The sequence below is a fragment of the Martelella radicis genome, from assembly GCF_014196625.1.
Taxonomy (GTDB): Bacteria; Pseudomonadota; Alphaproteobacteria; order Rhizobiales; family Rhizobiaceae; genus Martelella; species Martelella radicis.
On record NZ_JACIDZ010000005.1, the window covers coordinates 1 to 230,686 of the forward strand.

192 protein-coding genes, 2 tRNA genes and 4 pseudogenes (1 of these 198 cut by a window edge) are annotated in these 230,686 nt (G+C 61.8%); 81 read left to right on the forward strand and 117 right to left on the reverse strand.

Annotated features, from left to right (window positions below; all coding sequences use genetic code 11):
• Positions 1-434 precede the first annotated feature (434 nt).
• Positions 435-1,649 carry a multidrug effflux MFS transporter gene (locus GGR30_RS08830; protein WP_183485073.1) on the forward strand — a complete coding sequence of 405 codons (1,215 nt, stop codon included), beginning with the start codon at positions 435-437 and terminating at the stop codon, positions 1,647-1,649.
• A gap of 145 nt (positions 1,650-1,794) precedes the next feature.
• Positions 1,795-2,397: a superoxide dismutase gene (locus GGR30_RS08835; RefSeq protein ID WP_138748803.1), complete on the forward strand. Its 603-nt coding sequence runs from the start codon at positions 1,795-1,797 to the stop codon at positions 2,395-2,397.
• A gap of 57 nt (positions 2,398-2,454) precedes the next feature.
• Here the strand turns inward: GGR30_RS08835 and GGR30_RS08840 are convergent, their stop codons facing one another.
• The 3 genes from GGR30_RS08840 to GGR30_RS08850 all read right to left on the reverse strand — a co-directional run bounded on the left by GGR30_RS08840 (position 2,455) and on the right by GGR30_RS08850 (position 4,421).
• Positions 2,455-3,084, reverse strand: a complete 630-nt coding sequence (locus GGR30_RS08840) for a riboflavin synthase subunit alpha (RefSeq protein ID WP_183485077.1) — start codon at positions 3,082-3,084, stop codon at positions 2,455-2,457.
• A 103-nt stretch (positions 3,085-3,187) separates the two neighbouring features.
• Positions 3,188-3,532 (reverse strand): TfoX/Sxy family protein, encoded by a 345-nt coding sequence (locus GGR30_RS08845; RefSeq protein ID WP_183485080.1) that lies wholly within the window; start codon positions 3,530-3,532, stop codon positions 3,188-3,190.
• A 4-nt stretch (positions 3,533-3,536) separates the two neighbouring features.
• Positions 3,537-4,421: an SDR family NAD(P)-dependent oxidoreductase gene (locus GGR30_RS08850; protein WP_425488345.1), complete on the reverse strand. Its 885-nt coding sequence runs from the start codon at positions 4,419-4,421 to the stop codon at positions 3,537-3,539.
• 276 nt (positions 4,422-4,697) lie between these two features.
• Here GGR30_RS08850 and GGR30_RS08855 point away from each other — a divergent pair, with 276 nt between their 5' ends.
• A complete protein-coding gene (locus GGR30_RS08855; protein WP_183485085.1) occupies positions 4,698-5,918 on the forward strand; it encodes an argininosuccinate synthase in 1,221 nt (406 codons plus the stop codon).
• 112 nt (positions 5,919-6,030) lie between these two features.
• Here GGR30_RS08855 and GGR30_RS08860 read toward each other — a convergent pair whose 3' ends face one another.
• Both GGR30_RS08860 and GGR30_RS08865 read right to left on the reverse strand, forming a co-directional pair.
• Positions 6,031-7,296, reverse strand: a complete 1,266-nt coding sequence (locus tag GGR30_RS08860; RefSeq protein WP_246413706.1) for a multidrug effflux MFS transporter — start codon at positions 7,294-7,296, stop codon at positions 6,031-6,033.
• 2 nt (positions 7,297-7,298) lie between these two features.
• Positions 7,299-7,748, reverse strand: coding sequence for a MarR family winged helix-turn-helix transcriptional regulator (locus tag GGR30_RS08865; RefSeq protein WP_183485088.1), 450 nt, complete (start codon positions 7,746-7,748; stop codon positions 7,299-7,301).
• Between the two features lie 171 nt (positions 7,749-7,919).
• Between GGR30_RS08865 and GGR30_RS08870 the strand changes: the two genes are divergently transcribed.
• From GGR30_RS08870 to GGR30_RS08880, 3 genes are all read left to right on the forward strand, one after another.
• Complete coding sequence (locus tag GGR30_RS08870; protein ID WP_183485092.1) at positions 7,920-9,986, forward strand: M3 family metallopeptidase; 2,067 nt, start codon at positions 7,920-7,922, stop codon at positions 9,984-9,986.
• A 585-nt stretch (positions 9,987-10,571) separates the two neighbouring features.
• Positions 10,572-12,296, forward strand: coding sequence for a type I secretion system permease/ATPase (locus tag GGR30_RS08875; protein WP_183485095.1), 1,725 nt, complete (start codon positions 10,572-10,574; stop codon positions 12,294-12,296).
• 1 nt (position 12,297) lies between these two features.
• Positions 12,298-13,593, forward strand: coding sequence for an HlyD family type I secretion periplasmic adaptor subunit (locus GGR30_RS08880; RefSeq protein ID WP_183485098.1), 1,296 nt, complete (start codon positions 12,298-12,300; stop codon positions 13,591-13,593).
• 297 nt (positions 13,594-13,890) lie between these two features.
• Here GGR30_RS08880 and GGR30_RS08885 read toward each other — a convergent pair whose 3' ends face one another.
• Complete coding sequence (locus GGR30_RS08885) at positions 13,891-16,356, reverse strand: calcium-binding protein (RefSeq protein ID WP_183485101.1); 2,466 nt, start codon at positions 16,354-16,356, stop codon at positions 13,891-13,893.
• 1,931 nt (positions 16,357-18,287) lie between these two features.
• Between GGR30_RS08885 and GGR30_RS08890 the strand changes: the two genes are divergently transcribed.
• Entirely contained in the window at positions 18,288-18,860 is a 573-nt protein-coding gene (locus GGR30_RS08890; RefSeq protein WP_183485104.1) for a UbiX family flavin prenyltransferase, read from the forward strand.
• Between the two features lie 140 nt (positions 18,861-19,000).
• The gene (locus GGR30_RS08895; protein WP_183485107.1) at positions 19,001-19,840 is read left to right on the forward strand and encodes a GNAT family N-acetyltransferase; all 840 of its coding nucleotides are present in this window, start codon (positions 19,001-19,003) and stop codon (positions 19,838-19,840) included.
• 88 nt (positions 19,841-19,928) lie between these two features.
• Here GGR30_RS08895 and GGR30_RS08900 read toward each other — a convergent pair whose 3' ends face one another.
• The 4 genes from GGR30_RS08900 to GGR30_RS08915 are packed head-to-tail and all read right to left on the reverse strand — an operon-like array spanning position 19,929 to position 23,808.
• The gene (locus GGR30_RS08900) at positions 19,929-20,747 is read right to left on the reverse strand and encodes an SDR family oxidoreductase (protein WP_183485110.1); all 819 of its coding nucleotides are present in this window, start codon (positions 20,745-20,747) and stop codon (positions 19,929-19,931) included.
• A gap of 60 nt (positions 20,748-20,807) precedes the next feature.
• Positions 20,808-22,340 (reverse strand): tripartite tricarboxylate transporter permease, encoded by a 1,533-nt coding sequence (locus tag GGR30_RS08905; protein ID WP_183485114.1) that lies wholly within the window; start codon positions 22,338-22,340, stop codon positions 20,808-20,810.
• Positions 22,337-22,810, reverse strand: a complete 474-nt coding sequence (locus GGR30_RS08910) for a tripartite tricarboxylate transporter TctB family protein (RefSeq protein ID WP_183485117.1) — start codon at positions 22,808-22,810, stop codon at positions 22,337-22,339. The genes GGR30_RS08905 and GGR30_RS08910 overlap by 4 nt, the downstream gene beginning before the upstream one ends.
• A 20-nt stretch (positions 22,811-22,830) precedes the next feature.
• A complete protein-coding gene (locus GGR30_RS08915) occupies positions 22,831-23,808 on the reverse strand; it encodes a tripartite tricarboxylate transporter substrate binding protein (protein ID WP_183485120.1) in 978 nt (325 codons plus the stop codon).
• 123 nt (positions 23,809-23,931) lie between these two features.
• Here GGR30_RS08915 and GGR30_RS08920 point away from each other — a divergent pair, with 123 nt between their 5' ends.
• Positions 23,932-24,705 (forward strand): FadR/GntR family transcriptional regulator, encoded by a 774-nt coding sequence (locus tag GGR30_RS08920; protein ID WP_183485123.1) that lies wholly within the window; start codon positions 23,932-23,934, stop codon positions 24,703-24,705.
• Position 24,706: 1 nt separating this feature from the next.
• Positions 24,707-25,369 (forward strand): RraA family protein, encoded by a 663-nt coding sequence (locus GGR30_RS08925; RefSeq protein WP_183485126.1) that lies wholly within the window; start codon positions 24,707-24,709, stop codon positions 25,367-25,369.
• Positions 25,370-25,452: 83 nt separating this feature from the next.
• Here GGR30_RS08925 and GGR30_RS23535 read toward each other — a convergent pair whose 3' ends face one another.
• The 7 genes from GGR30_RS23535 to GGR30_RS08960 form a co-directional block, all read right to left on the reverse strand.
• Complete coding sequence (locus GGR30_RS23535; protein WP_183485130.1) at positions 25,453-26,949, reverse strand: PAS domain S-box protein; 1,497 nt, start codon at positions 26,947-26,949, stop codon at positions 25,453-25,455.
• A 125-nt stretch (positions 26,950-27,074) separates the two neighbouring features.
• A complete protein-coding gene (locus tag GGR30_RS08935; protein WP_183485134.1) occupies positions 27,075-29,276 on the reverse strand; it encodes an EAL domain-containing protein in 2,202 nt (733 codons plus the stop codon).
• The gene (locus GGR30_RS08940) at positions 29,273-31,165 is read right to left on the reverse strand and encodes a sensor histidine kinase (protein ID WP_183485137.1); all 1,893 of its coding nucleotides are present in this window, start codon (positions 31,163-31,165) and stop codon (positions 29,273-29,275) included. Before GGR30_RS08940 ends, GGR30_RS08935 begins: the two co-directional genes overlap by 4 nt.
• 426 nt (positions 31,166-31,591) lie before the next feature.
• Positions 31,592-32,353, reverse strand: coding sequence for a phosphatase PAP2 family protein (locus tag GGR30_RS08945; protein WP_183485140.1), 762 nt, complete (start codon positions 32,351-32,353; stop codon positions 31,592-31,594).
• 139 nt (positions 32,354-32,492) lie between these two features.
• Positions 32,493-33,608, reverse strand: a complete 1,116-nt coding sequence (leuB, locus tag GGR30_RS08950; protein WP_183485143.1) for a 3-isopropylmalate dehydrogenase — start codon at positions 33,606-33,608, stop codon at positions 32,493-32,495.
• A gap of 165 nt (positions 33,609-33,773) precedes the next feature.
• A complete protein-coding gene (locus tag GGR30_RS08955) occupies positions 33,774-34,754 on the reverse strand; it encodes a polysaccharide deacetylase family protein (RefSeq protein ID WP_183485147.1) in 981 nt (326 codons plus the stop codon).
• Between the two features lie 167 nt (positions 34,755-34,921).
• Positions 34,922-36,190 carry a glycerate kinase type-2 family protein gene (locus GGR30_RS08960; protein WP_183485150.1) on the reverse strand — a complete coding sequence of 423 codons (1,269 nt, stop codon included), beginning with the start codon at positions 36,188-36,190 and terminating at the stop codon, positions 34,922-34,924.
• A gap of 223 nt (positions 36,191-36,413) precedes the next feature.
• Between GGR30_RS08960 and GGR30_RS08965 the strand changes: the two genes are divergently transcribed.
• Entirely contained in the window at positions 36,414-37,751 is a 1,338-nt protein-coding gene (locus GGR30_RS08965) for a glycosyltransferase family 4 protein (protein ID WP_183485153.1), read from the forward strand.
• Positions 37,752-37,753: 2 nt separating this feature from the next.
• Positions 37,754-38,494, forward strand: coding sequence for an HAD-IIB family hydrolase (locus tag GGR30_RS08970; RefSeq protein WP_183485156.1), 741 nt, complete (start codon positions 37,754-37,756; stop codon positions 38,492-38,494).
• A 49-nt stretch (positions 38,495-38,543) separates the two neighbouring features.
• On the opposite strand, the gene GGR30_RS08975 is transcribed toward GGR30_RS08970, so the two are convergent.
• The 3 genes from GGR30_RS08975 to GGR30_RS08985 form a co-directional block, all read right to left on the reverse strand.
• On the reverse strand, positions 38,544-38,798 hold the full coding sequence (locus GGR30_RS08975) for a hypothetical protein (RefSeq protein ID WP_183485159.1): 255 nt from the start codon (positions 38,796-38,798) through the stop codon (positions 38,544-38,546).
• A gap of 180 nt (positions 38,799-38,978) precedes the next feature.
• On the reverse strand, positions 38,979-39,584 hold the full coding sequence (gene leuD, locus GGR30_RS08980; protein ID WP_138747305.1) for a 3-isopropylmalate dehydratase small subunit: 606 nt from the start codon (positions 39,582-39,584) through the stop codon (positions 38,979-38,981).
• 149 nt (positions 39,585-39,733) lie between these two features.
• The gene (locus GGR30_RS08985; RefSeq protein WP_183485162.1) at positions 39,734-39,973 is read right to left on the reverse strand and encodes a hypothetical protein; all 240 of its coding nucleotides are present in this window, start codon (positions 39,971-39,973) and stop codon (positions 39,734-39,736) included.
• A gap of 143 nt (positions 39,974-40,116) precedes the next feature.
• Between GGR30_RS08985 and GGR30_RS08990 the strand changes: the two genes are divergently transcribed.
• A complete protein-coding gene (locus GGR30_RS08990; RefSeq protein WP_425488347.1) occupies positions 40,117-41,013 on the forward strand; it encodes an HpcH/HpaI aldolase/citrate lyase family protein in 897 nt (298 codons plus the stop codon).
• A gap of 9 nt (positions 41,014-41,022) precedes the next feature.
• Positions 41,023-41,229 carry a DUF1737 domain-containing protein gene (locus GGR30_RS08995; protein ID WP_183485168.1) on the forward strand — a complete coding sequence of 69 codons (207 nt, stop codon included), beginning with the start codon at positions 41,023-41,025 and terminating at the stop codon, positions 41,227-41,229.
• 25 nt (positions 41,230-41,254) lie between these two features.
• Here the strand turns inward: GGR30_RS08995 and GGR30_RS09000 are convergent, their stop codons facing one another.
• The 5 genes from GGR30_RS09000 to GGR30_RS09020 all read right to left on the reverse strand — a co-directional run bounded on the left by GGR30_RS09000 (position 41,255) and on the right by GGR30_RS09020 (position 47,610).
• Complete coding sequence (locus tag GGR30_RS09000) at positions 41,255-42,325, reverse strand: hypothetical protein (RefSeq protein ID WP_183485171.1); 1,071 nt, start codon at positions 42,323-42,325, stop codon at positions 41,255-41,257.
• A 93-nt stretch (positions 42,326-42,418) separates the two neighbouring features.
• On the reverse strand, positions 42,419-43,423 hold the full coding sequence (locus tag GGR30_RS09005) for a class I SAM-dependent methyltransferase (RefSeq protein ID WP_183485174.1): 1,005 nt from the start codon (positions 43,421-43,423) through the stop codon (positions 42,419-42,421).
• Positions 43,424-43,609: 186 nt separating this feature from the next.
• Entirely contained in the window at positions 43,610-45,754 is a 2,145-nt protein-coding gene (gene pnp / locus GGR30_RS09010; protein ID WP_183485177.1) for a polyribonucleotide nucleotidyltransferase, read from the reverse strand.
• 287 nt (positions 45,755-46,041) lie between these two features.
• A complete protein-coding gene (gene rpsO, locus GGR30_RS09015) occupies positions 46,042-46,311 on the reverse strand; it encodes a 30S ribosomal protein S15 (RefSeq protein WP_106303520.1) in 270 nt (89 codons plus the stop codon).
• Between the two features lie 156 nt (positions 46,312-46,467).
• The gene (locus tag GGR30_RS09020) at positions 46,468-47,610 is read right to left on the reverse strand and encodes a diguanylate cyclase (protein ID WP_183485180.1); all 1,143 of its coding nucleotides are present in this window, start codon (positions 47,608-47,610) and stop codon (positions 46,468-46,470) included.
• A gap of 179 nt (positions 47,611-47,789) precedes the next feature.
• On the opposite strand from GGR30_RS09020, the gene GGR30_RS09025 reads away from it, so the two are divergent.
• Positions 47,790-48,965 (forward strand): serine hydrolase, encoded by a 1,176-nt coding sequence (locus GGR30_RS09025; RefSeq protein ID WP_183485184.1) that lies wholly within the window; start codon positions 47,790-47,792, stop codon positions 48,963-48,965.
• On the opposite strand, the gene truB is transcribed toward GGR30_RS09025, so the two are convergent.
• From truB to rimP, 6 genes are all read right to left on the reverse strand, one after another.
• Complete coding sequence (truB, locus tag GGR30_RS09030; RefSeq protein ID WP_183485187.1) at positions 48,966-49,898, reverse strand: tRNA pseudouridine(55) synthase TruB; 933 nt, start codon at positions 49,896-49,898, stop codon at positions 48,966-48,968.
• A gap of 8 nt (positions 49,899-49,906) precedes the next feature.
• A complete protein-coding gene (gene rbfA / locus GGR30_RS09035) occupies positions 49,907-50,320 on the reverse strand; it encodes a 30S ribosome-binding factor RbfA (protein WP_024708922.1) in 414 nt (137 codons plus the stop codon).
• 809 nt (positions 50,321-51,129) lie between these two features.
• The gene (infB, locus tag GGR30_RS09040; RefSeq protein ID WP_183485190.1) at positions 51,130-53,880 is read right to left on the reverse strand and encodes a translation initiation factor IF-2; all 2,751 of its coding nucleotides are present in this window, start codon (positions 53,878-53,880) and stop codon (positions 51,130-51,132) included.
• 103 nt (positions 53,881-53,983) lie between these two features.
• Entirely contained in the window at positions 53,984-54,646 is a 663-nt protein-coding gene (locus GGR30_RS09045; protein ID WP_343066482.1) for an RNA-binding protein, read from the reverse strand.
• A 6-nt stretch (positions 54,647-54,652) separates the two neighbouring features.
• The gene (gene nusA / locus GGR30_RS09050; RefSeq protein ID WP_183485195.1) at positions 54,653-56,323 is read right to left on the reverse strand and encodes a transcription termination factor NusA; all 1,671 of its coding nucleotides are present in this window, start codon (positions 56,321-56,323) and stop codon (positions 54,653-54,655) included.
• A 94-nt stretch (positions 56,324-56,417) separates the two neighbouring features.
• Positions 56,418-57,026 carry a ribosome maturation factor RimP gene (rimP, locus tag GGR30_RS09055; protein WP_183485687.1) on the reverse strand — a complete coding sequence of 203 codons (609 nt, stop codon included), beginning with the start codon at positions 57,024-57,026 and terminating at the stop codon, positions 56,418-56,420.
• Positions 57,027-57,297: 271 nt separating this feature from the next.
• Between rimP and GGR30_RS09060 the strand changes: the two genes are divergently transcribed.
• A complete protein-coding gene (locus GGR30_RS09060) occupies positions 57,298-58,938 on the forward strand; it encodes an MFS transporter (protein WP_183485198.1) in 1,641 nt (546 codons plus the stop codon).
• 22 nt (positions 58,939-58,960) lie between these two features.
• On the opposite strand, the gene GGR30_RS09065 is transcribed toward GGR30_RS09060, so the two are convergent.
• Together GGR30_RS09065 and GGR30_RS09070 are read right to left on the reverse strand one after the other, a co-directional pair.
• Entirely contained in the window at positions 58,961-60,247 is a 1,287-nt protein-coding gene (locus GGR30_RS09065) for a lytic murein transglycosylase (protein ID WP_183485201.1), read from the reverse strand.
• A gap of 173 nt (positions 60,248-60,420) precedes the next feature.
• Positions 60,421-60,828 (reverse strand): DUF805 domain-containing protein, encoded by a 408-nt coding sequence (locus GGR30_RS09070; RefSeq protein ID WP_183485204.1) that lies wholly within the window; start codon positions 60,826-60,828, stop codon positions 60,421-60,423.
• Positions 60,829-61,098: 270 nt separating this feature from the next.
• Here GGR30_RS09070 and GGR30_RS09075 point away from each other — a divergent pair, with 270 nt between their 5' ends.
• From GGR30_RS09075 to GGR30_RS09095, 5 genes are all read left to right on the forward strand, one after another.
• Positions 61,099-61,956, forward strand: a complete 858-nt coding sequence (locus GGR30_RS09075; protein WP_183485207.1) for an undecaprenyl-diphosphate phosphatase — start codon at positions 61,099-61,101, stop codon at positions 61,954-61,956.
• 136 nt (positions 61,957-62,092) lie between these two features.
• Positions 62,093-62,785, forward strand: coding sequence for a glutathione S-transferase family protein (locus tag GGR30_RS09080; RefSeq protein ID WP_183485210.1), 693 nt, complete (start codon positions 62,093-62,095; stop codon positions 62,783-62,785).
• A gap of 50 nt (positions 62,786-62,835) precedes the next feature.
• Positions 62,836-63,975, forward strand: a complete 1,140-nt coding sequence (gene queG / locus GGR30_RS09085; protein WP_183485213.1) for a tRNA epoxyqueuosine(34) reductase QueG — start codon at positions 62,836-62,838, stop codon at positions 63,973-63,975.
• Positions 63,966-64,832 carry an SDR family oxidoreductase gene (locus GGR30_RS09090; RefSeq protein WP_183485216.1) on the forward strand — a complete coding sequence of 289 codons (867 nt, stop codon included), beginning with the start codon at positions 63,966-63,968 and terminating at the stop codon, positions 64,830-64,832. The genes queG and GGR30_RS09090 overlap by 10 nt, the downstream gene beginning before the upstream one ends.
• Before the next feature lie 3 nt (positions 64,833-64,835).
• A complete protein-coding gene (locus tag GGR30_RS09095; protein WP_183485219.1) occupies positions 64,836-65,522 on the forward strand; it encodes a ceramidase domain-containing protein in 687 nt (228 codons plus the stop codon).
• Here the strand turns inward: GGR30_RS09095 and xth are convergent.
• The 6 genes from xth to tesB all read right to left on the reverse strand — a co-directional run bounded on the left by xth (position 65,507) and on the right by tesB (position 73,111).
• Positions 65,507-66,310: an exodeoxyribonuclease III gene (gene xth, locus GGR30_RS09100; RefSeq protein ID WP_183485222.1), complete on the reverse strand. Its 804-nt coding sequence runs from the start codon at positions 66,308-66,310 to the stop codon at positions 65,507-65,509. The two genes, GGR30_RS09095 and xth, sit on opposite strands and share 16 nt — an antisense overlap.
• 70 nt (positions 66,311-66,380) lie before the next feature.
• Positions 66,381-67,112 carry an outer membrane lipoprotein carrier protein LolA gene (locus tag GGR30_RS09105; RefSeq protein WP_246413708.1) on the reverse strand — a complete coding sequence of 244 codons (732 nt, stop codon included), beginning with the start codon at positions 67,110-67,112 and terminating at the stop codon, positions 66,381-66,383.
• A gap of 99 nt (positions 67,113-67,211) precedes the next feature.
• Positions 67,212-69,941, reverse strand: a complete 2,730-nt coding sequence (locus GGR30_RS09110; protein WP_183485225.1) for an FtsK/SpoIIIE family DNA translocase — start codon at positions 69,939-69,941, stop codon at positions 67,212-67,214.
• A gap of 222 nt (positions 69,942-70,163) precedes the next feature.
• Positions 70,164-71,492: an ammonium transporter family protein gene (locus tag GGR30_RS09115; protein WP_183485228.1), complete on the reverse strand. Its 1,329-nt coding sequence runs from the start codon at positions 71,490-71,492 to the stop codon at positions 70,164-70,166.
• Between the two features lie 22 nt (positions 71,493-71,514).
• Complete coding sequence (locus GGR30_RS09120) at positions 71,515-71,865, reverse strand: P-II family nitrogen regulator (protein ID WP_018064835.1); 351 nt, start codon at positions 71,863-71,865, stop codon at positions 71,515-71,517.
• Positions 71,866-72,220: 355 nt separating this feature from the next.
• Positions 72,221-73,111 (reverse strand): acyl-CoA thioesterase II, encoded by an 891-nt coding sequence (gene tesB, locus GGR30_RS09125; RefSeq protein WP_183485231.1) that lies wholly within the window; start codon positions 73,109-73,111, stop codon positions 72,221-72,223.
• Between the two features lie 112 nt (positions 73,112-73,223).
• Between tesB and GGR30_RS09130 the strand changes: the two genes are divergently transcribed.
• Positions 73,224-74,438: a ubiquinone biosynthesis hydroxylase gene (locus GGR30_RS09130; RefSeq protein WP_183485693.1), complete on the forward strand. Its 1,215-nt coding sequence runs from the start codon at positions 73,224-73,226 to the stop codon at positions 74,436-74,438.
• A gap of 74 nt (positions 74,439-74,512) precedes the next feature.
• Positions 74,513-75,940 carry an aldehyde dehydrogenase family protein gene (locus GGR30_RS09135; RefSeq protein ID WP_183485234.1) on the forward strand — a complete coding sequence of 476 codons (1,428 nt, stop codon included), beginning with the start codon at positions 74,513-74,515 and terminating at the stop codon, positions 75,938-75,940.
• 12 nt (positions 75,941-75,952) lie between these two features.
• Here GGR30_RS09135 and GGR30_RS09140 read toward each other — a convergent pair whose 3' ends face one another.
• From GGR30_RS09140 to GGR30_RS09155, 4 genes are all read right to left on the reverse strand, one after another.
• Positions 75,953-77,029: an ABC transporter ATP-binding protein gene (locus tag GGR30_RS09140; protein WP_183485237.1), complete on the reverse strand. Its 1,077-nt coding sequence runs from the start codon at positions 77,027-77,029 to the stop codon at positions 75,953-75,955.
• 22 nt (positions 77,030-77,051) lie between these two features.
• The gene (locus GGR30_RS09145; RefSeq protein ID WP_183485240.1) at positions 77,052-77,936 is read right to left on the reverse strand and encodes a carbohydrate ABC transporter permease; all 885 of its coding nucleotides are present in this window, start codon (positions 77,934-77,936) and stop codon (positions 77,052-77,054) included.
• Positions 77,929-78,867, reverse strand: a complete 939-nt coding sequence (locus GGR30_RS09150; RefSeq protein WP_183485244.1) for a carbohydrate ABC transporter permease — start codon at positions 78,865-78,867, stop codon at positions 77,929-77,931. The genes GGR30_RS09145 and GGR30_RS09150 overlap by 8 nt, the downstream gene beginning before the upstream one ends.
• Positions 78,868-79,017: 150 nt before the next feature.
• The gene (locus GGR30_RS09155; protein WP_183485247.1) at positions 79,018-80,310 is read right to left on the reverse strand and encodes an extracellular solute-binding protein; all 1,293 of its coding nucleotides are present in this window, start codon (positions 80,308-80,310) and stop codon (positions 79,018-79,020) included.
• Between the two features lie 227 nt (positions 80,311-80,537).
• Between GGR30_RS09155 and GGR30_RS09160 the strand changes: the two genes are divergently transcribed.
• The 4 genes from GGR30_RS09160 to GGR30_RS09175 all read left to right on the forward strand — a co-directional run bounded on the left by GGR30_RS09160 (position 80,538) and on the right by GGR30_RS09175 (position 84,677).
• Entirely contained in the window at positions 80,538-81,737 is a 1,200-nt protein-coding gene (locus GGR30_RS09160; RefSeq protein ID WP_183485250.1) for an ROK family transcriptional regulator, read from the forward strand.
• Positions 81,738-81,778: 41 nt separating this feature from the next.
• Positions 81,779-82,879 carry a Gfo/Idh/MocA family protein gene (locus GGR30_RS09165; RefSeq protein WP_183485252.1) on the forward strand — a complete coding sequence of 367 codons (1,101 nt, stop codon included), beginning with the start codon at positions 81,779-81,781 and terminating at the stop codon, positions 82,877-82,879.
• A 67-nt stretch (positions 82,880-82,946) separates the two neighbouring features.
• Entirely contained in the window at positions 82,947-83,588 is a 642-nt protein-coding gene (locus GGR30_RS09170; protein WP_183485254.1) for a ThuA domain-containing protein, read from the forward strand.
• Positions 83,589-83,645: 57 nt separating this feature from the next.
• Positions 83,646-84,677: an aldo/keto reductase gene (locus GGR30_RS09175; protein ID WP_183485257.1), complete on the forward strand. Its 1,032-nt coding sequence runs from the start codon at positions 83,646-83,648 to the stop codon at positions 84,675-84,677.
• A 3-nt stretch (positions 84,678-84,680) separates the two neighbouring features.
• Here the strand turns inward: GGR30_RS09175 and GGR30_RS09180 are convergent, their stop codons facing one another.
• The 7 genes from GGR30_RS09180 to GGR30_RS09210 form a co-directional block, all read right to left on the reverse strand.
• Positions 84,681-85,739, reverse strand: a complete 1,059-nt coding sequence (locus tag GGR30_RS09180) for an aldo/keto reductase (RefSeq protein WP_183485259.1) — start codon at positions 85,737-85,739, stop codon at positions 84,681-84,683.
• A 101-nt stretch (positions 85,740-85,840) separates the two neighbouring features.
• Entirely contained in the window at positions 85,841-87,136 is a 1,296-nt protein-coding gene (locus GGR30_RS09185) for an amidohydrolase family protein (RefSeq protein WP_183485262.1), read from the reverse strand.
• Between the two features lie 228 nt (positions 87,137-87,364).
• A complete protein-coding gene (locus GGR30_RS09190; RefSeq protein ID WP_183485264.1) occupies positions 87,365-88,309 on the reverse strand; it encodes an ABC transporter permease in 945 nt (314 codons plus the stop codon).
• A complete protein-coding gene (locus GGR30_RS09195; RefSeq protein ID WP_183485266.1) occupies positions 88,306-89,355 on the reverse strand; it encodes an ABC transporter permease in 1,050 nt (349 codons plus the stop codon). Before GGR30_RS09195 ends, GGR30_RS09190 begins: the two co-directional genes overlap by 4 nt.
• The gene (locus GGR30_RS09200; RefSeq protein WP_183485268.1) at positions 89,345-90,862 is read right to left on the reverse strand and encodes an ABC transporter ATP-binding protein; all 1,518 of its coding nucleotides are present in this window, start codon (positions 90,860-90,862) and stop codon (positions 89,345-89,347) included. The genes GGR30_RS09195 and GGR30_RS09200 overlap by 11 nt, the downstream gene beginning before the upstream one ends.
• Complete coding sequence (locus GGR30_RS09205; protein ID WP_183485270.1) at positions 90,859-92,256, reverse strand: amidase; 1,398 nt, start codon at positions 92,254-92,256, stop codon at positions 90,859-90,861. The genes GGR30_RS09200 and GGR30_RS09205 overlap by 4 nt, the downstream gene beginning before the upstream one ends.
• Positions 92,257-92,265: 9 nt before the next feature.
• The gene (locus tag GGR30_RS09210) at positions 92,266-93,252 is read right to left on the reverse strand and encodes a BMP family protein (protein ID WP_183485272.1); all 987 of its coding nucleotides are present in this window, start codon (positions 93,250-93,252) and stop codon (positions 92,266-92,268) included.
• Positions 93,253-93,585: 333 nt separating this feature from the next.
• On the opposite strand from GGR30_RS09210, the gene GGR30_RS09215 reads away from it, so the two are divergent.
• The 6 genes from GGR30_RS09215 (at position 93,586) to GGR30_RS09240 (ending at position 100,765) form a co-directional block, all read left to right on the forward strand.
• Positions 93,586-94,512 (forward strand): ArsR/SmtB family transcription factor, encoded by a 927-nt coding sequence (locus GGR30_RS09215; protein WP_183485274.1) that lies wholly within the window; start codon positions 93,586-93,588, stop codon positions 94,510-94,512.
• Positions 94,513-94,637: 125 nt separating this feature from the next.
• Positions 94,638-96,152, forward strand: a complete 1,515-nt coding sequence (arfA, locus tag GGR30_RS09220; RefSeq protein ID WP_183485277.1) for an arabinosylfuranosidase ArfA — start codon at positions 94,638-94,640, stop codon at positions 96,150-96,152.
• 229 nt (positions 96,153-96,381) lie between these two features.
• The gene (locus GGR30_RS09225) at positions 96,382-97,503 is read left to right on the forward strand and encodes an ABC transporter ATP-binding protein (protein ID WP_183485280.1); all 1,122 of its coding nucleotides are present in this window, start codon (positions 96,382-96,384) and stop codon (positions 97,501-97,503) included.
• Entirely contained in the window at positions 97,496-98,434 is a 939-nt protein-coding gene (locus GGR30_RS09230) for a carbohydrate ABC transporter permease (protein WP_183485283.1), read from the forward strand. The genes GGR30_RS09225 and GGR30_RS09230 overlap by 8 nt, the downstream gene beginning before the upstream one ends.
• Positions 98,434-99,279, forward strand: coding sequence for a carbohydrate ABC transporter permease (locus GGR30_RS09235; protein WP_183485286.1), 846 nt, complete (start codon positions 98,434-98,436; stop codon positions 99,277-99,279). The genes GGR30_RS09230 and GGR30_RS09235 overlap by 1 nt, the downstream gene beginning before the upstream one ends.
• 160 nt (positions 99,280-99,439) lie before the next feature.
• On the forward strand, positions 99,440-100,765 hold the full coding sequence (locus GGR30_RS09240; protein WP_183485291.1) for an ABC transporter substrate-binding protein: 1,326 nt from the start codon (positions 99,440-99,442) through the stop codon (positions 100,763-100,765).
• A 66-nt stretch (positions 100,766-100,831) separates the two neighbouring features.
• On the opposite strand, the gene GGR30_RS09245 is transcribed toward GGR30_RS09240, so the two are convergent.
• The 6 genes and pseudogenes from GGR30_RS09245 to GGR30_RS09270 all read right to left on the reverse strand — a co-directional run bounded on the left by GGR30_RS09245 (position 100,832) and on the right by GGR30_RS09270 (position 108,136).
• Positions 100,832-101,536, reverse strand: a complete 705-nt coding sequence (locus GGR30_RS09245) for a tellurite resistance TerB family protein (protein ID WP_183485294.1) — start codon at positions 101,534-101,536, stop codon at positions 100,832-100,834.
• 160 nt (positions 101,537-101,696) lie between these two features.
• Entirely contained in the window at positions 101,697-102,686 is a 990-nt protein-coding gene (locus tag GGR30_RS09250; protein WP_183485297.1) for an ABC transporter ATP-binding protein, read from the reverse strand.
• Positions 102,687-102,689: 3 nt separating this feature from the next.
• Positions 102,690-103,529, reverse strand: coding sequence for a carbohydrate ABC transporter permease (locus tag GGR30_RS09255; protein ID WP_343066483.1), 840 nt, complete (start codon positions 103,527-103,529; stop codon positions 102,690-102,692).
• Entirely contained in the window at positions 103,526-104,386 is an 861-nt protein-coding gene (locus tag GGR30_RS09260; protein ID WP_183485300.1) for a carbohydrate ABC transporter permease, read from the reverse strand. The genes GGR30_RS09255 and GGR30_RS09260 overlap by 4 nt, the downstream gene beginning before the upstream one ends.
• 110 nt (positions 104,387-104,496) lie before the next feature.
• A pseudogene (locus tag GGR30_RS09265) lies at positions 104,497-105,776 on the reverse strand (ABC transporter substrate-binding protein).
• Positions 105,777-105,803: 27 nt separating this feature from the next.
• Positions 105,804-108,136: pseudogene (locus tag GGR30_RS09270) on the reverse strand (family 78 glycoside hydrolase catalytic domain).
• 121 nt (positions 108,137-108,257) lie between these two features.
• Between GGR30_RS09270 and GGR30_RS09275 the strand changes: the two are divergent.
• The 4 genes from GGR30_RS09275 (at position 108,258) to GGR30_RS09290 (ending at position 110,866) form a co-directional block, all read left to right on the forward strand.
• Positions 108,258-109,277: a LacI family DNA-binding transcriptional regulator gene (locus GGR30_RS09275; protein WP_183485303.1), complete on the forward strand. Its 1,020-nt coding sequence runs from the start codon at positions 108,258-108,260 to the stop codon at positions 109,275-109,277.
• A gap of 161 nt (positions 109,278-109,438) precedes the next feature.
• Positions 109,439-109,699, forward strand: coding sequence for a PepSY domain-containing protein (locus GGR30_RS09280; protein ID WP_138748838.1), 261 nt, complete (start codon positions 109,439-109,441; stop codon positions 109,697-109,699).
• A gap of 1 nt (position 109,700) precedes the next feature.
• Positions 109,701-110,345 carry a cytochrome b/b6 domain-containing protein gene (locus GGR30_RS09285; RefSeq protein ID WP_183485306.1) on the forward strand — a complete coding sequence of 215 codons (645 nt, stop codon included), beginning with the start codon at positions 109,701-109,703 and terminating at the stop codon, positions 110,343-110,345.
• Positions 110,342-110,866, forward strand: a complete 525-nt coding sequence (locus GGR30_RS09290; RefSeq protein ID WP_183485309.1) for a helix-turn-helix transcriptional regulator — start codon at positions 110,342-110,344, stop codon at positions 110,864-110,866. Before GGR30_RS09285 ends, GGR30_RS09290 begins: the two co-directional genes overlap by 4 nt.
• A gap of 6 nt (positions 110,867-110,872) precedes the next feature.
• Here the strand turns inward: GGR30_RS09290 and GGR30_RS09295 are convergent, their stop codons facing one another.
• The 6 genes from GGR30_RS09295 to GGR30_RS09320 all read right to left on the reverse strand — a co-directional run bounded on the left by GGR30_RS09295 (position 110,873) and on the right by GGR30_RS09320 (position 117,985).
• Positions 110,873-112,252 (reverse strand): FGGY-family carbohydrate kinase, encoded by a 1,380-nt coding sequence (locus tag GGR30_RS09295; protein ID WP_183485312.1) that lies wholly within the window; start codon positions 112,250-112,252, stop codon positions 110,873-110,875.
• Positions 112,249-113,259, reverse strand: coding sequence for an ABC transporter permease (locus tag GGR30_RS09300; RefSeq protein WP_183485315.1), 1,011 nt, complete (start codon positions 113,257-113,259; stop codon positions 112,249-112,251). Before GGR30_RS09300 ends, GGR30_RS09295 begins: the two co-directional genes overlap by 4 nt.
• The gene (locus GGR30_RS09305) at positions 113,256-114,239 is read right to left on the reverse strand and encodes an ABC transporter permease (protein ID WP_183485318.1); all 984 of its coding nucleotides are present in this window, start codon (positions 114,237-114,239) and stop codon (positions 113,256-113,258) included. The genes GGR30_RS09300 and GGR30_RS09305 overlap by 4 nt, the downstream gene beginning before the upstream one ends.
• Positions 114,236-115,747: a sugar ABC transporter ATP-binding protein gene (locus tag GGR30_RS09310; protein ID WP_183485321.1), complete on the reverse strand. Its 1,512-nt coding sequence runs from the start codon at positions 115,745-115,747 to the stop codon at positions 114,236-114,238. The genes GGR30_RS09305 and GGR30_RS09310 overlap by 4 nt, the downstream gene beginning before the upstream one ends.
• Positions 115,748-116,141: 394 nt before the next feature.
• Positions 116,142-117,131 carry a rhamnose ABC transporter substrate-binding protein gene (rhaS, locus tag GGR30_RS09315; protein WP_183485324.1) on the reverse strand — a complete coding sequence of 330 codons (990 nt, stop codon included), beginning with the start codon at positions 117,129-117,131 and terminating at the stop codon, positions 116,142-116,144.
• Positions 117,132-117,184: 53 nt separating this feature from the next.
• The gene (locus GGR30_RS09320; RefSeq protein ID WP_183485327.1) at positions 117,185-117,985 is read right to left on the reverse strand and encodes a DeoR/GlpR family DNA-binding transcription regulator; all 801 of its coding nucleotides are present in this window, start codon (positions 117,983-117,985) and stop codon (positions 117,185-117,187) included.
• A gap of 178 nt (positions 117,986-118,163) precedes the next feature.
• On the opposite strand from GGR30_RS09320, the gene GGR30_RS09325 reads away from it, so the two are divergent.
• The 4 genes from GGR30_RS09325 (at position 118,164) to GGR30_RS09340 (ending at position 123,397) form a co-directional block, all read left to right on the forward strand.
• On the forward strand, positions 118,164-120,263 hold the full coding sequence (locus GGR30_RS09325; RefSeq protein ID WP_183485330.1) for a bifunctional rhamnulose-1-phosphate aldolase/short-chain dehydrogenase: 2,100 nt from the start codon (positions 118,164-118,166) through the stop codon (positions 120,261-120,263).
• A gap of 469 nt (positions 120,264-120,732) precedes the next feature.
• Positions 120,733-122,019, forward strand: a complete 1,287-nt coding sequence (gene rhaI, locus GGR30_RS09330; RefSeq protein ID WP_183485334.1) for an L-rhamnose catabolism isomerase — start codon at positions 120,733-120,735, stop codon at positions 122,017-122,019.
• Between the two features lie 25 nt (positions 122,020-122,044).
• On the forward strand, positions 122,045-122,359 hold the full coding sequence (gene rhaM, locus GGR30_RS09335; RefSeq protein WP_183485337.1) for an L-rhamnose mutarotase: 315 nt from the start codon (positions 122,045-122,047) through the stop codon (positions 122,357-122,359).
• A 159-nt stretch (positions 122,360-122,518) separates the two neighbouring features.
• Complete coding sequence (locus tag GGR30_RS09340) at positions 122,519-123,397, forward strand: aldo/keto reductase (protein ID WP_183485341.1); 879 nt, start codon at positions 122,519-122,521, stop codon at positions 123,395-123,397.
• Positions 123,398-123,504: 107 nt separating this feature from the next.
• Here GGR30_RS09340 and GGR30_RS09345 read toward each other — a convergent pair whose 3' ends face one another.
• A complete protein-coding gene (locus tag GGR30_RS09345; protein WP_183485345.1) occupies positions 123,505-124,869 on the reverse strand; it encodes a TerB family tellurite resistance protein in 1,365 nt (454 codons plus the stop codon).
• A gap of 219 nt (positions 124,870-125,088) precedes the next feature.
• On the opposite strand from GGR30_RS09345, the gene GGR30_RS09350 reads away from it, so the two are divergent.
• The 5 genes from GGR30_RS09350 to GGR30_RS09370 all read left to right on the forward strand — a co-directional run bounded on the left by GGR30_RS09350 (position 125,089) and on the right by GGR30_RS09370 (position 131,160).
• Entirely contained in the window at positions 125,089-126,069 is a 981-nt protein-coding gene (locus tag GGR30_RS09350; RefSeq protein WP_183485347.1) for an aldo/keto reductase, read from the forward strand.
• A gap of 478 nt (positions 126,070-126,547) precedes the next feature.
• A complete protein-coding gene (locus GGR30_RS09355) occupies positions 126,548-127,813 on the forward strand; it encodes an ABC transporter substrate-binding protein (protein ID WP_183485349.1) in 1,266 nt (421 codons plus the stop codon).
• Positions 127,814-128,117: 304 nt separating this feature from the next.
• Positions 128,118-129,188 carry a carbohydrate ABC transporter permease gene (locus GGR30_RS09360; protein ID WP_183485351.1) on the forward strand — a complete coding sequence of 357 codons (1,071 nt, stop codon included), beginning with the start codon at positions 128,118-128,120 and terminating at the stop codon, positions 129,186-129,188.
• A gap of 3 nt (positions 129,189-129,191) precedes the next feature.
• Positions 129,192-130,073: a carbohydrate ABC transporter permease gene (locus GGR30_RS09365; protein ID WP_183485353.1), complete on the forward strand. Its 882-nt coding sequence runs from the start codon at positions 129,192-129,194 to the stop codon at positions 130,071-130,073.
• Between the two features lie 13 nt (positions 130,074-130,086).
• Complete coding sequence (locus tag GGR30_RS09370) at positions 130,087-131,160, forward strand: ABC transporter ATP-binding protein (protein WP_183485355.1); 1,074 nt, start codon at positions 130,087-130,089, stop codon at positions 131,158-131,160.
• 41 nt (positions 131,161-131,201) lie between these two features.
• On the opposite strand, the gene GGR30_RS09375 is transcribed toward GGR30_RS09370, so the two are convergent.
• The 3 genes from GGR30_RS09375 to GGR30_RS09385 are packed head-to-tail and all read right to left on the reverse strand — an operon-like array spanning position 131,202 to position 134,181.
• Positions 131,202-132,266, reverse strand: coding sequence for a TRAP transporter substrate-binding protein (locus tag GGR30_RS09375; RefSeq protein ID WP_183485358.1), 1,065 nt, complete (start codon positions 132,264-132,266; stop codon positions 131,202-131,204).
• A gap of 35 nt (positions 132,267-132,301) precedes the next feature.
• A complete protein-coding gene (locus GGR30_RS09380) occupies positions 132,302-133,591 on the reverse strand; it encodes a TRAP transporter large permease (RefSeq protein WP_183485361.1) in 1,290 nt (429 codons plus the stop codon).
• On the reverse strand, positions 133,591-134,181 hold the full coding sequence (locus GGR30_RS09385; protein WP_183485364.1) for a TRAP transporter small permease: 591 nt from the start codon (positions 134,179-134,181) through the stop codon (positions 133,591-133,593). Before GGR30_RS09385 ends, GGR30_RS09380 begins: the two co-directional genes overlap by 1 nt.
• Before the next feature lie 404 nt (positions 134,182-134,585).
• Between GGR30_RS09385 and GGR30_RS09390 the strand changes: the two genes are divergently transcribed.
• A complete protein-coding gene (locus GGR30_RS09390; RefSeq protein ID WP_183485367.1) occupies positions 134,586-135,809 on the forward strand; it encodes a sensor domain-containing phosphodiesterase in 1,224 nt (407 codons plus the stop codon).
• A gap of 35 nt (positions 135,810-135,844) precedes the next feature.
• On the opposite strand, the gene GGR30_RS23655 is transcribed toward GGR30_RS09390, so the two are convergent.
• From GGR30_RS23655 to GGR30_RS09405, 3 genes are all read right to left on the reverse strand, one after another.
• Positions 135,845-137,728 carry an acyltransferase family protein gene (locus GGR30_RS23655; protein WP_343066487.1) on the reverse strand — a complete coding sequence of 628 codons (1,884 nt, stop codon included), beginning with the start codon at positions 137,726-137,728 and terminating at the stop codon, positions 135,845-135,847.
• 785 nt (positions 137,729-138,513) lie between these two features.
• Positions 138,514-138,600 (reverse strand) — tRNA-Leu (locus tag GGR30_RS09400).
• A gap of 100 nt (positions 138,601-138,700) precedes the next feature.
• Positions 138,701-139,003: an Rdx family protein gene (locus tag GGR30_RS09405; protein ID WP_183485371.1), complete on the reverse strand. Its 303-nt coding sequence runs from the start codon at positions 139,001-139,003 to the stop codon at positions 138,701-138,703.
• 139 nt (positions 139,004-139,142) lie between these two features.
• Between GGR30_RS09405 and GGR30_RS09410 the strand changes: the two genes are divergently transcribed.
• From GGR30_RS09410 to GGR30_RS09435, 6 genes are all read left to right on the forward strand, one after another.
• On the forward strand, positions 139,143-139,643 hold the full coding sequence (locus GGR30_RS09410; protein ID WP_183485373.1) for a GFA family protein: 501 nt from the start codon (positions 139,143-139,145) through the stop codon (positions 139,641-139,643).
• Between the two features lie 87 nt (positions 139,644-139,730).
• Positions 139,731-140,339 carry an outer membrane lipoprotein Omp10 gene (omp10, locus tag GGR30_RS23380; RefSeq protein WP_246413713.1) on the forward strand — a complete coding sequence of 203 codons (609 nt, stop codon included), beginning with the start codon at positions 139,731-139,733 and terminating at the stop codon, positions 140,337-140,339.
• Between the two features lie 166 nt (positions 140,340-140,505).
• Positions 140,506-142,125, forward strand: coding sequence for a bifunctional metallophosphatase/5'-nucleotidase (locus GGR30_RS09420; protein ID WP_183485375.1), 1,620 nt, complete (start codon positions 140,506-140,508; stop codon positions 142,123-142,125).
• Positions 142,126-142,301: 176 nt separating this feature from the next.
• Positions 142,302-143,339 (forward strand): ferrochelatase, encoded by a 1,038-nt coding sequence (hemH, locus tag GGR30_RS09425; RefSeq protein ID WP_183485377.1) that lies wholly within the window; start codon positions 142,302-142,304, stop codon positions 143,337-143,339.
• A 98-nt stretch (positions 143,340-143,437) separates the two neighbouring features.
• Positions 143,438-144,433 (forward strand): SPFH domain-containing protein, encoded by a 996-nt coding sequence (locus GGR30_RS09430; protein ID WP_183485380.1) that lies wholly within the window; start codon positions 143,438-143,440, stop codon positions 144,431-144,433.
• A gap of 14 nt (positions 144,434-144,447) precedes the next feature.
• The gene (locus GGR30_RS09435) at positions 144,448-144,912 is read left to right on the forward strand and encodes an NfeD family protein (RefSeq protein WP_425488348.1); all 465 of its coding nucleotides are present in this window, start codon (positions 144,448-144,450) and stop codon (positions 144,910-144,912) included.
• 6 nt (positions 144,913-144,918) lie between these two features.
• Here the strand turns inward: GGR30_RS09435 and GGR30_RS09440 are convergent, their stop codons facing one another.
• From GGR30_RS09440 to gltB, 8 genes are all read right to left on the reverse strand, one after another.
• Entirely contained in the window at positions 144,919-145,914 is a 996-nt protein-coding gene (locus GGR30_RS09440) for a KpsF/GutQ family sugar-phosphate isomerase (protein ID WP_183485387.1), read from the reverse strand.
• 74 nt (positions 145,915-145,988) lie between these two features.
• Positions 145,989-146,822, reverse strand: a complete 834-nt coding sequence (locus GGR30_RS09445; RefSeq protein WP_183485390.1) for an alpha/beta hydrolase family protein — start codon at positions 146,820-146,822, stop codon at positions 145,989-145,991.
• A 91-nt stretch (positions 146,823-146,913) separates the two neighbouring features.
• Positions 146,914-147,801 (reverse strand): UTP--glucose-1-phosphate uridylyltransferase GalU, encoded by an 888-nt coding sequence (gene galU, locus GGR30_RS09450; protein ID WP_183485394.1) that lies wholly within the window; start codon positions 147,799-147,801, stop codon positions 146,914-146,916.
• 164 nt (positions 147,802-147,965) lie between these two features.
• Positions 147,966-149,420: a glutamate synthase subunit beta gene (locus tag GGR30_RS09455; protein WP_183485397.1), complete on the reverse strand. Its 1,455-nt coding sequence runs from the start codon at positions 149,418-149,420 to the stop codon at positions 147,966-147,968.
• Positions 149,421-149,433: 13 nt separating this feature from the next.
• Positions 149,434-149,757 carry a heavy metal-binding domain-containing protein gene (locus tag GGR30_RS09460; RefSeq protein WP_183485400.1) on the reverse strand — a complete coding sequence of 108 codons (324 nt, stop codon included), beginning with the start codon at positions 149,755-149,757 and terminating at the stop codon, positions 149,434-149,436.
• A 69-nt stretch (positions 149,758-149,826) separates the two neighbouring features.
• Positions 149,827-150,228, reverse strand: coding sequence for a type II toxin-antitoxin system VapC family toxin (locus tag GGR30_RS09465; RefSeq protein WP_183485404.1), 402 nt, complete (start codon positions 150,226-150,228; stop codon positions 149,827-149,829).
• Between the two features lie 2 nt (positions 150,229-150,230).
• Positions 150,231-150,497, reverse strand: coding sequence for an antitoxin (locus GGR30_RS09470; protein ID WP_183485408.1), 267 nt, complete (start codon positions 150,495-150,497; stop codon positions 150,231-150,233).
• A gap of 58 nt (positions 150,498-150,555) precedes the next feature.
• Complete coding sequence (gene gltB / locus GGR30_RS09475; RefSeq protein WP_246413730.1) at positions 150,556-155,232, reverse strand: glutamate synthase large subunit; 4,677 nt, start codon at positions 155,230-155,232, stop codon at positions 150,556-150,558.
• A 644-nt stretch (positions 155,233-155,876) separates the two neighbouring features.
• Here gltB and GGR30_RS09480 point away from each other — a divergent pair.
• The 5 genes from GGR30_RS09480 to GGR30_RS09500 all read left to right on the forward strand — a co-directional run bounded on the left by GGR30_RS09480 (position 155,877) and on the right by GGR30_RS09500 (position 159,719).
• Complete coding sequence (locus tag GGR30_RS09480; RefSeq protein ID WP_183485413.1) at positions 155,877-156,947, forward strand: threonine aldolase family protein; 1,071 nt, start codon at positions 155,877-155,879, stop codon at positions 156,945-156,947.
• Positions 156,948-157,093: 146 nt separating this feature from the next.
• Positions 157,094-157,393 (forward strand): BufA1 family periplasmic bufferin-type metallophore, encoded by a 300-nt coding sequence (locus tag GGR30_RS09485; RefSeq protein ID WP_183485415.1) that lies wholly within the window; start codon positions 157,094-157,096, stop codon positions 157,391-157,393.
• 73 nt (positions 157,394-157,466) lie between these two features.
• Complete coding sequence (gene bufB / locus GGR30_RS09490) at positions 157,467-158,360, forward strand: MNIO family bufferin maturase (RefSeq protein ID WP_183485417.1); 894 nt, start codon at positions 157,467-157,469, stop codon at positions 158,358-158,360.
• The gene (locus GGR30_RS09495; protein ID WP_183485419.1) at positions 158,353-159,138 is read left to right on the forward strand and encodes an HvfC/BufC N-terminal domain-containing protein; all 786 of its coding nucleotides are present in this window, start codon (positions 158,353-158,355) and stop codon (positions 159,136-159,138) included. Before bufB ends, GGR30_RS09495 begins: the two co-directional genes overlap by 8 nt.
• 5 nt (positions 159,139-159,143) lie before the next feature.
• The gene (locus GGR30_RS09500) at positions 159,144-159,719 is read left to right on the forward strand and encodes a DoxX family protein (protein ID WP_183485421.1); all 576 of its coding nucleotides are present in this window, start codon (positions 159,144-159,146) and stop codon (positions 159,717-159,719) included.
• A 58-nt stretch (positions 159,720-159,777) separates the two neighbouring features.
• Here GGR30_RS09500 and GGR30_RS09505 read toward each other — a convergent pair whose 3' ends face one another.
• Positions 159,778-160,260 (reverse strand): Hsp20 family protein, encoded by a 483-nt coding sequence (locus GGR30_RS09505; RefSeq protein ID WP_183485423.1) that lies wholly within the window; start codon positions 160,258-160,260, stop codon positions 159,778-159,780.
• Positions 160,261-160,760: 500 nt separating this feature from the next.
• Between GGR30_RS09505 and GGR30_RS09510 the strand changes: the two genes are divergently transcribed.
• Positions 160,761-161,672, forward strand: a complete 912-nt coding sequence (locus GGR30_RS09510) for an alpha/beta fold hydrolase (protein ID WP_183485426.1) — start codon at positions 160,761-160,763, stop codon at positions 161,670-161,672.
• 7 nt (positions 161,673-161,679) lie between these two features.
• Here the strand turns inward: GGR30_RS09510 and hisN are convergent, their stop codons facing one another.
• The gene (gene hisN, locus GGR30_RS09515) at positions 161,680-162,456 is read right to left on the reverse strand and encodes a histidinol-phosphatase (RefSeq protein ID WP_183485429.1); all 777 of its coding nucleotides are present in this window, start codon (positions 162,454-162,456) and stop codon (positions 161,680-161,682) included.
• 369 nt (positions 162,457-162,825) lie between these two features.
• Entirely contained in the window at positions 162,826-163,740 is a 915-nt protein-coding gene (locus GGR30_RS09520; protein WP_183485432.1) for an N-formylglutamate amidohydrolase, read from the reverse strand.
• A 149-nt stretch (positions 163,741-163,889) separates the two neighbouring features.
• Between GGR30_RS09520 and cpdR the strand changes: the two genes are divergently transcribed.
• From cpdR to GGR30_RS09545, 5 genes are all read left to right on the forward strand, one after another.
• Positions 163,890-164,252: a cell cycle two-component system response regulator CpdR gene (cpdR, locus tag GGR30_RS09525; protein WP_024708997.1), complete on the forward strand. Its 363-nt coding sequence runs from the start codon at positions 163,890-163,892 to the stop codon at positions 164,250-164,252.
• Positions 164,253-164,434: 182 nt separating this feature from the next.
• Positions 164,435-164,509: transfer RNA gene (locus GGR30_RS09530), tRNA-Val, on the forward strand.
• A 496-nt stretch (positions 164,510-165,005) separates the two neighbouring features.
• On the forward strand, positions 165,006-166,664 hold the full coding sequence (locus tag GGR30_RS09535; RefSeq protein ID WP_183485434.1) for a M35 family metalloendopeptidase: 1,659 nt from the start codon (positions 165,006-165,008) through the stop codon (positions 166,662-166,664).
• Positions 166,665-167,300: 636 nt separating this feature from the next.
• Positions 167,301-168,455 carry an acyltransferase family protein gene (locus GGR30_RS09540; protein ID WP_183485436.1) on the forward strand — a complete coding sequence of 385 codons (1,155 nt, stop codon included), beginning with the start codon at positions 167,301-167,303 and terminating at the stop codon, positions 168,453-168,455.
• Positions 168,456-168,671: 216 nt separating this feature from the next.
• Entirely contained in the window at positions 168,672-169,829 is a 1,158-nt protein-coding gene (locus GGR30_RS09545; RefSeq protein WP_183485439.1) for a PDDEXK-like family protein, read from the forward strand.
• Positions 169,830-170,026: 197 nt separating this feature from the next.
• Here GGR30_RS09545 and GGR30_RS09550 read toward each other — a convergent pair whose 3' ends face one another.
• The 7 genes from GGR30_RS09550 to GGR30_RS09580 all read right to left on the reverse strand — a co-directional run bounded on the left by GGR30_RS09550 (position 170,027) and on the right by GGR30_RS09580 (position 178,491).
• On the reverse strand, positions 170,027-171,463 hold the full coding sequence (locus GGR30_RS09550) for a M20 family metallopeptidase (RefSeq protein WP_246413714.1): 1,437 nt from the start codon (positions 171,461-171,463) through the stop codon (positions 170,027-170,029).
• Positions 171,464-171,596: 133 nt separating this feature from the next.
• Positions 171,597-173,138, reverse strand: a complete 1,542-nt coding sequence (locus GGR30_RS09555) for an ABC transporter substrate-binding protein (protein ID WP_183485443.1) — start codon at positions 173,136-173,138, stop codon at positions 171,597-171,599.
• A gap of 36 nt (positions 173,139-173,174) precedes the next feature.
• The gene (locus tag GGR30_RS09560; RefSeq protein ID WP_183485446.1) at positions 173,175-174,035 is read right to left on the reverse strand and encodes a serine hydrolase; all 861 of its coding nucleotides are present in this window, start codon (positions 174,033-174,035) and stop codon (positions 173,175-173,177) included.
• 1 nt (position 174,036) lies between these two features.
• On the reverse strand, positions 174,037-175,662 hold the full coding sequence (locus tag GGR30_RS09565; protein WP_183485449.1) for an ABC transporter ATP-binding protein: 1,626 nt from the start codon (positions 175,660-175,662) through the stop codon (positions 174,037-174,039).
• The gene (locus GGR30_RS09570; protein ID WP_183485452.1) at positions 175,659-176,477 is read right to left on the reverse strand and encodes an ABC transporter permease; all 819 of its coding nucleotides are present in this window, start codon (positions 176,475-176,477) and stop codon (positions 175,659-175,661) included. The genes GGR30_RS09565 and GGR30_RS09570 overlap by 4 nt, the downstream gene beginning before the upstream one ends.
• Positions 176,474-177,418 carry an ABC transporter permease gene (locus GGR30_RS09575; RefSeq protein ID WP_183485455.1) on the reverse strand — a complete coding sequence of 315 codons (945 nt, stop codon included), beginning with the start codon at positions 177,416-177,418 and terminating at the stop codon, positions 176,474-176,476. Before GGR30_RS09575 ends, GGR30_RS09570 begins: the two co-directional genes overlap by 4 nt.
• Before the next feature lie 167 nt (positions 177,419-177,585).
• Positions 177,586-178,491 carry a LysR family transcriptional regulator gene (locus GGR30_RS09580; protein WP_183485459.1) on the reverse strand — a complete coding sequence of 302 codons (906 nt, stop codon included), beginning with the start codon at positions 178,489-178,491 and terminating at the stop codon, positions 177,586-177,588.
• 364 nt (positions 178,492-178,855) lie between these two features.
• On the opposite strand from GGR30_RS09580, the gene GGR30_RS09585 reads away from it, so the two are divergent.
• Entirely contained in the window at positions 178,856-180,163 is a 1,308-nt protein-coding gene (locus GGR30_RS09585) for a GGDEF domain-containing protein (RefSeq protein ID WP_183485462.1), read from the forward strand.
• A gap of 24 nt (positions 180,164-180,187) precedes the next feature.
• The gene (locus GGR30_RS09590; RefSeq protein WP_183485465.1) at positions 180,188-181,111 is read left to right on the forward strand and encodes an ROK family protein; all 924 of its coding nucleotides are present in this window, start codon (positions 180,188-180,190) and stop codon (positions 181,109-181,111) included.
• A gap of 6 nt (positions 181,112-181,117) precedes the next feature.
• Here GGR30_RS09590 and GGR30_RS09595 read toward each other — a convergent pair whose 3' ends face one another.
• From GGR30_RS09595 to bcsN, 3 genes are all read right to left on the reverse strand, one after another.
• Positions 181,118-183,460 (reverse strand): cellulose biosynthesis cyclic di-GMP-binding regulatory protein BcsB, encoded by a 2,343-nt coding sequence (locus tag GGR30_RS09595; protein ID WP_183485468.1) that lies wholly within the window; start codon positions 183,458-183,460, stop codon positions 181,118-181,120.
• Entirely contained in the window at positions 183,460-185,649 is a 2,190-nt protein-coding gene (bcsA, locus tag GGR30_RS09600) for a UDP-forming cellulose synthase catalytic subunit (protein WP_183485472.1), read from the reverse strand. The genes GGR30_RS09595 and bcsA overlap by 1 nt, the downstream gene beginning before the upstream one ends.
• Before the next feature lie 292 nt (positions 185,650-185,941).
• The gene (bcsN, locus tag GGR30_RS09605; RefSeq protein WP_183485475.1) at positions 185,942-187,189 is read right to left on the reverse strand and encodes a cellulose biosynthesis protein BcsN; all 1,248 of its coding nucleotides are present in this window, start codon (positions 187,187-187,189) and stop codon (positions 185,942-185,944) included.
• Between the two features lie 392 nt (positions 187,190-187,581).
• On the opposite strand from bcsN, the gene GGR30_RS09610 reads away from it, so the two are divergent.
• The gene (locus tag GGR30_RS09610) at positions 187,582-190,461 is read left to right on the forward strand and encodes a tetratricopeptide repeat protein (protein ID WP_183485478.1); all 2,880 of its coding nucleotides are present in this window, start codon (positions 187,582-187,584) and stop codon (positions 190,459-190,461) included.
• Position 190,462: 1 nt separating this feature from the next.
• Here GGR30_RS09610 and GGR30_RS09615 read toward each other — a convergent pair whose 3' ends face one another.
• The 3 genes from GGR30_RS09615 to mutL are packed head-to-tail and all read right to left on the reverse strand — an operon-like array spanning position 190,463 to position 193,128.
• Positions 190,463-190,975, reverse strand: a complete 513-nt coding sequence (locus GGR30_RS09615) for an AAA family ATPase (RefSeq protein ID WP_210287996.1) — start codon at positions 190,973-190,975, stop codon at positions 190,463-190,465.
• A 12-nt stretch (positions 190,976-190,987) separates the two neighbouring features.
• Positions 190,988-191,218: a DUF2093 domain-containing protein gene (locus GGR30_RS09620; protein WP_183485702.1), complete on the reverse strand. Its 231-nt coding sequence runs from the start codon at positions 191,216-191,218 to the stop codon at positions 190,988-190,990.
• Between the two features lie 35 nt (positions 191,219-191,253).
• The gene (gene mutL / locus GGR30_RS09625) at positions 191,254-193,128 is read right to left on the reverse strand and encodes a DNA mismatch repair endonuclease MutL (protein WP_183485481.1); all 1,875 of its coding nucleotides are present in this window, start codon (positions 193,126-193,128) and stop codon (positions 191,254-191,256) included.
• Between the two features lie 152 nt (positions 193,129-193,280).
• On the opposite strand from mutL, the gene GGR30_RS09630 reads away from it, so the two are divergent.
• Positions 193,281-195,323: an NADH:flavin oxidoreductase gene (locus GGR30_RS09630; protein ID WP_183485484.1), complete on the forward strand. Its 2,043-nt coding sequence runs from the start codon at positions 193,281-193,283 to the stop codon at positions 195,321-195,323.
• 3 nt (positions 195,324-195,326) lie between these two features.
• On the opposite strand, the gene GGR30_RS09635 is transcribed toward GGR30_RS09630, so the two are convergent.
• Positions 195,327-196,208, reverse strand: coding sequence for an SMP-30/gluconolactonase/LRE family protein (locus GGR30_RS09635; RefSeq protein ID WP_183485487.1), 882 nt, complete (start codon positions 196,206-196,208; stop codon positions 195,327-195,329).
• Positions 196,209-196,850: 642 nt separating this feature from the next.
• Here GGR30_RS09635 and GGR30_RS09640 point away from each other — a divergent pair.
• Positions 196,851-197,981, forward strand: a complete 1,131-nt coding sequence (locus tag GGR30_RS09640; RefSeq protein WP_183485490.1) for an Mrp/NBP35 family ATP-binding protein — start codon at positions 196,851-196,853, stop codon at positions 197,979-197,981.
• A 6-nt stretch (positions 197,982-197,987) separates the two neighbouring features.
• Here the strand turns inward: GGR30_RS09640 and nagA are convergent, their stop codons facing one another.
• The 3 genes from nagA to GGR30_RS09655 are packed head-to-tail and all read right to left on the reverse strand — an operon-like array spanning position 197,988 to position 200,950.
• Positions 197,988-199,142, reverse strand: a complete 1,155-nt coding sequence (gene nagA, locus GGR30_RS09645) for an N-acetylglucosamine-6-phosphate deacetylase (RefSeq protein WP_183485493.1) — start codon at positions 199,140-199,142, stop codon at positions 197,988-197,990.
• Between the two features lies 1 nt (position 199,143).
• Entirely contained in the window at positions 199,144-200,175 is a 1,032-nt protein-coding gene (locus GGR30_RS09650) for an SIS domain-containing protein (protein WP_183485496.1), read from the reverse strand.
• Between the two features lie 25 nt (positions 200,176-200,200).
• Positions 200,201-200,950, reverse strand: a complete 750-nt coding sequence (locus GGR30_RS09655; protein WP_183485499.1) for a UTRA domain-containing protein — start codon at positions 200,948-200,950, stop codon at positions 200,201-200,203.
• A 167-nt stretch (positions 200,951-201,117) separates the two neighbouring features.
• Between GGR30_RS09655 and GGR30_RS09660 the strand changes: the two genes are divergently transcribed.
• The 6 genes from GGR30_RS09660 (at position 201,118) to GGR30_RS09685 (ending at position 207,035) form a co-directional block, all read left to right on the forward strand.
• Positions 201,118-202,038 (forward strand): LysR family transcriptional regulator, encoded by a 921-nt coding sequence (locus tag GGR30_RS09660; RefSeq protein ID WP_183485502.1) that lies wholly within the window; start codon positions 201,118-201,120, stop codon positions 202,036-202,038.
• A gap of 120 nt (positions 202,039-202,158) precedes the next feature.
• The gene (locus tag GGR30_RS09665; RefSeq protein ID WP_183485505.1) at positions 202,159-203,658 is read left to right on the forward strand and encodes an ABC transporter substrate-binding protein; all 1,500 of its coding nucleotides are present in this window, start codon (positions 202,159-202,161) and stop codon (positions 203,656-203,658) included.
• 2 nt (positions 203,659-203,660) lie between these two features.
• A complete protein-coding gene (locus GGR30_RS09670) occupies positions 203,661-204,641 on the forward strand; it encodes an ABC transporter permease (protein WP_425488346.1) in 981 nt (326 codons plus the stop codon).
• Entirely contained in the window at positions 204,638-205,456 is an 819-nt protein-coding gene (locus GGR30_RS09675) for an ABC transporter permease (protein WP_183485508.1), read from the forward strand. The genes GGR30_RS09670 and GGR30_RS09675 overlap by 4 nt, the downstream gene beginning before the upstream one ends.
• Positions 205,453-206,256, forward strand: a complete 804-nt coding sequence (locus tag GGR30_RS09680; protein ID WP_183485511.1) for an ATP-binding cassette domain-containing protein — start codon at positions 205,453-205,455, stop codon at positions 206,254-206,256. Before GGR30_RS09675 ends, GGR30_RS09680 begins: the two co-directional genes overlap by 4 nt.
• Positions 206,253-207,035, forward strand: a complete 783-nt coding sequence (locus tag GGR30_RS09685; protein ID WP_183485514.1) for an ATP-binding cassette domain-containing protein — start codon at positions 206,253-206,255, stop codon at positions 207,033-207,035. The genes GGR30_RS09680 and GGR30_RS09685 overlap by 4 nt, the downstream gene beginning before the upstream one ends.
• Before the next feature lie 367 nt (positions 207,036-207,402).
• Here GGR30_RS09685 and GGR30_RS23225 read toward each other — a convergent pair.
• A pseudogene (locus GGR30_RS23225) lies at positions 207,403-207,537 on the reverse strand (ATP-binding protein); the annotation flags it as partial.
• Between GGR30_RS23225 and GGR30_RS09690 the strand changes: the two are divergent.
• Both GGR30_RS09690 and GGR30_RS09695 read left to right on the forward strand, forming a co-directional pair.
• A pseudogene (locus GGR30_RS09690) lies at positions 207,525-207,821 on the forward strand (integrase core domain-containing protein); the annotation flags it as partial. The pseudogenes GGR30_RS23225 and GGR30_RS09690 overlap by 13 nt on opposite strands.
• Before the next feature lie 83 nt (positions 207,822-207,904).
• Positions 207,905-208,120: a hypothetical protein gene (locus GGR30_RS09695; RefSeq protein ID WP_210287997.1), complete on the forward strand. Its 216-nt coding sequence runs from the start codon at positions 207,905-207,907 to the stop codon at positions 208,118-208,120.
• Between the two features lie 206 nt (positions 208,121-208,326).
• Here GGR30_RS09695 and GGR30_RS09700 read toward each other — a convergent pair whose 3' ends face one another.
• Genes GGR30_RS09700 through GGR30_RS09730 form a run of 7 tightly spaced genes read right to left on the reverse strand, consistent with a single transcriptional unit; the run spans position 208,327 to position 214,890 of the window.
• Entirely contained in the window at positions 208,327-209,373 is a 1,047-nt protein-coding gene (locus GGR30_RS09700) for an ABC transporter ATP-binding protein (RefSeq protein WP_183485520.1), read from the reverse strand.
• Positions 209,374-209,399: 26 nt separating this feature from the next.
• The gene (locus GGR30_RS09705) at positions 209,400-210,242 is read right to left on the reverse strand and encodes a carbohydrate ABC transporter permease (RefSeq protein ID WP_183485708.1); all 843 of its coding nucleotides are present in this window, start codon (positions 210,240-210,242) and stop codon (positions 209,400-209,402) included.
• A gap of 5 nt (positions 210,243-210,247) precedes the next feature.
• On the reverse strand, positions 210,248-211,171 hold the full coding sequence (locus GGR30_RS09710; RefSeq protein ID WP_183485523.1) for a carbohydrate ABC transporter permease: 924 nt from the start codon (positions 211,169-211,171) through the stop codon (positions 210,248-210,250).
• 10 nt (positions 211,172-211,181) lie between these two features.
• Entirely contained in the window at positions 211,182-212,420 is a 1,239-nt protein-coding gene (locus tag GGR30_RS09715) for an ABC transporter substrate-binding protein (RefSeq protein ID WP_183485526.1), read from the reverse strand.
• A 34-nt stretch (positions 212,421-212,454) separates the two neighbouring features.
• Positions 212,455-213,366 carry an SMP-30/gluconolactonase/LRE family protein gene (locus tag GGR30_RS09720; RefSeq protein ID WP_183485529.1) on the reverse strand — a complete coding sequence of 304 codons (912 nt, stop codon included), beginning with the start codon at positions 213,364-213,366 and terminating at the stop codon, positions 212,455-212,457.
• Entirely contained in the window at positions 213,363-214,136 is a 774-nt protein-coding gene (locus GGR30_RS09725) for an SDR family NAD(P)-dependent oxidoreductase (protein WP_183485533.1), read from the reverse strand. The genes GGR30_RS09720 and GGR30_RS09725 overlap by 4 nt, the downstream gene beginning before the upstream one ends.
• The gene (locus tag GGR30_RS09730; RefSeq protein ID WP_183485536.1) at positions 214,129-214,890 is read right to left on the reverse strand and encodes a FadR/GntR family transcriptional regulator; all 762 of its coding nucleotides are present in this window, start codon (positions 214,888-214,890) and stop codon (positions 214,129-214,131) included. The genes GGR30_RS09725 and GGR30_RS09730 overlap by 8 nt, the downstream gene beginning before the upstream one ends.
• 120 nt (positions 214,891-215,010) lie before the next feature.
• On the opposite strand from GGR30_RS09730, the gene GGR30_RS09735 reads away from it, so the two are divergent.
• From GGR30_RS09735 to GGR30_RS09750, 4 genes are read left to right on the forward strand one after another with little or no spacing between them, the layout of a single operon-like run.
• Positions 215,011-216,159: an enolase C-terminal domain-like protein gene (locus tag GGR30_RS09735; RefSeq protein ID WP_183485539.1), complete on the forward strand. Its 1,149-nt coding sequence runs from the start codon at positions 215,011-215,013 to the stop codon at positions 216,157-216,159.
• Entirely contained in the window at positions 216,159-217,298 is a 1,140-nt protein-coding gene (locus tag GGR30_RS09740; RefSeq protein WP_183485542.1) for a mandelate racemase/muconate lactonizing enzyme family protein, read from the forward strand. Before GGR30_RS09735 ends, GGR30_RS09740 begins: the two co-directional genes overlap by 1 nt.
• Positions 217,299-217,345: 47 nt before the next feature.
• Complete coding sequence (locus GGR30_RS09745) at positions 217,346-218,224, forward strand: DUF6772 family protein (RefSeq protein WP_183485711.1); 879 nt, start codon at positions 217,346-217,348, stop codon at positions 218,222-218,224.
• A complete protein-coding gene (locus GGR30_RS09750) occupies positions 218,224-218,559 on the forward strand; it encodes a hypothetical protein (protein ID WP_183485546.1) in 336 nt (111 codons plus the stop codon). Before GGR30_RS09745 ends, GGR30_RS09750 begins: the two co-directional genes overlap by 1 nt.
• 320 nt (positions 218,560-218,879) lie before the next feature.
• Here GGR30_RS09750 and GGR30_RS09755 read toward each other — a convergent pair whose 3' ends face one another.
• The 12 genes from GGR30_RS09755 to GGR30_RS09810 form a co-directional block, all read right to left on the reverse strand.
• Positions 218,880-219,839, reverse strand: coding sequence for an NAD(P)H-dependent flavin oxidoreductase (locus tag GGR30_RS09755; protein WP_183485549.1), 960 nt, complete (start codon positions 219,837-219,839; stop codon positions 218,880-218,882).
• A gap of 55 nt (positions 219,840-219,894) precedes the next feature.
• The gene (locus tag GGR30_RS09760) at positions 219,895-220,920 is read right to left on the reverse strand and encodes an ABC transporter substrate-binding protein (RefSeq protein ID WP_183485552.1); all 1,026 of its coding nucleotides are present in this window, start codon (positions 220,918-220,920) and stop codon (positions 219,895-219,897) included.
• A gap of 105 nt (positions 220,921-221,025) precedes the next feature.
• Positions 221,026-222,618, reverse strand: coding sequence for an AMP-binding protein (locus GGR30_RS09765; protein ID WP_183485555.1), 1,593 nt, complete (start codon positions 222,616-222,618; stop codon positions 221,026-221,028).
• Positions 222,608-223,369, reverse strand: coding sequence for an enoyl-CoA hydratase/isomerase family protein (locus GGR30_RS09770; protein ID WP_183485558.1), 762 nt, complete (start codon positions 223,367-223,369; stop codon positions 222,608-222,610). The genes GGR30_RS09765 and GGR30_RS09770 overlap by 11 nt, the downstream gene beginning before the upstream one ends.
• Positions 223,366-224,547, reverse strand: a complete 1,182-nt coding sequence (locus tag GGR30_RS09775; protein ID WP_183485561.1) for a CaiB/BaiF CoA transferase family protein — start codon at positions 224,545-224,547, stop codon at positions 223,366-223,368. The genes GGR30_RS09770 and GGR30_RS09775 overlap by 4 nt, the downstream gene beginning before the upstream one ends.
• A complete protein-coding gene (locus GGR30_RS09780) occupies positions 224,544-225,278 on the reverse strand; it encodes an enoyl-CoA hydratase/isomerase family protein (protein WP_183485564.1) in 735 nt (244 codons plus the stop codon). The genes GGR30_RS09775 and GGR30_RS09780 overlap by 4 nt, the downstream gene beginning before the upstream one ends.
• A 21-nt stretch (positions 225,279-225,299) precedes the next feature.
• Positions 225,300-226,220 (reverse strand): hydroxymethylglutaryl-CoA lyase, encoded by a 921-nt coding sequence (locus GGR30_RS09785; protein WP_183485568.1) that lies wholly within the window; start codon positions 226,218-226,220, stop codon positions 225,300-225,302.
• Entirely contained in the window at positions 226,220-227,029 is an 810-nt protein-coding gene (locus GGR30_RS09790; protein ID WP_183485571.1) for an ABC transporter permease, read from the reverse strand. The genes GGR30_RS09785 and GGR30_RS09790 overlap by 1 nt, the downstream gene beginning before the upstream one ends.
• Positions 227,029-227,937, reverse strand: a complete 909-nt coding sequence (locus GGR30_RS09795; protein WP_183485574.1) for an ABC transporter permease — start codon at positions 227,935-227,937, stop codon at positions 227,029-227,031. The genes GGR30_RS09790 and GGR30_RS09795 overlap by 1 nt, the downstream gene beginning before the upstream one ends.
• A complete protein-coding gene (locus GGR30_RS09800; protein WP_183485577.1) occupies positions 227,937-228,995 on the reverse strand; it encodes an ABC transporter ATP-binding protein in 1,059 nt (352 codons plus the stop codon). The genes GGR30_RS09795 and GGR30_RS09800 overlap by 1 nt, the downstream gene beginning before the upstream one ends.
• A gap of 87 nt (positions 228,996-229,082) precedes the next feature.
• On the reverse strand, positions 229,083-230,210 hold the full coding sequence (locus tag GGR30_RS09805; RefSeq protein WP_183485714.1) for a zinc-dependent alcohol dehydrogenase family protein: 1,128 nt from the start codon (positions 230,208-230,210) through the stop codon (positions 229,083-229,085).
• Positions 230,211-230,227: 17 nt separating this feature from the next.
• Positions 230,228-230,686 carry the 3' end of an NAD-dependent succinate-semialdehyde dehydrogenase gene (locus GGR30_RS09810; RefSeq protein ID WP_183485580.1) on the reverse strand. The gene runs 978 nt beyond the window's last position, so only the last 459 of its 1,437 coding nucleotides appear in the window; the start codon falls outside the window, past its right edge; its stop codon occupies positions 230,228-230,230.

Genomic DNA, 230,686 nt, shown 5'->3' on the forward strand with positions numbered 1-230,686 from the left:
CATGATCATCGCAATCGCACGAAAAATCCTAACCCTTGCAAACGCAATGCTAAGAGATCAGACCATGTACAAACCAGCCTGAACAGGTACAAAACGATACAGTTGCCAGGGCCAAATAGTGAGGGACAATCCCCCTTCAGGCACTCTCACAAAAAAACGGCCCTGGACCCCGGCTCAAGGCCGGGGTGACGGAGAACGGAGCGCAGGCCTGTCACATCAACAACAGGCTTTGCAAGCAGTTTGAAGGCGCCTTGCGGGGCGCCTTTTTCATTTTCCACGACAGGGGCATGCAAACCAAAAGTGACGATCGTTGACTTTCGTCACAAAGTGCGTATTAAACGTACGTGAACCCGCCAGCCCGCCACGGCACCTCCCGTCGTGTCACTTTGAAAATGCGGATGACTGGTCCCGTAGTTCGTCAGAAGACCTTTTCAATGAAACACGTGAATACGCTGACCATGGCGGTCGGGCTGGGCGCAATCACCGCGCTTGCCCCGCTTGCAACCGACATGTATCTCCCTGCCCTCCCCCTGATCGCCAACGACCTTGCCGCAAGCGACGGGGAAATTTCTTATTCCGTCATGACCTTTTTTGCCGGCTTCACCATTGGCCAGCTTTTCTATGGCCCGATCTCGGACAAGACCGGCCGCAAGCCGATGGTTTATGTGGCGGTAGCCCTTTTCATCCTCGGCTCGCTCGGCACCATGTTGTCGCAATCGGTCGAAGCCATGCTGGTCTGGCGCCTCATTCAGGGGCTCGGCGGCTCTGTCGGCATGGTGACCTCGATGGCCATGGTGCGAGACCTCTATACCGGTCAGACCGCAGCGAAACTGTTGGCGATCATCATGATGATCACGGGCCTTGCGCCGATCATCGCGCCGATCGTCGGGAGCCTGATCCTGCTCGTCTCGGGATGGCGGGCAATCTTCGCCTTCTTTGCGATCTTCGGTCTGTTCAGCCTCGCCTATATCCGTTTTGCGGTGCCTGAAACGCGCATGGCTGAGCTCAGGCAGCACAGCCGCCCCGGCCATGCCGTCATTCATTACGCAAGGCTCCTGACCAGTTCGCACTTCATCCCGTTTGCCGGCACGCTGGCGCTCGCACAGGGGGGCTTCTTTGCCTATGTCGGAGGATCGTCGGCGGTCTTCATCAACCTCAAGGGTCTGTCGCCGCAGATGTTCTCGCTCGCCTTCGGCGTCAACGCCATCGGCATGGCGATCGGCGCACAGGGCGGCGCGCGGCTGATCGGGCCGCTCGGCGCGCGTAATGTGGCGCGCATCGCCGCTTCCGCCTATGCGCTCTCTCTGATCGCGCTGCTTGGCATCGAGTTGACGATCGGCGCGAACCTCTGGGTGATGATGGTGTTGTTCTTCATCGCGATGACGGCGATGGGCGCGATCCTGACCAATTGCAACATGCTGGCAATGGAAGCCCACGGGCAGATCGCGGGCGTTGCGGCAGCGCTTGCCGGCGCTCTCGGATTTGGACTTGGGGCAGTCGGCTCTGGCCTTGTCAGCGCCTTTGCCGATGGTACGGCAGTGCCGCTTCTCGCGATCATGGCCGCGTTTGCGACGCTGGCTGCGCTCGTCGCGCTGACATCGTTCGGAAGCGAGGTGGTGCATCCCATGGCGCACAGGCAGCACCAATGAGAACCGGAACGCGCCGGCAGACGGCTTTGTTCCCCGTCGGCGCGCCTTTATTTTGAGGAATTTTCCGGTTGTCGACGGAGCTCTTCGTCCCTATGTATTTGGCAATCGCCAATTACCTATTCGGCTGCCAAAAGGAGTATTGAAGATGGCTTTTGAACTTCCGGAACTGCCTTACGCCTACGACGCGCTCGCCCCCTACATGTCGGCTGAGACGCTCGAATTCCACCACGACAAGCACCACAACACCTATGTGACCACCGGCAACAAGCTGGCGGAAGAAGCCGGCCTCGGCAACCTTCCGGTCGAGGAAGTCATGGTCAAGGCATACGGCTCCAACCAGCCGCTCTTCAACAATGCCGCACAGCACTTCAACCATCTGCACTTCTGGAAGTGGATGAAGAAGGACGGCGGCGGCACCAAGCTGCCGGGCGCGCTCGAAAGCGCGATTTCTTCCGATCTCGGCGGCTATGACAAGTTCAAGGCCGATTTCATCGCCGCAGGCGTCGGCCAGTTCGGTTCGGGCTGGGCATGGCTCGCCGTCAAGGACGGCAAGCTTGAAATCATGAAGACCCCGAACGGCGAAAACCCGGTCGTCCACGGCGCCAAGCCGATCCTCGGCGTCGACGTGTGGGAGCACTCCTACTATATCGACTACCGTAATGCGCGTCCGAAATATCTCGAAGCCTTCGTCGACAGCCTCGTCAACTGGGACTATGTCCTAGAACTCTACGAAGGCGCCACGAAGTAAGTCTTCGTCTGTGACGGATTGCGAGAGCCCGGCCTTAGCGCCGGGCTTTTTGCTTCTTCAGACCTTGCCGGCAAGCCCCGGCAGCACCCGCGCCACCGTGCGCTCGATCACATCGACCATCACCATGGTCTGATGATCGACCTCGATGTTCAGACAGTCGCCGGCCTTGTAGCGGGAAAACGTCGTCTGACGCAGCGTCTCGGGAATGAGATTGATGGTGAAGAGGTTCTCCTCCACATCGGCCACCGTCAGGCTGCAGCCGTTGACCGCCAGAAAGCCGCGCGGAAAGACGTATTTCGCCCAGTCTTCGGGCACGCGGAAGCGGATGAAGGCCTTGTCCTGGGCGGTCGAAATCTCTTCCAGCACCGCCGTCGTCGCCACATGGCCTGCAATCGGGTGGCCGCCGTTCTCGTCGGTCATCTTGGCCGAACGCTCGACATTGACACTCTGCCCCGCTTCAAGGTTTCCAAGATTGGTGCGCTCCAGCGTTGCGTTCATCGCGTCAAAGGTGACGTTCTGTCCCTCAATGCCGGTGACCGAAAGGCAGGTGCCCTCGATATTGACGCTGGCGCCGAGCTTCAGGTCGACAAGCAGGTCATCCGTGAAGGTGACGGTAAAGGTCTTGCCGCCCGGATAGGCAGCGATATCCGCAAGCGGACGGACGGCCTGGACAATGCCGGTATACATGGGTCTTGCCTCTTCTTATGCGATCGGCGGTGGCGGCAATATGGCCAGCGGCAGGAACGAAGGCAAGAGCGCCCGGCGGCAACACACTGTCCATCGAGAGCGCTCAGGCCTTCGGCGGCAGCGAGAAGGCGTTTGCGAGCGCAATCGACACCCACTCGTCGAAAACCGGATCGGCCAGGTCATCGGCATCGAGGTAATAGAAGCCGCTCATCTTTCGTCCGCCATGGACCATCGGTTCCGGCTGCCCCAGGCGCGCTGCCGCCTCGGCATTATCCTTGCCGACGCGAAAGAGAAAGCGTCCCTCGCCGGCCTTGCTGCGACTGGCGGCGGCGACCATGTGACCGTTGACGAGAAAGCAGAGCCCGCCGAACATCTTCTTTTCGCTGACACCTTCCAGCCCTTCCAGCCGGTGGCGCAGACGGGCCGCCAGTTCCTCGTCGATCGCCATGGCCTCAGTCTTTCAGCTCCTTCGGCGTGCCCGACAGAAAGTCGATGAAGGCGTGGTAGTAATCGGGATGCCAGCGCGACAGCGGCGGTCGGTTTTCAACGATGTCGCCCATCGCCCACATCATCCGCTTCTCGTCCGTCTCCCGGTCCACCTCGCCATCCGGGCAGAGAATGTAGAAATCGCCGGCCTCCAGGCTTTTCAGCATGAAATCGACCGTCTGCTCCGGCGTCCAGGCGCCTTCCGGCTTCTCGGTGCGCCCGCCTGCCGTCAGCGGGGTGAAGACGAAGCCGGGGATCAGGAGATGCGCCTCGACCTTGCAGTTCTCCCGGTTTCTCAGATCATGCTGCAGCGCTTCGGTGAACGCCTTCACGCCGGCTTTCGAGACATTATAGGCCGGGTTGCCGGGCGGCGTGGTGATGCCCTGTTTCGAACCGGTATTGATGATCAGGGCCGGTTCGCCATGCGCGATCATGCCGGGGGTAAAGATGCGTGTACCGTTGATCACGCCCAGAAGATTGACGTCGATGATCCGGTCCCAGGGCATCTGCTTGCCGAGAATATCGGTTTCGGGCTGGATGCCGGCATTGTTCATCAGCACATTGACCTTGCCGAAGGCCTGAACCGCGGCGCATTCGAGTTCTTCCAGCGCAGAGAGGTCGGAAACATCGGCGGCATAGGTCAACGCCTTGGTGCCCTTCTTCTCCGCAAGGGCTGCCAGTTCCGCGCCCGCCGCCTTCAGCTTCTCGCTCTTCATGTCCGCGATCATCACATTCATGCCGAGACCGATGAAAGCCTTGGCCGCGGCGAACCCGATGCCCGAGGCTCCCCCGGTGATAACGGCGGAATTGCCTTCCTTCAGCGCGGGGTGCTGCGCTTGTTTCTGGCTCATGGTCATCCTCCCATTGTCGTCAGGCAGCCTTTCGCCACCCCCGAACCGACGCCCATTCAACAAGGGCCCGGTCCTTTTATCGCGCATGTCGACTTCACCGGAACACGCGCCGGTTCTTGGCTAACTGTTTTCGAGTTGAACGGCACTGTCAATCTGCAAATTCGCCGAGACGACAAGTGCAAAGTCGCCTTCCGCACGGGTTTTCCTTGCGTGGCGCTTGAAAGCCGCTAAAACGGCTCGAAACATGCCAAACAGCAGATGGACTTGATTAAGACAATGGCAACGCACAAAGACGTCAAGAAGGTCGTGCTCGCCTATTCCGGCGGCCTCGACACCTCGATCATCCTCAAATGGCTCCAGACCGAATTCGGCGCTGAGGTCGTGACCTTCACCGCCGACCTCGGCCAGGGCGAGGAACTGGAACCGGCCCGCCTGAAGGCGGAACAGGCCGGCGTGAAGGAAATCTTCATCGAGGACGTGCGCGAGGAATTCGTCCGCGATTTCGTCTTCCCGATGTTCCGCGCCAATGCCGTCTATGAGGGCGTTTACCTGCTCGGCACGTCGATTGCCCGGCCGCTGATCTCCAAGCGCCTGATCGAGATTGCCAAGGAAACCGGCGCCGACGCGATTGCCCACGGCGCGACCGGCAAGGGCAATGACCAGGTCCGTTTCGAGCTCTCGGCCTATGCGCTGAACCCCGACATCAAGATCATCGCGCCGTGGCGTGACTGGACCTTCAAGAGCCGCACCGACCTTCTGGAATTTGCCGAACAGCACCAGATCCAGATCGCCAAGAACAAGCGCGGCGAAGCGCCCTTCTCCGTCGACGCCAACCTGCTGCATTCGTCTTCCGAAGGCCGCGTGCTGGAAGATCCGGCCATCGAGGCGCCGGAATATGTGCATATGCGCACCGTCTCGCCGGAAGCCGCCCCCGACAAGCCCACGATCATCAAGATCGGCTTTGAAAAGGGCGATGCCGTTTCCATCAACGGCGAGCGCCTGAGCCCGGCGACGCTGCTGGCCAAGCTCAACGACCTTGGCCGCGACAACGGCATCGGCCGTCTCGATCTGGTCGAAAACCGGTTCGTCGGCATGAAATCGCGCGGCGTTTACGAAACGCCCGGCGGCACGATTCTTCTGGCCGCGCACCGCGCCATGGAAAGCATCACGCTGGACCGGGGCGCCGCGCACCTGAAGGACGAGCTGATGCCGAAATATTCCGAGCTGATCTATTACGGCTTCTGGTTCTCGCCCGAGCGCTACATGCTGCAGGCGGCCATCGACAAGAGCCAGGAACATGTGGAAGGCGAAGTGACGCTGAAGCTCTACAAGGGCAATGTGATCGTCACCGGCCGCGAAAGCGACAAGTCGCTCTATTCCGAAGCCCTCGTCACCTTCGAGGACGACCACGGCGCCTATGACCAGAAGGACGCTGCCGGCTTCATCAAGCTGAACGCCCTGCGGCTCAGAACGCTCGCCAAGCGCGACAAAGGCTGATCTCGCGATCAGACGCCCGGATTTGCAGAAAGGCGGGGCCACTGGCTCCGCTTTTTTCTTGTTGCCGGGTGGCGTATCCGTTCGGGCATTTGCCGCAATCGGTCTTCGCCGATCAGGCAAGCGGTTCGGAGGCCTGGACGTCACCTTTCGGCGCTTCGTGTTCCACCGCCAGATGCGGTCGTTCGGCAATGCAGAGCGAGACATAGCTCAAGACCGCTATCGCACCCATTGTCGGCACGACAACCTGAAGGGCGAAGACGGGCGAGCCGATGGCCGCGGCAATAATGCCGGTGACAAGACCTGCGCCCATTTGCATGAAGCCCATCAGCGCGGAGGCCGAGCCGGCGATTGCCGGGAACGGCAGCAATGCCGCGTTCATCGTATAAGGCATTACGAAGGCGATGCCGAAGGCGAAACTTGCGACCGGAAGCATGACCGAAAGATAGCTGATCGGCAGGAACTCGATCGACACGGCAATTGCGGAAGCGCCGAAAGCGATGAAGAGCAGCCCGACCCTGACCAGGGAGCGGGAGGAAAAACGGCCAAGGGCAAAGCGGAACACCACGGAACCGACGAAATAGGACCCGGTCTGCAGCATCATGCCCACGCCATATTGCGACGGCGTCAGGCCTGCGACCTTGATCAGCACGAAGGGCAGGATCGAGGCCAGCGCGTAAAGCGTGCCGGCAGAGGAAGCAATCAGAAGCGATGCGGCCATGAACCGTCCGCTTGCGAGAAGGCGGCCATAGGCCTTCAGCAAAGGCAGCGGCCGCGCCTTTTCTCGATCCGGCACCACGGTCTCCGACATCATGGTGATGAGGATGGCGGTGGAGGCCGCGCCGAAACCCGCCATTGTCAGGAAGATCGCCTTCCAGTCGAAGACGGACAGGATAAGGCCCCCGATCGTGGGCGCGATGGCCGGGCCCACGGCGAGCACGATGCCGATCATGTTCATGATGCGGGCCGCGGGCTCGCCGGTAAACTGGTCGCGGACAATGGCGCGCCCGACGGTCAGCCCGGCCGAGGCGCCGATGCCCTGGACCAGCCTTCCCAGAAGCAGCGAATTCACATCCCAGGCGAAGACGGCGAGGAGGCTGCCGATCATGTAGACCATCAGGAAGCCGATCGCCGTCTTCCTGCGGCCGAAGGCGTCTGCAAGGGGCCCTGCGACCAGCATCGCGAAGGCGAACCCGCCGAAGAAGACGGAGAGCGACAGCTTGATCGCGGCATCCGTCGTGTCGAAGGCGATCGCAAGCGTCGGCATGGCTGGGGTATAGATGGCGAGCGAAAACGGGCCGAGCATGGTCATCATCGCGCCGATCAGGCTGGAGCGCCGCTCGCTCATCTTCGGCGTCGGTTGAGTCATTCCGTCAGTCATGGTCATTCCTGCAAGCGCTGCGAGAAATTGCCGCGCATGGTCTTCAGCGCGGTTCGCAGCATCTGTTTTTCTTGGTCGGAAAGGCCCTCCTCAACCTCTTCGATCAGTTCATCGGAGTGGCGCCGGATTGCGGATAAAACCGCGCCCGCGCGCCTGGTGGTGTGAATGCATTTCGCCCGACCGTCGTTCGGGTCGGAACGCCTTTCGATCAGTCCCGCCTTTTCCAGCCGATCAAGGTAGCGCGAGAGCGTCATCGGCTCGATGCCGAGTTCCTCGGCGATCTCGCTTTGCCTGGCGCCCTTGCGCGCGGCAATGCGCGAAAGCGCGCGCGCCTCGCCCGGTGTGACGCCAAGGCCCGCGGCGCCGATCCTGCGCTCGAAGGCGGCGCGGAACAGGCGTGCGACATCCGTCAGGAGGAAGCCAAGACGGTCGGCGTTGATTTCGCTATCCATCGAAAACCCGGCAAATGCAATTTAATAAGCTTTGCTTACTATTTCCGCTGACGATCATCAAGCCCCGCTTTTTTCGATCGCAGCGAGACAGCCCCTTGTCAGAAGACCGGTGATGGCTCACACATCGAAAAGCCGCGCTTGCGGACAGGCATGAGAACGGGAATGACGGTTATGGCAGACGCAAAAGAACTCAATCCGGCACTGACGACCTGGGACGGGGCTTTGGGCCTGCCGCATTTCGACCGGATATCGGACGATGACTTCGCGCCCGCCTTCGAGCGGGCCATGGCCGACCATCTCGCCGAGATCGATGCAATCGCGGACAATTCCGAGGCACCGAGCTTCGTCAACACGGTGGAGGCCCTGGAAGTCGCCGGCGACGCGCTGTCGCGGGTCGCGGCCATCTTCTTCACCCGCGCCGGCGCCGACACCAACCCGGCGATCCAGGCGCTGGAGCGCGAGATCGCGCCGAAGCTTTCGGCGCATTATTCGAAGATCGGCGCCAACAAAGCGCTGTTCTCGCGCATCGACGCGCTCTGGCGGGGCCGGCAGTCGCTTGGACTGACGCAAGAACAGGCAATCGTGCTGGAGCGCCACTGGAAGGGGCTTGTGCGCAGCGGCGCCCAGCTTGCCGGGGACGAACAGCAACGACTTGCCGCGATCAACGGACGCCTCGCCGAGCTCGGCACCCGGTTCGGCCAGAACGTGCTCGCCGACGAGAGCGACTGGGCCATGTTTCTGACCGAGGACGATGAGCTTGCCGGCCTTCCCGACTTTCTCACCGACGCCATGGCGGGCGCTGCCGCCGAGCGCGGCCGGCCGGATGCCCATGCCGTGACATTGTCGCGCTCGATCGTGGAGCCGTTTCTCACCCTTTCGTCGCGGCGGGACCTGCGCGAAAAGGCTTTCCGAGCCTGGACCGCCCGCGGCCTTTCCGGCGGCGAACATGACAACCGCGAGGTCATGAAGGAGACGCTGGCGCTTCGGGCCGAAAAGGCGAAGTTGCTCGGCTACGAGAATTTCGCGGCCCTGAAACTCGACAACACCATGGCGAAGACGGCCGACGCGGTGGATACGCTGTTGATGGATGTCTGGGAAAAGGCCGTGGGCGCTGCGGGCGAAGACGAGAAGGAGCTTCAGGCGCTGGTCGCCGAAGAGGGTGCCAACCACGAGATCGAGGCTTGGGACTGGCGCTATTACGCCGAGAAGCTCAGGACCCGCAAATTCGCCTTCTCCGAGAGCGAGGTGAAGCCTTATCTGCAGCTGGAAAAGATCCTCGAGGCCTGTTTCGCGGTGGCCGGACGGCTGTTCGGCATCTCCGCCGTCCACCGTCCGGATATCGTCGCCTATCACCCGGATGTCCGCGTCTATGAGATCCGCGACGACAAGGACGAGGCTTTCGCTATCTTTCTCGGCGATTATTTCAACCGCGCCACCAAACGCTCCGGCGCCTGGATGAACGCGCTGCAGAGCCAGCACAGGCTGACGCTTCCAAACGGCAGCAAGGGCGAGCTGCCGATCGTGATCAATGTCTGCAATTTTGCCAAACCGGCCGAGGGCAAGCCGGCGCTGTTATCCCTTGATGACGCGCGCACGCTGTTTCATGAATTCGGACACGCGCTGCACGGCATGCTGTCCGATGTGACTTATCCGTCGGTCTCCGGCACCGGCGTCGATCGGGATTTCGTCGAACTGCCCTCACAGCTTTACGAACACTGGCTGACCGTGCCCGAAATCCTGCGCGCCTACGCCCTCAACTACCGCACCGGCGAAGCCATGCCTGACGCGCTGATGGAGAAGGTGCTCAAGGCGGCCAACTTCAATCAGGCGTTCGCCACCGTCGAATACACGGCCTGCGCCCTGGTCGACATGCATCTGCACACGGCAGAAACGCCGCCGGCCGACCCCGTGGCCTTCCAAGACGGCGTGCTGAACGCCATCGGCATGCCAACGGCGATCGCCATGCGCCATGCGATACCGCACTTCCTGCACATCTTCTCCGGCGACGGCTATGCGGCAGGCTACTATTCCTACATGTGGTCTGAGGTGCTCGACGCCGATGCGTTCGAGGCATTCGAGGAGACGGGCGACGTCTTTGATCCGCAAGAAGCAGAGCAATTGCGGAAGGAAATCCTCTCAAGGGGCGGCTCGGTGCGCGCGGAAGATGCCTACCGCGCCTTCAGGGGAAAGATGCCGAGCCCGGATGCCATGCTGCGCGGACGCGGTCTGATATCCTGATGCGAATCCAGTAAAGACTGTGCGGCAGAAGCCCCTCGTCCCGGCGCTGCCGCATAATCTCCAGCAATATCTCCGGCCTCCTTTTTTCTGCTCCGTTATGCAGAGCAGGCAAAGACTTTGCTTGCCATGTCTCGCCAGTGCCGCTCCGTCAGGCGGGAGATATTGAGGCCTAGCAGGCGGATGCTGATCGGCGTCCGCAGATTGCTTCAAGGCCCCCAGCGGTTCCCGATCGCGTCAAAGAGCGGCCGCCGGAAGGCTTGCCGGTAAAGCCTGTGGCAAGCCCGCCGACTCGCCAGGGTCGCGGTCCCTGGAGCGGCACTCGCTATGCTCTCAAGCTCCATCTGAATTGATCCTCTTCTCCGCACAGACGGCCACAGAATAGCCATGACTTCGGCACAAGAAAGCACGTCATGGTTGTTTTCAAAGCCTTGCCTATCGTCATGGTAAAAGCCCCGCCAGACCGTTAAGCCTGATCGCCATCGTCGGCGAAACAAAAGACCGGAGTTTGATCCGAACGGAACACGGGACTGTGCTTGCGACAGGACCGTTTTGACCGCTGGCTTTTCCTGACGTGAGGATGTGTCGATGTTGAAGAAAAAACCCAATAATAACAAAGAACTTCTGACCGCGATCGGTGTTTCCTACAGAGCGCTGGGCGGCGTCGCCGTCTTCAGCGCCGTGGTCAATATCCTTGCCCTGACAGGCACGCTTTTCATGCTGCAGGTCTATGACCGCGTCATTCCCAGCCATTCCGGGGCGACGCTACTGGCGCTGTTCGCGCTCGTTGTCCTGCTCTATCTGCTGATGGGCATTCTCGACAATGCCCGCAGCCGGGTGCTTGCCCGGATCGGCGCCCGGTTTCAGGACCGGCTGGACGAACGGGTGTTCCGGATCGTGCTGAAGCAGTCGCGGCTGCCGTCCGAACGGCAAAAACCTGCCGTCGCGCTCAACAGCCTGGGCACGATCCAGGGTTTTCTCGCCTCGCCCCTGCCGGGCGCGATCTTCGACCTGCCCTGGGTGCCGTTCTTTCTGACCATCATGTTCGCCTTCAGCATCTGGCTCGGGCTTCTGGGCATTGCCGGCGCAATCATCGTCGCCGCGCTGGCCGTCGCCAACCAGTGGCTGACAAAGCGAAAAAACGCAGACGCCTACAGAATCAGGCTCGAAGCGGATGCGGAAACGGAGCGAACGCGCAAGCAGATCGAGACCGTTCTCGGGCTCGGCATGGTCGGCCCGTTCCTCACGCGCTGGAAGGGCCTGCGGGCCACTTCGCTCGATGCCAATCTTGCGACCTCCGACATTTCCGGCCGGCTGACCTCGGCTTCCAAGGCGGTGCGCCAGTTGCTGCAGTCCGCAGCCCTGGGCCTCGGCGCCGTCCTCGTTCTTGCCGGCGACTTTCATGCCGGCGCGATGATCGCCTGTTCCATCCTTCTCGGCCGGGCGCTGGCGCCGATCGAACAGGTGATCGGCCAATGGGGCCTGATCCAGCGCGCATGGGAGGCCTGGAAGAACCTCTCGGTCCTGTTTGAAACCATCGAGGACGAAACACAGCATATGCCGCTGCCGCGGCCCGAGGCGCGGATCGACGTCGAGGCGGCGAGCGTCGTGCCGCCCGGCGAGCGCAAACCGGTTCTGCATGCGATCACCTTCTCGATCACGCCCGGCAAGGCTCTGGCCGTGATCGGACCCTGCGCCGCGGGCAAATCCTCGCTGGCGCGGGCGCTCACCGGCGTCTGGCCGGCAGCGGCAGGCATCATCCGGCTGGGCGGCGCGGATATCAATGAATATCCGCCGGACACGCTCGGCCGCTATCTCGGCTATCTGCCGCAGACCGTGACGCTGTTTCCGGGAACCGTGGCGCAGAACATTGCACGTTTCGACGAAAATGCCGATCCCGCGGCGATCGTACGGGCAGCGCAAAAGGCGGAAGCGCACAAGATGATCCTCAACCTGCCCATGGGCTATGACACCGTTCTGACGGAAGGCGAAAGCCTGCTTTCCGGCGGGCAACGCCAGAGGCTCGGCCTGGCGCGCGCGCTCTACGGCGATCCGCTGGTTCTGGTGCTCGATGAGCCGAATGCCAGTCTGGACGATGACGGATTGCGGGCGCTGAACGGGGCCATCGCGGAAGCCAAGACCGATGGCCGCGCCGTCATCATCATGTCCCACCGCCCGTCTGCGCTGGCCGAATGCGACGAGGTCCTGGTCCTGGAAAAAGGCCAGGTCCGGGCCTTTGGTCCGCGCGACGAGGTGTTGAGCCGCATCACCGGCACGCAGATGCCGAACGTGGTCGCCGGAGGAGCAAAATAAGATGTCCGAGAGATTGTCACCGAAGAAATTCCTCGTCACGGGTTTCATGGCGCTCGCGCTCGGCCTCGGCGGCATTGCCCTCTGGGGCGCGGCCACGCGCATCAACGGAGCGCTGATCGCCGCGGGCCAGGTTGAAGCACAGGCGCGCCGCCAGGTTATCCAGCATCAATATGGCGGCATTGTCGCGAAGATCGACGTGCATGACGGCGAAAAGGTCAAGGCCGGCCAGCAGCTTGTCCTGCTTGATGACAGCGAACTCAACGGTCAGCGGATGATCCTCAACCGGCAGATCTTTGAGGCGAGGGCCAAGCTGGAGCGGGCGCGCGCGCAGGCGCAGGGCGCGGACGAACTCGCCTTTTCCCCCGCGCTTGTCGCCGAGGTAAAGGCCAATCCCGACTATCAATCCGTTCTGGAGGATGAACGCAAGGTGTTCGACGTCCAGGCGGAATCCAATGCCCTGATGGCGCAGCAGCTTGCCGAACAACAGACGCAGGCCAATGCCGTCATCGCAGCCAATCGCGAACAGATCGCCGCGTTCGAGAAGGCGCTTGCCATCGATGATCAGGAGATCGACCGCTATCAGGGGCTCCTTGACCGCGGTCTGGCCCAGGCGAACAGCCTTTCCAGCATGAAGCACGAGGCGGCAATGGTGGAGGCCGAGATCGCGGATCTCAAGGCCGAGATCGCCGAGGTCAACGGCAAGCTCGCCGGCTATGCCGTGCAATTGCTGAGAGTGAAGGCCGATGCGCGCCTTGCCGCGCAGCAGGAATATGCCGAAACCCAGCCGCAGCTCGCGCAAATGGAAGAGAAACTGAATGTCATCGAAAAGGAATATGACAGGCTTTCGCTGCGCGCGCCCATGGACGGGACGGTTTATGACCTGAAGGTTTTCACCATTGGCGGCGTCATTCAGCCCGGCGCGGAGGTGGCGGCGATCGCCGCGGACGACGAGCCTCTCACGCTGGCGCTTCGGGTTCCGCCCGCCGAGATCGACCGGGTTTCGGTCGGACAGGAGGCGATCGTCAAGCTTCCGAATTTCGACAGCCGCTCCACGCCCGAGCTTTTCGGCACCGTTCGAACCGTTTCCGCCGATGTGCTGACGGAGGAAAGGACCGGCACCCCCTATTTCCGGGTCGAGGCCACGCTTGCCCCCGCCTCCGAGGAGGAAGCAGAAGAGCTCGGGATCAAGCCGGGAATGCCGGTCACGGCCTTCATCCAGACCGGCGCCCGCAGCCCGGTCTCCTACCTGCTGAAACCGATGAGCGACTATTTCGACATGGCTTTCCGCGACGATTGAGCGAATTTCCGCGAAAACCGAAGGCCCCACCCCTGCGGCACCGCCCGGCGGTGTCCGGCTTTGGCCGTTGGGACGAAGATGGAAGAAGTGCTGATGAGGCGACCCGGATGCCCGGTTCGAACGGATGCCGGGCGCGACCGCCCCGACCTGAAACTCCCGTTTGCGGCCAAAGCCGCAACACTTTCAAGACGGACCCGTGAGATGGACCCGAAGGGCGAACACGGCACAGGTCGCCTTCCATGCGAAGCGGCGCGGACCGGCTTCCGGTCCGCGCCGCCATTTCCCAAATCCCCGCCGTCAGGCGAAGATGAAATCGCTTTCGGCAAGTTGCTGACCGGCGGCAAGCGCGATATCGATCTCGTTTTCACCGGCCTTGATCACCGCACAATAGCCGAGGTCCTCGTCGGCGGGGTTGTAGTAGAGATGGCTTTGCAGCTCGTTCCAGCTGTCGAGCTCGGCAATCTGGCTCAGGTCGATCTTGTCCTTCGACAGGGCAAAATCGAGGATCTTGTCGTGGCCGAACATCGCTTCAAAGACGAACGTGTCACTCTCAGAGCCACCGTAGAGGCTGTCATCACCTGTGCCGCCATTGATCGTGTCGTTTCCCAGCTCGCCATAAATGAAGTCGTCTCCGGCGCCGCCATAAATGGTGTCCCTGTCAAACAGGGCAGGCCCCATGATAGAGGATTGACCGTCTGCAGCCTTCGTGCCTCCACCATAGATGATGTCGTTGCCGTCACCGCCATGGATGATGTCGTTGCCCGCATCGCCATAGATAAGGTCATCTCCTCTGCCGCCATCAATCATGTCGTCACCGCTGCCGGCATAGATGCGATCTTCACCGCGTGAGCCAAAGATCCTGTCGTGGCCGCCAAGCCCGAAAACATCGCTTTTCTTGGGATCATCATCTATGTCATGGGTTGGATCCAGTCCGACTCTTTTTCCGGCATAGATGATATCACTTTGCTCCGTTCCCAGTGCAATGGAGTAACCGCTATAGCCTCCTCCACCTTGGATAATGCCGCTATTGCCAAATGAAGCGACAAAATCGCCATTATACATGGATTTATATAGATTATTCCAGCTATCATAGACTCCTGATTCTCTGAAAGACTCCATGAAACTTGAATCCCCGTTTATTTGCTTTGCCTCTGCAAATGATTGCCCCTCAGACCAAAATTTAAACACGTCGTACTCTTTCATATAGTAGATGCCGGACGCCAGGATAGAATTCAGCAAAGCCATCTCGGCTGCAAAATATCCGGCATCTCCTGGTCGCAGGGACTGCCCGTGTTCATGCGCGATTTTGGAAATTTCAGGTACGACATCATTATCCAGACGAATTTCTGCGACTGTATGACCACCGAGGTAAATCCCCAGATACTGCGTGGGACTTCCGACAACTGAAAAACTATAGCTCCCTTTGTGTGAATTCTGATTTTCAAACCACTGGACGAAACTGTCCTCTCTCGGATCGAAATCGCACACTTGCAAATAGGTCTTTGTGTCCGCATGGAAACTATAATCGTGGCCGTGGTTACCACCGTGGAGGACATATTCGCCGACGCGGATCAATTGGCGCATTCCCATAGTCAACAGGCCAGCTCCGGGGACCGAGCCAATAACATCCTGCAGGGCGTAGGCAAATGTAATCAAATTCCAGTCCGAGTCAGGCGCAGCTGATTCCACAATGATGTCCTTGCCGGTCAGCGCCATCGACATGAATGTGTCGTGCCCTTCGCCGCCCCAGGCGTCAACAATACCGGACCGCCACCCGTCCCCGAATGAGAACGTCAGGAAGTCGTTTCCGTCCTCGCCAAACACCATGGCGTTTCCGCCTTTTTCATACGCAATATTGTCATTGCCGTTTCCGCCCTTGATGATGACATTCCATAGGTAGTAATTGTCGTTATTTGCAGGTTTCGATGAGGTCCCACAGATAACAGCGTGATCATCTCCGTCGCCAAGATCAAAATAGGCAAATGGCATTTCGCTGGCATTCTCGGAACGCAACCAGTCATCGCCAGCACCCATTTCTGCTTGGATGGCGAAATCTGTATCGCGATCATCTATACGAAGGTAGTCATATTTACTTCCAAATGTTATTTTTGCGGCGTATGTATTCTTTCCAACAAAAAATTCATTATAATTATGGTAAGTTCTGAGATTACTTATTCCTTTAATATTTGAATGATAATTAACTTCTAAGTAATGAATATATTCATAAAACCAGTCGCGCGAATAATCTACATCTTCAATAACCAACGCAACGTGTTTGTCGCCTTCGATGGTGCAACTCATCCAGATGCCATATCCCGGCATACTGCTTCCGCCACTTGCATATGTGGATTTTGTCACCTCGAAATCGTCATCATAGACGTCATAGGCGGCGGTACCGGCATAACCACCAACTGTCTGAGCTTCGGCGAATGAGGGAAGCGCCAGATCGCCTGTGCCGGTCTGCCACGCGCTGCGGGATCTGCCCTCAAACGAAAACGTATCGGGTTGCGCCGTCAGCACTGAACCATCGACGGGGACGACCTGCCGGGCCTTCTCGTCATAACCATCCGCATTCGACGGAAGCGCCGCCGGATCGGGAGCAAACAGGTCGCGTGCGTGATGCTGCCGGACCTCGTCATCTTGCGCGGCGGAAGCATTCCCCTCGGCATCGCCGATCATCTCCAGGTATTGGGTTTTGTCCTTGCCCTGCGTCGACCTGGTCTGATCTTCACCAAGAACATCGATCCAGAATTGGTTTCTCATCTTCGTCTCCTCCCGAGCCCGCCAGGGGTTCGGCTATTCTTTTCCCCGCTCTTGCATGCAGCCTTCCTTCTCGGATTTCCTGCGGCTGCGAACGCGGTGTTTTTTGCCAGGGAATGAGGCCCTGTCCCCCTGCGGTCCTTGCACGACACATGGTTCCTCCCCGTGCCTGACGGGCGACCGCAGAAGCCCGTTTCCGCAAGAGCCGCTCAAGGCCCCGCGGATTTCGTCTTTTGTTTCATGAATGTCCGGATTTAACCGGCAGACGCCGTCAGGCGCGTCACGGCGGATGGCCGCTCAGACCGTGCCCCCGGATTTCGGCGCGCCTGTCGCTGCCGGGATCGTCAAAATGACTGTCCCGGCAGAGTGAACCTGCCGATTTCGTGGAAGCATGAGGGGAACCTGCCACACGGGCAAGGTCCTGAAACGCAACAGCGTCGGAAGACAAGCCGTGGTTTCGGTTTACGGTAATTTCAGCAAAGACGGATGATGATTTTACGTCCGTTCTTGCGTGAAAACGAGAAGATCGAAGCCCGCTCCGATTGCGAAACAAGCCGCCGATATCCGGCAAGACCGAAGCGGGTTCTTGCCCGGGTATGGCGCGAGGAAGGAAGTAAACGCCTATGCTTGCCCCGCCGGGAGCATGGACCACGCGAGCGTTTTTCATTTCAACCTGCCTTCGGAAGGCGGGACCGCAGGGAAACCAGGGGTTCCCGCACACTTCCGTCCGCCTCGCAGGCGCAGGCAGAGCCTCAAATGCGACATCTGCCGCTCCCGGCTTTCCGGAAACAGATGAAAACCAATGCATCTGCTTTCGCCGAGGTTGTAATTTTCTACATATACAACTTTTATCAAATGGTCAAATTAATTTTCAAACTACAACGATACCGCGCTGTTCGGGCGGTTTGAACGGAAAGCGCTCTTCCGGAAAAGTGTCGGCCTAAAAGGAGGACACGTTCACGCCCGCTCTCAAGACCCGTGAGCCTCTGGCCTAGCCGACAAGGAGCGGGACCAATGCGGCAACAACCACGGTTGCGGCAACGTTGTAGTTCGCAGAACGACAAAGAAGTCTCAAGGCTTCGCCCCTTCAGATCCAACCGACGGCAGCAACATCTGATCAAGCTCGACGCCCGCTATGCTCAAAGCCACAAGGAAAGCGATCAGTGCAACCACAACCCAAAATGGTTTTCGGTTGTAGACCGGCGTTGGCCTGAAACAGTAGGAACACGTCTTCGTTCCGCACCGTAACTCATGGTGACATGAACATTCGAACAGTCTGAGATTCTTCAACGTCTAGCAACCCGATCCTGGCCCAGCCGCCGCCATAGACATGCTGGCATTTCCATCCCACTGCCGAAGACCGGTCCATTATTATCGCTGTGGACAGTGTCGACGACATTCAACTCTGAATGGTCATATATGAACGATACATGAAACGCCCGCCTATCACGTTTGGTTCCCGAAAAAAAAGTGAAATTTTTCCCCTAACAACAACTACTTCGCTGACAGCGCTACCGAATGCACACCAGCAAATAGAGGCGCGGCAAGGCCGCAATTACTCATAGTGATGTATACAATACGAGTACCATAGATTGAAGTCCGTGACTTTTGCGAACGAACGGAGAGGCTTCGCGCGACGCAATCTTCGATACAGAATTACATGTCTTCTTGAAAGAATGTTGCCCGAACCAAAACAGGTGCTATTCGCGTGAATAGCTTGGAATCGCGTCCTGCGAGATCGGTTCACAATTTGGTGAGATCTCTACCTCTCCTGCAACGACACCCTGTTCATTCCGATCCATGCGCTTTGTTTTTCTGGTTGCGCGTCTTTCATTGTCTTTCGCCATTCTGGCCGCACCGGGGATCGGCTATACGTCTTTTGAAACAGGCGTGTCTGATCGCCCTTTCTTTTCTCTTGTTCGGGATTGACCAGCATGAGCGATACCACGCGACTTCGCCTCGTCATCGGCATAAGCGGCGCCTCAGGCGTCATCTACGGGCTGCGCGCCCTCCACCTCCTACGCGGGCTCGGTATCGAGACACATCTGGTGATGACGGCATCGGCGGCGGTCACGCTCGGTCACGAGACCGACCTGAGCCTCGCCGACGTCCACGCCATGGCCGACGCGGTCTACGCGCCGGAGGATATCGGCGCGGCTATCGCCAGCGGCTCATTCCGCACGATGGGCATGCTGGTCGCGCCCTGTTCCGTCCGCAGCCTCTCTGAAATCGCCACCGGCGTTACGTCAGGGCTCCTGAGCCGCGCCGCCGATGTGATGCTGAAAGACCGGCGCCGGCTTGTGCTGCTGGTCAGGGAGACGCCCCTTCATCTCGGCCATCTGCGCGCCATGACGCAGGCAACGGAGGCCGGCGCCATCATCATGCCGCCGGTGCCCGCCTTTTACGCCAAGCCCGAAAGCCTCGACGACATGGTGACCCAGACCGTGGCCCGCGCGCTCGACCTCTTCGGCATCGAAAACGACCTCGTCCGTCGCTGGGGCGAGTGAACCTGCCGACTACGAAGGTTGACTGCCGGCAATCGCGATCGGGCTTTCAAAGCCCCTCTGCCGGTCGTATGCTCATGCCCAGAAAAGCCAGTCCCGGCGAAGAGAACATCCGCCCGGAACCAGAACAGGAAGAGACCGTCATGCAGCCTGAGATCCGCGTTCTGGAGCTTTGCGAAATCGAGATGCTGATCGGCTGGGCCGCAGCGGAAGGCTGGAACCCCGGTCTTGCCGATGCAATTCCCTTCCAGGCGGCCGATCCGAAGGGCTTTTTCGGATGCTTCGTCGACGGCGCGATGGTTTCCGGCATTTCCGCCGTGGCCTATGATCAGGGTTTCGGCTTCATCGGGCTCTACATCACGCGAGCGGATATGCGCGGAAGAGGTTATGGGCGGCTGGTCTGGGAAAGGGCGACCGCCTATCTCGGCAACCGCCTTGTCGGGCTTGACGGCGTGCCGGAGCAGCAACCGAACTACGCCCGCATGGGATTTGCAGCCGATTACGGCACGGCGCGCTGGAGTGGCGTGATCGACGCCTCGCTCTGTTCCGACCAGGCCGACAGCCGGAAGGCGGAAGCGGCTGATCTCGAGCGTATCGCAGCCTTCGACGCGTCATTCTTCCCCGCCGCCCGGCAGCCGTTCCTCAAGGCCTGGCTTGAAGTCGCGAAAAGCGCACGGCTGATCGAAAAGGACGGCGAGATTTTCGGCTACGGCGCGGCGCGAAAATGCCGTGACGGCTACAAGATCGGACCGCTTTTCGCCAAGACGCCGCAGGCGGCCAAGGCTCTTCTGGCGGGGCTGATCGCGGATATCGGTAGCCAGCGGCTGGATATCGACGTCCCCGTGATGCAGCTCGGCTTCATCACCTGGCTTGAGGCTGCAGGCCTCACGCGCGGTTTCGAAACCGCCCGCATGTATCGCGGCGCAAAGCCCGACCTGCATATGGCGGGCGTTTTCGCCGTCACCAGCCTTGAACTGGGGTAAGCGCGCCGACAAACCATCAGGGGCGGCGGTCGTCAAAACGGCCGCCGCCCCTTTTTTTGCTCGGAGGGTAGAACGCTTGCTCTTATGCCTACCAGGCGGTGAAGCCGCCATCGACGACCACATTGGAGCCGGTCATGTAGGAGGAGGCGTCGGATGCGAGGAAGCGGATCACGCCGTTATACTCATCAACCTCGGCCTGACGGCCGAGCGGCACGCGCTCCAGGAAGGCATCGATGAATTCCTTGTCGTAGGAACCGGTCTTCACGCCGCCAAACGAGATGATGTTGCAACGGACCTTTTTGGGCGCCCAATAGGTCGCAAGATAGCGCGTCAGGTTCAACAGGCCCGATTTCGATGCCGCATAGGAGACAGCCTTGACGAAGGGCACGCCGTCGCGCTCCAGCCGGTAGGCATAAAGCGCCTGGTTCGGCGAAACCATGCCGTACATCGAGCCGACATTGATGATCGACCCGCGCTCCTTCTCTGCCATCTTGGTGCCGACGACCTGGCTGGTGAGCATCACGCCGGTGAGATTGGTGTCGATGATCTCGTCCCAGTATTTCTGCGGATAGTCCTCGAAGGGGGCGTTCTGATCGGCGGAACCATCGGGCTTGGAATCGATGCCCGCATTGTTGACGAGCACATGCGGCACGCCCCAGTCGGCGATCAGCTGATCGGTCGCGGCCTGAAGCGCCGCCTTGTCGGTGACCGAGGCCTCGTAGACCCTGATCCGGTCCTCGAGGCCCGGAAATTTTTCCGCGAGCTGGGCCTTCGAGAAAGGCCGGCGCGAGTAGATGGCGACCTTGGCGCCGGCCTCTGCCAGCGATTTCGAAAACTGGGTGCCAAGCTGGCCCAGCCCGCCGGTGACGACAATGATACGACCTTCAACGGAGAACATCTTGTCCATGGTTTTTCGTCCTTTCAGAAGGGTGGTGTTTGAATTGGCGGCGCACCCGCCGGGATGGAGTTATTGCGGGTTTTGCACCGCGTCTTTTTCGTCCGGCACGCCGCGCCGGAAATAGAGGATCGACCGGACAGCGGTCGCGACCAGGATGAGGCAGACGACCACGCCGAGGAAGGCGGCGATGGGGCGCTCGAAGAAGCCGAGAAGATTGCCGCCCGATATCTGCATCGACATGATGAAGTTGCGCTCCAGCACCGGCCCCAGAACAAGACCGAGAATGACGGGGGCGATCGGAAAGCCGTTGCGTTCCATCAGATAGCCGACCACGCCGGCAATCAGCATGACCCAGACGCCGAACAGCGTGTTGTTGACCGCGTAGGAGCCGAGGAAGCAGCACACCAGAATGATCGGCACGATCACCGAGCGCGGGATCGACAGAACGTGACGGGCGAGCTTGATCGCGGCAAAGCCGAGCGGGAACAGCAGCAGGTTGGCGACAAAAAAGCACATGATGATCGCCGTCGGCATGGAGGGGTTTTCAACAAAGAGCCTCGGCCCTGGATTGACGCCCTTCATGAACAGGACGCCGACGGCAATGGCGGTGACGGCGTCACCCGGAATGCCGAAGACGAGCGCCGGGATCCAGGCGCTGGAAAGCCCGGCATTGTTCGACGAGGTCGATTCGATCAGCCCCTCCGGATGACCGGTTCCGTATTTCTCCGGCGTCTTGGAGAACCGCTTGGACATGCCATAGGCAATCCAGGCCGCAAGATCGCCGCCGATGCCCGGCAGCGCGCCGACAGCCGTGCCGAGCGAGGCGCCGCGCACGAAGGAGAACGGATATTTGCGGAACAGGCCGAATATGCCCTGGAACGGTACGATCTTTCCGAGCTTCGGCATTTCAGCGCCGCTGCCGGTCTGGCCGGTGGTGAAGCCGCGAAGGATCTCGGAAAAGGCGAACATGCCGATCATGACGGGGATGAAGGAGACCCCGCCCATCAGCTCCATCTGGCCGAAGACGAAGCGCGGCGCGCCGGTGGTGATATCAAGCCCGACCGTGGAGATCAGCAACCCGATCAGCAAGGAGGTGAAGCCGCGCGCCGCATCGCTGCCGGAGACCAGCGCGCAGGTCAGAAGACCGAGCACGGCCAGCCAGAAGAATTCGAAACTGGAGAAATTGAGAGAGATCTTCGCCAGCAGCGGGCCGGTGACGAGCAGGACGGTGGCGCCGACAAGGCCGCCCATGGCGGAAAAGAAGAAGCCGATGGAAAGCGCGGTCGAAGCCTTGCCCTTCAGCGTCATCTGGTAGGATTCGTCGGTGTAGGCTGCGGAAGCCGGCGTTCCGGGAATGCGCAGGAGCGTGCCCGGCATGTCGCCGGCCGAGATTGCCATGGCCGTCGAAGAGACGATCAGCGCGATCGCCGGCACCGGCGCCATGTAGAAGGTGACCGGCACCAGAAGCGCCGTCGACATGGTCGCCGTCAGCCCCGGCAGCGCGCCGATGAACAGCCCGTAGACGGCGCCAAGCAGGATGGCGAGCAGCACATCCGCCTGAAAGACGATCGAAAGGGCCTGAAGCAGGGTATCGACGCTCATGATAATATCCCTCCCAGAAGGCCGGCGGGAAGCGGCACAAGCAGGCCTTTTGAAAAGCCGACATAGAGAAGAAGCACGACAGTGGGGCTGACGATCACCGTCACCAGCCAGGATGCGCCCATCAGCAGCATCAAAACGGCCATGTAGATGAAGGCGTAGAGCGGAAAGCCAACGCTTTCGAACAGGAAGATGCCGAGCACGAGGCCGGCAAGCGTCCAGAAAGCCGCGAGCTTCTTGCGCATCGGCACATGCCATTCGGAGAGGTCGACAAGCTTCTGCCCGCCGCCGGCGATGAAGGCGCCCATGCTGATGGCGATGCCCAGTCCTATGAAGCCGATGCCCACCAGCGTGGGCATGAGGTCCGCACCGAAGCGCACGCCCGGAACCGTGGGGAGCTTCGTCGCCCCCACGATTACGGCCGCTCCGAAGAGCGACAAAGCGGGCCCGGTAATCCGGTCGCTGATTTTCATGTCAGTTCACTCCGACGACGTTACTTCGCCAGACCCAGAACCTTCATGGTCTCGGCAAGACCTTCATAGTCATTGTAGACGGTCTGCTTGAAGGTCGCGGCGTCCTGATAGGCGACGGAGAAACCGCGCGACGACATGAATTTCTGGAACTCGGCGTCATCGCAGATTTCCTGAAGCGCGGCCTCAAGCTTCTCGACCGTTTCGGCCGGGAGACCGGCCGGACCAGCAAGACCGCGGAATGGCATCGGCGACCACTGGACGTCAAGCGCCTCGGTCGTGGTCGGGATATCGGGGAAGAGCGGGCTGCGCTCATCGGCGATCAGCGCCAGTGTCGCAACTTCGCCGGCCTCGACCAGCGAACGGGCTTCGGCGGGCGATGTGGAGACCACGTCGATGGCGCCGGCGGCAAGCTGCTGCAGCGCGGGCGCTGACCCGTCGGAAGCAACCCAGGGGCTGGCGTCCGGCGCGATGTCGAGCTTGTTGAGAAGCCCGGCCCAGGCAAGATGCGAAAGACCGCCGCGATTGGCGCCCGAAGCGGTGATCGTGCCCGGGTTGGCCTTGACGTCATCGATCAGCGCCTGAACACCGTCATAACCGGCGTCGGCCTGAACATTGATGCCGATCGCATCGGCATTGTAGCGGCCGATATAGTCGTAGCTGTCCGGATTGACGCCCGGCAGGCCCTGCGTTTCGTACATCGTGCTTTCGATGGTGATCACGCCGATCGTGTAGCCGTCCGCCTTGGCGTTGGCGATGGCCGAATGGCCGACAAGACCGCCGCCGCCGGTGCGGTTGACGACATTGAAGGGCTGGCCGAATTTTTCTTCCAGGTCAGCGGCAACGGCGCGCGCGGTGGCGTCGGTTCCGCCGCCGGCGGACCACGGCACGATCACCGTAACGGCGCGCTCCGGCCATTCGGCATGGGCAGCGCCCGCGAGCCCGAGAAGAGCCGCAGCGGCAACCGTGGTGTGGACAAGTGTCTTCAGAGTGGATTTCATATCTACCTCCCGTTGTGAGTCTTTCTTCGAACCCGCTTCTTAGGCGACCCCGCAGTGACATAACACTTGACTTATGACTCATGACATAAGTATTGTCAACCGAGCGAAAAGGAAACGGAACGCATGATGAGAACCGAAGCCGAAAAGGCGAATGGCGGACTGCTGAAACGACGCGAGCGGCTGCATTCGGAAGTATCGTCCATTCTTGAGAGCCGCATTCTGAACGGCGAGCTCAAGGTCGGCGACCGGCTCGATTCCGAAAGCGCCATCGCCAACGAATTCGGCGTTTCCACCCGGTCGGTTCGCGAGGCGATCCAGGTACTGGAGACAAAGGGGCTGGTGCGTCGCCGCCATGGCGAGCGCACGGAAGTGGTGCGCGATGATGTCGACGGCTATCTCGAAACGCTGGCCGTCACCGTGCGCCAACGGTTCTCGACCGATCCCGACTATCTGCTCCAGCTCATGGCCGTGCGCCGGATGATCGAGGCCGAGGTTCTGGAAATCCTGACGGACCTTGAAAGCCCGGTGACGCCGGAGATCGAGGCTGCGCTTCAAGCCATGCGCACCGCGCGTGACGAGGGCGATTTCTCCGGCTTCGTCAATGCCGACGCCGCCTTCCACCTGGCGCTGGTGCATGCGACCGACAACCAGGTGCTGCAGCACATCTATGACAATCTTTCCGGCCTCATCAACGAAGTGATGCACATCTCGAGCCGCGTGCCGACCAAATCGCTCGACGAGGCCTATGCCGAACACGCCAGCATTTTCGACCTGATCATGGCCCGCGACAAGGCCGGGTCCAAGGCGCTGCTGCGCGCGCAGATCGACAATTCCGCGGATTACCTGCGGCAGGCGATCGAGAAATCAAACCAGAAAAAAGCCAGAAAAGAGGAATGAAATGGCCGACTTCGATTATTCGGACACCGACTGGGAGGCGATCGAGCGTCTGAAGAAATGGTATTCCGGGGATATTCATGACAGCATGGAAGCGCTCGGACTATGGGGCTGCCTGGAAGGCATCTCGCTGCTTGGCGCGCTGGAGGCCGGCGATGTGGTTTGCGGTCCCGCCGTCACCGTCCTGTTCGAACCGTCAGACCGCAAGGGCGAGCCGCAGGACGTCTATCACAATGCCATCGACAATGCGCCCAAGGGCGGCATCATGGTCTGCGACGCTTCCTGCGCGCCGGGCTCCTGCTCGGGTGAACTGATGAGCACCGGCGCCAAGACCCATGGCTGCGCGGCAACCGTCGTCAACGGCACGGTGCGCGATCTCGCCCAGGTGCGCGCGCTCGGCTATCCGCTGTTCGGCACCATGCCGAGCCCGATCGGCGTGACCGGCAAGAAAGAACCGAAAAAGAGCCAGGTGCCGCTTAAGATCGGCAAGGCGACCGTCAGGCCCGGCGATGTGATCTTCGGCGATGTGGACGGTGTGGTCGTGATCCCGAAAGAACACCTCAAGGCGGTTGCCGACCAGGCCGACGCGCTCGGCAAGGAAGAGGCAACCAATCGCGACCGCATTCTGGCGGGCGAAAAGCTGCAGGCCATCTGGCCGGCAGAATAAGAAAACTCTCCCTCCCCCATTGGCCCCGGAACGCGTGCCCATTGCCGTTTCGGGGCCTTTCTTGTTCTAGCCCTACCGGTCCCTCAGTCTGACTTCCCGTCCGCCTCGTCCCAGTCATCGCTTCGCACGAGCCTGTCGGGATCATCAGGCAGATCGGCCACGATCGTATAGATCACGCCCGTCGGCCGGTATTCGATTTTCGCCGTTCCATCCATGGAATGGGCTACGATTTCCTCGATCATGCGGGACCCGAAGCCGCGTTTCTTCGGCGGTTCGACCGGTGGGCCACCCATCTCGCTCCAGTGGAAATGCAGCGTGCGGTGGCCGTTCTTGACGATTTCCCAATGGATCGTCACAGAGCCGCCGGGCTCCGACAGCGCGCCGTATTTGGTGGCGTTGGTCGCCAGTTCGTAGAGCGCCAGCGATAACGCGGAAACAGCCTGTTCGTTAAGGATGACGCGCGGTCCGCCGACCCTGATATCAGCGCCCTTGAACGGCTCCATCACGTCGCTGACAAGCGTCCTCAATTCGGCCGAGTTCCAGCCCTCCTTGGTCAACAGGTCCTGCGCCGTCGACATCGCCCGGATACGGCCGAAGGCGATGTTCTGCGCTTCGTCCAGGGTCTTCGCCGATTTGAGCGATTGGGCGAAGATGGATTGCGCGATCGCCAGCGAATTCTTGACCCGATGATTGAGCTCACGGGCAAGAAGCTTCCTGTGCTCCTCCGCTTCCTTGCGCTCGGTGATGTCCTGGGTGATGCCGCTGATGAACTGGTTGCCGCCGGGCGTGCCGGAAAGCTGGCCGCGCGCCTCCAGCCAGCGCAGCTCGCCTTTCGGCGTGCGGACCCGATAGACCAGATGGAGATCCTCCTCGCCGCGGATCGTGCGTTCCAGCCCCTTGCTCCAGGCTTCGAAATCCGCCGGATCGACAGCCTTGCGGGCATCCTCGAAATTCAGCCTGTCGGCCGGCGCGAGGCCGTAATTGGCCTTGGCCTGGGCAGAGGTGATCAGCCGCTTTGTCCCGAGTTCGAGCGTCCACGAACCCATCTTGGCAGCCTCCAGAATGAAGCGCAGCCGGTTTTCGGATGCCCTCAGGTCATGGATGCGCTGCTCGATCTGCTCTTCGAGTTCCTCCTGCGAGACGTGCATTTCGGCGATCCGGCGCCGCTCCGGCGTGACATCGAATTGCGAGGCGAAGAAATAGATGAGCTTGCCGTCGCTATCAAAGACCGGCGAGATCAGCACGCGGTTCCAGAAGCTCGAGCCGTCCTTGCGATAGTTGAGCAGGTCGATCTCGATCGATTCCTGCCGCGCAATCGCGTCGCGCACTTTTGTCACATCGTCGGAATTTGTGCCCGTGCCCTGCAGGAACCGGCAATTCTGCCCCAGAATCTCGTCCCGTCCATAACCCGTCAGCCGAAGAAAGGCGTCATTGGCGAAAACGACCGGGTTGTCGGGCTCACTCGGATCGGTGATCAGCATTGGCATGCGCGTGGTGCGCACTGCTGCGGCAAAAGGATCATTTGAGGCGGCGACACGATGCAGCTCGTGCTCGATCCGGGCTTCGTCTGGTTGGTTCATCGACTGCTTCTGATACGGAAAAGACGGGTGTTCACCGCACCATAGCCGCAAGGTCACCATGCCGCTATTATTTTTAATGGTAAGGAAAATTTTCCTTGCGCCATGGTTTCGCAAGAGGAGCGATCTCACCCTCCGCCGGATCGCGCGATCAGTCCGAAGCGCTGCGAGAAGCGGTCCATCGACATCGGCCTGCCGAACAGGAAACCCTGCCCCCTGCCGCAGCCGGTCTTGAGTAGAGCCTGGCGCTGTTCCTCGGTCTCGATCCCTTCCGCTATGCATTCGACCCCGAGCTTCTCGGCCATGGCGATGATGACCGAGCACAGGCTTCGCCCGGCTGTTTCCCCCGTCAGGTCGCGCACGAAACTGCGGTCGACCTTGACCGTGCTGATCGGCAGCGCGTTCAGGTGGCCAAAAGAGGAATAGCCCGTGCCGAAATCGTCAAGCGATATCCGGAAGCCGCGCCGGAACAGAAGCTCGACCTGGCGAATAGCGATGCGCCCATGCATGGCGATCGCCTCGGTGACCTCGAATTCCAGCATGTGACGATCAAGCCCCAGCGCATCGACCCGCCGACAGAGCCACATGGCGAAGCCCGGCACATTGAGATCCGCCATGGAAAGGTTGACCGCGATCGGAAGCGGCGTTCCGTCCGCGTTCGCATAAAGCTGGGACCAGTCGGCAACCTGACGCAAAACGAAGGCGGTCAGCGCGCGCGTCATGCCCGTGCGCTCGGCAATGGGGATGAACTCGGCGGGCGAAATCGCCTCCTCGTCCAGCGTCCAGCGCAGCAAGGCCTCCGCGCCATACATCCGCCCGCTTTCGAGCTCGACCTTCGGCTGCAGCATGAGCGAAAAACCCCTGCCCGTTTCCACGCTCGCCTTCAGCGCATCCTGCAACATGTTGCGCCGCTCCCAGGCCCGTCGTTCCGCCTTGCCGTAGACCACATGAGCGCCATCCTCGACGCTGCGGATATGGATCAGTGCAGCCGTGGCAACGCTGATTGCGCGCGAGCGGTCCTCCGGCAGGTCATCCATCGGGATCATCACCGATGTCGGGCGCGGGGCGAGCTCGATACCGTCGATGAGATAGACCTGGTCAAGCACCCGCGACAGACTTCGGGTCGAAAGCTGGCATTCCGGGTCGACGATGCCGAACGCCCCTTCCGCGATCAGCGCGATCGTGCACTTGCCCTGGCAGAGATGGCTGAGACGCGCATAGGCTTCCTGCATGACCTTGTTGGCAACCGGACTGCCGAACGAGGCCACCATGTTCTGGTAGTCGCAGACATAGACCTTGACGATGTAGCCCACGCGCGAACCGTCGAGCGCCGCGCCAAGTGCGTGTTCGAAGGAATTGAGGTTCGGCAGGTCGAGGAAGGCATCCCGGAATGCAAGGCGATCCAGCGCCTCGATCAGAGTGAGATTGCGAAACCCGACGGCAATATTGCTGGAGAAAAGCCTCAGCAGATCAAGCTCCGGATGGCCAACAGGCCGGTCGGTCTCCAGGGCTGCAAACAGATGGCCATCGTCGCCATTGTCGACATAAAGGCCCAGATAGTTCTCGGCAAAGACCGGATCCTCACTTTCCTGAGCGTTCGCGAAAAGGGCCTTCATCTCGTCCCCGACATCTGGAAGCGGCTTGAGGCCAAGGCTCGAAAACCGGCCGATTCCGGCGACGACACGCATTGCGCCGGTTTTCCTGTCGCGCGCGCAGACCAGCCCGTTGGGCTCGACCCCGATCAGGGCGGCGATCTGGATAAGCACCCCTTCGGCAAACATTTCGAGATTGCTGCGCCTGAAAAGCTGGCGCGCGCTTTTGACGATCAGCTCCAACCCCTCGCGGCTGCGCGACATGGCGCGAATGCCGTCATAGGCGCGGATGGAGGTGGTCAGCAGCGATATCAGCCGCGTCCGGCTCAACTCATCCTTGGTATGATAGCCGTCGATCTCATAGTCAGTGACAACCGAGAGTTCGGGCGCATAGCCGGGATATCCGGTGCGCAACACCACGCGCATGTCGGAAAATCCCATGTCACGCAGCGCCTTGACCAGGCTCAGCCCCGCGTCATCGGCCTCCATGACCACATCGATCATCGAAACAGCGATATCGTCATGCTCTCCAACCTTCGCGATGGCCTCGCTTGCCGAATGCGCACATACGGTCTCGAGCGGCCGCCCGAAGATGACCACCCCCTTGAGCGCATATTCAGTGGCGGCATGCACGTCCGGATTGTCGTCTACCACCAGGATTTTCCACGGCCGGGCGGAAACAGAGGCATCATCGGCCGGCCCGTCGTCGTAAAGTTCGAGCTCCAGATCATCATTCATGGCCCGTGCTCCTTCATCTGATAGGCATTCTCCTCAGCACCCGAGAGCGGCGAGACGATCGGAAACACAAGCGTTATCCGCGTGCCCGCGCCCGGCGCACTGTCGACTGCGACGTCACCGCCAAGCATGCCGGTGACGATGTTGTGGACGATGACGAGGCCGAGACCGCTGCCGCCCTTTCCGAACGAGGTGGAAAAGAAGGGATCAAAGATTCTGTCCCGATCTTCAGGAGCGATACCGCAACCATCATCGGCAATCGTGATCGCCACGTTGCGCCGGTCGGGTTGTGCTGCCGACACTGTCACCGTGCCCGGCGCGCCATCCGGGAAGGCATGAAGCCGGGCATTGATCACGAGATTGGACACCGCCTGGCCCAGCGGCCCCGGGTAGCTGTGAAGCCTGACCTCGACCATCGTTCCCGCCAGAAGAGATACATTGCCCTTTGAAAACTGGGGCTGGAGAAGGGCAATCGTGTCGCGCAGGTAGTTGTCGAGCGCGAAACGCCTGCGGCGGTCGCTCGCCTGATCGACAGCGATCTGTTTGAAATTACGAATGATTTCGGACGCCCCCTCAAGCGCCTCCCGAGTCATTTCCGTGCCTTGGCGAATATCGTCCAGAGCCTTGGCAAGGGCATTACGGCCGATCCGCCCCTCCTCAAGCGCCTGTTGCAGGCCTTCCGCCCGCCGGTCGATCGTCGTCGCAACCATCATTGCATTGCCGATGGGTGTATTGAGCTCGTGGGAGACGCCGGCCACCAGCCCGCCAAGGCCTGCAAGACGGTCGACGCGGACCATACGCCGCTCCACCGCCTGAACCCTTTCCTCCGCGGCCCTGCGATAGGCGACAAGTCGCGCGCCGACCGCGGCGAAAGCGGCCGAGCCGGCAAAGAGAACGATGAAACCGGGGATGTTGTCCGCCGAAAGGAAGGGGGCGGCCCTTGGATAGTTGATCAGCAGGTACCAAGGCGTATCCGCGGTTTCGACATGATCGAAGCCTGCCTCGTCTTCGACCGCCTCGCCGATCGGCATGCGATCGAAGACGAATTCCTGCCCCTTCTCCGAATACGTCGTTCCCGCCGTCATCTCCGCCCAAAGGCGCGGCTCGCGCGCGGCGAGCGTGTCGTTATTGCCGAACATGAAGCCCCAGCGATCGCGACTCGGAACACCGCCCATCCAGTATCCGTCCACGTTCAGCAACTGGATGCGCCGGGCGAGCGGTGAGGCCAGAAGGTCGAGTTTCACCAGCAAGCTCGAGGCGTCGATATTGATTATCAGAACGCCGCGGCGGTCGTCCTCGGCGGCAAACACCGGTGTCGCAAGCCGTAGCACTGGCTTCCACGGCTCCTCGATCACACCCTCTTCGACGTTGAGATCGAGTGGCGAGAGATAAAGCGCTCCATCCGGCAGGCGATTGGCTGCTTCGAAATAATAGCGCTCGGACTTGTCCTGCAGGTCGGGCCGGGCGACCGGGACCACCGCGCCGCCGATGCGGTCAATGCGGATCTGCTCCATGCCGTCTGAAGCAATATAGCGCAATTGGGCGATATCAGGTTTGGCGCGCACCCAGGCGTCGAAATCCTGCAACAAGGCGTCGGCCTGGACCTGCCCCGCAAGGCGCCCCTGAAAGGCGTAGCTGTCCTTGATGACGTGAAGATACTGCGCATAGTCAGCAATGAAGCCGCTCACCCAGATGTCGGCAAGCCTCAAGGCGGCCTCTGAGCGCAGGCGCTCGCGTTGGGCCTGCAAACGCTGCTCGACGGAATGCGAAACATACCAGATAAGCAGAACGACACAGAAGGCACCGGCGAAAAGCGCCAGCATCACCCGCCACTCGAGCGCGGTTGGCGGACGGACGACCTTGCCACTGAACCTTTGTAGGATGCGTCGCATTTCATGAACCTGTGCGCTGCATGGACCGCCAATGAATAATTCAGCCTTCAATAATAAATGTATCGCCCAATTCGCGATTTTGTAGCTACCACACGTTGTATTTTCAAATTTTTATAATAAATTTTCGGCTTAACTAAATACTCCTGCAAAGGTACCTACTATTTAATTATCCAATCAGGATTTAATATTTATTTACCCTCCGTGATCCTCTTCGCATATGCGAGAAACGCACCCATTCAATCTATTGGTGATTATCTATTCATAAATAGTCGAATTTTATTGAGTGAAGCCGCTGCGACGACCGGGCGATGAAAAAAGCGCGCGCCCGTTGCCCCCGCACAATCAAGATCTTGCGGAGGATCGGACGCAGGCACGACTGACTGCACGGAAGACGCGGGGCCGGTCTCAGGCAGGCCGCTCCGGGGCTCAGCCCCTTCGTTCGGGAAGCCCTTTTTCGGGAATCAGGAACAGAAGACGATAGCGGGCGAAGACCACGGCGACGAACACCGCAACCCAGGCGCCATAGAACAGTCCGGTCGAGATGTCGCTCGGATAGTGCGCGCCGACGGCGACGCGGGCATAGGCAAAGAAGATGGCAAGGCTTGCGAAAACCGGGCCCGCTCGGGGGAAAAGCAGTGCCAATGTGGCAAAGACCGCGCCGGACGTCGTGGCATGGCCCGAAGGAAAGCTTGCATAGTCATAAGCCCATCCGCCCAATCTGAAATGCAGGTCGCCGACGCTGTCGAAGAGAGAGGGACGCGCCCGGCCGATCAGCCGCTTCACCACATTGACGGTGGCGCTGGCAAGGGCCACGCTGGCAAACACGTAAGAGGCCTGATGCGCGACATGGACGGCGCGGCATCTCACCGCAACCCTGTCAGCGCCGGCAAGGACCGCGAGCGCTGCGAGCGTCACCGCCCCGCTCGCCATCAGGATCCATGGCGCGGTGGTCACGTCCGTCAACCGCACCGCAACATCCTGAAAGGACGGCGACATGGCATCGCGGGCGGAAGCCACCGGACCATCAAGCGCGGCAAGAGAAAGCAGGGCCATGGTTGCGGCGGGAAGCAGGAACCAGGGCCAGCGGGTCGCCGAAAGGGAAAACGGCTTTCGCGCCGGTTTCCGTTTCCAGAACAGACGAAGCCTCGTGCGGCCGGTTGCGGGAAGAGACTGATGCTTTTCTGTCATCCGCTTCCATCTAGGGCGTCAGTTGGAAAAGTGGATGTTTTTTTCGCTGCCCGGTTTCCCGCGCAGCAAAAGGAGCTGCAAGGCCTGAGCCCGATCGGCTGGAGGCGCCGGTCCAATGCCGGCGCCGCACACGGACCGCTCAGGCGGCAAGCTTCGTTGAAAGGGCGGCAAGCACCGCGTCGCCCATGCCCGCCGTTCCGACCTTCTTGCAGCCTTCGGCCATGATATCGCCTGTGCGATAGCCTTCCTCCAGAACATCGGCAATCGCAGCTTCCAGCGCCTCGGCCTCGGCGATCATGTTGAAGGAATAACGCAGGCACATGGCAAAGGAAGCGATCATGGCCAGCGGATTGGCGATGCCCTTGCCGGCGATATCCGGAGCGGAGCCATGGACCGGCTCGTACATCGCCTTGCGCTTGCCGGTCTCCGAGTCCTCTGCGCCGAGCGAGGCAGAAGGCAGCATGCCCAGAGAACCGGTCAGCATGGCGGCAACGTCGGAAAGCATGTCGCCGAAGAGGTTGTCGGTGACGATCACGTCGAACTGTTTCGGCGCGCGCACAAGCTGCATGCCGCCGGCATCGGCCAGCATGTGGGAAAGCTTCACATCGGAAAACTTCTCGTCATGCACGCGGGTCACGACCTGGTTCCAGAACAGGCCCGACTTCATCACATTGCGCTTTTCCATCGAGCAGACGCGGTTGTCGCGGGTGCGGGCCAGTTCGAAGGCAACCGAGGCGATGCGCTCGATCTCGTAGGTATCGTAGACCTGCGTGTCGATGGCGCGCTGCTGGCCGTTGTCGAGATCGATGATCTCCTTCGGCTCGCCGAAATAGACGCCACCGGTCAGTTCGCGCACGATCAGGATATCGAGACCCTCGACCAGTTCGGGCTTCAGCGAAGACGACGCGGCAAGGGCGGAATAGCAGATTGCCGGCCGCAGATTGGCAAAGAGCTGCATATCCTTGCGCAGGCGTAGAAGACCCGCTTCCGGGCGCACCTCATAGGGGACGTTGTCCCATTTGGGGCCGCCGACAGCCGCAAGAATGACAGCATCAGCCGCCATGGCGCGCGCCATGTCGTCATCGGAAATCGCCACGCCGTGCGCGTCATAGGCCGAACCGCCAACCAGGCCCTTTTCGACCGTAAAGCCGGCGTCGGCCTTCTCGTTCATGAACGCGATGATTTTCTCGAGTTCTGCGGTGATTTCCGGACCGATGCCGTCTCCGGGCAGAAGGAAGAGTTTACGCTGGCTCAAGGATGCCTCCCGTGTTGCTGAAACCCGCGCGCCGCCCGCTTTGGCCCGGGCAGCGCTTCAATGGCGGGCCGATCACGATCGCATCCGCCGCAATGGCGAGGTTCTAGACCGCATGGGGCCCGTTTTCAAGCCGCTTCGGCCGCCTGCGGTACGCCCCGATGGCCTCTATTCGGACGCGCGCGATAGCCTGGCCATCAGCGTCTCCGGCTTCTCCTCGGGCGGCTTCCCGTATTTAACGGTCACCACCTTGTATCCCTCGGTTTCCAGCCGGTCCAGAAGCGGAACGATGGCACGGGCGGTGCGCCCCTGCAGGTCATGCATCAAGACGATGCCGCCGCCGCGTTTGGCAAGGCCCGTCATGATCCGGTTGACCAGAACGGAGGTCGAGGCCTCCTCGTAATCCCGCGAGTCGATATCGATGCCGACGGGGATCATGCCGCGCGATTGCAGGGCCTTGTCGAGGCTCGTGGTCTCGGCAAGATAGGGGAAACGGAAGAAATGCGGCTTGACGCCGGTCGCCTTCTCGACTGCGTGCGCGCCGCGATCAATATTCGCGACAGCATTCGAGAGCGACAGCGCCGGAAGGTGCGGATGCGAATAGGTGTGTGTGCCGATGGTCTGCCCGCTTTCAACCACCTGTTCGGCGATCTGCGGATGGTAATGCGCCATTTCGCCGACCATGAAGAACAGGCCCTTCACGCCGCGTTCCTCAAGCGCCTGAAGGACAGCCGGCGTCTTGCCCGGAACCGGACCATCATCAAAGGTCAGCACGACCTCCCCGGGCGCAAGCGTGATATCGCGCGTCTCGTCGAGATAGATCGTGCGGCCGGCAAGCGGAAAATCCTTCACCGGACCGTTCGCGACAAGGCGGATGGTGCGCTTGACGCTTTCCGCATCCGCGCCTGCAACGATCCGTGAATGGATCGAACTGATCTTGACCGGAGCCTCCTCGGACGAAGTATTGCGGTCGATTGAACCCGTCATCATCACCTCGATGGCCGCGGGACTGCCTGAACCGGCCTCCGCAGGCTTTTCAGTCGCCACAAGCGCCGTCTGCAATGTCGTTGTATCACGTTGTCCGGTGGATGCGCACGAGGCGAGCGCAAGAACGCCAAGGCCGAAAAGGCCGTTCAGCAGACGGTGCATTGGTAATCCAGTTCAGCCAGAGACCTGATGAAACGAGACCGGCGAATCCCGCCGGCCGCGTCTTCATCAAAAAATGTGGCAATATGGTTACCAGCAGGTAAATAAGCGCTCGTCCAGGAACGTTTAAGTTGCAAAATCCGCCAACCCCGAATGCCGGAACCCGCGGATCAGAGAATGAGGATAGCCCTGAAATCATTGACATTGGTGAGGGTCGGCCCGGTGATCACCTGATCGCCGAGGGCTTCGAAAAATCCATGGCCATCATTATTCTCAAGCAACGCCCGGGCGTCGATACCCGCCTCGCGCGCCCTTTTGAGCGTGTCGGGGGTAATGACGGCGCCGGCAATTTCCTCGCGCCCGTCCACGCCATCCGTATCGCCGGAAAGCGCATGGACGCCGTCAAGCCCGTTGAGATGGACGGCGAGCGACAGCAGGAACTCGACATTGCGACCGCCGCGGCCGTCGCCCTTGACGGTCACGCTCGTTTCCCCGCCGGAAAGCACGAGCGCGGGACGGGCAACGGGAATACCGTGATGACGGATCGCCTCGGCGATGCCCGCATGCACGACGCCGACCTCGCTCGCCTCCCCCTCAATCGTATCACCGAGAACAAGGACATTGAGTCCGGCCGCCCGCGCCTTGTCAGCCGCAGCCTCCAGGGACATCAGCGGCGTGGCGATGATGTGGTTCTCGGTGCGCGCCAGACGTGAATCGTCGGGCGTCACGCATTCAGCGAGCGGCGAATCGAGATGCTGCGCCACATGGTCCGGCAGGTCGATACGATACCGTCTGATGATTGCCTTGGCGTCTTCGGCCGTTGTCGTTTCGCCGACGGTCGGCCCCGATGCGATGATCGCCGGGTCGTCTCCCGGCACATCGGAAATCAGGAGCGTGTGGCAGCGCGCCGGATGGATCGCGGCGGCGAGGCGCCCCCCCTTGATTGCCGAGAGATGCTTGCGCACGCAGTTGACCTCGTCGATCGACGCGCCGCAGCGCAGAAGCGCCTTGTTGACCGAAATCTTGTCTTGAAGGGTAAGCCCTTGCGGCGGCAGCGAGAGCAGCGCCGAGCCGCCGCCCGAGATCAGCACGATCACGAGATCGTCCTCGCTCAGGTCCGATACGGCTTCCAGAATGCGTCTGGCCGCCCGTTCGCCCGCCTCGTCCGGCACGGGGTGGGAGGCGGAGAGGATTTCGATCTTCTCGCAAGGCGCTTCATGACCGTAGCGGGTGACCACCACGCCTTCGAGAGGCCCCAGCCAGCAGGCCTCGAGCGCCTCGGCCATACGGGCAGAGCCCTTGCCGGCGCCGACGACCACGGTCCGGCCCTTTGGCGGCTCGGGCAGATATTTCGAAACTTGCTCCATTGGATCGGCGGCTGCCACAGCGACATCGAAAAGTGACCGCAGGAAGCTTCCGGGCTCGTCATCAAATTGCATGGTTTGTCCTGTAGGATGTGCAGTATGGTTCAAATCTTCCACATTCAGCCGGGCTTCTCAAGTTTCTTCGGAACCATTGCGCGACTGATGCGTTAAATTAACGCGGGGCGTGCGCCCGGCAGTTTCTTTCGCCTGGAGATTTCACTTCAGTCGGCCATCATGTCTGATACTGAAACCGACCGCTGCGCGATGTCGCCCGACGTATTGCAAGGAAGGATCCATTATGGCTCACATAAACGAGTCCGATAAATTTCCCAGTATCGCTCTTGTTTCCACCCACGGCTATGTTGCAGCCGATCCTCCACTCGGCGCTGCCGATACCGGCGGCCAGGTTGTCTATATCCTCGAGCTTTCGAAAAAACTCGCCCAGCTCGGCTTTTCCGTCGACATTTATACGCGCCGCTTCGAGGATCAGCCGGAAATCGACGAGGTGGATGAGCGCGTCCGTGTGGTGCGCATTCCCTGCGGCGGCAAGGACTTCATTCCCAAGGAATATCTCTACAAGCATCTTCTGGAATGGAGCGAGAACGCGCTGCGCTACATGCGCGAGCATGATCTGAGCTATAATTTCATCAATTCGCACTATTGGGACGCCGGCTATGCCGGGCTGAGGCTCGCCGAGGCGCTGTCCATCCCCCACCTCCACACGCCGCATTCGCTGGGTCTGTGGAAGAAACGGACGATGGAAACCGACTACCCGGACCAGAAGGAACAGTTCGAGAAGGACTTCAACTTCACCGAACGGATCAAGCACGAAAACAAGATTTACCGGGCCTGTGACAGCGTGATCGCCACGACGCCTGTGCAATTGGACATGCTGGTCGATGATTATGGTATCCGCGAGGACCGCGTCTACATGATCCCGCCGGGCTATGACGACAACCGCTTCTTCCCGGTTTCGGCAGCGACGCGCAACATGCTGCGCGAGCAGTTCGGCTTCAAGGGCAAGACGGTGCTGTCACTTGGCAGGCTCGCCACCAACAAGGGTTACGATCTCCTGATCGAGGCCTTTTCGGTCATGGCAGAGCGCGTTCCCGACGCCGAACTTCACCTTGCCGTTGGCGGCGAGGACATGGACGAGCTGGAGACCCGGATCCTCAACGAGCTGAAGGACCAGGTCAAAACGCTGGGTCTTGAGGATAAGGTCCATTTCTCCGGCTATGTCTCGGACGAGGCGCTCCCCGACATTTACCGGGCCGCCGACATGTTCGTATTGTCGAGCCGTTACGAACCCTTCGGCATGACGGCGATCGAGGCCATGGCATCGGGCACGCCGACCGTCGTGACGACCAATGGCGGTCTCTACCGCGCGATTTCCTTCGGCCGTCATGCACTGTTTGCCGATACGTTCGACAAATACGACCTCGGCATCATGATGATGAAGCCGTTCAAGCATCAGCGGCTCTATAACCGCCTCGCCCGCATGGGCGCCCACAAGGCCCGCAGCCTGTTCACCTGGACGGGCATCGCCCAGCAATTGATCTCGCTCGTGGAAGGCCGGCCGATGCGCCAGTCGCTCACCGACAGCGACTGGGCCGAACCCTGGAATGACGGCGACTGAGCATGGCGATCAGACTGTTTTCCTCCGATCTCGACGGCACTCTGGTCGGCGACAACGGATCGACGGCGCGTTTCCGGGAGGCCTTCGAAGCCATACCCGAAGAGCGCCGCCCGATCCTCGTCTACAATAGCGGTCGTCTCGTCGATGATATACGCGCGCTGATCGGCAAGGTCGGGCTTCCAGAGCCCGACTTTCTTATCGGCGGCGTCGGCACAATGGTACATGATCACCGGACCGACAGCCCGGTCGACGGGTTCCACGATCATATCGCCGCCGGTTTTGACGCCGCCAAAGTCGCCCGGATCCTGGGCGAAATCCCGGATGTCAACTACCAGCCGACGCGCTATCAGCATGACTTCAAGTCAAGCTGGTATTTGAACAATGCGAAAAAGGACCGGCTTGCTGCGATCGAAGAGGCGCTTGTAGCCGAAGGCCTTTCGGTGAAGCTGATCTATTCATCGGGCCGCGATCTCGATGTCCTTCCGCGCGCCGCTGACAAGGGCGCCTGCCTCTCCTGGCTCTGCGAGAGACTCGGCATTGCGCACGACGAAGTGGTCGTTGCCGGCGACACGGGCAATGACGCCGCGATGTTCGAGGTTCCGGGCGTGCGCGGCATCATCCCCGCTAACGGCTTCGATGAACTGCGCGAGCTTGCCCGCGGAAATGGCGATATCTATGAGGCGAAGGGCGAGATCGCCGACGGCGTGATCGAGGGCCTGCGCCATTTCGGCGTGCCGATCTGAAAAATCATGCCGCGCGACGCTCTCGCTGCCGGCATGATTGACCTCCGCCTTACTCCTTGATGGATGAGGGGCAGTCGTCATATCTGTCGACCTTGATCTCCTTGCGCCAGCCGGCGCAGTCATAGGCGCAGATCTTGTCGAAACCGTCACTGTCCTCTTCCTTGAAGTCACAGGTCCAGGCCAGCCTGTCGCGTCCCCATTCATCGAGCGACGGCTGCGCCATCTGAGGCTTCTGCGGCCCGGCAGGTGCAAACGACATCAGCGCTATCAGGGCAACCGGAAATGCGAGCATAAAGTACTTCATCTTGTCCTCCGCAAAATACGCCATCACGCGTGAAGCCTATTATGGATTGCATAAAAACTAAACACAACTATTTAGCAGCATACCATTCGCGCAGAGACAAGGAGGCCGGCCGGTCGGCAACGAAAAAAGGCCGGTCGCGCGACCGGCCTTTTCGGCGATAAAGCTGACGTCTTCAGATCATCAGGCCCAGGGGCGCTCGGCGGCGAGCTTGTCTTCGTAGCTTGCGATGCTGTCGGCTTTTTCCAGCGTCAGCGAGATGTCATCGAGACCGTTCAGCAGGCAATGACGGCGGAAAGCGTCGATCGAGAACTTGACCGAGCCGCCGTCCGGGCCGGTGATTTCCTGATTCTCGAGATCGACCGTAACGACGGCGTTCGAGCCGCGCTCGGCATCGTCCATCAGCTTGTCGAGTTCGGCCTGCGAGACGATGATCGGCAGAATACCGTTCTTGAAACAGTTGTTGTAGAAGATGTCGGCAAAGCTCGTGGAGATGACACAGCGAATGCCGAAATCGGCAAGCGCCCAGGGTGCATGCTCACGCGAGGAGCCGCAGCCGAAATTGTCGCCGGCGACGAGGATCTTCGCATTGCGATAGGCCGGCTGATTGAGCACGAAATCCGGGTTTTCCGTGCCGTCCTGATTGTAGCGCGCCTCGGCGAAGAGACCCTTGCCAAGACCCGTGCGCTTGATCGTCTTGAGATAATCCTTGGGAATGATCATGTCGGTGTCGACATTGACCACGGGCAGCGGCGCGGCGACGCCGGTCAGCTTGACGAATTTTTCCATGATTGATCCCTCAGCGCGATTGAAGCTTGTTTTCGCGTCCTGATCTAAAGCGCTTTTCCGGCGATTTCAACGAAAAACGGTACCTTGGGGTACGCACATCCGAAAGGCGGCCCAGGGCCGCCCGGAACATTAAAGATCAGCTTTGCCCTTCAGAGGTCAATGATCTTGCCGCGGCCGTCATCCCAGACGCGCATATCGTCACGCTTGCGGGCATCGCGGGTCTTCACCGGCACGGGGGCATGGTTGAGTTTGAAGGCGATCATCCGCGCGACCGTGAGAACGGCGAGCACGGCAATCAGGGCAAGGCCAATGGAAGCAGCAAACACAGTCACGAACGCCACGGCGGCCAGACCGACAATTGCCATGAATACGGTGCGGATTTTTTCCATCGTCAAATTCCTTTCACATTTGCTAATCTGGCGCTTTGATAGGGCTTTCGCAAGAGGGCCGAAGCCATTTTGTCTCATTGATTGCAGGCACGATTTTTGAAAAGCTTCAATTCGATGTGACTTAAATTAGAATGAGTCCGGATATTGTTAGGAATAAGGCCGTGAAAGAGATCAAACTTTGGCGCTCCGCCCTGTCCGTGCCCGCCGTCAACCGGCGCGCGCTGGAAAAATCGAAAACGCTGGCCGCCGACGCCGTCATCTACGACCTTGAGGATTCGGTCGCCCATGGCCGCAAGGCGGAAGCACGCGAAAACCTGGAGCAGTTCTTCCGACAGGACCGACCGTCGCATCAGGCGACCGCCATCCGCATCAACCCGCTCGACACCGAAACCGGCCAGGAAGACATGAGAACGGCGCTCGCCTGCCAGCCCGACGCCATCCTTTTGCCCAAGGTGGAAACGGTTGCCAATGTGGCTGCGGCAAGCGCCATGCTGAACCGCAACGGCGCGCCGCTGCGCATTCGCCTGTGGGCCATGCTCGAAACGCCGGCCGGCATCGTCAACGCGGCCGCAATTGCCGGGGCCTATTCCCAGGCATCCGCCGGCGGCAGGCTCGAGGCGCTGATCGTCGGGGTCAATGACCTGAGATCGGCAACTGGCGTTGCCCCCGCGCCCGGCCGCGCCTATCTGGTCCCCTGGCTGATGCAGGTGGTGCTCGCCGCGCGCGCCTATGACATTGCCGTGATCGACGGGGTCTATAATGACTTTGCCGACAGCGAAGGCTTTGCGGCGGAATGCGAAGAGGCCCGCGCCATGGGCTTTGACGGCAAGATGCTGATCCACCCCAGCCAGATCGACCCGGCAAACGCCCATTTCAGCCCGTCCGAAGCCGCGCTCGCCGAAGCGCGTTCCATCGTCGACGCATTTGCGAAACCGGAAGCACAAGGGCATAACGTGATTGACCTTGACGGTCGCATGGTCGAACGCCTGCATCTTGAACAGGCCGAAGCCCTCCTCGCCAAGGCCGGCCAATCCGCATAGGAAACCCTGATGAAACTCTACCGCTTTCTCACCGGCCCCGATGACTCCAGCTTCTGCCACAAGGTTACCGCAGCCCTGAACAAGGGCTGGGAGCTCCACGGCTCCCCCTCGCTCACCTATGACCCGCTTCTCGGCAAGACCTATTGCGGTCAGGCCGTGGTGAAGGAGGTCGAGGGCAAGGACTATGACCCGTCGATCAAGCTTGGCGAGCAGTAGACGCGCTGCCGTTCCGGAGGTCCATTCAACAGAGGGAAGGCCCGCCCGCTCCGATTTCCCTGACCACGGCGGCCGCCAGTGCCGCCGCCCTCTCCCGATCGTGATCGGTGACGGCATCGGCGGATCGAAGGTTGACCTCCGCTAGCGCCGCGCGCGTGGAGGCGAATATGTCCTCCCCTTCAAAATAGCAATCAAAAAGCGTGCGATTTCTTTGGGCAAAACGGTCGGATATCCGATCGGGATTGGCTGATTTGATCCGGCCGCGCCGAAGTTCGGGCAGCGACAGAAGATATTGCTTCGCCCTGATGTTGTTCTGGTTCCACCGTCTGGTGCCGCCGACGAAAAACGGGAGCATCCGGTTCACCGTGACGAGCGCAATCCCCTGAAGCTCGCTGAGCGAAGCGTTTACGACGGAAAGGCTGCTATCAAATGCGCCCGAGGAGACGTCAAGGCCGGCAGCGTCCAGGAAATCCTTACGGATATCGCCTTCTATGAATCGTCGTCGATCATAAACGCGGAAGACGCAATTTCCGCGCCCAAAGACAGCGCTCCAGTTATCGGCCACTGAGCATAGGTCATAATAATATTCGGACGGCTCGACACCGTTGTCCAGATAGTCGTCAAGAGACAGGCCGCACTCGCGCAAAACATCCGTAGTGTAGAGAGACGTCGCCATACTGCACTGCTCTCTAAAATAACATACTACGTTAACTTGCTCGAAATTATCAAAAAGGAATGTTTTTAGATTTTCGATATTCTGAATATTTCTGAGCCTACTATGCAAAAATTCTGACGTCATGACAAAAACGTCGAATTTTTCAGCCGCCACTCTCAACTCCCTTTCAAGTGATTCTCGGAAACCAGTGAAATATCGCTGCTTCTGCGCTAGATTGCTTATATTCTGTTCCAGCGCCCATTTGTCGATGTTTGTCTGGAAATATTCGCTGATGAAAAAATTATTGTGGCCGCCAAGATTGTCGCTGAGACCGATCCTTCGTTCGGATAAGCTTTCTTTATTGGCATATAACCAATCCTGAAGGAGTGTCGTTCCGGTTTTTTCTGTTCCAATATGGAGCACACATCGCATGACTTCCATCCCCCGCCATACTCGTCCCCTGAACCGAGACGAATTCTACCATAAGGCGGCATTTTTGCCACGCACAATCGCGCGATGAATGTCACGGTTACCCTACTTCACGCCCCACAACAGCTTGAAACGGGCGTTGCGGTATTCCTCGCCGCTCTTCTTGCAGTTCTCGGCGACCACATCCTCGTAAGGCAGGCCGCGATTGGCGACCAGAAGCAGACGACCGCCGGGCTTGAGCGCATTTGCGGCAGCCTTGACCAAAGCCTTGCCGAGTGAAGGCTCGGCTGCCTTTCCGGTGTGGAAGGGCGGGTTCATGATGATCAGGTCGTAGCGGTTCTTGACCGGCTCGGAAGCCAGGTCCTGCCAGAAGAAGCGGGTTGCGGGTGCCACCGCCGCAAGGTTGACCTTCGCCCGCTCCAGCGCGCGCCAGTCCGCCTCATAGAGATCGATACCGACCGTTCCCGGTGCCCGCTCCGCCAGCATGGCCGAGAGATACCCCCAGCCCGCACCGAAATCGGCAGCCAGACCGGCAAAACCCTCCGGCAGACGTTCGGCCAAAATGCGCGAGCCCTCGTCCACACGGTCGTGCGAGAAAAGCCCCGGCACGGTGGTGAACCGTCCGTCGATTTCGACGGTCGGGTGAGTGAATGCGGCAACCGCCTCGCTCACGTCGTCGGGACGGGTGAACCACAGCGCCACACCGTGATATTTCGGCATGGCCTCCAGATCGGCAAACATCTTGCCAAGGCGCTTGCGCATCGACTGCACGCCGTCTTCCTTGGAGCCGGCAATGACGATGAGGCCGCCGGGCACGGTCTTCGCCAGCGCTTCGGCCACGCGATTTTCGTTTTCGCCGCGATGCTTGGTAAGAAGGATCAGCGTCGCCGCATACGACCTCTCACCCGCCTCCGGCGAAACGGAAGCGCCTGCCCGCTCAAGCGCGGCATAATGCGAGCGGAAGGGCTGCACGGCCGAGAGTTCATCGGAAAAGCCTTCCGGCAGGCGATAACCGGCTTCAGCGCCGAGAAACAGCACGGGGCCGACAACCGGCTCGACAGTGCCGCTGTCGAAGGGATGGAAGAGTGTTTTCAGCGTCTCGCGGGCCATGATGTCACCTGTGAAAAAGGCGTGAGCCACAATTGCTCACGCCTGGGAATGTCTGTTGCCGGGCCGCCTCGCCTTCAATCTCCCCCCTTGAGGGGGAGATTGGGTGGAGGATGCCGCGCTGTTGTCGGATCACATCCGGCGCTCGGCCCCTACTCAGAGACCGAGACCCGCCGGCGGAAGCCGCCCTTATTCGGCAGCGTCGTCCTTCTTGCGTTCGGGCTTGGCCAGTTCCTTGCCGGTTTCCTGGTCAACGACCTTCATCGACAGCTTGACCTTGCCGCGCTCATCGAAGCCGATGAGCTTGACCCAGACCTTGTCGCCTTCCTTGACGACATCGGTGGTCTTGCCGACACGTTCCTGAGCGAGCTGCGAGATGTGAACCAGACCGTCGCGGGGGCCGAAGAAGTTGACGAATGCGCCGAAGTCGGCGGTCTTGACGACCGTGCCTTCGTAGATCGCGTTCAGTTCCGGCTCGTCGACGATGGAGTGGATCCACTTCTTGGCGGCCTCGATCTCCTTGCCCGAGGAAGACGCGATCTTGATCGTGCCATCATCGTCAATGTTGATCTTGGCGCCGGTCTTTTCGACGATTTCGCGGATGATCTTGCCGCCTGCGCCGATAACGTCGCGGATCTTGTCGACGGCGATCGACATCATCTCGATGCGCGGTGCGTATTCGCCGAGCTGCTCGCGGCTTTCGGCAAGCGCCTTGGACATTTCACCCAAGATGTGAAGACGGCCGCCCTTTGCCTGGTTCAGCGCGATGTTCATGATCTCTTCGGTGATACCGGCGATCTTGATGTCCATCTGCAGCGAGGTGACACCGGCTTCCGTACCGGCTACCTTGAAGTCCATGTCGCCGAGGTGGTCCTCGTCACCGAGAATGTCGGAGAGAACGGCGAAGCGTTCGCCTTCGAGGATCAGGCCCATGGCGATGCCGGCAACCGGCTTTGCCAGCGGAACGCCGGCATCCATCAGCGCCAGCGAGGTGCCGCAGACGGTCGCCATCGAGGACGAACCGTTGGATTCGGTGATCTCGGAAACGACGCGTAGCGTGTAGGGGAACTGCTCGACTTCCGGCAGCATCGGACGGATGGCGCGCCATGCAAGCTTGCCGTGACCGATTTCGCGGCGGCCCGGGGAGCCCATGCGGCCGGTCTCGCCGACCGAATAGGGCGGGAAGTTGTAGTGCAGCAGGAAGCGTTCCTTGTACATGCCGGTCAGCGCGTCAACGAACTGCTCGTCCTCGCCGGTGCCGAGCGTGGCAACGACCAACGCCTGGGTTTCACCGCGCGTGAACAGCGCCGAACCATGGGTGCGCGGCAGAAGGCCGACTTCGGAAACGATCGGGCGGACGGTCTCGAGATCGCGGCCGTCGATGCGGCTCTTGGTGTCGAGAATGTTCCAGCGGACGATCTTGGCCTGAAGATGCTTGAACACGGCGCCGATCTGCTCGGCGGTGTACTTCGCTTCCTCGCCTTCGGCCGGCACGTAACGCTCCTTGACCTTGGCCTTGCAGGCATCAACGGCGTTGTAGCGGGCGGCCTTGTCGGTGATCTTGTAGGCGTCGCGCAGTTCGCCTTCGATGAAGGAGAGCATGTCGGCTTCGAGGGTGGACTGGTCTTCCGGCTCGAATTCGCGCGGTTCCTTGGCGGCAACTTCGGCGAGCTTGATGATCGCGTCGATCACCGGCTGGAAACCCTTGTGGCCGAACATGACGGCGCCAAGCATGACGTCTTCCGGCAGTTCCTTGGCTTCCGACTCGACCATCAGCACGGCATCGCCCGTACCGGCGACAACGAGGTCGAGCGCGGTTTCGGGCATTTCGTCGATATGCGGGTTCAGTACATATTCGCCGTTGATGTAGCCGACGCGCGCGCCGCCGATCGGGCCCATGAAGGGAACGCCGGAAAGCGTCAGCGCGGCGGACGTCGCGACCATGGCCAGAACGTCCGGGTTGTTTTCAAGGTCGTGCTGCAGAACGGTGACGACGACCTGCGTGTCGTTCTTGTAGCCTTCCGGGAAGAGCGGGCGGATCGGGCGGTCGATCAGGCGCGAGACCAGCGTCTCGTTCTCGCTCGGGCGGCCCTCGCGCTTGAAATAGCCGCCGGGGATTCGGCCGGCCGCATAGGTCTTTTCCTGGTAATTGACGGTCAGCGGGAAGAAGTCCTGACCGGGCTTCGGCTCCTTGGCGGAGACGACGGTGGCCAGAACGGCGGTTTCGCCATAGGTGGCGAGAACGGCGCCGTCAGCCTGACGGGCAACCTTGCCGGTCTCCAGCTTGAGCGTGCGTCCCGCCCACTCGATTTCCACTGTGTGGGTGTTGAACATGTCTTGTCCTTCAATAAATCCGCGCGCTGCCCTTTCCTCATGAAAAGAGCGCAACGCGATCTCGACGTTTCATTCGACGCGTCACGGGCAAGACAGCGCGCCGCTTCATCTTGCGAAGCGGCCAGCAATCCTGCCCCATGACAGGTCCGTTACGGCTTGCGCGGAACCGGAATGCCATCATCCCGGCTTCGCCTTTCAGATCCCTTCGCCCGCCACGGCTTGAGACCGGCGCACATGATGCGCGAAATAAAAGCGGCGGACGCCAGGCGCCCGCCGGTGATTGCGGCTTAGCGGCGAATGCCAAGACGACCGATAAGGGTCGTGTAACGGCTTTCGTCGATGCGCTTCAGGTAGTCGAGCAGCGAACGGCGGGTCGAAACCAGCGTCAGCAGACCACGGCGGGAATGGTTATCCTTCTTGTGGTCCTTGAAGTGCTCGGTCAGGTTGGTGATCCGCTCGGTGAGGATCGCAACCTGAACTTCCGGCGAACCGGTGTCGCCTTCCTTCGTTGCGAATTCCTTGATCAGCTCTGCCTTGCGTTCAGCAGTAATCGACATCGGGTCATCCTTTCGAAATGAGGGTGTTTTTGGGTCGCCCGGGCCGGGATGTCGTCCAGCAAGGGCCGTTTAAACGCATTTATTCCAATGCTGGCCGCGATATAGGGCAAAAGCGCCGGATTGTCGAGAGCAAAGCCCGACGGGCATTTCCGCCATTCAGGCGGGCACCGACCGGTCAGGCTCGCCCGGAGGAACAGCGGGCGGCAACATCGCGGCCCCGCCAACATCGATACTGTCGACGATCACCTGATTTCGGCCATTGAGCTTGGCCCTGTAGAGGGCCCTGTCGGCGCTGTCGAAAGCCTTTCGCATCGCGACCGGAGACGGGGTCCAGCAGATGCCGATGCTGGCCGTCAGTTCCGGCACGGCTGCGCTCTTGCCGACCTCGATGACCGCACGGCGCAGACGCTCGGCAATCATCATCGCATCCTCCCGACCGGTGTCGGGCAGACAGACGGCAAATTCCTCGCCGCCAAAACGGGCGGTCAGGTCGAAATCCCTCAGACGCGAGACGAGCTTGCCGGCGACACCGACAAGAACGCGGTCGCCGGCCGCATGGCCATAGGTATCGTTGACCTTTTTGAAATGGTCGAGATCGATCAGGATGAACGCCATGCCGAGAGAGGCGGATTGCAGCGACGCCGTCGCCTCATAGGCAGTCTCGAAGGCCCGGCGGTTCTTCAATCCCGTCAACGGGTCGACCGAGGCCTGGTCCTTGAGATGGTCCTCGCGCAGCCTGCGCCGTCGCTCCCGTTCGAGAAAGCCGCCGAGAACCAGGGTGCCGATCACATTGGTGATGGTGAGGAACGGGATGGCCGAGGAAAACACCACCCGCCAGTCCTCGCGCGGCAGAAGGAAGGTGCAGACATAAGACAGGCTGATCCCGAGCCCGAGGAGCAGCAGTTGGACAGCCCCCACCTTTCCGCGTTTCCAGCACAGGCTGCGCCAGACCAGGCCCGCCGCCGTCGCCACGAACAGGGACAGCACGCACACATAGGCGGAGGGGTCGCCCTCAAAATACCGCGTTGCCGCGGCGATGGCGAAGCTGATGGCACCGCCGACCGGGCCGGCAAAGGCACCGGCGCAGCCGACGAACAGGTTGCGCGGGTCGATCTGGAGCCCGTGGACAAACATGATCGGTTGCAGGGAGACGAAAGCCGCACCCAACCCCAGGACGACCCCGAACAATGCCTGCTGGGCATGGTCGCCGGTGACCGACTTCAGGACTAGACCGAAGGCGATCGCCGTCAGGGCCATCAAACCGGCGAAATTGACCGTCATGATGACATATTGGGACATGAATGCAGGACCTCCTATCCGGCAAGGCGCCGAGCGGAACCTATCTTACGTCAAGATAATTTAAAACGATTTTTCGATCATAGCACTCCGCATCGCCTCTTGCCCGCGCGGGTCGCCCGGGGATTGCAGGCTGAAGAACGGCGTGAGACAGTCCGAACGCTCTGGAAGGAACGACCGCCATGACCTATCGCGAGATCATTGCCGCAGGCGCAATCGCGGTGCTTGCCACCGCCCCCCAAGCGCTTGCGAGCCCCGCCGAGATCAACGCGATCGAGACGCTCTGGCAAAATCCCGAGGACGCCGGCGTGCTGGTCTCCGAGAGCTTTGCCCGGGCAGTCCCGAACGCGCAGCTGACGGCTCTTGTCGATCGCCTCGTCAAGCAGACCGGCCCGGCGCTTGCGGTCACGGGCGACAAGGGCGCCTATATGATCCGCACCGAAACCCATGAAATCCCGGTCGAGATCTCGCTCGACGACGACGGCAGGATACAGGGCCTGTTCTTCAGCCCGCCCGAGGTCCTGACCGAAGGACCTGCCGCGACGCTCGCGGCCTTCGAGGCCCTTCCGGGCACGGTCTCCTATCTGGTGACCTCCGAAGACAAGACTCTTTTTGATCGCAACGCCGACACCCCTCTTGCCGTCGCCTCGGCCTTCAAGCTCGGCGTGCTCAAGGTGCTGCTCGGTGACATTGCGGCGCAAAACCGGAACTGGCAGGACGTCGTCACGCTTCAGCCGGAAGACAAGTCCCTGCCGAGCGGTCGCCTTCAGACTTTCCCGGACGGCTCGCCGGTGACGCTGCACACGCTCGCGACGCTGATGATCGCCGAAAGCGACAACACCGCCACCGACATGCTGATGCGCGTGCTCGGCGCCGATCGGGTCGCAAATGCTCTGGGTCTTCCGAGCGTACTTACCACCCGCCAGGCCTTCGCGCTGAAGGCTGATCCCGAGCTTGCGCAAGAATACGCAGCGGCATCGGAGACGGAAAAACCGGCGACCGCCAAAAAGGCCGCGGCCGGCCCGCTTCCGGCGGTCTCCGACGTGCTCGGGCCAATGACGACAGGCGTCGAATGGCCTTTGTCCAACGCAAAACTCTGCGCCCTGATGGGCGAGGTCGCCACGGCGGACGTCTTTTCCGTCAATCCCGGACCGGTGCGCGCCGGCGATTGGAAATCCGTCGCCTTCAAGGGCGGCAGCGAGACCGGCGTACTGAACCTGACGGCGCAACTGACGGGCAAGGACGAAGGCAGGGTCTGCCTCTCCGTCACCATAAACGACGCGGCCGCCATCGATGAAACGAAGGCGGCCGGTCTTTTCACGCGGCTTGCGCATCAACTGGCGACATCGGGAAAGTGATCAGCCGAACACCCGACGCGGCTTGAACTGGCCTTGCGCGATCTCGCCGATGGCAACAAGGCGCCCGCCGACAGAGGCATAGGCCTCCGGTTCCTCCACCGGCGCATGGGCGCCGCGCAGGATGATCGGGTTGCCGAGCTTGAGGCGGCGCGCCTGTTCGTCACTCACCGGCACATGCGGCAGGCTCGTCAGCGCCTCCGAGGTATCGACGAGGAATTCTTCCAATGCGGCAAAGCGCTCGGAATCGTCCTCGATGTCCTCCAGCGCCGTCAGTTCCGAGAGCGGAACCAGCATGTCCTCGGCGAACGGCGCGACGAAGGGACGGCGCAGCGCCGAGATATGGCCGAAACAGCCGAGGTCGCGCCCCATGTCACGGGCGAGCGCGCGCACATAGGTGCCCTTGCCGCACTCGACCTCGAAATCGGCAGAATTCTCGTCCGGGCAGCCGAGCAATGTCAGCCGGTGTATCTCCACTTCACGCGTCGGGATGTCGACCGTCTCGCCCTCGCGCGCCAGGTCATAGGCGCGGTTGCCGTCGATCTTGATGGCGGAAAACTGCGGCGGCACCTGCTCGATCACGCCGGTGTATTTTTCAAGCAAGGCCTCGATGTCGGCCCGCGCCGGGCGTTTGTCCGAGCTTTCGGTGACATCGCCCTCAAGATCGTCGGTCGCCCGCTCCTCGCCCCAGGTCACGGTGAATTCGTAGATCTTGCGGCCTTCCATGACATAGGGCACGGTCTTGGTCGCGTCGCCGAGGGCGATCGGCAGCATGCCGGAGGCCAGCGGGTCGAGCGTGCCGGCATGGCCCGCCTTCTGCGCCTTGAACAGCCACTTGATCTTGGAGACGGCCTCGGTCGAGCCGAAATCGACGGGCTTGTCGAGGATCAGCCAACCGGAAACGGGACGGCCCTTGGGTTTTCTCTGTCGTGCCATATCCGGTCTTATTCTTTGTCTTCGTTGTCGTCGTCGTGATCGAGATCGCGCGCCACTTCCGGCGAATGCAGAAGCTCGTCGATCTTGCGGAAATTCTCGAAGCTCGTGTCGTCGCGGAAGCGCAGCTCAGGCATGTATTTCATCTGCCGGAGTTCGCGCGTGATGCGGCCGCGGATGAACTTCGCATGATGGTTCAGCGCGCGCACCGTCGCGTCGTGGTCGCGGTCGCCGAGCGGCGTCACATAGGCGGTCGCGACCTTCAGGTCCGGCGACATCCGCACCTCGGAAATCGAGACGACAGTGGTCTCCAGCAGCGGATCGAGCACCTCGCCGCGTTGGAGAACCTTGGTAATGGCGGCGCGAACCTGTTCGCCAACGCGAAGCATGCGCTGGGAGGGCGCCGAGGAGGTAGCTCTCGTCATATCAACCTTGTCTAGATCGTTCGTGTTTGTCTCGTGCCCGACCGTTTGACGGGGTTCGAACCCGCGCGGACATATTCGATGACTGGCGGCCCGTTTAGCGCTTCGGCGGCGCAACGTCAATCGCTGCGCCCTGTTGCGACGCGGTCGGCGCGGTCCAAATTTTCTGATCAATCAAATGATCATCAGAAAATTCGACTTTTCGATCGCCGAGGTTCAATCATTTGATTCAGCGCAAACCGCTGACACGCATTAGCGGCTAGAAACAGTTCCAGACCGATGAGGCACTTAACTGCCGACCACACGGAAAGGAAATTCAAAGATCAGGGCGTTTCACGATCTCCTCCTCCTTCAATAGCTGAAACGCTTTGTAAGGCCGTCCCGCAGGCCAATCTCCCTCCTCTCAATTGCGGGAAAAGAACGGATCGCCGCAAACGATCCGTTTCAGTTCCGGTCAAACCGGAAAAGCCCGGCGCGCTGCTCCTCAAGAGTTGTTCGCCGGGCTTTCTGTTTTTGGGCGTTCATGTTCGCAGATGCCGCGCAAACGACGGTCGGTAGAAGCCGGTTCTGCGCGTTGAAAAAGTGCACGCCTACCCCTCCGTCATGCCGGCCTTGAGCCGGCATCTAGGGCCAAATGACGACAACCATCAAGTTCTGCCCCGTTGGCTCAGGCGTTCATCGGCCCTGGACCCCGGATCAAGTCAGGGGTGACGGCAGCGGGGTGGCATATTCCGGCGGCCAGTAGCGCACTTCGCCAGAAACGAAAAAACCGGCCGAAGCCGGTTTTCCCAATTCGTTTGCGTGCTCTCAAATCAGAGCGTGCGGGTGATGTGCTCGACGCGGAAGGCCTCGATGACGTCGCCGGCGCGGATGTCCTCGTAGTTCTCGAAGGCCATGCCGCATTCCTGGCCGCCCGGCACTTCGGACACTTCGTCCTTGAAGCGCTTCAGCGTCTTCAGCTTGCCCTCGTGGATGACCACGTTGTCGCGGATCAGGCGTACGCCGGCGCCGCGTTCCATCTTGCCTTCGGTGACGCGGCAACCCGCGACCTTGCCGACCTTGGAAATGTTGAACACTTCCAGGATCTCGGCATTGCCGAGGAAGGTCTCGCGACGCTCCGGCGACAGGAGACCCGACATCGCCGCCTTCACGTCATCCACCAGATCGTAGATGATGTTGTAGTAGCGGATTTCGATGCCGGCCTGTTCGGCGGCGCGGCGGGCCTGGGCGTTCGCACGCACGTTGAAGCCGATGATCGCCGCGTCGGATGCTTCGGCAAGCGAGATATCCGATTCGGTGATGCCGCCGGCGGCAGCGTGAACGACGCGGGCGCGCACTTCGTCGGTCCCGAGCTTTTCGAGCGCGGCGTTGATCGCCTCGACCGAGCCCTGAACGTCGCCCTTGATCAGCAGCGGGAATTCCTTGAGGCCGGTATCCTGAAGCTGGCTCATCATCTGCTCGAGCGAACCGCGCGAACCCGACTGACGGGCCGCCGCCTTGTCGCGGGCAAGCCGCTGACGGTATTCGGAAACCTCACGCGCCTTCGATTCGTTCTCGACGACGGCAAAGCGGTCACCGGCCGACGGCGTTCCGCCAAGACCGAGGATTTCCACCGGCATCGACGGGCCGGCTTCCTTCACATGCTCGCCGTGATCATTGATCAGCGCGCGAACGCGACCCCACTGGTCGCCGGCAACAAGAACCTGACCCGGCTTCAGCGTGCCCTTCTGCACCAGAACGGTCGCGACCGAACCACGGCCGCGGTCGAGCTGGGCTTCGATGACAACGCCCTCGGCCGTGCGGTCGGCATTGGCCTTGAGGTCGAGAATTTCCGACTGCAGCAGGATCGCTTCCAGAAGCTTGTCGAGGTTCTGGCCGGTCTTGGCCGAAACCTCGACTTCCAGCACCTCGCCGCCCATGGTTTCGACGAACACTTCGTGCTGAAGCAGTTCGGTGCGCACCTTCTGAGCGTCAGCGGCGGGCTTGTCGATCTTGTTGATGGCAACAATGATCGGCACGCCGGCAGCCTTGGCGTGATTGATGGATTCGATCGTCTGCGGCATGACGCTGTCGTCAGCGGCAACCACCAGAATGGCGATATCGGTCACTTCGGCGCCACGGGCACGCATCGCGGTAAAGGCGGCGTGGCCGGGGGTGTCGATGAAGGTGATCTTCTGACCATCCTGCTCGACCTGATAGGCGCCGATATGCTGAGTGATGCCGCCGGCCTCGCCGGAAACGACATTGGCATGGCGGATCGCGTCAAGAAGCGAGGTCTTGCCATGGTCGACGTGGCCCATGATGGTCACGACCGGTGCGCGCGGCTCAAGATCCGCCTCGTCATCACTGACATCGAAGATGCCTTCTTCGACGTCCGATTCAGCGACGCGCTTCACCGTATGGCCGAATTCGGTGGCAATCAGCTCGGCGAGATCGGCATCGATCACGTCGCCGGGCTTCATCATCTGCCCTTCCTTCATCAGGTACTTGATCACGTCGACCGCCCGTTCGGACATGCGCTGCGACAATTCCTGAATGGTGATGGTCTCCGGCAGGATGACCTCGCGCAGAACCTTCTCGCGCGGCTCCTGCATCTGGGCGCGACGCATCTTCTCCTGGCGGCGACGCATGGCCGAAAGCGAACGGCCGCGCTGGCTACCGCCCTCGTCATCGCCGGTCACGGCAGAAACCGTCAGCTTGCCGCGACGGCGCTCGCCCGTGCCCTTCGGACGCGAAGCAGGCTTTGCGGGCGCCTCGGGGCGTAGCGCCTTGCCGCGGGCGGGCCCGCCGGCGTCTTCGCCCTCGCGGCGCGGCTTGCGGCCGCGTCCGGCTTCGCCCTCGTCGTCAGTCTCGGTGCGGGCCTGCGGGCGGTGGCGCGGCGCGGCGCGACTGGGCTTGGCGTCTTCGCCCGGCGGCAATTCGGCAGCGGCAGGCGCTTCGGCAGCCGCCGGTGTTTCGACCACTTCCGGCTCTTCTTCCTTGACCGGCTGTTTCTTGGCTTCCTCGGCCTCGCGCTTGGCCTTTTCCTCGGCCTCGCGCTTGGCGGCCTCTTCGGCCACGCGGCGCTCTTCTTCCTCGCGCTTGCGGCGTTCGGCCTCTTCGGCCTCGCGCTGCTGCGCCATCACCAGCGCACGGCGGCGGGCATCCATCTCGCCCTGGGAAAGATCGTGAAGCACATTGCCGCGCTGGCGGTTCTGGCCGCCATTGCCGCCGCGATCCGACTGCTGATTGCCGCGCTGGCGATTCTGGCCGCCCGGACGCGAGGGCTGACCCTTCTGCTGCTGGCGCGGCTGCCGGTTGGCATCGTCATTGCGGCGGGGCTGCTGACCCTCGGGCTGGCGCGCCTGCGCAGGGGCGGGATTGCGCTGTCCTGCCGCTGGCGCCGATGTTGTCTCTTCGCTCGGCTTGTGCAGCCGGCGCTTGCGTGTTTCCACCACGACCGCCTTGCTGCGACCGCGGCCCATATCCTGGCGCACGGTGCCCTGGCTGACACCCGACGGCTTAAGCTTCAGTGTCTTCTTGCCTGCGTCGTTGGATGTCTTGTCGTCTTTACTGTCCGTCATTCGGTTCCCGTTCCTTGGCGCGGGAACCGCCATCACCATCAGTGAGACGCAATTCCCGCCTTGAAATTCATGCTCTGGCGCACGGCCAATGTCCGTGACGTCGTCATTTGTTCGTCATCGCGGCTTTTCCTTCAGTTCCGGGAGCGGCCCGGTACCTTTGAAGCATCATCGCGCGCTTCACTACACCCTCTCCGGCCTTTCCCGCAAGCGCCGCGGCATGTTTAAACGCATTCTCATGCAAAAGAGTGTCGATTTCCGCAGCCCCGAAAGGGACAAATGCCGGAATCGGCCCTTCGGTTTCCATCTGGAGCCAGAAGGCCTTTCGGGCCTGGTCAAGCTTGCGCCTGCCATCGGCCGCGGCGTCGGCGTCATGGAATGTGGCAAGGGCCGCGCCGCTTCTGATCGCAAGATCGACCTTGGCCGATCCCGCCACGAACTCACCCGCCTTGCGGGCCATGTTCATCATACCCGCAAGCTGACGCGCCATCAACATGTCGACGGTTGCGCCGAGATCGGCCGGCGCAACGACCTTCTGCTTGAGCGCCCGGGCAAAATGCCCCTTGGCCACGGCCTTGTCGACCGCCCAGCGTTCGGCCGTCACCCAGCATCCCCTGCCCGGCAGTTCCCGTTTGAGGTCGGGAACCACCTGGCCGTCGGGACCGGCGACGAAGCGGATCAGGTCATCCGGCCCGCCGGTCTTGCGGGTCACGATGCAGGTCCGATCGTTCATCGCCGCCTCTTCAGCCACTTTGCGGGGTGAGGTCACCGGTCCTTACGCGCTCTTGCCGGCTTCGTCGTCGGATGAAGCCTGCTCTTCTGCAGCGCCTTCCTCGGCAACGCCGTCTTCCGCCAGGGCTTCCTCGTCCTCGTCCACCTCTTCGGCAACCGCGAGGTCTTCCTCGGTGATCCAGCCAACAGCCAGACGCGCCTGCACGACCATGTTCTCGGCTTCCACCCGCGACAGGTCAAAGCCAGAGAGCGTGCCTTCGAAACGCTTGGTCTGGCCGTTCTGACGCTCGGTCCAGCCGACAAGATCGTCAGCGGCGCAACCGGCGAAGTCTTCCATCGTCTTGATGTCGTCCTCGCCAAGCGCGACCATCATCGCCAGCGTCATGCCGTCGATCTGGCGCAGGTCGTCGGAAACGCCGAGTTCGCGGCGCTTCTCATCGAGTTCGGCTTCCTGGCGCTCGAGGAATTCCTTGGCGCGCATCTGGATTTCTTCCGCCGTCTCCTCGTCGAAGCCCTCGATCGAGGAAATTTCGTCGAGCTCGACATAGGCGAGTTCCTCGATGGCAGCGAAACCTTCCGATGCCAGAACCTGGCCGACCATCTCGTCGACGTCGAGCGCATCCATGAACAGCTGCGAGCGCTCGTTGAATTCCTTCTGACGGCGCTCCGATTCCTCGTTTTCCGTCATGATGTCGATGTCCCAGCCGGTGAGCTGCGAAGCAAGGCGGACATTCTGGCCGCGACGGCCGATCGCCAGCGAAAGCTGGTCGTCCGGCACGACAACGTCGATACGCTCGGCATCCTCGTCGAGCACCACCTTGGCGACTTCGGCCGGCTGCAGCGCGTTGACGATGAAGGAGGCGGGATCTTCCGACCACGGGATGATATCGATCTTCTCGCCCTGCAGTTCGCCGACAACGGCCTGAACGCGACTACCGCGCATGCCGACGCAGGCGCCGACCGGATCGATCGACGAATCGGACGAGATCACGGCGATCTTCGCGCGCGAACCCGGATCGCGGGCCACCGACTTGATGGTGATGATGCCGTCGTAGATTTCCGGCACTTCCATGGTGAAGAGCTTGACCATGAACTGCGGATGAGTGCGCGACAGAAAGATCTGCGGACCGCGCTGTTCGCGGCGCACATCATAGACATAGGCGCGGATGCGGTCGCCGTAGCGCGGTACTTCGCGCGGGATCATCTCGTCGCGGCGGATGATGGCTTCGCCACGGCCGAGGTCGACGATGACATTGCCGTATTCGACGCGCTTGACCGTGCCGTTGACGATCTCGCCGATGCGGTCCTTGTATTCGTCGAACTGACGATCACGCTCGGCTTCGCGCACCTTCTGGACAATGACCTGCTTGGCCGACTGGGCGGCAATGCGACCGAAATCCATCGGCGGCAGCGGGTCGGCAATGAAATCGCCCAGCTTGGCTTCCGGGTTGCGGTCAAGCGCCAGCGTCAGCGGGATCTGGGTGTTGTAGTCCTCGGCTTCCTCGACCACTTCCAGAAGGCGCTGAAGATGGATTTCGCCGGTCTTCGGATTGATGTCGGCGCGGATATTGGTTTCCGACCCGTAGCGCGACTTGGCCGCCTTCTGGATGGCATCGGCCATGGCGGTCAGAACGATCTCGCGATCGATGGATTTCTCGCGCGCCACCGCATCGGCGATCTGCAACAGTTCAAGCCGGTTCGCACTTACTGCCATTTTGCTGGTCTCCGTCCTTGCTTCAGGAACCGCACCGGTTCCGTGAATATCCTAGATTGAAAGGCCGCCCGTCAGCGGGGCCTCAGCTCTTGTCTCAATTGTCGTCGCTGTCGGCGACGTCTTCCTCGTCGTCATTCTCGTTCGCCGCCTTCTGCTTGGCGAGCTTGTCGGCCCTCAGCGCCTCGCGGATCAGTTCGTCCGTCAAAACAAGCTTCGCATCCGAAAGCGCGGTAAAGGGAATGGTCACCTCGGCAGGCTCGCCATAGGCCACGCCGTCACGCAACAGCGTAATGCCATCGACATCGGCCTCGACGATACGCCCGCGAAAGCGCTTGCGCTCGTTGACCAGCACCGAGGTCTCGCATTTCAGCAGGTGCCCCTTCCAGCGGTAGAAATCGGACTTGCGCACCATCGGCCTGTCGATGCCCGGCGAGGACACTTCCAGGTGATAGGCCCTGTCGATCGGATCTTCCACGTCGAGCACCGGCGAAACGGCCTGCGAGACTTCCTCGCAATCCTCCACCGTCATCGTGCCGTCGAAACGTTCGGCCATGATCTGCAGCGTCAGCCCGTTCTGGCCGGAAAGCCTGACGCGCACCAGTTTGAAGCCGATATCTTCCAGAACGGGTTCGATCATGTCGGCGATCTTCTTGTCGATGCCCGTTTCCACGATCAGCCGTTCTTCTCTTGCTTTGTCCGCCATCTGCTCAAAATCTGCCAAGTTTTGCTCCCGACGGCCCATGCCGCCGCCCGCGCCAAATAAAAAAGAGCGGGTCCGCGAGGTCCCACTCTTCATCTGACGATCAAGAATTTGAGCCGTAAATAAGCCCTTGCCGCGCAAATTGCAAGTTCTATCGCCATTGCCGGCGACGGGCATGCTGCAGCGCGTAGTGGCAAGGGGCATGACAACGCCCTATACTGCAGCGCCGGTCCTGCGCCGGCCAATTCCGGCAGACCAAAACAGAGAACCGTTCATGCAGCCCGCGCCCAAATCGCTTTTCGCGCCCTTCGCACATCCGACCTTCCGCTATATCTGGCTTGCCTCCGTCGCCTCCAATCTCGGCAGCATGATCCAGAATGTCGGCGCGGCCTGGATGATGACTTCGATCTCGACATCGGAGAGCATGGTTGCGCTGGTCCAGGCCTCGACCACGCTGCCGGTCATGCTGTTTGCGCTGATCGCAGGCGCCATTGCCGACGGCTTCGACCGCCGCCGGGTGATTCTCTCCGCCCAGGCCTTCATGTTCACCGTCTCCGTGCTGCTGGCGATTGTCGCCATCGGCGGCCTGATCACGCCCTGGCTGCTTTTAACCTTCACCTTCCTGATCGGCTGCGGAAACGCGCTCAACAATCCGTCCTGGCAGGCCTCCGTCGGCGACATGGTGCCGCGTTCGGATCTCCCCGGCGCCGTCACACTCAATTCCGTCGGCTTCAACATCACCCGCAGCCTCGGCCCGGCGATCGGCGGCACGATCGTCGCCATCGGCGGCGGGGCTGCCGCCTTCACCGTCAACGCCTTTTCCTATCTCGGCCTCCTGACGGTCGTCTACCGATGGAAATTCGCGCGCCCGGAAAGCCCCTTGCCGCGCGAAAAGATGACGACCGCGATCGGCGCGGGTCTGCGCTATGTCGTCATGTCGCCGAATATCCTGAAGGTTCTGCTGCGCGCCTTCATCTTCGGCCTCGCCTCGGTTTCGGTGCTCGCGCTTCTGCCGGTCGTCGCCCGCGACGTGATTGCCGGCGGGCCGCAGACCTTCGGCATCATGCTCGGCGCCTTCGGCATCGGCGCGATCGGCGGTGCCTTTGCCAATGCGCATGCCCGCGCCCGGCTTTCCAACGAAGCGATTGTCAGCATTTCCTTCCTGACCTTCGCCGCAAGCGCCGTCGTGATCGGTCTTTCGGCATCGCTTGTCCTCGACTGTCTGGCGCTGCTTTTCGCCGGGGCCTGCTGGGTGCTGACCCTGTCTCTGTTCAACACCGTCGTCCAGCTCACCACCCCGCGCTGGGTGGTCGGGCGGGCGCTCTCGCTCTACCAGACAGCCTCCTTCGGCGGCATGGCGCTCGGAAGCTGGCTATGGGGTCAGGTCGCGGAATACCATACGATCACCCTCGCCTTTCTGGCGGCGGCAGCCGTGATGGCTCTTGGCGCAGCGATCGGACTTTTTCTGAAAATGCCGGCGCTCGAAAGTCTAAATCTCGATCCGCTGAACCGCTTTCAGATGCCCGAAACCAAGGTCGACATGCTGGCCCGCAGCGGCCCGATCGTGGTCGAAACCCGCTTTATCATCGATCCCGACGATACGGAAGAATTCCTGCGGCTGATGATCGAGCGACGGCGGATCCGCAAGCGCGACGGCGCGCGCAAATGGGCGCTGATGCGCGACATTGCCGACCCGGAAGTCTGGGTCGAAACCTATCACGCGCCGACCTGGGTGGACTATGTGCGCCACAACCAGCGCCGCACGGTGGCCGACGCCGAAAATCTCGATCGCATCCGCGAACTGCATCGCGGCGAAGGCCGGCCGGAAGTCCGCCGCATGATCGAGCGTCAGGCGATCCCGCCGCGCGACGAGGTCTTCAACCGCCCCTACCACATGCACCACCAGCACCATTGAAGGCGCGGCCCGGAGGACAGGATTACCTCAGCAACTCGTTTTTCAGTTTTGGTGTCGGCCAGCAGGTCTGGCTCACCCGGTTGCGCATCTGCCAGTCGCCGATGGACCGGCGGGTCTTGTAGCCGACAAGACCGTCTGCGCCGCCGGTGTCATAGCCCATGCCCATCAGCTTACGCTGCATGGCAGCGACATCGGAGCGCAACAGCGTGCCGGTGCGCTGCCAGGGCTGGACGAAAGCGCCCATGCCATACTGGATCCGATCGGCAAGATTGCCGACGAACAGCGCATAGAGGTCGGAATTGTTGTATTCCTTGAGCACGTAGAAATTCGGCGTGACGATGAATTCGGGTCCGTAACGGCCCTGCGGCACCAGCATCATGCCGGGCTTGCGCAATTCGTCCGCCGGAAAGCTCTTGCCCTGAACGCGGCTGATGCCCTGCTTGACCCATGCGGAAATCGCCCGCGCATTGTCCGGTCCTTCCTGCGCACAGGAGACGTTGTCCGGAATGACGGCCTCATAGCCCCAGTCACGACCGCGCTCCCAGCCGTCGCTGGCGAGATGCTTGGCGATGGTCGCCAGCGAATCGGGAACCGAGTCCCAGACATCAATGACGCCGTCGCCGTCGAAATCCACGGCGTAGTTCTGGAAATTCGTCGGCATCAGTTGCGGCTGGCCGAAGGCGCCGGCCCATGACGCCTTGCGCTTGTCGAGGGGAGCCGCGCCGCTCTGGATGATCTGGAGAGCCGCAATGAATTCGCGCTGGAACATCTGCTGACGCGATCCGGTCATAAACGCCTTGGTGCCGAGCACCTGAAGAATGTCGTATTTCTCTTCTGCCGCGCCATAACCCATTTCCCGGCCCCAAATGGCAAGCACGATGCGTCCGGGCACGCCGTAACGCGCCTCGATCTGGTCGAGAACGGGTTTGTACTGGTTGTAGAGCTGACGCCCCTTGACGGCGAGATAGTTCAGATTGTTTTCGGAAAAATAGGGTCCGGGCTCGGAGAATTCCGGCTGGGTCTGTGCGCGTCGCTCCGGTGGTTTCGTTCCCGGCGGCACAAGGTCGGGCAGCGACCAGTTGATCGAAAGCCCTTGCGTAACGCGGTCATAGGTGTTTGCCGAGATGCCGGAGCGCAGCGCGGCGCTGCGCATATCGGTCGCCAGCCAGTTCTGGAACTGGCGGTCGACCTGGCCGCGATCATAGGCATTGGCAACGCTGGAGACCCCCGCACCGGCCGCAAAGGCGAGCATGAAGGCGGCAAGCGCGCAGACGACGCGGACGGCACTGAGCAGTCGGAACCTGAACATCGGACTTCTCCTTCTCGCGCGCGATCTTGGAGAAAGATGGTTACCGAATGGTGAATGGAAAAGGCGGACGACGGCAAAGTTCATCCGCTTTCGATCACACTCCGGTGAATGGCCGGAGGCCTGGCTGAAAACGCCTGCTTCCGGCAGCGTCCCACGTGCTAAGGCGCAATACTTCAGCCCTTTCCGGCTTCGACATCGGGGCCGAAATCATTTGTCTGCGCCTGCCCGGGCTGGACGTACCAGAAAAGCAGCAGCAGGATGCCGATGCCGGTGACGACGAGAAGCAGCCACCAGCCGCTGTGGTTGACATCATGCAGACGGCGCGCGGCAACGGCCAAATTCGGCACCAGGATGACAAGGCTCCAGATACCGCCAAGAAAGCCCGGCTGCGAACTGCCGAAAAGGGCATAGTCGATGCCTGAGAGAATGACGCTGACGATCATGGTCCCGAGGACCCAGAACCAGAAAGCGCCGCGCGACGAGCGCCCGCGAAACAATGCGTAATTGCTGAAACCGAGCCGGAGAGCCTCACCGAACCCCACATTGCGGTGCTCTCTGCCGATATAACCTGTCTCTGCCATGTTGAACCCCTGCTCCTCAGTTTGACCCTTTGACGCATAGGATACGCGCTCCTGGCATATTCGCAAGCAGATGCACTTCCCTTCCCGGCAGGGAAAACCGACATGCGCCCCTAAGCATGCGCCCCTAAGAAAGCACGCAGCTTCCCAATAGCGCCCCGTTCAGCTACTAATGCATGGCGGTCGTGAAACCGGTTTTGAAGGACGGACCGCCATTTTTTCAAGATCGCGTTTTCAGCTACAGTTTTTCAGTGAGCAGGGATTTTCGAGCGCATGGATATCGGTTGGATCGAAGCCGCCTTTCTCGGCCTGTTGCAGGGCCTCACGGAATTTCTTCCCATTTCCTCAAGCGCGCATCTGCGCATCGCCGGCGAGTTCCTGCCTTCGGGCGCTGATCCCGGCGCGGCGTTTACGGCGATCACCCAGATCGGCACGGAAACCGCCGTTCTCGTCTATTTCTGGTCCGACATCATGCGCATCGCCAGCGCCTGGCTGGCGAAAAACCTGAAATTCGGCGACTATCCGGGCCGCCATTCCGCCGCCGATGTGCGTATGGGCTGGCTGATCATCGTCGGCTCCGTCCCGATCGTCGTTCTCGGGCTCTTGTTCAAGGATCAGATCGAGCATTCGCTGCGCAATCTCTATATCACCGCCACCATGCTGATCGTCTTCGGTCTGATCATGGGTTATGCCGACAAGGTGGGGGCCAAGAAGGTCACGCTCGACAAACTCAGTTGGCGCGACGGCATCCTCTACGGCTTCGCCCAGGCGATGGCGCTGATCCCCGGCGTCTCGCGTTCCGGCGGCACGATCAGCGCCGGTCTGCTGCTCGGCTACACCCGCGAGGCGGCGGCCCGCTACTCGTTCCTGCTCGCCGTGCCGGCCGTGTTCGGTTCCGGCTTCTACCAGTTGTTCAAGAGCATCGGCGAGGACAATCCGGTCGGCTGGGGCGCAACCGCGCTTGCGACCCTGATTGCCTTTGTCGTCGGCTATGCGGTGATCGTGTTCTTCCTGAAGCTCGTTTCCACCCGCAACTACATGCCCTTCGTCTATTACCGCGTGATCCTGGGCGGCCTCCTGCTCGTGCTTCTGGCCTTCGGCGTGATCAGTCCCGGCGGAGGCTCGGTCTAGGCCGGTCACCCATCGTTAATCCTTCGGCGATAGGATGGCCATCACTCGAACCCGAACGGCCCGCTCCAGCCCTTGTCCGCGCCTGAAAACCGGATCGGGGTCATGGCCGCGCCCCGTTCCATGCGACGAAAGCCAGATGTCTACGCTCTACCACCACCCCATGTCCGCCGCATCGCGTTTCATTCGCCTGGTCATCGGCGAATATGCCTTCGAGGTCGACCTGATCGAGGAACGGCCCTGGGAAAAGCGCAAGGCCTTTCTCACCGCAAATCCGGCGGGCACGCTGCCCGTCTATGTCGATGACAACATGCGCGCGCTTTGCGGCCCCTTCGTGATTGCCGAATTCATGGACGAGACCCATGGCGTTCTGCAGCGCGAGCGACGGCTGCTTGCCGAAGAGCCCTTCCAGCGCGCCGAAATCCGCAGGCTGACCGAGTGGTTCCTCTTGAAGCTGGAACAGGACGTGACCTACCCGCTCTGCCGCGAACGGGTCTACAAGCTGCAGATGGGAAGCGAGCATGGCGGCGGCGCCCCGGATTCGCGTGTTCTGCGCGCCGCCCGCGCCAATATCCGCCAGCACATGAAATATCTGGCCTGGCTCGCGGCCAATCGCGGCTGGCTTGCGGGCAAGCGCATGAGCTATGCCGACCTTTCCGCCGGCGGCGCCATTTCGGCCCTCGACTATCTGGGCGAGATCAACTGGGACGAGGTGCCGGCTGCCAAGGAATGGTACCAGCGCCTGAAATCGAGGCCCGCCTTCCGCGCGCTTCTGGCCGATCGCGTGCGCGGCGTCGTGCCGGTTTCCCACTACGCCGATCTGGATTTTTGAGCCGCGACACGCCACGTTTATAAGAGCGTCGGAATATGAGCGGTGGATGAATGGCTGAACGCCAGGAAAAACTGAAACGCTTCCTGAGGGATGAGGCGCGGGCTATCGGTTTCGATGCCTGCCGGATCGCGCGCGCCGAGGACATGCCGGAAGCCGCCGCCGCCCTCAAGGACTTCGTTGCAGATGGCTACCACGGCGAAATGGCCTGGATGGATGAAACGCTGGAACGGCGCTCCTCCCCGCTCGCCCTCTGGCCTGAAGCCCGTTCCGTCATCATGCTGGCCATGAATTACGGGCCGGACGAAAATCCACGCCCGCTGCTCGGGCGCCCGGACCGGGCCAATATCTCCGTCTATGCGCGCAACCGCGACTATCATGATGTCATCAAGGGCAAGCTAAAGCAGATGGCCGGCCGGTTTGCGGCGCGTTGCGGGGCGGATGTGAAGGTGTTCGTCGACACCGCCCCGGTGATGGAGAAGCCGCTTGCCGAAAAGGCCGGCATCGGCTGGCAGGGCAAACACACGAATCTGGTCAGCCGCGAGCACGGTTCCTGGCTTTTTCTCGGCTCCATCTTCACAACCGAGGAACTCGAGCCCGACAGCGCAGAGAACGATCACTGCGGCTCCTGTCGCGCCTGCCTCGATGTCTGTCCGACAGACGCCTTTCCCGCGCCCTACAAGCTCGATGCCCGGCGCTGCATCTCCTATCTCACCATCGAGCATCATGGCGTCATTCCGCTGGAATTTCGAAGCGCCATGGGCAATCGCATCTATGGCTGCGACGATTGTCTGGCCGCCTGTCCCTGGAACAAGTTTGCCAAGACCGCCTCCGAGATGAAGTTTGCGGCGCGCGAGGACCTGAAAGCCCCGGAACTTTCCACGTTTCTGGACTTTGACGACCCCGCCTTCCGTCGCTTCTTCGCGGGTTCGCCAGTCAAACGCATCGGGCGCAACCGCTTCGTCCGCAATTGCCTGATCGCCGCCGGCAACAGCGATCAGCCCCGCCTCATTGCACCATGCCGCCGGCTCCTGAGCGATGACAGTCCGGCGGTGCGCGCCATGGCGGTCTGGGCGCTCGCCCGTCTGCTTTCGAAAGAGGAATTTGCCGCATTGGCAAAGTCATGCTCCCGTGACACAGATGAGAACGTTCGCCGTGAATGGGAACGCGAGGAGGAAGTGCTATGCATCTAGTTGTCTTCGGCGCCGGCTATTCCGGTCGCGCGATCGCTTCGGCCCTGGCCCCGGCATGTCACCATGTCGCCGGCACAACGCGATCGGCGGAGAATGCCGCGACGCTCGGCGCATGCGGCATCCAGACCTTCATATTCGACGGAGAGACAATCGATCGTTCGCTTGCCCGCAAGCTGCGTCAGGCGACCCATATCGTGCAGACCATCCCGCCCGGCGAGAACGGCGACCCGCTCCTCAACATCGCCCGCCGCGCAGTGCATTACGAACTGCCCTCGCTGCAGTGGGCCTGCTACCTTTCAACCGTCGGGGTCTATGGCGACCACGAGGGCGCCTGGGTGGACGAGACCTCCGAATGCCGGCCGTCCTCCGAGCGCTCGAAGCGGCGGCTTGCTGCGGAACAGGAATGGTTGGAGACCGGCGCAAAACACGGCCTCCCGGTGGCTGTCCTCAGGTTATCCGGCATTTACGGCCCCGGCCGCAACGCTTTCCGCCGTCTGATGGACGGAACCCAGAAGCGCATCATCAAGGAAAACCAGGTCTTCAACCGGATCCGGGTCGAGGATATCGGTTACGCAACGGCATTCCTCGCCGAACATGGTTTCGGCGGCATCTTCAACGTCACCGACAGCGAGCCCTCGCCGCCGCAGGACGTGATCGTGGAGGCGGCCCGGCTGATGGGCATCGAACCGCCGCCGGAGGTCGCTTTCGAGGATGCGGAGCTCTCGCCGATGGCGCGCTCCTTCTGGGGCGAGAACAAGCGTGTCAGCAACGCCAAGCTGAAGAAGCTCGGCTACGAATTCGAGTTTCCCAACTACCGGCAATCGCTCAAGCAGATGTGGGACATGAAGGCCTATTGAGGGATGGAGAGCTTCGTCGATCTCTACTGTGAACGAACGGCGGCCGGCTTCTGGAACGAACCGGTCAACGCGATCACCAATCTTGCCTTCATCATCGCGGCGCTGATTGCCTGGCCGAAGGCCTGGCGCAGGCCCGAGCGCTCATTGATCGAACTGACGGTGGTCGCGCTGGTCTTCGCCATCGGCATCGGTTCCTTCCTGTTCCATACGCTCGCAACCCCTATCTCCGGCGCGCTCGACGTGATCCCGATCTGGCTGTTCTTCTTTGCCTATATCCTGCTGATCTTCATCCGCGTCACCGGCGGCAAGAGTTTTGACATCATCGGCTACATGGTCGCGACCCTGTTCGGCTTCGTGGCGGTGGTCTATCTCGTCGGGCTTTTGAGGCGCAACGGCGCCTCACTCAACGGCTCGCTGCAATATGCGCCGGCGCTGATCGCCATGGCGCTTGCCAGCGCGATCGCCGCCTTTCGCGGGCATCCGGTCTGGCGCTATTTCGCGAGCGCCACGGCGATCTTCATCATCTCGCTGACCTTCCGCAGCCTGGACCAGGCCTCATGCGCCCTGACCGGCGGGCTCGGCACGCATTTCCTCTGGCATATCCTGAATGCAACGGTGCTCGGCATTCTGCTGATGGGCGCGGTCAACGCCATGCCGCCCGGCCCTTCCGCCGATCAGAGCGAGAAGTAGCCCGTCACCGGCACATGGTCGGAGGGCTTTTCCCATCCGCGCGCATCAGCGAGGATCTCAAAGCGGCTGAAGGCCTGAACGAGATCGGCAGAAGACCAGATGTGATCGAGCCTGCGGCCGCGATTGGCCGCCTTCCAGTCCTTGGCGCGATAGCTCCACCAGGTGTAGAGCTTTTCGTCTGCCGGGGTGACGTGACGCATCAGATCGGTCCAGCCACCGGCGGCGATCAGGTCGCGCATGGTCTCGGTTTCCACCGGCGTGTGGCTGACGACCTTCAGGAGCTGCTTGTGCGACCAGACGTCGTGCTCCATCGGCGCGATGTTGAGATCGCCGACAAGAATTGAGCCGACGCCATCGCCGGCATCCGCCTTCAGCGCTTTCATCTCTTCGAGGAAATCCAGCTTGTGCCGGAATTTCGGATTGATTTCCGGGTCAGGCTCGTCACCGCCGGCAGGCACATAGAAATTGTGCAGGCGGATCTTCCTGCCGCCGACATCGATCACCGCCGCAATGTGCCGGGTATCGCCCATGGCGCAGTAATCGGTCGAAAAACCTTCGCCCAGCGGCAGGCGCGAGACGATGGCGACGCCGTGATAGCCCTTCTGGCCGTGGACCGCGATGTGCTCGTAGCCGAGTTCGCGCAGCGGTTTGTAGGGAAACTGGTCGTTCAGGCACTTGATCTCCTGAAGGCAGAGAACATCCGGCGCATGCTCCTGAAGAAACGCGCTGACAATCGGCAGGCGCAGGCGCACCGAGTTGATGTTCCATGTAGTAAGCTTCAGTTCCAAGTCGACGCCTTTCCTGCCTTTGCCGAAGGGGCATCAGCAATAGGCGATTCTCGGCGCAACAGGAAGGCCGTCAGTTGCTCGAACTGGGGCTTGCCATGATCTGGTCGTAGGGAATGCGGAAGACCGAGCGGCCGAATTCGACGCCGGTGCGGACATTGGAGAGGATCACGGTCGTATCCTTGCCCTGGGCATCGGTAATGGTCCACTGACGCAGCTCATAGGTCTTGCTGTCGAACATCAGCGTGATCACCTGGTCGCCGAAGATGGATTTGTCGCCGAGCACGATGATCGTCAGCCCGCTCTGCTGGCGCACATCGCGCACCATCCGGTTCTCGAGGTCGATCTGGTCAGCCAGGAGCAGGCTGAGCGGCGTGCGTGACAGCGGGTAGAAGTCCCAGGTATCGAGCTCGCCATTGCCGACAGCGACATTGCGGCCATCAGCGATCACCTTCAGCGTCGACGGCGCGTCATAGTCGAAGCGCAGCTTGCCGGGACGTTCGAGATAGAACTTGCCGCCGGCCTGGTCGCCGCGCGGGCCGAACTGCATGAACTCGCCGGTCATCGTCTTGACCGAGGAGAAATGGTTGGCGATCTTCTGGGCGGCATCGGCCGGCGCCGCCGTGGCGGCCTGCGCGACCTGCTGCGACCCGTCGCGTTTCGTCGGCAGCGGCACGGTCGATGTCTGCGCGAAGACCGGAGCGGCAGCGCAGAACAGCATTGCCGCGCCGCCTGCAATCCCGCCCATGAACTGCCGGCGCGACCGTGTGGCGTTTCGGGGCGTGGTCACGTTGCGGTCACTCATCTGTCAATATCCTGAAACTCTGTTAAAGCGCTTCCTGCCCGGCCAAGACGGCGATTTCTGGGCAGGCGCCGGATTGTTCGTGCACTCAAAGATGGGGCGTCAATTGGACCCTTCAATGATATCGCGCTCCGTCGGCACCAGAATTTCGCGTTTACCCGCGTGGTTCGCCGGGCCGATCACGCCCTCATCCTCCATGCGTTCGATCAGGCTGGCCGCGCGGTTATAGCCAATACCGAGGCGACGCTGGACGTAGGACGTCGAGGCCTTGCCGTCGCGCAGCACGATGGCGACCGCCTGATCGTAGGGATCATCCGACTTCGAAAGGTTCGAGGTGCTCCCGCCGTCGGAATCGACCATGTCGTCGTCATCATCCGCCGTGATCGCATCGAGATAATCGGGCGTGCCCTGCGTCTTCAGATAGGCGACGATCTCTTCCACTTCCGGGTCGGACACGAAGGGACCGTGGACGCGCTGGATACGCCCGCCGCCGGCCATGTGCAGCATGTCGCCCTGGCCGAGAAGCTGTTCTGCGCCCTGCTCGCCCAGAATGGTGCGGCTGTCGATCTTCGACGTCACCTGGAAGGAGATGCGCGTCGGGAAGTTTGCCTTGATCGTGCCGGTGATGACATCGACCGACGGCCTCTGCGTCGCCATGATCACATGAATGCCGGCGGCGCGCGCCATCTGCGCCAGACGCTGGACCGCGCCTTCGATATCCTTGCCGGCAACCATCATCAAGTCGGCCATCTCGTCGATGATCACGACGATATAGGGCATCGGCTCGAGATCGAACTCCTCCGTCTCGTAGATCGCCTCGCCGGTCTCGCGGTCGAAGCCGATCTGAACGGTGCGCGACAGCGTTTCGCCCTTCTCGGCGGCCTGGCGCACGCGGTTGTTGAAGCCGTCGATATTGCGCACGCCGAGCTTGGCCATGTTCTTGTAGCGCTCTTCCATTTCGCGCACGGTCCATTTGAGCGCGACGACCGCCTTCTTCGGGTCGGTCACAACCGGCGACAGCAGATGCGGGATGCCGTCATAGACCGAAAGTTCGAGCATTTTCGGGTCGATCATGATCAGCCGGCACTGTTCGGGCGACAGCCGGTAGAGTAGCGACAGGATCATGGTGTTGACGGCGACCGACTTGCCCGAGCCGGTGGTGCCGGCGATCAGGAGATGCGGCATCTTGGCGAGATCGACGGTGACGCTTTCGCCGCCGATGGTCTTGCCGAGCGCCATGGCGAGCTTCGCCTTGGAGTTTTCGAAATCCTGGCTGGCGATGATCTCGCGCAGGAACACGGTTTCGCGATGGGGGTTCGGCAGTTCGATGCCGATCGCGTTGCGTCCGGGAATGACGGCGACGCGGGCCGAGATCGCCGCCATCGAACGGGCGATATCATCGGCAAGGCCGATGACGCGCGACGACTTGATGCCGGGCGCGGGCTCCAGTTCGTAAAGGGTGACGACAGGCCCCGGCCGGACATGAATGATCTCGCCCTTGACGCCGAAATCCTCCAGCACCTTCTCCAGCGTGCGGGCATTATCCTCCAGCACCTCCTTCGACAGCGCCTTGTCGCGCGCAAGCCCCTTGGGTTCGGCAAGAAGGCTGTGGGAGGGCAGTTCGAAATGGCCCGCGTGATGGTGGCTTGCGCGGGCCGGACGGCGCACCGTCTCGACGCTTGCCGGACGCGGCGGCGGCGCGGGTGCCGCTACGACGGGCGCGCGAGGGGCTTCGCGGGTGACCGTGGCGCGGTTTCCCGCCGGACGTTCGGCGACATCCGCTTCGCTCCGCCGCGCGGCAGGCATGTCGAAATCGGCGCTCAGCACGCCATCGGGCAAATAGTCGTCGTCGTCATCATCGTCATAGCCCGGATCGAAGCTATTGCGGTCGTCATCATAGTCGAAGGGCGGCGGATCGACCGGCGCGTAGCCCTTCTCGCGTCGCGCTTCGGGGTCGATGAGGCTCGGCTCCCCTCGACGCTGATAGGAGGGAGCTTCCTCCTCATCGAGGCGCTCGAAACTGTCCTCATTGAAATCATAGGGTTCGTCGAACAGTTCGTCCTCGTCCTCAACGGTCCTTCGCGCGAACAGGCGGTTCAGCCGAGCGCGGGTGATGTACCAAGAATGAGTCAGATGGCCGAGCAGCGGCGCAAGCGAAAGGAAGCCGTCGCGTTCCTCGGAGAGATCGGCGACCGAGGGCGCACCGGGGTCATGGTCGACCTGCCGGGCGGCGGGCTTTTCGGCGACGATGGGGGGATGGCGCACGATTAGGCCGGCGGCATAGAGCTGCAGGAACAGCGCCGGCAGGATGAAGATCGCGCCGACGATCATTGCGGCAAGGCCTGAAGGGTACTGGCCAAGAAACAATGCCGGGAAGCGCAGGATCAGGTCGCCGGAAACACCGCCTAGCCCGTTCGGCAGCGGCCAGGTCGGCGGTGCGGGAAAGCAGCCGAGCACGGCCGCCGTCACCAGGCCGGCGCCGATCCAGGCGAAGAAGCGCGAGGGCTTGCGATGGATGGGGCGACCGGCCATCAGCGCCAGCGACCAGGAGAGCACGGGCAGAAGAGCGAACACGCTGGCAAGCCCCAGCGACTGCATCATGATGTCGGCGAAATTGGCGCCGGGATAACCCAGGATATTGGTCGGCAGCCCGTCTGTGGCATGCGAACCGCTTGGATCATCGACATTCCACGTCGCAAGCGCGGCAATCGCCAGGCAAAGGGCGACGAACAGCGCAAAACCGAAAAGGGCCGCAACATAGCGCCGCACAAAACCGGTGAAGGAGAATTCCCCGCTGCTCTTTTCCCCGTATCGCTCTGCTCGTGCCGCCATGACTGTCCGTTCCTGAAACTCGGTTCTGATTCGGTCACGCCCCACTGGTCCGCGCCTTTTCGGGCAGCAGGCAGAAGGGGCATCGCCGGCAGGCTAGCAGTGATGGGTTAAAGCCTCTTTAACCATCGAAAAACGAGGCCTTTCCAAGCCAACAAAAAACCCGGGCCGCAAAGCCCGGGTTCGCGCGGCCCGCATGATGCGGACCGTAACTTTGAAGCGGAATTACATGAATTCCGGATAGGCCTCGACGCCGACTTCCGACTTGTCGAGCCCGTCCGCTTCCTCTTCCGGCGAGACACGGATACCCATGACGGCCTTGAGGATGAACCAGACGATCAGCGACGCGACGAAGGTGAAGACACCGATCGAGACGATACCGATGATCTGCGTGCCGAAGGACGTGCCGTCATTGGTGAGCGGAACGATGAAGGTGCCCCAGATACCGGCGATCAGGTGAACCGGGATCGCACCGACAACGTCGTCGATCTTCAGCTTGTCGAGCAGCGGCACGACGACGATGACGATTACGCCACCGATACCACCGATGAACAGAGCAGCCGGAACGGACGGCGTCAGCGGTTCGGCCGTGATCGAGACCAGACCGGCGAGCGCGCCGTTGAGGACCATGGTCACGTCGACCTTCTTGTAGACGATCTGCAGCAGGATCATCGCGACGACGGCACCGGCGGCAGCGGCCAGATTGGTGTTGACGAAGATCTTGGAAACATCACCGGCATCCGCAATCGAGCCGATGGCAAGCTGCGAAGCGCCGTTGAACCCGAACCAGCCGAGCCACAGGATGAAGGTACCGAGAACGGCGAGCGGGATGTTCGAGCCCGGCATCGGGTGAACGGAACCGTCAGCGCCGTATTTGCCCGTACGAGCTCCGAGGACGAGAGCACCGGCGAGAGCGGCCCAACCGCCGACCGAGTGAACCAGCGTCGAACCGGCGAAGTCGGAGAAGCCCATTTCAGCGAGCCAGCCGCCGCCCCACTGCCAGGAACCGGTGATCGGGTAGAGGATACCGGTCAGGACGACGGTGAAGATCATGAACGGCCAGAACTTGATACGCTCGGCAACCGTACCCGAAACGATCGAGGCGGTCGTGGCGCAGAACACCATCTGGAAGAACCAGTCGGAAGCGACCGAATAGCCAGCCGAACCATCATCCATGCCGGGTCCCGGGAAGACGTAGGGGCCGAACGAGCCCATGAAGCCGCCATCGACGCCGGTATACATCAGGTTGTAGCCGGTGAACCAGAACATGATGCCGCCGACCGAATAGAGGGCGATGTTCTTCAGGCCCTGCATGGAGGCGTTCTTCTTGCGCACCAGGCCCATTTCGAGCATGGCGAAGCCGGCTGCCATCCACATGACCAGGAAGCCGCCGATGAGGAACAGCATCGTGTTGAGGATTTCAGCGGTCGCCGGCGAAACGCCGGTTGCCGTCGTCAGGTCGATCACAGTTTCGTCCTGAGCCAGCGCGGGAAAGGCAAAGGAAGCTGCCGCAACCGCCGTGACGCCCGCAAAGAGTTTGAGTTTGGAAGACATAGACTGATTACCCCCTGCTGTCTTACAGCGCTTCGGAATCGGTTTCGCCGGTGCGGATGCGCACGGCCTGTTCGATGGAATAGACAAAGATCTTGCCGTCACCGATCTGGCCGGTCTTTGCGGAGGAGGCGATCGCCTCGACAGCCTTCTCAACCACATCGGCAGCAACCGCGACTTCGATCTTCAGCTTGGGAAGAAAGCTGACGGCATATTCCGTGCCGCGATAAATCTCGGTGTGCCCCTTCTGCCGACCGTACCCCTTGACCTCGGTAACGGTCAGGCCCTGAATGCCGACAGCGGTGAGGGCCTCACGCACCTCATCCAGCTTGAACGGCTTTATGATGGCCATCACAATTTTCATCTGGTTTCCCATCCTTTGTTTACCCTCGGCTCCCGAAGGAACCGAATCTCCTTACCGCTTGGACAGGCGAATCCGTCAGCGGCCTATCAGAGACATACAAAGTCCGTGCCAGATTCGAAGTTTTCTTATAATCAATTGATTTTTATGATGATTTTATATCACCAAACACATGGAGGCAAAACTGCGGCAGCATTGGCACGCAGATGTGCGCAAATCACGGCAATTGCCTAATTTTTATGCATATGGCTGAATGGGCTGCAAGACACCGCGCCCGAAACGAAGAAACCGCGCCGTCGCGCGGGCAGGAACCGCGCGTTGCCCCAGGGCGTGCACCCCCGCACGGAACTGCGGTGTGCCCTCCAGGAATTCACTCGTAGAAAGGCCGGACATTCTCGTTGAGCCGGATCAGCCCCTCCTGGGCCACCGAGGCCACCAGCGTGCCATCGCGGGCGAAGATCTTGCCATAAGCCAGACCGCGCGCGCCGTTGGCCGAGGGGCTTTCATGCACGTAGAGAAGCCAGTCGGAAATGTCGAAGGGGCGGTGGAACCAGACCGCGTGATCGAGGCTCGCACCCTGGATGCCGTCGGAAAACACCGAGCTTTCATGCGGATAGAGCGTCGTGTCGAGAAGCGTCATGTCCGACATGTAGGACAGGAACGCCGTCTGGTAGGCGCGCCCCTTGGGCGGCACGCCATTGCCCCGGATCCAGATGCTCTGGCGGCTCGAACGCTTCTTGCGCCACAGGAACTGATCCAGATCGACGGGCCTGAGCTCGATCGGCCGCTCGCGCTTCCAGTAATTGCGGATCGGCGCTGGCGCGTGCTCGGCATCGTTCATGATGTCGCTGGCGACCAGTTCCTCCGGCGGCGGCACGTCCGGCATCACGTCCTGATGCTCAAACCCCTCCTCCTCGATCTGGAAGGAAGCCGCCATGATGAAGATCGGCTCGCCATGCTGGATGGCGCGCACATTGCGCGTGGAGAAGCTGCGCCCGTCGCGCAGCCGCTCCACCTGGAAGACGATCGGCACCTTGGTATCGCCCGGCCGCATGAAATAGCCGTGCAGCGAGTGGACAAAGCGGCCGGGCGGCACGGTGCGCTGGGCGGCGACAAGCGACTGCGCCACCACCTGCCCGCCGAAGACGCGTTGCCATGTCGTGACCGGACTCTGCCCGCGATAAAGATTCTCCTCCAGCCGCTCCAGATCGAGCAGATCTGCAAGCACGCTGTCGCTTTGGGCAGGATTGGCCTGTGACATCCGGAACGCTTCCCTATATACCGCTTTGAGTAATGCATGCCGTATAGCAGCTTCGAAGGTGCTGATCGAGAGACCTGAAGCCAATGCCGGCACGACCGGAAGGGAGCGCGAAATGAAGGACATCATCATCGTCGGCGGTGGCTATGTCGGCCTCAGCGTTGCCGTTGCCGTCAAGAAGGCAGCGCCGCATCTCGAGATCGAGCTGATGGAAGCCGCCCCCGAACATGTCTGGCAGAAGGACGAGCGGGCCTCGGCGATCATCGCCGCCGCGATCAACATGCTGAAGACGCTGGAGCTCTGGGACGACATCAAGGACGACGCCCAGCCGATCAACGACATGATCGTCACCGATTCGAAAACCGGCGAACCCGTGAAGCCGGTCTTCCTCACTTTCGCCGACCGCGCCGCGACGAACGAGCCCTTCGCCTACATGATCCCGAACGTCTCCATGGTCCGCGCGCTCCGGCAGAAGGCAGACGAGCTTGGCATCACCATTCGCCACGGGGCTGCCGTCACGGCCTTCGAGAACAATGGCGGCCATGCGAAGATCACGCTTGCCGGTGGCGAGGAGATTGCAACGCGGCTTGTCGTCGCCTGTGACGGCGTGCGCTCGCGGCTCAGGTACATGGCGGGCATCAAGACCGTCAAATTCGATTACGGCCAGTCCGGCATCGTCACCACCGTCGCCCATGAGCGCCCGCACAATGGCCGCGCGGAGGAACATTTCCTGCCGGCAGGCCCCTTCGCCATCCTGCCGCTCAAGGGTAACCGCTCCTCGCTCGTCTGGACCGAGCGCACCGACGATGCCAAGCGTCTGGTTGAAAGCGACGACATGGTGTTCGAGGTCGAGCTCGAGCGCCGCTTCGGCCATCATCTTGGCAAACTCGAACTTGCCGGCGGCAGGCGCGCCTTCCCGCTCGGCCTCACGCTGTCGCGCGCCTTCATCGCGCCGCGCCTTGCGCTTGCCGGCGATGCCGCCCACGGCATCCACCCGATTTCCGGCCAGGGCCTCAATCTCGGCTTCAAGGATGTCGCGGCACTCGCCGAAACCATCGTCGAGGCCGACCGCATGGGTCTCGACATCGGCGCCATGGACACGCTGGAGCGGTACCAGAGCTGGCGCCGCTTCGACACGGTGCGCATGGGCATGACCACCGACGTCCTCAACCGGCTGTTCTCCAATGACATCGGCCCGTTGCGCGTTGCCCGCGATTTCGGCCTCGGCGTGGTCGACCGCATGCCGGGCCTGAAGCGCTATTTCATCGAGGAGGCGGCAGGCCGCACAATGCATGACAAGCCGAAGCTTCTGGCCGGCGAACCGCTCTGAATAAGACCGGAGCAACACAGAATCAAAGCGCCCGGGCACTTCGTCCGGGCGAACAGTTTCAAGGGAGCGAGGCCATGACCAACAACCTGAAATTCTTCATCGACGGCGCCTGGGTCGATCCGATCGCGCCAAAAACGCTGGCCGTGATCAATCCCGCCACCGAGGAGGCCTTCACGTCCATCTCTATCGGGGCGGCAGGCGACGTCGACCGCGCGGTCGCCGCCGCGAAGGCCGCCTTCGAAACCTTCTCCCTGACGACAAAAGACGAGCGGCTCGCGTTGCTGAAGCGCATTCTCGAGGCCTATAACGAGCGCTACGAGGACATCGCCCAGGCCGTCAGCCGCGAAATGGGCGCGCCGGTCGCCTTTGCCCGCAGCTCGCAGGTTGCCGCCGGGCGCGGCCATCTCGAGGCGACGATCAAGGCCTTCGAGGATTTCGAACTGGAGAAGCCGCGCGGCAAGGCGATGATCGTGCGTGAGCCGGTCGGCGTCTGCGCGCTGATCACGCCGTGGAACTGGCCGCTGAACCAGATCGTCTGCAAGGTGGCGCCGGCAATTGCCGCCGGCTGCACCATGGTGCTGAAACCCTCCGAGATCGCGCCGATCTCCGGCGTCATCTTTTCCGAGGTGATGGAGGCCGCCGGCACGCCAAAGGGCGTCTACAACATGGTGCAGGGCACCGGGCCGGATGTCGGCCAGATCATGGCCGGCCACAAGGACGTCGACATGGTGTCCTTCACCGGTTCCACCCGCGCCGGCATCATCGTCGCCAAGACGGCGGCCGATACGGTCAAGCGCGTGGCGCAGGAGCTTGGCGGCAAGTCCCCCAACATCATCCTGCCCGATGCGGATCTGGAAGCGGCCGTGCGCGGCGGCGTTGCCTCCTGCTTTGAAAACACCGGCCAGTCCTGCGATGCGCCGACCCGCATGCTGGTGCCCGCAGACCGCCACGACGAGGCGCTTGGCTACGCCAAGGCTGCCGCCGAAAGCCATGTCACAGGCGACCCCAATTCCGAGACCACGGTACTCGGCCCGGTCGTCTCCAAACAGCAGTATGAAAAGATCCAGCGGCTGATCGAAACGGGCATTGCCGAAGGCGCGACGCTCGTTACCGGCGGGCCCGGCAAGCCGGAGGGTCTCGAGCGCGGCTATTACGTGCGGCCAACGGTCTTCGGTAATGTGAAGAACGACATGACCATCGCGCGCGAGGAAATCTTCGGGCCGGTGCTTTCGATCCTGCCCTACGCCGACGAGGACGAGGCGGTCGCAATCGCCAATGACACGGTCTACGGCCTTGGCGCCTATGTCCAGTCGGGCAATATCGAACATGCGAGAGTCATTGCCCGGCGCATTCGCGCCGGATCGGTCTATCTCAATTACCCCGACTGGGATCCGATGGGCCCGTTCGGCGGCTACAAACAGTCCGGCAATGGCCGCGAATATGCCGACTGGGCGATCGATGATTTCCTCGAGATCAAAGGCATTGTCGGCTGGCAGCCGTAAGCCGCCCTGGCCTCAAAGCGCAGCGCCGGTTTCCGCATCGAAAATATGAACCCGTTCGGGATCGATCTTCGCCTCGAACGGGTCGTCGTGATGGATCTCACGCTCGCCATCGACGATCGCGGTGACCTGCTGGCCGCCAAGCTCGAAGACGACATGGCTTTGCGCGCCCGTCGGCTCCACCAGAAGCGCGGTCCCTTTGATCACCGCGCCATTGCCGATATCCGGGTTCAGGTGCTCGGGCCTGAGCCCGACCGTCACCTTCTGGCCGCGGGCGATGCCGTGATGGTTCTTCGAGATCGGCAGCAGCGTGCCATCGGAAAAGCGGACGGAGGGTACGCCGTCCGCCGCCTCGATTACCGCCGGCAGAAGGTTCATCGCCGGAGACCCGATGAAGGCGGCGACGAAGAGATTGGCCGGGGTCTTGTAGAGTTCCAGCGGCGTACCCTGCTGCTCGATATGCCCCTTGTTCAGCACCACCACGCGGTCGGCCAGCGTCATCGCCTCGATCTGGTCGTGAGTGACATAGATGGATGTGGTCTCGACGCGCTGATGCAGCGTCTTGATTTCGGTGCGCATCTGCACCCTGAGCTTGGCATCGAGGTTCGACAGCGGCTCGTCGAACAGAAAGACGGCCGGATTGCGCACCACGGCGCGGCCCATGGCGACGCGCTGGCGCTGGCCGCCGGAAAGCTGGGAAGGCTTGCGGTCGAGAAGCGCCGTCAGGTCGAGCATGCGCGCCGCCTCCCCCACCCGCTCCTCGATCTCCGCCTTGGGACGTTTGGCAAGACGCAGGTTGAAGCCCATGTTCTCGGCCACCGTCATGTGCGGATAGAGCGCATAGGACTGGAACACCATGGCGATGTTGCGCTCGCGCGGGGTCAGTTCGTTGACGATCTCCCCGCCGATCGAAATATCCCCGCCGGTGATTTCCTCAAGTCCTGCGATCATCCGCAACAGCGTGGACTTGCCGCACCCGGAAGGCCCCACAAGGGCGACGAATTCGCCATCCTTGATGTCGAGCGAGACGCCGTGGATCACCTCGAGCGCGCCGTAGGATTTCCTGATATTGCTGAGGGTGACGGATGCCATTTTAATCAAGCTCCCCGATGGTTCACGACTTGACGGCGCCGGCGGTGAGCCCGGCAATGATATGTTTCTGGGCGACGAAGAAGGCAATCACCGTCGGCAGGATGGTGAGCGTGATGAAGGCAAGCACAAGCTGCCAGTCGGTTGCGAACTCGCCCTTGTAGACCATGATGCCGAGCGGCCAGGGATAGCGGTTTTCCGTGTTCAGCATGATCAGCGGAATGATGTAGCTGTTCCAGCTCTGGACGAAGGCGATGATGCCGACAGTTGCAATGATCGGCCGCGACAGCGGCATGGTGACGTGCCAGAAGAAGCCGATATAGCCGCAGCCATCGACGAAGGCGGCGTCGAACAATTCCTCCGGCAGGTTGCGGAAATAATTGCGGAACAGAAGGATGCTCATGCCAAGCCCGAAAGCCACCTGCGGCAGGATCACGCCCCAATAGGTATCGAGCAGGCCGAGATCGCGGATGCGGATGTAGAGCGGCAGGATTGCGGTCGCCGCCGGAAACATCAGGCCGATCAGGAAATAATTGAGCAGATAGTCCGCGCCGAAAAAGCGGATATGGGCGAAGCAGAAGGCGGCGCAGGCGGCAAAGACGATGGTGAGGAACACGGTCACCACGGCGATCAGCAGCGAATTGCCCATTTGCAGCCAGTAACGTTGCGACAGAAGAATATCAGTGTAGTTGCTCCACTGCCATTCGTCCGGCAGGCCGAAGGGGTTGCCGCGCAGATCCGGCAGGGTCTTGAAGCCGCCGAGCGCCGTCGTCACCAGCGGCACGATGACGATGCCGGCGACGATCAGCAGCGAGACGTAGACATAGGTCTGCGTGCTGACGGAGAGCCTGCGGCCCTCGCCGCCCGATGTGGCGGCATCGATCGGTGCGCTTTCGGAGATCTCAGTCATTTTTCATGAATATCCGTTTGTAGCTGAAGGCCAGCGTGACGCAGATGACGAAGAGGATGACGCCGACGGCGCTGCCGAAACCGACCTGCATGCGGGTGACGCCGAAATTGTAGAGGAAGGTCACCATGGTCTGGGTCGAGTTCGCCGGCCCGCCGCCGGTGAGCGGCATGATCAGGTCGAAAAGCTGCAGCGAGCCGATGACGGCGAAGAACACGGAAAGCCTGACGGTGGAGCCGAGCATGGGCAGCGTCACCAGCCGGAACTTCTGCCAGCCGGTCGCGCCGTCGATATCGGCGGCCTCCAGGATGCTGCGGTCGATCGCCTGCAGTCCGGCGATGAACAGCATCATGTGGAAGCCGAAATATTTCCACACGACAACGGCGAGGATTGCCGGCATGGCCGTGTTGGGATCGGCCAGCAGGAAGGGCGGCTCGGCGCCGAAGAAATGCCAGATGCCGGCGACCAGGCCGAAATCGCCGTCATAGACGAAGCGCCAGATCATGCCGGCGGCGACATCGGCCAGCACATAGGGCAGAAAGAAGATCAGCCGGAAGAACAGCGCGCCCTTGATGCGCTTGGTCACCATGGTCGCAAGCCACAGCGCCAGCGGCAGTTGGACCGCGATCGACACGGCGATGATGAGGAAATTGTTGATCAGCGCCGTCTTGAAGGCGGCATTGCGGAAAATCAGCTGATAATTGCGGAAATCTACCCAGCGCGACGGCGTGCCGTAGCCGTTCCAGTGGAAGAAGGAATACCAGGCAGCCTCGCCCATCGGCAGGATGACCAGCAGCGTGAAAAGTGCCAGCGCTGGCGGCAGAAACAGGATCAGCACCGGCAGCTTGGTATGGGCCAGCGAACGTCGCCTTCGGGGTCGGCCCGGAGGCGCGGCGCCGGCGGGCGGCGGCAGGATGGAATCGGTCGTCGTCATATGGGTGTTCCCGCAAGCATTTCGGCGGCGCGGATGCGCCCTGTCCCGGCGGCGTGACCGTTGAAGGTCGAAGCGGAAAGGCGCTGCAATCCAGGTCACCGCAAGGCAGAAAGTGCCGGGCCCCGCAAAAGCGGAGCCCGGGATCGGGACTTACATGCTGTCCAGTTCGTAGGTGTCCTGGATCTGTTGCGCCGCATCTTCCGGCGAGGTCGCGCCGGAAACGATGGCGACGCTCATGTCGTTGACCACGGCGCCGACATTGGGACCGAGATCCTGATCGAGGAAGTTCTGGTGCCAGGTTTCCTTGGCAAGCGCGTCTGCGGAAACCTTCAGCAGCGGATCGGTAACGGCGTCCTGCGTGCCCTTGGTCACCGGCAGGATGTTCGAGACCTCGACCAGACGACGCACCACGTCGGGGCTGGTGAAGTATTCGAGGAAGCCCTCGGTTGCATCCGGTGCATTGGCGGTGACCGCCCAGCCGTTGATGCCGCCCATATTGTCGGTCACGAGGCCGGCGCCGCCCGCAACCGTCGGGAACGGGAAAATGCCGATATTGTCTTCCGACAATCCCTTGCCGTCGGTCGCGTCGACTGCCTGGCGCTGCGCTGTGTTCTCGAACGACAGGATGATCGCCGCGCGGCCGTCGCCGAAGGCAGCCAGCGCGTCGTTCCAGGTCGCGCCGAGATAGCCGTTCTGGAAAGGCTCGAGTTCGCCGAGTTCGGCGAGCTTCTTGCCGGCATTGATGAAAGGCTCCCCGGTAAAGCCGCCATTCTCTCCAGCCTTCGCGGCCATGAAACCATCGTGACCGGCCTCGCGCATGGCCAGATAGCCCCAGTAGAAATGCAGCGGCCACTTGTCGCCGCCGCCGCCGGCAATCGGCGTGATCCCGGCATCCTTCAGCGCCTTCACGGCACCCATGAAGTCGCTCCAGGTCGCGATCGACGAAGCGTCGACGCCAGCCTTTTCGAACAGTTCCTTGTTGTAGAAGAAGGAAACCACGCCGGTCTTGAAGGGGGCGGCCCAGACCTTGTCGTCAAAGGTCATGCCATCGACGGAAGACGAGAGCAGCGAATTGCCCCAGGCGCCGCCGTTGGCATCAAGCGCCGGATCGATATTGCGCAGCATGCCGGTTTCCGACTGCGCCTTCAGCACGCCGCCGCCCCAGGTGTAGAAGAAGCTTGGCGCCTCCGACGACTGAAGCAGCGTCGGCAGCTTGGCCTTGAAGGCCTGGTTTTCAAGGAACTGCATCTCGATGGTCACATCGGGATGGGCCTTTTCATACTCGTCGGCAATCTGGCGCCAGAGGTCGACGACCGCCGGCTGCTGTTCGAGATGCAGCCATTTCACCGTCTCGGCCTCGGCCGGAACGGAAAGGGCGGCAAGACCGGCGAAACCGGCGACGGCCAGCAGGCTGCCGCGCAGAAAATTGACATTCACTGACATATGCACTCCTCCCAAAGCACTTTTTGCAGTCTCCGGATTAAATAATCGGCGAGACCTGAATTTTGTCAACCGGTATTTGATGAATATTGGGCAAAATGCCCGCGAATTGGGCAGGTAATGCAAAAATCGCTTGCATGAAACGGGACTTCGGGACTAAAAAACGCCTGTTAATTATTTCGCGATGCGGAAAAAATAAAGCCTGTCCTGAACCTGCCCGGCGAGCCCTCATGAAGACTGCTGATCCTGAATTGATGCGAGCAATCAACCGGTTGAGCGTGCTGGACGCGATCCGGCGCCACGGACCGATCTCGCGCATTGAAATCAGCAAGCGCACGGAGCTTTCGACCAGCACGGTTTCCGCCATCACCGCCTCGCTGATTGATGACGGGCTCATCCTCTCGCGCCACGAAGGCGATCTGCGCAACGCGACCGCGCGCGGCCGCCCCCGGGTGATGCTGGAGCTCAACCCGGAAGCCTCGCGCATCGTCGGCGCAAAGATCGCCGCCACCCGCATGACCTTCGTCGTCGCCAATTTCTCCGGCGAGGTGTTGTCGGAATTCTCGCTGCCGGTGCGCATCGACCGCATGCCGATCGACGTGATCGCCGATCTGGTCGAGGACGGCGTGCGCGCCTGCGTGATGGATACCGGGCTGACGCTCGCCGAGATCGACATGATCTGCCTCGGCATTCCGGGCGTGGTCGAGCATCGCACCGGCATTGTGCGCTCGAGCCCGATCTTCAGCGACGAGAATGTGGATTTCGCTGCCGTCATGTCGCCGCGTTTTGCCATCCGCACGATCGTGGAAAGCGATGTCCATGCCGTGACGCTTGCCCATCACTGGTTCGGCAAGGCCCGCCATCTGGACGACATGGTGCTGATCTCGCTGGAGCGCACGCTCGGGCTTGGCGTTCTGCACAATCGTGAGCTCTTCCGCGGCGCGGGCGGGCTCAGCCACAATCTCGGCGATCTCGTGCTCGGCAGCAGCGCCGACGGCATTTCGCGGCTGGCAAGCCTTGCCGGCGAAAACGCCATCCTCGGCGACGGCCCGCGCGAGGGGCTTTACGCCGACGCAATCCGGCTCGGCCGCGGCATTTCCCACGCGCAGACGCTGATTGCGGCGAAGGATGCGCAGATTACCTCTGCCGCAGAACGCGCCGGCGAGGCCGTCGGCGTCACGGTCGCCAATATCGTTACCCTGTTTGCGCCGCCGCGCGTCATTCTGGTGGGCTCCAGCCTCGCTCTCGGCAAGCCTTTCATCGACCGGCTGACGGGCGGCTTCAACAGCGCGATACCCCCGTCGCTTGCCGATGTCAGCGAACTCGTTTTCGACGACGCGGACGATTTTTTCTGGGCGCGCGGGGCGGCGGCCGTCGCGCTCTACGAACTTTATGAATCGCCATGGAGCACGACCGGCCCCGCGCTTTGAGGAGAGCACGGCGGGCTTTCAACTTTCGGGAGGAGTGGAAGATGGAAAGAGTAGGGATCGGCATCATCGGATGCGGCAATATTTCGGGCGCCTACCTGAAGGCGATGGCCGGGTTCGACATTCTCGATATTCGCGGCATTGCCGACCTCAACCAGGCGGCGGCGGAAGCGAAGGCGGCCGAATTCAACGTGCCCGTCAGCACGATCGACGCGCTGATGGCGGATCCGAAGGTCGAGATCATCCTCAACCTCACCATTCCGCGCGCCCATGTGGAGGTCGGCCTGAAGGCGCTTGGTGCCGGCAAGCACACCTATTCGGAAAAGCCGCTCGGCATTAATTTCGCGGAAGGGAAAAAACTTGCCGAGGCGGCGGAAAAGGCAGGGCTCCGGATCGGCGCGGCGCCCGACACCTTTCTCGGCGGCGGACACCAGACATCGCGCGCGATCGTCGATAGCGGCGCGCTCGGCATCGCGGTCGGCGGAACGGCGAGCTTCATGCGGCCGGGACACGAATCCTGGCACCCCAATCCGGACTTCTACTATGACATCGGCGGCGGCCCGATGCTCGACATGGGCCCCTATTACATCACTGACCTCGTCAATCTCTTCGGCCCGGTCAAAAGCGTCGCGGGCTTTGCCACCATGCTGCGCAGGGAGCGCACGATCACCAGCGAGCCGCGCCGGGGCGAGACGATCGCGGTGGAGGTGCCGACCCATATCGCCGGCGTGCTTTCGTTTGAAAACGGCGCGGTGGTGCAGGTGACGATGAGTTTCGATGTCGCCGGCCACAGGCATCTGCCGATCGAGATCTACGGCACGGAAGGCACGCTGCTTGTGCCGGACCCCAATTTCTTCAAGGGGCCGATCTCGCTGCTGAAGAAGGGCGGCGAATTCGAGGACTATCCCGTCGACCAGCCTTATGCCGACGACAATTACCGGTCGATCGGCCTTGCCGACATGGCCTATGCGATCCGCAACGACCGGCCGCACCGGGCCAATGGCGACCTCGCGCTGCACGTTCTGGAGGTGATGGAGGCCTTCGGCGTTGCGGCCGAGACCGGGAAGACCGTCGCGATTTCAACGACCGTCGAGCGACCGGCGCCGCTTTCGGATTCACTCGTCAATGGCGTGCTCGGCAAATAGGCCGAGCGCCGGGAAGATTTCAAACCGGCCGGGCTTTTGCAACGGCTGAAGATGAAGGAGAACAATCATGCGCGAAGCACTTATCGTCTGGGGCGGCTGGAGCGGCCACGAGCCGGAGGAATGCGCCCATATCATCCGCGACATGCTGCAGGACGACGGTTTCAAGGTCTATGTGGAGCATTCCACCGAGGCCTTCGCCGACCCGCAGATCAAGGATTTGAGCCTGATCGTGCCGATCATGACCATGTCGAAGATCGAGAAGGAGGAGGTGAAGAACCTCTCGGCCGCCGTCGAGAGCGGCGTCGGCATTGCCGGCTATCACGGCGGCGCGGGTGACGCCTTCCGCGATTCGGTCGACTACCAGTTCATCATCGGCGGCCAGTGGGTCGCCCATCCCGGCAACATCATCGACTACCGGGTGAACGTCACCAAGCCGGATGATCCGATCATGGAAGGCATTTCGGATTTCCCCTACCACTCGGAGCAGTATTACATGCATGTGGACCCCTCGAACGAGGTCCTGGCCACGACCACCTTTGCCGGCGACCATGCCGAATGGATCGACGGCGTGGTCATGCCCGTGGTCTGGAAACGCCGTCACGGCAAGGGCCGGGTGTTCTATTCCTCGCTCGGCCATGTGGCGAGCGAGTTCCAGGTTCCGGAGATGGCGACCATCTTCCGTCGCGGCGCCAACTGGGCGGCGCGCTGACATTGCAACAGGCGAAGATCGCACCCGGTCTTCGCCCGAGACATCAAGGAGAATATCATGGAATATCGCAGGCTTGGAAACAGCGGCACGGTCGTCACCAATCTCTGCCTTGGCACCATGACCTTTGGCGACGAGGCCGACGAGGCGACATCCTTTCACCTGATGGATGCCTATGTGGCAGCCGGCGGCAATTTCATCGACACCGCCAATGTCTACTCGACCGGCCTCTCGGAGGAGATCGTCGGACGTTGGCTGAAGCAGAAGCCGGGGATCACCAGGGAACTGGTGATCGCCACCAAGGCCCGCTTTCCGATGGGCGACGGTCCGAACCGCATTGGCCTCTCGCGCAAGAACCTCGCGGAAGCGCTCGATGCCTCGCTTACCCGCCTCGGCGTCGAGCAGATCGACCTCTACCAACTTCACGCCTTCGATGCGCTGACGCCGCTGGAGGAATCGCTGCGGTTTCTCGATGACGCCATTTCGAGCGGCAAGATCGCTTACTACGGCTTTTCCAACTTCATCGGCTGGCAGTTGACCAAGGCGGTCTGGATCGCGAAATCGAGCGGCTTCGCCGCCCCGGTGACGCTGCAGCCGCAATATAATCTTCTGGCGCGCGGCATCGAGCACGAGATCGTGCCGGCCTGCGAAGATGCGGGCATGGGGCTCCTGCCCTGGTCGCCGCTCGCCGGCGGCTGGCTTTCCGGCAAGTACAAGCGCGACCAGATGCCGACCGGCGCAACAAGGCTTGGCGAGAACCCCGAGCGCGGCATGGAGGCCTATGACAAGCACAATGCCAAATCCGTGACCTGGGAGGTGGTCGGCGCGCTGGAAGAGATCGCAGGCGCCCACAACGCCAGCATGGCGCAGGTGGCGCTCGCCTGGCTTGCCGCCCAGCCGGCGGTCACCTCCGTTATCCTGGGCGCGCGCACGGAAGCCCAGCTTGCCGACAATCTCGGCGCGGCAAAGCTGAGGCTTTCGGAAGCGGAGATCGGCCGACTCACCGAGGTCAGCACCCAGACCATGCCGGATTACCCTTACGGTCCGGCCGGCGTCGCCCAGCGCTTCCGCAAGATCGAGGGCGGGCGCTGAGCCTCAGCCCTCCAGAAACGGCGCGATCAACGCCAGATCGGCCTTCGACAATCGGTCGGAGGCGGTCCAGGTCTGGTGCCAGTAGGGATAGATGAGCGGCGGCCGGCTGACGGCCTCGAGCCTCGCCATCTCCTCATCGCTCAGCGTCAGTTCGGCAGCGCCGAGATTGTCTGCAAGCTGAGCATTGGTGCGCGCGCCGACGATGAGGGAAGCAATGCCCGGACGGCCCAAGAGCCAGGACAGCGCCACCTGCGCCGGCGTTGCGCCCCTGGCGGAAGCGATATCGATCAGCACCTCGACAATGTCATAAAGCGCCTCGATATCGCGCACCGGCGGCTCGTTCCACTCGGCTGCACGGCGCGTGCCCTCGGGCTCCGGCTGGTTGCGTCGATATTTGCCGGAGAGAAGCCCGCCGGCCAGCGGCGACCAGACGACGATGCCGACCTCCTGATCGAGCGCGATCGGCATCAGCTCATATTCGGCCTCACGCGCCTGCAGCGTATAATGGATCTGCTGCGCCACGGGCCGCACCAGCCCTTCCCGCTCGGCAGTACCAAGCGTCTTCATCAGGTGCCAGCCGGAGAAATTGGAAACGCCGACATAGCGGATCTTGCCCGCCCGCACGAGGTCATCCAGCGCGGCAAGCGTTTCGTCGATCGGCGTCTGACCGTCCCACTGGTGCAGCCAGTACATGTCGATGTAATCGGTCTTCAGCCGCTTCAGGCTCGCCTCGCAGGCGCGCACGAGATGGTGGCGCGAGAGGCCGCGATCGTTCGGCCCCTGCTCGAAGGCGGGGAAGCGGGCCTTGGTGGCAAGCAGCAGGCGGTCGCGCTTGTCGGCGATCGCCTCGCCGACGATTTCCTCCGAAACGCCGGCGGAGTAGACGTCCGCCGTATCGATCATGTTGACGCCGGCATCGACGCACATGTCGATCTGGCGTTTCGCGCCTTCAAGATCGGTATTGCCGGTCTTGGAGAAGGCTGCCTTGCCGCCGAAGGTCATGGTGCCGAGCGTGAGCGCGGAGACTTTCAGACCCGAACGGCCGAGTGTGCGATACTGCATGAGCTTTTCCTTTCCGGATTTTTCGAGCGGCGTGCCCTTTGCGAGCATAGGCGCGGAACCTGAAGGACGGAACGCATTTCGCGAGAAATTTGTTCAGGCCATCAAAAGGCCGGCCGCCCCGTCGGGTTGATGCCGCTGTCGATCTCGGCGGGTCGCCCCGGCAGCGAGAGGGTCGTAAGCTTTGGCGCTGTCTTCGCGATCACGCGGCCCTCGCGCAGCACGGCAAGCCGGGTCGGCTTCAGCCGCAGCGCCTCCACCACATCCTCGGCCTGCAAAATGACGAGATTGGCCGGATTGCCCACCGCAAGGCCATAGCCCTCGAGCCCCAGCGCCTTGGCCGAGTTGGCGGTAATGCAGTCAAAGATCGCCCGCTTGTCGTCGACGCCCGACATCTGCGCCACATGGACCGCCATATGCGCGACCTCCAGCATGTCGCCGGAGCCCATGGAATACCAGGGGTCCATCACGCAATCATGGCCGAAGGCGACATTGATGCCGGCTGCGAGAAGCTCGCGCACCCGTGTCATGCCGCGCCGCTTCGGGAAGGTATCATGGCGGCCCTGCAGCATGATGTTGATCAGCGGATTGGGGATGGCGTTGATTTCAGCCTCCGCCATCAGCGGGATCAGCTTGGAAACGTAGTAATTGTCCATCGAATGCATCGAGGTCAGGTGCGAGCCGGCCACGCGCCCTTGCAGGCCATGGCGCACGGTTTCGGCTGCCAGCGTCTCGATATGGCGCGACATCGGGTCGTCGGTCTCGTCGCAATGCATGTCGACCGGCAGGCCGCGCTCGGCGGCAATGCGGCACAGCGCCTCCACCGATTTTGCGCCATCGGCCATGGTGCGTTCGAAATGCGGAATACCGCCGACGACGTCGACGCCCATGTCCAGCGCCCGCTCCAGCGATTTCACCCCGTCTTCGGCGCGGTAATAGCCATCCTGCGGGAAGGCGACGAGCTGAAGGTCGATATAGGGCGCGATCTTCTCCTTCAGCTCCAGCATGGCCTCGACGGTGACAAGCTTCGGATCCGAGGTGTCGACATGGGTCCGGATGTGCAAAAGGCCTTGGGCGACGGCGAGATCGCAATAGGCAAGGGCGCGTTCGACCAGCGCCTCTGTCGTCAGCGTCGGCCGCAACTCGCCCCAGAGCGCGATGCCTTCCAGAAGCGTGCCGGAGACATTCATGCGCGGCAGGCCGAGCGACAGCGTCGCATCCATATGGAAATGCGGATCAACGAAGGGCGGCGAGACCAGCCGGTTGGTCGCATCGATGATCTCGCCCGCTTCCGCCGCAAGGTTTTTCTCGATGGCCGTGATCTTGCCACCGGCTATGCCGATATCGATGCCCCTGCGACCGTCAGGAAGGTTGGCGTTCTTGATGATGAGATCGAACATGGTCTTGGCCTTTGCATGTCACCGGTAATTCCGGCCGTTAGTCTGTGTCGGTGCTTGTCATCTTCCAATCTCCCCCCTTGAGGGGGAGATGTCGCGAAAGCGACAGAGAGGGGTAAAGGGCGCAAGCCCCAAAAGCCGCAATCTCTGTGCTCGCGGATAGGGTTCACCCCTCTCTGCCCCTGTCGGGGCATCTCTCCCTCAAGGGGAGAGATTGACTATCGCATCCCCTCACCGTTCCCCGCGCCGGTAGGGCTGCATCAGCGCCTGCGGCACCCGCGCCCGGCGCGCCATCACCGCGAGCGCTGCGATCGACAGAATATACGGGATCATCAGGAAAATCTGATAGGGGACAGCACCATCGAGCGCGGTCTGCAGGCGCAGCTGAAACCCGTCGAAAAAGGCGAACAGCAGCGCCCCGAACAGCGCCCGCTCAGGCCGCCAGGAGGCAAAGACGACAAGCGCGATGCAGATCCAGCCGCGCCCCTGCACCATCGTCGGGAAGAAGGAGTTGAAGGCCGAGAGCGTCAGGAATGCGCCGCCCACGCCCATCAGCGCGCTGCCGACGATCACCGCGCCATAGCGCATCACCATCGGGTTGACGCCCTGCGCTTCCGCCGCATGCGGATTTTCGCCGGCCATGCGGATGGCAAGGCCCAGCGGGGTTTTCGCCAGGATATAGGCCAGCAGGATCGCCAGCGCGATCGCCAGATAGGTCGGCGCGGTCTGGGTGAAGAAGGCGGGACCGATAAAGGGCAGATCGGAGAGGCCCTGAATATTGATCGGCTGGAACGGTTCCACCGTGGGCGGCGAACCGGACACCGGCACCATCAGCCGGAAGACGTAATAGGCAAAGCTCGAGGCAAACAGCGTGACGCCGAGGCCCGAGACATGCTCCGAAAGCCCGAGCGTAACGGTCAGCAGTGCATGCAGCGCGCCGAAGACCGCGCCGCCAAGCGCGGCCACGAAAAGCCCTGTCCAGAGGTCGGCGCCGTTGAAGACGGCGAGCCAGCCAACCATCGCGCCGAAGGTCATGATGCCCTCGATGCCGAGGTTCAGCACGCCGGAGCGTTCCGAGAGCAACGCGCCGAGCGTGCCGAGGATCAGCGGCGTGGCGATGCGCAGAACGGCAGCCCAGAGACCGGCAGAAGCCAGAATATCGACAATCGTGTTCATCGGCGGACCCTGTACTGCGTGAAGAAGACGGCGACCAGCATGGAGATCAGCGACAGCGCCACGGTGACATCGGCGATATAGGTCGGGATGCCGAGCGACCGGCTCATGCCATCCGCGCCGACAAACATGACGGCGGTGAACAGCGCGGCCAGCACCACGCCGATGGGATGAAGGTTGGCCAGCATGGCGACAACGATGCCGGAATAGCCATAGCCGGGCGAGAGGTCAGTGGTGACATAGCCCTTGACGCCCAGCACCTCGATACTGCCCGCAAGGCCTGCGAGCCCGCCCGACAACATGGCGACAAGCACCAGCGTGCGCCCGAGCGGCACGCCGGCGAACACCGCGCCTTTCGGGTTGAGACCGGCCGCGCGCGATCGCATGCCGAACGTCGTCCGCGACTGGATGAAATGAACGATGAAGGCAAAGGCGACCGCAACGAGAAGGCCGATGTGAAGCCGCGAGCGATCGACCAGCTTGGGCAGGCGGGCGGCGCGTTCCACCGCCTCCGACTGCGGCCAACCAAAGGCCATCGGATCCTTCAGGACCGTATCGATCAGCATCGAGACGAACAGGATCGCGACGAAGTTCAACAGCAGCGTCGTCACCACTTCATCAACGGAGAAGCGCAGCCTCAGCCAGAGCGGCACCAGAAGCAGGATCATGCCCGCGACAGCGCCGGACGCCATCAGGATCGGCATCTGCACGAAGCCCGGAAGGCCCGCTGTCAGATGCGCGCCGACGGCGGCCGTTGCGATTGCGCCGAGATAGAACTGCCCCTCCCCGCCGATATTCCAGAGCCGCGCGCGAAAGGCGACCGCAGCGGCGAGGCCGGTCAGGATCAGCGGCGTTGCCCGCGTCAGGGTCTCGGTGATGGAGAGCTTCGAGCCGAAGGCGCCGACCAGGATCTTCCAATAGGCTTCCAGCACTGGCGCGCCAGCGAGCGCAATGAGAATGCCGGCAATTCCAAGCGCTGCCGCCACCGCAATCAGCGGCGTTGCGATGACGAGCGCCGTCGGGCGATGTTCGCGCCGTTCAAACCGCATCGGCGTTCTCCGTCCATTCACCGGCCATCATCAGGCCAAGCATCTGCGTATTGGCATTTTCAGCGGCAACGGGCGGAGACAGCCTGCCGCCGACAATCGCCTGAATGCGATCGGCAAGCGCCATCACCTCATCAAGATCCTCGGAAATCAGCAGAACCGCCGTTCCCGACCGCCGGGCTTCCAGAATGCGCTCGTGAACGGCCGCCACCGCGCCTTCATCCAGCCCGCGCGCGGGTTGCGCCGCCAGCAGGATCTTCGGGTGCTCGATCAGGTTTCGTCCCAGAATAAGCTTCTGCATGTTTCCGCCCGACAAGAGCCGCGTGCGGCTTGTCGGCGTGCCGCCGCGCACATCGAAAGTCTCGATGATCTGGCTGGCAAAATCGATGGCCGCACCGCGCTGCACCAGGCCGTTTTTCGAATAATCGGAAATGCGCTCCAGAACGGCGTTTTCCCAGATCGCCATTTCGCCGATCGCGCCCTCGCCATTGCGGTCCTCCGGCACGCGGCCGATCCCCTCGGAAATGGCCTCGGCAACCGTCAGGTCGCCGACTCCCTTGCCGAAGAGAACCAGATCGCCCGACGCCCGCTTCGCCGTGCCGCTCAGAAGTGCGGCCAGCGTCGCCTGGCCATTGCCGGAAACGCCGATAATGCCGAGAACCTCGCCCGCATGAAGGGTGAAGTCGACGGATTTCAGCCGGTCGACGCCTTCAACGCGCACCGTGATGCCGACCGCCTCCAGAACGACGGGACCTGGTGTCGCGGGTTCGCGCACGGGCCGTTCCACCTTGCGGCCGACCATCAGTTCGGCAAGCTCCGCCTTGCTGGTTTCAGATGCCTTGCGTTCTGCCACCTGCCGGCCGCCGCGCAGCACGACGACGCGATCGGCAGCCGCCATGACCTCATCCAGCTTGTGGGAGATGAAGATCAGCGACAGGCCCTGCGCCGCCATCTCCTTCAGCGTGGCAAAGAGCTTTTCGGCCTCCGGCCCGGTCAGCACCGCCGTCGGTTCGTCGAGCACCAGGATCTTCGCATCGTTGTAAAGCGCCTTCAGGATTTCGACGCGCTGCTGCTCTCCGACGGAAAGATCGCCGACGCGGGCATCCGGGTTGACGGCAAGGCCGAAGCGTTCGGCGATATCGGCGAGCTTGTGGCGGGCGGATTTCGTGTCGGAGGCCAAGGAAAACAGGCTCTCCGTTCCGGTCATCACATTTTCCAGAACCGTGAGATTGGGCGCCAGCGAAAAATGCTGGTGCACCATGCCGACGCCCGCGCGGATCGCCGCGCGCGGACTGCCGGGAGCAAGCATTTCGCCGTGAACGCTGACCGAGCCGGTATCCGGCACATAATGCCCAAAGAGAATGCTCATCAGCGTCGTCTTGCCGGCGCCGTTTTCGCCCAGCAGCGCCACCACCTCGCCCTTGCCAAGCGTCAGCGAGATATCGTCATTGGCGAGCGTGTCGCCGAAGCGCTTGGAAACGCCGGAAATTTCGAGCACGGTTTCTCTCATGCGCAAACTCCTGCAATGGCAAAGCGGTGTTGCCAGCGATTTTCGTTTTCCAGTTCACCGGCGAGCTTCAGCAAGACCGCCTCAGCGCCCATCGGCGCGATCATCTGAACCGGCAAAGGCAGGCCATTCTCGTCCGCCCCGTACGGCAATGTAATTGCCGGAAAACCGGAAAGGTTGGCAAGGGCGGCAAGCGGCGCAAAGGCGCGCATCCGCTCAAAATGCAGTTCCCAGTCATCGTGGTCGGTGGGAAAACTACCCACAGGCTTCGGCGCATCCGTCAGCATCGGGCAGATAAGGCAGTCGATATCATCGAAAAGGCGCCAGAGATCGCGGGCAATCAGCGCCATCTCGTTTGTCAGCGACCAGACTTCTTCCGGCCGCATCGCCCGGCCACGTTCAATGACGGCGCGCGTCATCGGTTCGACCATCTCAAGGTCGAGGCCGAAGCGACCGGATGTTTCGGCAAGATTGGCGGCCGCGATGTCGGCAAAGGCGGAAGCGCTGGCGCGTGCGGGCGTTTCGATATCTTCCCAGCCGACAGGGCAAAGGCGATTGCCCCTCGCCTCAAGCGCCTTCGCGGCATCTTCGAGCACGCCGAGGCGCGCTGGGTCAGCCCTGACATCCGTCTCGGGCAGAACGCCGATGCGCAGACTGCCCTCGGGCACGCCAGCAAAAGCCAGCGGCGGAAAGGGGCCGCGCGCGTTGCCGGAGATTGCGCGGAAGATCGCTTCCGCATCCCTCACGGAACGACAGACGGCGAGTTCGGTGGCGATGCCGCCGAGGTGATTGCCATAGCCCGGCCCGGCCGGCATTGCTCCGCGTGACGGCTTGAGGCCGACGAGACCGCAGCAGGCGGCGGGCACGCGGATGGAACCGCCCGCATCCGTGGCATGGGCAATTGAAACAATACCCGCGGCAACGGCAGCCGCAGCCCCGCCCAATGAACCGCCGGGAGAGCGGGCCTCATCCAGCGGATTGCGGCAGAGCGGCCCCTTGTCTGGTTCGGAGGCGAGCGACAGGCCGAATTCGGGGCTCGTCGTCAGCCCGAACAGAGAGAAACCGGCAGCGCGAAAGCGGGCGGCGATATCGCTGTCAGCGCTGGCATCACCGGCGCCCAGCACGCGCGAGCCGGCGGTGACGGCAAGGCCGGAAAAAGGTCCGCCGAGATCCTTTACAAGCATCGGCACGCCGCCAAACGGCATCGCCGCCTTGTCTTCAGCCGAAAGACCGTCAAAACGATCAGCGGCCGCAAGCCCTGCTTCGGGATTGCGGCCGGCAAGGGCGCCAAGATGCGCCCATGTGTCGGATGCGGCAAGGGATGCTTCCATCGCCTGCCGCGCCGAAATGTCACCCTTGCCGATCGCGGCGGCGAGCGCTGTCGCGTCGGCTTGCATGGGCTATCCTTACTTCGGCTCGTCCATGTTGCGCGGAACCTCGAACGTGCCGTCGATGATTTCCTGACGCTTGGCCAGCATGGCTTCGACCGCTTCCGGCGAGGCAACGCCCTCAACGAACGCGATGTCGCTGCCGCCATCCTTCAGCATGCCGAAGGCCGTGTAGTTCTGGCCGACCGGATTGCCGGCCTCGACATCGGCGATCGCCGCATCGACAATCGGGCGGAAGCCCCAGAGCGCGTTGGCGAAGACCGTATCCGGGTAGCGCGGCGTGTAATCGATCAGCGATCCGACGGCGAGAATACCGCGTTCCTTGGCGGCATCGGCCGTACCGATGCGCTCGCCAAAGAGAATGTCGGCGCCCTGGTCGATCTGGGCAAGACCGGCTTCGCGCGCCTTGGGCGGATCGAAGAAGGTGCCGATGAAGGTGACGTGATGTTCGGCTTCCGGATTGGTTTCCTTCACGCCCTCGGCAAAGGCGTTGATCAGCATGTTGACTTCCGGGATCGGCATGGCGCCGACGGAGCCGACGACATTGCTTTCCGTCAGCGTGCCGGCCAGCATGCCGGCGAGAAAGGCGCCGTCATGGTTCCATGTGCCGAAAACGCCGAAATTGTCGCCGGACGGGCCGCCGGAGGACCCCATGACGAAGGGCGTGTCGGGATAGTCCGCTGCCACTTCACGGGCTTCGGATTCAACGGCATAGGATTCGCCGATGATCAGGTCGACGCCCTGCTCGGCATATTCACGCATGGCGCGGGGGTAGTCCGTGCCCGAGACGCTTTCGGAGAACACATATTCGATCGCACCCTCTTCGGCGGCTTCCAGCAGCGCCTGATGGATGACCGAGTTCCAGGCATTCTCAACCGGCGAAGCGTGGATGGCAGCGACCTTCAGCGGTTCTGCGGCGCTGATGGCAGGCGCCATGGCAACGGCGCCGAAAACGAGCGTGGACGCCATGAGAGCGCGACGGCTCAGGACAAAATCATTCTTCATTGCAAAAAGACCCCTCTTTGACCATTTGGTCCAAAATTCTAGAAGCCGCTCAATCTTGTGTCAAGATCGACGAATGCACAGGAAATGTGCAATCTGGCCGTTTCCTTGTGTTTTTTCAAGTGGATGCAGCCGATGGCCGAATCGCTCTGCCGGCAACCAAATAAGGCAGACGAACCGAAGTGAGCGCAATCCCTCGACAAAGGTTGCACCAATTTGTGAATTGTTGGACTTGACTGCCAGTTGCCCACCATCGGAAGCCAAGGTGATTTGACCGCGCCAAAAATCCTGATATGAACGTTTTCTGACACAGACCGCCAGTAGCGAAGTTCACCCATGCCGCGCAATTTCCTCGTCGTTGACCCTGAAAGGGACATGAATGTCATCAAGGGCCTGGCCGCGCCGGCGCGCATTGCCGTGCTCAAGCTTCTGCGCAGCAAGGGGGCGCTGAACGTCAAGGAAATCGGCGAAATCCTCCAGCTTCCGCAATCCACCGTCTCGCTCAGCGTCCAGCTTCTGGAAGAGGCCGGACTGATCCGCACGGAGAGCCAGCGGGCGCGCAAGGGCAACCAGAAGGTTTGTTCCAGCATTTATGATGAGGTTGTCATCGTCTTCGGCGATGCCGCCGAGGAACGCCGCAATGACGGGATCGAGGTGTCGATGCCGGTCGGGCTTTACACCGCGTTCGATGTCAGCGCGCCCTGCGGACTGTGCACCGATGAGGGCATTATCGGACTTCTGGACGTGCCCGATTCCTTCCTCGATCCGGCGCGCATGAAGGCCGGGCTGATCTGGTTCACGCGGGGCAAGGTGGAGTACCAGTTTCCCAACAATGCCAGGCTCGACAACCGCGCCGTCAACGAACTCGAATTCTCCATGGAACTGTCCTCCGAAGTGCCCGGCACCAATCCCGACTGGCCCTCCGACATTACCATCGGCATCAACGGCATCGATATCGGCCAGTGGACATCGCCGGGCGATTTCGGCGACCGGCGGGGCGTCTTCACCCCGGCCTGGTGGAAGCTCAAGGGCTCGCAATACGGCATGCTGAAGCGTTTTCGCGTGACCGAAACCGGCGCCTATGTCGATGGCGTCAGGATCTCCGATATCTGTCTGGCCGATCTCGGGCTCGATCGGCATCACTCCATCCGCCTGTCGATCAGCGTGCGCGAGGACGCCCGTCATCCGGGTGGCGTCAATATTTTCGGCCGGGGTTTCGGCAATTACGACCAGGACATTGTCCTGAGGATCACCACCAAATAGCCCACCAAGAGCTCTGAAAAATTCGCGATTGCTTGAACATAGCCGCTTGACGTGGGGTGCAAACAGGTCTCTATTGATCACGAAAATTGGTTTAAACCAAAATTCTGGGATTTGGAGGAGACAAGATGCGCGCCGGGATCACCGTCCATAAAGACTACACGATTTCCGAAATCGATCCGAGGCTTTACGGCTCGTTCGTCGAGCATATGGGCCGCGCCGTCTACAGCGGCATCTACGAGCCGGACCACCCGAGCGCCGATGAAAACGGCATGCGCAAGGATGTGATCGAGCTTGTGCGCGAGCTTGACGTGCCGGTGGTGCGCTATCCCGGCGGCAATTTCGTCTCGGCCTATAACTGGGAAGACGGCATCGGCCCGAAGGAAGAACGCCCCGTCCGCCTCGATCTCGCCTGGCACACATCCGAAAGCAACCAGGTCGGCATCCACGAATTCTCGAAGTGGTGCGATGCCGTCGGCACGGAGATGATGCTGGCGATCAATCTCGGCACGCGCGGGCTGAACGAGGCCCGCAATTTCCTCGAATATGTCAACCATCCCGGCGGCAGCGAATGGTCGGACCTGCGCCGCAGGAACGGCCGCGAGGAGCCCTGGAACGTCAAGCTCTGGTGCCTCGGCAACGAGATGGACGGCCCCTGGCAGACCGGCCACAAGACGGCGGAGGAATATGGCCGCCTGGCCTACGAAACCGCCAAGGCCATGCGCCAGTTCGACAGGGATCTCGAACTGGTCGTCTGCGGCTCCTCCTCCGCCAACATGCCGACCTACCCGGAATGGGAGGCCACGGTTCTCGACCACACCTATGATGCCGTCGACTACATCTCGCTGCATATGTATTTCGAGAACTACGAAAAGGATACGGCCCGCTTCCTCGCCAAGTCCAAGGTGCTCGCTGACTATATCGACACGATCGCCGGTGTGATTGCCTATGTGAAATCGAAGAAGCGCTCGAAGAAGGACGTCTACATTTCCTTTGACGAGTGGAATGTCTGGTACCATTCCAAGAAACGCGACGAGGCCACGCTTGCCGGCGAGGAAGGTTGGCCGTTTGCGCCGCCGCTTCTGGAAGACGACTACAATTTCGAGGACGTGCTGCAGGTCGGCTGCATCCTGAACACCTTCATCAATCGCGCGGACGTGGTGAAGATCGGCTGCCTGGCGCAGCTCGTCAACGTCATCGCCCCGATCATGACGGAGCCCGGCGGCGCTGCCTGGCGGCAGACGATCTTCTACCCGTTCTATTTCGCTTCCCGCTTCGGACGCGGCACGGCGCTGAAACTGGCAGTCGATTGCCCGGCCTATAACACCGATGGCATTGGCGAAGTGCCCTATGTGGATGCCTCGGCAACCCATGACGGCGAGGCCGGAACCCTGTCCTTCTTCATCGTCAACCGCAGCGAAAGCGAGACGGCGGAGCTCGATCTGGCGCTTCAGGGCTTTGAGGCCGACGCGATCCTGGATGACAAGATCATTGTCCATGGCGACATCAACATCACCAACACGGCAGCCAGTCCGGATGTGGTGAAGCCCGAAGATGCCGGAGACGCGGCAATAGGCGGCAAAGGGCTGACGGCATCGGCGCCGCCGCTCAGCTACCGCTTCATCCGCCTACAGCTTAAGTGAACCATGATATTTGGTATGAACCTGAAATCATGTTGACAAATATACGATTTGTTCTAGGGTTCCAGCACAGGTCCGGCGCGCATCGGGAGGAAACGGTGGAAGTCGCGTCATAGATAGTCCCGCCGCACAGCGGCGCGTTTGGCAGCGAACCGAAAGCTTAGCCGCCGAATGCAGGAGCCTTGGAAAAGTCGTCGGAAGGGCCGGATCTCCGGCCGGGGAGCACGGCAGAATGACTGCTCAGATTGAAATCAAGAATGTCACCAAACGCTATGGCAGCCTGACCGTCCTCGACAATATCTCGCTGTCGATCGCGGCGAACGAGTTCATGGTGTTTCTCGGCCCCTCGGGCTGCGGCAAGTCCACGCTTTTGCGCATGATCGCCGGCCTGGAGGCGGTCGACGAAGGCGAAATTTCGATCAACGGCAAGCGGATCGACAACCTGCCGCCCGGCAAGCGCGGCCTTGCCATGGTGTTCCAGAACTACGCCATCTACCCGCATATGAGCGTCGCCGAAAACATGGCTTTCGGGCTCAGAAACATCTCGGTGGAACAGTCGGTCATCGACGCGCGGATCAAGGAAGCCGCGCGCATGCTGGAAATCAGCCACCTGCTTGAGCGCAAGCCCAACCAGCTTTCAGGCGGCCAGCGCCAGCGCGTCGCGATCGGCCGGGCCATCGTCAAGGAACCGGAAGCCTTCCTCTTCGACGAACCGCTGTCAAACCTTGATGCCGCACTCAGGGTCAGAACCCGTGTCGAACTGGCGCAACTGCGCAACCGCGTCGCCTCCACCATGATCTTCGTCACCCATGACCAGATCGAGGCGATGACGCTTGCCGACCGGATCGTGGTGCTCAACAACCGAAAGATCGAGCAGATCGGCGAACCGATGGAGATCTACAGCCGTCCCGTCAGCGAATTCGTCGCCCGTTTCGTCGGCTCGCCGACGATGAACTTCCTCGATGTCGCGATCGCCGACGCAGGTGGTTTCGCGCTCGCGACTTTTCCGGATGGGGCTAGGCTGCAGACCGACATCGCGACAGCGGGCCTGCCGGAAAGGACCATGAAGCTCGGCATTCGCGCCGAAGCCGTCAAATGCGTGTCCGATCCGGCCGAGGCCACCACGCAAGGCAAGGTCGATGTGCTGGAACGGCTCGGCGACCGCACGCTGCTCTATACGCGGCTCTCCGATGACAGCATCATCGTCGCCGAGGACATCGGCCTCAGCCGGGCACGGATCGGCGACACCGTGCACCTCGCCTTCGACGGTTCGGCCTGCCATCTCTTCGACGCCGGCGGCAAGGCCTATCACCCGGCGGAAGAGGCCGCCGGGCGGGAGGCCGATCATGTCTGACGCCCAGTCCACCCGCGCGGCCCTGGCCCGTCAGGACAGGAAAGGGCTGAAGACGGCAACCGCCAATATCAATGCGTCAAGCTGGGCCAATGCGCTGTTCATCGCGCCCTATATGGTGTTCTTCGTCGCCTTGCTCGTCTTTCCCATGGTCTGGAACATCTGGCTCAGCCTGCACCGAGCCGATGCTTTCTCCATGGGCCGTTTCATCGGCATCGGCAATTACGTCAGGCTCATGCACGACGGCGTTTTCCTCAAGGCCGTCTGGAACACCTTCTATTTCGTCTTCCTCACCGTCCCGCCGCTGGCGCTGGTCGGCCTGTTTCTGGCGCTGGCGCTGAACCGGCAGACAAAGACGGCCGCAGCGCTCAGAACGCTCTATTTCTCCTCATCGGTGCTCTCCGTCACCATCGTCACGCTGATCTGGCGCATCGTCTTCATCGGCCAATTCGGCCTGCTCGCCACCGTCTACGGCTGGTTCGACGCGACGCCGCCGGCCTTTCTCTCCGACCCGGACCTGGTGATGATCGGCATCGCGATCGCAACTGTCTGGTGGTGCATCGGCCTGCCGATGATGCTTTATCTCTCGGCCCTCCAGCAGATCCCGAAAGAGATCTACGAGGCCGCCGCGTTGGATAATGCCGGACGCTGGCGAACATTGCGCTACATCACCCTGCCCTCGATCAAGCGCACCATCATTCTGGTCGTGATCATCCAGATCGTGATGCAATTCCAACTCTTCGGCCAGGCACGGCTGATGACCAATGGCGGGCCTAACAACGAGTCCCTGCCCATGGTGCTCTACATCTACCAGATGGCCTTCAACCGCTGGGATATCGGGCTCGGCGCCGCAGCTTCCGAAGTCCTGTTCGTGATGATCCTGATCGCCGCCATGGCCCAGTTCCTGGTCTCGCGCAAGAAGGGAGACGCCTGATGAGCTCCTTCGGCCTTTCCAAGAAGAACACGCTCGGCGACCGGCTGATCCTCGGCGCTGTCATCGTGCTGGCGCTGATCATGGTCGCGCCCGTTGCCTGGGTGATCGGTCTGTCGCTGAAGGACAATGGCGAGCTCATGGCCAACATGAACTCCGTCTTCCATGCGCCCTATACGCTTGCCAACTACCTCAACATCTTCGGCAATTCGTCGGTATTCCGCTGGGTGCTGAACTCGATCATCGTCTCCGGTTCGATCACGATCGGCATTCTGGTGCTGACCTCGCTTGCGGGCTACGGTTTCGCACGGCTTAATTTCCCTTTCCGCAACACGATCTTCATCATCGTGCTTCTGGGTCTTGCCATACCCGAACAGGCGGTGCTGATCGCCCGCCATCAGATCTTCGCCAAGATCGGTCTGCACAACACCTATTACGCGCTGATCCTTCCGGGCCTGTCCGCCCCCTTCGGCGTATTCCTGATGACGCAGTTCTTCCGCGCCATCCCGAAGGAATATGACGAGGCGGCGCTTCTCGACAATGCCAGCCGCTTCAAGATCTTCTGGAAGGTTCTGCTGCCCTTGACGCTACCCGCGCAGGCAACGCTCGGCATCTTCACATTTCTCATCGCCTGGAACGACTATTTCTGGCCGCTGATCACCGCGACCCGAAAGGAAATGTACACGCTCACGGTCGGGATCGCCTCGTCGCAGATGAATTTCGCCCAGACGGAAGGCCTCGGCTTCCTGATGGCACAGGCGGTCTTCGCCAGTTTGCCGATCCTGATCGTCTACCTGTTTTTCCAGAAATACATCGTCACCGCCGTTTCCGGCTCGGCGGAGAAGTGATGTTGCGCGGGCGGAGGCCAGGCGCTCGCCCGCGCGCTTGTTGAAAACCGGAGGAGAAACACCCCGCGCGCCAACCACAATGTGCGGGAACCGAATTTGGGATCGCCCTTCAGGGTGGACACAAAGGGCCGATCATGGCCCGCTTCGTGGAGGAGTAGACATGAAATACCGTATGAAAACAGCACTGCTCGGCGCGCTTTCCGTCGTGGCACTTACGGCGGCAAGCCCGGCGCTTGCCGAAACCACCATCGACTTCCAGCGCTTCTTCGGCGCCTGCGATGCCGAATGGGGCGACAACACCGATGTTTCCGCCGCCGTCGGCGAATGCGGCATCATCACCTCGCTGGTCAACAAGTTCGAGGCCGAAAATCCGGATATTACCGTCAATGTCACGACCGTCGAATGGCCCGGCTACGACCAGTTGACCGCCCAGTTCGCCGCCGGCGATCCGCCGGATGTGGTGACGATCCACCAGTCGGTGCTCGGCGACTATGCCTCGAAGAACCTGCTCCAGCCGCTGAACGACCTGCTTGCCGAAGAAGGCATTTCTCCCGACAGCTTCACCAAGGCGAGCCTGACCGGCGTGACCCGCGACGGCGAAATCTACGGCCTGCCGATCGACAACTGGAGCCAGCTCTGGCACATCAACCTCGCGCTGTTCGACGAGGCAGGTCTCGCCAATGACGACGGCACGCCGATCCTGCCGACCTCGGTCGACGAGCTTCTGGCCCAGGCCAAGCAGTTCAAGGAGGCAACCGGCAAACCCTATTTCACCATGCCGCTCGCCAACGAGACCGCGCTTTACACGCGTGATTTCTACACCTATCTGCAGCAGCAGGATTCCGATTTCTTCGCCGATCCGATGGAGATCTCGGTCGAGACCCCGGAAGCCAAGGCCGTTCTGGAAATGTACAAGACGCTCTATGATGAGGGCTATGTCACCAAGGACCTCGACTATGGCGCGTCGCTGAACGCATTTCTCGCAGGCGATGCCGGCGTGCACGAAGGCGGCACCTGGGTGATCGGCGACTACAACGCCGAGTCCGAAAAGGACGGCACGGCGCTCAATGCCGGCGGCTACACGGTCGTTCCCTATCCGCAGATCTTCTCCGGCACCCGCAGCCAGTATGCCGACGGCCACAGCCTCGCCGTCTCGCGCATGGACCGTTCGGATGAGCAGGAAGCCGCGATCGGCAAGTTCCTGAAGTTCATCTATGACAATGACTATGACTGGGCCCGCACCGGTCACCTGCCGTCTGTCCAGGCAGTTCTGGATTCATCAGAATTCCAGGCGCTGCCCCATCGCGAAACCGTGCTTGAAGTGGCCGAGATCGGCACGCCGGTGCCCGGCGAAGTCCAGCGCCAGTTCGCCATCCAGGACATTATCGGCCAGGAAATGAACGCGGCGATGACCGGCCAGAAGAGCATCGATGATGCGCTTTCCGCCATGCAGGATCGCGTCAACGACCTCCTGAAATATCTCTGAGATCAGCGCTTGAGATCGCAAACGGCGCGGCCCGCAGGAGCCGCGCCGTTTTGCTGTCAGGAAAACTCAGTTCTCGACCTGACGACGGGCTGCCTCTGCCTCGAGATCGAGATGTCCACGAAGGCCGTCCGGCATCTCCAGATGACCGGACAATTTATCGAGATAGGCCTTTTCCTCCGGCGTGTCCGGATCGATCGCCAAAGCGGAGGCCAGATAGAGCTCGGCGCCCTGCTCACGCGAACGGGCAAGCTTCGCCACCGCTGCCGAATCTGAGGGCTGGGAGAAATAGTCAAACAGAGCGGCCTTTTCTTCCGCACCGAAGCCCATTTTCTCGATCTGCTCGCGGATACGGCCATGCTCGGCCTTGTCGATATGATCGTCGGAATTGGCCGCGGCAATCATTGCCCGCATCAGCGCCAGGCGAAAATCCTCGCCTCCGGCATCCCGATCATGTTCGACATCGAAGCCGCTTTCGGCTGGCGGTTTGGGCAGGTTGAGCGGCTTTTCCTCCTGACCGGAGGGTTTGTTCTGTTGCCAATCCCGATAGGCCTTGTAGGCAAGGCCGCCGACGGCAGCCATCCCGCCATATTTCAGCGCCTTGCCACCAAGCTTGCGTCCGGTCTTGGTGCCGAGCAGCAGGGCAATCGCACCGCCCGCGGCAGCGCCGCCTGCAAGGCCGCCGGGTAGCCCGGTTCCACCCGTTGACTGCGCTTTGTCGTCGGCCCCTGAACCGGACCCCAGAAAGCCTTCCAGCAGCTTGTTGATATCCATCCGTCTCCACCCTGTTGAACATATTGAAGAAATCCAACTGGTGCGGGGACGAAGCGTTTTCAAGAGACCTGAAACCTCCAGGCCCCTTTCCTCGAAACCGAAACGGCCGCGCGCTTTCACATTCGCGCGAGCGATGCCATCCGTCCGGCAGGGGCAGCGTCTATGCCTTTTCGCTGTAGCAGAAGGCCTTGCCATCCATCGGGCTTGCGAACACGTCCTGTCCGTTTCTGAAGCTGCGTTCGCCGGATGTGCGGGCGACGAGGGGGCCGAGCTCGGGCACCTCGATATGCACGATCGTGTCGGCGCCGAGCCGCTCCACGTGGCGCACCGTGCCTTTCCACTCCCCTTCCGCATCATCGACCAGCACATGTTCGGGCCGGATGCCATAAGTGGCGCACCCCATCTTCTCCGCGATCTCGCCCTCATAGAGGTTCATCTTCGGCGAACCGATGAAACCTGCGACAAACGGCGTGGCCGGGTGATCGTAAAGATCCATCGGGGTCCCGACCTGTTCGATGCGTCCGCCGTTCAGCACCACGATGCGATCGGCCATGGTCATGGCTTCCACCTGGTCATGGGTCACATAGATCATCGTATTGCCGAGCTTCTCATGGAGGTCCGTCAGCTCGATGCGCATCTGCGCTCTCAGCGCCGCATCGAGGTTGGAGAGCGGCTCGTCGAACAGAAACACATGCGGATCGCGGATGATGGCGCGGCCGATGGCAACGCGCTGGCGCTGACCGCCGGAAAGCGCCTTCGGCTTGCGCTCCAGCAGCGCCTCGAGCTGCAGCACCTTCGCCACCTCCTCGACCCGCGCCTTGATCTCCGCCTTGGGCGTGCGCGCCAGCGACAGGCCGAAGCCGATATTCTCGCCGACCGTCAGATGCGGATAGAGCGCATAGGACTGGAACACCATGGCGATGCCGCGCTTTGACGGCTCTTCATAGGTGACGTCCTTGCCGGCGATTTCGATCTTGCCGGAGGAGACCTCTTCCAGTCCGGCGATCATCCGGAGCAAGGTCGACTTGCCGCAGCCGGACGGCCCGACGAAGACACAGAACTCGCCGGCCTCGATTTCCAGGTTGATCCCCTGGATGACCTCGAGCGAGCCGAATGATTTGCGAACCTCTTTCAAGAGAACATCGGCCATGATCTATCCTTTCACAGCGCCCGACGTCATGCCGGCAACGATCTGTCGGTTGAAGAAGATGAAGACGATGAGCGGCGGGATCGTCACCAGAAGGATGTTCATGAACAACAGGTTCATCTGGCTGACGAACTGGCTCTGGAAATTGTAGAGCGTGATCTGCACCGTCACATTCTCGCTGCCCGGCAGGTAATAGAGCGGGTGGGTAAAGTCGTTGAAGATGGTGATCGACTGGACGACGATGATCGTCACCGTCACCGGTTTCAGGAGCGGCAGCACCACCCGGAAGAAGATCTGCCACGGTTTTGCCCCGTCGATCAGCGCCGCCTCGTCGAGATCGCGCGGAATGGTAGCGATGAAGGCGCGGTAGAGCAGCACGGTAAATGACAGGCCGTAGGAAAACTGGATCAGGATCATGCCGTGCAGCGTCTTGAACAGGCCCAGCCCCTGCAGCACCCAGATGGTCGGCACCACGGCGGGCGGGATCATCAGACCGGCCAGCACGAAACCATAGATCACACGGTTGAATTTCGAGGGCCGGCGCTGCAGCACATAGCCGACCATGGCGCCAAAGACGACCAGTAGCGCGATGGCGCCGACGGTGATGACCGTCGAATTGAAATAGGCAAGCAGCAGCATATAGTCGCGCGCCTCGACCACGGCGACGAGGTTTTGCCAGAGATGCCATTCGGTGGGCAGGGTAAAGCTCGGGCTTGCCGATTCTCCCGGTGTCTTGGCCGCATTGATCAGCACGAAGATGAAAGGGATGACGAAAAGGACAAAGGCGGCCGCCAGCGCAATGACGCCGTGGATGAACGCGCGTTGTCGTCTTGTTTTGAGGCTCACAGGTCCAGCTCCCTTCGGTTGAACCACCAGGCAAGCGGGGCAATGATGCAGGCAATCAGCAGGAACAGGATGACATTGCCCGCCGTGGAAAGGCCGTAGAACCCGGCCTGATACTGCTTGTAGACGACCGAGGCGAGCACGTCGGAGGAAAAGCCCGGACCGCCGCGCGTCATCGCCCAGATCAGGTCGAACAGGCGAAGGCCGCCGATCAGCGACAGGATGATCACCGTCGTCGTTGCCGGGCGCACCAGCGGCACGGTCACGCGCCAGAAGAGCTGGAAGCGCGTGGCGCCATCAATGCGGGCGGCTTCGTAATATTCCTGGCCGATGGCGGCAAGCCCCGCGATATAGATCAGCGTCGCCAGCCCCACGCCGCGCCAGATATCAACGAGCGCCACGGAGTAAAGCGCAAGCTTCGGATTGGTGAGCCAGCCCGGCCCGTCGATACCGAAGAAGGCGAGCGCAACATTGATGGCGCCATCGGTCGGATGCATCATCTCGGTAAAGAGGATGCCGACGCCGATCGTGGAAACCAGAACCGGGAAAAACACGATCGAGCGCAACAGGCCCTGCCCGAACAGGCCCGACGTCAGCAACACGGCGAGCAGCAATCCCAGCACCGTCTTGGCCGCAGACGTCAGGACGGCGAAAATGATCGTGTTCGTCGTGCCCTTGATCAGGAAGGGTTCGCGAAAGAAGTCGACGAAATTTTCAAAGCCGATGAACTGGAAGCCGAACAGGTCCCAATTGGTCAGGCTGAACCAGAACGAGGCGGCCGTCGGCACCAGAAACAGCGCCGTGAAGACGACGGCTGCCGGTGCTATGAACCAGTAGGGATAGGGTGATTTCATCTGCATTTTGACGGGCTCCGATGCAGGAAAACGATGTCGGCGGACCGGATCGCCCGCAAGCGATCCGGTCTCGACCATCATGCTTCAGAGAAAACCGGATGTCTCCGGTCGCCTTCTTACCAGTTCGGCAGACGAAGCTGCTTGGCCTGCTTTTCGACGTCGCGATCGTAAAGCTCGGCGCCGCTCTGCGCATCGCGGATGCCGGAGCCGACCTCGACCGTGATCTGCTCAAGACCGGGCCCCTTGACCGGGGACAGGAATTCGAGCGCCGGCGCGGTCCTGCCGTCCTCTTCAAAATAGGGTAGCATTTCAGCAACGCCAGGCATCACGTCATCTGGCAGTTCGCAGCCCTTGACGACGAAGGGACCATTGGCGCCGACCGTGTTGACGATCACGTCGCAGGCTTCCGGCGAGGCGACGAAGTTGAGGAACTCCTTGGCAAGCTCCTGCTTGTCGCTGCTTTGCGGGATGTAATAGGAATCCGGGATCCAGACGGTCAGGCCGTTCTTGTCCGGGTCATCGCCGGTTGCGCGAAAATGCCGATGTCATCGAGCAATTCGGGATGGTTCTGCTTGATCGCGCCATAGCCGACCGTCAGCATCGGGTAGTGCACGCCCTCGCCGGTTGCCAGCATCTCCAGCCCGTCATTATAGCTCGCCGCGCCGAAATCCTCGTTGTAATAGCCGGATTCATAGCCCTGCTGCAGACGCAGGAAGCTCTTGGTCGCGGCTTCCGTGGTCGCGAATTTCGCTTCGTTGTTGGTGAACTTCTCGGCAAAGTCCGGATTTTCCGCCTGGACATTGTAATAGTCCGCCAGAACCGGGATCTGCGACGTCCAGGTATCACGGTAGGTCTGGATGATCGGCGTCTTGTCCGTCTCCTCGGCAATGCGCGCATTGTTGGCCATATACTCGTCCCAGGTCTTGGGGATTTCGAGGCCAAGCGTTTCATAGGTCGGGCGGTGGTAGAGAATGCCGCCGCCGACCGCCATGTTCCACGGCACGCCGTAGATATTGCCTTCGCTGTCGCTGACGGTTGCCGTATAGCTTTCGAGCAGGTTTTCCATATTCGGCAGGTCATTGAGCGGCACCATGGTGCGGCTCGGCCGCAGCGCCTGCATCAAAGAGCCGGAATTGTGCTCGAAAATGTCGGCCATCTCGCCGGTGGCAAGCCGGGTCTTGACGATGTTGTCGCCTTCGCTGCCGCCCGGACGCGTTTCGATTTCGAAGGTCACGTCGGGGTTCTTTTCCGTATAGGCAGCGGTCAACGCCTCGGCGATCGCCACCGTATCCGGATTGCTGCCGACCAGAACGGAAAGTTCCTCGGCCGACACCTGACCCGCTGCTGCCGTTGCAAGAGCAGCAAGCGCGGTTGTTCTGAGCATGTGAAGTTTCATTCTCTCCTCCCTGGAATGAATTTCCGTTTACCCGAGGTCGAACTCGAGCTCATGCGTGCCGGAGCCGAGCATGAGCCCGTCCTCCGCCATTTCGGCAGGCTTTCCGTCCACCTTGAGCGAAGCGTAAAGCCCTGCCGGAATTAGTCCCTCGCAGCCTTCCGGCAATGTTACCCGGTAGGACACGCGGTCATTGTTGATCTGCCAGCCGGCCTCGATCCTGCCATGGCGGCAGTCATGCCACATTTCGGCATGACCGAGCGCCGGCAGCACTTTCGGCGCGACCTCGACCAGATCGAAGCCCGGTTTTTCCGCCGTCGGCGAAATGCCGCCGACCGCCTCGAAAAGCCATTGGCAGACGGCGCCATAGGCATAGTGGTTGTAGCTGTTCATCGACGGCTCGTAGATGACGCCATCCTCGCCGATCGCATCCCAGCGCTCCCAGATCGTGGTCGCGCCGCGTTCCACCTGGTAGAGCCAGCCCGGCACCTTGCGGTTGAGAAACATCTTCTCGGCAAGATCACTCATGCCGATCTTGGAGAGCGCCGGCAGCAGCGCCGGCGTGCCGATAAAACCGGTTCCGATCAGATAGTTGTCGCTCTCGATCACCCGGCGGAAATAGGTCTTCGCCGCCTCAAAATGTTCCTCGGGCACGAGGTCATAGAGGAAGGCGAGCGCGTAGGAGGTCTGGTCATTGTGCGCCAGACGTCCGGAAGCGCTGAAATATTCACGCACAAATGCCTCGCGGATTTCCTCCGCCCGCGCCGCAAGACGCTTCTGCTCCGCCTCCTCGCCGATGAGGCCGGCAATGCGCGCGGTCAGTTCGGTGGAGATGAAATGATAGATCGTCGCAGCGCAATCCTCGCCGATCGTCGGCCGCGGCTTGCGGTTGTCGCCGACGGGCTGCAGCCAGTCGCCAAAGGTGAAGCCGTTTTCCGGCCAGACCGGATTGGGATGGACGATCGGGCCGTTGGAAATGCCCCAGAGATAATCCACCCATCTGACCATGGCCGGGAAGCTCTCGGTCAAGACATCCCGGTCACCATAATGGAGATAGAGGCACCAGGGGATGATGACGACGACATCGCCCCAGCCGGTGGAGCCGGCCCATTCACCATCGCCCGGCTGCGCCGTCAGCCGCGTCGGATCAGGCGAGAAATGCGAGACCGCGCCATCCTCGCGCTGATCATGGATGACATCGCGCAGATATTTGCGCAGGAACAGATCGACATCGCCCATCCAGCAGGCTGTGCCGGCAAAAACCTGGGCGTCACCGGTCCAGCCCATGCGCTCGTCGCGCTGCGGGCAGTCGGTCGGCACCTCGATGAAATTGGCGCGCAGCGACCAGAGCGTATTTTGAACCAGCCGGTCGACCGCCGGAACGCCCGAGGTGAAGCCGCCGGCAACCTCGGTGATCGAGGAGATCGGTACGGCCTCGACCGAAACAAGCTCGGCATCGCCGGAAATCGTCAACCGTGCATAACGGAAACCCATGAAGGTGAAGAGCGGCGCATAGATTTCCTCGCCATCCCCCTTGAGGGTGTAGCTGAGTGCGCCGCGGGCGCTGCGATAATTGCGGTTGTCGAATTCGCGGTCGGGGCCAAGCACCTCCGAATTTTCGACCAGCACGGAGGCACCAGCCGCGCCGCGCACCGTCAGGCGAACGAAACCACCGATATTCTGGCCGAAGTCACAGACGGCGCGACCCTCTTCATCCTGCCAGGTTTCGACCGGCTTGATATGCTCGAATTCTCTGACAGGCTCGGCCTCATGTGCCACCAGCTTGCCGGTGTCGAAATCGAGCGCCTCGACGCCACCGGTTTCCTCGAGTGCCTCGAGCCGGGCGTCATAGTCCTCGCCATAATAGATGCCGGAGCGAGTCACAGCCGAAAGGCCGCTCTTCCAGGACCTGTCCGTCGCCGCGATCACCTTGTCGCCATCAACGATCTCCGCGATCGCCGCGATGCGGGTACCCCAGATATTCGGGGTCGACTTGTCGCGCGACATCATCGGCGAACGGTACCAGCCATCCCCAGCCAGATCTCGATCCGGTTCTCGCCCTCATGGACGAGATCGGAGAGGTCGTAGCACTGATAGGCAACACGGTCGTCGTAGCAGGTCCAGCCGGGCGTCAGGAGATCATCTCCCACACGCTGCCCGTTGACGAAGGCGCGGTAGAGACCAAGCGCAGAGATGAAGAGTTTCGGCCCGGCTCCGGCTTCGACAGCAAAGGAAGACGCCACGAAGCTGGCGCGCTTGCCTTCGCCCTCATCCACGCTCGGGGCAATCATCTCAGCCTGCCAGGAGCGGTGCGTGAGCCCTCTTCTGCTCTCGGCCTTGGGGGACCGGGATGCGATATTCATAGTACTCCTCCCTCAAAACGGATTTTGTGTACCGTTCTACGTATACTGTTCTACAAAATTTTCTGCTATGCAAGACCCAAGGAATCATTTTTCGGTTATCCTTGCTTCCGGAAGGGCATTCATGGACAAGCCAGTGCGTACAAATCGCGTGACAATTCGAACTGTGGCGGCCGATGCAGGCGTATCGGTAGCCGCCGTCTCGAAGGTGTTGCGCAATGCCTATGGCGTCAGCGATGCCCTGCGCGAAAACGTGATGGCCTCGATAGAGCGCCTCGGCTACCGCCCGAGCACGGCCGCGCGCGGCATGCGGGGACGAACCTTCACCATCGGCGTTCTGCTGATCAACATGGAGAACCCTTTCCTGCCCTCGCTGGTCGCCGGCTTCAAGCGGGTCATGGGCAAGGCCGGATACAACACGCTGGTCGGCGTCGGTGAGGCGCGCACCCATGTCGAAACCTCGCTGATCGAATCAATGATCGACATGCGTATCGACGGTCTGCTGATGATCGCGCCCAGAATCAGCCAGGATGTGCTCGACACCGTTGCGCGCCAGGTGCCGGTGACGGTGATCGGCCATCATGAAAGCGCCGAGACGGCCTTCGATACCGTCAACTCCGATGATTTCGCCGGCGGCCGGAAGGCCACGGAAGCAATGCTTGCCAGGGGCTACCGCGACATCGCCATGCTCTGTCTTTCCGCGCGGATCGAAAAGGAAGGCCAGGTCTGGTACGAGCGCGAAAAGGGCTATCGCAGCGCAATGGCGGATGCCGGCCTCTCCGACAGAGCGCGGGTCGTTCGCGTCTCCGAACAGCCGGACAATATCTATCCGGACCTGAGGGCAATGCTCGAACGGAGGGAAGAGATGCCGGAAGCCTTCTTCTGCTGGAGCGACATTCACGGCGTGCCGCTGATCAACCTCGCCCGCAAGAGCGGGCTCAAGGTTCCCGGCGACCTCGGTCTTGTCAGCTACGATAACACGGCCTCATCGGCCCTGCCGCTTGTCGAGCTTTCGAGCATGGACCAGAAACCACAGGAACTCGGCAGGATCGCCGCCGACCAGCTTCTCACCCGCATCAAGGGACGCACCGGCACGCGGCACGATCTGGTTACGCCGGAACTCATTATCCGGTCGAGTTTCTAGCGCACCGTGCTTTGTGCGGCCGAATGGACGCAGGACGCTCCAGGCCATAAGCAGCCGCTTATGCGCCCGCTCTTCAGCACTTGCGCCATGGACGATGATCCGTGCGATGCATCAGATCGCTCCTGCCGCCATCGAAGCGGTCCAACCGAACAGGAGAAGACATGAAACGCATCGCAATCCTCACCGCCATCGCCCTCGCCGCTCCGCTTTCCGCCTTCGCCATGCCCGCCGTCGGCGACGTCGTCGGCACCAACCCGAAGGATGCCACCGCTGCTCTGGAAAAGGCCGGCTGTTCCGTCAGGGCATTCGAGGCCGAAGGCGGCATGATCGAAGCCAAGTGCACCGATCAGTCCAACAAGATGTGGGAAATCTATATCGATCCGGCCTCCGGCGCGGTGAAGAAGATTTCCGGAAAGGACTGACATGTCCAGACGCTCGACAGCAGAGCGAGGGGCGGATATCGCCCCTCCCGATCCCTGGGACCCGCTGGTCAGGATCAGCCACTGGACGATTGCGGCGGCCGTGATCATCAACGGGCTTTTGTCCGCGCCGGGAAGCACGGTCCATGTCTGGGTCGGCTGGATCGCCATGTCGGTCCTGGCGATCCGGCTCGGATGGGGGCTGCTCGGTCCCCGCGAGGCGCGGTTCTCTGCCTTTCCGCCGGATCCGAAGGCCGCCGTCTCGCATCTCTTCTCGGTCATCCGGGGCAAGCCGCGCGAGTATCCGTCGCACAATCCCGCAGGGGCCATGATGGTCTACGCGCTGTGGGCGATGCTTGCGATCGTGATTGCCACCGGACTGATCATGACCGACGCCAAGAGCCCGATCACGATCGCGGAGGAACGGGCGGCCGTGGAACAGGGCGACTGGTCGGCCCTTGTGATCTCCGGCTCCGAGAGCGATAGTGGCGGCAGTCTTGCCCAGAGCGACATCGTCAAGGGGGTCCATGAAACCGCCGCAAACCTGATGCTCATTCTGGCGCTCATTCATGTCGCGGGCGTCGCGGTCGAAAGCCACGCGCTTCGCCGAAACCTTGTCCGCCCGATGATCAAGGGTCCGCCGAAATGACGAACAGGCCGGAAACACGAAAGCAAGGGCGATCACAGACGATCGCCCTTGCGGCGTTCATGCTGATGCAGGCCGTCGCCGCCGTGTTTTTCGTCGCCGATGCGACCCGTGACCTGTTTGAAAAGCCGCCCGGCGCCCATTCGATCATCGAGGCGCTGATCGCCGTCACGCTGGTCGCCGGCATTTTCCTTGCCGGCTGGCAGCTCCGGCTCACACTGGAACGCATGTATGCTCAGGAGCGCGCGCTCGATACCGCGCGCGGCGATTTCATCCGCATCATCGACGCGCAGTTCGACGACTGGGGTCTGACGCCCGCCGAACGCGAAGTCGGGCTTCTGGCGCTGAAGGGACTTGATATCTCGGAGATCGCCCGCCTGCGCGGCGCAGCCCAGGGCACTGTCCGCGCCCAGTTGACGCGGATCTACGCCAAGGCCGGCGTCTCCGGCCGCGCCCAGTTCGCCGCATGGTTCGTAGAGGATCTCCTGGGTGATGGCATCAGCAGGCCCGATGACGCGGCCTGAAAGGCCTCATTCCACCTCCGGCAGTCTTTCCCGCCAGATTTCCGCGTAAGCGTTGAGTTCCACCAGGCCGGACATAGGTTCGGGATGGGGCTTGAAGGCGGAGAGCTTGACGCCGCCGACGGCAAGGCCGGCTGCCCCCGTACTGGTGCCGCTGCCGGGGCTTTTCTCCACCGGCCTGCCCGTGGCGGCAGACAACATGGAGAGATAGTCGTGGTTTTCGGCAAAGGGCCCCTCCACGATCACCGGTCCCGAAGCGCCGGTCAGGTCAAGGCAGATCGCCGTCATCAGCGCCAGATACCAGGAAACGCCGACAAGTCGCATGCCGGGGGTGAGATGATGCTCGTCCACCGTCCAGCCGCCGATAATGCCCTGAAACGGCCCGGTATCCCCCAGCACCGACGGCATCATCATGATCCGGTTCTTCAACAGGGCCTTGCGATCATCTGCCGTCACGGCGACATCGCCGGCAGGCGCTGCGACCTCGAAAACCCGCCCGCCCATGAACCGGGCAGAGGGCACCGGATCGCCATAGGCATTGACATTGATCAGCGTGTCGCGGTCTTCATCAAGCGCCGGCGGATGGCCGCCGACGGCCATGGCAATCACCCAGGTGCCGGTCGAGACCACGGAGAAAGGCTGCGCCCGCGACCAGAGATGCGGCAGAAGCGAGGCGTTGGAATCGTGGATGCCGGCAAAGACCGGGCAATTGGGGGCAAGGCCGGTTTTCTTCGCGATTTCCGGCAGAACTTCGCCGAGCTTGTCATCGGCTTTGACAAGCTCTCCCATCTTGCCGAAAAGACCGAGTTCGCCCACCAGCGAGGAGAACGTCCTGGAGCGCGGCGACCAGAGATCGGTGTGGCAGCCCCAGCTCGTCGCCTCGCCGGCGCGCCGCCCGGTTAGACGAAAGCCCCAATATTGCGGATAGGGCAACACGCAGTCGATTTCGGCGAACTGGTCGGGAAATTTTGTCTTCTGCCAGAAGAGTTGCGCGCCGATATTCAGCCCCATGGCAAGGCGCGGCGAACCCGTCTCGGCAAAGGGCGGACGGATTTCCTCATAGTCCGCGCGCGTTTCCTCCGGCCCGGTATGCTCGTAGTCGAGCACCGGGAGCGCCAGCGTTCCGTCGCGCTTCAGCAGGGCCGCCGTCGCGCCATGCGTGGTCACGGAAATCGCATCGACGCCATGTTCCTTCTGAAACGCGGCAAGCGCTTCCAGAATGAAGTCGAACAGATCATCCACCTCGAAATGCGGATAGGGCGAGTGACCGGTGACCTCGTTGCGTTTCGACCGTGTGTCGATTTCGCTCGCCGCTTCGAGGTCATAGAGGATGACCTTGGCATTGGTCTTGCCGATGTCGATGACCGCGACCTTGCGGATGTCCCTCATTGCACCTCACCCCGTCTGAACCGCCTAGCGATTCTCGTATAGAGCACAGGCAGGGCGATGACGCCAATCAAGAGCAGACCGATGAAGATCGACATGACGATACCCGGCACATTCATCAGCCCGAAACCGAAGGTGACGAGACCCATGATGAAGGCCGCCAGCACGACGCCGATGATGGTCCCAGCGCCGCCGAGGATGTTGATGCCGCCCAGCACCACCATGGTGACAATCTCAAGCTCCCAACCAAAGGCGATCGACGGCCGCGTCGAGCCGAGGCGCGAGGTCAGGCAGATCGCCGCCATGCCCGACATGACCCCGGTCATCAGGAACAGCAGAAATTTCACCCGCCCGACCCGGATGCCGGAGAAGCGCGCGGCGGTGGCGTTGTTGCCGATCGCATAGACCATGCGACCAAAGCTCGTCAGATGCAGCAGGATGCCGAACAGCACCGCCATGACGGCGAACAGCACGAATTCGAAGGAGATGACCCAGAACACATAGCCCTGGCCGAAATAGGCGAAATCCGACGGGTAACCGGTAAAGGCCTTGTCCCCGAGCACTACATAGGAGAGCCCGCGGAAGAGGCTCATCGTACCGATGGTGACGACGATCGACGGCAGGCCGAGACCGGTGATCAGGAAGCCGTTGAAGGCGCCGCACAACAGGCCGACGCCAAGGCCGATGGCCACCAGTTCCGGCGTTCCCATGCCAAGTTGCGCGGCATAGCCCATGGCCGTTGACGCCAGCGCGATGATGGCGGCAACCGACAGGTCGATCTCGCCCGATATGATCACCAGCGCCATGGCAAAGGCGATCAGCGCCTTTTCGGTGAAGTTGAAGGTCGCGTCCGACAGGTTCCACGCATCGAGGAAGTAGGGCGAGGCGAAGCTGTTGATGATGAAGATCGCGATCACAACGACGATCAGCAGGCTCTCCCAGCTTCTCGCCATCCGGTAACCACGCCCGTGCAGGCGATCGGGCACAAAGCGCGTTTCGCTGACACTCATAGCGCATGCTCCGCTTTTTTCAGGATGACGCGGCCCTTGACGCGCGAGGAGCGCGCATTGACGGCAACCGCGATGATGATGACCGTGCCCGAAATCGCCATCTGCCAGAAGGGTGAGACATCGATGACCGGCAGCGCATTCTTGATGATGCCGAGGAAGAGCGCGCCAAGCACCGCGCCGATGGCCGTGCCCGCACCGCCGGCAATCGAGATGCCGCCGATGACGCAGGCCGCGACCACGTCGAGTTCGAAGCCGTTGGCGATATCGACATAGGCAACGGCATAGCGCGCGGTCCAGAGATAACCGGCAAGACCGGCCAGCGCGCCGGCAATCAGATAGGCGAAGAAATGGGTGCGACCGACCGAGATGCCGGTATAGACGGCAGCATGCGGATTGCCGCCAACGGCATAAAAGGCGCGTCCCAGCCGGGTCATGATCAGCACCGCCATCATCACCACGATGACGGCGAGCGAGAACCAGGCGAGCACCGGAATGCCGAGAAACACGGCGCGCGGCACCGCCTTGAAGGCATCGGTCATCTCATGGGCATTGACCCAGGCACCGCCGGTCAGAAGAAAGATCGTGCCGCGATAGATGGTCATCGTGCCGAGCGTCACCACGATGGGCGGGATCGACAGGCGCCAGACCAGAAGTCCGTTGATCGCGCCCAGCACCGAGCCGCTGATGACGGCGGCGACCAGCAGAAAGATCACCGGCAAATCCGGGAAAGCGACGTTCAGGAGCGCTGCGATGGTACCGGACAGCGCCAGATTGGCGGCGATCGAAAGGTCGATGCCGCGCGAGAGAATAACGGCGGCTTGTCCCAACGCCAGAATGATCAGGATTGCCGTGTCATTATAGATCGAAACGAGATTGCGCGGCGCGACGAAGCCCGGAAAACGCAACTCGATCGCGCCAACGAGCATCAGTATGGCGACGAAGAGCAGCGCCTCGCGATGTTTGAAGATGCGCGCCATCATGCCGCCACCCCGATGCCGGCGGCCGCGCGCACCAGTTTTTCCGCCGACATTTCATCGCGGGCAAGCTCGGCGGCGATCCGCCCCTCGCGCATGACGATGACCCGGTCGGACATGCCGAGGATTTCCGGAATTTCAGACGAGACCATGATGATGGAAAGCCCCCTGCCCGCAAGCTCGCTCATGAAGGCATGAACGGCGGATTTAGACCCGATATCGATGCCCTTGGTGGGCTCATCGAGAATAATCACCTTCGGCTCGGTCGCGAGCCACTTGGCGACCACCACCTTCTGCTGGTTGCCGCCGGACAGATTGCCGACCGGCTGGTCGAGCGATGCGGCCCTGAGATCCAGCCGCTCTGTATATTCCCGCGCCAGCGCAAATTCCTCGGCCATGCGGACAAAGCCCTTGTGCGAGACCTTGGCGAGCGAGGGCAGCGTGACGTTTTCGAAGATCGGCATGGCGGTGATCGTGCCCTGCGTGCCGCGCTCTTCCGGCACATAGACGATGCCCTGCTTCACCGCTTCCGAGGGCGAACGGATGACGGCAATCTCGCCATCGATCCGCACGGCGCCCGCTGACGGTTTGGTGATGCCGAAGAGCGCCTGCATGAATTCCGAACGGCCTGCGCCGACAAGACCGTAAAAGCCGAGGATCTCGCCGCGCCGGAGCGAAAACCCGATATCCTCGAACTCGGTCGGATGGCGATAGCCGGACACCGTGAGGACCGGCTCGCCGATGGCGACCTCCTGCTTGGGAAAGACCTGGTCGACCGGCCGACCAACCATCAGCTCCACCAGCGCATTCTCATCCGTATCCGCAATCACCCCCTCACCCACCATCTCGCCGTCGCGAAAGACGGTGTAGCGGTCGGCAATGCGGAAGATCTCGTCGAATTTGTGGGAGATGAACAGGATCGCCTTGCCGTCGGCCTTCAGCTTTTCGACAAGCTCGTAAAGCTCCTCGATCTCCTTTTGCGACAAGGCTGCGGTCGGCTCATCCATGATCACGACGCGGGCATCGACGGAAAGCGCACGGGCAACGGCCACCATATGCCGGTTGGCAATGCCAAGCTCGGAGAGGCGATGGCGCGGATCGATGCGCGCGCCGATACTGTCGAGAATATCGCGGGCGCGATCGTGGATCTGCTTCCAGTCGATCAGGCCGAAGCGATTGGTGGGCGCATGGCCGATGAAGATGTTTTCGGCAACCGTCAGCGCGTCGAACAGGACCGTTTCCTGATGGATCGCCGTGACGCCGTGCTCGCTGGCCGCTTCCGCCGTCGGGAAGGTGACCGCTTTACCGTCCATGGTGATCGCGCCGCCGTCAGGCTGATAGATGCCCGTCAGGATTTTCACGAGCGTCGACTTTCCAGCGCCGTTCTCGCCGACAAGCGCCGTCACCTCGCCCGGATAAAGGGCAAGCGACACCTCGGAAAGGGCGCGCACGCCGGGAAATGTCTTGGTGATGCCGTCAAGCGCGATGGCGGCGTTCTGCTGTGCGTCTGGCATCTTTGGTCTGCCGTGTTGTTGGTTCGTCGTCCCGCCTGAAGGCGAGGCGGGGCTTTTTGTGGCAAGCGCGGCTGCCGCGCGCGTTGAGGAAGATGTTCTCGTAAGCGCTGCAGCCACCAATCTCCCCCCTTGAGGGGGAGATGTCGCGAAAGCGACAGAGAGGGGTAGAGGGCGCAAGCCCTAAAAGCCGCAATCTCCGTGCTACCGGATAGGGTTCCCCCCCTCTGCCCCTGTCGGGGCATCTCCCCCTCAAGGGGGGAGATCGATTTAGGTCTAAGCCCGACGGCGCCGAGGAAGCCGCCCGCTGCGGCGGGCTGCCGCATGGCTCCCGCCTGCCCCTGTTTCATGTGAACTCAAGGCAAGGTGACCAAGCGACAGCCCCGTCCCGGGAGGCTCAGAAGATGTCCTTGAACTTGTCGATGTTCGACTTGTCGTAGACGAAGGGATCGGCCATGGCGCCGGCATTGTCATCATCCAGCGTCAATTCGCCAAGGCGGCCCATGGAAAGCTGGGCGCCCGGCTCTGCCTTCGCGCCATCGATCAGGTCGTTCGACAGCATGACGGCTGCATAGCCGAGATCGATCGGGTTCCAGATGGCGAAGGATTTCGATGCGCCATTGTCGACATAAGCCGCCATTTCCGACGGAAGGCCGAGGCCGGTCACATTGATCTCGCCGATCTTGCCTTCATCCGTCACAGCCTGGGCCGCGGCGACGATGCCAACGGAGGTCGGCGCGATGATCGCCTTCAGATCCGGATAGGACTGGATGAGGCCCTGGGTCTCGCGATAGGACTTGTCGAACAGGTCATCGCCGTAAACCGTGGTGACGACGTCGATCCCCGGATAATCGCCCTTCACCTTGTTCATTTCCTCGATCCAGGTGTTCTGGTTCGTGGCCGTCGCCGAAGCGGAAAGAACGGCGACCTCGCCGCCATCCGGCAGATTATCGGCGGCGAGCTTGATGATCATGTTGCCGATCAGCGGGTTGGACGACGGGTTCAGGTGCACCATGCGGCCATCGGGCGCGACGCCGGAATCCCAGGAGACGACCTTGATGCCGCGCTGCATGGCGCGCTTCAGCGCCGGCACCACCGCATCCGGGTCATTGGCCGAAATCGCGATGGCGTCAACCTTCTGGGCGATCAGCGAATTGATCACGTCGATCTGGCCTTCGGCGGTGGTATCGGTCGGGCCCGTGTAAATCAGCTCGACATCGCCGATTTCCTTGGCGGCCTCTTCCGCGCCTTCGGCGGCGGCCTCGAAAAAGCCGATGCCCAGCGCCTTCACCACCAGCGCGATCTTCTTGTCGGCGGCGTGCGCGCCTTGCGCAACGAGCGCGGTTGAGAGCAGTGCTCCCACGAGAACTTTCTTCAAAATGCTCATCTTTCTCCTCCAGTTGATGAACAGGGTGCAGGCTGACTCTTCTCCTCCAAGGCTCAGCCCGAACCGGTTTCCTCCATTGCCTGCGCGTCGGCGATGATCACCGAAACGCCGGCCTCCTCCAGCATGCGGGCGTCTGACGCCTGCAGCCCGGAATCGGTAATCACGGTCGAAATCCGCTTGAGCCCGCAAAGGATCAGGCTCGACCGCTGCTTGAATTTTGACGAGTCGACCAGAACCACGAGCTCTTCAGCCTGGTCGATCAGCTTCTGCTCCGCCTGGATCAGCAGCGGATCGGCCTCCATCAGGCCGAGCGGACCGATGCCTTGCGCGCCCATGAACATGCGCTTTGCCCAGAAATTGCGGGTTACATCATTTTCGAAGGGGCTCAGAATGACGTTCTGCTCGCGGTAGATCACGCCACCCGACAGCATCACCGTGTTCTTCGAATGCTTCAGCAGATGCTCCGCGATCGGGAAGGAATTGGTGAAGACCTGCAGCCGGCGATTGGCGAGGTGATGGACCATCTGAAACGTGGTCGTGCCGCCGTTGATGATGACGGAATCGCCGTCATCGCAAAGTGCAACTGCGGCCTTGGCGATTGCCTGCTTCTGCCGCGCATTCATCGTCTGGTTGACGCTGAAGGGCCGTCCGGCAAGGCCGACGAATTGCGGCGGGCTGAGCGCCTCCGCCCCGCCGCGCACCCGGCGCAGACGCTTTGCCACATGCAGAGCCGCGATATCGCGCCTGATCGTCGCCTCGGAGCTTTCCGTCAGATCGACGAGCTCCGCCACGGTGACAACCGGCTTTTCCTGTACCGCTGACAGGATGATGCGATGACGCTCTTTCTCGTGCATGGGGCCTCCCTTTTTGACAGAGTTCAGCGAATTTCTATCAGTGTCAATCAAAAATAGTCATGTTGCACTGCGAAAAGGCCATTTTTGATCGAACTTGAGCGTTTATGATTGACAAACCTGACTTTCGGATGAATTTTGCCGGGGAAGAACCAGGCCGAGAGGCCCGAAGGAGGAAACGATGGCGAATGAAACCCGGGCCGCCCGGCTTGAGAACCTGTGGGACGACGGCAAGGCCGCCGGCATGAGTGAATCCGAGCTTCTGCTCTATCGCTCCAATCTTCTGGGCTCCGACAAACGCATCACCAATTACGGCGGCGGCAACACCTCGGCCAAGGTGATGGAAAAGGACCCGCTGACCGCCGGAGAGGTCGAGGTGCTGTGGGTCAAGGGCTCGGGCGGCGATGTCGGCACAATCAAGATGGACGGTTTCGCCACCCTCTACATGGAAAAGCTCAATGCGCTGAAGGGGCTTTATCGCGGCATCGAGCATGAGGACGAGATGGTGGGCTACCTCCCCCACTGCACCTTTAACCTGAACGCACGCGCGGCCTCCATCGATACGCCGCTCCATGCCTATGTGCCGAAAAAGCATGTCGACCACATGCACCCCGACGCGATCATCGCCATTGCGGCTTCCGCCGATTCCAAGGCGCTGACTGAGGAGATTTTCGGCGGCGAGATCGGCTGGCTACCGTGGAAGCGCCCCGGTTACGAACTGGGTCTCTGGCTCGGCAAGTTCTGTGAGGAAAATCCGAATGCGCGCGGCGTGATCCTGGAAAGTCATGGGCTTTTCACCTGGGGCGATACGGCCAAGGAAAGCTACGAGACCACGCTGGAGATCATCAACAAGGCCATGGCCTGGCTCGACGCCAAGATCGAAGGCCCGGTTTTCGGCGGCCCGAAGGTGAAGACCCTGCCGGCAGAAGAACGCCGCGCCATTGCCGAGAAGCTGATGCCGAAGATCCGCGGCATGATTTCCGAAACCGAGGGCAAGCTCGGCCATTTCGACGATCAGCCCGCCGTACTGGAATTTGTCGCCTCCAACCGGCTTGAGGAACTGGCAGCCCTTGGCACCTCCTGCCCCGACCATTTTCTCCGCACCAAGATCCGCCCGCTGGTCGTCGATTTCGATCCGGAAAATCCGGACATCGACAAGACGGTCGAGGGCCTGCCGGACGCGATTGCCGCCTACCGCGAGGACTACGCCGCCTATTACGAGCGCTGCAAGCACGACAATTCGCCGGGCATGCGCGACCCGAACGCGGTGATCTATCTGGTGCCGGGCGTCGGCATGATCTCCTTTGCCAAGGACAAGGCAACGGCGCGCATTTCCGCCGAGTTCTACGTCAACGCCATCAATGTCATGCGCGGCGCGTCCTCTGTCTCCACCTATCAGGGCCTTTCCGAACAGGAAGCCTTCGATATCGAATACTGGCTCCTGGAAGAGGCCAAGCTGCAGCGCATGCCGAAGCCGAAGCCGCTTGCCGGCAAGATTGCGCTGGTGACCGGCGGCGCGGGCGGCATCGGCAAGGCCACCGCCTTCCGCCTTGCCGGCGAAGGCGCCTGCGTGGTGCTGGCCGATATCGATGATGCTGCGCTTGAAACGGCAAAGGCCGAGCTTTCCTCGGTATTCAGCAAGGACATCGTGCGCGGCGTGCACCTGAACGTCACCGACGAGGCCGAAGTCGCCAGGGGCTTCTCCGATGCTGTGGTGGAATTCGGCGGGCTTGATATCCTGGTCTCCAATGCCGGCCTCGCCTCATCCGCGCCGATCGAAGAGACGACGCTCGATCTCTGGGACAAGAACATCGCCATTCTGGCAACCGGCTATTTCCTGGTGTCGCGCGAGGCCTTCCGCCTGTTCCGCTACCAGAATGCCGGCGGCAATGTCGTCTTCGTCTCGTCGAAGAACGGTCTGGCCGCTTCGCCGGGCGCATCCGCCTATTGCACGGCCAAGGCCGCCGAAATTCATCTGGCCCGCTGCCTCGCGCTCGAAGGCGCATCCGCCCAGATCCGCGTCAACACCGTCAACCCGGATGCCGTGCTGCGCGGTTCGAAGATCTGGACCGGCGAGTGGAAGGAACAGCGCGCCGCCGCCTACAAGATGTCGACGGACGAGCTGGAGGCGCACTATCGCGACCGGTCCATGCTGAAGCGCTCGGTGTTCCCGGAGGATATCGCGGAAGCGATCTACTTCCTCGCCTCCGACATGTCGGCCAAATCGACGGGGAATATCATCAACGTGGACGCGGGCAACGCGCAGTCGTTCACGCGGTAGGATGGGAAGAGGCGGGCTCGGGCAGATTGCGGAGGTGCGGCACTGGCTCGTCAGGTGTTGTAAACCTCTCCCCACCCTTGGCGTCATCCTCGGGCTTGACCCGAGGATCCATGCACCTTTCACTGCGACGGGCGTGGGGGAAAATCCGGCTCAAGCCCCGCCGGCTCCGCTCGCGACAGGCGGGATTGGATGCTCGGGTCAAGCCCGAGCATGACGCAGGAGAGAGAGGCGACCGCTCGTCGGATTTGAGGCCATAGGACAGAATCAATCTCCCCCCTTGAGGGGGAGATGCCCGACAGGGCAGAGGGGGGTGAACCCTCCCGGAGAGCAAGGTATCTGCGGCTTACGCCCGATACCCCTCTCTGTCGCTTTCGCGACATCTCCCCCTCAAGGGGGGAGATTGGTGGCTGCAGGCTCTTGCGGCTTTCACAAATTCAGCAGGCCCTGTCGCCTGCAACGGGAGGAAATCATGGAAGAGATGATCGACAGCGGCGTGCTTTCCGCAGAAAACGACAAGCGGGCAAAAGACCTCGAGACGGATTACAACGCGCTTGGCGAAAAGCTCGCCCGTCGCGGCGTCAGCATCGATGGCGTGACGGCAAAGGTCGCCGCATACGGCGTGGCCGTGCCCTCCTGGGGTGTGGGCACCGGCGGCACGCGCTTTGCCCGTTTCCCCGGCGTCGGCGAACCACGCCATATCTTCGACAAGCTGGAGGACTGCGCCGTCATCCAGCAACTGACGCGCGCAACGCCGACGGTCTCGCTGCATATCCCATGGGACAAGGTCGATGATCTTTCGGAACTGCGCCAGCGCGGCGAAGCGCTCGGCCTCGGCTTCGACGCGATGAATTCCAACACCTTCCAGGATCAGGAAGGCCAGGAACACTCCTACAAATACGGCTCGCTCTCCCACACCGACGCGGCCACGCGGCAGCAGGCGATCGACCACAACATCGAGTGTTTCGAGATCGGCAAGGCGCTCGGCTCGAAGGCGCTGACCGTGTGGATCGGCGACGGCTCGAACTTTCCCGGCCAGAGCCATTTCACCAAGCAGTTCGAGCGCTATCTGGAGGCGATGAAGAGCATCTACACGGCGTTGCCGGACGACTGGCGCATCTTTTCCGAGCACAAGATCTTCGAACCGGCCTTCTATTCCACCGTGGTGCAGGACTGGGGCACCAACTACCTGATCGCCAAGGAACTCGGCCCCAAGGCCTTCTGCCTCGTCGACCTCGGCCACCATGCGCCGAACGTCAATATCGAGATGATCGTCGCGCGCCTCATCCAGTTCGGCAAGCTGGGCGGTTTCCATTTCAACGACAGCAAATATGGCGATGACGACCTCGATACGGGCTCGATCGATCCGTTCCGCCTGTTTCTGGTGTTCAACGAACTGGTCGATGCCGAGGGTGCGGAAAACTTCAATCCGGCCCATATGCTCGATCAGTCCCACAACGTTACCGACCCGATCGAGAGCCTGATGCGCTCGGCGATCGAGGTTCGCCGCGCCTATGCGCAGGCGCTTCTCGTCGATCGTGCGGCTCTTGCCGGTTTCCAGAACGACAATGACCCGATGATGGCGTCGGAAACGCTGAAGGACGCCTTCCGCACCGATGTCGGCCCGATCCTCGCCATGGCCCGCAAAAACGCCGGCGGCGCTGTCGATCCGATCGCCACCTATCGCGCGGCGGGCTATCGCCAGAAGGTTGCCGGCGTTCGCCCGGCCGTCACGGGTGCGGGCGGCGGCATCGTTTGAGCGACGGCGCAAGCGGGAGACAAACATGGAAACCATCGCATTCCGCATGAACCTCAACGCCGGTCAGGCGGCGGAATACAAGCGCCGCCATGACGAGATCTGGCCGGAACTCGCCACGCTGTTGAAGGAGGCCGGCGTCTCCGACTATTCGATCTGGCTGGATGAGGAGACCCATCATCTGTTCGCTGTGCTGAAACGCACGGACAATCACACGATGGATGCGATCCCGGATGCCGAGATCGCGCAACGCTGGTGGGCCTTCATGGCCGATATCATGGAGACGAATCCGGACAATTCGCCGGTTCAGGTGGAATTGAAGAAGATGTTTCATCTTCATTGATCAGAGGCGGTCGAAGGCGAAATAACGTCGCACGTATTGAAACCGCCTTTCCGCCCGACCATCTCCCCTTGTGTAGATTCCAGACATTGCCGCCGCGCGCCCCGATCCCTTCGGTCATCCTGTCGCGCGGCGATGTTCCACCAGAAATGGGAGAAGACCATGGCTGAAATTCGTGCTGACAAGGCAGGCACTTTTGCGATCGGCGGCGACCTGAAGGTCACGCGCCTCGGCTTCGGCGCGATGCGCGTCACCGGCAGCGGCGTCTGGGGCGAACCGGCCGACCGCGACGGCGCCATCGCCACGCTGAAGCGGCTGCCGGAACTGGGCGTCGATTTCATCGATACCGCAGACAGCTACGGACCGGATGTTTCCGAATGGCTGATCAAGCTGGCCCTGCACCCCTATGGCGACGTCAAGGTCGCGACCAAGGGCGGGCTGACCCGCACCGGGCCCGGCGTCTGGCTTCCGGTCGGTCGGCCGGAATATCTGCGCCAGCAGGTGCACAAGAGCCTGCGCAATCTGGGCGTCGAGAAGATCGACCTCTGGCAGCTTCACCGCATCGACAAGAAGGTGCCGGCCGACGAACAGTTCGGCGCCATCAAGGAATTTCTTGATGAAGGGCTGATCGCCCATGCCGGGCTTTCGGAGGTGTCCGTCGCCGATATCGAAGCCGCCCGCAAGGTCTTCCCCGTGGCGACCGTGCAGAACCGCTACAACCTGGTCGACCGCACCAGCGAGGACGTGCTCGATTACTGCGAAAAGCACAATATCGGCTTCATTCCGTGGTTCCCGCTGGCCGCAGGCGATCTCGCCAAGCCCGGCTCGCTGCTTGATGACATCGCCAGGAAACACGATGCCGCGCCGAGCCAGATCGCCCTTGCCTGGGTGCTGAAGCGCAGCCCGGTCATGCTGCCGATCCCCGGCACGTCCAAGGTGAAGCACCTGGAGGAAAACGTGGCGGCAGCCGAGATCACGCTGTCGGACGAAGAGTTTGCCGCCCTCGATGCGGAAGGCAAGAAGGCCTTCGCCGAGAAGTAGGCCTGATCGGGAAAGTCAAAACTGGGCGTTTCCTTGATTGGCGAACGCCCCTTTTTTGTCCTGCATGCCTGCACGCTGCAAGACTGCTCCATTCAGCGCACAGTTGATCAGGCCCGGTCGCGCGCCTTGAAGAACTCATATGCCTCGTTGAGTTTCTTTGTCTCTTCATCCGCCACCCGACGGATCGTCTCGCTCATGCTGGCGACCCGGTCCGGGTGGTTCTGGCGAATCTTTTCTCGCCAGGCATTCCTGATTGTCGCTGCGTCGGCATTTTGCGCAACGCCGAGAATGTCTGCGTAGAAAGCCTCGCCTTTCTGCTCGCCGGACGGCGTTTCCTCCTGCCTCCGGCCGCTCTCATAAGCGATCCCGAAAACCCCGGCGACATGATCGAGGATTTCGGCCTCGCGCGCCGTCACCGCGCCGTCGGCGGAGGCGATCCTCACGAACAGCTGGAATGCGAGCGCGCGGGCTTCCGGTGTCGCGAGGGTCTCGGCGCACCGCTTGGCGTAAGACTGAAAGGAAGCGCTGTCATCGCGCGCATCGCGGAATACAGCGACTGCCTTGCGGCGCATCTCGGCAGAAAGCTCCAGCCCGTCGACAAAAAAAGCGTCAACTACGGCGATCTCCCTGCGCGAAACAACGCCATCGGCCTTGGCGATCTTGGCCGCGAGCGAGACAATGACAACGACCGCAGGTGGTAGTTCAACCTTGAGCCCGAAGCCATCGGCGATTGTTGCCAGAAGCTCGCGTTGTTCGGGGCTTGTCGAACCATTCGCCGCGACCAGAGCGGTCAGCATGGCAAAAGCTTCTGCGAGAAACGCAACCGAAGCGGCCGGATTGGTTCTGAGGCTCAGGAAATTCCCCATGATGTTGCTATGAGCATGAGCAAGTTTTGCAAAATCACTGAGAGCGTCACGCCGCAGCCTGTCATTTATGCCGGACGCAACCAGCCAGTCATAGACGAGACGCAGTTCAGCAGGGCTCTTCGCTTGGCCTTTGGCATTGGCAGCACAGACCATTCTGGCCAGATCCACTACGTCGATAACCGCGCGCTTGCGCTCACGGATGCTGGGTTGCTTGGCCACCCCTGGTTCGGCTTGCCGCCAGTCTGCCCAGCCGCCCTGTTTCGGGCCGGTTTGCCGCTCATGCTTCCAGCCGCTTGATGCGCGCGCGGCGGCACTGTTGGGAATGAGGAGAAGCAACCATGAAAACGTGCTGAAAAACAAGGAGAGCACCGATAGAAGGGGCAGCCAGAGACCGGCAACACCGGCATCCCTCAGCCGCTTGGTCGCGGCTGCCGCGTAGACCACCAGCGCCGGCAACATCAATAACATGATATACGCGTCGTCGCCGCCTTCACCGATGGCCGCAGCCAGTAGGAACAGCCCACCGGCAACCAATGCGTGGCCAACGAAACCGCCTCGACCGAGCCTACCGCCGAAAGAGACAAGCCCCCGGATAAATTCCTGCATCCTTCCCCCTGATCCTCGCGTTTAGCCGACGCGGCATCTCGATTTCGGCCGGAACCGCCCGTGATTGTTAGCGGCTGACCTCTCCTTCGGTCGTAAAACCTGATGGCGGGCGTGGCAAGCGGGTTGACGAAGTGACCTGTTTGGGCGTCGATTGTCGGCGATCCGCCGTCGGGGCCGAATGGCCTCCTCGGCCTGTTTCTGCTCAGAAAGGACACCCCGATGGAATATGTGAAGCTCGGCCGCACCGGCCTCGACGTCTCCCGCCTCTGCCTCGGCTGCATGACCTATGGCGTGCCCGAACGCGGTTCCCATCCCTGGTCGCTGACGGAGGAGCAGAGCCGCCCCTTCATCCGCAAGGCGGTCGAGGACGGCATCAATTTCTTTGACACCGCCAATGTCTACTCGCTCGGTTCTTCCGAGGAGATCGTCGGCCGGGCACTGAAGGAATTTGCCCGGCGCGAGGAGATCGTGCTCGCCACCAAGGTGATGAACCGCATGCACCAGGGCCCGAACGGCATGGGCCTGTCGCGCAAGGCGATCATGCAGGAAATCGACAACTCGCTTCGCCGTCTCGGTACGGACTACGTCGACCTCTACCAAATCCACCGCTTTGACTATGGCACGCCGATCGAGGAAACGCTCGAGGCGCTTCATGACGTGGTGAAGGCCGGCAAGGCGCGCTATATCGGCGCTTCGTCCATGCACGCTTGGCAGTTCGCCACCATGCTCGCCACCCAGAAGGCCAATGGCTGGGCGAAATTCGTGACCATGCAGAACTATGTGAACCTGCTCTACCGCGAGGAAGAGCGCGAGATGCTGCCGCTTTGTGCGGCCGAAGGCATCGGCGTCATTCCGTGGAGCCCGATGGCGCGCGGCCGCCTGACGCGCCCCTGGGACACGACCACCGGTCGTTCCGAGACAGACGAATTCGGCAAGACGCTTTATGCCGACACGGCCGAATCCGACCGCAAGGTTGTCGATGCCGTCGCCGCAATCGCCAATGAGCGCGGCGTGCCGATGGCCCGTGTAGCGCTCGCCTGGGTGCTGTCGAAGCCGGAAATCTCGGCGCCCATCGTCGGCGCCTCCAAACCCCATCACCTTGATGACGCCGAGGCGGCGCTGGCGCTGAAACTGACGGCGGAAGAGATCGAAAGGCTTGAGGCGCCTTACGTCCCGCACCGCGTGGTTGGGTTCAAATAACGCCCGGCAAACACGGCAACCGGACGAGGCGGTCCGGTATTGCCTAAACAAAACATAGGCCTGCGACATATTGTCCACACCACGTCAGACTCACGGTTGAGGCCGGAGGAACTTTCGTGTTAATGAAGCGTTCCCTAAAAGTTGTGTCCCTGAAACGGGACACGGCGGGGAGGCCACTATTGCCAAAGTACGGGGAGGGTACAGCGGCAATTCCGTAAACGCCGGACGGCACATGTTGCAGTCCTGAGCGGCGGGTGGCCCCCGCCAGCCAAGAAGCCGGACCGCTGATGCGGTCCGGCGGCCGGCCGCTCCCCCGAGACGCATGCCCTTCGTCTCCCCATGGCCTGCCGAGCGCGACGGCGCAGATCAAGTCGTTGTCTGAATATCCCTCCCCACAGCCGTTTCCCGCGGGTGGTTGCCTCCACTCGCCTTCCGCCTCCTCACCGAGGCCCGCACTGTTCAAATCGGAGGATTGACGATGAAGAGAACTGCCCTGGCCCTTGCCACACTGATGACGACCACTGCCCTGCCCGCCGGCGCCTTTGCCGCGACCGAGCTTTCCATGTGGTATCACGGCGCCGGCAACCCGACGGAATCGAGCATTCTCGAGGGGATCGTCTCCGATTTCAACGCAAGCCAGGACGACTGGGAGGTCGTTCTCGAGAGCTTTCCGGAAAATAGCTACAATGATTCCGTGACGGCCGCGGCGCTGGCCGGCAACCTGCCGGATATCATCGACGTTGACGGACCGATCATGCCGAACTGGGCCTGGTCCGGCTACATGCAGCCGCTGCCGATCGACGAAAGCGCGATCGAAGGCTTCCTTCCGGGCGCCATCGGCAAATGGGACGGCCAGATCTACTCGATCGGCCTTTGGGACGCCGCGCTCGCCATGATGACGCGCCAGTCCTACCTCGACGAATACGACATCCGCAAACCGACGCTGGACGATCCCTGGACAGCCGAGGAATTCGACGAAATCCTCGTCAAGCTGAAGGACAGCGGCGATTTCGAATATCCGCTGAACCTCGGCATGGCCGACAATGGCGAATGGTACACCTATGCCTTCCTGCCCTTCCTGCAGTCCTTCGGCGGCGATCTGGTCGACCGTTCCGACTACCAGACCGCGGAGGGCGTGCTGAACGGGGACGAGGCAATCGCCTTCGGCGAATGGTGGCAGTCGCTGTTCGAGCGCGACCTTGCGCCCGGCACCAGCCAGGACCCGGCCGACCACCAGAACGGCTTCATCGACGGTTCCTATGCCATCGACTGGAACGGCAACTGGACGGCGCGCGCCAAGCTCGATGCCTTTGACGACGTCGTCTTCCTGCCGGCGCCCGATTTCGGCAACGGCCCGAAGATCGGCGCGGCGAGCTGGCAGCTCGGCGTCTCGGCAGCATCGGAACATCCCGAAGGCGCGGCGGAGTTCATCGAATTCGCGATCCAGGACAAGTATCTGGCCGAATTCTCCAACGCCATCGGCCTGGTTCCGGCAACGCAGGGCGCCGCCGACATGTCGGAATACTACAAGGAAGGCGCGCCGCTTGCCGTCTTCTACGGCCTCTCCGACGCGCAAGGGTCGCTCCGGCCGGTTACGCCGGGCTATGTGGTCGAAACCAGCGTGTTCCAGAAGGCGATTTCCGACATGGCCAACGGCGCCGATGTCGCCGACACGCTCGACGGCGCGGTGGACGAGATCGACACCGATATCGACCGCAACCAGGGCTATGGCCACAACGGTTGAGTTGCAGGGGGCTGGCATCGGTCGGCCCCTTTGTTTTGTTGGGGAAGGGTTAGCGAAGGCGTGATCCGCCCCCCAATCTCCCCCCTTGAGGGGGAGATGTCGCGAAAGCGACAGAGGGGGTAATGGGCACAAGCTGCCAGCGCCCTGCTCCCGGAAAGGGTTCACCCCTCTCTGCCCTGCCGGGCATCTCCCCCTCAAGGGGGGAGATCGAATCGTGGCGAGGCATCGAATAGCTCGAGAGCTTGGATTTTCGAGGAAGGGCAACCCTTAGGGCCCGCTGCTACTTCACTGCAAGGACAAACACATGAGCCGGAAACTGACGGAGAACAATGGGGCGGGCTGGGCCTTTGCCGCGCCGTCGATCCTGCTCATCGGGCTCTTCATCATCCTGCCCTTCTTCCTCGCCATCGGCTTTTCGCTCACCGACCAGCGGCTGATCTCGCCGAACCCGACGCGTTATGTCGGCATGGAAAACTACCGCGACCTGCTCGGTCTCAACGTCATCAGGATCGAGCCCGAACGCGATGACAGCGGCCAGTTGGCGCGCGATGATGACGGCGCGCTGGAATATCCGCGCGTTCGTTCCTTCACCCGCTCCGACGACTATCCGCAATATCGCGGCATGCGCGAATGGTTCCGGGTTCATGCGGGCAACACCGCCTATGTGGTGGTGGCGCGCGATGTCGTGTTCATGAAGGCGCTGACCAACACACTTGTTTTCGTCGCGGTCACGGCGCCCGTCCAGGCGGGGCTGGCGCTCTGCCTGGCGCTGTTGATCAACCAGCGGCTTCGCGGCGTCAACGTCTTCCGCGCGCTGTTCTTCATGCCGGTCGTGGTTTCCATCGTCGTCGTGTCGCTGCTCTGGCGCTTCATCTATGACGGCAATGACGGGCTTCTCAATGCCCTTCTTTCCGGCATGACCTTCGGCCTGTTCCAGCCGATCGACTGGCTCGGCAATACCCAGACCGCGCTCGGCTCGATCATCGCAATGTCGATCTGGCAGGCGGTCGGCTTCCACATGGTCATCTGGCTTGCCGGCCTGCAGACCATCTCGCCGACGCTTTACGAGGCCGCGGCGATCGAGGGCTCATCGAAATGGCAGACCTTCCGCTATGTCACCTGGCCGGGGCTCAGGAACACAGCCGTCCTCGTGCTCGTCGTCATCACCATGCAGTGCTTCGCCGTCTTCGCCCAGATCGACGTGATGACCAAGGGCGGGCCGCTCGATTCGACCCAGACGCTCGTCTACCAGGCGGTCGAGCGCGGCTATGGGCGACAGGATATCTCCGGCGGATCGGCGATCTCGGTCGTGCTGTTCGTGCTGGTGCTCGCGATCTCGCTGGCGCAGCGCTATTTCACCCGGGAAAGGAGCTAAGGAATGGCCGCACTTTCCGGTGACAATCATGGGCTCAGACTTTTCACCCGCTATCTCGTTCTGGTGCTGGTGGCGCTGGTCTTCGTTCTGCCGCTGCTGTTCATGGTGATGTCGTCGCTGAAGCCCGACGCCCAGCTTCTGCGCGACACCTCATCGCTGCGCGCTTTCCTGCCCGTCGGCGACATCAGCCTGCAGAACTATGCCGATGCCTTCGAACGCGCGCCGATCGGCCTGTTCGTCTTCAATTCGGTGATGATCACCACGCTGACCGTGCTGGCCTCGCTGTTCTTATGCTCGCTCGGCGCGTTCTCCTTCACCTTCGTGCGCTGGCGCGGAAACGCGATCGTGCTCTCGATCGTGCTCGCCACGCTGATCATCCCGTTCGAGACCATCGCCATTCCGCTGCTGCTGTTCGTCTCGCGCCTGCCATGGGTCGGGCTGGACGGGCTCACCTGGGGTTGGCTCAACACCTACCGCGTCCAGATCATTCCGTGGATCGCCGATGCGCTGACGGTTTTCCTGTTCGTGCAGTATTTCAAGGACCTGCCGCGCGAACTGATCGAGGCGGCGCGGGCCGAGGGCGCAAGCTGGTGGCAGATCTATCGCCGCGTGGTGATGCCGCTGTCGGGTCCGGTGATCGCCACGGCAGCGATCCTCAAGGCGCTGAAAATGTACAATGAACAATATCTCTGGCCGCTGATCGTGGTCCAGGACGAGGCGCACCGGCCGATCATGGTCGGGCTTGGCTATTTCTTCCAGCTCAACGTGCCCTGGGGCGAGGTGATGGCGTATCTGTCGATGATCACCATCCCGGTTCTCGTCTTCTATCTGGTGCTGCAGCGCGCCTTCATCGCATCCATCGCATCGACCGGCGTCAAGGGCTGAGGGGAGAAACAAAATGGCAGAACTGGCGCTCAAGGACGTCCGCAAATCCTTCGGCAAGGTCGAGGTCATCAAGGGCGTCGACCTTCAGATCAATGATGGCGAATTCGTCGTCTTCGTCGGCCCGTCGGGGTGCGGAAAATCCACGCTTTTGAGAATGATCGCAGGCCTTGAGGACATTACCGACGGCACGCTCGAGATCGGGGGGGCGCGCGTCAACGACCTGCAGCCGAAGGAACGCGGCATTGCCATGGTGTTCCAGACCTATGCGATCTTTCCGCATATGTCGGTGCGCGAGAATGTCGCCTTCGGGCTGACGATTGCGGGCGTCCCCAAGGCAGAGAAGGAGGAAGCCGTCCAGCGGGCGGCGCGCATCCTGCAGATGGAGCACCTGCTCGACCGCCGCCCCTCGCAGCTTTCCGGCGGCCAGCGCCAGCGCGTGGCCATCGGCCGGGCGATCGTGCGCAACCCAAGCGTTTTCCTGTTCGACGAGCCGTTGTCGAACCTTGACGCCGCGCTCAGGATGGACATGCGCATGGAGATCGGCAAGCTGCACAACCAGCTCGGCGCGACGATGATCTATGTGACCCATGACCAGGTCGAGGCGATGACGCTTGCCGACCGGATCGTGGTCCTGAAGGATGGCGAGGTGCAGCAGGTCGGCAGTCCGATGGAGCTCTACCACGAACCCGCCAACCTTTTCGTCGCCGGCTTCATCGGTTCGCCCTCGATGAACTTCATGGATGTCGATATTGTCGAGAAGGACGGCGATGCGATGACCGTGCAATCGGAAGCGCTCGATCCGGTCACGATTCCAGCGACTCGGTTCGATTTTTCGGAGACGTCAAAGGCCCGGCTGGGGCTCAGGCCGCAATATCTCGATGTGGTCGAGGACGGCACGGCGGGCGGGCTGCACGGCACGGTGTCACTTGTCGAGCGGCTCGGCACGGAAACGGTGATCAATGTCGAGCTTTCGCGCGGCGGCCGCATCGTCGCCGCACTTTCCGAAGACCGCCCGCTTGAAACCGGCAGCGAGATCACCCTCGTCTTCGAACCCGCCAAGGCACATCTCTTTCCCGTCGACGGATAAACGCCCCGACCGGCGGGCCGGGGCGCCGACTTCAACAAAAGTCAGTTGGCGATTTCCACCGCGCGCTGTTCATTGACCGTGGCTTCCGCCTCGTCAACGGCCGCGGTGAAGCTGGCAAAGATGTCCTCGCCGCCCGGCACCGAAGACTTGAACCAGTCGAAGACCGGATCGACAGCGGCCTTGAACTCGGCCTTCTCTGCCTCGCTCGGCACGTAGATCTCGCCGCCGGCTTCAAGAAAGCCCTCATAGGCGGCGATTTCCTTGCGCTTGGGGCTGGCAAAGGTTGCCTGCTGCAGCGCGTAGAAGGCGTCAGCCACGATCGTCTTCTGGTCTTCCGTAAGGCTCTGGAACCGTTCGTTCGACATCCACCAGAAGGCGGCCATGTAGGAATGGCGGTCGAGCGTGATGAATTTCAGCCCCGCATCGGTGAACTTCATGTTCATGATGTCGGTAATGCCGTTGGCCGTGCCTTGCACCACGCCGGTCTGAAGCGAGGTGAAGAGTTCCGGCCAGGCGATCGGCGTCGGCGAGGCGCCGAGCGCGCGCACCAGTTCCTGCGGCAGTTCCGCCGGCACGGTGCGCAGCTTCATGCCCTTCATGTCGGCGGGCGTTTTGATCGTGTGCTCGGTATTGGCGAAATTGCGCCAGCCGCCCGTATTGCCGATCGTCATCAGGCGGATCGTGTCGCCGCTGTCGGCAAGCGCCAGGTCGCGCAGTTCCGTGGTGAACGGACCCGACAGCACTTCCTCGGCCACACGGTCGTCATTCATCAGATACGGCAGATCGAGGATCTGCAGATAGGGGAAAAGCCCTGCCGCGCCGCCCGAAGTCGACATGTAGACATCGATCGTGCCGTCTGCGATGCCCTGCAGGCATTCCTCGCCCGTGGCGCAGATCTGCGTGCCCATGAAAATCTCGACAGCGATCGCGCCATTGGAGGCGTTCTCGATATAGTTCTTGAAGACGACGAGACCGTCATAATCCTCGTCATTCTCGTTGGAATTGGCCGTCGCGCGCAGCGTGATGTCGGCGGCGGCGGCAATCTGGCCCGCCGAGACGGCAAGCGCACCGGCGACGAGCGCCGTCTTGATCATGTCCTTGAGCATGTCAGTCCTCCCTGTGTTTTGCTTATATTGCATGTTTACTCCAGAAATCCGAACAGCCGCGGCAAGGTCAGGCTGATCGCGGGAATATAGGTGATCATGAAGATGATCACGGCTTCGACGGCCAGAAACGGCAGCACGGCGCGCGCCACGGTCTCGACGCTCAGCCGCGACACCGACGACGTGACGAACAGAACCAGCCCCATGGGCGGCGTCAGAAGACCGACGGTCAGGTTGACCGCCATGATGATGGCGAAATGAACCGGATCGACGCCCATGTTCAGGAAGACCGGCCCCAGGATCGGCCCGAGGATGATGATCGCCGGACCGGCATCGAGAAACATGCCGACGACAAAGAGCAGGATGTTGATCAAGAACAGCAGGATCAGCGGGTTCTCCGTCAGCCCCAGCAGGACCGAGGCGAGAAGCTCGGGCGTGTGCGACAGCGAGGCCACCGTCTTGAAGGCCATGGCGGCACCCACCAGCAGCAGCACGACCGAAGACGTAAGTCCCGAACGCATCAATATGCCCGGCACATCGCGCACATGAAGCGAGCGCAGCACGAAGAAGCCGATGAAGAAGGCATAGGCCACCGCGATCGCCGAGGCTTCCGTCGGCGTGAACACGCCGCCCAGAATGCCGCCCATGATGATGATCGGCGTCAGGAGCGGCCAGAAGGCCTTCAGACTGGCATTGCCGCGCGTCTTCCAGTCGGCTTTTTCCGTCGCGGCCGGAAGCCCCTCGCGGTCGGCCAGCAAGCGCACCAGCACCATCAGCGACACGCCGATCAGAATGCCCGGCACAATGCCCGCCAGAAACAGCGCCGCAACGCTTTCGCCCATCACATAGGCATAGATGATCATGATGCCCGACGGCGGGATGATCGGTCCGATGATCGATGAGGCGGCGGTGACGGCGGCGGCAAACTTCCGGGAATAGCCCTGTTTTTCCATCGCCGGGATCATCATCGCGCCGAGCGCGGAGACGTCGGCGACCGCAGAGCCGGAAAGCCCGGCAAACAGCATGGAGGAGAGGATATTCACATGGGCAAGGCCAGCGCGAAAATGACCGATCACGGCCTGCGAAAACTCCACCAGCCGCTCGGTGATGCCGGCCCGATTCATCAATTCGCCGGCCAGCATGAAGAACGGCACCGCCATCAGCGGGAAGGAATCCATGCCGTTATAGACGTTGCGGTAGAGCAGCACGATGTCGCGCTCCTGCCCGTTGAACCACAGGAGAGCCGCCGGCGCGGCAATGAGGGCAAACAGCACCGGCAGGCCGCAGAACAGGAACACCAGGAAGAGCGGCAGAAACAGGCTCAGCATCACTCCGCCTCCAGCGCGACGCCGCTCTCAAGCGATTTCAGCCGATCGCCCGCGCCGAAAAGGTCAGCAAGCAGCCGCACTATCAGCTCGATGTTGACGGAGAACATCATGGTGACGCCGGTTGCAAGCGACGCCATCATCCAGGCGCGCGGCACCTTCATCCATGCGGAGAAATCGAGTGCCGTCGGCAGCATCAGCGACGGCATGGTGAAGCGTCCGCCAATCCCCGTCACCTCGTTCCATCCGATATCGATCGCCCACCACAGGACGATGGCCGAGACAAGAAGAAGGACCAGGTTGAGGATGGCCGCCGGCCTTTCCGGCAGGAAGCGCTTGATCGTGTCGATGCTGATGAAGCCGCCGTGGCGAAAGGCGGTCGGAGCCATCAGGCTCACCATCCACAGCATCAGGAAACGGGCGAGTTCCTCCGTCCAGGCGAGCGCGTCGTTGAGCACATAACGGAAGAAGACCTGCACCAGGATCACGACGACCATCAGCCCCATCAGCAAGGCGCCCGTCCAGCGGCCGAGCGCCAGCACCGGGCCGTTGATCCGCGAAAAGACTGAAGCTGCGGCCAGCAGTAGAAACATCCGTTCACCCGTCTTGCATCTTCCGGACCATGCTGCACGGCCAAAAGGCGTGTAGAACGCCCCGCCGACGCAGAAGCCCGGCGCCCTGTCTAGCCCAGCCGGCGCGCCTCCGCACGGTTTTTTCTGAAGAAATCAACGATTGCGGCCGTCTGCCGCCAATCCGAGAAACAACCACAAGCGCGAATCGATCCGCAGCAGGGCGGGGCGGTCACGTCTGTTTTACCAGGAATGGTGCTGGACGGGCCCGTTCCGGCGCATATACTCGTTCCATAACAGAACCGGTGCGCATTGCGGAACGAAGGGATCGCGGCCTTTCACCCCGACACGGTTCAATAAAAACGAAGCCCGGCCTGCGGTCCTTATTAGGACGCGCAAGCGTCCCGTATTCGGAAAGGCCAACCACGATGAGCCGCCTGCCCCTCAAACTCGAATTCGACGGTCCGTCGGACAACGGGGATACGCTCGACCTCATTCTCGAGACCGTCCGCACCCATTTCGAAATGCAGGTGGCCTATGTGTCCGAGATCGTGGACGGCAATTCGATATTCCGTGCCGTCAGCGCCCCGGGTTTGGAAGCGCTTGCATTTCCCGGCGCCGTCTACAGCCTGCAGGAAGTCTACTGCCAGCATATTCTTGACGGCCGGCTGCCGAGCGTGATGGCCGATACAGCGGCCCATCCGCTGGCCGTTTCGATGCCGATCACCACGAACGTTCCGATCGGCAGCCATCTGAGCGTTCCCGTCTACCGCGATGACGGGTCGGTCTTCGGCATGTTCTGCTGCCTGCGCTCGACCCCGCATCCGACGCTCGGCGAGCGCGATCTGAAGATCATGGAAACCTTCGCCAACCTGGCCAGTCGACAGATCAATGCGGGCTTGCGCCGCCGCAGCGAAGCCGCCGCCGCCGCACGTCGCATCGACAGCGCGCTCGAGGGCGATGCGTTGCGCATCGTGCTCCAGCCGATCGTCTCGCTCGAGACCGGCGCGCCGATCAAATTCGAGGCGCTGTCGCGCTTTGCCGGGGACCCCTACCGCCCGCCGAACCTCTGGTATGAGGAGGCAAGCGCGATCGGACGCCAGGTTGATCTGGAAGCGCTGTCGATCGTCAAGGCGCTTTCGCTTTTTGATCGGCTTCCACCCGATGTCACGATCGGCGTCAACGCCTCGCCGGAAACCATCGCCACGGGCGTTCTCGCCGATATCATCCGCACCAAGGACCCGGCGCGGGTGGTGGTGGAGGTAACCGAGCATGATATCGTGGAGGATCACGAGCGGCTGGGGCTCGAGCTTGACCGATTGAGATCGCTCGGCGTCAGAACGGCGGTGGACGATGTCGGTGCCGGCTTTTCAGGCCTTCTCGCCCTGTTGCGGATGAGACCCGACATCCTGAAGCTCGACATCGGGCTGATCCGCGATATCGACACGAATCCGGCAAAACAGGCGCTCGTCGCCGGCATGGTCCATTTCGCCGAGCAGACCGGAGCAACCACGATCGCAGAGGGCGTGGAAACGGAAGCCGAGCGCGCCACCCTGCGCCAGCTCAGGGTGCAACACGGCCAGGGCTACCTCTTTGCCAAACCGATGGAAGTCGAAGACGCCAAAGCCTGGCTGGCGGCAAGGTGCGGCTAAGGTAGCCGGAGTTCCGAGGAAACAGGACCCATAGGCTATTGCTGCCCTACAAGTCGCTTGAGTTCGGGGACTAGCTTCATGGCGCTCGTTTCAGAGATATGAACGTTGTCGATCAAGCCATATTCGCCGTCAAACAGATCGCACCCTTCGTCTTGCTGGCAAAGAACCGAAATGAGGTCCAATCTCGATGCCAGGGTCTCGTCCGGAAGCAGCGTTTTGAACATTTCATTATCTTCTCTGTTCTCGCTGAACGCCCCTGCGCCACATAGACTGCTGTCCTTGCCCAAATAGGTTGAACGAACATAACAATTATAGGTCGTACCCGAGCCAACAGGCGCCACCGTGGCCACCACGGGAGTACCGCCAAGACCTCGGACTAGTTCGGCGCTCTCGGTCAACCTCCGCGAAAGCAGTTGTAACGAGTTATCAAAGCTCTCTTTCGCTCCATCCTCCTTGAGCAGCCCCTTGCCTGAAACATAAGACGACCATTTGCCAGCGACGATCACAGCGCGAAGGCTCGGTATCTCGTGAAGCCTTTCAAGGACATTGGTGTTGAACTGCCGGCAGGCAGAGCGCATCTCGTTGCTGGGCAACATTTCGACATCCGGTATCGGAGGGCAACCTGCCTTGGTCAGGATCATTCCGGAATAGCCCTCAGCTTCGACAAGAGCCCGGAAAGCCGGAATTAACTGAGCCGCATGAGAATCTCCCCACAAAACCAGTGTGGGTGAACTGTCGGGGTCCCCGATGGTGCAGACACCTGATTGCGGCAGCAAGTCTCCTCGCACCATGCACGGATGGCCCTGAAATATCTGAACTTCCTGCTTCGATTGCACTATCCATTCCGGCATATCATGCCGTGCCGGAAAGCCGTGGGTTTTAATGAGAAAGAAAGAACAGGTGAGAACCAAAGTGATAGAAAAAGCTGCAAACGGCACCCAGAACCTCAAATTCGCCAGTGTCGCTGACCGGCGCCGGATTGAAGGCTCGACAAGGGTTACGATGGCATAGGATGACAGCAACATCAGCAAAAGCTGACCGGTAATGACAACTATGCCGGGCTCGACAGGAGAAGCGAGTCCCCAGAACACGATAATGGGCCAATGAACCAGATAGAGAGGATAAGAGAGCCTGCCAATAAAGGTCATCAACCCACCCGCAAGGATCCCGGAACACGGGTTGCCGAACTGCCCGGCGTACAGGATCAATGATGTTCCAACAACAGGAATGAGCGCACTGAACCCTGGGAACGGCGTTAACTCTGAATAATTGAAAAACGCATAGCCCAAAAGCAACGAGCCGATCAGGAAGATTGCTGTCGCCGTCAGCTTTCCAAGCTCCAGCCGGCCTTTTCCTGCAAGTCCCAGAATACCGCCGAGCGCAAGCTCCCAGGCGCGCGTCGGCAGCATGAAGTACGAGAAGCTGGGATTTGTTGCCAAAACAGCCTGCGACCAATACAAGCTCGCGCCAGCCACAAGGATCAGGCTTGCGATCACTCCTTTCCGGCCAAGAAATCTCGATGCGATGAACAGCAAAATCGGCCAGAAAATGTAGAACTGCTCCTCGACGCCAAGCGACCAGGTGTGAAGCAAAGGCTCCTCTGCCGAGTTCGCTCCGAAATAATTATCCCGCCGGTAAAAAACGATATTTGAAATGGAAAGCGCCGCGCCAGCCAAACTCTTTCCATATCGTACAAGCTCTTCCGGATAAAGAATAAAATAAGCAAAAACCGATGTAAATATTAATGTAACAAAAAGCGCTGGAAATATCCTTCGAACACGCCGAATGTAAAATTCAATAATTGAAAATTTACCGGCCTCTATCCTGTTTGCAATATCCTGCGTTATCAGAAATCCGGATATAACAAAAAACACATCGACGCCAACATATCCCCCCCGAGATAAAGTCGAATCCCATATGGAACAAAACGACCGAAATCACAGCTACCGCTCTCATTCCGTCGATGTCAGGTCTAAATTGTATAAATCTGCTTTTGTTCAGCGCCTCAGCGCCCATTCGAGAATCATTCATTGGAAAAACTTCTATTCTGAAATCTCGCTGTAGTGGCGAGCGGCTCTGAGTTAAAACTTAGCTATACGAAAAGATACAATCGGAAATTCGAGCGAAATGTCTACAGACATTTTCATGAGGAATTGCCATATTGCAACCCTATTTTATTGCCCCGCGTCGGCGCAGTCTGAATGGTTTCTTCTCCAGGCACGCCGAAATTGCTGGAGACTTCAATCAAAGAAAAAACAGTATCTGGGGTCGGCTGGACGTGCCCATATGCTCGACAGATGGATGAGGTGGGCTGCCGCAAACGGGCCAATCGATCTGGCGACGTTGCGAAGAAGACGGAAATCATGGGGCGAAAGGTCAGGAATGCGTGCCGGGCGAGCACAATTCGCGCAAGAGCCCGCTCTTTCTTCCGAGACGAACTCAAACATCCACTGCAGTAATGATTTTCTTCACAGAGGGTACAGCTTGGCGCTCGAGCCATTTTCAGTTGCCGGGCGAGTTCGCAGACTGCCGCCGATCGCCCCCAAAATCTGCTATCATGCTGACGCTCAATCCGAACAAGCAAAACGCCTGGCGGGCGGCACTTAGTACGCCATGGCAATCAAAACCGAGGAAGGCAACATGTCTCGATGTGAGGGATTTTGCGCGAAAAGCGCAAACATATCAAGAACTTGAAAATGTGAATTGGTGCCCAGAAGAGGACTCGAACCTCCACACCCTTGCGAGTACCAGCACCTGAAGCTGGCGCGTCTACCAATTCCGCCATCTGGGCAACGACCGCTCGTTTAAGAGACCCGGCGGGTTTCGTCAACGGGTATTTGACGTTTTGACGACAAAAATTTTGCCCGCCCCGCCGGACGGGCGCGCAGGCCTCAGTCTTCGGCCTTCTGCGCGTCCGTGCGGTCGACATGGCCGAGGTCGCGTTCGGGGTCGACGATATCGCGGATCATCTGCTTCAGTTCCTTCGGTCCGGGAAAGCCGCCGTCGCGCTTGCGCTCCCAAACCAGCGCGTCATCGACCCGGATTTCGAATATGCCGCCGGTTCCGGGCTTCAGCGTCACCGCGCCGAGCTCGAGCGAAAAGGTCGAGAGCAGCTCCTGCGCCATCCAGGCCGAGCGCATCAGCCAGTTGCACATGCTGCAATATTCAATGGTCACCACCGGTTTCTCGCTCATCGGGCATTCCTGTTTCTGCGGTTTCGCTTCCGCGTTCCATAGTCGCATGACCAAACGCAAGACAATAGTGCCTGCGGGATTTATCCTAAGGCTCTGTTTTCATGATAGCCTGGGCGAAATCGGAAGGGAGGAGCCTGTCATGACGGAAGAGGTCTTCGAGGGCGGTTGTTTCTGCGGCGCGGTACGCTTTGCCATGCACGGACGGCCGATGGTTGTTCACGCCTGTCACTGCAAGGACTGTCAGCGGCAATCGGGCGGTCCCTTCGTCATCAACGGGCTGATCGAGGCGGACGGGATCAGGCTGGCAAAGGGTAAGCCCGCATGCCGCACGCTTGCCACCGACAGCGGTTATCCGCATGATGTCTATTTCTGCGCCGATTGCGGCTCGGCCCTGTGGAGCGACTACGGCCGGCGCGGCTGGATGCTGTTCTTGCGCATCGCCACGCTCGATGCGCCGGAAAGTTTCGTTCCCGACGTTCATATCTACACGGTTTCGAAATTGCCCTGGCTGCCGCTGCCCGACGGGGTGCCAAGCTTCGAACACTATTACGACATGAAGACCGGATGGTCGGCCGACAGCCTCGCACGGCGGAGAAAAGCACGGGCGCTCGCCGAGAAAAAGGGAGACAACCCGGCCTGATTTGCGCGACGGCGGGAACCAAAAGCCTGCTCGGCGGTTGCTTTTTCAGGCAAAATAGGCCTTTCTAGCGCAAAGACAGGACCGCAGATGAGTATCAAAGTGAAACCGTTCCTCGCCACAACCCTTACTGCCTGCGCCGTTCTTCTGGCGGGCTGCACCACCTATGAGCAGCCGCGCAACCTGCCCGCGCCCACCCAGCCGCAGACCCCGCGCACCGCCGTGGATGGCCAGTGGCTGGACAAGGACGGCATTATTTCGAGCTTCTCCGCCGGCCAGTTCGAAACCCGCACGACGGATTCCAACCAGGTGCTTGCCGTCGGCAGCTACACGGTCAACGGGAACGTGGTCGAGATCGATGTCACCTCGGTGCTGCGCCAGACCCGTTCGCGCGTCAACTGCGCCATTGCCGCACCCTATCTGATGAACTGCACGCCGAGCCAGGGCGGCCGCTTCTCGCTGTACAAGCCGGCGGCAGCGCCTATCGGCTTCACCCTGGACGACGCGGCCGCCATGGCGGCAAATGCGACCCAGCAGCAGATGGCGCCCGGCGCCACAATGGGCGGCCAGCAGATGGGCGCCGCCCAACAGCAGATGGGCAGCCAGACCTATTCGACCGCCAATCCATCAAGCACCTATCCGGCAGCAACGGCCCCTGGCGTCAACTTCTCCACGATGCAAAGTAGTTCCAACTACTAGGGCCAGGCGGGTCAAAACGGCTCTTTGAGAGGCCAGTGGGCTGCAAACGCCTCTCAAACATCAATTCGAGGCTTGACGGCCCGCCTAAAATCATCGTCACATTCCATGGCTATACTCGGCACCGGGGCCTAAGCGCCGCGCCCTTTCTTCGAACCAGGAGTCCGCCATGCATTCCCTTTCCAAAGCCGCCCTGCTCGCGGCGTCCGTGCTGTCGCTTTCGGCCGGCAGCGCGTTTGCCGATTTTGAGCTCGAGATCCTGCACAACAACGATTTCCACTCGCGTTTCGATTCGATCAACAAATATGATTCCAGCTGCTCGGCGGAAGACGATGCTGCTGGCGATTGCTTCGGCGGCGCGGCGCGGCTCCTGACGGCGATCAATGAGACCCGTGATGCGCTGAAAGCGGACGGCAAGAACGTGATCCTGCTGAACGCCGGCGACAATTTCCAGGGTTCGCTGTTCTACACCTTCTACAAGGGAGAGATGGAAGGCGAGTTCATGAACATGGCCGGCTACGACGCGATGACCGTCGGCAACCATGAATTCGACGACAGCGAGGACGGGCTGAAGACCTTCCTCGATATCGTCACCTTTCCCGTGGTCACGGCCAATGTGAAGACCAATGCCGATTCGACCGTCAACGACATGATCGAGCCGTCGATCATCCTCGACATCGACGGCGAGAAGGTCGGCATCATCGGCGCCGTTACCAATGACACGCCGGAAATTGCCTCGCCGGGCAAGAATATCGACATCACCGTCGATGTCGACGCGATCACGGCTGAGGTCGAGAAGCTTCAGGGCGAAGGCGTCAACAAGATCATCGCGCTCACCCATGTGGGCTATCCGCGCGATCTCGCGGCGATCGCCGTGATCCCGGGCGTCGATGTCGTCGTCGGCGGTCACTCGCACACGCTCTTGTCCAACACCGACGAGAAGGCCGCTGGCCCCTACCCGACCATGGTCGACAATCCGGATGGCTATCAGGTGCCGGTGGTTCAGGCCAACCAGTACGGCAAATATCTCGGCGACCTCAATGTCGTCTTCAACGACGAGGGCGTCGTCACCTCGGCCAAGGGCGACCCGATCCTTCTCGATGCGTCCTTCAGCCCGAATGAGGATGTTGCCGCCTGGATTTCGGAAAAGGCCGGCCCCATCGAAGAACTGAAGATGGAGGAGGTCGGCGAGACGACCGCCCAGATCGTCGGCGAACGCGACGTCTGCCGTGCCGAGGAATGCCCGATGGGCAATCTCGTAGCCGACGCCATGGTTGACCGCGTTGCCGACCAGGGCGTCACCATTGCCATTCAGAATGGCGGCGGCGTGCGCGCCTCCATCGATCCCGGCGTTGTCACCATGGGCGAGGTCCTGACCGTGCTGCCCTTCCAGAACACGATCGCCACTTTCCAGCTCAAGGGGTCCGATATCGTTGCGGCACTGGAAAACGGCCTGTCCCAGATCGAGGACGGCGGCGGCCGCTATCCGCAGGTCTCCGGGCTCAAATACACCTATGATGCCAGCAAGGAGCCGGGCAGCCGGGTCGTGTCCGTCGAGGTCGAAACCGGCGAGGATGAGTTCGCCCCCATCGATCCCGAAACGGTCTATGGCGTCGTCACCAACAACTACATGCGCGGCGGCGGCGACGGCTATGCGGTCTTCGCCGAAAAGGGCATGAACGCCTATGACTTCGGCCCGAACCTGGAAGAGGCCGTTGCCGAATATCTCGGCGAGAACAGCCCATACACGCCCTATGTGGACGGCCGCATCACCAATGTCGCCAAATAAGGCTTCAGTCTGAAAGCACCCAGGCGGCCCGGCATTGTCGGGCCGTTTGCTTTTTCGCGAAGCGGTGCGGCAATTTCGCGGTCTGGCGGGGCATGGGCTTCGTATCTATATAGGGCGAAAGGTCCGGCGCCATTTCGAAGAAATCGGACCCCATGAAACGGAACCGGGAAAGATCAATGTCTGAAATGCATGCCGCCTGGCCGGACAACCACCCAAGCGTCGCCTTCGGCAAGATCGGCGTCCTGCTCGTCAATCTCGGAACGCCGGACGGCACAGACAAGAAATCCATGCGCCGCTATCTGGAAGAGTTCCTGACCGACAAGCGCGTGATCGAATGGCCGAAAGCGCTCTGGTATCCGATCCTTTACGGCATCGTTCTCAATCGTCGCCCGGCCAAGGTGGGCGAGGCCTATGAGCTGATCTGGAACAAGGAGCAGAACGAGAGCTTTCTGCGCACCTACACGCGCAGCCAGGCCGAAAAGCTCGCGGGACATTACGCAGGCACCGAGAACCTGGTGATCGACTGGGCGATGCGCTACGGCCAGCCCTCGATCCCCGCCCGCATCGAGGCGCTGAAGGCAGCGGGCTGCGAACGCATTCTTCTCTTTCCGCTCTACCCGCAATATGCCGCCTCGACCACGGCCACGGTCAACGACAAGGCGTTCCAGACATTGCTCGACATGCGCTGGCAGCCGGCGCTTCGAACAGTTCCTCCCTATCACGACGACCCGGTCTATATTGACGCGCTGGCGCAATCGGTGACCGACCATCTGGCAACGCTCGACTGGGAACCGGAACTGATCATCACCTCGTTCCACGGCATTCCGCAGTCCTATTTCAAGAAGGGCGACCCCTATCACTGCCAGTGCCAGAAGACGGCGCGGCTTCTGCGCGAGAAGCTCGGCCTCTCGAAGGACAGGCTGATGATCACCTTCCAGTCCCGCTTCGGGCCGGAGGAATGGCTGCAGCCCTATACGGACAAGACTGTCGAGGGCCTGCCGAGAAAGGGCGTGAAGCGGATCGCCGTGATCAATCCCGGCTTCGTCTCCGACTGTCTGGAAACGCTTGAAGAGATCGGCGAGCAGGCGCGCGAGAGCTTTCTCGAGCATGGCGGCGAGAAATTCACCCATATCCCCTGTCTCAACGACACCCCTCTCGGCATGCGGGTGATCGAACATGTGGTGAAGCGCGAGCTTCGCGGCTGGCTGGAATAGACCGGACGCAGAAATGAAAAGGACACGCAAAGCGTGTCTCCCTATGATAAGAACGACAAGGCACCGCTACATTCGGCCGGTGCACGGGAGGAAATGACATGGCTGCACTGACCGGATTTTCCGTCACCATCATCATCCTGGCGATCCTGATCCTTCTGACGCTCTTTGCCGGGATCAAGACCGTGCCGCAGGGCTATGGCTATACGGTGGAGCGCTTCGGCCGCTATACCCGCACGCTGACCCCCGGCCTCAACCTGATCATCCCCTTCATCGATCGCATCGGCAAGCGCATCAACATCATGGAACAGGTGCTCGATGTGCCCGAGCAGGAGGTGATCACCCGCGACAATGCCAGCGTCGAGGCCGACGCGGTCGCCTTCTACCAGATCCTCAATCCGGCAAGCGCGGCCTATCAGGTCGCCAATCTGGAGATGGCGATCCTGAACCTCACCATGACCAATATCCGCTCGGTCATGGGTTCTATGGATCTCGACGAACTGCTCTCCAACCGCGATTCGATCAATGAGCGGCTTTTGCGCGTCGTCGACCTCGCCGTCGAACCCTGGGGCGTGAAGGTCACCCGTATCGAAATCAAGGACATTCGCCCGCCGAACGATCTCGTGGAGGCCATGGGCCGGCAGATGAAGGCCGAGCGCGAAAAGCGCGCCCAGATTCTGGAGGCCGAGGGCAGCAAGACGGCGCAGATCCTGCGCTCGGAAGGCTCCAAACAGTCCGCCATCCTGGAAGCCGAAGGCGAACGGGAAGCCGCCTTCCGCGAGGCGGAAGCGCGCGAGCGCCTGGCGGAAGCCGAGGCGAACGCGACCCGCTCCGTGTCCCTTGCGATTGCCGAAGGCGATGTTGCCGCGATCAACTACTTCGTCGCGCAGAAATATACCGAAGCCATGGCCTCGATCGGCACGGCGAAGAACGCCAAGATCGTGCTGATGCCGATGGAGGCATCGTCGCTGATCGGTTCGCTCGGCGGCATCGGGGCAATCGCCAAGGAAGTCTTCGGCAATGACGGCGGCGGTTCGAATGAGCCGACGGCGCGGCGCTCGACGCCTTCGGTGCGTTCCGGCAATTCGGAAAGCTGACGGACATGGAGCCGATGCTTGACTTCTTCACCGCTGCAGGACCATGGGGCTGGTTCATCGCCGGCCTGCTGTTGCTGGTCGCGGAGTTGATCCTGCCCGGCGTCTTCCTGATGTGGGTCGGCATCGCAGCCATCATCCTCGGCGCGCTGTCGCTCCTCTTCTGGCCCTTCGGGTTCTGGGGCTGGCAATTGCAGGTTTTGCTGTTTGCCGTCCTTTCCGTCATCGCTATCCTGGTGGGACGAAAGATCCTGAAGAACCGGGAGACCACCTCGGACGAACCGCTACTCAACCAGCGCGCGGCAAGCCTGGTCGGCCGCACGGCCGTCGTCATCGACGCCATCACCGACGGACGCGGACGGATCAAACTCGATGATACGCTCTGGGTCGTGGAAGGGCCGGACCTGCCGGTGGGCGCGCATGTGCGCATCGTCTCCGGCGACGGGCGCAGGCTGACGGTCGCGCCGCTCGAAACCCCGTGAGGCGCGTCAGGCCGCGCCGATCCTGAGAAAATCGTGGAAATGGACGATGCCGACCGGACGGTTGTCCTCGTTGACCACCATCAGCGCCGAGATATTGTGCTTGTGGATCAGCGCCAGCGCGCCCGAGACCATCATCGTCTGCCGAACCGTTTTCGGCCCGGCCGTCATCACGTCATCGACGGCGAGCGCGCTCATGTCGCGGGAAAGATTACGCGCCAGGTCGCCATCGGTGACGATGCCGGCCAACCGCCCGTCTTCGCCTACCACGCCGACGCAACCGAACCGGCGCTTGGAAAGCTCCATGATCGCCTCCGGCAAGGGCGTGCCGGTGCGCACCAGCGGGATCTCCTCCCCCACATGCATGATGTCGGCCACATGCGAAAGAAGCGCGCCGAGCTTGCCGCCCGGGTGATAGACCTTGAAGTCGACGGCGGAAAAGCCGCGCGCCTCGAGAAGCGCGATCGCCAGCGCATCGCCGATGGCCAACTGCATGGTCGTCGAGGTCGTCGGCGCAAGACCCAGCGGACACGCCTCCTCCGCCTTCGGCAGAGAGAGTACGACATCAGCGGCGAGCGCCAGAGAGGATTGCTTTCCGGCCGTGATGGCGATCAGCGGAATGGCGAAGCGGCGGGTATAGGCGACGAGCGCGGTCAGTTCGCTGCTCTCCCCGCTCCAGGACAGCGCGACGACCGCGTCCTTCTGGGCGATCATGCCCATATCGCCGTGATTGGCCTCGGCGGGATGCACGAAGAAGGCCGGCGTTCCGGTGGAGGCGAAGGTGGCGGCGATCTTGGTGCCGACATGGCCGCTCTTGCCAACGCCCGAGACGATCACATGGCCCTGCGTTTCCCTGAGCAGGGCGACGGCCTTCTCGAAGGGCTCGCCCAGCCCGTTTTCAAGCGCCGCGGCAAGCGCATCGAGCCCCTTCTTCTCGAACGCCAGGGTTCTCAGGGCGGAAAGGGTCGCATCACCTGCGTCAGTCTTGTCGGTCGTCTCGTCCATGCACCGCTGTTAGCGCCTTTGGGTTTTGCAATCAATAGAACAATCGCCTTGAAGCGGGCCGCACGAAGCGCCCGTCATCCGGCCTCTTGCAGGCCGGCCTTCCGGCGCATCCAATCAGCAGCAAGACCGGGCCAGGCGGCTTGTGTGCCGTCGAGCGACCGCAGGGCGAAGCCATGCGGCGCATCGGCGAAGACATGCAGGTCCACGTCGAGTTCGAGGGCGGAGGCCGTTTCCGCATAATTGAGCGCGTGCCGCAGCGGCACGGAGCGGTCATGCGCCGCATAGGCGAGAAACACAGGAACCTTTGGCAGTCCATGGCGGTGCTCGGCGAGACCGATCGGCCAGTCGTCATAGAAATCCTGCTTTTCGACCGGCGGATAATCCGGCTTGCCGGCCGGAAACTTGTGGGCGCGGTGGTTGGCGTTGATCGGCGCATAACAGATCAAGGCGCCCGCCGCCTTCAGCCGATGCGGCTGGCATGCCATCACGCCGGCCAGATGGCCGCCGGAAGAGAGGCCGAAATGGAAGAGCGGCAGGCCGCTCTTCTCGCCTGCAAGATGATCCAGCGCGCGCAAACCGTCCAGAAGCGCGATGTCCTTGGCATGCCGGCCACCCCTGCCATCAGGCGCGCCTGGCAAGCGGTGAATAAGGAGGTTGGCCTCGACGCCAAGCCCGGTGAGCCAGGCGGCCACCTCCGGCCCCTCCTTGTCGTAGACGATCTTGGTATATCCCCCGCCGGCAAAGAGCAGCACCCGCGCCCATGGCTTCTCCGCGCGCCAGACATGCAGTTCCGGACGGACGATAACGGCGTATTGCCGGTCGGGACGCTCTCCTTCGAGCCGATTTTCAGGCCCTTCGCCTAGGGGAATGATGAGGGGGCCGGACGCTGGCGCGGCAGATTCTGTCATGTTCATGCTTTCGGCAACAAAAAAAGGCGACGCTGTTGCGCGCCGCCCGGTATCGCTCGGGAGGCGTCGCAGCGCCCCGCGGTCATTTCGGCTATTTCAGCGCGGCGATCAGCGCCTTGAGTTCGTCCTCGACCTTTGGACGGATGTCGTCACGCTTCAGCGCAAGCGCCACATTGGCGATGATGAAGCCTTCCTTGGAGCCGCAGTCGAAAGTCCGGCCGTCAAACTTGTAGCCGTAGAAATCCTGTTCCTGGGCCAGTTTCAGCATGCCGTCGGTAAGCTGGATCTCGTTGCCGGCGCCCCGCTCGAGCACTTCGAGAATCGGGAAGATTTCCGGCTGCAGAATGTAGCGGCCATTGATGAAATAATTGGAGGGCGCGGTGCCCTTTTCGGGCTTCTCGATCATCTCGGTGATCTTGAAGCCGTTTCCGACGGCATCGCCAACGCCGACAATGCCGTATTTGTGGGCAAGCTCGGGGTCGCATTCCTCGACGGAGACAACATTGCCGCCGGCCACATCATAGACTTCCATCATGCCCTTCAGGCAGGGCTTTTCGGCTTCCATCACCATGTCGGGCAGGATCAGCGCGAACGGCTCCTGGCCGACAATCTCGCGGGCGCACCAGACTGCATGGCCAAGCCCGTGCGGTTCCTGCTGGCGGGTGAAGGTCGCGGTACCGGCGGCAGGCAGCATATCGGCCAGAAGGCTCAGCTCGGCATTCTTGTTGCGAGCCTTCAGCGTGCTTTCCAGCTCGTACTGAATGTCGAAATAATCTTCGATCACATGCTTGTTTCGGCCGGTGACGAAAACGAAATGCTCGATCCCTGCCTCGATCGCCTCATCGACGACATACTGGACGATCGGCTTGTCGACCACCGGGAGCAATTCCTTCGGCACGACCTTCGTTGCGGGCAGGAAACGCGTCCCCAGACCTGCAACCGGCAGCACCGCCTTGCGAACCTTCTTATGCTGAGCCAAGACCCTCTCCTCTATTGAACAATCAAAATGAACAAAGTTTCACTTAAGTATGAGGAAGGTCTAACAAGATGCAAGGGCGAGCGCAATCAAAGCAACCGCCGTTTTCCGCTTTTTCCGGGGAAGGCTGCGGCGACACGCCGCAGCCCACGATTTGTGCAGCGATTTCAGCGCGGCAGCAGCGTCTCGCCCATCAGGGCCAGGTCGATCGAACGGGCCGCCTGGCGGCCCTCGCGGATCGCCCAGACGACGAGCGACTGGCCGCGCCGGACATCGCCTGCCGTCCAGAATCTGTCGACCGATGTCTTGTAGTCGTCATCATTGGCGACGACGTTGACCGAGCCGCGACGGTCGGTGTTGAGCGTGAGACGGCCTTCCAGTTCTGCAAGGATGCCGGTCTTCAGCGGACCGCGGAAACCGATGGCGATAAAGGCGAGATCCGCCTTGATGACAAATTCCGTGCCGGCGATCGGCTGACGTTTCTCATCCACATGGCAGCATTTGACGCCGGTGAGCACGCCCTCTTCGCCGACGAACTCCAGCGTGGCGACCTGGAACTCGCGCACCGCGCCTTCGGCCTGGGACGATGACGTGCGCATCTTCGTGGCCCAGAACGGCCATACCGCGAGCTTGTCTTCCTTTTCCGGCGGCTGCGGACGGATATCGAGCTGAGTCACCTTGACGGCGCCCTGACGGAACGCCGTACCGACACAGTCGGAGGCGGTATCGCCGCCGCCGACGACCACCACATGCTTGCCGCCGGCAAGAATGGGCTCCGACGGCCAGCCGGTCGAATCGATGTTCTCACGACCCACGCGCTTGTTCTGCTGCACCAGGAAGGGCATGGCATCGTAAACGCCGTGCAGGTCGCCGCCGCCGATGCCGGAGGCGCGCGGCGTTTCGGAGCCGCCGCAGTAAAGCACGGCGTCATATTCGGCGAGCAGCTCGTCGACCTTCACATCAACGCCGACATTGACGCCGCAGCGGAATTCAACCCCTTCCCCGCGCATCTGTTCAACGCGGCGATCGATGAAGTTCTTCTCCATCTTGAAGTCGGGGATGCCGTATCGCAGCAGACCGCCGGGCTTCGCCTCGCGCTCCAGCACCACAACATCATGACCGGCACGGCCAAGCTGCTGGGCAGCCGACATGCCGGCAGGCCCGGAACCGATCACCGCCACCTTCTTGCCGGTCTTTGTCGTTGCCGGACGCGGGACGATAAAGCCCAGTTCATAGGCCTTGTCGGCGATCGCCTGTTCGATCGTCTTGATCGAGACCGGGATATCCTCGAGGTTCAGCGTGCAGGCCTCCTCGCACGGCGCGGGGCAGACGCGGCCGGTGAACTCCGGAAAGTTGTTGGTCGAATGCAGGTTGGCAATCGCCTCTTTCCAATTGCCGGAATAGACCAGATCGTTCCAGTCCGGGATCTGGTTATGGATCGGACAGCCGGTCGGCCCATGGCAATAGGGAATGCCGCAATCCATGCAGCGGGCGGCCTGTTTCTGCACTTCCGGGTCCGACATCGGGATGGTGAATTCGCGGAAATGGCGAATGCGGTCGGAGGCAGGCTGATACTTCGCAACCTGCCGGTCGATTTCCATGAAACCTGTAACTTTACCCATGACTTTCCCTGAATTACTCGATGACGACAGCGGTGCCGGAGACCGATACCATCAGCATGGTTCCGCTGCCGGAGGTGATGTTTTCATAGTCGAGATCGATCCCGACAATCGCGTTGGCGCCGAGACCTTGGGCCATTTTCTCGGCCTCGGCAAAAGCTGTCTCGCGGGCCTCCGCCAGCGATTCCTCGTAGGCCGACGACCGCCCGCCGACGATATCGCGAAAGCTCGCACGGATATCCCTGAAGATGTTGGCCCCGATGATCGCTTCCCCTGTCACCACGCCCTTGTATTCGACAATCTTGCGGCCCTCGACCGTCGGCGTCGTTGTCATCAGCATGTCCGATCCCTCACTCTCATGACCCGCGCCCCTGACCCGCAGAGCCGGTTGAAGTCGTTCTTTTGCCCTTCAGGCCGTTTCCCAGTTCTCGACCTTCAGGCCGGGAACCCGTTTGAATTCTCTTTCATTCGCCGTCACCAGCACCGCATCGAGCGCAAGCGCGTGGGCTGCGATCAGCATGTCCATCTGGCCGATCGGCGTGCCGGCCCTTTCCAGCGCAAGTCGAAGCTCGGCATATTTCCACTCTGCCGGGCTTTCCCACGGCAGGATATCCAGACTGCCCACCAGCGTCTCGACATCCCTCTTGAGCCGCTCCGATCCCCTTCTCAGATAGCCGAACCGAAGTTCAGCCACCACGACGATGCTGGTACACAGCGCATCCGCATTTTCCTCGAACAATCTCCGACCGACCGGTCCCGCCGGAAATTTCAAGGCATGCGATATCGTATTTGTATCCAGCAGATACTTCATTTCTAAAGATCGACGTCCCGCGGCGGCAGGTCTTCGATCTCCGGCAACCATTCTTCTTCAGGCAGTGGCGGCTGCGCGCGAAGCCACTCGATAACCTCCCGTGGCGTCATCTTCCTCTTTACCGGCTCGATCGTGATCAGGCCGCTCTCATCCTGTCTGATCATGACCTCGTCGCCTTCCAGCTCGAACTCGCTTGGAATTCGCACGGCGCGGCTGCGGCCATTCATGAAAATCCGGGACTTTCTTTCCTTGGTGATACGGTTCGACATCTCAGCCTCCATACCTGTGATATGACACTGTCATATCACAGGCATTTCGCGGCAACAATCACTCCGCTGCGACGCCCATGCGCATGCGCTCCATTTCTTCCAGCGCACGGCGGTACTCCACCGGCATGACCTTGCGGAACATCGGGCGGTAATGGGCCCAGTCGTCCAGGATCGCCTTGGCGCGGGTCGAGCCCGTGTAGAGCAGATGGTTGGTGATGAGACGCACCAGACGCTCCTCGTCGTGGCGGGTCATGTCACCGGAGACGTCGACACGGCCCTTGTGCATGAGGTCGCCGCCATGGTGATGGAGCTTCTCCAGCATGTCGTCTTCTTCCGGAACCGGCTCCAACATGACCATGGCCATGTTGCAGCGGTCGGCAAAGCCGCCGTCCTCGTCGAGAACGTAGGCCACGCCGCCCGACATGCCGGCCGCGAAGTTGCGGCCCGTCGAACCGAGCACGACAACAAGACCGCCGGTCATGTATTCGCAGCCATGGTCGCCAACGCCCTCGACAACGGCAATCGCGCCGGAGTTTCTGACAGCGAAGCGTTCACCGGCAACGCCGCGGAAGTAGCACTCGCCAGACGTTGCGCCATAGAGCACCGTATTGCCGACGATGATCGATTCTTCCGGCACGATCGGCGAGTTTTCCGGCGGACGGATGATGATCTTGCCGCCCGAAAGCCCCTTGCCGACATAATCGTTGCCGTCACCAATCAGGTCGAAGGTGACGCCGCTTGCCAGGAACGCGCCGAAGGACTGACCCGCAGTACCGTGAAGCGTCACGGAAATCGTGTCTTCCTTCAGGCCCTTCTCGTTCCAGCGCTTGGCGACCTCGCCCGAAAGCATGGCGCCGGCGGAGCGGTCGACATTCTTGATCTCGACGTCGAAGGCGACCTTTTCCTTGTTCTCGAGCGCCGGCATGGCCTTTTCGATCAGCTTGCGGTCAAGAATATCGTCGATCGGGTGCTTCTGGCGCTCGGTCCAGAAGGTCGCTTCCTTGGGCGCTGCCACCTTGTGGAAGATCTTCGAGAAATCGAGACCCTTCGACTTCCAGTGCGCGATCGCCTCGTCCTTGTCGAGCAGTTCGACAGAGCCGATGACGTCGTTGAGGCTGGTGAAACCGAGTGCCGCCAGCATCTCGCGCAGTTCCTCTGCCACGAAGAAGAAGTAGTTGACCACGTGTTCCGGCAGGCCCTTGAAGCGCTTCCTCAGGACCGGGTCCTGGGTGGCGACGCCGACAGGGCAGGTGTTCAGGTGGCACTTGCGCATCATGATGCAGCCGGCCGCAATCAGCGGCGCGGTGGAGAAGCCGAACTCGTCCGCGCCCAGCATGGCGCCGATCAGCACGTCACGACCGGTCTTCAACCCGCCATCGACCTGCAGCGCAATGCGCGAGCGAAGCCCGTTCAGCACCAGCGTCTGCTGGGTTTCGGCAAGGCCGATTTCCCAGGGGCTGCCGGCGTGCTTCAGCGAGGTCAGCGGCGATGCGCCGGTCCCGCCGTCAAAGCCGGAAATGGTGATGTGGTCGGCGCGCGCCTTGGCAACGCCGGCGGCAACCGTGCCGACGCCCACTTCCGAGACCAGCTTGACCGAGACATCGGCCGTCGGGTTGACGTTCTTCAGATCGTAGATCAGCTGCGCCAGATCCTCGATCGAATAGATGTCATGGTGCGGCGGCGGCGAGATCAGGCCAACGCCCGGCGTCGAGTGACGGGTCTTGGCGATCGTCGCGTCGACCTTGTGGCCGGGAAGCTGACCGCCCTCGCCGGGCTTTGCGCCTTGGGCCACCTTGATCTGCAGAAGGTCGGCATTGACCAGATATTCGGTCGTCACGCCAAACCGGCCCGAAGCGATCTGCTTGATCGCCGAACGCTCCTTCGGATAGGAACCGTCAGGCAGCTTCAGGTAGCGGTCGCTCTCCTCGCCGCCCTCGCCCGTGTTCGACTTGCCGCCGATCTGGTTCATGGCGATGGCGAGCGTGGTGTGCGCTTCGCGCGAGATTGAGCCGAAGGACATGGCGCCGGTGGAGAACCGCTTGACGATTTCGTTCGCCGGTTCGACCTCATCGATCGATACCGGCTTGCGGCCAATCTCCTCGGCGTTCCTGATCCGGAAAAGCCCGCGAATGGTGTTCATCCGAAGCGCCGTCGCGTTCTCCATCTTGGCGAAGGCGTCGTAACGGTCGCGCGCATTGCCGCGCACGGCGTGCTGCAGCTCGGCCACCGCATCCGGCGTCCAGGCATGGGCCTCGCCGCGGATTCGGTAGGCATATTCGCCGCCGATGTCGAGCGTGGAGGCCAGCACCGGATCCTTGCCGAAAGCGGCGCGGTGGCGTGCGACGGTCTCTTCCGCGACTTCCGTGAGGCCAACACCCTCGATCATCGAGGCCGTGCCGAAGAAGAAGCGTTCGACGAATTCCGACGACAGGCCGATCGCGTCGAAGATCTGCGCGCCGCAATAGGACTGATAGGTCGAGATGCCCATCTTGGACATGACCTTCAGCATGCCCTTCCCGATCGCCTTGATATAGCGGTAGATCACCTCGCCGGCGTCGACCTCCTCGGGGAACATTCCCCTGGCATGCATGTCGGCCAGCGTGTCGAAGGCGAGATAGGGATTGATGGCTTCCGCGCCATAGCCGGCGAGACAGCAGAAGTGATGCACTTCGCGCGGTTCGCCCGATTCGACCACGAGGCCGACCGAGGTTCTGAGCCCCTTGCGGATCAGATGATGATGCACGGCTGCCGTTGCCAGAAGCGCGGGGATCGCGATCCGGTCCGGGCCGATCTGGCGGTCGGAGAGCACGATGATGTTGTAACCGCCCTTGACGGCGGCTTCAGCGCGCTCGCACAGCCGGTCGATCATCTCCGGCATGCCGGCTTCGCCCTGCTCAGCGCTATAGGTAACGTCGAGCGTCTTGGTGTCGAACCGGTCCTCGGTATGGCCGATGGAGCGAATCTTTTCCAGATCGCCATTGGTCAGGATCGGCTGGCGCACTTCCAGGCGCTTTTCGCGCGAGGCGCCCTCATGGTCGAGAATGTTCGGACGCGGGCCGATGAAGGAGACGAGGCTCATCACCAGTTCCTCGCGGATCGGGTCGATCGGCGGGTTGGTGACCTGGGCGAAGTTCTGCTTGAAATAGGTGTAGAGCAGCTTCGACTTGTCCGACATCGCCGAAATCGGCGTATCGGTGCCCATCGAGCCGATCGCTTCCTGGCCGGTCGTTGCCATCGGCGACATCAGGATCTTGGTGTCTTCCTGGGTGTAGCCGAAGGCCTGCTGGCGGTCGAGCAACGACACGTCGCGCCTGAGCGCACGCGGTTCCACCGGCTTCAGTTCTTCGAGGATCAGCTGGGTGCGATCGAGCCAGTCCTGATAGGGATGCATGCCGGCAAGCTCGGACTTGATCTCGTCGTCGGAGATGATCCGGCCCTTTTCCATGTCGATCAGAAGCATGCGGCCGGGCTGCAGGCGCCACTTGGCGACGATGTTTTCTTCCTCGACCGGCAGAACGCCGGCTTCAGACGCCATGATGATCCGGTCATCCTTGGTGATGAGATAGCGCGCCGGCCGCAGGCCGTTGCGGTCAAGCGTCGCGCCGATCTGGCGGCCGTCGGTAAAGGCAACGGCGGCCGGACCGTCCCACGGCTCCATCAGGGCTGCGTGATATTCGTAGAAGGCGCGCGTCTGCGGGCCCATCGACATGTTGCCGGCCCAGGCTTCCGGGATCAGCATCATCACGGCATGCGCCATGGAATAGCCGCCCTGCACCAGGAACTCAAGCGCATTGTCGAAACATGCCGTATCGGACTGGCCCTCATAAGAGATCGGCCAGAGCTTGGAGATATCGTCGCCGAAGAGCGGCGAGGACACGGAAGCCTGACGCGCAGCCATCCAGTTGACGTTGCCGCGCAGCGTGTTGATCTCGCCGTTATGGGCAACCATGCGGTAGGGGTGCGACAGCTTCCAGGAGGGGAAGGTGTTGGTCGAAAAGCGCTGGTGCACGAGGGCAACGGCGGATTCGAAGCGCGGATCGGAAAGGTCCTTGTAATAGGCGCCGACCTGATAGGCAAGGAACATGCCCTTGTAGACGATGGTCGAGGACGACATCGAGACGATGTAGAAGTCTTCCGCCGCACCTTCCGATTCGGAAAAGATCGTGTTCGAGATCACCTTGCGCAGGATGAACAGGCGACGCTCGAAATCCTGCTGCGTATCGGCCCGCTCGCCGGCGCCGATGAAGACCTGCAGGTGATAGGGCTCGGTCGCGGCGATATCCTCCGCCTTCGACAGCGAGGAATTGTCGACCGGCACTTCGCGGAAGCCGATGAAGCGTTGGCCCTCGTCGGCGATCACCTTCTGGATGATATCCTTGTAGTGGGCAATGCGCTCGGGATCGCGCGGCATGAAGAAATAGCCGACGGCATATTCGCCGACCTTCGGCAGCACGATGCCTTCCGCTGCCATTTCCTCACGGAAGAAGCGATCCGGGATCTGCATCAGCATGCCAGCGCCGTCGCCCATCAACGGATCGGCACCGACCGCGCCGCGATGGGTGAGGTTTTCGAGAATGAACAAGCCGTCCTTGACGATCTGGTGCGACTTCTCGCCCTTCATGTGGGCGATGAAGCCAACGCCGCAGGCGTCGTGCTCGTTCCTCGGATCATAGAGCCCCTGACGTTTGTTGCGACGACCGTCGGCAGCTTTATTGGCGGCAGGCGTCACGGTCATTTGCGTGAGCGGGGCACCACTGAGCGCGGATGGCGTCATCTTCGTCATACAAGATCTCCTTAAAACCTGCCGGACTGCAGGCGAAACCGGATCATGGGTGCAGGCAAATGCGTGAAGGCGCTGATGCGCCCTGCCGCCTGCAGACCTCTCTCTCATTTAAAACCGGGACGACCATACCAATGGGCGCTCCAGCCGATGGCTCTTGTCGTGAGCGAGCCGGAGCGCGGCCTTCCGCTTGTCCGGTCACTATAGACCAAAAAGCGCGAACACGTCAGCCCCTTGCGATCGGCACACGACACAGCCAGACATAAAAATAGGACAGCATAACTGTCCTATCTGCAGTTCATGCCAGAAACCACGCAAAGTCGCAAGCAAATAATGAAATCGCGCGCCCGAAGGCGAGAGAAAATTACGCCAGAGGGACCGAAAACGCAAGAAAGTTACCCTTATCCGGGTTCTTTCGAAAGACGTGAAAGAAAACGGCAATTTATAGGCAGATTCCACGCCCCTGAAGCCGACAGGCGCAAACTCCTGCGAAAACAGCGTCTGAAACCGGACATCCGGGAATGCCCCTTTACAGGCGGCAAGCTTTTCCCTGATATCCCGCTTACCGCATTTCTCGAACGCTTCTGAGGTCTTTATCCATGTTTTTTGCTTCCGACAACTGGTCCGGCGCCCATCCCGCAATCGGCGAAGCGTTGATACGCGAACAGTCGGGCTATGCCAATGCCTATGGCACAAGCCCGCTGGACCGGAAGATCGAGGCGCGATTCAACGAGATCTTCGAACGCGAGGTCGCGGTCTTCTTCGTCGGCACCGGCACGGCGGCCAATTCGCTGGCGCTTTCCTCCGTTGGGCGGCCGGGCGGCGTGGTCTTCTGCCACAAGGACGCCCATATCGCCAATGACGAGGGCGGCGCGCCGGAATATTTCACCGGCGGCGGCAGGCTCGCCACCGTTTCGGGCCCCGAAGGCAAGATGACGCCTTCAGAGCTCAGGCGGATCGCCGCGCGCTATCCGGCGGATTTCATTCATCACGGCCAGCCGATGGCGGTGTCGCTGACGCAGTCGACCGAAGTCGGCACCGTCTACGGGCTTGACGAGATCGACGCCCTCACTGCCGTCGCCAAGGAAGGCGGCCTTCCCGTTCACATGGACGGCGCGCGCTTTGCCAATGCGCTCGTGGCGCTCGACACAACGCCTGCGGAAATGACATGGAAGCGCGGCGTCGACATCCTCTCCTTCGGCGGCACCAAGAACGGCTGCTGGTGCGCGGAGGCCATCGTGTTCATGAACCCGGGCCAGGCGCGGGAAATGCCCTTTATTCGCAAGCGCGCCGCGCATCTCTTCTCCAAGACCCGCTTCATCTCCGCCCAGCTCGACGCCTATCTGACAGACGATCTCTGGCTCAACCTCGCCCGCCACTCAAACGCCATGGCCGAGCGGATGCGCATTGCCTTCCGCACGTCGGCAAAGGCGCGGCTTGCCTGGGAGACCCAATCGAACGAGGTCTTCATCATCCTGCCGAAGTCAGCGGCGGAAGCCGCGCGCAAGGCCGGCGCGCAGTTCTACGACTGGCTGACGCCGGCAGACCAGCCGGGACTTGTGGCTGAAGACGAGGTTCTGGCGCGCTGCGTAACAAGCTTCGCCACGACCGAGGCCGAGGTCGACCGCTTTGTCTCCTTTCTCGAGGCCGAACCGCTCACGAAGGGGTAACGGCGCCTCACAGGCCGGTGACGCGGCGTGATGGCTGGGTGACGCTCCATTGATTTCCAAGTGAAGGCCGATTTTGCAAAACTCCTGCGTGCAAGAACAAGACTTGCACAACAATCGAACCCGTCTCGATCAATGAGGAGAATAGCATGTCGAAGACCAACAAGATCAGCGCTGCAACTCTGGCCGGTGCGCTCGCCGTGGCTGTCGGCAGCCTTGCGGCCACCGCCCCCGCCCAGGCCGCCGATGTCAAGTGCTACGGCGTTGCCATGGCCGGCCAGAACGATTGCGCCGCCGGACCGGGCACGACCTGCGCAGGCACGTCCAAGGTCGACTACCAGGGCAATGCCTGGAAATATGTCGCCGAAGGCTCCTGCACGGACATGAAGCTGCCGGGCGACCGCATGGGTTCGCTCAAGCCGCTCGATCGCGACCTGCCCGCAATGTGATTGCGCGTTACTACCGCCGGTGCCCTCGGCGCACCGGCGGTCTCGCGTCATCCAGTGAGTGGGAGGACTACACATGTCCAGTGAAATGACTGCCTTGCTTGCGCGGCGACAGATCCCGCAGCGAGCCGGCGCCGGCTTCAAGACCGCCCATGCCGACGCCATTTTGAACGATGTCTATCGCATCGGCTTCCTGGAAGTGCACGCCGAAAACTATATGGGCGCGGGCGGCCATCCCCATCGTATCCTGACGCGCATGCGCGAGGACTTCCCGCTCTCTATCCATGGCGTCGGCCTGTCGATCGGCTCTCCGCGCGGGATTGATCCGAGCCATCTGGAACGGCTGGCAGGCGTTGTCGAGCGCTATGAGCCGGGCCTCGTTTCCGAGCACCTGGCATGGTCGACCCATGATAATGCCTATTACAATGACCTTCTGCCGTTGCCCTATACCGAGGAAACGCTTGCCCATATCGTCGACCACATCGACGCTGTACAGGAAAGGCTGAAACGGCCGATCCTGCTCGAGAACCCGTCTACCTATGTCGCCTTTTCGGAGAGCACGATCCCCGAGACCATCTTTCTTGACGAGATCGCGCGCAGAAGCGGCTGCGGCCTGCTGCTTGACGTGAACAACGTCCATGTTTCCGCGACCAATAACGGCTTTGACGCCCTGTCCTATCTGAAGTCTTTTCCGCTGGAACGCGTCGGCGAGATTCACTTGGCCGGCCACGCGCGGGATGTCGACGATACCGGAGCGCCGCTTTTGATCGATGCTCACGACAGGCCGGTCGATGACGCGGTGTGGGCGCTCTATGCCTTCGTCATCCGCCAGACCGGACCGCTGCCGACGCTGATCGAATGGGACAATGACGTTCCGGACTGGCCGATCCTCAAGCGCGAGGCGCAACTGGCCGAGACGATCATGGAGCGGGAGGGCGAGCGCTTCCTGCTCGGCAGTCGCCATGGCTGATACGAGATCTGCTGCCGCAACGCTTGAGGGTTTCGCCGCAGCCCTCATCACGCCGTCCTGCGAGACTGCGCCCGACGGCGTTGCAAATCCCTTCGGAGGACCGGCCGCGAAGCGCTTCGGGGTCTATCGCAACAATGTCGCCGTGGGGCTGAAGGGCGCGCTCGCGGATATATTCCCGGTAACGCGCGACCTTGTGGGGGAACGGTTCTTCTCTGCCATGGCCGGCGAGTATATAGCGCGCGAACCGCCGCAAACGCCAGTGATTGCCGAGTACGGCCACGGCTTTGCCGACTTCATTGCCGCCTACGAACCGGCAGAAAGACTGTTCTTCCTGCCCGACGTCGCCCGGCTCGAACGCGCCTGGCTCGACGCCTATCACGCGGCCGATCGAGTGCCGCTCCTGCCCGAAAGGCTTCAGACAATCACACCGGACGAACTGATGGAGGCCAGCCTGATCGCGCATCCGGCTACCCGGTTGCTGCGGCTTGCCAGCGCGGCGGCAAGCATCTTTCAGCGATCCCGCAACGGAACCGGGCTCAAGGGTTTCGATCCCACTCCGGCGGAAACCGCACTTGTGACCCGGCCGCAATATGATGTCGCGGTGCTTTCGCTGGACGAAGGACAGGCGACCTTCTTCGAACGGCTGCTGCAGGGCGCTTCCATAGGCGCGGCAACGGATGCGGCGCTGACGAGAGATCCGGAGTTCGATCTCGGCGCAGCCTTTTCCACATTGATCTCTTCGGGCGCCTTCATGCGCCTTTCGGCTGCAAGGGAGTAGTCAGCATGCATTTCATCTGCGCCGTCGCACGCACCTATGACAGGATTTTCGCGCGAATTCAGGCTTTCCTCTCGCCCTGGTTTCCCGGGCTATTTGCACGGCTGGTCTTTGCCGCGACACTCTGGCTCTATTTTCTGAACTCGGCACTGACCAAGGTCGAACCGGGCATTGCCGGCTTCTTCATGGTTCGCAATTCCGCCTATTACCAGATCGCGCTTCCGGCCGTGGAGGCCGCCGGCGGCAATGTTTCCGCAGTGCCCTTCCTGCCCTGGGGGCTGATCGTTCATCTGGGAACCTATGCCGAATTCGCCCTGCCGCTGCTGATCATCTTCGGCCTTGCGACCCGGCTGAGCGCGCTCGGCATGCTCGGTTTCATTGCGGTTCAGACATTGGTCGACATCACGGTGCATCAGGTGGGCGGCGAGACCATCGGCGCGCTGTTCGACCGTTTTCCGGACAGCGTGATCCTCGACCAACGCCTGCTCTGGACGGTTCCGCTGGTCATGCTGGTCATCTTCGGACCCGGCAAAATTTCCCTGGATTATCTGGCCGCGCGAATCACAAGGCGCTGGCATGGATAAACAGAAACGGCGCCCCGAGAGGCGCCGTTGCCATTATTCAACCAGTGGGGGTCTGCTGTCAGGCAGCATCCATCTCCACATTCTTTTGCGCCGAAATCGTTTTCGGCTCGCCGGATCGCGTTTCGATTGCAATTCGACGCGGTTTCATGGCCTCGGGAATGTTGCGAAGCAGCTCAACATAAAGTAGACCATTCTTGAGTGTTGCACCCTGGACTTCCATATGGTCTGCAAGCTGGAAACGACGTTCGAATGCACGTTTGGCGATACCGCGATACAGGTATTCGCTGCTGCCATCATCGTCTTCCTCGGCTTTCTCGCCTTTCACGGTCAGCACGTTGGCATGCGCCTCGATGGAAAGCTCGCTTTCGCTGAAGCCGGCAACAGCCATTGAGATGCGATAATTGTTCTCGCCGGTGCGCTCGATATTATAGGGCGGATAGGCAGGGGCCTGCTCAGGCTGGCCCATCGTGTCGAGGAGATTGAAGAGCCGGTCGAAGCCGACGGTGGAGCGGTAGAGGGGAGAAAAATCGACGTTACGCATAATGTCCTCCTTTGAGCGACGTATGGTTGCGATGACATTTACCGACGATCCCGAAACCGGCGATCACGGAAAACGGTTGAGGACCCAGGAATTGGCGTCCACGCGAGGAGATTTGGGTAAAGCCAGGCGCGATTTCAAGAGGCTTGCGAAGGCAAGTATCATAATCGAAAAACGCCGCGAGGCAGCGGCCGTCAGTGCTTTTGTCCGTCATTCACCGTCACTATATTGAGAATGAACGCAATATGAATGAACTATTGAACTTACGTTCAGGCGTAATGCGTCATTCAGCTTTTGCCGGGAACTACGGCGCACCCGTCCCGGCACCGTTGTCACTCTTGACCCAGTGATAGCGGTATCTTGGCCGGAGCCGAGGCGCTTTTACCCCTGTTCAAGCACCCGGTTCCGGTCCTTTTTCCAGCGAAATCTGACGCCGCCCATTGCCTTTGCCGTTCGCGCACGCCATCACAGGCCACATGCGAGTGACCGGCAGCGGACAGAACATGGATGGGCAACCGGCCGAGACAATCGGCATGATGCGGGCCTTTGACGGGGCCAGGCTGCGTTACGGACTATTCCAGTGCGACAATGCGCGGGCCACGGTGCTCATTGTAGCCGGGCGCGCGGAATTCATCGAGAAATACGCCGAGACCGTGTCCGATCTTCGCCTCGCCGGCTATGCCGTCGCAATCCTCGACCTGCGCGGACAGGGTGGTTCCGAGCGCCGAGCCGAGGATGGCAATATGGGCCATGTCGATCGGTTTTCAGACTATCCGCGCGATATGCTCGACTTCTTCTCGCAACACGTCGAGGGGCACATGCCCGGCCCCTATTTCCTGCTCGGCCATTCGCTCGGCGGGCTGATTGCGCTTGCCGTTGCCGAGATGACGCCGGGCCGCTTTGCGGGCCTTGTGCTGTCGGCGCCCTTTGTCGGCGTTCGCCACCACCGCCATCCGGCCATAATGATTCGCGCCATGGCATGGATCGCAAGCCGGACGGGACGTGCCAGGCTGCGTACCGCGCGCCTGAAAACAGCGCCGGCACGCTTTGAGGAACAGAACCACACATCCGATCGCGCGCGCTACGAGCGCAATATCGCAGCAGCGAAAACCGACCCGCCCTATCTGCTGGGGCCGGTGACCTTCGGATGGCTCTCGGCCTGCCTTGGCGCGATCAGCCGTCTCACCCGGCCGAAGGCGCTTGCCGCGATCGACTGTCCTTCGCTGGTGCTGTCGGCCGGCCGCGATGCGCTGATCCCGGCAAAACAGCAGGCGCGCGTCGCCCGAAGGCTCGGCGCCCGCCACCTGGTGCTGGAACCTTCCGGACATGAGATTCTTCAGGAAACCGACGCCGTGCGCCGCCCTGCCCTTGACGCGATCCTGCGCTTCTTCGAAGAATGCCTGAACGCCCGATGACGCGTCTTCAGCCTGCGCCCAGTTCCGCAAGCGCTGCGGCATGCAGCTTCGGCGTTGCCGCGGCGATGATATCGCCGCCATTTTCGGGCCTCTCGCCGGTCCAGGTCGTGATCACGCCGCCGGCCCTTTCAACGATCGCAATCAGCGCGCCGACGTCATAGGGTTTCAGGTCGCTTTCGACGACGAGATCGGCAAAGCCCGAGGCCAGAAGGCAATAGGCATAGCAATCGATGCCGTAACGGGCGAGACGCACATGTTGCTCCAGGCGGTCGTAACGCGAAAGCGCGTCCCCTTTCATGATCCTCGGCGAGGTGGTGAACAGAACCGCTTCCTCGAGGCGCCGGCAATCGCGCGTTTTCAGGTCCCGAGGCCCGCCAGGCCCGGAAAAAAACGCCCCTTGCCCATCGGCAAAGAACCGCTCGCCCGTGAAGGGCTGGTCCATCAGCCCCATCACCGCCCGGCCAGCGCGATAGAGCCCGATCAGCGTGCCCCAGACCGGCACGCCGGAAATGAAGGCCCGCGTGCCATCGATCGGGTCGATGACCCAGACATATTCGCGGTCGAGCCCGCTTGCGCCATGCTCCTCGCCCAGAATGCCGTGTTCCGGAAAACTATCCGCAATCAACTGCCTGATGGCGCTTTCAGCCGCTCTGTCGCCTTCCGTGACCGGATCGAAGCCGCCGCTCAGCTTGTTATCCACATCGAGGCCGGAGCGGAAGCGCGGCAATGTCTCGGCGGCGGCCGCATCGGCAAGCCGCATGAAGAAGGCGTGATCGGGAAGCATGGCAAATCCTGTGGCAAGACGGGCGCGGTGTTCGAGCGGTTTTAAGGTTTTTCCGACCGGAAAGGAATCATGCATGACAACAAATTGCGCCCTCCCCTCTGAGAAGCTGCGCCGGAACGGCCGGTTTCCGCCCACTCACGCAGCAGGCGCAAATAAAAAAGCGGCAATGCGCGTAAAAATTAGACAATAGTAGATGTTGCGTAAATTTCAGGCAAATCTGCTTGACAGTCATCGCATTGTCATCTATTCTCTTAAATACAGTCTTTCGACTGTGAATACCCTCCTTGGGTGTTTCCTCCCTAGACTTAACCGCGCCAAGAGCGCGGTTTTTTTTGAAATCCGGGCAAGACAGGCGCGCCGCGCACAAGATCATTCCGCAGCAAGGCCGGAACTGCCCTCGTCATCGGCAAGAAACGCGGCGAATTCCTGAATAAACAACGTCAACGCCTGTTTCAGCGCGATGAATTCCGGCTTTTTCGCATAGCTCTGCTCGTCGGCGTAGAGTCGGCGCGAGACCTCGATCTGCAGCGCATGGCAATCGGATGCCGGACGTCCGTAGTGCTCGGTGATGAAGCCGCCTGCATAGGGCTTGTTGTATGCGGTAACGAACCCCATCCGCTCCAGGATCGAGATCGCCGCATAGGCGAGGTCGCTCGAGGCGCTGGTGCAGAACCGGTCGCCGATGACGATATCGGGCCTCCTGCGGTGTCCGCCGACCGTGACACTGCCCGGCATGGAATGGCAGTCGATCAGCACTGCCCGCCCGAACCGGCGCTTTGTTTCCTGCAGCAATTGCTTGAGGCTCTGATGATAGGGTCGGTAGATCTCCTCGATCCGTGCGAGGCCGATCGCCGCATCGATCGGACGGTCGTAGATCGGCATGTTTTCGGCCACGATGCGCGGAATCGTGCCGAGACCGCCGACAACCCGCATGGAGGTCATGTTGACATGGGACGGAAGCGCGCCCGCGAACATGCGCGGATCGAGTTCGAAAGGTTCACGGTTGACGTCGAGGAAGGCGCGCGGAAAGAAGGCCCGCTGCAACGGCGCGCCGAAGGCCGGCGCCATGGCGAACAGTTCATCGACATAAAGGTCTTCCGAGCGTCGGATTTCGTGGGCGTCGAGCCTGGTTTCAGCCAGGAAGGCAGCGCTGTAGACCCGGCCGGAATGGGGTGAATTGAAAACCAGCGGCAGCGTCTGGCGCTCGGGACGGATCACCTCGAAAGAGCGCGCATCGCCATTGAAACTGGGGTCATGTCTGCCGGTCACTGTCACTCCCTTCATACCCGAGATTTACGCGCTCCGGCCTGCCCTGCCAAGACCGTTAACCGGGCACGGGAAAGTTTGAGGCCCTCTTTATTGCTTGTTTACGACATAGGGTCTATCAGACCGGTTAAGACAAAAAGCCTCAATGCGCCGATATGGTTGAGCCGATGGTACTGAAAATTCTTCTCGCGGAAGATGATGACGACATGCGCCGTTTCCTGGTGAAGGCGCTGGAAAAGGCCGGCTACCAGGTTGCCGCCTTCGACAATGGCGCAAGCGCCTATGACCGGCTGCGCGAGGAACCGTTCTCGCTGCTTCTGACCGACATCGTGATGCCGGAGATGGACGGCATCGAACTTGCGCGCCGGGCGACCGAGCTCGACCCCGATCTGAAGGTCATCTTCATCACCGGCTTTGCCGCGGTCGCGCTCAATGCCGATTCGGCCGCGCCCAAGGATGCCAAGGTTCTTTCAAAGCCATTTCATCTGCGCGATCTCGTCGACGAGGTGGAAAAGGTTCTCGGCGTCTAGGCCAACACCCATGCATTCGATTGCCGCGCCGATCCGTGATCTTGCCTTGTCGCCCGGCTGATCGAAAAGCCGGCGAGGACGTTTTCATCCGGGCTTCAGCGAGGGAAAGCGCAAAGCGACAAAAAAGCTTCAAAAACCAGTTGACGCCGTCGCCAAAGTTTGGAATACACCGCGCCACGGATGGGCGTGTAGCTCAGCGGGAGAGCACTACGTTGACATCGTAGGGGTCACAAGTTCGATCCTTGTCACGCCCACCATCCAGTTTATTGATATTCGAGGGCTTTCGCTGACGGCGAAGGCCCTTTTTGCGTAGCGCGCTCTAGGTTTATCGGACCTGGCCGCCCCATATCCTCCTTCGCCTCACCTCTGTCGCTCGCCCGGTCGTCCATCCGAAACCGGAAAGATCAACGCTTACACCCGGTAGTATAAAGCGTTGCCCCTCCAAACACATAAGAATATTAAACCTTTGCACCCACAGCGCTCCCACAGTTGCGCGATCTCTATCCAAAGAGATTGACCTCTGGATCGGCGGCGTATTCGAGATCCGGGAAGTGCTCCAGAAACGCGGACACGCTGACGAAATCCGGGAAGAAGATCATTCTGGCATCGCGGAAACCGGGAATTCTCTGAGAGTCCAAGCGTGACCTTGCAATCCGCAAAGCCCGGCGTGATTTACCACGCCAGATGCATGACGCATTTCAGCTTGCAGCAAAATACTATTTATGGTAGCAAATTTACCTAAATAACTACTGAATGCAGAAATATTACGTGCAACCAAAATCACCGCGAGGTCTGCCGATGCTCCGCTTTTTTGTCGCACTTGCCTTCTTTGTCTTCCCCGCAATTTCCATGGCCTCGCCTCACTTGAAATGCGAGTTCTTGCCCGTGAAGACGGTCTTTCGCGCGGGCGAGCCGGTGATTTTTCGATTCTCGCTCAGGAATCCGGAGGCAGACAAGGGGATCTACATCCTCGACTGGAATCTACCTCTAGAGGATCGACCAACAGACAACAACCTGGACGTGTTCCGCAATGGAATACCGGTTGAATTCAAAGGAAAGCATATCAACCGCGGCAACCCTTCGGCCGATCAATATGTATTCTTCGCGCCCGGCGAAAGCAAATTCGCGACGATCGACCTCGGAAAAATCTTCGATCTTTCCGAATATGGGGATTACCTGGTTGTTCCTCATTTCATCGCCCAGGATTTTATCGAAGAAGGGGACGGCAAGCCGCCACATACAAAGGACGCGTTTGAGTATCTCCGGCTTGAGTGCGATCAAACCGGATTCAAAGTCGTCGGCGACCCTGCTCCGAGCAGGGACATCAAAAGTCCATCGGAACTTCCACTATCAGGAAGGCCGCCCAGCAGCTTGGCCGCCGGCCCGTTTCTCGTAGGCTGCAACACTGTTCCTCAAGTGGGGGCCATAAGGAGCGCTTATACCGCCGCAACGGCTAACGCCGCGATTGCCTATGACTGGACCGATAAATTGCTTGCAGGGTCATTGTCCAACACTTGGTTCGGCAAATTTTCGTCGCAAACTGCCAAAGACAGCGTTGCGGCCGTCATAGAACACGTCGCCGCCCATTTCAAAAGCCAGACAACAACAATCAACTGCTCACCGCCGCCGAACGATTGCGAGGAAGACACTCTTGCCTATGTGCAGGACGGCCAGAATGACACAATCTGGCTCTGTCCGGCATTCTTTGAGGCGGACGCCTCGGATCAAATCGATACGATCTATCATGAGGTAACGCATTTCTTCGGAACTGAGGACGACGCCTATGGCGAATCAAACTGCCGCAAACTCGCGGAGAGGAATCCTACACAGGCGCAAAACAATGCTGACTCCTTCAGCTATTTTGCCGGGCAGGCTGCAGGGTGGATTCCCGACAACTGGTATCCGGAAGGTTGGTGGAAAGGGACGGCGCCGGCATGCTCCGGCGATTGCGATCCGCACGGCGGACCTTTCCCTACCATTGCGTACTGCGTCTCAGCTCACGGATCATGCGCATATACGTCAGCGATGAAGCCGCCCGGAAGCGGCCACTATTGCAGTTCTGGGCGCAAGGCATTCTGCATGCCGCAGCCATATGTGACGGGCGGCCCTACTTTGAGCGGAAATCCGAGTGGCGGCCCGCCGCCTCCTGGATTGCAGGACATCATTGACAAAGGGCAATGGTACGGAACGGCACCTGCTTGTGCCGCAGACTGCCCGTCTGGCCAATTTGCTCTGTGCCGCACTTCTGCTTACGATAGGTTTTCGACATGCGCCTATAATGAACAGTTGCCACTGGCATGGTTTCCCTCCTTCGACCACGATTGCGACGCTGGCGGCAGGAAAGCTTTTTGTGTTCCCGTCACCGCGCTGTATCCGGACCAAAAATTGCCATCAACGCCCACCATTCCCTGAGACAAGGAGTGCCGTGAACGCTTCGTTTTCACTCTGTCAGGTGAGCTGTCTCTTATTTGGTCTGAACCAGAATTGCAGACTTGGCCGAACTGGGATGACGCTGTTCTAAGAATAAATCTCTGCTTGGGGCGTTATGCTCAAGGTGCTCCTGCTTTTTCCGAACCGATCAGCAGGTCATTTGCTTCTCCTGGTGGTCGGCGCATCAACGAGTTATTCGAGGGCTTTCTCTGACAGCGAAGGCCCTTGTTGCGTGGCGGCCTGCCGGTCGGAGCTGACACCCGCCATACGGCTCGCCCTGGCGAGAAAGGGATGCACGTCAGGAGATGCGCTGCAGGTTTCGGGACAATCCGCATCTGGCCCAGGCGCAAGGATTTTCGGGTCCGCCGCTTTGTTCTGCGGGTGTGTTTCACGGCTCGCCCGACGACCGTCAGAAAACTCTGGAGGGTTCGAGAACCGGCTCTCTTACCGCAGAATATGCGTTTGCGCCCCCCGTTTTCGGTAAGATCGGCTAAGGTCAGACTCCAATATTTCTCTAGGCTTGGCTCTGTTCAACGTCGCAGGCTCGCGGTATATTTTCGCCAAACGATTGCTTTTATGATCTCAATTTTACCTAGTTTCACTTAACGGATTTGAACATTGAACCGGCTTTATAATTTGGATTTTTTGCGAGGCGCCGCGGCCTTTTTGGTGCTTGGCGGCCACCTTCGCGCCTATTTGATCGTGGATTACAGTCAGATCATAGCTGAGGGAGACAGTGTAGGGATCGGAGGCAGGATTTTTTATCTTCTGACGGGGCTTTCACACGAAGCCGTGATCATATTTTTCGCCTTGAGCGGATACCTTGTTGGCGGAAAGGCCTTCTCCGACACGCTTTCAGACAGGCTGTCATGGCCTCTGTATTATGCAAGGCGATTGTCCCGCCTCTGGATCGTACTGATACCGGCGTTGTTATTGACGCTCATATTCGACAGCATCGGGTTAAGACTGACCGATGGTGTCGGATATGACGGGATATTCACAGAGACCTATCCATCCGGCCCAGGCCTTGGCGCAGATAAGGATGGCCTTACGCTCACATCGTTTATCGGAACGCTTTTGTTTGTTCAGACCATTTTCACGCCGACCTTCGGTAGCAATGGGCCAACCTGGAGTCTGGCAAACGAATTCTGGTACTATGTAACAATTCCGCTCATCTTCTGGCTCTGTATGTCAAAATCCGCTTTTCGGTCGAAAGCTATTGGCGTCGTCGTTTTGATCCTGAGCTTGATCATAATTCCCGCCAGTTTCTATGAAGGTGCACTGATCTGGACTGCCGGCGCTTTTGCCGCGCTGTCGTTCAAAACCCAGATCGGCGGCCGCATTTTCAGAATGCCGGCGGTGCAAATCCTCTCAACGCTAGCGATACCCCTGTGCCTTGTCGCCACCAAGCTGTCGCCAAACTTCAATGACCTTGAACTCGGCCTAATCGTTGCGCTGGCACTTCCCGGACTGGCGAGTTTTCGCACGAAAATTCCCGGTTTTTCAGCCACATCTCATGCAATTTCCGAAATATCCTACACGTTGTATCTGACCCATATCCCCCTTTTGACTCTCATCGTTATGGTCGGATTTGCTCCGGAGAGATTTCCCGTGTCACCTTATTCGCTGGCTCTCTTTTTCACGTTTTTCCTGGTTGCTGTCGGCTGGAGCGCGCTCGTCTGGTGGCTGTTCGAGCGTCACACCAATGAAGTATATGGGTGGGTCAAGAACAGACTGGGCAAAGTCGGCTCCTCGAAGCCACAGGGGATCTGACAGCCAAAAACAGTCGGCGTCGCGCCAACCGGTCCGACAAGCAGCAGGCACCCCGGACTTCGGCCGGCTCCGCATGTTACGTCGAACAGAAGACGGAACGCCGCCATATACGCGACGTTTACCTTGAGCTTCCTTGAACCGGCAACGACAAGCCGGCAATGTAGCACATCAGAATCAGGGCATCGCCCGTTCGGGACGAAGTCGCAAGGGTGTTTCATGGATGATGTGCGGAAGGCTGCGGTGGATTGGCTCAACCAGTCGCCGCTATATCGCATGTCACTCGGCTCCCGCGAGCTGTTCCATACGAATTTTCTGGCATGGCTTTTCGAGCAATACCCGTCGTCGCTGGCCATATTCGGCGTGGAGGGCACCGGCCCCTGGCAAATCAGACGCGAATACAAGCATATCGATATCGCTGTGTTTTCAGCCGGTGAAACAAGACCTCGCCTGATCATCGAAAACAAGGTCAAGGACGTTGTCAGGCCGGCGCAGCTAAACCGCTATGCGGAAACCACTTTTCCGGACGCCGCAAGCCGGGTCGTCTTGTCTCTGGTGCCGTTCGATAATTCGGCAAGCGGATGGCTATCAATCACCTATCTCCAACTGCACCTGTTGATGACCAAGTGGCTGGAAACGGAAGATGTCGGCAACGCACGCGATAGCCTGTTCATCGAGGAATATATCAATCTCATCCGCAACCTCGGCCTGATTTGCGAGAGCGCATTTGATGCCGCGTCGATAGAGAATGAATACTGGTTCGGAAGGAACGCCTACTACGGCGAGCTATCCAGGATCGGATTCCATGACACTCTGTCGAAGTATCAGGCTCAGATTTTCGCCCGTCAGATGGGCGCGCGCTTGTCAGATCACATGACTGTTGCGTACCGCGGCGGTGAGACGCCTTCGGGCAAGCATGTCTTGATCTGGACGGACCTCTTTCGAGCGACACCGTGCGCAAGTTTCGTCGTCGTGCCGGATGCCGCGAAGCACATTCCGCGTCTGGAGGTGCAGATTCAGGGCCGGCAGTACCGGCACATGTTCGTGCACCCCGAACTCGAAAACGCCATCGAAGCTAGCGCATCCCTGGAGGATCAGACCATCCTGCGAACGGCAGTCGAACAGCTTGGCGGATATAATTGGCTGTTTGGCCGGGAAAAACATGCTGGCTGCTTTGCCATTCAAAGGCCGGATGGCAGCGTCCGTCACGTCCGCAGCGCCATGCGAAAGCCCTTGAATTCCTACAGACCAAATGTTGTCTATCAGTATCTGGACATAGACGCTGACGGTGGTGAAACGCGTCTGACCGTCGATGAACTCTTCGAACAGACCCGCCATGACCTCGAATTCGCCTTCGCCCTGCTGGAACGCGGTTGATCAATCCGCGAACCCAATTGCGCTCCAGAGAGGCGTCCGCGTGAGCGGGCGCTAAGGGCATGCTGCCCGCGCCATGGCCAGACAAGAGGCGGGGCCTGCCTGGCTTCCAGCGCGGCATTGAAGCATGTCGCAGTCGGATGGAAACATCTGGCGACCGGAAGACCGGTATCCACTTTTCCAGCAAACGCACTGGACGCTTATGCGCGCGCAGGCAGAGCCTTTTCTGCGGAGCGAGTTTCATCGCGGCGCTTGCCGGTCTTTTCTGTCCATTCGCCGCGTGCCCGCGCAATCAGGTCCGGTTCCGAGACCGCCTTCAGCCCGGTCGCTGCGATAGCCTTGGCAGCGTGGACAAGAGCCTTGTGCGCAGCCGCGCTCTTGCCCTGGGCAACCACCTGCCATGTGTGCGGATTGGTGCCGATCGCCCAGGCGGGCGCCCAGCATTGCGCCGTCGGCGTCACCCAGCTTACGTCTCCGACGTCGGTCGACCCTGCACGGAAATGGGAATAACCCTCGAAAGCCCTCAGGCCCCGATGCAGCGGCATGGAGCTATCGACCGGCTTGTTGGAGAGCGCGTCGCCCTTGATCTGGTAGAGCCTGATACTGCTGTCGATCGCTTCCTGTGAGAAGGTCGACTGGATGTCCCTGGCGAAGGCCTCGTCAGCTTCATCGAAGGGCACCGGGCCGAGTGCCGTCATCTCTTCATGCATTGCCGTTTCCAGCGTGATGTTTGGGAGAAGGCTGTTGGTTGCCTTGCCGAGCTCGATTTCGAGGCTCGTCCCGGTCATCAGCGCCGCCCCCTCCGCGACCTTCGTCACCCGCTCCGCCAGCGCGCGGGCGCCGACGATCTCGGGCGCACGCACCATATAGCGACCGGCCGCGCGCGCCTGAACGACATTCGCAGCCACGCCGCCGGCATCGGTAATCGCATAATGAATGCGGCAGTCGGTCGGCATGTGCTCGCGCAGGAAATTGATGCCGATATTGGTCAGCTCCAGCGCATCGAGCGCCGAACGCCCGAGATGGGCGGCGTTGGAGGCGTGGGAGGCCGTGCCCTTGAAGCGGATCTCATATTCGATCACCGCGAGATTATTGGTCGATCGCACGCCATTGAACGGCGCGGGGTGCCAGGTCAGCGCGAGGTCGACATCATCGAAAGTGCCGGCCTCGGCCATGATCGTCTTGGCTCCGCCCCCTTCCTCTGCCGGGCAGCCATAGTAGCGTACGGTGGCCGACAGGCCGGCAGTTTCCAGATGGCGGGCAAGACCCACGGCCGCCAGAAGCGAGCCCGCGCCTAGGAGGTTGTGGCCGCAGCCATGCCCGCTGGCGCCCGGCCTGTCGGATATTTCCTCGGCGATGCCCGCGATCTGATTCATGCCGGCAAGGGCGTCGAATTCGCCGAGAATGGCGATCACTGGCTTGCCAGAACCATATTCGCCGACAAAGGCGGTCTCCATGCCGACAAGGCCACGGGTCACGCGGAAACCGTATTGTTCCAGAAGCGCGGACTGGAGCTTCGCCGAGCCGAATTCCTCGAATTTCAGTTCGGCCAGGTCCCAGATCCGGTCGGAAAGTTCGATGAATTCCGGCTTCAATGCCTCGATTTCGTCCGCGAGTTGTTCGATCGCTAGCGTCATGCTTGGGGTCCTGAGTGCTGAGATACAGCTTTTTGGGTCGTGAAGGCTCGCGCGGCCCGTCCGGCGGGCCGCGTGATCCATTTGTCGAAAGGAAGGTGCGGCGCCGCCGGAACGACGCTGCAGCGAAAGGCAATCAGTCGACCGTGATTTCCCAGACGCGGGGATTGCCCTGCCAGACCGGAGCGCCCTCAAGGCCCTTGGCGGCGGCCCAGATGTCGACCATGTCGTACATGAACAGGCCCGGCATGTCCGCAAGCATCAGCGTGTGGAAATCATCGAAGATCTGCTGACGCTTGTCCTGATCGGTCTCGCGATAGGCGGCGTCGAGCAGTTCGACTGCTTTCGGATTTTCCCACATCAGCGAGGTGTTCTCGTCCTTGTCGCCGACATAGAAGCTCATCATCAGCGCCGGGTCGAGACGCGGCGAGACCGACTGCGAAATCACCTGGTAATTGCCCGAGCGGCGGCGCTCCACCTGGGTCGCGTAGTCGAGCACTTCGATCTGAACATTGAGGCCTGCCTGCTGCATCATCGCCTGGGCGATGATTGCCGCCGGGTAGCTTGGAACATTGCCGCGGCGGTTGGCGATGATGGTGATCGGCTCGCCATTATAACCGGCCTCCTTCAGTTCCTTCTTCGCCGCCTCGATGTCGTAGGGCAGGCATTTCTGCTGGGTCTCGCTGTAGTAGATCGAATTGGTGGCGATCATCGAGCAATTGGCCTTGCCGGTTCCGTTGGAGGCGGCCGCGACAAGCTGCGGCAGATCGAGCGCCATGGCCATGGCCCGGCGCACGCCCGGATTGGCGATCACCGGATCGCGGGTCTGCATGTAAAACAGGTTCTTGCCATTATTGACGGCAACGATCAGCTTGCTGTCATCCCGGTCCTTGAACTCCGGCATCAGATCGGGCGAGACCTCGGCAAGATCGAGCGCGCCGGACTGGATGCCGGCCTTGACCGTCGCTGCGTCGGGAACGACCATGAACTTGACCCCCTCGACCAGCGGCGCCTTGGCACCGACCGTGCCATCGGGCTTGCCGTCATTTTCCGGCGAGACATAGGCGTCGTTCTTGATCAGATGAACATATTCGCCCTTCTTCCACGTATCCCACTTGAACGGCCCGGTACCGATCGGGGCGACGAAGCTACCATCATCCCCCACCGATTTCGGCGAGAGCATGCCGGTGAAGCCGCATTCCGGACGCGCCATCAGGCCGAGGAAAACCGCGGACGGCTGGGCAATCGTCATCGTCACGGTGTCGTCATCGGCCTTTTCGATACCGGTGAGCTTGACCACCCGGCTGCCGTCGAAATCCGGCAGGCAGCGCCATTTATTGTCAGGATTCATGTAGCGGTTCATGTTCCAGACCACGTCGTCTGCCGTCATCTTGTCGCCATTGTGGAAGGTGACGTCGTCACGCAGGTCGAACGTGTAGGTCAGACCGTCTTCGGACATGGACACGGACTTGGCGAGCAGCGGCTTTACGGCGCCGTTTTCCGTGTAACCGACGAGACCTTCCATCATGTGCATCATGATCGCGTCGGTGTTGCCGTCGCGATTGACGCCCGGATCATTGGAGCGCAGGTCGGAGGAGAGCGCGACGACGATGTCGCGGGCATCGGCCGCCTGGGTGAGTGCCACCAGCATGGTGCTGGCCAGTATCAGTTTCTTCATGTTCGTCCCTCTTGCTGTTGGTTTTTTGAGAAGCCTTCAAAGTCCGGTGAAACAGGCGCGGGCCAGCCGGCCGATCGTTTCAAGCGCTACCGTGTAGCCGGGAAGCCCGTCCGGCATGGTAAGCGGAACCCCGTCCGTATAGGCGGCGAGGATGAAGAGCGGCGCACCATCGCGATAAACGATGCCCGCATCCATTCGCCCGCGCTTGCCCCGGCCGCCCTTGCTGGCGATCACCGTGTCGAAGGGAAGGCGCGAGTGAATTCCGTAGCGCAGGACCTGTGATTTCAGCATTTTCAACGCGAAGGCCGAAAGATCCTGCGAAAGACCGAGCCGCGCGGCCGCTTCGGCGTCGCTCTGGGCAGACAGAATGGTATCGAGAAGCATCACCTGGTCGGCCGCCGTCGTTACCGTCACCGCGTCGAGCGGATGATCATGCGCCAGCGCGATCGGTGGGATCAGGAAACGGTGATGCGTCCCCGACATGCCGATCGCCGCGCAATAGGCCGAGACTTCTTCGAGCGTCAGCCGTTCGAACACCATATGGGTGCAGACATTGTCGGAAAGCGTGATCATGCCGGCGATCGCGTCGCGCAGCGACAGCACCATGCCGGGCGTCATATGCCGCAACACGCCGCTTGCCACCTGTTCGGCGTGGCGCGGCTCGTAGGTGATCTTCTCGTCGAAGCTCAGCCTTCCTTCGTGAATGGCCTTCAGCGCCGCCATCATGATCGAGATCTTGCGGGTGGACGCCGACGGCGTTTCTTCGCTCGCGCCACGCTCGATCACCTCGCCGGTGAGCATGTTCTTCACTTTGAAGCGCACGGTGAAGTCCTGTGCATTACAGATCTCCGCAAGCGCGGCGGCGGTCTTTTCGGTGTTTTCGGTTCTCATGTTCATGTCAGTCTTCCAGCCGCCATTTGAGTTTCACGCCGCCGGTCTCGTTGAAATCGAGCGCGGGAATGGCGGAGAGCAGACGTCGCGTATAGGCATGCTGCGGGTTGTCGAAAATTCCGTCGCGCGGCCCTTCCTCAACGATCTCGCCATGCTGCATCACGATCACCCGGTCGGCGATCTGCTCGACGACCGACAGGTCATGGCTGATGAACAGGCAGGAGAAACCATGCTTCTTCTGCAGGTCGGCAAAGAGGGCGAGCACCTGAGCCCTGACCGTCACGTCAAGCGCGGAGACCGGTTCGTCGGCGATCAGCAATTTCGGTTGGCGTACGACGGCGCGGGCGATGGCGACACGCTGGCGCTGTCCGCCGGAGAGCTCATGCGGCAGCCGGTTGGCGAATTCCTCCGGCAGGCCGACCTCGGCGAGCGTGGCGAGTGCCCGTCGCCGTCGCTCGGCGGAAGAGAGGCCGGGCATGGTGCGCAGCGCCTCCTCCACGAGTTTCAGGATGGTCATGCGCGGGTCGAGCGAGGAATACGGGTCCTGGAACACCATCTGGCAGCTTCGCCGATAGGTCGCCCAATCCTCCTCGCGCGGACGGCCGCCGAAACGGATCTCGCCCGAAGTCTGGTGGATCAGCCCCGCGATGGTGCGGCCGAGCGTCGTCTTTCCCGAACCGGAACCACCGACGAGGGCCACCACCTCTCCCTGACGGATCGTCACCGAGACGCCATGCAGCGCGCGCTTGGCCTGGCTCTGTCGAAACAGCGCGCCGGCCTTCAGGTAATCGACGATCACATCCTCGACGGCGAGCACTGGCACGTCTTCACTCTGAAAGGCGCGCGTTTCGCCGCGCCCGGGAAGCGAGGAGAGGAGCTTGCGGGTATAGGGATGCTGCGGTCTGGTCAGAATATCCTCGGTCGTGCCGCTTTCGACGACAACGCCCTTTTCCATAACCGCGATGCGGCTCGTGTAGCGCGCCACCATCGGCAGATCATGGCTGATCAGCAGCACGGCCGTACCCTCGGCCCGTGTCAGCTCCACCATCAACTCCATAACGTCGCGCTGGATCACCGCATCGAGCGCCGTTGTCGGCTCGTCGGCGACAAGCAGCGCCGGCTTCAGCAGCATCACCGAGGCGAGCATGATGCGCTGGCGCATGCCGCCGGAGAATTCATGCGGATAGGCCGACAGCGCCCGTTCCGGCTCGACGATGCCGACCCGCTCCAGCATGGCGAGGATCGCTTCCCGGCGCTTTGACGGCGAAAGTCCCGTATGCAGTTTCAGCCCTTCCTCGAGCTGCCGTCCGATCACCATGGAAGGGTTGAGCGAGGTCATCGGCTCTTGGAACACCATGCCGATGCGCGCGCCGCGCAGTGAGCGCAGGTCGCGCGGGCTCATGGCGAGCGTGTCCTGGCCCTCGAACACCGTCTCGCCTGTGGTCGGCGTGATGCCTGCCGGCAGAAGCGCCATAAGGGCTCGGGTCGCCAGCGTCTTTCCGGAGCCCGATTCGCCGACAATACCGAAGATTTCGCCGGGACGGACGTCAAAGGAGATGCCGTCGACCAGTTTCGCGCCATCGCCGCGGCAAAGCGTCAGGTTGCGTACGGAGAGGAGGATGTCCTTGTTCATTTCAGCCCCCTCATGCGCGGGTCGAGCCTGTCTCTGAGAGCGTCGCCCAGAAGATTGATGCCGAGAAGCGTCAACGCGATGCAGAGTCCTGGAAAGACGCCGAGCCAGACGGCCTGCTCGATGAACGGCCGGCCGGCGGCCAGCATGTTGCCCCAGGTCGGCGCCGGCGGCGGCACGCCAAGGCCGAGAAAGGACAGCGCGCTTTCCGACAGGATGGCCCAGCCGAACATGGTGGTCGCCAGCACCGACATCGGAGCCAAACAATTGGGCAGGATATGGCGGGCCACGGTATAGAACTCGCTGTTGCCCATCAGCTTCGAGGCCTCGATGAATTCGGATTCGCGCAATGTCATCACCACGCCGCGCACCAGCCGCGCCATCGATGGCGTATATGCAATGCCGAGCGCGAAGATGATGCCGTACTGGTTTGCCCCGAAGACCGCGAGCAGGCCAAGCGCCAGAAGAATTCCGGGAAAGGCGAGCAGCGCGTTGTTGACCGCCATGATCAGCCCGTCCGTCAGGCCGCGGGCATAGCCGCTGACAAGGCCGATCAGCGTTCCCGCGACGACGGTGAAGGAAACAGTCAGCGTGCCGATCCAGACGCTGGCGCCGGCGCCGACCATGATCCGGCTCAAGACGTCGCGGCCGAACTCGTCCGTTCCGAGCCAGTGAAGAGCGCTCGGCGGCTCCAGACGGGCGAGGAAATCGAGTTGCAGCGGGTTGTAGGGCGTCCAGACCGTGCCGATCAGGGCGACGATGAGAAGCGTGGCGATCAGGAAACCGCCGATGAGGGCGTTATAGGAAAACTTTCTCATTGCGCCGTCACCCGGGGGTCGAACAGCGGATAGAAGAGATCGATGATCAGATTGACGACGACATAGGAGAGCGCGACGAACAGCAGGCACCCCTGAATGACCGGATAGTCCCGCTGGAAGATGCTGTCGACCATCAGCCGGCCAAGGCCCGGGATCGAGAACACGGTCTCAATGACTGCGATGCCGCCGAGAAGATTGCCGAGGATGAGGCCAATCATCGTCCAGGTGGGGCCGAAAGCGTTCTTGAAGGCGTGATGCCAGAGGACCGCCATTTCAGACAAGCCCTTGGCGCGGGCATGGGTGATGTAGTCGAGACGCAGCACTTCCAGCGTCGAGGCGCGCGCCATGCGCAGGAGAACGCCCATCTCGTGCATCACCAGTGTCGCCACCGGCATGATGATGTAGATCAGGCCTTCGGTGAAATTGTCGCGCAGCGACACATAGCCGAGCACCGGCAGCCAACCGAGCTTGAGACCGAACAAAAGGAGAAGAAGCAGGCCGAGCCAGAAGGTCGGGATCGAAAGGAGAAGCGTCGCGGTGCCGACCAGAGCAAGGTCTGCGGCGGAATTCTGCTTCCAGGCGGCGATCACGCCGGCGGGCACCGCAAGGAGAGCGGCAAGCACCACCGCGATCAGGACGATTTCACCGGAGATGACGAAACGCGAGGCTACCAGCGGCAGAACCGGCTCGTCATTCACGATCGAGCGGCCCAGATCGCCGGAAAGCGCATTTTCCGTCCAGATCAGAAATTGCTGCGGAAGCGATTTGTCCAGACCGAGCTCGCTCTGCAGTTCGGCGATCTGCTTGGTGTCGGCCATATCGCCGAGCATGAGCGCGGCGGGATCGCCCGGAATGAGCCGGATCAGCCCGAAGACGGCGATGGAGACGATGATGACCGTCGGTATCGCCATCGCCACGCGGTGGAGAAAGAATCGCAGCATTTATACCCCTCGAATGCCTGCCTTTCGGGCGGCAGGCCTGTTTATTGACAAAAAGTATGACGGAGCGAAAAAGAAGCTGCAATATTATGAAATTCTTCATAGTAATATGCGGATGCGCCTAGCAAGTCGGGCGTTCATCGTGGCGAGACCCTCATAGGTTCGGACCTTCAGCCGGCAACCTGGGAGCGCTCGATCTGCCGTTTCAGCGCCGCCATCAACCCGGTCGCGGCAAGCGACATTGGCACGCCTTCCGCGGTTGCGATCCCGAAACGCTGCGTCAGTTCGGGCTCGAAGAGCCGTTGCACAACCGGCAGGTGCTTGTAGAGATTGGCGTAGAAGCTCGAGGCAATCGCGATCCCCAGCCCCTGGGCAGCATAGGCGCAGGCCGATGAGTTGGAATGGGTTTCGATCCGCACGTCCGGCCTGACGGCCTCGTTCTGCAGCAGCCTGTCAAGCATGACGCGGTGGGCCCGCAATCTGCCGAGCATGATCAGCGGCTCTCCGCGCAGGTCCTCGGGCCTGATCACGGTATGGGCGGCAAGCGGGTGGTCGCGATGCATGACGGCGACGCTGCGGCCTTCGGCGACGATTTCGAGATGAATGCCGGGCGTGATCTCGCCTTCGTGCCGCAGAAAGCCGAAATCGATCACCCGCTGATCGATCATCCGCTGGATCGTCATCGTGGTCTCGAAATAGGTCTCCACCCGCACGCCCGGAAAATCATCGCGGTAGTCCTTCAGCATGGCGGGCGCGAAATTCTCCCACATGCTGTTCGGCAGGCCGATACGGACGACCTCGGTCTCCGAGGCGCCGGAGCGGATCTCCTCGGCAAGCTCGCTGAATCGCGCCAGGTTGAGCAATACGGTCTTGGCCTCCGCCTCCAGCGTCCGCGCCTCCGGCGTGGGCACCAGCCGCCCCTTCACACGCAGGAACAGAGTGAGGTCGAGATCGGTTTCAAGCTGCTGAATGAGACGGCTGACCCCGGACTGGCTGAGCCCGGTGCTTTTCGCCGCGCTCATCGTCGAACCGGTCGAAAGCACGGCGCGGAAGACCTCGAGCTGTTTGATGTTCATGCGATTTCGTCTCTTTGCGGTTTGGCTTCGCGAACAGGATCACGATAATGCCTTCGTTCCTTCAGGCAAGCCATGGCGGTGACGACCGCGAAAGCGCTCCCGCCAACCGGAAAACAACTTGCGGATTGTTGAACCTTTTGGCGAGGCAGTGTTTTAGTACCGGCCTCAAGACCCTCCGCTTTTCCAGCGTCGGCAGAGCCGCGCGACCAATAGCGAGGCTCCCGGCAGGGCCCAATGAACAATGTTACGCACAGCCCTTGGCAAAGCGAGAGGCGTGGTGTTGCGACCAGGACAAGCGCCTGACGCATAACGGACTTTGCGTTCCGGAGGCGGCGCGGACCGACGAAAGCTGGAGACGAACCGAATGGATGAAGAGATGAGAGTCAGGCCGGTCAGGCGATGGCTTCAGAGCCTTTCCCTGAGAGCATGGCTCGTCTTTGGATTTCTTCTGGCGCTCCTGCCGGTGATCCTTTTCTCCGCTGTCTGGTACACGCAATATCGCCAGCAAGTTGCAGAACCTTTCCGCAATGTGCTTCACACCCAGCACCGCGTGCTCGTCTCGCTTGAGCGGATCCAGGCCAATCTCTGGGACATCGCGGCTTCGGTCAATGACTATGCCAATAGCGGGGAAGAGCATTATCGCAACGATTTCGAAGCCGCCGAGCGCGACATTGCGACCCATCTGCGCGACCTTGAGCAGACGACTAGCGCCTATCCCGCCTTTTCTCCGATCCTCGAGGGCGTGGAGCAGCAATGGGCAGGTCTTCTCACCATCGCCGCCAGCGTGGAGCCGGATGGCGACAACGCCGATCCAACGCTGATCCGCTTCGAAAGCGTGATCGCGGAGACCGGCAAGCGGGTCGAGGACATTGCCGAAACCATGCGTCTGATGAACGAGGAGAGCCATGCCCGCGCCCTTGAGGTGATGCGGCGGCTGGAAATCTTCGCCATCATTGCCGGCCTCCTCGCGATATGCTTTGCCGCCGCCGGAATTTACATCATCGACCAGGCGCTGATCCGTAGCACCGACAAGCTGGTCGAGGGCGCCATGCGGGTCGCCGACGGCAAGCGCGACCGGGAGATCGACGTGCGCGTGCCGCCGGAGCTCGCCTCCGTCGCCCAGGCCTTCAACGCGATGCTGAAGCAGATTGTCCTGCAGGAAGAAAGGCTCGCCGCGGCAGCGCGCGCAGACGGACTGACCGGGCTGGACAACCGCCGCGAATTCGACCGCGCGCTCGACGCCCGGATTCAGAGTTCGCGCGAGACAAACCAGGCATTCGCCCTGCTCCTGATCGATGTCGACCATTTCAAGGCCTTCAACGACAGCCACGGCCACCTCGCCGGCGACGACGTGCTGCGCCAGGTAGCCGACGTCCTTGCGCGCAACGCCCGCAAGCAGGATCGCGCCTACCGCTATGGCGGCGAGGAATTCGTGATGATTATGCCGGGATTGAGAGCCTATGAGGCTGCTGCACTCGCCGAGCGCGTCCGCAAGGCGATCGCCGAGCATGTGATGATCCTGCCCGACGGCAGCGAAAATCATATCACGGTCAGCATCGGCATCTCCGTCTTCAACCCTCAGGCCAGCCAGCCGGATATCGTTGATTTGGCCGACAAGGCGCTCTACACCGCAAAGACGGAAGGGCGAAACCGGGTGAAGGTCACCGCGTAGGCCCCTTGCCAAGGGAGTTACATGATGGCCGGCGCAATCCTGTGTTTCGATATCGGCGGGACCTCGATCCGGGCCGCAACCGCGGTCAACGGCGCCCGGCCCGGAAAGGTCGACCGCTTTGCTACGCCCGCCACCGATCGCGAGGCCTTCCTGGCCCGTATTTCGGCCATAGCCGAAGCGCAACCGGAACGCCCGGCGGCAATCGCCATCTCTCTTGCCGGCATCGTCAACCCGCAGACCGGGCGGCTCGTGGTCGCCAATATACCGGCAATCCATGGTACCGAACTCAAGACCGATCTCGAGGCGAGGATGGACATGCCCGTCATCATCGCCAATGACGCCGACTGTTTCGCCGTTGCCGAAGCGGTATTCGGCGCCGGACGCGGCCACGACATCGTCTTCGGCGTGATTTTCGGAACCGGCGTCGGCGGCGGACTGGTTTCGGGAAAACACCTGATCAACAAGGCTGGGGGTTTTGCCGGCGAATGGGGCCACGGCCCCGTCGTGCCGCTTGCGGCCGGTGGCAGGCCGATCCCGCATTTTGCCTGCGGCTGCGGCGTTTCGGGCTGCGTCGATACCATTGCAGGCGGGCCCGGCCTGGAACGCCTCCACACATTTCTGCATGGCGAGGCGCTTTCAGCGCCCGATATCCTGTCCGGCTGGCATGCGGGGCGGCGAGAGCCTACGCTGACGGTCAAGACCTGTCTTGAGCTTCTTTCCGGTCCGCTTGCGATGGCGATAAACCTCACCGGCGCCACGATCGTGCCGGCCGGCGGCGGCCTTGCCCGTGATCACGCCTTCGTCGCCGCCATCGATGAGGCGGTGCGTCCCCTCACCCTCGCAAGGCAGCGTCACCCGCTGGTCGTGCCCGCCGCCAGCGGCGGCGAACCGGGATTGGCCGGGGCGGCGGCCATCGGCTTTCAGACGCTTGCCGCAGATCCGGATTGAGGCGGCCTACTCGTCGTAACGGCCGAAGCGGGTCAGCATCTGCTTGGTGGCAATGCCCAGCAGGACTGTTCCGATCACCAGCGCCAGCGAGAAGGACATGGTGTTGGTCGAGAACCAGTTGGTCAGCACCAGCCGGACATTGTTGACGGAAAAGGGCGTATCGAAAATGAAGACCGTCGCGCCTATGCCGATATTGTCGATCACGCCGGTATTGCGGTTATAGGTCGTTGTCCGCCCCTGCACGGCATCCCAGTGCTGGCGTTTCGTTAGCGCCTGCATGCCGTTTTCCAGGTTTTCGTGGGTCGGCGCCGCAATCATCGTCCACGCCCCGTCATCGTTGGGGCTCGGCTCCTGGGCGACGATCATCGAGATCGAGTTCGGCGGCAGGTAATCGGTATCCGGACGGGGCAGGAAGCGCAGCGTCTCGAAGGAGAGATCGTAATTGCGCTTCAGATATTTCTCCACCTCGAAGATCCAGTTGTACCAGCCGGCCGTCACCGCCTCGTCCCATTCCTCGATCGTCGTCTCCGGCGCTTCGTTGTAATTGGCCTCGCCTCCGACCTGTTGCGTCCACACGCTGCGGCTCGTCTGGGAGACCTTGGTTTCGCGCAACGCCTGCGCCGGCAAGGTGCCGATCGCACCGAGAAAGATCGCGTCGCCATCGCCGACATCATCAACCGAGTGCACCACGTCGACCGGAATCTGGTGACGGGCGGCATTGGCGAGCTTGGCGACGAAATCGGAGGCCGCGCCCATCGTGTCGCCGTTCAGGCTGTCCATATAGAAGGGAATGCGGTCCTCGTGGCGCGAATAGGGAAAGCCGGTTCCGCTTGTCCCCCACAGATTGGGGACCTGCGCGACGCGGCCGAAATTGGGCATTTCGAATTCGCTGGTGTCGAAGACGGCAAAGCGCGGCGTGTCGTCGGCGGTCTGCCCAGGCAGGCAGGCGGCGTCTTCCTTGGTCAGAAGCGCTGCCTCGAGAACGATCTTGTTAACGCCGGGGCGCATGTGACGCATGGTGAACCTGACCGGCGTGCGGCGCAGCACAGCGCCATTGACCGTGCTGATCGGCCATGTCGCGGCAAGCTGGTCATTGACGAAGACATGAAGGCGGCTGCCGGGAAGCACGATCGGCCCGTAGGCGGCATCGAGCAGGAGCCGCGCCTCGCCATAGGCGTCGGCATAGAAATCGGCAGGCAGGCCGATGGCGAATTCGGCACGGAAGACGCGCCCGGAGAATTCCTGCGTCGGGATGCCGAGCTGCTCGAAGGTCAGCGTGCGATGCCCGGTCAGAAGCTGCGTATCCTGCTTGCGCCATGAATGGGTGGAGTAGGCCTCGTCCTTCTGCGCGGCCGAGCGGGCTGCAGGCGCGGTAATGCCGTCGATCAGCGGACCGATGCGCTGCCAGGATGGCGCCACCAGCACGAGCACGCTCTGGCCGAGCGCGTTGGTGGAGATGAAGCGTGCCGACTGGGTCGTGCCGATATCGGGAAGCGCATCGCCAAGCAGCGGCCGCAATTCGGCGGGCGTGCCGACATAGACGGGAAGCACGCCGGAGGCGAATTTCACCGGCTCGGACTTCGAATAGGTATAGAAGGTGTTCGGCATATCGGCCAGAAGCGCAAGCCCCTGCGCCAGCTCCAGAAGAGGATCGGCGGCAATCGTGTCGGAAAGCCCCGGCGCGACGATATGGAACTGGGTACGGCCGATGGCGTCGACACCGACGGCGCGGATATCGTCCGTAGTCGACATCAGACCCGCATCGGGGTTGTCGAACATGAGGAAGGTGCGTTCCGGATCGATATCCGTCCAGAGATCATAGGTGGATTCCAGATCGCAATCGGTCCGGTGTCGTTGCTTGATCTTGAAGGAAACGTTGTTGTAGCCGGGCTTGAGCACGCCTTCCGGCACGTCGAAACGCAGGTCGGACTTGCGCTCCGACGATGACAGCGGCGGCGTGGCGATCTCGACATTGTTGAAGGAGATCGTCAGCTTCGAGAATTCGGGGGCAACGAAGATCGAGTTCTGATAGCCGATGTTGAATTTGGCCGCCGACCGCGCCTGCTCCTCGGTCAGGTACATCGACCAGGAACGCTCGACATTCTCGCCCTCGATCCGCATCTGGTCGGCGGGAATGACATAGCGGAAGAAAGGCAGGCGCTCGGTGGTCTGCGGCGTCGTGACGGTTGTCGTAGCCGGTTGCGGCGACGCCGGTTCCACCGCGCGCGGCGGCGGACCTGATCCGTCCGAGCCCATGTCGAAGGGCGCGGCCGCCTCGGGCGTCGTCTGCGCCGCGGCGATCACCGGGCCTGCAAGCAGAACTACAATGAAAAGCAGGATCCGTCTCATCAGCTCTTGCCCTTCCCCCTGACCACGACTCCACCGGTATTGGGCTGGTATTTGCCGATGAAATAGCTGAGGCCGCGCCCCATCTGCCTGATCGACATCTTGATGAACCAGAACGTGCCGCCCAGCGTGCCGGGATCGTTCTTCCGCGACTGCAGAAGCTGCTGCCAGCGATCGGAATTGGCGAACATAAGGTCCGAGATCACCGAATGATGAAGGCTGCAAACCGGCGCATAGCGGCAGCCAACCATGGCAAGCTCACCCAGCGAACGCGCGTGACGGATCATCACCGGCACCTCGCCCGGATCTCCGCCCTTGTGCGGCTCGACGCGCAAGAGCGCATGCGTGCCGGGGCGCAGCCTGTCAAGATCACGCACCTGCACCTGCAGGCCGGCGCCGTCAGTCGACACATCCTCGATGGTGCCACGATAGACGCTGTCGCCGATTACCAGTTCGCAGCGCCGCGACATCTTCACCCGGCGCGCCTTCTGCCGCTCGCCGACTTCCGAGACGACGCCGAGGGCCGCTGCCGTCAGGAACAGGTTCAGGAAGTTCCAGCCGCCCACAACCCAGGTAACGCCAGCCAGATAGGGCTCCGCATAAAGCCTGTAGGCCATCATCACCATCGCAGCGACGAAGATGAAGAAGATGATGAAGAACGGGCGGCTGATTTCGGACAGCCGGCTCTGCTCGATCGACTCGTCCTTGGCCGTCACCTTGAAGGAGGGTTTCTTCGGGTTGATGATCGCGGAGACGACGGCGGGCATCAGGTGGATGGTCTGGATGTATTCGTAGAGTTCGGAAATCCACGGCCACCGGAACTGCCCGAACAGGTAGTTCTGGATCAGCATGTTCACGATCAGATAGGAGAGCGTGTAGGCGAGAAACTCGCCGCCGGACGCGTCGAAGATCTGCAGGCCGAAGAACAGATAGCACAAAGGCGCGATCATGAAGGATGCGCGCGCGAAGGGAAACAGCCAGAACAGGTTGGAGGACATGTAACACAGACGCTGCGGCAGGGTGAGCCCGCGCAGGAGGATCGGAAACTTGAAGCGCAGGATCTGCATCATGCCCTGGGCCCAGCGGCTGCGCTGGCCGATGAAGCTCGAAAAGGTCGCGGGCTGCAGACCGGCGATGAGTGGCCGGTCGACATAGACGCTGTTCCAGCCGTTGGAGTGAAGTTCCACGGCGGTTTCGCAGTCCTCGGTGATCGAGACGCCGGAAAAGCCGTTCACGGAATTGAGCGCCTCGCGCCGGAGAACCGCCGCAGACCCGCAGAAGAAGGATGCGTTCCACTTGTCGAGGCCGCGCTGGATGATGCCGTAGAACATTTCGTTCTCGCTCGGCATGATCTCGTAGGTCCTCAGATTGCGCTCCAGCGGATCCGGGTTGATGAAGAAGTGCGGGGTCTGGACGAGGAAGAGCCTGGGATCTTCCATGAAGTAGCCGACGGTTTCCTGCAGGAAATCATTGGTCGGGGCATGGTCGGCGTCGAACACCACGATCAGATCGCCGGTGGTGTATTGAAGCGCGTGGTTCATATTGCCGGCCTTTGCGTGCTCGTTGCGCGGCCGGGTGATATAGCCGACGCCGAGCTCAGCGCAGATCTGCCTCAGCTCCCGGTGGCGCGTCTGGGCGAGACTTGCCTCCACCAGGTTCTTGGAGTTGCGCTTCTGTTCGGACCCGCCGTCATCGAGAAGATAGACCTTCAGCTTTTCAGGCGGGTAGTCCATCGCCTTGGCGGCGGCCAGCGTGTTGGACAGAAGCGTGGCATCCTCGTTGTAGGAGGGAACGTAGACGTCGACATAAGGCAGATCGCCCTCAAGCTTCCCCCAGCGCGGGCGCACCGGCAGCGGAAAGGAGACCACAAACAGGCTGAGCGCCAGCATGCAGACCGAGAACATCTCGGCGAAGTAAAGCAGGAGACCGGGTATGAAGTTCTGGAGTTCGGTGATCGGCGGCAGCGTACTGGTCGTGCGCCAGAACACGTAGCGCAGAACGATCGAGGTGCCGAAGGCGAGTGCGATCAGCCGCCAGTTGCCCTCCGCATGCATCTGCTTCAGCACCGTCATGACAGCGACGGCGACGACGCTGACCACAATCTGGGTGCGCAGATCAATCGGCAGGGTGACGAGACCCAGCACGAAGATCGACGTGATGATCCAGGCAATGACGATTGCGGCCCTACGCATCAGGCGACACCCTTCCTAAAGGCTGGCATGAATTTCTTCCCACCCTAAGGCAAAGAAACCTAAGAATTGTTTTCCATCGCGCCATTTTTCGGGAAAACGACAGGGCGCGCCAGCCTGCTCGGTTGCGGACCCTGCCAGACCGGTCGCCGGTTCCGTACCCCAATGAAAGCTGTCTGCGCAAGATTTCACCTGACCGCACCCTGTTTTTTCTAGGATGCCACTATGCATGGAAGTAAGGCGCGCTCCAACCCGCACGGAAATTTGATTGGCTGAGCGCCCCCTCGCACGGTCTCTATTCGCAACTGACCGTCGTCGACCCCGGCAGAAGCCGGCAGGGCGGCGTCGGAATGGAACGCGTCGTGGTGGCCGGCGCACGGGTCGCGGCGGCGGTAGGCGCGGCGCTGGTCGTCGCCGACGCAGCAGGCCGTGCCGGTACCGGAATGGAGCGCGTGGCGGCGGCAGGCGACGCAGCGGACGAAGACGCGGCGGCAGGCGCTGTGGTGGAAGAGGCGGAGGCAGGCGCAGGTGTTGCGGCGGGCGTCTGACGGCCGGGCGTGGGCAGCGACGAACCCGTAGCCGGCAGCGCGCCTTGCGGCGACGTCACGGACGATGGCGACAGCCCCGGCGCCGGCGGCACATTGACATAGCCACCCGAAGGCAGGCTTCCGGGAGGAAGGCGCACGACATCGACGCTGATCTCGTCGCCGGTCGCAACCGGCGCGGCGGCGCGGGTCGTGGTGGTGGTTGTCCGGGTCGTTGTAGAACGGGTCGTCGAGCCCGAAAGAACCTTCTCGGTATCGGCGACACGCTCCGAGCGGTCGTCATAGGCCCGGCGCGGATAGACCGGCGCGCCGGTCTCGCCCAGAAGCGGCGGCGGGGCTGCCTGCTCGCCATAGGGGTTCCAGCCATAGGCCTCGACGGCCGCATTGACGGTATAGCCGTACATGATGCCGAGCAGATCGTCCTCGCTCGCGCCGCTTTCGCAGAAGCGGACCCTGATCTGGATCGTGCCGGCCTGGCCGAAGGCCGCGCGCGTGTCGCGCCCGGGTCTGATCTGCTGCCAGCCATACATGCACAGGTCGTCGCCGCGGCCGTAACCGAAGGCATAGCCGAACGGACCGTAGTTGTTCTGAACGTAGTAGGGCGACTGCGTCATCCTGACGCCGGAAAGCTCCTCGCGCATTTCTTCGTCGACGCGAAGGTCGGTGACGGCGCGATAGTCGAGCGCCCTGCCGTTCATGGGGGAATAATTGCGCGTCCCGAAGAAGATGGCGTTGATGTAGTTCTGCCCCGGCGTGCGCGCATCGGTGCGCAACAGGATGCGCTGGTCGATGGCGTTCGAATACTGCGTCTCCAGCACCGAGATGATCGCCGGCCCGCCCGGCGGAGGCATGACTACGGCTTCCTCGGGCATGAGGTTGCGGACATTCGCGGTATAGGGCATGAGGTTGCCGGCACACCCCGCGAGCAAGCCTACCCCAATGAGGGCCAGTGCCGCGCGGCATCCGGTCCTGATCTGATAGGCAATTGCGTTCATCATGATACGGCACACCTCGGCTTCGCTGCGAAAGACCGTCCTCAGGCCTGATCGCGCAGGATTTCCGCACCATGTTTTTCAGATTTAGGTAAACAAACGACTAACAAACCGGTTTAGCCCCCGGTCGCCACCGGCCCACAAAAAAAACAAATCGATCGTCAAAAGCACCGATCCGGCTCGATTTTTAATATTTCTTAACGACAATATGGATTTGTAGTGTCCAAAGCTGTGCTCACTGCCGGGAACGCTTTATGCCGGAAGTTCCCGCCGCAGGCTTTTTGGGAAGCGATCGGTGGAAAGCGGTCATTCTGAAAGGGATGAAAAGCAGCGAAAGATGATGAACGGGCGTGGTTGCGGAACTTGAATGCCGTGCGCTTGGCCGGAGTAAGGATGTTATGAAACTGACTTATATTGCACTGACCGCCGGCGCGATCGCCCTGATCGGTGCAATCGGCATGAGCGGCCCGGGCCGAAAGCTGCCCCTGACCGAAGCGCAGGCCCAGTCCTCGGACGCGTTCGAGCAGGCCTATGAGCAGATCCTCGAAAACGACACGCCCGCGACCGCCCCTGCCCCCGAGCCGCGCTTTGCCCCCGTCAGCGAGGCGCAGGCCCAGGAACCGAGCGAGAACTTAAGAAACCTTTCGACCAGCGCGCAGGCGCCGCAGGGTGATGCGGTCACCGAGATCAGCCGCGGCCAGACCGAAACCGCACCGCCCCAGGAGCCGGCAACGCCGGCGGTGGATGAAAGCGCGCTGCGCTATTTCGCCCAGCAGGGAGACCTTCAGCGTCTGCAGGCGGAAATTTCCCGGCTGCGCTCGCTTTACCCCAACTGGACGCCGCCGGCCAATCCGCTGGCGGTCGAGGACGGCGAGGACGAGCAGCTCAACGCCATGTGGGCGGCCTACGCCAAGGGCGATTATGCCGAGGTTCACCAGTTGATCCAGGATCGTAGGACCGAAGAGCCGGATTGGACGCCGCCCGCCGACCTGGTCAACCGCCTGCATATCGCCGAGACCCGGACCAAGCTTCTCAGCGCGGCCGAGGACAGCAACTGGGAAGACGTCATCGACTATGCCTCCCAGGCCCCGAGCCTCCTGACATGCGCGGAAATCAACGTCCTTTGGCAGGTCGGCGAAGCCTTTGCCCAGACCGACAAGCTCTCGCGCGCCATGGATGCCTACACCTACATCCTGAAGAACTGCGACAACCCGCAGGAACGCCTGGCCACCATGCAGAAGGCCATGGCCTTCATGCCCTATGACGACATGAAGACCCTTCTGGGCTTCGAGCGCCAGGACGACGATGGCAAGGGCGAATTCCAGGAAATCCGCGATGCTCTCCTGCGCGATCGGTTCGCCCAGGCAGGCGAAGACAAGACGATCGTCGTCTCGCCCGATGACCTCGCCCATATGGAGAAGCTCGCCAATGACAGCCAGGACGCCAAGGACAGCGAGCTGCTGGCCTGGTACTTCCTCGTGCGCGGCAGCGAGTCCGCGGCGGAGGAATGGTTCCGCAAAGCGCGCTCGGAAGGCGATTCCGCCGAGATTTCGCAGGGTCTCGCCCTGATCCTGATCGAGCAGGACAATGCCGAGGAAGCGGAATCGGTCATGTATCCCTGGCGCAATGACTCCGCCGAGGCCCTCGATACCTATCTCAATGCCGTCACCAACATGCTTGGCCGCATCCCCCGCAAGGATTACAGCCAGGAAGTGCTCACGCGCATGGCCGATGTCGTCACCGAGGCCAAGAGCATGACCGCCGCCCAGCAGTTCGGCTGGTATTCGAACGACTACGGTGATCCCCTGGCCGCCCTGCAATGGTTCGAGGCGGCCCTGTCATGGCAGCCCGATTACGAACCGGCGGCCTATGGCGTGACACTGATGCTCAACACGCTGAATTACAGGCCCGGCGTTTATCTGATGCAGCGGATCTGGGCTCCCTATTCCGAGCGCATTGCCTGGCTCAACGACCCGAACGCGCCTGTCACCACGATCGAGAACGTGATGGCGACCGTATTCGAGCTGACCGCGCTTGAGCAGACCGACGGCACGACGCGCACGGTTGCCGTTCCGGTCGCCGAAATCGACCTGTCAACCGGCCAGCAGACCCCGCTGGGCGCCGCCGCCGCTCCCGCCGCCAGTCAGGCTGGCGGCACCGGCGTATCGCTGACGGCCCCGCTCTATGCCCCGGGCACGCAGCCGCTCACAGGCGCCGCCGCCGAAACCGCGCCGGTCAATTATGTGCCGGAATACTACGAATATTATTACGGCAACGCCGCCGCCGGCACGCCTCCGATTGCCGGAGATTCGACCGTTGCCTCGCGCATGCGTGCGATCGAGCGCCTGACCATTCCGCGCTCGATGATCCAGACCGATCCGATCACCGGCGTGCAGACCGTCACCGTCCTCAATTCGGCGCTCGAACCGGAACAGAGGCGCTACAATGTTTCCGCCGCCCAGGTTCAGGCCGCCTTCTACACGACGGGCCAGCCCTCGGATAAAACCGTGATCTATCGCTTCGACGAACAGGCCTATGTCAACCGCGACTATCTGAGACAGTTCCAGATCACTTATTACCTCGCTCAGGCAAACGAGACCGGCGACAATGTCACCATCTCGACATTGCCGGCCGGCACGCAACTGCCCGCCGGCACGCCGGTGGCAACCGTGACGCCCGCCGCGACGACGACCCGCACGACATCCCCGGCGACCACCACCACGCGCAGGACGACTTCGACGTCCTCCTCATCCGGCGGCTCGTGCTGGAGCGGACGCTCAGCCGACGGCCTGTCGCCCGACGCAGCTCTGAGGCAGGGCTGGTGCCTGATGGACATGGAGCGCCCGATGGAGGCCGCCCGCGCCTTCGAGACCGCGCTTGGCTCAAGTTCCGCTAAGAACCGCGAAGAAGCCGCCTATGGCCAGTCACTCGCCTATCTGCGCATGGGCCTGACCAGCAAGGCCGCCGTTGCCGCTGCGGAAGAACCGTTGAACTCGGAACGTCAGCTCAACCTCCAGGTCCAGATCCTGACGAAACGCGCGATCGCAGCTTATCAGGGCGGCCATTACGAGGACGCGCTTCTCATCCTGAACCAGCGCAGCCAACTTGCGCCTGACGAAACCGGCCTGATGGTGATCCGCGGCTACGCCTATTACAATCTCGGTCGCTACTTCGATGCGCAGAAGGTGTTCGAGGCGCTTACCGAAATGGGCAACCGCAAGGGCATGGAAGGGCTGGCTCTGGTACGCGGCCAGCTTGGCCTGCCGGGCACGCAGTAAGTCAAGAGACGCCGGAAAGGCTTGCCAGGATGCGTGCCGCGGCCGCCTCGGCGGACATCCGCGCCGTATCGATGTGCAGGACCGCCTCGCTCCAGGGCACATAGTCGCGGTCGAGAACGCCCTGCCAGCCGGGTTGCACATGCCCCTTGACGATGTCGCTGACCCGGGTTTCGATCCGGACGCGATGGCTGGCAGCATCCGAACAAAGGATTTCGACGCCCAGAAAACCGGCTCTGGCGCTTTTCGCAGCCTCTTCGAACATCGCGCGCGTCAGCGGCCATGGATTGACGCAGTCTATGACGACATCCTGGCCGATTTTCAGGTTCGAGGCGGCAACCGCCGCCGCGATCTCGTAGCCGAGCGGTCCGATATCACGGTGTGGGTCATCGATCCGCAGAACGGCCTCGATCTCATCGACACGCAGGAACACCGCCGGCCGGCATTGCGCGACGCGCCGGCCGATCGTGGTCTTACCCACGCCCGGCAACCCGGCAAAGGCGATCAGCCTCGCCACGTCAGGCCCGCATCAGGACTTGCCAAGCGGCAGGGCTCCGGCCTTTTTCTCCGCCTCGAATGCGGCTGGCGCGTCGGCATAGGCCTCCTGGCGGGCGACGCTCCAGTAACGCAGTTCGTCGAGCGGGATGCGCCGGCCGGTAACAGCGCAGATCACGTGCGTGCCGGGCACGACGACCTCGAAATCGGCATCGAGATACCTGATCTTTGCCTCGCCCCTGCCATTGCCTTCCAGGATATTCAACACGTCATCTCCTAAACAGATCGCTCCCGCATCGTTCAGCGCCCGAAAAGGCGCTCGATGTCGGAAAGCTTCAACTCGATATAGGTCGGGCGGCCGTGATTGCATTGCCCGGAGCCCGGCGTTTCTTCCATTTGCCTGAGAAGAGCATTCATTTCCTCGACGCGCAAGCGCCGACCGGAACGCACGGAACCGTGACAGGCCATGGTGGCGGCAACGCTCTCGAGCCTCGCGCGCAAGCCGTCCGCCGTCTCCCACTCACCCGCCTCGTCGGCAAGCTGGCGGATCAGCGCCGGCGCATTGACCTCGCCCAGCATGGCCGGGGTCTCGCGCACCGCGATCGCGCCGGGTCCGAAACGCTCATAGACGAGACCAAGACGGCTCATCTCCTCGGCAAAGGGCATCAGCCGGTCGCAATCCTCCTCCGGCATGTCGACGATTTCCGGAATCAGCAACACCTGCGAGGGCAGGTTGCGATCGGCAAGCGCCTTGCGCAAGGCCTCATAAACCAGACGCTCATGGGCGGCATGCTGATCGACGATCACCAGGCCGGTTTCCGACTGGGCGACAATGTAGTTCTCATGCACCTGCGCGCGGGCAGCGCCGAGCGGGTGACGCAGCACCGCCGCCTCGCCTGGCTGTTCGACGTTTTCCGACCGCGCCGAGGGCGTTTCGAAGCCGGCAAGCATCGCGCCGCCGCCCGGCTTCTCGCCCGCCAGGGCCGCGCCGCCGCCAAGGGCCGGATTTGCGCGCTCCTCGAAACCTTCCGGCCGATAGGGCGAAAGCTCGGCCGACCAGTTCACATTCGAGGGACGGACATCGCGATGGTCGAAGCCGCCGCCGAACCTGCCCGGCTGCGGCGCGTGTGGCGCGGCGCCCGGCCTGAATGCCCTGAGCATCGCATCCGCTCCGGTGGAAGACGCCCGGTCGCCGCTCTTCGTCAGCGCCTCGCGGATCGCGCCGACGATCAGCCCGCGGACCAGCCCCGGATCGCGAAAGCGGACATCGGCCTTTGCCGGGTGAACATTGACGTCGACCAGCGCCGGATCGAGCGAGAACCACAACACCGCCATCGGATAGCGCCCCTTCGGCACGGTCTCCGCATAAGCCGCGCGGATCGCGCCCATCAGAAGCTTGTCCTGCACCGGACGACCGTTGACGAAGGCATAGAGATGACCGGAATTGCCGCGATTGAAGGTCGGCACGCCGACAAAGCCAGTAAGCCCGACATCTTCGCGCGCAGCGTCGATCTCGATCGCGTTCGGCCGGAAATCCTTGCCCAAGACCTGGGCGACGCGGGCGAGCCGGTCATCGCCGGTCGCCGGCAGTTCCAGGGTCGAGCGATCGGAGCCCGACAGCACGAAACGCACGGCCGGAAAAGCCAGCGCCATGCGCTTGACGACCTCGGTAATAGCGCCGGATTCGGCCCGCTCGCTTTTCAGGAATTTCAGCCGGGCCGGCGTGGCGAAGAAGAGATCGCGCACCTCGACGATGGTGCCCGGATTGACCGGCGCCGGCTGCGGCTCGCTCAACCTGCCGCCGTGAAGCTCGATCCGGTAGCCCTCGGGGGCGCCCTTCGTTCGGCTGGAAACGGTAAGCCGCGCCACCGAGCCGATCGATGGCAGCGCCTCGCCGCGGAAGCCGAGCGTGCGAATATCGGTGAGGTCGGCGGAGATCTTCGAGGTGCAGTGCCGCTTGACGGCAAGCGACAGGTCTTGCGGGTTCATCCCGGAACCGTTGTCGGTCACGCGCAGAAGCGCCTTGCCGCCGCCGGCGGTCGCGATCTCGATGCGCGTAGCGCCAGCATCAAGCGCATTTTCCACCAGTTCCTTGGCAGCGCTCGCCGGCCGCTCGATGACCTCGCCGGCGGCAATCTGGTTGATGACGGTTTCCGAAAGCTGTCTGATGCTCATGGGGCCTATTTAAAGAGATTCGCGCTGTTTTGAAACGCCGGCGACAGGTGCCATCCCCGCTTTTGGCGCGCAATGAACAGCCTCCGGCGCGTTCGCGGGCATATCCGTGCAATTTCGGTGTAGCATGACCGCAAGAAACGTCGGAGGCTGCCATGAATGATGATCCCTTGCTTCAGCCCTTTCAGCTCAAGCATCTGCGTCTCAAGAACCGTCTTATGTCGAGCGCCCATGAGCCTGCCTATGGCGAAGGCGGTCTGCCGACCGAGCGCTACCGGCTATACCATCGGGAAAAGGCGAAAGGCGGCATCGCGCTGACCATGACGGCGGGATCGGCCGTTGTCGCGCCCGATTCCCCTGCGGCCTTCGGGAACCTTCATGCCTATCGTGACGAAATCGTTCCGCTGATGGCGCGCCTTGCCGAGGACTGTCACGCGCACGACTGCGCAGTGATGATCCAGCTCACGCATCTCGGCCGGCGCACCAGCGGCTGGAACATGGGCGACTGGCTGCCGGTCCTTTCCGCCTCGCCGGTCCGGGAGCCGGCCCACCGCACTTTCCCCAAGGCGATGGAGGATTTTGACTTTGACCGGATCGCCGATGACTACGCCACCGCTGCCGAAAGGATGATGGCGGCAGGCCTCGACGGCATCGAGATCGAGGCCTATGGCCATCTCCTGGACAGCTTCTGGTCGCCGGCCACCAATCAGCGCGACGATGACCATAACGGCCCGCTTGAAAACCGTCTGCGTTTCACCTTCCAGGTGCTCGACGCGATCCGCAACCGCTGCGGACCGGAATTCATCGTCGGCATGCGTCTCGTCGCCGACGAGAACCGGGCGGGCGGTCTTTCACGCGCGGAGGGGCTATCGATCTGTCAGACGCTCGTCGACAGCGGAACCGTCGACTTTCTCAACGTCATTCGCGGCCATATCGACCACGACGCACCGCTGACGGAGGTAATCCCGATCCAGGGCATGGCATCCGCTCCGCATCTCGACTTTGCCGGCGCGGTGCGGGAAAAGACTCGTTTTCCCGTGTTTCATGCCGCCCGCATCGCCGATGTGGCAACCGCCCGCCATGCGGTCGCCGAGGGCCGTCTCGACATGGTCGGGATGACGCGCGCCCATATTGCCGACCCGCATATCGTCGCCAAGATCAAGGCGGGCATCGAAGACCGGATCCGCCCCTGCGTCGGCGCCACCTATTGTCTCGACCGGATCTACGAGGGCGGCGAGGCGCTTTGCATCCACAACGCCGCGACCGGCCGCGAGGCGACCATGCCGCACGATATTCCGAAGGCGGAAGGCAAGCGACGGGCGGTTGTCGTGGGCGCCGGGCCCGCAGGCCTCGAGGCTGCAAGGGTTCTGGCCGAGCGCGGGCATGACGTCATCGTTCTCGAGGCCGCCGATGAAGCCGGAGGGCAGGTCAATCTGTTGACCCGCAATCCGCGCCGGCTGGAGCTCGTCGGCATCATTGACTGGCGTCTTGCCGAGCTCGAGCGCATGCACGTCGCGATCCGCTACAATGTCTTTGCCGAGGAGGAGGACGTTCTGGCCGAGGAGCCCGACCTGGTGGTAATCGCTACCGGCGGCATTGCCCAATCCCCACCGCTTGAGGAAGGTGAGGCGCTCGCGGTCTCGAGCTGGGATATTCTCGCGGGCACGGTGAAACCCGCCGAAAAGGTGCTGCTCTATGACGATCACGGCGGTCATCCGGGCCTCACGGCGGCCGAAGTGATTGCGAAAAGCGGCGCAAAGCTGAAGATCGTGACGCCCGAGCGCTTCTTCGCGCCCGATGTCGGCGGCATGAACCACGTGCCCTATGCGAGAAGCTTTGCGGAAAACGGCGTCGACATTGCCATCAACAAGCGCCTTGCAGCGATCCGGCGCGAGGGCAACGGGCTCAAGGCCGTACTCACCTCAGACTATGCGCCGGGCGTTACCGAGGAAATCGAGGCCGCACAGGTCGTCATCGAATACGGCACCATGCCGATGGATGATCTCTATTTCACCCTGAGGCCGCATTCGCGCAATGGCGGAGAGGTCGACTACAAGGCGCTGATCGCGCGCAAGTGGCCTCTGCCGCTGACGCATGCCGATGGTCGTTTCGACCTCTTCCGCATCGGCGATGCGGTCCATGCCCGCAATATCCACGCCGCCATCTACGACGCGCTGCGCTACTGTTCGCTGATGTAGCCGTCAGATCGCCTTGTAGGCCGGGTCGAAGCGCGGCTTGGCACCCGTGACAAGCGCGAAGGTGAAGCCGGCGTTCGGCTCTTCGGCGATGGTGACGTCACGGGCGGCCGACGTCACCATCATCCAGCCGCCGTCACGGCCGATGAAGGCCGGGCAGGTCGGCTGCCGGGCGGGAAGCTGAAACCGGGCGGTCAGCCGTCCGGACGCGTCGTAGCGATCGAGCACGCTGGCGCCGAAACGGGCATTCCAGATGTGGCCGTCGCCATCGCAGATCGCGCCGTCCATGGCACCGGGCTTGGACGAGGTGTCGATGAAGACCTCCTCCGGGCCGTCAGGCAGTCCGGTCTCGGGATCAAGAGGTACACGCATCAGCTTGTTGATGCGGCTGTCGACATAATAGCCGGTGGCGCCGTCGGGCGAAAAGCAGATCGCATTGGGGATCGAGACCCTGTCGAAGATCTTCGTCACCTTGCCGGCAAGCACATGATAGATCGCGCCTGCCTCGTCCTCGCCCTCCTTGCCCATCGTCCCGACCCAGAAGGCCCCGGAATGGTGGACGCGGGCATCATTGGAGCGGGTCGACGCATCGTCCGGCTCGATTGCGGCATGAAGGCTGAGCGCGCCGGTCGAGGCATCATGGAAATAGAGGCCGGTCTCCATGGCAATCACATGGCGCCGTTCGTCGACCACTGCCATCGCGCTCGCCATCTCCGGCAGCGAGACGATGCGGCGGTCTCTGGTCGAGGCGTTCAGCAGATGGAGCTTTTTGTTGAGAATATCGAACCACCAGATCTGATCAGACTTCGGATCATAGCCCGGCCCCTCGCCGAGTTCCGTCCGGTCGTTTACCAGAATCCTGCCCTCGAATACGGTCTCTGCGGTCATGATTGCTACCGGCGCTCCTCTTGTCCTGTTATGGCTGTCTGTGCGATCGCGAGAGCCTCTCCCGCCAGAATCGCAGACTTTCCCGACCGTGCAAATGAGGAAAGCCAACGAAGGCCGATAAATCAAGCAATCTTGCCTCCAGCACGCCGGTCGGCGGCACAATCTCCCCCGAAAAGGCCGAAAAGCAGGCTTTGGGAAAAAAAATGTCGTGTTTTTGCAACTGCGGCGGATCGCGCGCGCCGGGCCCAAAAAATAAGCGGAGTCAATAATTTGTGCACTGCAGCATGTCCGCGAAGCCGCTTCGCTGACGGTCACTCAAGTCTAAATCACTGTTCTTCCCGCAAAAAAGCCGCTTGCATTGGCTAATGTAATCGTTCATCTTCTCCCCAGTTCCAGAGGGGATGAAAACAAACACGCGCCCAAGAGCGCGATCTGAAAACAATAGAAACGCCGGTGCGACGGACTTTCAAAGTCCCGTATTTCGCCCCGGCGTTTCTATTTTTTTCCGCTTTTCCCGAAAGCGCCATTACGCGCTCGTTCCGGCGCTCCCGCCGCCGTAGGGAACCTCCTGCGCGCGCTTTGCCATTGGTCTTTACGGCAATCTTCACTATCTAGACATTCAGTCAGAACAGGAAGGGCGCCATGACCGATATCAGCAAGGAACAGGTTCTCAGAAGCCTCGAAATCGTGACGCTTGCCGACGGCAAGCCGCTGGCCTTCAGCGGCCTCGTTTCCGATATCTTCATCGCCGACGGCAAGATCTACTTCTCGCTGAGCGTGCCCGCCGAAAGGGTCGAAGCCTTCGAGCCGGTGCGCCTTGCCGCCCAGAAGGCGGTTGAGGCCCTGCCCGGCGCGCGACAGGCGCTGGTGACGCTGACGGCCGACAAGCAGGCCGCCGAGCCCCCGAAACGGGCGGCGCCGGAGCAAAAGCCCGAGATGCCGAGAGGCAATGCGGGCGGGCAGCGTCCGGCCAAGCCTGAAATCCCCGGCATCGGCTCCATCATCGCGGTTGCCTCCGGCAAGGGCGGCGTCGGGAAATCCACCACCTCGGTCAATCTGGCCCTCGGCCTTGCGGCGGAAGGCTTGAGGGTCGGTCTTCTGGACGCCGATATCTACGGTCCCTCAATCCCCCGGCTGATGGGACTTTCGGGCCGGCCGATGCAGGGACCGGGCCGCACGATCATGCCGATGGAAAAATACGGCCTCAAGGTGATGTCGATCGGGTTTCTGGTCGATGAGGGCACGGCGGTCATCTGGCGCGGGCCGATGGTGCAGTCGGCGCTGATGCAGATGCTGCGAGAGGTCGCCTGGGGCGAACTCGACGTGCTTGTGGTCGACATGCCCCCCGGCACGGGCGATGCGCAGCTCACCATGGCTCAGCAAGTGCCGCTTGCCGGAAGCGTGGTCGTCTCCACGCCTCAGGATCTTGCGCTGATCGACGCGCGAAAGGCGATCGCCATGTTCAACAAGGTCTCCGTGCCGGTTCTCGGCATCGTGGAAAACATGAGCGCCTTCGTCTGCCCGAATTGCGGCGAGACCCACCATATCTTCGGCCATGGCGGTGCGAAGGCCGAAGCCGAGAAGATCGGCGTCCCCTTCCTCGGCGAGGTGCCGCTGGCCATGGATATCCGCACCACCTCGGATGCCGGAACGCCGGTCGTCGCCGGGGAGCCGGACGGGGTGCACGCAACAGCCTACCGAGCGATTGCCGCCGCGACGAAGGCCGGCCTTGCTACAAAGACCAGCAAGGGCCCATCGATCGTTTTCGACTGAGCCTTCTCAGGCGGCCGCAAAAACGCGGGCGCCGCCGACATAGGTGGCCTTCAGCGAAAGGTCTTCGCCAAGCAGGACGAAATCGGCATCGGCCCCTTCGGCAAGCCGTCCCTTGTGGTGCGCGCCCACGGCATCGGCCGGGTAAAGCGAGGCCATGCGGAGTGCCTCCCCGAGCGGCACGCCAAGCATCCTGTGGCAGTTCCTCACGCAGGTCAGCATGTCAGTGTCGGCGCCCGCGAGCGTGCCGTCTTCAAGCTTCAGCCGGCCTTCGCCACGGTAGATCGTGCGGCCATTCAGGGTGAAGCTCTCCATGTCCGTCCCGGTGACCGACATGGCGTCGGTGACGAGGAAAATCCGCCCGGGGCCCCTCTTGGCCCGGAGCGCGACGCCCATGGCAACGGGATCCACATGATAACCGTCGGCAATCAACCCGCAGGAAAGGCCGCCATCGGACAGCACTGCGCCGACGAGGCCCGGTTCCCGGTGGTTGAGCGGGCTCATCGCGTTGAAGAGATGGGTCGCCATGGAAGCGCCCGCCATGCGATATTCGCCCGCCGTGGCGCAGCTTGTCGCGGTGTGTCCGAGGCTGACTGTGAAGCCTGCTTGCGCAAGCCGCGAGACCTGCTGGCGCCTGACGCTTTCCGGCGCAATCGTGGTCAGAGCCACGCCGAAGCTTCCGGCGTTTTCGGCGAGAAAATCGCAATCTTCCGCCGCCATTGGCCGGATCAGCGCCGGATCGTGGGTGCCCTTCTTGGCAAGCGCGAGATGCGGCCCCTCCAGATGGAGTCCGAGAAAGCCCGGCACGCCCGCCGCATGTGCCGCCTTGCCCGCGGCGACCGCCTTTATGACGGTTTCGCGGGTATCGGTGATCAGCGTCGGCAGGAGCGATGTCGTGCCGAACTGCTGATGAGCGCGGCAGATGGTCTCGATACCGGAGAGGCTCGGTTCGTTGTTGAACAGCACCCCGCCGCCGCCATTGACCTGTAGATCGACAAAGCCGGGTGCCAGGATCAGGCCATCGGCCCGAATGATCTCGACATCGGCCGGCACGCGGCGTTCGGCCGCAAGGCCCACAAACTTCGAGCCGGCAAAGACCAGCGCCAGGCCGTCATGAAAGCTTTCACCATCGAAAAGCCTCGCGCCGCAAACCGCCTTTTTCATCTCACTCGGTCTCCGTCACCTTGTTGAGCGCCACCGGCTGATCGGGATTGAGCCCGCGAGCACGCGAAAGCTGTTCGATGAAACTGTAATAGGGCACGATGAGCGCGAGCGCGTCGGTCAGCGGATGACCGGTCGCCACGAATGGAAGCCTGACGGTCCCGCCCTCGCCCAGATCGGAGGAAAGAAAAACATCCGCTCCCTTCGCCGCCATGCCGGAGGCGGTTCTGGCGATTGCCGCTTCCGCTTTGTCGCGCGCGGCAAATGCGATCACCGGGAAGCGCGCCTCCACCAGAGAGACAGGCCCGTGCAGGACTTCCGCAGACGAATAGGCCTCGGCATGAAGCTCGGATGTTTCCTTGCACTTGAGCGCCGCTTCGCTGGCAATCGCGAAACTCGGCCCGCGGCCCAGCACATAAAGGGACTGCGCATCCTTCAGCGCCCCCATCAGCGGCGACCAGTCGCAGGCAAGCGCGCTCCCGAGGTCATCGGGCAGCCTCGCAAGCGCTTTTCTGAGCGCGCCGTCATCAGCCCATTCAGCGAGCACGCCAAGGCCGGCGACAATGGAATTGACATAGGATTTGGTAGCGGCGACGGCCTTCTCCGGTCCGGCGGCGATATCGACCGGCTGATCGGCGGCCTCCGCAAGCGGCGAGTCAATGGTGTTGACGAGTGACAGGGTCAACGCGCCGCCGCGCCGCGCCGCCTTTGCGAGCGCGACGATATCCGGGCTTTTTCCTGATTGCGAAATCGAGATCGCCGCCGCCGCCCCCATCTTCAACGGCGCGTCATAGATCGAGGCGAGCGACGGGCCGAGAGAGGCCACAGGCACGCCGGTCGTCAGCTCGATCGCGTATTTGAGGAACAGTGCGGCGTGATCGGAAGAACCGCGCGCGACCGTGACGATGACGCCGGGGTCCTTTTCGGCCAGCGCCCTGCCGGCCCGTTCGAAGGCTGCGCCGCTGGTATCCAGAAGCCTGGCGGCGGCAGCCGGAATCTCCTCGATCTCACGGCGCATATGGGTCTGTTCGGTCATTGCATGGCCTTTTTGCTGCATCGCCTCAGTCCTGATCGGAATAGGTCAGTTCGGCGACTAGGTCGTAAATATCACTTCGATAGAAGGATCGGGTGAACTCAATGGCCCGCCCGGCGGCATCAAACCCCGTTCGGCTTATGGCGAGCGCCGGCGCCCCGGAAAAAACGCCGAGAAGCGCGGCCTGCTCATCCGTCAGGAGGGAGGCCGTGATGTGCTCATTTGCCCGCACCAGACGGATGCCGCGTTCGGCAAGCGCGGCATAGAGCGAGGACCCGACTTCTGCCGGCGCGTCCATGATGTCGCCGGGAAGCGAAGTGTGTTCGAGCGCCATCGGCCGGTCGTTGGCGAAGCGGATACGGCTCAGCCTGGCAACATGCCCGCCCGGCGTCACGCCAAGCGTCTCCGCCTCCTCGGCCGAGACAGGAAAAAGACCGCGCTCCAGCCAGCGGGAATGCGGCCTGAGGCCGCGCGCCTTCATGTCCTCGGTAAAGGATGTCAGACGCTTCAGCTTCTGTTCGATACGTCCGGTAGGAAAGGCAACGAAAGTACCCGCCCCCTGGCGGCGCGTCAGAACGCCCTCGCTCGTCAGTTCGGCGATTGCGCGACGCACCGTAACCCGGCTGATGCCGATGCGCCCGGCAAGATCGCGCTCCGGCGGCAGGGCCGTCCCGCCCTGGAGAGCGCCGCAGGCGATCGCCGCCTGGATAGCGCTCTTCAGGCGGCGGTAGAGCGGACCGTCACCGGCAAGGTCGATATCTTCAAACAGCGTCTGCACACCATATTCCTAATCTCGGACTTGACAGAACTAATACCAATTAAATACCAAAATGCAAGCATGGTCGAGGCAACGCCATGGCAAAATCGCCCGGCAACAGAGACAAGCAGACTTGCGACAACCGGCGGGTGAGGCTCATATGGGAGGCTTGAAACCGGGAAGGACGCATGCAGCTACAGGCCATCATATATTTCAACGAACTGGTGCGTTCGCGCTCCATCCGCCAGGCCGCCGAGGCGCTCGGCGTTTCGCCCATGGCCGTTAGCCGCCAACTGGAGAATCTCGAAGCCTATTTCGACGCGCCGCTGGTGGAGCGCGGCGCGCGCGGGATCGTGCTGACGGCGGCAGGCAGCCTGCTTGCCGAACGCACGCTCGGCGTGATCCGCGACCTTCAAAGCGCCCGACAGGTGATTGACGACCTGCGCGACCTGAAGGCCGGCCATGTCTCGCTGCATGTCAACGGCGCCGTGATCAGCGCGATCCTTGCCCCGGCGCTCGCCGAATTCTATGCGCTCTACCCGGCAATCTCGATCGCGGTGACGGTCTCGTCTGCCGAGGCCGCGATACGTGCCGTTGCGGCCGGCGAAACCGACCTGGCGGTAACGATGTTCTCGCCAAAGGATGGCGAAACGGAGACGCTGTTTGAACTGCCGGTTCTGCACCAGCCCGTGATGTCGCCCGACCATCCGCTCGCCGCCTGCGAGACGGTGACGCTCGAGGCCATCCGCGACCATGCCGTGGCCATGCCGGATCGCGCCTTCAGCATCCGCCGCGATTTCGACGCCCGCCAGCGCGACGCCGGGTTCGAGCCGATGGCCGCAACCTTCGAGACCTCGTCGCTTGAACTGCAGAAGGAACTGGCGCGCAGCGGCGCGGCCATCCTCATCCTGCCGGCGATGACCGTGACCCGCGAGCTCCGCGAAAAGGCGCTGACCGTCCGCCCCTTCGAGAAGCGCGCCGAGATCGCCACCGACATCAGGCTGATCCGTACTGACGGGCCGACGCCGACCTTCGCGGCGAAACGCCTGGCCGACTTTCTCAAGACATTCCTGTCCGCCCATGACGAACTCGTTCAGCCGGGGGACTGAGAGCACCAGTGAAACGATTATCGTTACACTGATTAAAATTTATATGTTAACCGTTTACACATCGACCGCGATCACGATATAGACCCTCCCAGTTTGATCCACGGGAGAGGATTTCCAACCATGAACAGACGTTTCGGCGCCCGAGCCCTTCTTGCAGCTTCCGTCTTTACCGGCCTCATTGCCTCCGCTCCGGCCTTCGCCGAGACAAAGACGGACCTCGTTCTCGCCATGAGCACCGAACCGACCGGCCTCGACCCGACGGCTGCGGCTCCCGTCGCTATTGGCCAGGTCGTGTGGCAGAACGTCTTCGAGGGCCTGGTGGCCATCAACGAGGACGGCGCGATCGTGCCGCAGCTTGCGAGCGACTGGACGGTCTCCGATGGCGGCCTGACCTACACGTTTGCTCTTCAGGACGGGGTCACCTTCCACAATGGCGAAGCATTCGATGCGGAAACTGCCAAGTTCACCATCGAACGCATCATCGCCGAAAATTCCGTCAATCCGCAAAAGGCGCTCTATGGCGCGATTGAAAGCGTGGAAGCGCCCGATGCCGGGACGCTTGTGCTGCATCTCTCCCGGCCCGCCTTCGACCTCCTCTACTGGCTCGGATTTCCTGCCGCCGTGATGGTGGAACCGACCAGTGCCGAGACCAACGCTATCGATCCGGTCGGAACCGGCCCCTTTGCCTTTGCCGAATGGCGCAAGGGCAATGAGGTGAGCCTTGCCGCCTATCCCGGTTATTGGGGCGACAAGCCGGCGCTCGAGAACGTCACCTTCCGCTTCATCGCCGATCCGCAGGCCCAGGCTGCTGCGCTCAATTCCGGCGGCGTCGACGCCATTCCCGAATTCACCGCGCCCGAACTCGTGAGCCAGTTCGAAACCAAGGGCGATTTCGATGTCGTGCTCGGCACGACCGGCATGGAGGTCGTCGCCGGCATGAACAATGCCGAACCGCCCTTCGACGATGCCCGCGTGCGCCGGGCGTTGATGATGATGCTCGATCGGCAGGCAATCGTCGATGCCACCAATTCCGGCTTCGGCACGCCGATCGGCAGCCATTTCTCCCCGTCTGATGCCGGTTATGAGGACCTGACCGGCGTTCTGCCCTACGACCCGGAAGCAGCAAAGGCGCTTCTGGCCGAGGCCGGCTATGGCGACGGGCTCTCCTTCACCATGAAGGTGCCGAACCGCACCTATGCCGAGCGCGCGGCGGAAATCATGCAGGCCTATTTTGCGCAGGGCGGCGTGACGATGACGATCGAATCCTCGGAATTCCCGGCGACATGGATCAAGGACGTATTCAAGGACACCAATTACGACATGACCATTATCGGCCATGCCGAACCGCTTGATATAGGCATCTATGCCCGCCACCCCTATTACTTCAATTATGACAACCCCGATTTCGACGCGACCATGACCGACATCGCCAACGCGACGGATGAGGACGCCCGGCTCGAAGGCTATCGCAAGGCCCAGGAAATTCTGGCCGAAGACGTGCCGGCGCTCTTCCTTTACGCCTGGCCCAAGATCGGTATTTTCAAGACCGGGCTTGAGGGCATGTGGGAAAACGAACCGGTGCCTTCCAATGATGTGACGGACGCCCGCTGGAGCGAATAGACTTGGCGCAAGCCGCAGGACTTTCAAAACGCAGGAAGGGCGCGCCGGCACGGCTGGCGCGCCGTTTCGCCTTCTTGCTCGCAAGCCTTCTCGCCGTCTCCTTCCTCATCTTCGCGGTGATGGCGGCCGTGCCGGGCGATCCGGCGGAGATCATGCTGGGCACGTCGGCCGCTCCCGATACGCTTGCAGCGCTTCGCCACCAGCTCGGCCTCGACCAGCCGTTTCTCCTTCGCTATCTCGACTGGCTTTTCGGCGTGCTGACGGGCGATCTCGGCAATTCCTACACCTATTCCACACCTGTCGGCGCCCTGATCGCCGAACGGCTCGCCGTCACGCTCCCTCTCGCGGGCCTTGCCATCTTCCTCTCGCTGGCAATCTCAGTGCCGCTTGGCGTGCTGGCCGCAGCAGATCCCAACGGCCCTGTCGATCTCGTCGCCTCGTTCTTCGCCCAGATCGGCATCGCCGTGCCCAATTTCTGGATCGGGCTCCTGCTCATCCTCGGCGTGGCGCTCACCTTCGGCTGGTTTCCGGCCGGTGGATTTCCGGGCTGGGAGGCCGGATTTCTGGCTGCCCTCAACGCGCTCGTGCTGCCGGCAATCGCGCTCGCCATTCCGCAGGCCGCGGTGCTGACGCGCGTCACCCGCACTGCCGTGCTCGAACTGACCGGCGAGGATTTCGTCCGCACCGCCCGCGCCAAGGGGGCAACGCCGTCCTACGCGCTCTGGCGCCATGTGGTCCCGAACGCGCTGATCCCGGTCGTCACCATGCTCGGCCTGCAGATCTCGGTGCTGATTGCCGGCACGGTACTGGTTGAAAACGTCTTCGCCCTGCCGGGAATGGGCACGCTTGCCTATCAGGCGCTCTCCCAGCGCGACCTGATCGTGGTGCAGAATGTCGCTCTCTTCTTCGCGGCGATCGTCATGGGGCTGAACTTCGCCGTCGACGCGCTCTATGCCGTCATCGATCCGAGGCTGAGGCGATGAAACGTCTTCCCCTTTCCCTTCTGGTCGGAGGAGCGATCACCGCGCTCTTCGTGGCGGCGGCAATCCTCAGCCGCTTCTGGACGCCCGTGGACCCGACCGCGATCAACATCCCGGCCCGGCTGAAACCGCCAGGTCCGGGCGGTCTTCTGGGCGCCGATCATTTCGGCCGCGACGAGGCCTCGATGATCATGGCAGGCGCCTGGACCTCGCTCAGCATCGCCTTTTCCGGCGTTTTCATCGGCGGCGTTTTCGGCACTGCGCTCGGCACGGTGGCAGCGGCCCTGCGCGGCCGTTTCGAGGCCGTGGTCATGCGGGTAAACGACGTGATCTTCGCCTTCCCGCCGGTGCTCTCGGCCCTGCTGCTTGCCGCCGTCCTCGGCGGCGGGCCGGCAACGACCGTCACCGCCATCGCGCTGTTCATGGTGCCGGTCTTTGCCCGGGTCACGCGGGGTGCCGCCCTGCAGATTGCCGCGCGCGACTATATCCTCGCCGCCCGCATGGCTGGAAAATCCGGCCTGCGCATCACGCTCGAACATGTGCTTCCGAACATTGCGGCGCAGATCATCGTGCAGTTCGCCATCCAAACGGGGCTTGCGATCCTGACGGAAGCGGGGCTTTCCTTTCTTGGCCTCGGCGTCTCGCCGCCAACCCCATCCTGGGGGCGGATGCTGGCGGAGGCACAGACCTACCTTACCGCCGCGCCGCATATGGCGCTTGCCCCGGGCCTTGCCATCTCGGCAGCCGTTCTCGGCCTCAATCTTCTGGGCGACGGGCTCGGCGAGATGACTGATCCGCGCCGAAGGAGCAGCCGATGATGCTCGAGGTCGAAAACCTGAAGGTCCGGTTCAAGACCCGCGACGGCGAACAGGCGGTGCTCCACGGCATCGACCTTTCGCTTGCGCGCGGCGAGACGCTCGGCATTGTCGGAGAAAGCGGCTCGGGGAAATCCATGCTGGCGCTGGCGACGATCGGGCTTCTCCCGCGCGGCGCCTCGGCCACCGGAGAAATCCGCCTTTCCGACGAGAACCTGCTTCGGCTTTCCGAACGGCAATTGAGCGCGATCCGCGGCGCGCGGATCGGCATGATCTTCCAGGAGCCGATGACCGCGCTCAATCCGGCCATGACCGTCGGCAGCCAGATCGCCGAAGCCTTGAGGCTCCATCGCAGGATTGCCCGCGGCGTGGCGCGGCAGGAAGCGATGCGCCTGCTGGAGATGGTGCAGATCGCCAGAGCGTCCGCCAGAATAAACGCCTATCCGCACGAACTTTCGGGCGGCGAGCGCCAGCGCGTCGGCATCGCCATCGCCCTCGCGCTCAAGCCAGAGCTTTTGATCGCCGACGAGCCGACAACGGCGCTTGACGTCACCGTCCAGGCGGAAATCCTCGACATTCTCGATGAGTTAGTGCGCGAGCTCGGCATCGGCCTGTTGCTGATCTCCCACGATTTCGGCGTCATTGCCCGCATGGCCGACCGGGTCGCCGTGATGCATGACGGGCGCGTGATGGAAACAGGCAGCGCTGAAGACGTTATCCGCCGGCCGTCCCATTCCTATACGAAGCGCCTGCTGTCATCGCTGCCCCGACGGGTGCGTGCCGGGCTTGGAGACGGCTCATGACCCCGCTTCTGCGCACCGAAAACCTCACCCGCCACTATGACAGCGACGGTCCCGCTGCCCTCGACAATGCCTCGATCAGCCTTCAGGCAGGCGAAATTCTCGGCATTGTCGGCGAAAGCGGGTCCGGCAAATCCACACTCACGCGTCTCGTCATGGCGCTCGACAGGCCGAGTTCGGGCACTGTGTTCTTCGAGGACCGGCAGATCACCGCGCTTTCCGAACGGCAAGTCCGTCCGTTGCGGCGCGATTTCCAGATGGTGTTTCAGGACCCCTACGGCTCGCTCGATCCGCGCCACACCGTCGGCCGGATCATCGGCGAGCCGCTCGGCCTAGAGGACAACGCCCCGCGTGGGGCAAAACGGCGGGAGAGGATAACCGCTCTTCTGGAAGAGGTCGGGCTGAAGCCCGGCGATATCGACCGCTATCCGCACCAGTTCTCCGGCGGCCAGCGCCAGCGCATTGCCATCGCACGCGCGCTCATCACACGGCCGAAGCTGCTGGTTGCCGACGAGCCGACGTCCGCCCTCGACGTCACGGTGCAGGCCCAGATCCTGAAACTGCTTCTCACGATGCGGGCGGACCACGGCCTCTCGATCCTGCTGATCACCCACGATATCGGCGTGGTCGAGGAGATCTGCGACCGGGTGGCAGTGATGCAACAGGGCAAGATCGTCGAATCAGGAAGCGTGCGTGAGGTGCTGGACACGCCGCAAGAACCCTATACGCGTCGCCTGCTCTCTGCCGAGCCGACGCTTGCACGGCTCAGGCGGCCAACATGAAAAAGCCCGGCCTGTTGGTCCGGAGGCCGGCCTTTCAGGGCGCACATCAGCGGCGATCTTCCTGGTATCCTCACGCTTTCTCCTCGAGTATTTCGCAGTCAGATGGCAACATCTGACTGCGAAATGCGTCAAAACAAATAGATAGAGTGAGATCGGCGGTGCAAAAGGGGCCACGGAAGCGGCGGAATAAATAGGTCGCGGGCGGAGTAGATTCCAGCCACCTATTTTCCTTCTGCAATGAGCGCAGGAGGGACAGAGGATTTACGCTGTCAATCGGCGTTGTAATGGGACCAAATTCAGGCGTCCAGAAGGCCCCTCCCTTGGGTTGCACTCGGCGCTCAGCGCGCGCGGGCCCGGAGCCACCAATTTAGCATAGAGGCCTTCGGGCGCGGGTTGTTTGGCTTCTTCGGCTATAGCTTTGAGAACGGTTTCTGAAGCGCCAGGATTCGTTTCCGGTTTCGATGATCTCGCGGTGGTGCGTGAGCCGGTCGGGGATCGCAGTTCACCTCTATCGACTTCACGGCGGTGCTGAAGAACGCCGAAATCGCCATCTCTATGGGTGGCAAGGGGGCGTGGCGGGATATCGTCTTTGCCGAGCAGCTCTGGCGGTCGATTAAATACGAGGAGGTCTATCTCCACGCCTACAAGACTGTGTCTAAGGCCCGCGTTGGCATCGGTCGCTATCTGACCTTCTGCAACACCCGACGCTCGCATTCATCCCTTGACCGGCAGACGCCGGATCAGGCCTACTTCAACGCGCTGGAACCAATGAAGTTGGCAGCATAATCGAGGCGGAAAGCCACTTATCAAACGCCCGAAACTGTTTAGACAAACCGAGCCACCTCTCCACTGCCTTGAACGATGACGTCTTGCGCGAAGAGGCGACACAGACAATTCGCGCGCTGATAGAGGACGTGCGGCTGATCTCTGAGGACGGCCAGCTGGTGATCGAACTGATCGGCGTTCTGGCAGGTATTTTGTCGTTGGGCGAGAAACAGCAAAACCCCTCCAGCGCGGCTGAAGGGGTTCGACAATTAACACTGGTTGCGGGGGCAGGATTTAGACACTGTTTTGTCCGGCCGTGAGGCCTTCTACTTCTTCAGTATCTCTTGCAAAGGAAGGTCCGCAGCGCGCGACGACGACGATAAATGTCACATCGAAGTTTGTGGTCCGGCCAGACCCTCGCTCCCAGATGTTCGGTCCCTGCACTTGATGGATTGGGTTGACCTCAGTTCTTCAGGCCTCTCTGTCCACCTCTCGCAAATGAATTCGTATGGGGCGGGCCGCTCCGTCAATCGACCAGCGCTTGCTGACGCAACGTCAGCCCGTCCTTGTCGAAGCGATGCAGGTTCCTGGGATCGAAGGAAAGTCCGATGCTCGCCCCCGGCTCCGGCGCTTCCTGGCCTTCAGCCAGCACGAGAAATGTCCCGGCGCCTTCCACCGCCACATGCAGGAGCGAACTGCCGCCGGTATATTCGCTGAGGATCACCTGTCCGGTCAGCATGCCGTTCTCCGCCACCATTCGCAGATGCTCGGGCCGAATGCCGATCCTGTCGGCATCGCCGACAGTCACCCCTGCCGCTTCAAGCGCCGGCGCAACGACCCTTGCGTCGCAGACATTCATTTTCGGGCTGCCGATGAACTGCGCGACGAACACATTGTCCGGGTGCGCGTAAAGCTCTTTCGGCGTGCCCACCTGCTCGATCAGCCCATCGCGCAGGACCACGATACGGTCGGCAAGCGTCATCGCCTCGATCTGGTCGTGGGTGACATAGATCATCGTGTTGCCGAGCCGGCCATGAAGGGCGGCGATCTCGGCGCGCATATGGACCCTGAGTTCCGCATCGAGGTTCGAAAGCGGTTCATCGAACAGGAACACGTCGGGATCGCCGACGATCGCGCGACCGATCGCCACGCGCTGCCGCTGCCCGCCGGAAAGTTCGCGGGGATAACGCTCAAGCAGCGTTTCAAGCTGCAGTGTCTTTGCCGCAGCGTCGACCTTGCGGGCGATCGCGTCCGGCTTTTCCTTGCGCACCTTGAGGCCGAAGCCCATATTCTGGCGGACCGTCAGATGCGGGTAGAGCGCGTAGGACTGGAACACCATGGCGACGCCGCGCTTTGCCGCCTGCACCTCGTTCATCCGACGCTCGCCAATGAAAAGGTCGCCGCTGGTGATATCTTCCAGGCCTGCAATCATGCGCAGGAGAGTGGACTTGCCGCAGCCGGAAGGCCCAACGAAAACGATGAACTCGCCGTCATGGATGTCGAGGTCGATACCGTGGATGACCTCGGCCTTTCCGAAGGACTTGGTTACGGTGTTGAGCTTGAGATTACTCATGTCATGCCTTTCGGTCCCTGAGGGGCTCAGCCCTTCACTCCGGACATTGCGAAACTTTCGATGATCTGCCGCTGCGCGATCAGGTAGACGATCAGGATCGGCACCACGGCGAGGCTGGTGGCGGCAAGCTGGAGATGCCAGAGCGGCGCGCCATAGGGATCGGTGAAATTGGAAAGCGCCAGCGGCAGCGTGAATTTCTCCAGGCTGGACAGGAACACCAGCGGCTCGAGGAAGAGGTTCCACGAAAACAGGAAGGTGATGATCGCGACCGCCGCGAGAGCCGGCTTCGACATCGGGATCGCGATCTTCCACCAGATGCCGAACCGCGACAGGCCATCCATCTTGCCGGCTTCCTCAAGCTCCTTGGGAAGCGAGACGAAATATTGCCGCATCAGGAAGGTTGCCATCACCCCGTGCGGACCGAAAACCGGCAGCACGATCAGGGGAATATGGGTGTCCATCACGTTCAGCCATTTCATCAGGAAGAAATTCGGAACGATCGTCACTTCCTCCGGCACCATCAGCGCCGACATCAAGAACAACATCAACAGGCCCGCACCGGCAAAGCGCATGCGCGCCAGCGCGTAACCCGCCAGCGAGGAAATGAAGAGCGTCAGTCCCGTGACCGCAAGCGCGATATAGATCGAGTTGAAATACTGGCGCGCGAAGGGCTGGTACTCGAAGACCTCGACGAAGTTGGTCCAGCGCCAGACCGTCGGGATCAGGCTCGGCTGGCCGAAGATCTCGTTGGCGTTCTTGAACGCAGACGACAGCATCCAGAGGAAGGGAAATATGAACGGCACGGAAACCACGCCGAGCGCGACTACCCAGCAGATTTTCGATATTTTGCGGGCCTGGCCGGTTGTCAGTTCCATCACGCCGATCCCTTCTGCCTGAGCATGACCTGCACCAGCGTCAGCACCAGAACGATCACGAACATGATCATGGCGAGCGCCGAGGCGTAGCCGACATTGAAAAACTCAAAGGCCTGCTGGTAGATGTAGAAGGCAAGCACCAGCGTGCCGTTTTCCGGTCCGCCGCCGGTCATCAGATAGATGTGGTCGAACACCTTGAACGAGCCGATCGTGGTGATGACCATGATGATCAGCGTGCTCGGCGCCAGAAGCGGCCAGGTGACCATGGTGAAGATCTGCCAGCGACCGGCGCCCTCAAGGCGGGCTGCTTCCTCATAGTCTCGCGGAATGGCCTGGAGCGCTGCGATGTAGAGGATCATGTTGAGACCGACCATTTTCAGCACACGCGTGACGATCACGGCGGCCATCGCCCAGTTCGGCTCCCTGAGCCAGTTCGGGCCGTCGATCCCGATCAGCGCCAACGTCTGGTTGACGGCGCCGGCTTCACCCTGAAGCAGGAATTTCCAGACGATCGCCCAGGCAACGGCGGAGGTGACGACCGGCGCGAAAAACGCCGTGCGGAAGAACACCACGCCCCTGCCCGGCCGGCACAGCGCCAGCGCCAGTGCCAGCGCCAGCGCCATGTTGAGCGGCACCAGTCCTGCCGCGAAAATCACCGAATTGCGAATGACGTGCCAGAAATCGGGGTTGACCGTCAGCGCATCGGCATAATTCGCCAGGCCGACATAGGTCATCTTCTGACTGAGCAGGTTCCACTCCGACAGCGAATAGATGACCACCGCGATCAGCGGGCCAAGGAAGAAGATCAGGAAACCGACGACCGTGGGACTGACGAACAGCCATCCCTCGAACATCTCCCTGCGGCGAAGGGTCAGCCACGGCACGCGTTGCGCCGTGGTCCCGTTTTCATTGGGGCTCGTCATTCCGTCTTACTCAAAGCTGGTTTTCGATCGACGCGCAGACAGCCTCAAGCGCTGCCGGCACATCGGCATCGGCCCGCCACAAGGCATCCATGCGGGGCTTCATGGCGGCATAGATCTGCGCATAATTCGCATGGCTCGGAAGCACGCGACCTTCTTCGATCGCCTCGCTGACATAGGCCATCTGCTCCGGCGAGATCAGCTTGTTGGCCTCGATGAAGGTGTCGCTTTCCAGCACCGACTTGCGCGCCGGCGGGAAGAACTGCGACATGGTCTCGGAGTTTTCCGGGTTTGTCATATAGGCGATGAATTCCTTGGCCAGATCCTTCTGCTCACCCTGGGAGAACACCACAATGCCCGCCTGACCGATGACCGGCGATGCACCCGCCGGACCCGTCGGAAGCGGGGCGATGCCCCATTCGAAACCGGCATCGGCAAGACGCGATGCGCGTGAAATCTGGTTGATCGTCATCGCAGAATTACCGGAGAAGAAGTCCCCGACCTCGCCGGGCGGAACGATCGACTTGTCGTCGAAAACCATGTCGTGGAGCTGGGTGACTGCGGCGACGGCTTCAGGCTTGTTGAAGCCGCATTCGCCATCCTGCCAGGCAAAGCCGCCATAGGCGCGGATCGGCGGCATCAGCGCATGCATGATCCGCGAATCGTAACCTTGGCCGTCCTTGAACTCGAAACCCCATTTGCCGTCATTGGCAGCCGTCAGCGCCGCTGCGACTTCCTGGAATTTCTCCATGTCCCACGCGCCCTTTTCGGCAAGCTCGGCCGGCGTTTCGAGACCGGCGGCCTCGAACATGTCCTTGTTGTAGTAGATCATGAAGGGCGAGGTCGAGAACGGCAGGCCGTTGATGACCTCGCCGTCGGTCCAAAGCCCCATGGCCGGCTCGGAAAAGTCTGCCAGATCGTAACCATCGGTGGCTTCCAGCGCAGGGCGCAAATCCTCGATCACGCCCGCCTCGGCAAAACCGGGCGTCACGTCTTCGAACATCCAGCCAAGATCGGGCGGATTGCCGCCGGCAAGCTGGAATGTCAGCTTCTGGGTATAGTCGGCCGCCGGGATGGTCTCGTACACGACCTTCACGTCCGGATGGGTTTCGGTAAAGCCTTCCGCGATCGCATTGAACATTGCAAGATGCGCGTCATTGCCGGTCCACAACGTGAACCGCAGCTCCTCCGCCGACAGCGATCCGGCAGCAAGCAGACTTGCGGCGGCCGTCGTAAAAAGAAGTGATTTCATTCTCATCGGGTTCTCCTCCCTTGATTGCATTTCTTCACTGCAATTCCTTCTGCCCGTGATCGTCGGGCAGAACACTGACCGGCGGGACAGGCATGCCCGCGACATCGCTCGCAAACATGAAAACCGCACCGGCAAGCGGCTCGTCAGCGGCGGTCCTGCCTTCGGGCAGGATCGACATGCTGGTGACGCAGATCGTTTTCAGGTCGTGGCCGCAAAAGGCCAGTTTCGTCGGGCGACTGACGGGCAGATCGATGTGAGCAAGCACTTCGCCTTCCGGCGAGAGGCGCGTGATCCGCCCCGCATCGATGCCGGCAAACCAGTAGCAGCCCTCGACATCCATCGCCGCGCCGTCCACACGCCCCTCCTGCGGGCGATGGAACACGCGGCGGTTGGAAAGCCGCCCGGAACCGCGATCAAGATCAAAGGCCCAGATCGTGTTGACCTCGGGATGGCTGTCAGCAAGGTAGAGCGTCGTTCCTTCGGGTGAGACGGCAAGCCCGTTCTGGGTCTGCAATCCGTCGAGTTCGGCAACGCCGCCGCTGCGGTCGAGACGGAACAGCCTGCCCGGCACGCCGGATGCGCGCGGTTCGGCCAGCGATCCCGTCCAGAACCGTCCGTCAAGATCAACGCAGCCATCATTCATGCGCCAGCCCGCATCCGGCATGGCCGGGCTCGCGATCGGCAACAGGCTGCCATCGCCCGCAAGCCGATGCCAGCCGGTCCCGGCCGCCACGATCAGATCCCCCTCGAGATCGCGCGCCAGCGCTGAAGGGGAAATATCGAAAGACAATGTGGTGACCGGCCCGCCTGCAAGAGGCATGCGATGAAGCTTTCCCGCCGGAATATCCACCCAGGCGACCTCCCCGCTCTCGGGAAGCCAGAGCGGACCTTCGCCGACGATATCGGGCGACTTGTGCAGAACCCTGATTTCGGGCGCGCGCATCATGTGCGCTCTCCCGGCAGACCGCCCGGCGCGTCGCCGAGGCTCCATCCGCCGTCGACGGGCACCGTTGCGCCGGTGATATAGGCGGCCTGATCCGAGCAGAACATCAGCACCGGCGCGACGCAATCGTCCGGCCTGCCCTGACGGCCCGCCGGGATCTTGGCCGTTACGGCGTTGCGGAAATCGGGATCGGCGTAGCGGGAAGCGGTGCGCTCGGTCTCGATCGCGCCGGGCGCGATCGCGTTCAGCGTCACGCCCGATCCGGCGACATCGCGGGCGATGGCGGCAAGGGCGGTATATTGCGCGGATTTCAGGGCGGCATAGACCAGCGTCTCGGCGCGCGGGCGCGCGGCCATGATGCTGCCGACCGCAACCACCCGGCCCCAACCGCGTTCCGCCATGGGCGGCACCAGGGCCTGGCAGAGCGTCAGGAATGACGTGAAATTGGCCTCGACATGACGGTTGACGGTTTCCTCGGTAACGGACTGCCAGGGACCGCGCTGCTCGATAGCAGCATTCGCAATCAGGATGTCGAGCGGTCCGCCTTCAAGCACCCTGGCGGCAAGCCCTGCCGCCGCTCCGGCTTCGGTAAAATCGGCCTCATGCGTTTCAGCCGCGGCGAGCGTCTCGCGCGCTCCGGCAGCGCCGTTCAGGTGGTGCAGGACGACGGTCGCGCCGGCGGCATCGAGCGCGCGCGCGATGGCGCGCCCGATGCCCTGATCGGCACCGGTCACAAGTGCGCGCCGGCCGGAAAGGAAACGCGGGTCAGTCATCGTCATCCGTCTCCATCTGATCGGCGACCTCGAAGGACGCGATGTCCGCGGCCTTGTAGTGATCGTCGATCATGCGGACGGCTTCTTCGACATTGCCATCGCGGATGGCGGCATAAAGCGCCTCATGCCGGGCGACGGTGCGGTCCCAGTCCTCCGCCGTCCTGTTGGACCGGCGCGAGAACAGTTCCGAGACCTCACGCTGGACAGAGCGCAGCCCCTCGCCCTGCATCCGGATCATGGAGTTGCCTGTGGCTTCGGCCATGCCGAGGTGGAAGGCAATGTCGGCCTCGATGAACAGCTCCGCCTGACCCAGCCCCTCGCGCATGGCTTGCGCCGCCTTGGCCATCTGCTGCACGCCTTTTTCGGCGCGGCGCTCTGCGGCCAGACGGGCAATGCCGCTCTCGAAGAGGTGGCGCATCTCGTTGGCCTCGCGCAGGCGGGTCAGGCTCGAGCGCACGGCGTAGCCATATATACGGTCAAGCGGCTCCCCGGTGATGGCGGTGGCGCGGGCAACCTTGCCGCGCTGCGTCTGGATCAGACCGACGCCGGAAAGCTGCCGCAGCGCTTCGCGCGCGATCGGCTTGCTGACACCGAATTCACGCGCGATCTCACCCTCCGAGGGGAGCGGATCGCCGGGCGTGATGCGGCCGTCGAAAAGCGCGGCAGCAATGACATCGGATACCGCATCGGCAAGCCGCGGCGGCGTTGCCAGCTTGGTCGCGAAAAAGGGCTTTTCTGTCGGAGCGTCAGTCATGGTTCCATCCTTCGATTGGCTGAGGGGTACCATGGCTTCACCAACATAGCAACTATGTTTTTAGGTTGCTAAGATATCGTTGTTAAGCTAGACAGACTCGACATTCAGGAGGAACAGAACGTGCCCGATGCCGCCGCGCACCCGATTGCGGACATAATTGCCCACCCGCTTACGCAGAAATTGCCCACGCCCACAGAAACGTCCTGGGGGCGTTATGACGCGGTCTCGATCATGCTCGTCGAAGTGCGAACGACGACAGGCCTCACGGGTTATGGCGAAACGCTCGCGCGGTTTGCCCCCCGCGCCTATGCGGAACTGGTGGAGCGCGCGCTGAAGCCCCGGCTTGTCGGCCGCGATGCTCTCAACATCTTAGCCAACTGGGCGCTGATGCGCCGTGCGCTTTCCGGCCGCGCGGGAGGCATGCTGATCGAGGCCATCGCCGGCGTCGACATCGCGCTCTGGGACATTGCGGGCAAGGCCGCGGGATTACCGATCTACCGGCTTCTCGGCGGCGAGGGCCGCGCCTCGGTTCCCGTTTATGCGGCATCGGTCAGTTGGGACCCGCTCGAGGAGCGCGCAGCAGAGCAGGCGATCGCGTTCGCCCGGCGCGGATTTTCATCGATCAAGGTCAAGATCGGCCGCAGCCCCGAGGCTGCCTGCAAACGCATCGCCACGGTCAGGCAGGCCGTCGGCGACGGCGTGGAGCTCACCGCCGATTCCAACTGGGCCTATAATCTCGATGAGGCGGTTATGGTCGGCAAGGCGCTGGAGCGCCATGGCTATGCCTGGTTCGAGGAACCTCTGCGCCCCGAAGACGAGGATGGCTATCGGCAGCTTCGCGCCCGCTGCGCCGTTCCGCTTGCCGCCGGCGAAAGCAATTACGCCGTTGATCAGGCGATGGCTCTGACCTGCGACCGGACGCTTTCCGTGCTTCAGCCCAATGTCACCCGTTCCGGCGGCATTACCGAGACACTGGCGATGGCCCGGCTCGCGGCCCAGCATGACGTCGCCTATGCGCCGCATGTGGGCATGTCGGGCATCATCTGCGAGGCGGCGAGCCTGCATGTAGCGGCGGCAGCCGCGAACACCCGGATCATGGAATGCGCGGCAAGCGCCAACCTGTTCAAGTCGGAGGTTGCGGATCTGCGTCCGGGCGGGGAACGCGCCGAGGGCGGAATGCTGAGCGTGCCGCAGGGACCGGGTCTCGGGATCGAAATCAACTGGGAGGGCGTCGCCCGCATGGAAAAAATGGCAAGGGAGGCCGCCTGATGGCCGTCGAGACGAATGGCGACATCCTGATCAGCGATGTCATAGCGTATCCGTTGACGCAGAAATTGCCGCAGCCAACCATCACCTCGTGGGGGCGCTACGACGAGGTCTCGATCGTGCTCGTTGAAGTGCGCACGGATGCCGGCATCGTCGGCATTGGCGAGACGCTGGCGCGCTTTGCGCCGCATGCCTATGCCCATCTGATCGAGGATGCCCTGAAGCCGCGTCTTGTGGGGCAGCCCGCCGGCAATATCGCCGCCCACTGGGCCAACATGCGCCGCGCGCTTTCGGGGCGGGCGGGCGGCATGCTGCTCGAGGCGATTTCCGGCGTCGATATCGCGCTCTGGGATATTCTCGGCAAGGCGGCGGACCTTCCCGTCCATGCGCTCCTGGGCGGCATCGGCCGCAAGCGCATTGATGTCTATGCCGCCGCGGTGAACTGGCGCGACGACGCGCTGATGGAAGAGCAGCTCGATGAGCTTCTGGAGCAGGGCTTTCGCCAGATCAAGATCAAGATGGCCTCCCCGGTTGCCGATGCCTGCCGCAAGATCGAACTGATGCGTCGCCGCGCCGGCGACGAGGTCGCGCTGTGCGTCGACGCCAACTGGGCCTATGGCCTGGATGAGGCGGTCGAGGTTGGCAAGGCGCTGGCCGATTGCGGCTATGTCTGGTTCGAGGAGCCGCTTGCCCCGGAAAACGAGCAGGGCTACGAGGAACTCAGAAGGCTTTGCGATGTGCCGCTTGCCGCTGGCGAGAGCAATTTCACGGTCGACCAGGCCAAACGGCTGGTAACGTCTCGCACGCTTTCCGTATTGCAGCCGGATGTGGCACGCGCCGGCGGCATAACCGAGACCCGGCGCATGGCCGAGCTCGCACGCGCCTTCGATGTCGACTACGCGCCGCATATCGGCATGTCCGGCATCGTCTGCGAAACCGCTTCCGTCCATCTTTCGGCCGCGATGCCGAACTTCCGGATCATGGAGTGCGAGGGCGACCGCAGCCCGTTCAAGACCGAACTTGCCGATCTGGCCCCCGGCTGCCTGCGCCAGAAGGATGGCACGCTCGACGTGCCGCAGGGGCCGGGCCTCGGCCTTCAGATCAACTGGGATGCGGTCGAACGGCTGCGCGCGCCCGAATGACATCTTTCAAGGAGACCTCCATGGCCAATGCCGCCGCACCGGACGCACTGGAAACCGCGATGCTGAGGGCGATTCGCCTTTCCGATCCCAATCTCAGCCGTTTCGATCCGCTGCGTCGGATCATCAGCCTAGATGATTTCTCGCGTGGCCATTGCGGCTGGTCTCAGCTTGTCGGCAATTACGAGGATACGCTCGACACCATGCTGCCGGGTTACGCCCAGCACACCTCGGCGATGCTGTCGACCCTCAGCCACTGGGACGCCGGCTCCCACGGCGGCGTCGACAGCTCCTACGCCCTGAAGATCGCGACCCGCGCCAGACCGGGCGCGCAGAACGTTGCGATCAAGCGGTTGACGGCGCGCGAGCGCGGCCCGATCCGCTTTGAATGCTACTTCACCTTCAAGCCCGAAGCCACGGAACTGAAGCTCAGCGAGACGGATGTCCGCTCCTTCGGCTTCCTGTTCGACCTGCAGGGCGGCGACACCGACGGCGATGTCGAGCGGGTGATGCCGCATGTGCGCTTTCTCAACGCCGAGCACGGCAAGCATATCCAGAAATGGCAGTTCAAGTCGAAGACCAGCGAGATGCTGAAGATCGGCGACGACGACAAGACCGCGACCCATTATCACCTCTCGCCCGATGGCTGGGAAGACCTGCCCGGTGGCGACCAGCGGCTTTGCTATAACGAGATCGCGACCAAGGTGAACTGGAGCTATCTGCGGTTCGACTTCGATCTCGCCAGCATGCGGGCAACAAGCCTGCGCTGCAACGACCGCGAATTCGACGTGTCGGGCTTCGCGCCGATGCGCATTCCGGCGATGAAGAACCTCTGGTGCATGCTGAATTTCTGCCTGTTCGCCGAAACCGATGTCGCCAAGCGCGCTTTTCTCTATGTCGATTCAGTCTGCATCTCGGGGGATTTCTGATGCTGCCGGAAAACATCACAGCCATCATCGCCCGCAATGAAAGCTGGAGCGGCCATGCCGCAACAGAACCATATGAGGCAGGTTGGGCGCATGAGGCGGTCATCTTCGCGCGCGCGCTGAAGACGCCGAAAGGCGTTCTGCCAAAAGCCGTTGTCGAAATCTCGCCGGATGGCATCCACTGGACGGCGGAAGGAACGACCCTCAGCCTGCCGGAAGCCAGGGACGAGTTGACGGCGGCCAAGCTGTCGCATTTCGGCGGCTGGCTCCGCCTCTCCGCCGAGTTGCCGGAGGGGTCGGAGATCACCGTTCTGGTCACGTTGCATTTGAAAGCTTGACGGAATCACTGCAGATCGACGCTGAGCGAGCTCCTGGATCGTGGCGGGAGATCTGCACAGCTGGGATAGGTGGACTTTCTGCCTGACTTCGGTTGGGATGCCGTGAACAGGAGATACTGACGAGACGACCGCGCCGGAACCACAGCCCGGCTTTCAAGGCGAAGATGGCGCTTGCCGCCGTCCGGGGTAAGCAGACGCTGGAGAATGATGCTTCGCAGTTCCCCGGTCTCTGCCGCGATAACCGGAGTGCTCGGCAAGGCGGGATTGCCGGGGAACAGGAAATGATCGACCGTTCACACAACCTCTCGGTCGATGCCATGTCATGCGATCGCCGGCAGTGTCATCAAGGCTTCGGCATATTCTCGGGCGATTTCTCGGACGACGTCGCTTGCCGGTTTTATAGCGGTGACCAATCCCGCGCTCTGCCCTGCCTCAACCTTGCCAAGCGCCATGTCGCCATCAAGCGCCGCCATTTTGAGGGTTGATCGGGCAAAGATATCACGGCGTACCTCGATATCCGCGCCACCGCCCTCGAGCGCGGTCATACTCCGCGTAAAATCGTTCCGGATCGCCCGGATCATGCCAACGTCGCGCCCGACACAATCGGTATCGGCAACGCCGGCGGAAAGGACCGCCTGTTTGTAGCTGTCGGCAACGCCGGCTTCGGGCGTGGCGATGAAACGGGTTCCGAAACTCGCCCCGTCCGCGCCGAGCGAGAGTGCCGCCAGCAGCCCGCGCCCGTCGGCAAAGCCCCCCGATGCAATGATGGGTATCTCGCCGCCAATCGCCCGCGCAACCGCCCGCAGCAGCACCAGCGTACTGACCTGGGTCGGCGGCGGATGCCCGCCCGCCTCGCCGCCAACCACGACCAGTCCATCGACGCCTGCCCGCATCGCCTTCACCGCGTGCTCTTCGCTCGCCACGACATGCAGACAGGTGGTGCCGATGGCCTTGAAACGATCGAGATATTTCTGTGTCCCGCCCTGGGAGCAGACGAGGATCGGCACGCGCCTGGCTTCCAGGAGGTCCATCATCTGGTCAGCGCGCTTGTTGTAGAGCGGCAGGTTGACGGCGAAGGGACGATCCGTCCCGGCGCGGATATCATCGATGGCCTGTTCGAGCGCCTCGATATACATCGGACCAGCGGCAAGAACGCCAAGTCCCCCGGCCCGCGACACCGCCAGCGGCAGCGCCGCGTTGGACGAGGCCCACGACATGCCGGCCTGGCAGATGGGCAGGTCAATACCCAGAAGCCGCGTCAGACGCGTTTCGATCTTCATCACTCACTCCGTGCGAACACTCCGGCGCGGGCATTGATCCCGCGCCGGAAGGTGGTCATTCGACCATCATCATCTTGTAGTCTTCCTGAACAAGCGGCGCGTTTTCAGCCCACCAGTTCACATCGATGATCACCTGCTTTTCCGCATTCGCGGGCGCAGTGTTGGATGCCGCCAGAACCTCGTCGGAGAAGGTGGCAACTTCGAAAGCCTTCTGGTTTGTCGGTCCGTAATAGGGCATCATTTCCGGAATGCGCGCCTGGGTTTCGGGCGCCACAACGCCGGCGATGAACTTCTGCGCGGCCTCGACATTGTCCGAGCCCTTGAGGATCGCCAGGCATCCATTGCCGAGAATGCCGTCGGTATAGGTGAAGGCAACCGGAGCGCCGTTGTCGATAACGCCGGTGACGCGGCTGCCCCAGATCGCAAGCATGTCGACCTCGCCGTCCGCCACCAATTGGGCCGACTGAGCGCCCGAGGTCCACCAGACGTCGATCGCGGGCTGGATGCGCCGGAGCGCATCGAAGGCCCGGTCGGTATCAAGCGGATAGAGATCCTCCTTGGCCACGCCATCGGCCAGAAGCGCGATCTCGATCATTTCCTGCGGATAGGCGCCGAGCGCCCGGCGCCCGGGAAATTCCTCGGTGTTCCAGAAGTCGGCCCAGTTCTTGGGCGGATTGTCGCCATACTTATCCGTATTGTAGGCCAGAACGACCGAGTAGGAATTGATGCCGATCCAGTCTTTCCCCTTGGCCCCGTCCGCAATGCCATCGGCGTCGATCACGTCATAGTCCAGCGGCTCGAAGATCCCCGCGGCTTCACCCACGGCGCACTGGTCCGCGCCCATATGCACGATATCCCAGCCGGGATTGCCCGACTGCACCTGCACTCTGACGCCGGCCATGCCGTCATGGGTTTCCTGCCTCAGGGTCAGGCCGGCCGCCTCTGCCGCCGGTTCCCAGAGCGTCGCCGCCAGATCTTCCTGCACCTTGCCGCCGAAGCCGGCAATGGTCAGTTCCTGCGCTGATGCCGCGCCGCCCGAAACAAACAGGCTCAGCGCCACAAGACTTGCTGCTTTCTTCATGGTCTTCCTCCCTTTGCGGCCGAACGCCGCATTGCTCCAAAAGGCCCGGTCCGGGCCGTCATCATCCCGGCTTGCGCCGGGGTCCCGAGGGGTTCCCCCCCCACGTCAGACCTGCTCGAGCAGCCGGCGCGCGTGGTCCGCCAGCTTCGACTTCTGCACCTTGGCCGAAGCCGTCATTCCAATGTCCTCGAAGGTATCAACGATCCAGATGTGGCGCGGCACCTTGAACCCCGCCATCGCCGCTCTGGCCCAGTCGCCAAGCTGCGAAACATCCAGCGTCGCGCCATCATTCAGGATGATGAACGCGGCACAGACCTCCTGAAGCCGGTCGTCCGGCACGCCGACGACCTGGGCCTGACGGATGGCCGGATGCCGGTGAAGAATATCCTCGACCTCCTCGGGCGAGACATTCTCGCCCCCCACCCGCACGATGTTCTTGAGCCGCCCTAGAAAGGCGAGCCGTCCTTGCGCGTCCAGGCTGCCCAGATCGCCCGTGGACAGCCAGCCATCAGAATCGAGCGTCTCGGCTGTCTTTTCGGGCATGTCGAAATAGCCCGACATCACCGACCAGCCCCTCACCCGGATTTCACCCTTCTGTCCGGATGGCAGGCGCTCGCCAGTGCCGGGATCGAAAATGCCGACTTCGAGGCCGGTTTGCGGCCGCATCAGTCCGCCCGTGCGGACATCTTCCGTCTCCCACCACGCAGACTGGGCGATGTTCGGTGAGGCTTCGGAAAGCCCGTAGCCGGAAACGCAGTCGACGGCGCCCAGTTCATGCACCACCCGGCGCAGCACCGTGGCCGCGCCCGCCACCCAGGCGCCGCGCAGGGCCAGACGCCGCGCGGCCCGATCGGGATGGTTCAGCAGCATGAGCGCCATCGTGTCGTTTCCCGAGAAATGCGTGCAGCGTTCCTCCTCCATCAGGCGCAGCGCCTCCCCGGGTTCGAAACGCTCCATCGTGACCAGCGTGACGCCATGCTGCAGGGCGGCGCAGAGCGACAGCGACGTTCCCGCGACGTGGAAAAAGGGACGCGCGGAGTGGAACCTGTCGGCAACCCGCAGCCCCATCCGCTGGGCCGAGATGAAACCGTTCGTCAGCAGCGCGTGCTGGCGCAGCATCACCCCCTTGGGAAAGCCGGTGCTGCCCGAGGTGTATTGCATCAGGATGACGTCCCCAGCCTGCGACCGCTCCGGCGTGCCGGTCACTGGACGGGACAAGAAGTCCTGCCAGGTCTCTGCCCAGGGTGCGGAGCCCGAAGTCAGCACCACGCGCTCGAGATCCGGCAACCGGCCGTTCATCAGGGGACCCAGCAGCTCGATGAAATCACTCGACAGCACCCGGTCCGCGGTGATCAGCAGGCGCACCCGCGACTGGCTCAGGCAGTAGGCGATATCCTCGCTGCGCAGGCGGGTATTGACGGGAACCGTCACCGCGCCGATCGATCCGAGCGCCAGAAACAAGGCCTGGAACAGCGCGCCATTGCCGAGGCAGAGACCAACATGCATGCCACGCCGTACGCCCGCCGCATGAAGTGCGCCGCGCAGCCGCGCAACCTCGTCTCCCAGTTCCGCGAAAGTCCGGCGTCCGTCAGGCGCAACGATCGCCTCGACATCGGGCGCCAGAGCGACGGTGCGCTGAAGGGCCGCCTCTATGGTCACGGGGCAGAGCGCGCCGGCGCGGATAGCATCAGCCTGCATTGCCGACCTCGCTGGAAAATTTCGCCACGCCGGCCTGCCAATCCGTTTGCGTCAGAAGCTGCCGGATCGCGGCCATTTCGATTTCGATGCCGGAGGTCAGGTCGGTGCGACTGCCCTGGTCGACGGCCTGCTTCGTCAGCCGCATGGCAACGCGAGGCGCCGATGCGACTTTCTCCGCGATCGCCTCGACTTCGGCCTCCAGATCATCCACCGCGACCAGCCGGCTCACCAGACCGGCGGCGTAGGCCTCCTGCGCATCCATCTTGCGCCCCGTGAAAAGAAGCTCCTTTGCCCGCGCCACCCCGATACGCCGCTGCAGGCGCTGCGTAGCGCCGACCGTGCCCCACTGCGGTTCAGGAAAAAGAAAGGTCGCGGCATCCGAGGCGACGATGAAATCGCAGGCCATCGATATCTCGCCGCCCGAGCCCACCACAGCGCCCTGAACGGCGCAGACCACCGGGATCGGACAGGCTTCGATCGTCGCATAGGCGCGGAACGAGGCTTGACGCCGGGCCAGAACCCAGGCCTCGTCCTTGCCCTTTCGCTCCCGCATATCGGCCCCGGCGCAAAACACCGGGCCGGCGGCGTCGAGGATGATGACGGCGGTTTCGCCATCGCCCTGAAAACTGTCGAATGCCGCCTGAAGCGCATGACACAGTTCGAGATTGACCGCGTTGCGCGCCTCGGGCCGGTTGAGCGTTATCCGGGCGATCGGCCCCTGGCGCACAGTCCTTACAAGTTCCGGCGTCATGCCACCACTCCCTTCTGTCTCAATTCGGCGACGCGATCGGCGTCCAGACCCAACTCCATCAGAATGTCATCGGACTGCTCGCCAAGCCGTGGCGGCGCAACAAAGCGCGGCCCCTCATATCCGGAATACCGGCCCGGTGTTCCCAGCGCCGGCGTTGATCCGCTGCCGCTGTCATCGTAGCGGCCCACGATCCCGCGCGCGGCGGTATGCGGATCGGAAAGGATTTCCGGCACGGTGTTCACCTCGCCGACCGGCACATCCGCCCGGCGCAGAGCATCGGCCAGTTCGGCCCGTTCACGGGTCAGGATAAGGGCGCGCATGCGGCGCATGACCTCGTCGCGCTGTTCGACCCGCATCGCCATTTCGGCCCATTCTTCAGGAGCGTCCAGCTTCAGCACCTCGACCACCGCGGGCCAGTGCTGATCGGAGGCGGAAATGAATATCCACTGCCCGCCCGCACACTCGAAGGCGGCGGAAGGCACGCGGCCCAGATGCTCCGTCCCTGTCCGGGTCGGCGTGATACCGTCGGCGAAGTGCCAGGCGGCGGGCAGGCTCAGCAAGCTGACCTGAACATCCATCATCGACAGGTCGACATGGCATCCCTGCCCCGTCTTCTGCCGCCCCATGAGCCCCGTCAGCGCCGAAATGGCAATCCACAGCCCCGATGTCATGTCGGCAAAGGGCACCCCCACCTTGGCAGGTGGGCCATCGGGATACCCCGTCAGGTCGATCACCCCGGAGAGCGCCTGAAAAACGGTATCGTACCCCTTGCGGGTGCTGTAGGGGCCGGTCTGGCCGAAACCGGTGTTCGACACATAGACAATACCCGGGTTGACCGCGCGCACGGCGTCATAGCCGAGCCCCATGCGATCCATCGTGCCGGGGATGAAATTCTCGACGACCACATCAGCCTTCGCCGCGAGATCAAGAGCAATGCGCTGGCCTTCCGGTTTGCGCAGATCGATGGCGATCGAGGTCTTGCCGCGATTGAAGGCCGAATAATAGGCGCTCTGTCCGCCTTCGAAGAAGGGCGCGAAGGTCCGGCTTTCGTCGCCCTTTCCAGGCCGCTCCACCTTGATGACCCTGGCGCCCGCATCCGAAAGGATCTGCGTGGCCATCGGCCCGGCCAGCACGCGGCTGAAATCGACAATGGTGATCCCGTCGAGCGGTCGCATCATTTAACCTCCCGGAAGGAACGCATCATCGCGTTCACATCGCGCCCTGCAAGCATGGCAGCTTCGAAGTGAAGCTCACCAACGCGGTAAAACAGCGATTTGGTCGCAGCCATCGCCCGCGGCTCGATTGCGGCCCAGGTCTGCGCGATTGCGAGCGCGGCCGGTAGCGGATCACCATCGACAACGCGATTGACCAGGCCCAGCGCCATGGCTTCATCTGCATCGATCAGGCGGCCGAGCGAGATCATCTCGAAGGCGGCCTTGCGCCCGAGCGCCCTTTGCAATCCGGTCATGACCAGGGCGGGCACGATGGAGTGTTTGGTTTCCGGATAGCCGAATTTGAGGCCGCGCGCCGCAACAACCATGTCGCAGCCAAGGGCAAGTCCCGCGCCGCCGCCGACCGTGGCGCCGTGAATGGCGGCGACAAACGGCTTGCCCTGCCCTTGCGCTGCTGCCTGAAGGCGGCAGGTCAGATCGGCGCGCGCCATGACGCGGTCCTGCTGATCGGGCGTCAGATCCTTGAATTCAGCCAGATCCGCTCCGGAACAGAAACCTCGCCCGGCGCCGCGGATCACGGCGGCGCGGATAGAGGCGTCGCGGCCCACGCTTTCGATCGCATCCAGAAGCTGCTGCGTCAGGGCCGTATTCAGCGCGTTGAGCTTTTCCGCCCGATCCAGCGTTATGATCCGGACCGCATCGCGATCCTCCACCTCAACGAAGGCTTCCGTGCTCATTGTGTATTTCTCCTTCATCGGTCAGGCAGCCGGTGACAAAAGCCCGGCTCGGGCTACCTTGCTGTCCAGCTGACGGCCCAGCACGGCTTCGCAATTCTCGGACAGGCGCATCATCGCATCGAGGTCGATACCGGTGGCGATGCCTTCGGCCTCGAACAGACTGACGAGGTCTTCGGTTGCCACGTTTCCGGTACGGCCCTGGCCGTAGCTGATCTTCGCGGGATGGCCGCCAACCCCGCCGAAAGCGCTGTCGAAATGGCAGCAACCGACATCATGGGCCGCCATGCAGTTGGCTAGCGCCGACCCGCGCGTATCGTGGAAATGCGCGACCGGCACGATGTTCGGAACCTCATCGAGAAGACGGCGGAACAGGTGGCGCACGCTGCGCGGCGTACCCGTCCCGACAGTATCGCCGACGGTCAACAGTTCTGCCCCGAGATCGGCGAAGCGGGCTGCATCCTCGACGACCCGGCCGGGATCGACCTTTCCCTCAAACGGGCATCCGAGCGCCACCGACAGCACGCCGACGATGCGAAAGCGCCCTTTGGCGAGCCGCGCCATTTCCTCGACCCGCGCCCACTGCCCGGCCCTTGTCGTGCGCAGATTGCGTTCGGTGTGACCTTCCGTGGCAGAGGCAAGAAAGCTGATCTCGGTCGCGCCAAACCCGGCGGCGAGGTCATCGAGAGCGCGAGCTACGGCTCGCTCGTTCGGGCAGGTCGCCTTGTAGTGTACGCCCTCGCCGCGCCGGATGCGCCGCAAGACCTCGGATGCATCGGCGAAGACCGGGATCCGCCCGGGATGGCTATAGCTCGTCGCCTCGATGCGGGGAAAACCCGCAGCGGTCATTGCGTCGATCAGTGCCACCTTCCTGTCCGTCGACACCTCCACGGTTTCGTGCTGGAGCCCGTCGCGGGCAAAACATTCGCACAGGACCACCGACATCACGCGTCCTCCTTGCGCAGCACGAGGAACAGCGCCATGCTGATGATGACGACCCCGACCAGAAGCGACGAGACCGCGGCAACCGTCGGGTCGACCTGATCACGGATGTTGGAGAACATGCGCCGCGTCAGCGTCTCGTTCTCGCCGGAGGAAATATAAAGAGCGATCACCACCTCATCGAAGGATGTGACGAAGGCGAAGACCGCGCCCGACAGGATGGAAATCCTGATCTGCGGCAGCGTGACCGTGAAGAAGGCCACGAATTCGCTTGCGCCCAGAGACCGCGCGACCTTGTGCTGATCCATGTCGAAACTGGTCAGCCCGTTGCCGACCGCAACCAGCACAAAAGGAAGCGCCAGCATCGAATGAGCGATGATCAGCCCGGCGAGCGTGCCGTTGAGACCGATCTTCGCGTAGACGAAGAACACGCCGACCGCGATCAGGATCAGGGGCACCAGCATGGGCAGCATGTAAAGCCCGCGCGTCAGCGAGAAGACGGGCCCATAGCGGCGATGCATCCCCCAGGCGGCGGCCGTGCCCAGTGCCGTCGCGATCAGCGTGACCGGCACGGCCACCTTGATCGAGGTCCAGAGTGCGCCCAGCCATTCAGGCGAACCGAGGAAGGCCCGGTACCAGCGAAGCGACAGTTCGCGCGGCGGGAACTCGAGATATTCGCCGGCCGAAAAAGACATCGGAATGACGAGGATGCAGGGCACCACGAGGAAGATCATTACGAGGCCTACGACCAGGTAGAGCCACAGGCGGTCGCCATGGGTGATCTGGGTTTCGGTGACAGGCGACTTCAGCATTAGCGCGCCCCTCCGGCGAGATTGAGAAGCACACGGATGGCGAGGAGAACCACCGCCGTTGCCAGCACCAGCACAACCCCGAGCGCCGAGGCCGATCCCCAGTTGCCGTAAAGCGAGATATTGTCACCGATCTGCATTGCCCACATGTAGACGCGGCCGCCGCCCAGAAGCACGGGCGTGACGAAAAAGCCGAGGCAGAGCACGAAGACCAGCCCCGCTCCCGCTCCGAGGCCGGCCACGGTCTGCGGGAAATAGACCTGGCGGAAGGCCTGGGCGGGCGTTGCCCCGCAATTGGCAGCAGCCTTCATCAGCGCCGGATCGACGGCCTTCATCGAGGCATAGAGCGGCAGGATGAGAAACGGCAGCATCACATGCGTCATGCCGATGATCGTGCCGAGTTCATTGTGAACGAGGGCCAGAGGCTCGCTCGTCAGCCCGAGAGACTGCAGCCATCCGTTGACCAGTCCGGTGCGCTGCAACAGAACCAGCCATGCATAGGTTCTGACCAGAACCGAGGTCCAGAACGGTAGTAGCACTGCGACGAGGATCACCGTCGCCATGCGCGGGCGCGCCTGGCTCATCATGTAGGCCAGAGGGTATCCCATCACGACAGACAGGACCGTGACGATGCCCGCCACGCGGAAGGTCGTGAAGAAGGAGCGGATATAGAGGCTCCGCCCGAGCCGCTCATAGTTCGACCAGCTGAGATTGCCCGCGGCGTCAAAAGCCGAAAGATAGAACAGCCAGCCGACGGGAACCAACAAGACGATGCAGATCAGCAGGCTGCCGGGCAGCGTGAGCCCCATGTTCGAGGCATTTTCCCTGCGCGCCTGGGCGGCCAGCACGCCGGCATTCAGCCTGCCCTCGCCCGTCAGCCGGGCAGAACCGTGAAAGGAGGTGTCAGCCATCACGCCTCACCTTCCACCAGAAGGGTGTTCTGCTGGGAAATCCAGAAACTGATGCTCTCCCCCGGATTGGGCACCGGAATATTGGCCGAATGCGGATTGCAACGCACATCGATCGCCACGCCGTCCGGCAATTCAAGGCTCAGGAGGAAGCTGTCGCCCTGGTAGAGCACGTCACACACCGTGGCGACAACGCGGTTGGCGGGGCCTGCAGGTTCGCTCCAGGCCATCCGTTCGGGCCGCAACAGCAGCCACGCCTGGTCGCCGCCGCGCCACGGGTCACGCGCGACAACCGGCTCCCCGAAAAGGCTCGGGCCATTTGCCCCGACCTTGACCGGCAGAAATCCGGATTCCCCGATAAACTCGGCCACGAAACGATTGGCCGGGTGATCGTAAAGGCGGCTCGGCGTATCATATTGGGCCAACTGGCCATGATTGATAACCGCGATCCGATCCGACATCGTCAGCGCCTCGCGCTGGTCGTGGGTGACATAGACCGTTGTGGTGCCAAGCTGATCATGCAGCCGCTTCAGTTCGATCTGCATATGTTCGCGCAGGTTCTTGTCGAGCGCGGACAGAGGCTCATCCATCAGGAGAATCTTCGGCTCGAACACCATCGCCCGCGCAAGGGCGACACGCTGGCGCTGACCGCCCGAAAGCGCGCTGATCTCGCGGTCGGCCAGATGGCCCATCTTGACCACATCAAGCGCTTCACGGGCGCGACGCTCGATCTCGGGCCGGGCCACCTTGCGCAGCTTCAGTGGATAGCCAACATTCTTGATGACGGTCATGTGCGGAAACAGCGCATAGCTCTGAAACACCATGCCGAGATTGCGCTTGTGCGGCGGCAGGGTGAGGAACTCGGTCCCGTCCATCCTGACACTGCCGCTATCGGGACGGGTGAAACCCGCCAGCACGTTCAAGAGCGTGGTCTTGCCCGATCCCGAAGGCCCGAGCAGGGTGACGAACTCGCCCGGCTCGATGTCGAGGCTCACCTTGTCCAGTGCCCTGAAGGCACCGTAGTTCTTTTCGACGTCGCGTATGACGACCTGGCCGTCCATACTGTCCTCCCGCAATCCGATGTGGCCCTGAATTCCTGCTGGGGTGACCTCCTCAGCCGCCCGCAGCCTGTTCGTGGCGCCTCCGCGTCAATCGAACTCGATGACCTGCCGGACGACCGATCCCTCGGCCAGGCGGTCAAACCCCTCATTGATCTGATCCAGTTTCAGCGTACCTGACAGCAGTTTCTCGACGGGCAGGCGGCCCTGCCGGAACAGGTCGAGATAGCGCGGCACATCCAGCGTCGGGATCGATGACCCGAAATAGCTGCCCTTTACCGTCCGTTCGCCCGCGACCAGCGTAATCGGCGGCAGGTTCCAGATGGTGTCATTGCGCGCAAGGCTTGCCGTGACAGTTGTGCCGCCGCGACGGGTCACGGCATAGGCCATCTCCATCACGCCCGGCGCTCCCGCCATTTCCAGCGCGTAATTGAGGCCGCCTCTGGTATGGTCAAGCACATCCTGGACACAGCTTTCCGACCGAGCGTTGAACGTTGCTGTCGCGCCGAGTTCCAGCGCTTGCGCCAGCTTGGCCTCGTTGACGTCGATCGCCACGATCTCCCGCGCGCCGGCAGCCTTGGCCATCATCACGGCAGACAGGCCGACGCCGCCAAGTCCGAGTACCGCAACGGTCGATCCGACCCTGACGCCGGCAGCCCGGTTCACCGCCCCGCCGCCAGTCAGGATGGCGCAGCCGAACAGCGCCGCGAATTTCGGCGTAACCTTCTCGGCGACAGGGATCAAAGAGTGGCGCGACACGACCACCATCTCGGAAAAGGCCGACAGCCCGGCCTGATGGTGGACATCATGCCCCTTGTATTTCATCCGTCGCGCGCCCGACAGCAACGTGCCGGCGCCATTCGCCCTGGTGCCTTCCTCGCACAGGACAGGGCGACCATCGGTGCATTCCGGGCAGTGGCCACAGCGCGGCACGAAGGAAAAGATCACCTGGTCGCCGGGGGCAAGATCACGCACCCCCGGCCCTGTTTCCAGCACCTCGCCGCAGGCCTCGTGCCCCAGAACCATCGGCATGTCCTTGGGCCGGTCACCTGTCATGAAACTGAGGTCGGTGTGGCACAGGGCTGCGGCCGTCACCTTGACGAGAACCTCTTCGGGGCCAGGGGGATCCAGGGTAATTTCGGCAATTTCGATCGGCCGGGTTTTGGCATAGGGGCCTTCAATCCCCTGCTTTGTCAGAAGCGCGGCGCGCGTTTTCAATGTCATCGTCTCGCTCCTCACGCAGCCAGGGTCGCGGTGCTGACGAATTTCGTGGTGACGAAGGCTTCCATGCCCTCGACCCCGCCTTCGCTGCCGTAACCGCTTTCCTTCATGCCGCCGAAAGGCGTTTCCGGGGAGGCAATGCCGAAATGGTTGATCGAGACCATCCCGGCCTCAAGCCCGTCAGCCAGTTGCGAGACCGTGTGCTGGCTCGAGCCGAAGGCGAAGGCGGCAAGGGCGAAAGGCAGTTGATTGGCCTTTTCAATCGCGGTTTCCAGCGAGGAAAATGGCGCGATCGGGGCAACCGGGCCGAAAGGCTCCTCGACCATCAGGCGCGCATCGTCCGGCACATCGGTCAGCACGGTGGGCGCATAGAAATAGCCCTCATTGCCGATGCGCCGCCCACCGGTGCGAACGGTCGCGCCGCGCGCGGCCGCATCGGCCACGAACGCCTCCATCGCCTCAAGCCGCCGGGC

Excerpts from the sequence above, each read along its gene's own strand:
- GGR30_RS09485 (WP_183485415.1), top strand. The coding sequence starts at position 157,094 with ATGTCGAAGACCAACAAGATCAGCGCTGCAACTCTGGCCGGTGCGCTC.
- GGR30_RS09185 (WP_183485262.1), bottom strand. The coding sequence starts at position 87,136 with ATGTTCGATCTCATCATCAAGAACGCCAACCTTCCTGACGGTCGCAGG.
- GGR30_RS09130 (WP_183485693.1), top strand. The coding sequence starts at position 73,224 with ATGAAGGACATCATCATCGTCGGCGGTGGCTATGTCGGCCTCAGCGTT.
- cpdR (WP_024708997.1), top strand. The coding sequence starts at position 163,890 with ATGGTACTGAAAATTCTTCTCGCGGAAGATGATGACGACATGCGCCGT.
- GGR30_RS09290 (WP_183485309.1), top strand. The coding sequence starts at position 110,342 with ATGACGAACAGGCCGGAAACACGAAAGCAAGGGCGATCACAGACGATC.
- GGR30_RS09115 (WP_183485228.1), bottom strand. The coding sequence starts at position 71,492 with ATGTCTTCCAAACTCAAACTCTTTGCGGGCGTCACGGCGGTTGCGGCA.
- GGR30_RS09480 (WP_183485413.1), top strand. The coding sequence starts at position 155,877 with ATGTTTTTTGCTTCCGACAACTGGTCCGGCGCCCATCCCGCAATCGGC.
- gltB (WP_246413730.1), bottom strand. The coding sequence starts at position 155,232 with ATGACCGTGACGCCTGCCGCCAATAAAGCTGCCGACGGTCGTCGCAAC.
- GGR30_RS09260 (WP_183485300.1), bottom strand. The coding sequence starts at position 104,386 with ATGCAGATGAAATCACCCTATCCCTACTGGTTCATAGCACCGGCAGCC.
- GGR30_RS09570 (WP_183485452.1), bottom strand. The coding sequence starts at position 176,477 with ATGAGAAAGTTTTCCTATAACGCCCTCATCGGCGGTTTCCTGATCGCC.
- GGR30_RS09445 (WP_183485390.1), bottom strand. The coding sequence starts at position 146,822 with ATGACAGAATCTGCCGCGCCAGCGTCCGGCCCCCTCATCATTCCCCTA.
- GGR30_RS08945 (WP_183485140.1), bottom strand. The coding sequence starts at position 32,353 with ATGACAGAAAAGCATCAGTCTCTTCCCGCAACCGGCCGCACGAGGCTT.
- GGR30_RS09345 (WP_183485345.1), bottom strand. The coding sequence starts at position 124,869 with ATGCAGGAATTTATCCGGGGGCTTGTCTCTTTCGGCGGTAGGCTCGGT.
- GGR30_RS09430 (WP_183485380.1), top strand. The coding sequence starts at position 143,438 with ATGGCTGCACTGACCGGATTTTCCGTCACCATCATCATCCTGGCGATC.
- GGR30_RS09155 (WP_183485247.1), bottom strand. The coding sequence starts at position 80,310 with ATGTCAGTGAATGTCAATTTTCTGCGCGGCAGCCTGCTGGCCGTCGCC.
- GGR30_RS09680 (WP_183485511.1), top strand. The coding sequence starts at position 205,453 with ATGATGCTCGAGGTCGAAAACCTGAAGGTCCGGTTCAAGACCCGCGAC.
- GGR30_RS09300 (WP_183485315.1), bottom strand. The coding sequence starts at position 113,259 with ATGAGTGTCAGCGAAACGCGCTTTGTGCCCGATCGCCTGCACGGGCGT.
- GGR30_RS09305 (WP_183485318.1), bottom strand. The coding sequence starts at position 114,239 with ATGATGGCGCGCATCTTCAAACATCGCGAGGCGCTGCTCTTCGTCGCC.
- GGR30_RS08855 (WP_183485085.1), top strand. The coding sequence starts at position 4,698 with ATGGCAACGCACAAAGACGTCAAGAAGGTCGTGCTCGCCTATTCCGGC.
- GGR30_RS08975 (WP_183485159.1), bottom strand. The coding sequence starts at position 38,798 with ATGAAGTACTTTATGCTCGCATTTCCGGTTGCCCTGATAGCGCTGATG.
- rhaS (WP_183485324.1), bottom strand. The coding sequence starts at position 117,131 with ATGAGCATTTTGAAGAAAGTTCTCGTGGGAGCACTGCTCTCAACCGCG.
- GGR30_RS09110 (WP_183485225.1), bottom strand. The coding sequence starts at position 69,941 with ATGGCGGCACGAGCAGAGCGATACGGGGAAAAGAGCAGCGGGGAATTC.
- rhaI (WP_183485334.1), top strand. The coding sequence starts at position 120,733 with ATGGAAGAGATGATCGACAGCGGCGTGCTTTCCGCAGAAAACGACAAG.
- GGR30_RS09000 (WP_183485171.1), bottom strand. The coding sequence starts at position 42,325 with ATGGAAGTCATGCGATGTGTGCTCCATATTGGAACAGAAAAAACCGGA.
- GGR30_RS09175 (WP_183485257.1), top strand. The coding sequence starts at position 83,646 with ATGGAATATCGCAGGCTTGGAAACAGCGGCACGGTCGTCACCAATCTC.
- omp10 (WP_246413713.1), top strand. The coding sequence starts at position 139,731 with ATGAGTATCAAAGTGAAACCGTTCCTCGCCACAACCCTTACTGCCTGC.
- GGR30_RS08865 (WP_183485088.1), bottom strand. The coding sequence starts at position 7,748 with ATGGATAGCGAAATCAACGCCGACCGTCTTGGCTTCCTCCTGACGGAT.
- GGR30_RS08910 (WP_183485117.1), bottom strand. The coding sequence starts at position 22,810 with ATGAAAATCAGCGACCGGATTACCGGGCCCGCTTTGTCGCTCTTCGGA.
- GGR30_RS09320 (WP_183485327.1), bottom strand. The coding sequence starts at position 117,985 with ATGCACGAGAAAGAGCGTCATCGCATCATCCTGTCAGCGGTACAGGAA.
- GGR30_RS09740 (WP_183485542.1), top strand. The coding sequence starts at position 216,159 with ATGGCCGTCGAGACGAATGGCGACATCCTGATCAGCGATGTCATAGCG.
- GGR30_RS09180 (WP_183485259.1), bottom strand. The coding sequence starts at position 85,739 with ATGCAGTATCGCACACTCGGCCGTTCGGGTCTGAAAGTCTCCGCGCTC.
- GGR30_RS09580 (WP_183485459.1), bottom strand. The coding sequence starts at position 178,491 with ATGAACATCAAACAGCTCGAGGTCTTCCGCGCCGTGCTTTCGACCGGT.
- GGR30_RS09595 (WP_183485468.1), bottom strand. The coding sequence starts at position 183,460 with ATGAGACGGATCCTGCTTTTCATTGTAGTTCTGCTTGCAGGCCCGGTG.
- arfA (WP_183485277.1), top strand. The coding sequence starts at position 94,638 with ATGCGCGCCGGGATCACCGTCCATAAAGACTACACGATTTCCGAAATC.
- GGR30_RS08900 (WP_183485110.1), bottom strand. The coding sequence starts at position 20,747 with ATGGACAAGATGTTCTCCGTTGAAGGTCGTATCATTGTCGTCACCGGC.
- GGR30_RS08870 (WP_183485092.1), top strand. The coding sequence starts at position 7,920 with ATGGCAGACGCAAAAGAACTCAATCCGGCACTGACGACCTGGGACGGG.
- GGR30_RS09455 (WP_183485397.1), bottom strand. The coding sequence starts at position 149,420 with ATGGGTAAAGTTACAGGTTTCATGGAAATCGACCGGCAGGTTGCGAAG.
- GGR30_RS09365 (WP_183485353.1), top strand. The coding sequence starts at position 129,192 with ATGGCCGCACTTTCCGGTGACAATCATGGGCTCAGACTTTTCACCCGC.
- GGR30_RS09195 (WP_183485266.1), bottom strand. The coding sequence starts at position 89,355 with ATGCGGTTTGAACGGCGCGAACATCGCCCGACGGCGCTCGTCATCGCA.
- GGR30_RS09675 (WP_183485508.1), top strand. The coding sequence starts at position 204,638 with ATGAAACGTCTTCCCCTTTCCCTTCTGGTCGGAGGAGCGATCACCGCG.
- GGR30_RS09325 (WP_183485330.1), top strand. The coding sequence starts at position 118,164 with ATGGCGAATGAAACCCGGGCCGCCCGGCTTGAGAACCTGTGGGACGAC.
- GGR30_RS09020 (WP_183485180.1), bottom strand. The coding sequence starts at position 47,610 with ATGTCCCAATATGTCATCATGACGGTCAATTTCGCCGGTTTGATGGCC.
- GGR30_RS09765 (WP_183485555.1), bottom strand. The coding sequence starts at position 222,618 with ATGCAGGCTGATGCTATCCGCGCCGGCGCGCTCTGCCCCGTGACCATA.
- GGR30_RS09120 (WP_018064835.1), bottom strand. The coding sequence starts at position 71,865 with ATGGGAAACCAGATGAAAATTGTGATGGCCATCATAAAGCCGTTCAAG.
- GGR30_RS08915 (WP_183485120.1), bottom strand. The coding sequence starts at position 23,808 with ATGAAATCCACTCTGAAGACACTTGTCCACACCACGGTTGCCGCTGCG.
- GGR30_RS08985 (WP_183485162.1), bottom strand. The coding sequence starts at position 39,973 with ATGGAAAAAATCCGCACCGTATTCATGGCAATTGTCGGTCTGGCCGCC.
- GGR30_RS09165 (WP_183485252.1), top strand. The coding sequence starts at position 81,779 with ATGGAAAGAGTAGGGATCGGCATCATCGGATGCGGCAATATTTCGGGC.
- GGR30_RS08895 (WP_183485107.1), top strand. The coding sequence starts at position 19,001 with ATGCAGCCTGAGATCCGCGTTCTGGAGCTTTGCGAAATCGAGATGCTG.
- GGR30_RS09650 (WP_183485496.1), bottom strand. The coding sequence starts at position 200,175 with ATGACCGAACAGACCCATATGCGCCGTGAGATCGAGGAGATTCCGGCT.
- GGR30_RS09555 (WP_183485443.1), bottom strand. The coding sequence starts at position 173,138 with ATGAAGAAACTGATACTGGCCAGCACCATGCTGGTGGCACTCACCCAG.
- GGR30_RS08835 (WP_138748803.1), top strand. The coding sequence starts at position 1,795 with ATGGCTTTTGAACTTCCGGAACTGCCTTACGCCTACGACGCGCTCGCC.
- GGR30_RS08965 (WP_183485153.1), top strand. The coding sequence starts at position 36,414 with ATGGCTCACATAAACGAGTCCGATAAATTTCCCAGTATCGCTCTTGTT.
- GGR30_RS09145 (WP_183485240.1), bottom strand. The coding sequence starts at position 77,936 with ATGACTGAGATCTCCGAAAGCGCACCGATCGATGCCGCCACATCGGGC.
- GGR30_RS09790 (WP_183485571.1), bottom strand. The coding sequence starts at position 227,029 with ATGCTGAAGTCGCCTGTCACCGAAACCCAGATCACCCATGGCGACCGC.
- GGR30_RS09370 (WP_183485355.1), top strand. The coding sequence starts at position 130,087 with ATGGCAGAACTGGCGCTCAAGGACGTCCGCAAATCCTTCGGCAAGGTC.
- GGR30_RS09685 (WP_183485514.1), top strand. The coding sequence starts at position 206,253 with ATGACCCCGCTTCTGCGCACCGAAAACCTCACCCGCCACTATGACAGC.
- GGR30_RS09090 (WP_183485216.1), top strand. The coding sequence starts at position 63,966 with ATGCATCTAGTTGTCTTCGGCGCCGGCTATTCCGGTCGCGCGATCGCT.
- GGR30_RS09360 (WP_183485351.1), top strand. The coding sequence starts at position 128,118 with ATGAGCCGGAAACTGACGGAGAACAATGGGGCGGGCTGGGCCTTTGCC.
- GGR30_RS09440 (WP_183485387.1), bottom strand. The coding sequence starts at position 145,914 with ATGGACGAGACGACCGACAAGACTGACGCAGGTGATGCGACCCTTTCC.
- GGR30_RS09435 (WP_425488348.1), top strand. The coding sequence starts at position 144,448 with ATGCTTGACTTCTTCACCGCTGCAGGACCATGGGGCTGGTTCATCGCC.
- bcsA (WP_183485472.1), bottom strand. The coding sequence starts at position 185,649 with ATGCGTAGGGCCGCAATCGTCATTGCCTGGATCATCACGTCGATCTTC.
- leuD (WP_138747305.1), bottom strand. The coding sequence starts at position 39,584 with ATGGAAAAATTCGTCAAGCTGACCGGCGTCGCCGCGCCGCTGCCCGTG.
- GGR30_RS09065 (WP_183485201.1), bottom strand. The coding sequence starts at position 60,247 with ATGTTCAGGTTCCGACTGCTCAGTGCCGTCCGCGTCGTCTGCGCGCTT.
- GGR30_RS09380 (WP_183485361.1), bottom strand. The coding sequence starts at position 133,591 with ATGCTGAGCCTGTTTCTGCCGCTCTTCCTGGTGTTCCTGTTCTGCGGC.
- GGR30_RS09770 (WP_183485558.1), bottom strand. The coding sequence starts at position 223,369 with ATGACGCCGGAACTTGTAAGGACTGTGCGCCAGGGGCCGATCGCCCGG.
- GGR30_RS09225 (WP_183485280.1), top strand. The coding sequence starts at position 96,382 with ATGACTGCTCAGATTGAAATCAAGAATGTCACCAAACGCTATGGCAGC.
- GGR30_RS09510 (WP_183485426.1), top strand. The coding sequence starts at position 160,761 with ATGGATGGGCAACCGGCCGAGACAATCGGCATGATGCGGGCCTTTGAC.
- GGR30_RS09590 (WP_183485465.1), top strand. The coding sequence starts at position 180,188 with ATGGCCGGCGCAATCCTGTGTTTCGATATCGGCGGGACCTCGATCCGG.
- rpsO (WP_106303520.1), bottom strand. The coding sequence starts at position 46,311 with ATGTCGATTACTGCTGAACGCAAGGCAGAGCTGATCAAGGAATTCGCA.
- GGR30_RS09585 (WP_183485462.1), top strand. The coding sequence starts at position 178,856 with ATGGATGAAGAGATGAGAGTCAGGCCGGTCAGGCGATGGCTTCAGAGC.
- nusA (WP_183485195.1), bottom strand. The coding sequence starts at position 56,323 with ATGGCAGTAAGTGCGAACCGGCTTGAACTGTTGCAGATCGCCGATGCG.
- truB (WP_183485187.1), bottom strand. The coding sequence starts at position 49,898 with ATGGCACGACAGAGAAAACCCAAGGGCCGTCCCGTTTCCGGTTGGCTG.
- infB (WP_183485190.1), bottom strand. The coding sequence starts at position 53,880 with ATGACGGACAGTAAAGACGACAAGACATCCAACGACGCAGGCAAGAAG.
- GGR30_RS09575 (WP_183485455.1), bottom strand. The coding sequence starts at position 177,418 with ATGCTGCGATTCTTTCTCCACCGCGTGGCGATGGCGATACCGACGGTC.
- tesB (WP_183485231.1), bottom strand. The coding sequence starts at position 73,111 with ATGTCACAGGCCAATCCTGCCCAAAGCGACAGCGTGCTTGCAGATCTG.
- GGR30_RS09310 (WP_183485321.1), bottom strand. The coding sequence starts at position 115,747 with ATGCCAGACGCACAGCAGAACGCCGCCATCGCGCTTGACGGCATCACC.
- GGR30_RS09390 (WP_183485367.1), top strand. The coding sequence starts at position 134,586 with ATGAGCCGCCTGCCCCTCAAACTCGAATTCGACGGTCCGTCGGACAAC.
- GGR30_RS09550 (WP_246413714.1), bottom strand. The coding sequence starts at position 171,463 with ATGACGCTAGCGATCGAACAACTCGCGGACGAAATCGAGGCATTGAAG.
- GGR30_RS09535 (WP_183485434.1), top strand. The coding sequence starts at position 165,006 with ATGCAGAAATATTACGTGCAACCAAAATCACCGCGAGGTCTGCCGATG.
- GGR30_RS09210 (WP_183485272.1), bottom strand. The coding sequence starts at position 93,252 with ATGAAGAATGATTTTGTCCTGAGCCGTCGCGCTCTCATGGCGTCCACG.
- GGR30_RS09095 (WP_183485219.1), top strand. The coding sequence starts at position 64,836 with ATGGAGAGCTTCGTCGATCTCTACTGTGAACGAACGGCGGCCGGCTTC.
- GGR30_RS09060 (WP_183485198.1), top strand. The coding sequence starts at position 57,298 with ATGCAGCCCGCGCCCAAATCGCTTTTCGCGCCCTTCGCACATCCGACC.
- GGR30_RS09755 (WP_183485549.1), bottom strand. The coding sequence starts at position 219,839 with ATGAAGATCGAAACGCGTCTGACGCGGCTTCTGGGTATTGACCTGCCC.
- GGR30_RS08970 (WP_183485156.1), top strand. The coding sequence starts at position 37,754 with ATGGCGATCAGACTGTTTTCCTCCGATCTCGACGGCACTCTGGTCGGC.
- GGR30_RS09200 (WP_183485268.1), bottom strand. The coding sequence starts at position 90,862 with ATGAGAGAAACCGTGCTCGAAATTTCCGGCGTTTCCAAGCGCTTCGGC.
- GGR30_RS09730 (WP_183485536.1), bottom strand. The coding sequence starts at position 214,890 with ATGACTGACGCTCCGACAGAAAAGCCCTTTTTCGCGACCAAGCTGGCA.
- GGR30_RS09135 (WP_183485234.1), top strand. The coding sequence starts at position 74,513 with ATGACCAACAACCTGAAATTCTTCATCGACGGCGCCTGGGTCGATCCG.
- rimP (WP_183485687.1), bottom strand. The coding sequence starts at position 57,026 with ATGGCGGACAAAGCAAGAGAAGAACGGCTGATCGTGGAAACGGGCATC.
- GGR30_RS08885 (WP_183485101.1), bottom strand. The coding sequence starts at position 16,356 with ATGAGAAACCAATTCTGGATCGATGTTCTTGGTGAAGATCAGACCAGG.
- GGR30_RS09170 (WP_183485254.1), top strand. The coding sequence starts at position 82,947 with ATGCGCGAAGCACTTATCGTCTGGGGCGGCTGGAGCGGCCACGAGCCG.
- GGR30_RS08925 (WP_183485126.1), top strand. The coding sequence starts at position 24,707 with ATGGCCGACTTCGATTATTCGGACACCGACTGGGAGGCGATCGAGCGT.
- GGR30_RS08955 (WP_183485147.1), bottom strand. The coding sequence starts at position 34,754 with ATGCACCGTCTGCTGAACGGCCTTTTCGGCCTTGGCGTTCTTGCGCTC.
- GGR30_RS09720 (WP_183485529.1), bottom strand. The coding sequence starts at position 213,366 with ATGATGCGCGCGCCCGAAATCAGGGTTCTGCACAAGTCGCCCGATATC.
- hisN (WP_183485429.1), bottom strand. The coding sequence starts at position 162,456 with ATGCTTCCCGATCACGCCTTCTTCATGCGGCTTGCCGATGCGGCCGCC.
- GGR30_RS09640 (WP_183485490.1), top strand. The coding sequence starts at position 196,851 with ATGACCGATATCAGCAAGGAACAGGTTCTCAGAAGCCTCGAAATCGTG.
- GGR30_RS09780 (WP_183485564.1), bottom strand. The coding sequence starts at position 225,278 with ATGAGCACGGAAGCCTTCGTTGAGGTGGAGGATCGCGATGCGGTCCGG.
- GGR30_RS09795 (WP_183485574.1), bottom strand. The coding sequence starts at position 227,937 with ATGGCTGACACCTCCTTTCACGGTTCTGCCCGGCTGACGGGCGAGGGC.
- GGR30_RS09160 (WP_183485250.1), top strand. The coding sequence starts at position 80,538 with ATGAAGACTGCTGATCCTGAATTGATGCGAGCAATCAACCGGTTGAGC.
- GGR30_RS09235 (WP_183485286.1), top strand. The coding sequence starts at position 98,434 with ATGAGCTCCTTCGGCCTTTCCAAGAAGAACACGCTCGGCGACCGGCTG.
- GGR30_RS09560 (WP_183485446.1), bottom strand. The coding sequence starts at position 174,035 with ATGAACATGAGAACCGAAAACACCGAAAAGACCGCCGCCGCGCTTGCG.
- GGR30_RS09230 (WP_183485283.1), top strand. The coding sequence starts at position 97,496 with ATGTCTGACGCCCAGTCCACCCGCGCGGCCCTGGCCCGTCAGGACAGG.
- GGR30_RS09285 (WP_183485306.1), top strand. The coding sequence starts at position 109,701 with ATGTCCAGACGCTCGACAGCAGAGCGAGGGGCGGATATCGCCCCTCCC.
- GGR30_RS09075 (WP_183485207.1), top strand. The coding sequence starts at position 61,099 with ATGGATATCGGTTGGATCGAAGCCGCCTTTCTCGGCCTGTTGCAGGGC.
- queG (WP_183485213.1), top strand. The coding sequence starts at position 62,836 with ATGGCTGAACGCCAGGAAAAACTGAAACGCTTCCTGAGGGATGAGGCG.
- GGR30_RS09070 (WP_183485204.1), bottom strand. The coding sequence starts at position 60,828 with ATGGCAGAGACAGGTTATATCGGCAGAGAGCACCGCAATGTGGGGTTC.
- GGR30_RS08905 (WP_183485114.1), bottom strand. The coding sequence starts at position 22,340 with ATGAGCGTCGATACCCTGCTTCAGGCCCTTTCGATCGTCTTTCAGGCG.
- GGR30_RS08860 (WP_246413706.1), bottom strand. The coding sequence starts at position 7,296 with ATGACTGACGGAATGACTCAACCGACGCCGAAGATGAGCGAGCGGCGC.
- GGR30_RS09420 (WP_183485375.1), top strand. The coding sequence starts at position 140,506 with ATGCATTCCCTTTCCAAAGCCGCCCTGCTCGCGGCGTCCGTGCTGTCG.
- GGR30_RS09660 (WP_183485502.1), top strand. The coding sequence starts at position 201,118 with ATGCAGCTACAGGCCATCATATATTTCAACGAACTGGTGCGTTCGCGC.
- rbfA (WP_024708922.1), bottom strand. The coding sequence starts at position 50,320 with ATGACGAGAGCTACCTCCTCGGCGCCCTCCCAGCGCATGCTTCGCGTT.
- GGR30_RS09500 (WP_183485421.1), top strand. The coding sequence starts at position 159,144 with ATGCATTTCATCTGCGCCGTCGCACGCACCTATGACAGGATTTTCGCG.
- GGR30_RS09250 (WP_183485297.1), bottom strand. The coding sequence starts at position 102,686 with ATGGCCGATGTTCTCTTGAAAGAGGTTCGCAAATCATTCGGCTCGCTC.
- GGR30_RS09385 (WP_183485364.1), bottom strand. The coding sequence starts at position 134,181 with ATGTTTCTACTGCTGGCCGCAGCTTCAGTCTTTTCGCGGATCAACGGC.
- GGR30_RS09080 (WP_183485210.1), top strand. The coding sequence starts at position 62,093 with ATGTCTACGCTCTACCACCACCCCATGTCCGCCGCATCGCGTTTCATT.
- GGR30_RS09205 (WP_183485270.1), bottom strand. The coding sequence starts at position 92,256 with ATGCAAGCCGACGCGACAGCGCTCGCCGCCGCGATCGGCAAGGGTGAC.
- GGR30_RS09520 (WP_183485432.1), bottom strand. The coding sequence starts at position 163,740 with ATGAAGGGAGTGACAGTGACCGGCAGACATGACCCCAGTTTCAATGGC.
- GGR30_RS08840 (WP_183485077.1), bottom strand. The coding sequence starts at position 3,084 with ATGTATACCGGCATTGTCCAGGCCGTCCGTCCGCTTGCGGATATCGCT.
- GGR30_RS09375 (WP_183485358.1), bottom strand. The coding sequence starts at position 132,266 with ATGCTCAAGGACATGATCAAGACGGCGCTCGTCGCCGGTGCGCTTGCC.
- GGR30_RS09350 (WP_183485347.1), top strand. The coding sequence starts at position 125,089 with ATGGAATATGTGAAGCTCGGCCGCACCGGCCTCGACGTCTCCCGCCTC.
- GGR30_RS09665 (WP_183485505.1), top strand. The coding sequence starts at position 202,159 with ATGAACAGACGTTTCGGCGCCCGAGCCCTTCTTGCAGCTTCCGTCTTT.
- GGR30_RS09280 (WP_138748838.1), top strand. The coding sequence starts at position 109,439 with ATGAAACGCATCGCAATCCTCACCGCCATCGCCCTCGCCGCTCCGCTT.
- GGR30_RS08850 (WP_425488345.1), bottom strand. The coding sequence starts at position 4,421 with ATGAGCCAGAAACAAGCGCAGCACCCCGCGCTGAAGGAAGGCAATTCC.
- GGR30_RS09630 (WP_183485484.1), top strand. The coding sequence starts at position 193,281 with ATGAATGATGATCCCTTGCTTCAGCCCTTTCAGCTCAAGCATCTGCGT.
- GGR30_RS09245 (WP_183485294.1), bottom strand. The coding sequence starts at position 101,536 with ATGGATATCAACAAGCTGCTGGAAGGCTTTCTGGGGTCCGGTTCAGGG.
- GGR30_RS09295 (WP_183485312.1), bottom strand. The coding sequence starts at position 112,252 with ATGAGGGACATCCGCAAGGTCGCGGTCATCGACATCGGCAAGACCAAT.
- mutL (WP_183485481.1), bottom strand. The coding sequence starts at position 193,128 with ATGAGCATCAGACAGCTTTCGGAAACCGTCATCAACCAGATTGCCGCC.
- GGR30_RS09710 (WP_183485523.1), bottom strand. The coding sequence starts at position 211,171 with ATGACGAGCCCCAATGAAAACGGGACCACGGCGCAACGCGTGCCGTGG.
- GGR30_RS09635 (WP_183485487.1), bottom strand. The coding sequence starts at position 196,208 with ATGACCGCAGAGACCGTATTCGAGGGCAGGATTCTGGTAAACGACCGG.
- GGR30_RS09340 (WP_183485341.1), top strand. The coding sequence starts at position 122,519 with ATGGCTGAAATTCGTGCTGACAAGGCAGGCACTTTTGCGATCGGCGGC.
- GGR30_RS09800 (WP_183485577.1), bottom strand. The coding sequence starts at position 228,995 with ATGGACGGCCAGGTCGTCATACGCGACGTCGAAAAGAACTACGGTGCC.
- pnp (WP_183485177.1), bottom strand. The coding sequence starts at position 45,754 with ATGTTCAACACCCACACAGTGGAAATCGAGTGGGCGGGACGCACGCTC.
- GGR30_RS09545 (WP_183485439.1), top strand. The coding sequence starts at position 168,672 with ATGGATGATGTGCGGAAGGCTGCGGTGGATTGGCTCAACCAGTCGCCG.
- GGR30_RS09610 (WP_183485478.1), top strand. The coding sequence starts at position 187,582 with ATGAAACTGACTTATATTGCACTGACCGCCGGCGCGATCGCCCTGATC.
- GGR30_RS09005 (WP_183485174.1), bottom strand. The coding sequence starts at position 43,423 with ATGGCCCGCGAGACGCTGAAAACACTCTTCCATCCCTTCGACAGCGGC.
- GGR30_RS09105 (WP_246413708.1), bottom strand. The coding sequence starts at position 67,112 with ATGAGTGACCGCAACGTGACCACGCCCCGAAACGCCACACGGTCGCGC.
- GGR30_RS09495 (WP_183485419.1), top strand. The coding sequence starts at position 158,353 with ATGGCTGATACGAGATCTGCTGCCGCAACGCTTGAGGGTTTCGCCGCA.
- GGR30_RS09460 (WP_183485400.1), bottom strand. The coding sequence starts at position 149,757 with ATGCTGATGACAACGACGCCGACGGTCGAGGGCCGCAAGATTGTCGAA.
- GGR30_RS08845 (WP_183485080.1), bottom strand. The coding sequence starts at position 3,532 with ATGGCGATCGACGAGGAACTGGCGGCCCGTCTGCGCCACCGGCTGGAA.
- GGR30_RS09505 (WP_183485423.1), bottom strand. The coding sequence starts at position 160,260 with ATGCGTAACGTCGATTTTTCTCCCCTCTACCGCTCCACCGTCGGCTTC.
- GGR30_RS08875 (WP_183485095.1), top strand. The coding sequence starts at position 10,572 with ATGTTGAAGAAAAAACCCAATAATAACAAAGAACTTCTGACCGCGATC.
- GGR30_RS23535 (WP_183485130.1), bottom strand. The coding sequence starts at position 26,949 with ATGAACCAACCAGACGAAGCCCGGATCGAGCACGAGCTGCATCGTGTC.
- GGR30_RS09405 (WP_183485371.1), bottom strand. The coding sequence starts at position 139,003 with ATGAGCGAGAAACCGGTGGTGACCATTGAATATTGCAGCATGTGCAAC.
- GGR30_RS09465 (WP_183485404.1), bottom strand. The coding sequence starts at position 150,228 with ATGAAGTATCTGCTGGATACAAATACGATATCGCATGCCTTGAAATTT.
- GGR30_RS09725 (WP_183485533.1), bottom strand. The coding sequence starts at position 214,136 with ATGACTGACCCGCGTTTCCTTTCCGGCCGGCGCGCACTTGTGACCGGT.
- GGR30_RS09240 (WP_183485291.1), top strand. The coding sequence starts at position 99,440 with ATGAAATACCGTATGAAAACAGCACTGCTCGGCGCGCTTTCCGTCGTG.
- GGR30_RS08830 (WP_183485073.1), top strand. The coding sequence starts at position 435 with ATGAAACACGTGAATACGCTGACCATGGCGGTCGGGCTGGGCGCAATC.
- GGR30_RS09715 (WP_183485526.1), bottom strand. The coding sequence starts at position 212,420 with ATGAAATCACTTCTTTTTACGACGGCCGCCGCAAGTCTGCTTGCTGCC.
- GGR30_RS09760 (WP_183485552.1), bottom strand. The coding sequence starts at position 220,920 with ATGAAGAAAGCAGCAAGTCTTGTGGCGCTGAGCCTGTTTGTTTCGGGC.
- bcsN (WP_183485475.1), bottom strand. The coding sequence starts at position 187,189 with ATGATGAACGCAATTGCCTATCAGATCAGGACCGGATGCCGCGCGGCA.
- GGR30_RS08920 (WP_183485123.1), top strand. The coding sequence starts at position 23,932 with ATGATGAGAACCGAAGCCGAAAAGGCGAATGGCGGACTGCTGAAACGA.
- GGR30_RS09565 (WP_183485449.1), bottom strand. The coding sequence starts at position 175,662 with ATGAACAAGGACATCCTCCTCTCCGTACGCAACCTGACGCTTTGCCGC.
- nagA (WP_183485493.1), bottom strand. The coding sequence starts at position 199,142 with ATGAAAAAGGCGGTTTGCGGCGCGAGGCTTTTCGATGGTGAAAGCTTT.
- rhaM (WP_183485337.1), top strand. The coding sequence starts at position 122,045 with ATGGAAACCATCGCATTCCGCATGAACCTCAACGCCGGTCAGGCGGCG.
- bufB (WP_183485417.1), top strand. The coding sequence starts at position 157,467 with ATGTCCAGTGAAATGACTGCCTTGCTTGCGCGGCGACAGATCCCGCAG.
- GGR30_RS09140 (WP_183485237.1), bottom strand. The coding sequence starts at position 77,029 with ATGGCATCCGTCACCCTCAGCAATATCAGGAAATCCTACGGCGCGCTC.
- GGR30_RS09275 (WP_183485303.1), top strand. The coding sequence starts at position 108,258 with ATGGACAAGCCAGTGCGTACAAATCGCGTGACAATTCGAACTGTGGCG.
- GGR30_RS09750 (WP_183485546.1), top strand. The coding sequence starts at position 218,224 with ATGCTGCCGGAAAACATCACAGCCATCATCGCCCGCAATGAAAGCTGG.
- GGR30_RS08880 (WP_183485098.1), top strand. The coding sequence starts at position 12,298 with ATGTCCGAGAGATTGTCACCGAAGAAATTCCTCGTCACGGGTTTCATG.
- GGR30_RS08890 (WP_183485104.1), top strand. The coding sequence starts at position 18,288 with ATGAGCGATACCACGCGACTTCGCCTCGTCATCGGCATAAGCGGCGCC.
- GGR30_RS09355 (WP_183485349.1), top strand. The coding sequence starts at position 126,548 with ATGAAGAGAACTGCCCTGGCCCTTGCCACACTGATGACGACCACTGCC.
- GGR30_RS08940 (WP_183485137.1), bottom strand. The coding sequence starts at position 31,165 with ATGCGACGCATCCTACAAAGGTTCAGTGGCAAGGTCGTCCGTCCGCCA.
- GGR30_RS09410 (WP_183485373.1), top strand. The coding sequence starts at position 139,143 with ATGACGGAAGAGGTCTTCGAGGGCGGTTGTTTCTGCGGCGCGGTACGC.
- GGR30_RS09025 (WP_183485184.1), top strand. The coding sequence starts at position 47,790 with ATGACCTATCGCGAGATCATTGCCGCAGGCGCAATCGCGGTGCTTGCC.
- GGR30_RS09150 (WP_183485244.1), bottom strand. The coding sequence starts at position 78,867 with ATGACGACGACCGATTCCATCCTGCCGCCGCCCGCCGGCGCCGCGCCT.
- hemH (WP_183485377.1), top strand. The coding sequence starts at position 142,302 with ATGTCTGAAATGCATGCCGCCTGGCCGGACAACCACCCAAGCGTCGCC.
- GGR30_RS09700 (WP_183485520.1), bottom strand. The coding sequence starts at position 209,373 with ATGAGTAATCTCAAGCTCAACACCGTAACCAAGTCCTTCGGAAAGGCC.
- GGR30_RS08960 (WP_183485150.1), bottom strand. The coding sequence starts at position 36,190 with ATGCAATTTGATGACGAGCCCGGAAGCTTCCTGCGGTCACTTTTCGAT.
- GGR30_RS09215 (WP_183485274.1), top strand. The coding sequence starts at position 93,586 with ATGCCGCGCAATTTCCTCGTCGTTGACCCTGAAAGGGACATGAATGTC.
- GGR30_RS09190 (WP_183485264.1), bottom strand. The coding sequence starts at position 88,309 with ATGAACACGATTGTCGATATTCTGGCTTCTGCCGGTCTCTGGGCTGCC.
- GGR30_RS09775 (WP_183485561.1), bottom strand. The coding sequence starts at position 224,547 with ATGATGCGACCGCTCGACGGGATCACCATTGTCGATTTCAGCCGCGTG.
- GGR30_RS09785 (WP_183485568.1), bottom strand. The coding sequence starts at position 226,220 with ATGTCGGTGGTCCTGTGCGAATGTTTTGCCCGCGACGGGCTCCAGCAC.
- GGR30_RS08995 (WP_183485168.1), top strand. The coding sequence starts at position 41,023 with ATGAAACTCTACCGCTTTCTCACCGGCCCCGATGACTCCAGCTTCTGC.
- GGR30_RS08935 (WP_183485134.1), bottom strand. The coding sequence starts at position 29,276 with ATGAATGATGATCTGGAGCTCGAACTTTACGACGACGGGCCGGCCGAT.
- GGR30_RS09470 (WP_183485408.1), bottom strand. The coding sequence starts at position 150,497 with ATGTCGAACCGTATCACCAAGGAAAGAAAGTCCCGGATTTTCATGAAT.